The 230,686-nt window shown below is 68.7% G+C and carries 197 protein-coding genes, 3 pseudogenes and 2 riboswitches (2 of these 202 cut by a window edge); of the genes and pseudogenes, 89 read left to right on the plus strand and 111 right to left on the minus strand.

Features of this window, described 5'->3' with window-relative positions; all coding sequences use genetic code 11:
* From ACOGXI_RS10985 to ACOGXI_RS10995, 3 genes are all read left to right on the plus strand, one after another.
* Nucleotides 1-7, plus strand: partial view of a hypothetical protein gene (locus ACOGXI_RS10985; RefSeq protein WP_419938888.1) — the 3' end only. 1,166 nt of this gene lie to the left of the window's left edge; 7 of the gene's 1,173 nt are visible here — the last part of the coding sequence; its start codon lies off the left edge, out of view; its stop codon occupies nt 5-7.
* Nucleotides 8-368: 361 nt separating this feature from the next.
* Nucleotides 369-1,592 (plus strand): aminotransferase class V-fold PLP-dependent enzyme, encoded by a 1,224-nt coding sequence (locus tag ACOGXI_RS10990; protein WP_419938889.1) that lies wholly within the window; start codon nt 369-371, stop codon nt 1,590-1,592.
* A 114-nt stretch (nt 1,593-1,706) separates the two neighbouring features.
* A complete protein-coding gene (locus ACOGXI_RS10995) occupies nt 1,707-2,099 on the plus strand; it encodes a hypothetical protein (protein ID WP_419938890.1) in 393 nt (130 codons plus the stop codon).
* A gap of 37 nt (nt 2,100-2,136) precedes the next feature.
* On the opposite strand, the gene ACOGXI_RS11000 is transcribed toward ACOGXI_RS10995, so the two are convergent.
* Together ACOGXI_RS11000 and ACOGXI_RS11005 are read right to left on the minus strand one after the other, a co-directional pair.
* The gene (locus tag ACOGXI_RS11000) at nt 2,137-2,994 is read right to left on the minus strand and encodes an FAS1-like dehydratase domain-containing protein (RefSeq protein WP_419938891.1); all 858 of its coding nucleotides are present in this window, start codon (nt 2,992-2,994) and stop codon (nt 2,137-2,139) included.
* Between the two features lie 17 nt (nt 2,995-3,011).
* The gene (locus ACOGXI_RS11005; RefSeq protein WP_419938892.1) at nt 3,012-4,175 is read right to left on the minus strand and encodes an acyl-CoA dehydrogenase family protein; all 1,164 of its coding nucleotides are present in this window, start codon (nt 4,173-4,175) and stop codon (nt 3,012-3,014) included.
* 119 nt (nt 4,176-4,294) lie between these two features.
* On the opposite strand from ACOGXI_RS11005, the gene ACOGXI_RS11010 reads away from it, so the two are divergent.
* Both ACOGXI_RS11010 and ACOGXI_RS11015 read left to right on the plus strand, forming a co-directional pair.
* On the plus strand, nt 4,295-4,831 hold the full coding sequence (locus ACOGXI_RS11010) for a thiamine pyrophosphate-binding protein (RefSeq protein ID WP_419938893.1): 537 nt from the start codon (nt 4,295-4,297) through the stop codon (nt 4,829-4,831).
* On the plus strand, nt 4,831-5,502 hold the full coding sequence (locus tag ACOGXI_RS11015) for a thiamine pyrophosphate-dependent enzyme (RefSeq protein WP_419938894.1): 672 nt from the start codon (nt 4,831-4,833) through the stop codon (nt 5,500-5,502). Before ACOGXI_RS11010 ends, ACOGXI_RS11015 begins: the two co-directional genes overlap by 1 nt.
* 15 nt (nt 5,503-5,517) lie before the next feature.
* Here ACOGXI_RS11015 and ACOGXI_RS11020 read toward each other — a convergent pair whose 3' ends face one another.
* Nucleotides 5,518-6,771: a 4-hydroxy-3-methylbut-2-enyl diphosphate reductase gene (locus tag ACOGXI_RS11020; protein WP_419938895.1), complete on the minus strand. Its 1,254-nt coding sequence runs from the start codon at nt 6,769-6,771 to the stop codon at nt 5,518-5,520.
* Between the two features lie 220 nt (nt 6,772-6,991).
* On the opposite strand from ACOGXI_RS11020, the pseudogene ACOGXI_RS11025 reads away from it, so the two are divergent.
* Both ACOGXI_RS11025 and lon read left to right on the plus strand, forming a co-directional pair.
* Nucleotides 6,992-7,666, plus strand: a pseudogene (locus ACOGXI_RS11025) (LON peptidase substrate-binding domain-containing protein); the annotation flags it as partial.
* Between the two features lie 225 nt (nt 7,667-7,891).
* Nucleotides 7,892-9,685, plus strand: a pseudogene (gene lon / locus ACOGXI_RS11030) (endopeptidase La); the annotation flags it as partial.
* 30 nt (nt 9,686-9,715) lie between these two features.
* Here the strand turns inward: lon and ACOGXI_RS11035 are convergent.
* Complete coding sequence (locus ACOGXI_RS11035; RefSeq protein ID WP_419938896.1) at nt 9,716-10,399, minus strand: HAD family hydrolase; 684 nt, start codon at nt 10,397-10,399, stop codon at nt 9,716-9,718.
* Nucleotides 10,400-10,490: 91 nt separating this feature from the next.
* Here ACOGXI_RS11035 and ACOGXI_RS11040 point away from each other — a divergent pair, with 91 nt between their 5' ends.
* Together ACOGXI_RS11040 and ACOGXI_RS11045 are read left to right on the plus strand one after the other, a co-directional pair.
* Complete coding sequence (locus tag ACOGXI_RS11040; protein ID WP_419938897.1) at nt 10,491-11,657, plus strand: 6-phosphofructokinase; 1,167 nt, start codon at nt 10,491-10,493, stop codon at nt 11,655-11,657.
* Nucleotides 11,658-11,862: 205 nt separating this feature from the next.
* Nucleotides 11,863-12,459: a hypothetical protein gene (locus tag ACOGXI_RS11045; RefSeq protein ID WP_419938898.1), complete on the plus strand. Its 597-nt coding sequence runs from the start codon at nt 11,863-11,865 to the stop codon at nt 12,457-12,459.
* A gap of 66 nt (nt 12,460-12,525) precedes the next feature.
* Here the strand turns inward: ACOGXI_RS11045 and ACOGXI_RS11050 are convergent, their stop codons facing one another.
* Nucleotides 12,526-13,137: a superoxide dismutase gene (locus tag ACOGXI_RS11050; RefSeq protein ID WP_419938899.1), complete on the minus strand. Its 612-nt coding sequence runs from the start codon at nt 13,135-13,137 to the stop codon at nt 12,526-12,528.
* A gap of 215 nt (nt 13,138-13,352) precedes the next feature.
* Between ACOGXI_RS11050 and ACOGXI_RS11055 the strand changes: the two genes are divergently transcribed.
* Entirely contained in the window at nt 13,353-14,498 is a 1,146-nt protein-coding gene (locus ACOGXI_RS11055; protein ID WP_419938900.1) for a hypothetical protein, read from the plus strand.
* Between the two features lie 45 nt (nt 14,499-14,543).
* Here ACOGXI_RS11055 and ACOGXI_RS11060 read toward each other — a convergent pair whose 3' ends face one another.
* A complete protein-coding gene (locus tag ACOGXI_RS11060) occupies nt 14,544-15,539 on the minus strand; it encodes an FAD binding domain-containing protein (protein ID WP_419938901.1) in 996 nt (331 codons plus the stop codon).
* Nucleotides 15,540-15,602: 63 nt separating this feature from the next.
* Here ACOGXI_RS11060 and hisN point away from each other — a divergent pair, with 63 nt between their 5' ends.
* Entirely contained in the window at nt 15,603-16,379 is a 777-nt protein-coding gene (gene hisN, locus ACOGXI_RS11065; RefSeq protein WP_419938902.1) for a histidinol-phosphatase, read from the plus strand.
* Nucleotides 16,376-17,629, plus strand: coding sequence for an amidohydrolase family protein (locus tag ACOGXI_RS11070; protein WP_419938903.1), 1,254 nt, complete (start codon nt 16,376-16,378; stop codon nt 17,627-17,629). The genes hisN and ACOGXI_RS11070 overlap by 4 nt, the downstream gene beginning before the upstream one ends.
* Before the next feature lie 50 nt (nt 17,630-17,679).
* Here ACOGXI_RS11070 and ACOGXI_RS11075 read toward each other — a convergent pair whose 3' ends face one another.
* Nucleotides 17,680-19,173 carry a CHAD domain-containing protein gene (locus tag ACOGXI_RS11075; RefSeq protein ID WP_419938904.1) on the minus strand — a complete coding sequence of 498 codons (1,494 nt, stop codon included), beginning with the start codon at nt 19,171-19,173 and terminating at the stop codon, nt 17,680-17,682.
* 6 nt (nt 19,174-19,179) lie between these two features.
* Nucleotides 19,180-20,301, minus strand: coding sequence for an aminotransferase class I/II-fold pyridoxal phosphate-dependent enzyme (locus ACOGXI_RS11080; protein WP_419938905.1), 1,122 nt, complete (start codon nt 20,299-20,301; stop codon nt 19,180-19,182).
* 63 nt (nt 20,302-20,364) lie between these two features.
* Here ACOGXI_RS11080 and ACOGXI_RS11085 point away from each other — a divergent pair, with 63 nt between their 5' ends.
* The 3 genes from ACOGXI_RS11085 to ACOGXI_RS11095 all read left to right on the plus strand — a co-directional run bounded on the left by ACOGXI_RS11085 (nt 20,365) and on the right by ACOGXI_RS11095 (nt 22,728).
* A complete protein-coding gene (locus tag ACOGXI_RS11085; protein WP_419938906.1) occupies nt 20,365-20,790 on the plus strand; it encodes a putative toxin-antitoxin system toxin component, PIN family in 426 nt (141 codons plus the stop codon).
* Nucleotides 20,787-21,068 (plus strand): toxin-antitoxin system HicB family antitoxin, encoded by a 282-nt coding sequence (locus tag ACOGXI_RS11090; RefSeq protein ID WP_419938907.1) that lies wholly within the window; start codon nt 20,787-20,789, stop codon nt 21,066-21,068. Before ACOGXI_RS11085 ends, ACOGXI_RS11090 begins: the two co-directional genes overlap by 4 nt.
* A 130-nt stretch (nt 21,069-21,198) precedes the next feature.
* Nucleotides 21,199-22,728: an inorganic phosphate transporter gene (locus ACOGXI_RS11095; RefSeq protein WP_419938908.1), complete on the plus strand. Its 1,530-nt coding sequence runs from the start codon at nt 21,199-21,201 to the stop codon at nt 22,726-22,728.
* A 94-nt stretch (nt 22,729-22,822) separates the two neighbouring features.
* On the opposite strand, the gene ACOGXI_RS11100 is transcribed toward ACOGXI_RS11095, so the two are convergent.
* A complete protein-coding gene (locus tag ACOGXI_RS11100; protein WP_419938909.1) occupies nt 22,823-23,230 on the minus strand; it encodes a DoxX family membrane protein in 408 nt (135 codons plus the stop codon).
* 182 nt (nt 23,231-23,412) lie between these two features.
* Here ACOGXI_RS11100 and ACOGXI_RS11105 point away from each other — a divergent pair, with 182 nt between their 5' ends.
* Nucleotides 23,413-25,263: a thioredoxin family protein gene (locus ACOGXI_RS11105; RefSeq protein WP_419938910.1), complete on the plus strand. Its 1,851-nt coding sequence runs from the start codon at nt 23,413-23,415 to the stop codon at nt 25,261-25,263.
* Nucleotides 25,264-25,271: 8 nt separating this feature from the next.
* On the opposite strand, the gene ACOGXI_RS11110 is transcribed toward ACOGXI_RS11105, so the two are convergent.
* Nucleotides 25,272-28,190 (minus strand): YncE family protein, encoded by a 2,919-nt coding sequence (locus ACOGXI_RS11110; RefSeq protein ID WP_419938911.1) that lies wholly within the window; start codon nt 28,188-28,190, stop codon nt 25,272-25,274.
* Nucleotides 28,191-28,198: 8 nt separating this feature from the next.
* Nucleotides 28,199-29,503 carry a dipeptidase gene (locus ACOGXI_RS11115; RefSeq protein ID WP_419938912.1) on the minus strand — a complete coding sequence of 435 codons (1,305 nt, stop codon included), beginning with the start codon at nt 29,501-29,503 and terminating at the stop codon, nt 28,199-28,201.
* Nucleotides 29,504-29,621: 118 nt separating this feature from the next.
* Here ACOGXI_RS11115 and ACOGXI_RS11120 point away from each other — a divergent pair, with 118 nt between their 5' ends.
* From ACOGXI_RS11120 to ggt, 3 genes are all read left to right on the plus strand, one after another.
* Complete coding sequence (locus ACOGXI_RS11120) at nt 29,622-30,521, plus strand: hypothetical protein (RefSeq protein WP_419938913.1); 900 nt, start codon at nt 29,622-29,624, stop codon at nt 30,519-30,521.
* A gap of 96 nt (nt 30,522-30,617) precedes the next feature.
* Nucleotides 30,618-30,875 (plus strand): hypothetical protein, encoded by a 258-nt coding sequence (locus ACOGXI_RS11125; RefSeq protein ID WP_419938914.1) that lies wholly within the window; start codon nt 30,618-30,620, stop codon nt 30,873-30,875.
* A gap of 194 nt (nt 30,876-31,069) precedes the next feature.
* Nucleotides 31,070-32,662: a gamma-glutamyltransferase gene (gene ggt / locus ACOGXI_RS11130; protein WP_419938915.1), complete on the plus strand. Its 1,593-nt coding sequence runs from the start codon at nt 31,070-31,072 to the stop codon at nt 32,660-32,662.
* 142 nt (nt 32,663-32,804) lie between these two features.
* Here ggt and ACOGXI_RS11135 read toward each other — a convergent pair whose 3' ends face one another.
* The 6 genes from ACOGXI_RS11135 to ACOGXI_RS11160 form a co-directional block, all read right to left on the minus strand.
* Nucleotides 32,805-36,137, minus strand: coding sequence for a VPS10 domain-containing protein (locus tag ACOGXI_RS11135; protein ID WP_419938916.1), 3,333 nt, complete (start codon nt 36,135-36,137; stop codon nt 32,805-32,807).
* A gap of 168 nt (nt 36,138-36,305) precedes the next feature.
* Complete coding sequence (locus tag ACOGXI_RS11140; RefSeq protein WP_419938917.1) at nt 36,306-36,707, minus strand: type II toxin-antitoxin system VapC family toxin; 402 nt, start codon at nt 36,705-36,707, stop codon at nt 36,306-36,308.
* Nucleotides 36,704-36,973: a hypothetical protein gene (locus ACOGXI_RS11145; RefSeq protein WP_419938918.1), complete on the minus strand. Its 270-nt coding sequence runs from the start codon at nt 36,971-36,973 to the stop codon at nt 36,704-36,706. The genes ACOGXI_RS11140 and ACOGXI_RS11145 overlap by 4 nt, the downstream gene beginning before the upstream one ends.
* Nucleotides 36,974-37,052: 79 nt before the next feature.
* Nucleotides 37,053-37,322, minus strand: a complete 270-nt coding sequence (locus tag ACOGXI_RS11150) for a hypothetical protein (RefSeq protein WP_419938919.1) — start codon at nt 37,320-37,322, stop codon at nt 37,053-37,055.
* A gap of 106 nt (nt 37,323-37,428) precedes the next feature.
* Nucleotides 37,429-39,009 carry an amidase gene (locus ACOGXI_RS11155; protein ID WP_419938920.1) on the minus strand — a complete coding sequence of 527 codons (1,581 nt, stop codon included), beginning with the start codon at nt 39,007-39,009 and terminating at the stop codon, nt 37,429-37,431.
* Nucleotides 39,010-39,123: 114 nt separating this feature from the next.
* Nucleotides 39,124-40,473 (minus strand): ArgE/DapE family deacylase, encoded by a 1,350-nt coding sequence (locus tag ACOGXI_RS11160; protein ID WP_419938921.1) that lies wholly within the window; start codon nt 40,471-40,473, stop codon nt 39,124-39,126.
* 166 nt (nt 40,474-40,639) lie between these two features.
* Between ACOGXI_RS11160 and bla the strand changes: the two genes are divergently transcribed.
* The 5 genes from bla to ACOGXI_RS11185 all read left to right on the plus strand — a co-directional run bounded on the left by bla (nt 40,640) and on the right by ACOGXI_RS11185 (nt 48,730).
* Nucleotides 40,640-42,073 carry a class A beta-lactamase gene (gene bla, locus ACOGXI_RS11165; RefSeq protein ID WP_419938922.1) on the plus strand — a complete coding sequence of 478 codons (1,434 nt, stop codon included), beginning with the start codon at nt 40,640-40,642 and terminating at the stop codon, nt 42,071-42,073.
* Nucleotides 42,074-42,081: 8 nt separating this feature from the next.
* On the plus strand, nt 42,082-43,389 hold the full coding sequence (locus ACOGXI_RS11170; protein WP_419938923.1) for an NAD(P)/FAD-dependent oxidoreductase: 1,308 nt from the start codon (nt 42,082-42,084) through the stop codon (nt 43,387-43,389).
* Between the two features lie 25 nt (nt 43,390-43,414).
* Nucleotides 43,415-44,677, plus strand: a complete 1,263-nt coding sequence (locus tag ACOGXI_RS11175; protein WP_419938924.1) for an FAD-dependent oxidoreductase — start codon at nt 43,415-43,417, stop codon at nt 44,675-44,677.
* Nucleotides 44,678-44,765: 88 nt separating this feature from the next.
* Nucleotides 44,766-45,065 carry a sarcosine oxidase subunit delta gene (locus ACOGXI_RS11180; RefSeq protein ID WP_419938925.1) on the plus strand — a complete coding sequence of 100 codons (300 nt, stop codon included), beginning with the start codon at nt 44,766-44,768 and terminating at the stop codon, nt 45,063-45,065.
* Nucleotides 45,062-48,730, plus strand: a complete 3,669-nt coding sequence (locus tag ACOGXI_RS11185; protein ID WP_419938926.1) for a 2Fe-2S iron-sulfur cluster-binding protein — start codon at nt 45,062-45,064, stop codon at nt 48,728-48,730. Before ACOGXI_RS11180 ends, ACOGXI_RS11185 begins: the two co-directional genes overlap by 4 nt.
* 51 nt (nt 48,731-48,781) lie before the next feature.
* Here the strand turns inward: ACOGXI_RS11185 and ACOGXI_RS11190 are convergent, their stop codons facing one another.
* The 4 genes from ACOGXI_RS11190 to ACOGXI_RS11205 all read right to left on the minus strand — a co-directional run bounded on the left by ACOGXI_RS11190 (nt 48,782) and on the right by ACOGXI_RS11205 (nt 52,986).
* Complete coding sequence (locus ACOGXI_RS11190; RefSeq protein ID WP_419938927.1) at nt 48,782-49,909, minus strand: trans-sulfuration enzyme family protein; 1,128 nt, start codon at nt 49,907-49,909, stop codon at nt 48,782-48,784.
* A 39-nt stretch (nt 49,910-49,948) separates the two neighbouring features.
* Nucleotides 49,949-50,422 carry an HNH endonuclease gene (locus ACOGXI_RS11195; protein WP_419938928.1) on the minus strand — a complete coding sequence of 158 codons (474 nt, stop codon included), beginning with the start codon at nt 50,420-50,422 and terminating at the stop codon, nt 49,949-49,951.
* Nucleotides 50,423-50,560: 138 nt separating this feature from the next.
* Nucleotides 50,561-51,070: a hypothetical protein gene (locus ACOGXI_RS11200; RefSeq protein ID WP_419938929.1), complete on the minus strand. Its 510-nt coding sequence runs from the start codon at nt 51,068-51,070 to the stop codon at nt 50,561-50,563.
* Nucleotides 51,067-52,986, minus strand: coding sequence for a CocE/NonD family hydrolase (locus ACOGXI_RS11205; RefSeq protein WP_419938930.1), 1,920 nt, complete (start codon nt 52,984-52,986; stop codon nt 51,067-51,069). The genes ACOGXI_RS11200 and ACOGXI_RS11205 overlap by 4 nt, the downstream gene beginning before the upstream one ends.
* 78 nt (nt 52,987-53,064) lie before the next feature.
* Here ACOGXI_RS11205 and ACOGXI_RS11210 point away from each other — a divergent pair, with 78 nt between their 5' ends.
* From ACOGXI_RS11210 to ACOGXI_RS11235, 6 genes and pseudogenes are all read left to right on the plus strand, one after another.
* A complete protein-coding gene (locus tag ACOGXI_RS11210; RefSeq protein WP_419938931.1) occupies nt 53,065-53,421 on the plus strand; it encodes a helix-hairpin-helix domain-containing protein in 357 nt (118 codons plus the stop codon).
* A gap of 16 nt (nt 53,422-53,437) precedes the next feature.
* Nucleotides 53,438-53,779: an MGMT family protein gene (locus ACOGXI_RS11215; protein WP_310755202.1), complete on the plus strand. Its 342-nt coding sequence runs from the start codon at nt 53,438-53,440 to the stop codon at nt 53,777-53,779.
* Nucleotides 53,780-53,793: 14 nt separating this feature from the next.
* A complete protein-coding gene (locus tag ACOGXI_RS11220; RefSeq protein ID WP_419938932.1) occupies nt 53,794-55,404 on the plus strand; it encodes a carboxylesterase/lipase family protein in 1,611 nt (536 codons plus the stop codon).
* A 28-nt stretch (nt 55,405-55,432) separates the two neighbouring features.
* Nucleotides 55,433-55,687 carry a hypothetical protein gene (locus tag ACOGXI_RS11225; RefSeq protein WP_419938933.1) on the plus strand — a complete coding sequence of 85 codons (255 nt, stop codon included), beginning with the start codon at nt 55,433-55,435 and terminating at the stop codon, nt 55,685-55,687.
* Nucleotides 55,688-55,699: 12 nt separating this feature from the next.
* Nucleotides 55,700-56,083, plus strand: a pseudogene (locus ACOGXI_RS11230) (redoxin domain-containing protein); the annotation flags it as partial.
* 22 nt (nt 56,084-56,105) lie between these two features.
* The gene (locus ACOGXI_RS11235) at nt 56,106-57,806 is read left to right on the plus strand and encodes a CocE/NonD family hydrolase (protein ID WP_419938934.1); all 1,701 of its coding nucleotides are present in this window, start codon (nt 56,106-56,108) and stop codon (nt 57,804-57,806) included.
* Here ACOGXI_RS11235 and metX read toward each other — a convergent pair.
* Entirely contained in the window at nt 57,795-58,814 is a 1,020-nt protein-coding gene (gene metX, locus ACOGXI_RS11240) for a homoserine O-succinyltransferase MetX (protein WP_419940190.1), read from the minus strand. The two genes, ACOGXI_RS11235 and metX, sit on opposite strands and share 12 nt — an antisense overlap.
* Before the next feature lie 83 nt (nt 58,815-58,897).
* A riboswitch (SAM riboswitch) is annotated at nt 58,898-59,023 on the minus strand.
* 131 nt (nt 59,024-59,154) lie between these two features.
* Nucleotides 59,155-59,271, plus strand: a riboswitch (SAM riboswitch).
* Nucleotides 59,272-59,368: 97 nt separating this feature from the next.
* Between metX and ACOGXI_RS11245 the strand changes: the two genes are divergently transcribed.
* From ACOGXI_RS11245 to ACOGXI_RS11270, 6 genes are all read left to right on the plus strand, one after another.
* Nucleotides 59,369-60,142 carry a hypothetical protein gene (locus ACOGXI_RS11245; protein ID WP_419938935.1) on the plus strand — a complete coding sequence of 258 codons (774 nt, stop codon included), beginning with the start codon at nt 59,369-59,371 and terminating at the stop codon, nt 60,140-60,142.
* Nucleotides 60,143-60,258: 116 nt separating this feature from the next.
* On the plus strand, nt 60,259-61,551 hold the full coding sequence (locus tag ACOGXI_RS11250) for an O-acetylhomoserine aminocarboxypropyltransferase/cysteine synthase family protein (protein WP_419938936.1): 1,293 nt from the start codon (nt 60,259-60,261) through the stop codon (nt 61,549-61,551).
* A gap of 185 nt (nt 61,552-61,736) precedes the next feature.
* Nucleotides 61,737-63,440, plus strand: a complete 1,704-nt coding sequence (locus tag ACOGXI_RS11255) for a sodium:solute symporter family transporter (protein WP_419938937.1) — start codon at nt 61,737-61,739, stop codon at nt 63,438-63,440.
* Between the two features lie 143 nt (nt 63,441-63,583).
* Entirely contained in the window at nt 63,584-63,877 is a 294-nt protein-coding gene (locus ACOGXI_RS11260) for a DUF4212 domain-containing protein (RefSeq protein ID WP_419938938.1), read from the plus strand.
* Nucleotides 63,874-65,595, plus strand: a complete 1,722-nt coding sequence (locus ACOGXI_RS11265) for a sodium:solute symporter family protein (protein WP_419938939.1) — start codon at nt 63,874-63,876, stop codon at nt 65,593-65,595. Before ACOGXI_RS11260 ends, ACOGXI_RS11265 begins: the two co-directional genes overlap by 4 nt.
* A 4-nt stretch (nt 65,596-65,599) precedes the next feature.
* Nucleotides 65,600-66,460: an oxalate:formate antiporter gene (locus tag ACOGXI_RS11270; protein WP_419938940.1), complete on the plus strand. Its 861-nt coding sequence runs from the start codon at nt 65,600-65,602 to the stop codon at nt 66,458-66,460.
* 26 nt (nt 66,461-66,486) lie between these two features.
* Here ACOGXI_RS11270 and ACOGXI_RS11275 read toward each other — a convergent pair whose 3' ends face one another.
* Both ACOGXI_RS11275 and ACOGXI_RS11280 read right to left on the minus strand, forming a co-directional pair.
* On the minus strand, nt 66,487-66,777 hold the full coding sequence (locus tag ACOGXI_RS11275; RefSeq protein ID WP_419938941.1) for a HigA family addiction module antitoxin: 291 nt from the start codon (nt 66,775-66,777) through the stop codon (nt 66,487-66,489).
* A gap of 12 nt (nt 66,778-66,789) precedes the next feature.
* The gene (locus ACOGXI_RS11280) at nt 66,790-67,068 is read right to left on the minus strand and encodes a type II toxin-antitoxin system RelE/ParE family toxin (protein ID WP_419938942.1); all 279 of its coding nucleotides are present in this window, start codon (nt 67,066-67,068) and stop codon (nt 66,790-66,792) included.
* A 136-nt stretch (nt 67,069-67,204) separates the two neighbouring features.
* On the opposite strand from ACOGXI_RS11280, the gene ACOGXI_RS11285 reads away from it, so the two are divergent.
* The 4 genes from ACOGXI_RS11285 (at nt 67,205) to ACOGXI_RS11300 (ending at nt 71,520) form a co-directional block, all read left to right on the plus strand.
* Nucleotides 67,205-68,332, plus strand: coding sequence for an MBL fold metallo-hydrolase (locus ACOGXI_RS11285; RefSeq protein ID WP_419938943.1), 1,128 nt, complete (start codon nt 67,205-67,207; stop codon nt 68,330-68,332).
* An 11-nt stretch (nt 68,333-68,343) separates the two neighbouring features.
* Nucleotides 68,344-69,483 carry an NAD-dependent epimerase/dehydratase family protein gene (locus tag ACOGXI_RS11290; protein ID WP_419938944.1) on the plus strand — a complete coding sequence of 380 codons (1,140 nt, stop codon included), beginning with the start codon at nt 68,344-68,346 and terminating at the stop codon, nt 69,481-69,483.
* A 130-nt stretch (nt 69,484-69,613) separates the two neighbouring features.
* Nucleotides 69,614-70,846, plus strand: a complete 1,233-nt coding sequence (gene soxC, locus ACOGXI_RS11295) for a sulfite dehydrogenase (protein WP_419938945.1) — start codon at nt 69,614-69,616, stop codon at nt 70,844-70,846.
* A complete protein-coding gene (locus tag ACOGXI_RS11300; RefSeq protein WP_419938946.1) occupies nt 70,843-71,520 on the plus strand; it encodes a cytochrome c in 678 nt (225 codons plus the stop codon). Before soxC ends, ACOGXI_RS11300 begins: the two co-directional genes overlap by 4 nt.
* A gap of 11 nt (nt 71,521-71,531) precedes the next feature.
* On the opposite strand, the gene ACOGXI_RS11305 is transcribed toward ACOGXI_RS11300, so the two are convergent.
* From ACOGXI_RS11305 to pckA, 4 genes are read right to left on the minus strand one after another with little or no spacing between them, the layout of a single operon-like run.
* Nucleotides 71,532-71,819, minus strand: a complete 288-nt coding sequence (locus ACOGXI_RS11305; RefSeq protein WP_419938947.1) for a Fis family transcriptional regulator — start codon at nt 71,817-71,819, stop codon at nt 71,532-71,534.
* An 8-nt stretch (nt 71,820-71,827) separates the two neighbouring features.
* Nucleotides 71,828-72,709 carry a PPK2 family polyphosphate kinase gene (locus tag ACOGXI_RS11310; RefSeq protein ID WP_419938948.1) on the minus strand — a complete coding sequence of 294 codons (882 nt, stop codon included), beginning with the start codon at nt 72,707-72,709 and terminating at the stop codon, nt 71,828-71,830.
* A gap of 25 nt (nt 72,710-72,734) precedes the next feature.
* Nucleotides 72,735-74,369 (minus strand): tetratricopeptide repeat protein, encoded by a 1,635-nt coding sequence (locus tag ACOGXI_RS11315; RefSeq protein WP_419938949.1) that lies wholly within the window; start codon nt 74,367-74,369, stop codon nt 72,735-72,737.
* A 37-nt stretch (nt 74,370-74,406) separates the two neighbouring features.
* Nucleotides 74,407-76,014: a phosphoenolpyruvate carboxykinase (ATP) gene (pckA, locus tag ACOGXI_RS11320; protein WP_419938950.1), complete on the minus strand. Its 1,608-nt coding sequence runs from the start codon at nt 76,012-76,014 to the stop codon at nt 74,407-74,409.
* A 171-nt stretch (nt 76,015-76,185) separates the two neighbouring features.
* Here pckA and ACOGXI_RS11325 point away from each other — a divergent pair, with 171 nt between their 5' ends.
* The 4 genes from ACOGXI_RS11325 (at nt 76,186) to ACOGXI_RS11340 (ending at nt 78,329) form a co-directional block, all read left to right on the plus strand.
* Complete coding sequence (locus ACOGXI_RS11325; RefSeq protein ID WP_419938951.1) at nt 76,186-77,184, plus strand: polysaccharide deacetylase family protein; 999 nt, start codon at nt 76,186-76,188, stop codon at nt 77,182-77,184.
* 33 nt (nt 77,185-77,217) lie between these two features.
* Nucleotides 77,218-77,466, plus strand: coding sequence for a ribbon-helix-helix domain-containing protein (locus ACOGXI_RS11330; RefSeq protein WP_419938952.1), 249 nt, complete (start codon nt 77,218-77,220; stop codon nt 77,464-77,466).
* Nucleotides 77,463-77,900 carry a type II toxin-antitoxin system VapC family toxin gene (locus ACOGXI_RS11335; RefSeq protein WP_419938953.1) on the plus strand — a complete coding sequence of 146 codons (438 nt, stop codon included), beginning with the start codon at nt 77,463-77,465 and terminating at the stop codon, nt 77,898-77,900. Before ACOGXI_RS11330 ends, ACOGXI_RS11335 begins: the two co-directional genes overlap by 4 nt.
* 87 nt (nt 77,901-77,987) lie before the next feature.
* A complete protein-coding gene (locus ACOGXI_RS11340) occupies nt 77,988-78,329 on the plus strand; it encodes a hypothetical protein (RefSeq protein WP_419938954.1) in 342 nt (113 codons plus the stop codon).
* 138 nt (nt 78,330-78,467) lie between these two features.
* Here ACOGXI_RS11340 and ACOGXI_RS11345 read toward each other — a convergent pair whose 3' ends face one another.
* Both ACOGXI_RS11345 and ACOGXI_RS11350 read right to left on the minus strand, forming a co-directional pair.
* Nucleotides 78,468-80,645, minus strand: coding sequence for a S9 family peptidase (locus ACOGXI_RS11345; protein WP_419938955.1), 2,178 nt, complete (start codon nt 80,643-80,645; stop codon nt 78,468-78,470).
* 25 nt (nt 80,646-80,670) lie between these two features.
* Nucleotides 80,671-80,919 carry a hypothetical protein gene (locus tag ACOGXI_RS11350; protein WP_419938956.1) on the minus strand — a complete coding sequence of 83 codons (249 nt, stop codon included), beginning with the start codon at nt 80,917-80,919 and terminating at the stop codon, nt 80,671-80,673.
* 35 nt (nt 80,920-80,954) lie between these two features.
* Here ACOGXI_RS11350 and ACOGXI_RS11355 point away from each other — a divergent pair, with 35 nt between their 5' ends.
* A complete protein-coding gene (locus ACOGXI_RS11355) occupies nt 80,955-82,064 on the plus strand; it encodes a serine hydrolase domain-containing protein (RefSeq protein ID WP_419938957.1) in 1,110 nt (369 codons plus the stop codon).
* Between the two features lie 61 nt (nt 82,065-82,125).
* Here ACOGXI_RS11355 and ACOGXI_RS11360 read toward each other — a convergent pair whose 3' ends face one another.
* The 9 genes from ACOGXI_RS11360 to ACOGXI_RS11400 form a co-directional block, all read right to left on the minus strand.
* Nucleotides 82,126-83,160: a GreA/GreB family elongation factor gene (locus ACOGXI_RS11360; protein WP_419938958.1), complete on the minus strand. Its 1,035-nt coding sequence runs from the start codon at nt 83,158-83,160 to the stop codon at nt 82,126-82,128.
* A 6-nt stretch (nt 83,161-83,166) separates the two neighbouring features.
* Nucleotides 83,167-84,153 (minus strand): phosphorothioated DNA-binding restriction endonuclease, encoded by a 987-nt coding sequence (locus ACOGXI_RS11365; protein ID WP_419938959.1) that lies wholly within the window; start codon nt 84,151-84,153, stop codon nt 83,167-83,169.
* Between the two features lie 250 nt (nt 84,154-84,403).
* A complete protein-coding gene (locus tag ACOGXI_RS11370) occupies nt 84,404-85,039 on the minus strand; it encodes a hypothetical protein (RefSeq protein ID WP_419938960.1) in 636 nt (211 codons plus the stop codon).
* Nucleotides 85,040-85,091: 52 nt separating this feature from the next.
* On the minus strand, nt 85,092-85,646 hold the full coding sequence (msrA, locus tag ACOGXI_RS11375; protein WP_419938961.1) for a peptide-methionine (S)-S-oxide reductase MsrA: 555 nt from the start codon (nt 85,644-85,646) through the stop codon (nt 85,092-85,094).
* Nucleotides 85,639-87,288, minus strand: a complete 1,650-nt coding sequence (locus tag ACOGXI_RS11380) for an ATP-binding protein (RefSeq protein ID WP_419938962.1) — start codon at nt 87,286-87,288, stop codon at nt 85,639-85,641. Before ACOGXI_RS11380 ends, msrA begins: the two co-directional genes overlap by 8 nt.
* Nucleotide 87,289: 1 nt before the next feature.
* Nucleotides 87,290-88,948, minus strand: coding sequence for an amidohydrolase family protein (locus tag ACOGXI_RS11385; protein ID WP_419938963.1), 1,659 nt, complete (start codon nt 88,946-88,948; stop codon nt 87,290-87,292).
* A gap of 83 nt (nt 88,949-89,031) precedes the next feature.
* Complete coding sequence (locus ACOGXI_RS11390; RefSeq protein ID WP_419938964.1) at nt 89,032-90,294, minus strand: ATP-binding protein; 1,263 nt, start codon at nt 90,292-90,294, stop codon at nt 89,032-89,034.
* A gap of 248 nt (nt 90,295-90,542) precedes the next feature.
* Nucleotides 90,543-91,991: an amidohydrolase family protein gene (locus ACOGXI_RS11395; RefSeq protein ID WP_419938965.1), complete on the minus strand. Its 1,449-nt coding sequence runs from the start codon at nt 91,989-91,991 to the stop codon at nt 90,543-90,545.
* A gap of 49 nt (nt 91,992-92,040) precedes the next feature.
* The gene (locus ACOGXI_RS11400; RefSeq protein ID WP_419938966.1) at nt 92,041-93,303 is read right to left on the minus strand and encodes a dicarboxylate/amino acid:cation symporter; all 1,263 of its coding nucleotides are present in this window, start codon (nt 93,301-93,303) and stop codon (nt 92,041-92,043) included.
* 242 nt (nt 93,304-93,545) lie between these two features.
* Here ACOGXI_RS11400 and ACOGXI_RS11405 point away from each other — a divergent pair, with 242 nt between their 5' ends.
* From ACOGXI_RS11405 to ACOGXI_RS11415, 3 genes are all read left to right on the plus strand, one after another.
* A complete protein-coding gene (locus ACOGXI_RS11405; protein ID WP_419938967.1) occupies nt 93,546-94,418 on the plus strand; it encodes a DNA-methyltransferase in 873 nt (290 codons plus the stop codon).
* A gap of 371 nt (nt 94,419-94,789) precedes the next feature.
* The gene (locus ACOGXI_RS11410) at nt 94,790-95,110 is read left to right on the plus strand and encodes a hypothetical protein (RefSeq protein WP_419938968.1); all 321 of its coding nucleotides are present in this window, start codon (nt 94,790-94,792) and stop codon (nt 95,108-95,110) included.
* Between the two features lie 112 nt (nt 95,111-95,222).
* A complete protein-coding gene (locus ACOGXI_RS11415) occupies nt 95,223-95,429 on the plus strand; it encodes a hypothetical protein (RefSeq protein ID WP_419938969.1) in 207 nt (68 codons plus the stop codon).
* Between the two features lie 18 nt (nt 95,430-95,447).
* On the opposite strand, the gene ACOGXI_RS11420 is transcribed toward ACOGXI_RS11415, so the two are convergent.
* From ACOGXI_RS11420 to ACOGXI_RS11455, 8 genes are all read right to left on the minus strand, one after another.
* Nucleotides 95,448-95,810 (minus strand): cupin domain-containing protein, encoded by a 363-nt coding sequence (locus tag ACOGXI_RS11420; RefSeq protein ID WP_419938970.1) that lies wholly within the window; start codon nt 95,808-95,810, stop codon nt 95,448-95,450.
* A gap of 46 nt (nt 95,811-95,856) precedes the next feature.
* Entirely contained in the window at nt 95,857-97,893 is a 2,037-nt protein-coding gene (locus ACOGXI_RS11425; protein ID WP_419938971.1) for an LVIVD repeat-containing protein, read from the minus strand.
* Between the two features lie 33 nt (nt 97,894-97,926).
* Entirely contained in the window at nt 97,927-98,601 is a 675-nt protein-coding gene (locus ACOGXI_RS11430; protein ID WP_419938972.1) for a DUF305 domain-containing protein, read from the minus strand.
* Nucleotides 98,602-98,837: 236 nt separating this feature from the next.
* On the minus strand, nt 98,838-99,917 hold the full coding sequence (locus ACOGXI_RS11435) for a hypothetical protein (RefSeq protein ID WP_419938973.1): 1,080 nt from the start codon (nt 99,915-99,917) through the stop codon (nt 98,838-98,840).
* A 250-nt stretch (nt 99,918-100,167) separates the two neighbouring features.
* The gene (locus tag ACOGXI_RS11440) at nt 100,168-102,042 is read right to left on the minus strand and encodes a Xaa-Pro dipeptidyl-peptidase (RefSeq protein WP_419938974.1); all 1,875 of its coding nucleotides are present in this window, start codon (nt 102,040-102,042) and stop codon (nt 100,168-100,170) included.
* Nucleotides 102,043-102,049: 7 nt separating this feature from the next.
* Nucleotides 102,050-102,337 carry a HigA family addiction module antitoxin gene (locus tag ACOGXI_RS11445; protein WP_419940191.1) on the minus strand — a complete coding sequence of 96 codons (288 nt, stop codon included), beginning with the start codon at nt 102,335-102,337 and terminating at the stop codon, nt 102,050-102,052.
* Between the two features lie 29 nt (nt 102,338-102,366).
* Nucleotides 102,367-102,645, minus strand: coding sequence for a type II toxin-antitoxin system RelE/ParE family toxin (locus tag ACOGXI_RS11450; protein ID WP_419938975.1), 279 nt, complete (start codon nt 102,643-102,645; stop codon nt 102,367-102,369).
* A gap of 149 nt (nt 102,646-102,794) precedes the next feature.
* Nucleotides 102,795-104,456 (minus strand): N-acyl-D-amino-acid deacylase family protein, encoded by a 1,662-nt coding sequence (locus ACOGXI_RS11455; RefSeq protein WP_419938976.1) that lies wholly within the window; start codon nt 104,454-104,456, stop codon nt 102,795-102,797.
* A 37-nt stretch (nt 104,457-104,493) separates the two neighbouring features.
* Here ACOGXI_RS11455 and rph point away from each other — a divergent pair, with 37 nt between their 5' ends.
* The 3 genes from rph to ACOGXI_RS11470 all read left to right on the plus strand — a co-directional run bounded on the left by rph (nt 104,494) and on the right by ACOGXI_RS11470 (nt 106,048).
* Nucleotides 104,494-105,204, plus strand: a complete 711-nt coding sequence (gene rph / locus ACOGXI_RS11460) for a ribonuclease PH (protein WP_419938977.1) — start codon at nt 104,494-104,496, stop codon at nt 105,202-105,204.
* A gap of 68 nt (nt 105,205-105,272) precedes the next feature.
* Nucleotides 105,273-105,620: a hypothetical protein gene (locus ACOGXI_RS11465; RefSeq protein WP_419938978.1), complete on the plus strand. Its 348-nt coding sequence runs from the start codon at nt 105,273-105,275 to the stop codon at nt 105,618-105,620.
* 2 nt (nt 105,621-105,622) lie between these two features.
* Nucleotides 105,623-106,048: a PIN domain-containing protein gene (locus ACOGXI_RS11470; RefSeq protein ID WP_419938979.1), complete on the plus strand. Its 426-nt coding sequence runs from the start codon at nt 105,623-105,625 to the stop codon at nt 106,046-106,048.
* Here the strand turns inward: ACOGXI_RS11470 and ACOGXI_RS11475 are convergent.
* The 5 genes from ACOGXI_RS11475 to ACOGXI_RS11495 form a co-directional block, all read right to left on the minus strand.
* Nucleotides 105,994-106,752: a peptidylprolyl isomerase gene (locus ACOGXI_RS11475; protein ID WP_419938980.1), complete on the minus strand. Its 759-nt coding sequence runs from the start codon at nt 106,750-106,752 to the stop codon at nt 105,994-105,996. The two genes, ACOGXI_RS11470 and ACOGXI_RS11475, sit on opposite strands and share 55 nt — an antisense overlap.
* A gap of 34 nt (nt 106,753-106,786) precedes the next feature.
* A complete protein-coding gene (locus ACOGXI_RS11480) occupies nt 106,787-108,721 on the minus strand; it encodes a prolyl oligopeptidase family serine peptidase (protein ID WP_419938981.1) in 1,935 nt (644 codons plus the stop codon).
* Nucleotides 108,722-108,740: 19 nt separating this feature from the next.
* Nucleotides 108,741-110,495: a DUF885 domain-containing protein gene (locus ACOGXI_RS11485; protein ID WP_419938982.1), complete on the minus strand. Its 1,755-nt coding sequence runs from the start codon at nt 110,493-110,495 to the stop codon at nt 108,741-108,743.
* Nucleotides 110,496-110,646: 151 nt separating this feature from the next.
* Complete coding sequence (locus ACOGXI_RS11490; protein ID WP_419938983.1) at nt 110,647-111,768, minus strand: type I restriction endonuclease; 1,122 nt, start codon at nt 111,766-111,768, stop codon at nt 110,647-110,649.
* 143 nt (nt 111,769-111,911) lie between these two features.
* The gene (locus ACOGXI_RS11495; RefSeq protein ID WP_419938984.1) at nt 111,912-113,384 is read right to left on the minus strand and encodes a serine hydrolase domain-containing protein; all 1,473 of its coding nucleotides are present in this window, start codon (nt 113,382-113,384) and stop codon (nt 111,912-111,914) included.
* Between the two features lie 158 nt (nt 113,385-113,542).
* On the opposite strand from ACOGXI_RS11495, the gene ACOGXI_RS11500 reads away from it, so the two are divergent.
* From ACOGXI_RS11500 to ACOGXI_RS11515, 4 genes are read left to right on the plus strand one after another with little or no spacing between them, the layout of a single operon-like run.
* Entirely contained in the window at nt 113,543-114,763 is a 1,221-nt protein-coding gene (locus ACOGXI_RS11500; RefSeq protein ID WP_419938985.1) for a hypothetical protein, read from the plus strand.
* Nucleotides 114,742-116,280, plus strand: a complete 1,539-nt coding sequence (locus ACOGXI_RS11505) for a hypothetical protein (RefSeq protein ID WP_419938986.1) — start codon at nt 114,742-114,744, stop codon at nt 116,278-116,280. Before ACOGXI_RS11500 ends, ACOGXI_RS11505 begins: the two co-directional genes overlap by 22 nt.
* Nucleotides 116,277-116,948, plus strand: a complete 672-nt coding sequence (locus ACOGXI_RS11510; protein WP_419938987.1) for an ATP-binding protein — start codon at nt 116,277-116,279, stop codon at nt 116,946-116,948. Before ACOGXI_RS11505 ends, ACOGXI_RS11510 begins: the two co-directional genes overlap by 4 nt.
* 30 nt (nt 116,949-116,978) lie before the next feature.
* Nucleotides 116,979-117,818 (plus strand): zinc metalloprotease HtpX, encoded by an 840-nt coding sequence (locus ACOGXI_RS11515; protein ID WP_419938988.1) that lies wholly within the window; start codon nt 116,979-116,981, stop codon nt 117,816-117,818.
* A 4-nt stretch (nt 117,819-117,822) separates the two neighbouring features.
* Here ACOGXI_RS11515 and ACOGXI_RS11520 read toward each other — a convergent pair whose 3' ends face one another.
* The 9 genes from ACOGXI_RS11520 to ACOGXI_RS11560 form a co-directional block, all read right to left on the minus strand.
* Entirely contained in the window at nt 117,823-118,299 is a 477-nt protein-coding gene (locus ACOGXI_RS11520; RefSeq protein WP_419938989.1) for a hypothetical protein, read from the minus strand.
* Between the two features lie 199 nt (nt 118,300-118,498).
* Nucleotides 118,499-118,711, minus strand: a complete 213-nt coding sequence (locus ACOGXI_RS11525) for a type II toxin-antitoxin system HicB family antitoxin (RefSeq protein WP_419938990.1) — start codon at nt 118,709-118,711, stop codon at nt 118,499-118,501.
* Nucleotides 118,711-118,884 carry a hypothetical protein gene (locus tag ACOGXI_RS11530; protein ID WP_419938991.1) on the minus strand — a complete coding sequence of 58 codons (174 nt, stop codon included), beginning with the start codon at nt 118,882-118,884 and terminating at the stop codon, nt 118,711-118,713. Before ACOGXI_RS11530 ends, ACOGXI_RS11525 begins: the two co-directional genes overlap by 1 nt.
* A 286-nt stretch (nt 118,885-119,170) precedes the next feature.
* Nucleotides 119,171-119,578 (minus strand): S24 family peptidase, encoded by a 408-nt coding sequence (locus ACOGXI_RS11535; protein ID WP_419938992.1) that lies wholly within the window; start codon nt 119,576-119,578, stop codon nt 119,171-119,173.
* A 139-nt stretch (nt 119,579-119,717) separates the two neighbouring features.
* Nucleotides 119,718-120,092, minus strand: a complete 375-nt coding sequence (locus ACOGXI_RS11540) for a hypothetical protein (protein WP_419938993.1) — start codon at nt 120,090-120,092, stop codon at nt 119,718-119,720.
* 62 nt (nt 120,093-120,154) lie between these two features.
* Complete coding sequence (locus ACOGXI_RS11545) at nt 120,155-122,455, minus strand: M28 family metallopeptidase (protein ID WP_419938994.1); 2,301 nt, start codon at nt 122,453-122,455, stop codon at nt 120,155-120,157.
* 5 nt (nt 122,456-122,460) lie between these two features.
* On the minus strand, nt 122,461-122,982 hold the full coding sequence (locus ACOGXI_RS11550; protein ID WP_419938995.1) for an 8-oxo-dGTP diphosphatase: 522 nt from the start codon (nt 122,980-122,982) through the stop codon (nt 122,461-122,463).
* A complete protein-coding gene (locus ACOGXI_RS11555; protein WP_419938996.1) occupies nt 122,979-124,769 on the minus strand; it encodes an amidohydrolase in 1,791 nt (596 codons plus the stop codon). Before ACOGXI_RS11555 ends, ACOGXI_RS11550 begins: the two co-directional genes overlap by 4 nt.
* Nucleotides 124,770-124,777: 8 nt before the next feature.
* Complete coding sequence (locus ACOGXI_RS11560) at nt 124,778-126,067, minus strand: MFS transporter (protein ID WP_419938997.1); 1,290 nt, start codon at nt 126,065-126,067, stop codon at nt 124,778-124,780.
* Between the two features lie 140 nt (nt 126,068-126,207).
* Between ACOGXI_RS11560 and ACOGXI_RS11565 the strand changes: the two genes are divergently transcribed.
* The 4 genes from ACOGXI_RS11565 to ACOGXI_RS11580 all read left to right on the plus strand — a co-directional run bounded on the left by ACOGXI_RS11565 (nt 126,208) and on the right by ACOGXI_RS11580 (nt 130,372).
* Nucleotides 126,208-126,543 carry a killer suppression protein gene (locus ACOGXI_RS11565; RefSeq protein WP_419938998.1) on the plus strand — a complete coding sequence of 112 codons (336 nt, stop codon included), beginning with the start codon at nt 126,208-126,210 and terminating at the stop codon, nt 126,541-126,543.
* Nucleotides 126,536-127,627, plus strand: coding sequence for a helix-turn-helix domain-containing protein (locus tag ACOGXI_RS11570; protein ID WP_419940192.1), 1,092 nt, complete (start codon nt 126,536-126,538; stop codon nt 127,625-127,627). Before ACOGXI_RS11565 ends, ACOGXI_RS11570 begins: the two co-directional genes overlap by 8 nt.
* Before the next feature lie 58 nt (nt 127,628-127,685).
* The gene (locus ACOGXI_RS11575) at nt 127,686-129,101 is read left to right on the plus strand and encodes an amidohydrolase family protein (protein ID WP_419938999.1); all 1,416 of its coding nucleotides are present in this window, start codon (nt 127,686-127,688) and stop codon (nt 129,099-129,101) included.
* Between the two features lie 110 nt (nt 129,102-129,211).
* Entirely contained in the window at nt 129,212-130,372 is a 1,161-nt protein-coding gene (locus tag ACOGXI_RS11580) for a sulfite oxidase (RefSeq protein ID WP_419939000.1), read from the plus strand.
* A gap of 36 nt (nt 130,373-130,408) precedes the next feature.
* On the opposite strand, the gene ACOGXI_RS11585 is transcribed toward ACOGXI_RS11580, so the two are convergent.
* Nucleotides 130,409-130,789, minus strand: coding sequence for a DUF2784 domain-containing protein (locus ACOGXI_RS11585; RefSeq protein ID WP_419939001.1), 381 nt, complete (start codon nt 130,787-130,789; stop codon nt 130,409-130,411).
* Between the two features lie 6 nt (nt 130,790-130,795).
* Nucleotides 130,796-132,010, minus strand: coding sequence for a sulfite oxidase (locus ACOGXI_RS11590; RefSeq protein WP_419939002.1), 1,215 nt, complete (start codon nt 132,008-132,010; stop codon nt 130,796-130,798).
* A gap of 147 nt (nt 132,011-132,157) precedes the next feature.
* Between ACOGXI_RS11590 and ACOGXI_RS11595 the strand changes: the two genes are divergently transcribed.
* Nucleotides 132,158-133,708, plus strand: coding sequence for an amidase (locus ACOGXI_RS11595; protein ID WP_419939003.1), 1,551 nt, complete (start codon nt 132,158-132,160; stop codon nt 133,706-133,708).
* A gap of 19 nt (nt 133,709-133,727) precedes the next feature.
* The gene (locus ACOGXI_RS11600) at nt 133,728-136,952 is read left to right on the plus strand and encodes a carboxypeptidase regulatory-like domain-containing protein (RefSeq protein WP_419939004.1); all 3,225 of its coding nucleotides are present in this window, start codon (nt 133,728-133,730) and stop codon (nt 136,950-136,952) included.
* 52 nt (nt 136,953-137,004) lie between these two features.
* Here ACOGXI_RS11600 and ACOGXI_RS11605 read toward each other — a convergent pair whose 3' ends face one another.
* Nucleotides 137,005-137,994, minus strand: a complete 990-nt coding sequence (locus ACOGXI_RS11605; RefSeq protein ID WP_419939005.1) for an N-acetylmuramoyl-L-alanine amidase-like domain-containing protein — start codon at nt 137,992-137,994, stop codon at nt 137,005-137,007.
* On the minus strand, nt 137,991-140,267 hold the full coding sequence (locus ACOGXI_RS11610) for a hypothetical protein (protein ID WP_419939006.1): 2,277 nt from the start codon (nt 140,265-140,267) through the stop codon (nt 137,991-137,993). Before ACOGXI_RS11610 ends, ACOGXI_RS11605 begins: the two co-directional genes overlap by 4 nt.
* 203 nt (nt 140,268-140,470) lie before the next feature.
* On the opposite strand from ACOGXI_RS11610, the gene ACOGXI_RS11615 reads away from it, so the two are divergent.
* From ACOGXI_RS11615 to ACOGXI_RS11655, 9 genes are all read left to right on the plus strand, one after another.
* Entirely contained in the window at nt 140,471-143,308 is a 2,838-nt protein-coding gene (locus tag ACOGXI_RS11615; RefSeq protein WP_419939007.1) for a M16 family metallopeptidase, read from the plus strand.
* 1 nt (nt 143,309) lies between these two features.
* Nucleotides 143,310-145,262, plus strand: coding sequence for a glucosamine-6-phosphate deaminase (gene nagB, locus ACOGXI_RS11620; protein ID WP_419939008.1), 1,953 nt, complete (start codon nt 143,310-143,312; stop codon nt 145,260-145,262).
* Between the two features lie 44 nt (nt 145,263-145,306).
* Nucleotides 145,307-146,011, plus strand: coding sequence for a TIGR02206 family membrane protein (locus tag ACOGXI_RS11625; RefSeq protein ID WP_419939009.1), 705 nt, complete (start codon nt 145,307-145,309; stop codon nt 146,009-146,011).
* Nucleotides 146,012-146,076: 65 nt separating this feature from the next.
* On the plus strand, nt 146,077-146,241 hold the full coding sequence (lysW, locus tag ACOGXI_RS11630; RefSeq protein ID WP_419939010.1) for a lysine biosynthesis protein LysW: 165 nt from the start codon (nt 146,077-146,079) through the stop codon (nt 146,239-146,241).
* Nucleotides 146,238-147,086 (plus strand): lysine biosynthesis protein LysX, encoded by an 849-nt coding sequence (lysX, locus tag ACOGXI_RS11635; protein WP_419939011.1) that lies wholly within the window; start codon nt 146,238-146,240, stop codon nt 147,084-147,086. The genes lysW and lysX overlap by 4 nt, the downstream gene beginning before the upstream one ends.
* On the plus strand, nt 147,083-148,105 hold the full coding sequence (gene argC, locus ACOGXI_RS11640) for an N-acetyl-gamma-glutamyl-phosphate reductase (RefSeq protein WP_419939012.1): 1,023 nt from the start codon (nt 147,083-147,085) through the stop codon (nt 148,103-148,105). Before lysX ends, argC begins: the two co-directional genes overlap by 4 nt.
* A gap of 26 nt (nt 148,106-148,131) precedes the next feature.
* Entirely contained in the window at nt 148,132-148,788 is a 657-nt protein-coding gene (locus ACOGXI_RS11645; protein WP_419939013.1) for a class II glutamine amidotransferase, read from the plus strand.
* Nucleotides 148,789-148,791: 3 nt separating this feature from the next.
* On the plus strand, nt 148,792-149,604 hold the full coding sequence (locus tag ACOGXI_RS11650) for a [LysW]-aminoadipate kinase (RefSeq protein WP_419939014.1): 813 nt from the start codon (nt 148,792-148,794) through the stop codon (nt 149,602-149,604).
* Between the two features lie 4 nt (nt 149,605-149,608).
* Entirely contained in the window at nt 149,609-150,763 is a 1,155-nt protein-coding gene (locus ACOGXI_RS11655) for an aspartate aminotransferase family protein (RefSeq protein ID WP_419939015.1), read from the plus strand.
* Nucleotides 150,764-150,815: 52 nt separating this feature from the next.
* On the opposite strand, the gene ACOGXI_RS11660 is transcribed toward ACOGXI_RS11655, so the two are convergent.
* Nucleotides 150,816-153,449, minus strand: coding sequence for an amylo-alpha-1,6-glucosidase (locus ACOGXI_RS11660; protein WP_419939016.1), 2,634 nt, complete (start codon nt 153,447-153,449; stop codon nt 150,816-150,818).
* Between the two features lie 196 nt (nt 153,450-153,645).
* Here ACOGXI_RS11660 and ACOGXI_RS11665 point away from each other — a divergent pair, with 196 nt between their 5' ends.
* Entirely contained in the window at nt 153,646-154,713 is a 1,068-nt protein-coding gene (locus ACOGXI_RS11665) for a Rieske 2Fe-2S domain-containing protein (protein WP_419939017.1), read from the plus strand.
* Between the two features lie 40 nt (nt 154,714-154,753).
* Here the strand turns inward: ACOGXI_RS11665 and ACOGXI_RS11670 are convergent, their stop codons facing one another.
* The 7 genes from ACOGXI_RS11670 to ACOGXI_RS11700 all read right to left on the minus strand — a co-directional run bounded on the left by ACOGXI_RS11670 (nt 154,754) and on the right by ACOGXI_RS11700 (nt 164,443).
* Entirely contained in the window at nt 154,754-155,809 is a 1,056-nt protein-coding gene (locus ACOGXI_RS11670) for a class I SAM-dependent methyltransferase (RefSeq protein ID WP_419939018.1), read from the minus strand.
* Nucleotides 155,806-157,857: a cytochrome P450 gene (locus ACOGXI_RS11675; RefSeq protein WP_419939019.1), complete on the minus strand. Its 2,052-nt coding sequence runs from the start codon at nt 157,855-157,857 to the stop codon at nt 155,806-155,808. The genes ACOGXI_RS11670 and ACOGXI_RS11675 overlap by 4 nt, the downstream gene beginning before the upstream one ends.
* Before the next feature lie 164 nt (nt 157,858-158,021).
* A complete protein-coding gene (locus ACOGXI_RS11680; protein WP_419939020.1) occupies nt 158,022-158,207 on the minus strand; it encodes a hypothetical protein in 186 nt (61 codons plus the stop codon).
* Nucleotides 158,204-161,425, minus strand: coding sequence for an efflux RND transporter permease subunit (locus ACOGXI_RS11685; protein ID WP_419939021.1), 3,222 nt, complete (start codon nt 161,423-161,425; stop codon nt 158,204-158,206). The genes ACOGXI_RS11680 and ACOGXI_RS11685 overlap by 4 nt, the downstream gene beginning before the upstream one ends.
* A 9-nt stretch (nt 161,426-161,434) precedes the next feature.
* Nucleotides 161,435-161,641: a hypothetical protein gene (locus tag ACOGXI_RS11690; protein WP_419939022.1), complete on the minus strand. Its 207-nt coding sequence runs from the start codon at nt 161,639-161,641 to the stop codon at nt 161,435-161,437.
* A gap of 8 nt (nt 161,642-161,649) precedes the next feature.
* Entirely contained in the window at nt 161,650-162,876 is a 1,227-nt protein-coding gene (locus tag ACOGXI_RS11695; RefSeq protein WP_419939023.1) for an efflux RND transporter periplasmic adaptor subunit, read from the minus strand.
* 94 nt (nt 162,877-162,970) lie between these two features.
* Nucleotides 162,971-164,443: a leishmanolysin-related zinc metalloendopeptidase gene (locus ACOGXI_RS11700; protein WP_419939024.1), complete on the minus strand. Its 1,473-nt coding sequence runs from the start codon at nt 164,441-164,443 to the stop codon at nt 162,971-162,973.
* Between the two features lie 185 nt (nt 164,444-164,628).
* Between ACOGXI_RS11700 and ACOGXI_RS11705 the strand changes: the two genes are divergently transcribed.
* Complete coding sequence (locus ACOGXI_RS11705) at nt 164,629-165,813, plus strand: Fic family protein (RefSeq protein WP_419939025.1); 1,185 nt, start codon at nt 164,629-164,631, stop codon at nt 165,811-165,813.
* Nucleotides 165,814-165,818: 5 nt separating this feature from the next.
* Here ACOGXI_RS11705 and ACOGXI_RS11710 read toward each other — a convergent pair whose 3' ends face one another.
* Genes ACOGXI_RS11710 through ACOGXI_RS11720 form a run of 3 tightly spaced genes read right to left on the minus strand, consistent with a single transcriptional unit; the run spans nt 165,819 to nt 170,023 of the window.
* On the minus strand, nt 165,819-166,238 hold the full coding sequence (locus ACOGXI_RS11710) for a secondary thiamine-phosphate synthase enzyme YjbQ (protein ID WP_419939026.1): 420 nt from the start codon (nt 166,236-166,238) through the stop codon (nt 165,819-165,821).
* Between the two features lie 22 nt (nt 166,239-166,260).
* Nucleotides 166,261-168,675: a xanthine dehydrogenase family protein molybdopterin-binding subunit gene (locus ACOGXI_RS11715; protein ID WP_419939027.1), complete on the minus strand. Its 2,415-nt coding sequence runs from the start codon at nt 168,673-168,675 to the stop codon at nt 166,261-166,263.
* Between the two features lie 58 nt (nt 168,676-168,733).
* Nucleotides 168,734-170,023, minus strand: coding sequence for a TolC family protein (locus ACOGXI_RS11720; protein ID WP_419939028.1), 1,290 nt, complete (start codon nt 170,021-170,023; stop codon nt 168,734-168,736).
* 218 nt (nt 170,024-170,241) lie between these two features.
* Here ACOGXI_RS11720 and ACOGXI_RS11725 point away from each other — a divergent pair, with 218 nt between their 5' ends.
* On the plus strand, nt 170,242-171,360 hold the full coding sequence (locus ACOGXI_RS11725; RefSeq protein WP_419939029.1) for a carboxypeptidase regulatory-like domain-containing protein: 1,119 nt from the start codon (nt 170,242-170,244) through the stop codon (nt 171,358-171,360).
* Between the two features lie 18 nt (nt 171,361-171,378).
* Here the strand turns inward: ACOGXI_RS11725 and ACOGXI_RS11730 are convergent, their stop codons facing one another.
* Nucleotides 171,379-172,734, minus strand: a complete 1,356-nt coding sequence (locus ACOGXI_RS11730; RefSeq protein ID WP_419939030.1) for a sodium-dependent transporter — start codon at nt 172,732-172,734, stop codon at nt 171,379-171,381.
* Between the two features lie 121 nt (nt 172,735-172,855).
* Between ACOGXI_RS11730 and ACOGXI_RS11735 the strand changes: the two genes are divergently transcribed.
* The 3 genes from ACOGXI_RS11735 to queF are packed head-to-tail and all read left to right on the plus strand — an operon-like array spanning nt 172,856 to nt 175,619.
* Entirely contained in the window at nt 172,856-173,983 is a 1,128-nt protein-coding gene (locus ACOGXI_RS11735; RefSeq protein ID WP_419939031.1) for a hypothetical protein, read from the plus strand.
* Nucleotides 173,980-175,224 (plus strand): dicarboxylate/amino acid:cation symporter, encoded by a 1,245-nt coding sequence (locus tag ACOGXI_RS11740; protein ID WP_419939032.1) that lies wholly within the window; start codon nt 173,980-173,982, stop codon nt 175,222-175,224. The genes ACOGXI_RS11735 and ACOGXI_RS11740 overlap by 4 nt, the downstream gene beginning before the upstream one ends.
* Nucleotides 175,221-175,619: a preQ(1) synthase gene (queF, locus tag ACOGXI_RS11745; RefSeq protein WP_419939033.1), complete on the plus strand. Its 399-nt coding sequence runs from the start codon at nt 175,221-175,223 to the stop codon at nt 175,617-175,619. The genes ACOGXI_RS11740 and queF overlap by 4 nt, the downstream gene beginning before the upstream one ends.
* Nucleotides 175,620-175,802: 183 nt before the next feature.
* Here queF and ACOGXI_RS11750 read toward each other — a convergent pair whose 3' ends face one another.
* The 3 genes from ACOGXI_RS11750 to ACOGXI_RS11760 all read right to left on the minus strand — a co-directional run bounded on the left by ACOGXI_RS11750 (nt 175,803) and on the right by ACOGXI_RS11760 (nt 181,418).
* On the minus strand, nt 175,803-178,067 hold the full coding sequence (locus tag ACOGXI_RS11750) for a hypothetical protein (RefSeq protein WP_419939034.1): 2,265 nt from the start codon (nt 178,065-178,067) through the stop codon (nt 175,803-175,805).
* Nucleotides 178,068-178,507: 440 nt separating this feature from the next.
* Nucleotides 178,508-179,389, minus strand: coding sequence for an SIR2 family protein (locus ACOGXI_RS11755; RefSeq protein ID WP_419939035.1), 882 nt, complete (start codon nt 179,387-179,389; stop codon nt 178,508-178,510).
* A gap of 460 nt (nt 179,390-179,849) precedes the next feature.
* Complete coding sequence (locus tag ACOGXI_RS11760; protein ID WP_419939036.1) at nt 179,850-181,418, minus strand: N-acyl-D-amino-acid deacylase family protein; 1,569 nt, start codon at nt 181,416-181,418, stop codon at nt 179,850-179,852.
* A gap of 90 nt (nt 181,419-181,508) precedes the next feature.
* Between ACOGXI_RS11760 and ACOGXI_RS11765 the strand changes: the two genes are divergently transcribed.
* Nucleotides 181,509-182,063: an OmpH family outer membrane protein gene (locus ACOGXI_RS11765; protein ID WP_419939037.1), complete on the plus strand. Its 555-nt coding sequence runs from the start codon at nt 181,509-181,511 to the stop codon at nt 182,061-182,063.
* An 8-nt stretch (nt 182,064-182,071) separates the two neighbouring features.
* Here the strand turns inward: ACOGXI_RS11765 and ACOGXI_RS11770 are convergent, their stop codons facing one another.
* The 5 genes from ACOGXI_RS11770 to ACOGXI_RS11790 form a co-directional block, all read right to left on the minus strand.
* Nucleotides 182,072-182,875 carry a nucleotidyl transferase AbiEii/AbiGii toxin family protein gene (locus ACOGXI_RS11770; RefSeq protein WP_419939038.1) on the minus strand — a complete coding sequence of 268 codons (804 nt, stop codon included), beginning with the start codon at nt 182,873-182,875 and terminating at the stop codon, nt 182,072-182,074.
* Entirely contained in the window at nt 182,872-183,519 is a 648-nt protein-coding gene (locus ACOGXI_RS11775; RefSeq protein WP_419939039.1) for a type IV toxin-antitoxin system AbiEi family antitoxin domain-containing protein, read from the minus strand. The genes ACOGXI_RS11770 and ACOGXI_RS11775 overlap by 4 nt, the downstream gene beginning before the upstream one ends.
* An 81-nt stretch (nt 183,520-183,600) precedes the next feature.
* A complete protein-coding gene (locus ACOGXI_RS11780; RefSeq protein ID WP_419939040.1) occupies nt 183,601-185,127 on the minus strand; it encodes a serine hydrolase domain-containing protein in 1,527 nt (508 codons plus the stop codon).
* 16 nt (nt 185,128-185,143) lie between these two features.
* Nucleotides 185,144-185,713, minus strand: a complete 570-nt coding sequence (locus ACOGXI_RS11785; protein ID WP_419939041.1) for a RidA family protein — start codon at nt 185,711-185,713, stop codon at nt 185,144-185,146.
* Nucleotides 185,710-186,261: a (2Fe-2S)-binding protein gene (locus ACOGXI_RS11790; RefSeq protein ID WP_419939042.1), complete on the minus strand. Its 552-nt coding sequence runs from the start codon at nt 186,259-186,261 to the stop codon at nt 185,710-185,712. Before ACOGXI_RS11790 ends, ACOGXI_RS11785 begins: the two co-directional genes overlap by 4 nt.
* 127 nt (nt 186,262-186,388) lie before the next feature.
* On the opposite strand from ACOGXI_RS11790, the gene ACOGXI_RS11795 reads away from it, so the two are divergent.
* A complete protein-coding gene (locus ACOGXI_RS11795) occupies nt 186,389-188,023 on the plus strand; it encodes a hypothetical protein (protein ID WP_419939043.1) in 1,635 nt (544 codons plus the stop codon).
* Here the strand turns inward: ACOGXI_RS11795 and ACOGXI_RS11800 are convergent.
* Nucleotides 187,917-188,519: a Sec-independent protein translocase subunit TatA/TatB gene (locus ACOGXI_RS11800; RefSeq protein ID WP_419939044.1), complete on the minus strand. Its 603-nt coding sequence runs from the start codon at nt 188,517-188,519 to the stop codon at nt 187,917-187,919. The two genes, ACOGXI_RS11795 and ACOGXI_RS11800, sit on opposite strands and share 107 nt — an antisense overlap.
* 33 nt (nt 188,520-188,552) lie before the next feature.
* Nucleotides 188,553-189,065 carry an HNH endonuclease gene (locus ACOGXI_RS11805; protein ID WP_419939045.1) on the minus strand — a complete coding sequence of 171 codons (513 nt, stop codon included), beginning with the start codon at nt 189,063-189,065 and terminating at the stop codon, nt 188,553-188,555.
* Nucleotides 189,066-189,200: 135 nt separating this feature from the next.
* Here ACOGXI_RS11805 and priA point away from each other — a divergent pair, with 135 nt between their 5' ends.
* Nucleotides 189,201-191,501, plus strand: a complete 2,301-nt coding sequence (priA, locus tag ACOGXI_RS11810; protein ID WP_419939046.1) for a replication restart helicase PriA — start codon at nt 189,201-189,203, stop codon at nt 191,499-191,501.
* A gap of 179 nt (nt 191,502-191,680) precedes the next feature.
* Nucleotides 191,681-192,982: a hypothetical protein gene (locus ACOGXI_RS11815; RefSeq protein WP_419939047.1), complete on the plus strand. Its 1,302-nt coding sequence runs from the start codon at nt 191,681-191,683 to the stop codon at nt 192,980-192,982.
* A gap of 12 nt (nt 192,983-192,994) precedes the next feature.
* On the opposite strand, the gene ACOGXI_RS11820 is transcribed toward ACOGXI_RS11815, so the two are convergent.
* The 8 genes from ACOGXI_RS11820 to ACOGXI_RS11855 all read right to left on the minus strand — a co-directional run bounded on the left by ACOGXI_RS11820 (nt 192,995) and on the right by ACOGXI_RS11855 (nt 201,079).
* Nucleotides 192,995-193,702 (minus strand): phosphoribosylanthranilate isomerase, encoded by a 708-nt coding sequence (locus tag ACOGXI_RS11820; protein ID WP_419940193.1) that lies wholly within the window; start codon nt 193,700-193,702, stop codon nt 192,995-192,997.
* Complete coding sequence (locus ACOGXI_RS11825) at nt 193,699-194,736, minus strand: dipeptide epimerase (RefSeq protein WP_419939048.1); 1,038 nt, start codon at nt 194,734-194,736, stop codon at nt 193,699-193,701. The genes ACOGXI_RS11820 and ACOGXI_RS11825 overlap by 4 nt, the downstream gene beginning before the upstream one ends.
* Nucleotides 194,733-195,968: a M24 family metallopeptidase gene (locus ACOGXI_RS11830; RefSeq protein ID WP_419939049.1), complete on the minus strand. Its 1,236-nt coding sequence runs from the start codon at nt 195,966-195,968 to the stop codon at nt 194,733-194,735. Before ACOGXI_RS11830 ends, ACOGXI_RS11825 begins: the two co-directional genes overlap by 4 nt.
* 48 nt (nt 195,969-196,016) lie before the next feature.
* Nucleotides 196,017-196,985, minus strand: a complete 969-nt coding sequence (locus ACOGXI_RS11835; RefSeq protein ID WP_419939050.1) for a histone deacetylase — start codon at nt 196,983-196,985, stop codon at nt 196,017-196,019.
* 4 nt (nt 196,986-196,989) lie between these two features.
* Nucleotides 196,990-197,829 carry a sigma-70 family RNA polymerase sigma factor gene (locus ACOGXI_RS11840; protein ID WP_419939051.1) on the minus strand — a complete coding sequence of 280 codons (840 nt, stop codon included), beginning with the start codon at nt 197,827-197,829 and terminating at the stop codon, nt 196,990-196,992.
* A 157-nt stretch (nt 197,830-197,986) separates the two neighbouring features.
* Nucleotides 197,987-198,790: a metallophosphoesterase family protein gene (locus ACOGXI_RS11845; RefSeq protein WP_419939052.1), complete on the minus strand. Its 804-nt coding sequence runs from the start codon at nt 198,788-198,790 to the stop codon at nt 197,987-197,989.
* Nucleotides 198,780-199,700: a radical SAM protein gene (locus ACOGXI_RS11850; protein ID WP_419939053.1), complete on the minus strand. Its 921-nt coding sequence runs from the start codon at nt 199,698-199,700 to the stop codon at nt 198,780-198,782. The genes ACOGXI_RS11845 and ACOGXI_RS11850 overlap by 11 nt, the downstream gene beginning before the upstream one ends.
* 26 nt (nt 199,701-199,726) lie before the next feature.
* Entirely contained in the window at nt 199,727-201,079 is a 1,353-nt protein-coding gene (locus ACOGXI_RS11855) for an HD domain-containing protein (RefSeq protein WP_419939054.1), read from the minus strand.
* A 228-nt stretch (nt 201,080-201,307) separates the two neighbouring features.
* Between ACOGXI_RS11855 and ACOGXI_RS11860 the strand changes: the two genes are divergently transcribed.
* From ACOGXI_RS11860 to ACOGXI_RS11890, 7 genes are all read left to right on the plus strand, one after another.
* Nucleotides 201,308-201,691: a hypothetical protein gene (locus ACOGXI_RS11860; RefSeq protein WP_310755015.1), complete on the plus strand. Its 384-nt coding sequence runs from the start codon at nt 201,308-201,310 to the stop codon at nt 201,689-201,691.
* Nucleotides 201,663-203,804 (plus strand): hypothetical protein, encoded by a 2,142-nt coding sequence (locus tag ACOGXI_RS11865; protein ID WP_419939055.1) that lies wholly within the window; start codon nt 201,663-201,665, stop codon nt 203,802-203,804. Before ACOGXI_RS11860 ends, ACOGXI_RS11865 begins: the two co-directional genes overlap by 29 nt.
* A gap of 103 nt (nt 203,805-203,907) precedes the next feature.
* Entirely contained in the window at nt 203,908-204,540 is a 633-nt protein-coding gene (locus ACOGXI_RS11870; RefSeq protein WP_419939056.1) for a (2Fe-2S)-binding protein, read from the plus strand.
* A 13-nt stretch (nt 204,541-204,553) separates the two neighbouring features.
* Nucleotides 204,554-206,950, plus strand: a complete 2,397-nt coding sequence (locus tag ACOGXI_RS11875) for a xanthine dehydrogenase family protein molybdopterin-binding subunit (protein WP_419939057.1) — start codon at nt 204,554-204,556, stop codon at nt 206,948-206,950.
* A gap of 13 nt (nt 206,951-206,963) precedes the next feature.
* Nucleotides 206,964-207,962: an FAD binding domain-containing protein gene (locus ACOGXI_RS11880; RefSeq protein ID WP_419939058.1), complete on the plus strand. Its 999-nt coding sequence runs from the start codon at nt 206,964-206,966 to the stop codon at nt 207,960-207,962.
* Nucleotides 207,963-208,838 (plus strand): cytochrome b/b6 domain-containing protein, encoded by an 876-nt coding sequence (locus ACOGXI_RS11885; RefSeq protein ID WP_419939059.1) that lies wholly within the window; start codon nt 207,963-207,965, stop codon nt 208,836-208,838.
* A complete protein-coding gene (locus ACOGXI_RS11890; protein WP_419939060.1) occupies nt 208,835-209,221 on the plus strand; it encodes a hypothetical protein in 387 nt (128 codons plus the stop codon). Before ACOGXI_RS11885 ends, ACOGXI_RS11890 begins: the two co-directional genes overlap by 4 nt.
* 269 nt (nt 209,222-209,490) lie before the next feature.
* On the opposite strand, the gene ACOGXI_RS11895 is transcribed toward ACOGXI_RS11890, so the two are convergent.
* From ACOGXI_RS11895 to ACOGXI_RS11950, 12 genes are all read right to left on the minus strand, one after another.
* A complete protein-coding gene (locus ACOGXI_RS11895; protein WP_419939061.1) occupies nt 209,491-210,207 on the minus strand; it encodes a spondin domain-containing protein in 717 nt (238 codons plus the stop codon).
* Nucleotides 210,208-210,211: 4 nt separating this feature from the next.
* Nucleotides 210,212-211,303: an NAD-dependent epimerase/dehydratase family protein gene (locus ACOGXI_RS11900; protein WP_419939062.1), complete on the minus strand. Its 1,092-nt coding sequence runs from the start codon at nt 211,301-211,303 to the stop codon at nt 210,212-210,214.
* A gap of 99 nt (nt 211,304-211,402) precedes the next feature.
* Complete coding sequence (locus ACOGXI_RS11905) at nt 211,403-212,617, minus strand: serine hydrolase domain-containing protein (protein ID WP_419939063.1); 1,215 nt, start codon at nt 212,615-212,617, stop codon at nt 211,403-211,405.
* Entirely contained in the window at nt 212,614-215,406 is a 2,793-nt protein-coding gene (gene polA / locus ACOGXI_RS11910) for a DNA polymerase I (protein ID WP_419939064.1), read from the minus strand. The genes ACOGXI_RS11905 and polA overlap by 4 nt, the downstream gene beginning before the upstream one ends.
* Before the next feature lie 176 nt (nt 215,407-215,582).
* A complete protein-coding gene (locus tag ACOGXI_RS11915) occupies nt 215,583-215,789 on the minus strand; it encodes a cold-shock protein (protein WP_419939065.1) in 207 nt (68 codons plus the stop codon).
* 146 nt (nt 215,790-215,935) lie between these two features.
* On the minus strand, nt 215,936-218,293 hold the full coding sequence (locus ACOGXI_RS11920) for a transglycosylase SLT domain-containing protein (RefSeq protein WP_419939066.1): 2,358 nt from the start codon (nt 218,291-218,293) through the stop codon (nt 215,936-215,938).
* Between the two features lie 244 nt (nt 218,294-218,537).
* Nucleotides 218,538-219,212 (minus strand): MotA/TolQ/ExbB proton channel family protein, encoded by a 675-nt coding sequence (locus tag ACOGXI_RS11925; protein ID WP_419939067.1) that lies wholly within the window; start codon nt 219,210-219,212, stop codon nt 218,538-218,540.
* 103 nt (nt 219,213-219,315) lie between these two features.
* A complete protein-coding gene (locus ACOGXI_RS11930) occupies nt 219,316-220,212 on the minus strand; it encodes a lipoate--protein ligase family protein (RefSeq protein WP_419939068.1) in 897 nt (298 codons plus the stop codon).
* Complete coding sequence (locus ACOGXI_RS11935; protein WP_419939069.1) at nt 220,209-220,901, minus strand: metal-dependent hydrolase; 693 nt, start codon at nt 220,899-220,901, stop codon at nt 220,209-220,211. Before ACOGXI_RS11935 ends, ACOGXI_RS11930 begins: the two co-directional genes overlap by 4 nt.
* A 47-nt stretch (nt 220,902-220,948) precedes the next feature.
* The gene (gene gcvP / locus ACOGXI_RS11940; protein WP_419939070.1) at nt 220,949-223,873 is read right to left on the minus strand and encodes an aminomethyl-transferring glycine dehydrogenase; all 2,925 of its coding nucleotides are present in this window, start codon (nt 223,871-223,873) and stop codon (nt 220,949-220,951) included.
* 16 nt (nt 223,874-223,889) lie between these two features.
* On the minus strand, nt 223,890-224,291 hold the full coding sequence (gene gcvH / locus ACOGXI_RS11945) for a glycine cleavage system protein GcvH (RefSeq protein WP_419939071.1): 402 nt from the start codon (nt 224,289-224,291) through the stop codon (nt 223,890-223,892).
* A gap of 92 nt (nt 224,292-224,383) precedes the next feature.
* A complete protein-coding gene (locus ACOGXI_RS11950; protein WP_419939072.1) occupies nt 224,384-225,112 on the minus strand; it encodes a DUF1707 SHOCT-like domain-containing protein in 729 nt (242 codons plus the stop codon).
* A gap of 395 nt (nt 225,113-225,507) precedes the next feature.
* Between ACOGXI_RS11950 and dapF the strand changes: the two genes are divergently transcribed.
* A complete protein-coding gene (dapF, locus tag ACOGXI_RS11955) occupies nt 225,508-226,308 on the plus strand; it encodes a diaminopimelate epimerase (RefSeq protein ID WP_419939073.1) in 801 nt (266 codons plus the stop codon).
* A 16-nt stretch (nt 226,309-226,324) separates the two neighbouring features.
* Entirely contained in the window at nt 226,325-227,386 is a 1,062-nt protein-coding gene (locus tag ACOGXI_RS11960) for an A/G-specific adenine glycosylase (protein WP_419939074.1), read from the plus strand.
* Here ACOGXI_RS11960 and ACOGXI_RS11965 read toward each other — a convergent pair.
* The 4 genes in view from ACOGXI_RS11965 to dnaN are tightly spaced (at most 29 nt apart) and all read right to left on the minus strand, a layout consistent with a single transcriptional unit that may run on beyond the window.
* Nucleotides 227,320-228,141, minus strand: a complete 822-nt coding sequence (locus tag ACOGXI_RS11965; RefSeq protein WP_419939075.1) for an MBL fold metallo-hydrolase — start codon at nt 228,139-228,141, stop codon at nt 227,320-227,322. The genes ACOGXI_RS11960 and ACOGXI_RS11965 overlap by 67 nt on opposite strands.
* The gene (locus ACOGXI_RS11970) at nt 228,138-228,878 is read right to left on the minus strand and encodes an NUDIX hydrolase (protein ID WP_419939076.1); all 741 of its coding nucleotides are present in this window, start codon (nt 228,876-228,878) and stop codon (nt 228,138-228,140) included. Before ACOGXI_RS11970 ends, ACOGXI_RS11965 begins: the two co-directional genes overlap by 4 nt.
* Nucleotides 228,879-228,907: 29 nt before the next feature.
* Entirely contained in the window at nt 228,908-229,669 is a 762-nt protein-coding gene (locus ACOGXI_RS11975) for a YIP1 family protein (protein ID WP_419939077.1), read from the minus strand.
* An 11-nt stretch (nt 229,670-229,680) separates the two neighbouring features.
* Nucleotides 229,681-230,686, minus strand: the 3' portion of a protein-coding gene (dnaN, locus tag ACOGXI_RS11980) for a DNA polymerase III subunit beta (protein ID WP_419939078.1). Its footprint extends 122 nt past the window's final position; the window shows 1,006 of its 1,128 coding nt (coding positions 123-1,128); its start codon lies off the right edge, out of view — the gene reads right to left on this strand; it ends in the stop codon at nt 229,681-229,683.

Consider the following 230,686-nt stretch of genomic DNA (forward strand, 5'->3'; position numbering starts at 1 on the left):
AGCTTAAGGATACGGACTTCGAAAAGCGTCTGGCCGTTGGCAGCATCCCGATCCCCCTCCACCCGACTCATCCTGTCCCGCGGGCCGACGCCGGGGCGCCGGGTTGTCAGGTATCCCGTTCCTACCAATTGTAGGATGTCCACGCGCCGCAGTCGGTCGACGGGCACGCGAGTCGGACCCGGAACGGCGAGTCGTCGGAGCGGGGCGCCCGGTGTTGCTCGACGCAGCGCACCATGCGGGTCTCGCACCGGGGGCAGTCCGGTTCGCCCCCGGGACCGGCGTGCTTGCGGTCGCGCCGTTCGAGCGTCCGGCCTGCCTCGAAATCGAGAAGCGGCCCCTGCTGCGGGGCGGATTGCGACGGATCATCCATGGCGAAACAGGATATTCGGGCCGAGCTCGGATCGGCCAGCCCGGCGGTCGCGACCGCGGTAGCGGAGTCCGCGCTGCCGCTCGACGATCGCATCGACGAGTTGAGGGGCCAGTTCCCGATTCTCTCCCGCAAGACATACCTCAACTCCAACTCCCTCGGCGCGCTCTCTCTCCGCTCCGTCGAGGAGCGCCGGCGCTTCGAGGATCTGTGGCACGAGATGGGCGCGGGCGCCTGGTATGAGATCTGGGTCGCCAAGCTCGAGGAAGTCCGGACGCAGTTCGGTCGGACCATCGAGGCCGAGGCCGACACGATCGCGCTCATGTCGAGCGTCTCGGCGGCCGTGTCCGTCGTCTGGGGAGCCATCGCGGCCCGCCTCCGCCGCACCGGCCGCAACAAGGTCGTGCTCACGGAACTCGACTTCCCGACGGTCGGCCATCACTTCCTGTCGCAACGGGCGAACGGCCTCGATGTGGAGATCGTGCCGAGTCCCGACGGGATTCACGTCCCCCTTGAATCGATTCGCGCGGCCGTCGACGAGCGCACCGCGCTGCTCGCGACATCGCATGTCTTCTTCACGAGCGGCAACACCCAGGACGCGGCCGAACTCACTCGCATCGCGCACGATGCCGGGGCGTTCATTTTACTGGACGCCTACCAATCAAATGGACAACTCGCGATCGACGCCGGGGCGCTGGGGGTGGACTTCCTCGTCGGCGGGGCGCTCAAGTGGCTGTGCGGCGGACCGGGCATGGCCTACCTCCACGTGAACCCCTCCGTGCGCCTCGATCCGGTCACGCTCTCATGGTTCGGTGTTGAAAACCAGTTTCTTTTCGACATTCGCGATGCGACCCCTCGCGCGGACGCCAGGCGCTTCGAACTCGGAACCCCCGCCGCCGGCGTCGCGTACACCGTCGCGGGCGGCCTGTCCATCGTTCTCGAGTACGGCATCGCGACGGTTCAACAGCGTAACCGGTTCCTGGCGAACGATTTGCGGGAGAGATTGTCGGATCTCGACTACAGGCTGCACCAGGCCTCCGATCCGGCGGCGCGATCCGCCCTCGTCCTCGTCGAGCATGCAGAAGACGCGGCCGCCGCCGTCCGTCATCTGGCCGCGCGCGATGTAATTGTCGACCATCGCGGACCCCTGGTTCGATTCTCGCCCCACTTCTACAACACGCTCGAGGACAACGAACGCGCGGTGGCGGCTCTGGCCGAGATTTGACGCCGTCCGCTCCCCGGTGCGGACGCCACTCGGCGAGAGGTAAAGCGATACGGTAAAGGACGTGCGACCGGGACCGGTCGTGTATTTGGCCCGTAGCCGGAAAGGGAGGAACCGATGGAAGACCTCACGCGGGCAGTGGAAGTGTTCGTGTCGATCAACCTCATCGCCCTGGGGGTGTCATACCTCCTGCGTCCGGCGGACTGGAGGGCGTTCATCGAGCACCTGCAGTCGAAGGGTGCGGCCGGCAGCCTGACGGTCGCGTTCCTCGCCATGGGCATCGGATCCTTCATCGTCGCGTTCCACAACGTGTGGGGCGGCGTGCCGACGATCCTCACCGTGTACGGCTGGTTGGCGCTGGCGAAGGGGGGCTTCTACGCCCTGATGCCCGGGCTCGCGCAGAAGGGGATGGAGACGGCGCTGGGGATGGGCGCCGGGCTGTGGCGGGCCGGCGGCGTACTGGTCGCGGCAGTCGGTATCGTCGTCCTCCAACACGCCCTGCAGGGGTAGGAAGCGGCTCCTTCCAGGCCCCAACCGGTGGCGGCCGTCAGGCCAGCGTGGCGTCGGCGGACATCGCGACGGCGCCCGTGTCGTCCAGCGCCCTCAGGTCGACCTGGTTCTCGGCGCGGCGGCCCTGAACGGTGATCCGCCGGTCGACGAACATCGGACGGCGGGCCCGGAAGGCCAGCGTTCGCAGCGGCCGTCCGGAGCGCCGGGTCGCCAGATCCGCCAGCAGGAGCGCCGTGAGCGGCCCGTGCACGACGAGATCGGGATACATCTCGACATCGCGCGCGTAGTCCCGGTCGTAGTGGATGCGGTGCGCGTTGAAGGTGAGCGCCGAGAACCTGAACAGCATCGCCGCGTTCGGCGTCACGGACTCCGACCACTCCATCTCGTCCTCGGGACCTGCAACGTCCGGCAGCACGAGCGGCTCCGTGGGCCGCTCGAGGAAGACGAGGTCCTGCGCTTCGCTCACCTCGCCTTCGGCGCCCGAGATCCGGTGCTCGACCGTGACCAGCACCAGCGGCCCGCTGCGGCCCTGCTTGGGCGTGACCGAACGAATCGTCGAGCGGCGGCGGAGGCGCTCTCCGATCCGCAGGCTCCCTTCGAAGGCGATCCGTCCGCCCGCCCACATTCGGCGGGAATACGGTAGCGCCGGCAGGAAGTCGCCGCGTTTCTGGTGGCCGTCGCCGTCGAGTCGGCTGCCGGGCGCCAGTTCCCGGCAATACATCCAGTGGAAGAGCGGCGGGAGGGAGTCTCCCTCGCCCAGCGCCCGCGGGTCCCGGTCCAGCGTGGCCAGCATGGCACCCGCGAGCGTGACGGAGGCCCGATCCACGACCTCCTCGGTGCGCCCGACTCCGCCCGCCTCTCCCCCGATTCCCCCGATTCCCCCGATTCCCTCCATCGCCGGTCCTCCCCGCGTCAGAAGGACTTCGGGAGACCCAGGACGTGGGTCGCCACGTGGGACAGGATCAGATTCGTGGAGATCGGCGCGACCTGATACAGCCGGGTCTCGCGAAACTTGCGTTCGATGTCGTACTCGGTGGAGAAGGCGAACCCCCCGTAGGTCTGCATGCACATGTCGGCCGCGGCCCACGAGGCGTCGGACGCGAGGTACTTGGCCATGTTCGCCTCGGCTCCGCACGGCGCCCCGTCGTCGAACAGCGAAGCCGCCCGCTCCACCATGAGCGCCGCCGCCTCCGTCTTCATGTGGGCTTCGGCGATGGGGAACTGGATGCCCTGGTTCTGCCCGATCGGGCGCCCGAACACCTCGCGATCCTTCGCGTATTCGGCGGCATGCTCCACAAAGAACCGCGCGTCCCCGACGCACTCGGCCGCGATGAGCACGCGCTCCGCGTTCAGCCCATCGAGGATGTAGCGGAACCCCCTCCCCTCCTCGCCGATGAGATTCGCCGCCGGCACGCGCAGTCCGTCGAAGAACACCTCGGTGGTGGAGTGGTTGATCATCGTCTCGATGGGCCGGATCGTGACGGACTGCCCGACTTCGTTTCGCAGGTCGACCAGGAAGACGGACATCCCCGCGGTGGGTTTCGCGCTCTCCTCGCGAGGCGTCGTGCGCGCGAGCAGGAGCATGAGATCGGAGTGTTCGGAGCGGGAGATCCAGGTCTTCTGCCCGTGAATCACGTAGGCATCGCCATCGCGCTCGGCCATCGTCTCGATCCGGGTCGTGTCCGTACCGCAGGTCGGCTCGCTCACTCCGAAGGCCTGCAGACGCAACTCTCCCGCCGCGATTCGGGGCAGGTAGCGCCGCTTCTGCGCCTCGCTGCCGTGCCGGAGCAGAGTGCCCATGATGTACATCTGGGCGTGACAGGCGGCCCCGTTGCACCCGGTGCGCTGGATCATCTCGAGGATGACGCACGCCGCCTTGAGGTCGAGTCCGGCGCCTCCGTATTCCTCGGGGATGAGCGCCGCGAGATATCCCGCCTCGGTCAGCGCATCGATGAATGCGGTCGGGTACGCGCTCTCGCGGTCCCGGTCCCGCCAGTACTCGCCCGGAAAGCGCTCGCACAGACCGCGAACGCCCTCCCGGATCGCCTCGTAGCCGTCTTCGTCGCGCGCGAACATTCTCCGAGGGTACGAGCTACGCGCGGCCCCGGCGATGGCTCCGGCGATGGCTCCGGCGCTGGCTCCGGCGATGGCTCCAACGATGGCTCCCCTGGAAGCCGCACCGCATATTGCGGCCGATGACCTCGAGAGACGGCGGCGATGACTGGGGAGCGGAAGTATTCGAAGCGCTCCGAAGACTCGGGATCCGGCATGTCGCGACGGTGCCGGACGCCGGTCTCGGGAGGTTTCTCGAACTGTGCGAGGCGGACCCCGGGATCCGGCTCATCACGCTCACGACGGAGGAGGAAGGGATCGCCGTCGCGTGCGGCACGTGGCTCGGCGGCGAACTCGCGGCGGTCGCCATGCAGTCGAGCGGGGTCGGCAACATCGTGAACATGCTTGCACTCCCCAACGTGTGCCGGATTCCGTGTCTCCTCCTCGTGTCCATGCGCGGCGAAGCCGAGGAGCGGAACCCGTGGCAGGTCCCCGTGGGGCGCGCCGTGCCCGACCTCCTCGCCGCCCTCGACGTGGACGTGTTCCGTCCGGAGGCCGCCGCCGGGGTGGCGCCGGCGTTCGCGGAAGCCGCCGCGCGGGCGCGGGAAACGGGACGCCCCGCCGCCGTACTCGTCAGCCAGCGCATCATCGGAGCGAAGTCGTTCGTGAGCGGAGACTGATGCGCGACACGACGCCGGACACAGGGCTGGACACAGGGCTGGACACAGGGCTGGACCGGCGCGCGCTCGTCGCCGCGATCCTGGACCGGCGCGGCAATGCGGCCGTGGTGGCGGGACTCGGTTCTCCGGCGTGGGATTGCCACGCGGCGGGCGACTCGTCGTTGAACTTCTACTTCTGGGGCGCGATGGGCGGGGCGGCGATGCTGGGGCTCGGCGTCGCCCTCGCGCAGCCGACCCGACGAGTGCTCGTGGTGACCGGGGATGCCGAGATGCTGATGGGGGTGGGGAGCCTCGCCACGATCGCGGCCCAGGCCCCCTCCAACCTCGCCGTCCTCGTGCTCGACAACGAGGCCTTCGGCGAGACGGGGCGTCAGGCCGGGCTCACCCGAAAGCACGCGGATATCGCCGCGATCGCGCGCGGGGCCGGCATTGGGGCCGACAGTGAGGCCGACAGTGAGGCCGGGATTGGGGCCGCCTTCACGGTCGGCGGCGACGTCGAGGAGGGGTCCCCAGGGATGGACATCGACGCGCTGGCGGGCACGCTGTTCGAGGCAGAAGGACCGGTGCTGTGCGTCGCGAAGGTCGCTCTCAGCGCTGAACCGGGTTCATATCCGCCGCGGGACGGGGTCCTGCTCCGGGACCGTTTTCGGGCCGCGCTTGCCGGTGCCTGAGCGCCGTGGCGCCGCTCAGGGCCTCAGGAGGCCGGAAGGGTCGTAGCCCGCGCCCCGCACGATGCGCTCCACCGCCTCCCCGAGCTTCGAGTTCGGCGTGGAGGCGCCCGCCGTGATGCCGATGCTGATATCCCCGTCCGGCAGCCACGTGCCCTCCGTCACCGTTTCATCGGCTCCGAGCGGCTTGTGCGTGATGCGCCCCCGCACGGTATCGATGCAGGAGGCGTCCTCGATGTGATACGTCGTCGTGTACAGCCCGCAAAGGTACGCGAGCTGGTTCGTGTTCGAGGAATTGTAGCCTCCGATCACGACCATGAGGTCCGGCGGATCCTCCATCATGTCCTTCACGGCGTCCTGCCGCTTCTGGGTGGCCGAGCAGATCGTGTCGAAGCTGCGGAACCGGTCCGGCATCTCTTCGGAGCCCCAGCGATCCGCGATCGCCTCGCCGAGTTGCGCGGCGATGGCCAGCGACTCGGAAGCCAGCATCGTCGTCTGGTTGGCGACGCCGATCTTCTCCAGGTGGAGGTCGGGGTCGAACCCGTCGGACACCGATTCCGCGAACAACTGCATGAAGGAAGCCCGCTCCCCTTCTCCGCGGACATACGAGCAGACGAGTTGGGCCTGCTCCATGTCGCGGACGATGAGGAACTTCCCGTCTTCGTGTTTCAGGACCTGCGAGCTTGTCGCCCGCGTCTCCTCGTGCCAGTGCTTGCCGTGGATGATCGAAGTGAAACCATCGCGGGCGTAGCCCTCCACCCGCTTCCATACGTTGAGCACCGAGCCGCAGGTGGTGTCGACGAGAATGCAGTCGAGGGCCCGCAACGCTTCGAAGTCGTGCAGCGTCACGCCGAAGGCCGGGATGATGACGACGTCGTCCACGGTGACGTCGCTGAAGTCGAACTCCCCGGCGTCGGAAGGATAGAGGAACTCGATCTCCATCTCCCGGAGCCGGCGGTTCACGTGCGGGTTGTGGATGATCTCGCCCACGAGCAGGATCCGCCGATCCGGGAACTTGCGGCGGGACTCGTACGCATAGTCCACCGCGCGGTCCACGCCGTAGCAGAACCCGGAACTCTTCGCGAGGCGCAGGAGGATCCGCCCCGCCTGAAGCTCGAAGTCCCGCTCCCTGATGAGGGAGACGATGGCGCTCCCGTACTCGAAATCGATCACCGGCTGGATCTCCTTCTTCAGACCCAACCCGCGCCGGTAATAACGTTCGTCCGCGGTCGACGCCTTGCGACCGCCCGATCTCAGCGTCTGTTTCGTCATACCCTGAAGATGGCGAAATCCCGTGCGGCTGCCAAGCAGGCGCCGATCCTGCCGTCTTGACGCACACCGCCCGCATCGGCAGACCTCTACACGCGTCGTTGCGCCAAATCGACGGATGCGAGGGTCCGGCGACCGAAACCGGCGGGCCCGAAACCTGCACCGGAAGACGCGACTCTCACAGGCGCGCACGTTTGCGCGAGGACATAGAAGCTACGCGAGTATGAGCGAAAAAAACGGACAGGTAGCCGAAGTGGAGAACGCCGAAGCAGCCGCCCCCGGCGAAGAGACGGAACCCCGGACCGGGACCGACTCCAAGCGCTTGCGGCTGCCGGTACTCCCCCTCCGCGGCACGGTCGTGTTCCCCGCCGTGGCGGCGCCGATTGCGGCGGGTCGGGAAAAGACGATGAAGGCCATCGACCGGGCGATCGCGGGGGAGAAGCTGCTCTTCGCGGTCGCCCAGCTCGATGCCGAGGTCGAGAGGCCGGACCCCGAGCACCTGTACCGCATCGGGACCGTATGCCGAATCGCGCAGATGCAGAAGGTGCCCGGCGGCATCCAGATGGTCATCCAGGGCGACACTCGTGCGGCCGCCCTGGAATATAACGAGCGCGATGGATACCTGGAGGTCGTCGCGCGAGAGATGGAAGACATGGATCCGCTCGACGCCGAAGAGCGGGCCTTCGCGGCTCTCTACAAGGAGGTCCACGAGAGAGCGGCGGAGGTCAGCCGCCTGCGCGGCGTCCCGAAGGAAATCGTCGATCATCTCCTGGGCGGCGTGTCGGCGCCCGGCGAACTGGCCGATCTCGTCGCCTTCTACACCGAACTCGAGGTCGAGCAGAAGCAGGAACTTCTCGAGACCCTCCCGGTCGAGGCGCGACTGCGCTCGCTGCTCGTGCACCTGCAGAAGCAGATCGGCCTGCTCGAGGCGCAGGAAGAGATCCGCGAGCAGGTGCAGGAGGAGTTGGGGGAGCGGCAGCGCGAGATTTTCCTGCGCGAGCAGATGAAGGCGATCCAGAAGGAGTTGGGCGAAGACATCGACTTCCAGGAGACGAACGATCTCCGCGAGCGCATCGAGGCGCTCGAGTTGCCGGAGGAGGCGCGCCAGGAAGTCGACCGCGAGCTTCGGCGCCTCGAGCGCATCCCGCGCGAGTCCGCGGAGGCCCAGGTCGTGCGAACGTACCTGGAGATCGTCGCGGACCTCCCCTGGTCGGAGACGACCGAGGAACAACTCGACATCGACCCCGCCGAGGAGATCCTGGAACGGGACCACTACGGACTTCGCGACGTGAAGGACCGGGTCCTCGATTTTCTCGCGGTCCGCAAGCTCCAGGAAGAGACGAGGTTGCGCGAGGCTCGCGAATCGGAGTCGGACGAGGCCGAGTCGGACGACGGCGGCGACGACGTGGAGGCGGGCGGCGACGTGGAGGCGGAGGACGACGTGGAGGCGGAGGACGACGGCGCGGAGGCCGAGGCGTCGGGGGACGGCGACGCGCCGGGCGAGGCGGATGCCACGGCCGACGAGGGGGAAGAATCCGACGAGGCGGAGCCCGAGCCGGTACCGGGATACGAGGACGACCGCGCGGGGGAGACGCTGCTCTTCGTCGGGCCGCCGGGCGTGGGCAAGACGTCCATCGCCCGTTCCATCGCCGACGCCATGGGCCGCAAGTACGTCCGCGTGTCGCTGGGCGGTGCGCGCGACGAGGCGGATATCCGCGGACATCGGCGCACCTACGTGGGCGCGATGGCGGGCCGCATCATCGAGGGACTGAAACGGGCCGGAACGAAGAATCCCGTCTTCCTCCTGGACGAGATCGACAAGCTGGGGGTGTCGTTCCAGGGCGACCCTTCGGCGGCGCTCATGGAGGTGCTGGATCCGGCGCAGAACGAGGCGTTCGTGGACCACTACCTCGGGGTGCCCTTCGATCTCTCGCAGGTGCTCTTCATCGCCACGGCGAACGTCTTCGAGCAGATCCCCGGACCCCTGCGCGACCGGATGGAGGCGATCGAGTTCCGCGGCTACACGGAAGCCGAGAAGCTGGAGATCGCGCGCCGGTTCCTCCTGCCCCGGCAGAAGCGGCGGAACGGCCTGCTTCCGGAGCATCTCGAGGTCGATGAGGGGGCGATTCGCGCGATCATCACCCGCTACACCCGCGAGGCCGGCGTGCGGCAGCTCGAACGCGAACTCGGTTCCGTGTGCCGAAAGTCCGCGCGGAAGATCGCGACGGGATCCCCGGAGGCCGCGGTGGGCGCGGACGACCTGCGCGAACTGCTGGGCCGGCCGAAAGTGCATGCCGCCGAGAAGATGGAGGAGGACACCGTCGGCGTGGCGACGGGCATGTTCTACACGCCCGTGGGCGGTGACATCATGCTCGTCGAGACGAGGGTCCTGAAGGGCAAGGAGGGGCTCGTTCTCACGGGGCAACTCGGCGACGTCATGAAGGAGAGCGCGCAGGCCGCCCTCACCTTCGCGCGCAGCCACGCGAACGGACTCGATCTCACGGAGGAGCGGCTACGGGATCACGAGATCCACATCCACGTCCCCGCCGGAGCCATCCCCAAGGAAGGGCCGTCGGCGGGCATCGCCATGGCGGTGGCGCTGGTGAGCGCCCTGGGCGACCACCCCGTGCGGCACGATGTCGCCATGACGGGCGAGATCACGCTGTCCGGACGCGTGCTCCCCATCGGCGGCGTGAAGGAGAAGGTGCTCGGGGCCGCCCGCGCGGGGATCGGCGAGATCATTCTCCCGGCCGTCAACGAGGGGGACCTCGAGGATCTCCCCGATCACGTGTGCGAGCAGCTCGAGTTCCACCTCGTGGACACGCTGAACGAGGCGCTCGCGGCGGCGCTGGCCAACGGCTCGCTCGAGGGAGGGACGCTCGCCTTTTCGGAGAACGGGACGGACGCCGGGGACTAACGCGGGCGATCCGTCAGGGCAGGCGATCCGTCAAGCAGGCGGCCGGGACGGGTCGGGCGCCGCGACGTAGCCGAGGAGATCCTCGATCGCGTCGAGCATGATGTGGGGACGCTCGATCACCAGTTCCCGCTCCGAGAACGGGCCCCACAGGGCGGCGATCGTCGTCACGCCGGCCGCGTGTCCGGCCCGCATGTCCCACACCGAGTCGCCCACGTAGGCGGCGGTTTCGGCGGCGGCCTCCAGGCGTTCCAGCGCGAGGCGGACGGGGGCCGGGTCGGGCTTGTGCGGCACGGGCTCATCGGACGTGACGATCACGTCGAAGAGCGCTTCGTCCAGCCCGCACGCCGCCAGGCTTCGGGCCGTTCCGGCACTCGCCTTGCTCGTGACGACGCCGACCCGCACCCCTTTCCCGCAGAGTCGAACGAGCGTCTCGCCGACGTGCGGAAACGAACGGATGAGCCGTTCGTGTTCCCGGAAGTTGTGGTCGATGTAGGTGTCGACCATGGCCTGAACTTCCTCGGCCGTGTCCACGAGGTAGCCGAGTTGGGTCCGCAGCGGCTGGCCCAGCGTCCGCAGCCACACCTCGTCCGGAGGGGGGTCCTCGAAGTGGGTCCTCATCGTGTGGCGCCAGGACTCGGCGATGAGATGGGTCGAGTCAACGAGCGTGCCATCGAGGTCGAACAGGATCGTTTCCAGCGGGCGGCGCGGCGACATGGGGAGCGAGGGTGCCGACCCGCGGGCGCAGCGTCAACCCCCACCGTCGCCGGTAGTGGCGTCAACCTCCACTCTCGCCGATAATCGGGCCATGAACGAGAAGAAGACGGTACCCGGCGACGAGGATCTCGCGACGGCCGCACCGCGCGCGGACCGGGCGGGAAAGATCCGGAAGATCGCGATCAACACCGGCGGAGGCGACGCGCCGGGGCTGAACGCGGTGATCCGGGCCATCGTGTTGAGCGCGCTCCACCGCGGCTGGAGCGTGGTGGGCGTCGAGAACGGCTACGGGGGGCTGCTGCCGGATGATCCGGGGCGGGTGATTCCGCTGGGGAGCGATGAGGTGCGGGGAATCACGCACCGTGGCGGGACGATTCTGGGGACGACCAACAGCTTCGACCCGTTCGCGTGGCCGGTGCGCCTGCCGGACGGCTCGATCGAGGAGCGCGACCGGTCCGGCGAGATCATCGAGGGCCTCCGGCGGCATGGCATCGACGCGTTGATCGCGATCGGCGGCGACGGCAGTCTCGACCTCGCACACCGGCTGTCGAAGCGGGGGCTCCCGGTGGTCGGCGTGCCGAAGACGATCGACAACGACCTCTGCGGAACCAGTCTCACGTTCGGGTTTCTCACGGCGGTCGCGACGGCGACCGACGCGATCGGGAAACTCCACTCCACGGCGGAGAGCCACCGCCGCGTCATGGTGGTGGAGGTCATGGGGCGGCACGCCGGCTGGATCGCGCTCTACAGCGGGCTCGCGGGCTCGGCCGATGTCATCCTCATCCCGGAGATTCCCTTCGACATCGAGAGAGTGTGCGACAAGATCCGGGACCGCGAGGCGGCGGGGCGCGATTTCAGCATCGTCTGCGTGGCGGAGGGCGCGACGCCCGCCGGGGGCGAGATGGTGATGAAGACCGTCCACGGCGGCGACGACGACCAGGAGCGGCTCGGCGGGCTGGGCGAGGTGGTGGCGCGCGAGATCGCGCGGCGCACGGGGAAGGAGACGCGGTCGCTGACGCTCGGCCACCTGCAGCGCGGCGGCACGCCGAACTCCTACGACCGCGTCATCTCGCTGCGCTTCGGCGCCGCCGCCGTGCGGTGCGTGGCCCGCGGCCGCTTCGGGACGATGGTCGCGCTCGACCCGCCGCACGTCCGCGCGATCCCGCTCGCCGAGGCGCTCGCCGATCTCAAGGTGGTGCCGGTGGACGGCGACATCGTGATGACCGCCCAAGCGCTCGGCGTCAGCCTCGGCGACTGACCCCGGGGCCCCGGGCGGCGGGCTGTTTCGCGTCGACCGATGTCCGGTTTCGCCAACTCGTGGCGTCTACAACGTGAGAGGGGTGTCCGAGGGCCGGATACGCTTCCCTCCGATCACACGTTTACGCCACCGCGACGAGGGCTGCGAAGGCGAGAGAGGTTTTGTGCGAGTCGATCCTTGAGGAGACGGATCGGAGGGTAATCCGATGAAGAGCAAGGCAACGCTGCTCGCCGCCACATGCATCGCCGCGGTTTCGTGTTCGAACTCGCTCGAGACTCAAGATGCGACGCTTCTGATGCACGTGAACTCCCGGGAACAACGTCTTCACTGGCCGCCGGACGATAGCGACGAGGAGGTGACGCTCGTCAATGCGCTCGACGATCCGAGAGGTTTCGCGGGCTTCGAACTCGAGATCGGCAGTGTCGACCCGCGCATGACGTTCACCGCTGCCGACTTCGTTGACGGCGGGCTGGAGTTCCGCGTGCCGGATTCCGGTGCCATGAGGTTCTCCGCACGGCTCGTGCAGGACAACCGTATCGTCGCGGAAGGCTCAGGCATGTGGACTCTCGAGCCGAATGTCGAGTGGCGACTAAGGGTGAACCGCGCGCCGTTTCCGCCGGATCAACCCTTTGGGTTCACGTTGGACGACATCAAGAAAAGGAGCCCGCCCTGCGGCTGGTGGTGGTGCTGGCGCAACTGGCGGTTCCCTGTTGCAGACGATGCGGCGAACTACGAGTACGAGGCGCTGTGGCTTTCCCTTCACCGCGTGCACCCCGACGAGTGCGTAGACGTTTGCCCCTGACGGGCGAGGATTTTGGTTCACCTGATCCAGCGTCCCCGCCCCCGAGCCGCCTGGTTCAGACCATCCCTAGCCGGTGGCGGCGGCGTAGCGGGCGGCCACGGCGGCCCAGTCCACGACATCCCAGAACGCGGCGAGGTAGTCCGCCCGGCGGTTCTGGTAGTTCAGGTAGTACGCGTGCTCCCACACGTCCACGCCCAGGAGCGGCGTGTCTCCCTGCATGAGCGGGCTGTCCTGGTTCGCGGTGGAGTACACGGACAGATCTCCGCCGCCGCCAGCGACGAGCCACGCCCAGCCGCTGCCGAAGCGGGTGAGTCCGGCCTGCTGGAACGCTGCCTTGAAGTCGTCGAAGGAGCCGCAGGCGCCGTCGATGGCGGCCGCGAGATCGCTGGACGGACTTCCGCCCCCGTTCGGAGACATCGAAGTCCAGAACAGCGAGTGGTTCGCGTGTCCGCCGCCGTGGTTCCGCACCGCGCCGCGGATCGACTCGGGCACGTCGGCGATGCCGCGCAGGAGAGCCTCCAGCGAGAGGCCCGCAAGGTCGTCGTGACCCTCGAGCGCGCCGTTCAGCATGTTCACGTATACCTGGTGATGCTTGCCGTGGTGGATCTCCATCGTGCGCGCGTCGATCGTCGGTTCGAGCGCATCGTGAGCGTACGGCAGGTCGGGCAAGGCGTGCATCCTACCTCCTCGGAATCAAGAGCCCCCGGTCGGGGGTCGTCGTGGCGAATGTCGGTTTCCTGAACGCTTCGCCAAGGTATGTGCGGGGTGGGGATCGGGACCAGCCGCCCCCACCTCCCGTGACCCGCTCCCCGCCTGCCTCGTCTTTCTCCTGTCCAATCGAATGATCCGTGTGAAGCATGACGGGAAGCCTGAGGGGAAGCACGAGGCGGAGCATGAGGGGAAGGATCGCAGTGGCGGGAAGATGTCGTGCCCTGGTGGTGGGGCTGCTCGTACTGGCGGCCGCGGGTTGCGGGGAAGAACGGGGCATCATCGGACCGCCGCTGCCCGATCCTCCCTTCGATCCCGAGTTGACGGCGAACTCCATCTACTCGCTCCGCTTCGCCGCGGACAACGCAGTCGTGGCCCAGGTGCGGACAATCGCCGAGGTGCTCGGGCTGGCCGCACCCCGGGCGAATCGGGTCGCCCACTCGCAACTCCGCGGCTCATCCGATCGGGTCGATCTCCTCCGCGCCCTCGAGCCGCGTTCGCTCGAACGCGCGGTGGCGAACGTCGCCGCAAGCCGCGCACAGGGCGCGAAGATCCCGCTCTTCCCCATCAACGTCCTCGGCAAGGAGTTCATCTTCGATGCGTCCATCGACGCGTATGTCGAATACGGGGAGGGCGGTCCGGAAAACGGCGTCCGGTTCGAACTGTATGTGGTCGACCTTGCCTCCGGACTCCCCGCGCTTCCGCTGCGGCCATTCGGGTTCGTTGATCTCACCGACGAGAGCGACGCGGTGTCCGCCCGCCTGCGGATCCGGGCCTTCGACAGGAGCGGCGGCGGCGCCCGGCGCATCGCCGACTACCTCGTCGACGGCGCATTCGCATCCGACGCGAACGGGGTATCGGTGAGCCTGCTCGCCGAGGGCTTCGTGGAGGACCACAACGGACGCTTCGACTTCGAACTCGACGAGTTGCTGGAGTCGGATGACGCGGCCCGCATGACGCGCGTCACGTCGACGCACCGCGTGCTCTCGGCCGAGGGGACCGAGGTACGATTGCGGGTCGGCGGCGATCTATCGGCGGACGGATCCTTCGCCGATCTCCAGTTCCGCATGGACATCGATGGCTCGGCCGGGCTGACGCTCGTCGACCTCGCCGTCGTGAACGGGGCGCAGGAGGGAGAGATCCGCCAGGCGGGACGCGTGGAGGCACTGGTGGAAGGCACCGTTGAAGCGCCGGTCTTCATCGATGCCGCCGGACGGGGATTCAACGACTCCGAACTCGTGGCCCTCGACGAGATCCTGTTCGGTATCGACGACGTTCTCGCGTTCGCCGGCGAGGCCTACGTCCCGCTCGCCGACCTCTTCGCCTACTGAGCCCCGTCTACCGAGCCCGGGGATCGACCGCGCGGCCCCAAGTCTTCAGGCGGCGGCGATCTCGTTGAGGGCGCGGCGGACGAGGACGGGGATCATGGCCCGGCGCCATTCCGGGTCGACCGTGATGTTGGAGAGCGGGTGACACTGGCGGAACGCCTGCTCGGCCACGGCTTCGATCACGCCCGGGCGGAGGCGGTTCCCCAGGGCGGCCTCCTCGACCTTCCCCACGTGGCGGGGATAGGCGCCCATCGCTGAGACGACGAGGCGAAAGTCGGACACGCGGCCGTCGTCTCCGCGCCCGACGCGCACCGCGAGGTTGGCCAGCGGGAAGTCGATCGCCTGCCTGGACCGGAGTTTCTGGAACGCGACCTGCGTACCCGGCGGCGGCTGCGGAATCCGGATCGCGACGACGAGTTCGCTGCTCCCGATGGACCGGTTCCAGATCCCGTCGGATGTGAAGAACTGCCTTATCGGCACGTCGCGGGTCCGATCCCCGTCCGCCCCGTCCGCGACCTCGAGGACCGCATCGAGCACGGCGAGCACGGGCGGCGTATCCGCCGAGTGCGCCGCGACGCAGCGGGTGCCGCCCTTCACGACGTGGCACACGTCGCCGTCCTTCTTCAGGCAGTAGCCGAGCGCCTTCCGCCAGAACTTCGTCTGGTTGTAGTACGCGCACCGCGTGTCCAGACAGACGTTGCCGCCGATCGTGCCGACGCGCCGCAACTGCGGACCCGACACGAGTTCGGCGGCCCGGGCCAGACCGGGGACCTGCGCGAGGACTTCCGGGTGGGTCGCGACCGAAGTCAGCGTCTCGGCCGCCCCGATGCGGATCTCGTCCCCGGTGGAAGCGATCCCGCGCATCTCCCGCACGCGGCTTAGGGCGACGAGGTGGCCGGGCGTGAACAGCCCGTGCTTCATGTTGGGGACGAGGTCGGTTCCGCCGGCGATGGGCATCGCGTCGTCGCCATGGGCGGCGAGCAACGACAGCGCCTCGTCGAGCGCGCGCGGCATGTGGTATTCGTACGGATGAAGCCTGAGCATGTCCGGCAACCTATCCTGTGGGCCGGATGGCGCTCAAACCCACACCCCGAAACCGGAGGAGAGGTGGACCCCGATTCGCTGAGGGAATTCGCCGCGGAGCTGGCCGAGGCGTCGGGCCGGGCGATCGCGGGCATGTTCCGCCATCCCGATCTGGCCGTGGAATCCAAGGCGGACGCGTCGCCCGTCACGGTGGCGGATCGCTACGCCGAGACGCTCCTGCGCGACCGGATTCTGGAGCGCTTCCCCGACCATGGCATCGTCGGCGAGGAGTTCGGCCCGCAGAACAACGACGCGGAATACGTGTGGGTGCTGGATCCGATCGACGGGACGATCTCCTTCGTCGCGGGAGTCCCTCTGTTCGGGACGCTCATCGGGCTGCTGCGCGACGGGGAGCCGATTCTGGGGGTCATCCACCAGCCGATCACGCGCGAGCTGGCCATCGGCACGGCGTCGGGGACGACCTTCAACGGGGAGACGGTCCGGGTGCGCGAGGATCGCTCGCTGTCGGAGGCGACGCTCCTGACGACGGATCCGGGCGCGGTCGGCCGGCACCGGGACCTCGCCGGGTTCGAGGCGCTGTGGTCGAGAACGGCGCTGTACCGTGGCTGGGGCGACTGTTACGGATATCTCATGGTCGCGACGGGGCGAGCCGACATCATGCTCGATCCGATCATGCACCCGTGGGACATTGCGGCGCTGGTCCCGGTGATCAGGGGCGCGGGCGGGGTGATCACGACCTGGGAAGGGGACGATCCCATCGGCGGCGCGTCGACGGTGGCGGCCGCGCCGGCGCTTCACCGGGAGGCGATGGAGATCCTGAACGGAACGGGAACCTCATGACGGGAATCAACCGACGTCCGGGAGCGTGGGCGGCTCTTCTGGTCGGCCTCGCGGCGTGCGGCGGGCCGGGGTCGATCGTGGTCGATAACGCGAACATCATCGATGGTACCGGGGCCGTGTGGCCGACCGGGCGGCTCGTCGTGGTCGACGGCCTGGTGACGTGCGTGGGCGCGCAGGCCGACTGCGCCGAACCGGCGGGCGTGGAGGTGCTCGACGCCGATGGCTTCTGGGTGGTGCCGGGGCTGATCGATGTGAAGGAGGCCGTCGAAGTGCCGAGCAACGAGCAGGCCGCCTACCTGGCCTTCCTGCTCGGCGTCACGACGGCGGCTGTGCCGGAGATCCCGGAGGGACCCGAGGGGGAGCCGCTGCCGCCCACAGGAAGCGATGACCGGCGCATTCCCGCGCCGCGGCCGGCGAATCCCGTTGAGGAGCCGCCGTACCCGCTCGGTCTCTTCGGCCAGGTCGTCGCGGCGACGATCCCGCTCGACACCGGGCCACCGGGACGCGGGGAGCGAGATCTCCTCGTCTACGCGCGATCGCGGTCGACGCTGGCCGACCGCGAGGCGCTGTTGGACTCCGCCCGCGCGCTGGGGGCCCGGGGCGCCGCGTTCGCGCCACGCCTGCTGGAGCAGGAGCGCTGGGCGGCGCCCTACCGACTCCCGCACGGGATGAACCGGCTTCTCGAGTACGCGATGGTCACGGAGCGCATTCAGGACCGACTCCTTCCCGGCCGCACGCCCGCCGAGGCCGAGCGGTTGAGCGCGGCGCTGGAGGTGCTCCGCGAGTTCGTGCGGGAGTTCCACGCCGCCGGGGGATCCGTCTCCACGGCCACGAACGGCGCGCTCGCGCCGGGGCTGGCGCTGCACGAAGAGATGGACGCGCTCGTCGCGGCCGGGTTGACGGCGGAGGACGCCCTCTACGCCGCCACGCGCGAGGCGGCCCGCTACCTGGGACTCGAAGATTCGCGGGGTACGCTGGAGCCGGGCAAGCTGGGGGACTTTCTCATTCTCGAGAGCGATCCGCGCCTGGACATTTCTCTCACGCAGACGGTTTCCCGCGTGGGCAAGGGCGGGGTCCTGTACGATCCGCCCACGCTCTTCGACGCCCTGCTCAGCAACCCCGGAAACCGCGTTTCGGACAACCCGGTGCGACTCGTGATCGGCGGAGCCGCGCTCCTGCTCACGCTGCTCCTCTTCGCGCGCGGCGTCCGGAACCATCGCCGTTCGCTGGGTCCGCGCATCATGCTCTGACTGTGCCCTGACGGGTATCGGAACGGCCACCAGCACGGATGCCGGGACGGCTACCAGAACGGTTCCGTCGCGACGAAGGTCCGCCAGGACTCGATGAGGCCGGGCTCCGCCGCGCGGACCCGCTCGTCGCACCAGTCGCGGACCCCCGACGCACCCTCGGCCGCGTGCGGATCGGCCGCGGCCAGCTCCCGCGAGATCTGCCGCGCGACCGCCGCATCGTTCAGGCGTCCGAGATCGTCCTGCAGCGACGAGAGATGCCGCAGGCAGGTGCCCACCGCCGGGCCCGGGAAGAGGCTCCGGGAGTAGTCGCACGCATAGCGGAGCTTCTTGAGCGCGATCCTGACCCGATGGCGCTCCGGCTCGCCGAGATGTTCGAAACCCTTCCCCGCCTTCATCAGACTCCGGTACCTGCCGTTCAGCCTGTCCTTCGCCGTCTCCATGAGGGATTCGCCGCTGTCCTCGACGACGAGTCCGCCGCCGTGCGCCACGTCCAGCAGATCCAGGACGAACCGGTTGAACCGCCGGCCCAGGAGCACCTTTCGAGCCGACGCATGCGCCGCCTCCCTCCGCTGCCGGGCGGCGTCACGAAGGCGCGGCAGCGAGGAGACTCCCGGGTTCGCGTCGATCACGGGAGGCAACGTCTCGAGCAGAAAGACATCGAGGTCGCGGGCCGGGCCGAGCCGCTTGAGCGCCCGGCGGGCCTCGCGGTTCAGGGCGGCGGCGCGGGAGCCGAGATGGTGTTTGAGGAAGAGGAGCGCCGAGCGCAGCCGACGCAGGGAGACCCGCAGCTGGTGGATGCCTTCGGGGTCGCCGGCCTCCAGGACCGCGGCGAGATTCCCCATTGCGTGGACGCACGCCGCCCGGACCACCTTCGCGAGCGCCCCGTCGATCGAATCCGCCGGATCGAGTTTCACTCTGGTCGCCCGGACGGCGGCCGGTGACGTGCCGAGAAGCAGGTCCGTGCCCCCCGCCGCCTTGGAGCGCGTTCCGACCGCGAGGCGCCGCTTTTTCAGCAGCGTGCGCCCGCCCGCCAGCATGTCCCCCACCGGCCCGCTCAGCAGTTCCAACTCCAGTTCGGCGACCGGTGTCTCACGCCCGCCGGCCGAGATCCGGCCCGCGTCCAGCGACACCTCGACCAGCGCATCGCCCATCCTGGTTTCCTTCTTCGTGCGCCCGATGTCCGTGAGGAAGGTGGGGTTCAGAACGTCGGTCGCCGTGACCCCGAGATCGTCGACGGGCGCCTCCGCGGGGAGTCGATCGAGCCCCGGCGTCCCTTCGCCCCCGGTCGCGGGCGGCAAGGGCGACGTCCACTCGCCACGGGTCAGTCCATCCCCCTCGTCCTTCTTGAGGGTCAGTTCCCGGACGCCGCGCCGGCTCCGGATTCTGAGGGCGTACCCACGGCGCCGGAGATGACCCTCCGGCGTGTCGTAGTAGGTCGTCAGCAACTGTTGGCGAGCCGGTCGACTTCCGCCAAGGTCGTCGAAGGCCGCGGACAACTCCGCGGGACGCCCGGTGAGCTTGACCTCGACTTCAACCGTACCCACGCGCCGCTACGCGACCGCCGCGTACGTCTCCTCGAGGAGGGCCGCCACCCGGTCGAGGGCCGCGTCGAGTTCCGCGGCCGGGTTCCCGAAGCCGATCCGCAGGTACCGGTCCATGCCGAAATGGTCCCCCGGCACGAGGAGCACACCCTTCTCGGCCCGCAGTCGCTCCGCCAGTTCGGTGGAGTTGATGTCGAGACCGTAGCGCACGTAGCAGATCGCGCCGGCGTCCGGGGCCCGGTACGAGAACAGGTCCGCGCGGTCATCGAGCCAGCGGGTGACGCGGGAGAGGTTGGCGCGGATGATCCCCCGGGTCCGTGCGAGCACGCGGGGACGCACGTCGGCGCTCAGGACTCGCCTCGCCGCGATGTCCGAGAGGGTGGCCGGCGTGATCGTCGTGTAGTCCTTGCGGCTCCAGAACTCCTCGTGCATGTGCGCCGGCGCCGTGATCCAGCCGAGCCGGAGCCCCGGAAGCGCATACGCTTTCGAGAGCGAGTTCGTCACGATCACCCGGTCGTAGCGGCCCCAGAAACTCGGCGTCTCCGGGCCTTCGACCTCCGCGCCCATGTAGACCTCGTCCGCCAGGATCCAGGCCCCGGCCGCCTCCGCCGCCGCGGCGATCTCGTCCATCGCGGCCTCGGTGAGGACGGATCCCGTCGGATTGTTGGGATTCGTGACGATGACGAGACGCGTCCCGGGCGTGATGGCGTCGGCTGCGCTTCCCGGCTCGGGCTGCCAGCCGAGATCCTCCCTCAACTGCCACGAGACGACGTCCGCGCCGAGCCCCCGCGCGAGTCCCGGCGTCTGGCCGTAGGTCGGCTCCAGCGCCACTACGCGATCTCCCGCGGACACGAGGCTCCAGAGGACCACGTAGTTCGCCTCGGCCCCGCCCGTCGTGGCGATGACGTTGTCGGGCGCCGCCCCCTCGTACAGGTCCGCGACCGCGGCCTTGAGCGGATCGGAACCGTCGCTCTGGCCGTACTCGAGGCGAACATCCTCCGGGTCCAGGTCGATGAGTTCCAGAAGTTCCGAAAGGGTGACGGGATGAACGCCGCTTTCGGACAGGTTGTAGTCCACGCGGTGCTCGAACGTCGACTGCCACCGCTCCATCAGGAATGGGGGGACACGCATTTGCGCCTCCTTTGATTTGATCCAGGCGGCCGTGGCGACATCGCATAAGATGTGATATCGTGGATGATGCGTCTTGTTCTGGACACGAACATCATCGTTGCCGGTTTACGAAGCCCCGCGGGGGCCTCGGCAGAGTTGCTCGACCGAGCGCTTGGCCGGGAGTTCACTCTGCTGCTCTCGGTCGCACTCGTACTCGAATACGAGAGTATATGCAAAGCTCCGGCGCAGCGAGTTGCCTCAGGCCTCGAGGAGTCCGAGGTCGGCTCCATCGTTTCCGCGTTGTGTGCGGTGGCGGAGCCCGTGCGATCCCGGTTTCTCTGGCGTCCGCAGCTTCGTGATCCGGCGGATGAGATGGTGCTGGAAGCCGCGATAAACGGAAACGCCAACGCACTGGTCACCTTCAACCGGCGGGATTTCGGTGACGCCGCCCAGAGATTCGGGATGAAGTTGTTGTCGCCCCAACAAGTGCTTCAAAGGATGCGAGAATGACGCGGAAACAGAAACAAACCAGCACCTACCCCCTGCGTCTGCCCTCATCTCTCAAGATGGCGGTCCGCGAGATCAGTCGAGAAGACGGCACCAGCATCAATCAGTTCGTGGCCACGGCTGTTGCGGAGAAGATCACGGCCATGAGAACCGCCGAGTTCTTTGCCGAGCGCTCGGACGAGGCGGACATCCAGGTAGCGCGACAGCTCCTGAAACGATCCGGCGGCGAGCCGCCTCACCCGTCGGATCGCCTTGGTGAAGACGAAGTTGGGGGGCGCTGACGTAACAGTCGCGTCACGACGCTTGCCCCGCGCGGAAATCGGCCTAGGGTTGGCGCTGAAAAGCGCTTTGTGCGGCACCTCGGCGTGACCGTATTCCGGACGTAGGCAGCCCCAGCCAGGCGTTGATTCATTGTTCGAAACCAGTGCTCTGCTTCTGATTCTCGGGCTCGCCACCTTCGACCTCTGGGTCGGGGTCGCGAACGATGCCGTGAACTTCCTGAACTCGGCGTTCGGGTCCCGTGTGGCTCGGCGGCGCGTCATCATGGTCGTTGCCACGGTCGGGATCCTTCTCGGCGCCTTCACCTCGAGCGGACTCATGGAAGTGGCTCGGCGCGGCGTGTTCGATCCCAGCTACTTCGTCGACGCGAACGGCACGATCATCCTGACCTCCATCCTCGCCCTCTACCTCGGCGTCATGGCGGCGGATGTCCTCCTCCTGGATCTCTTCAACACCTTCGGGCTGCCGACCAGCACAACGGTCTCGATCGTGTCGGAGCTGGTCGGCGCCTCGATCGCCGTCGCCTTCTGGACCTCGGCGGGCGGGCTGCGCGGGGCGATGGAGGTGATCAACACGGGGCCGGTACTCGGCATCTACACCGCGATCTTCCTCTCCGTGATCACCGCCTTCGTGAGCGCGGCCGCGATCATGTGGCTGGTCCGGGTCCTGTACGGATTCGATCTGAAGAAGAGCTTTCCGCGCTGGGGCTGGCTCTGGACCGGTGTCTCGTTCTCGGCGATGTCCTACTTCGTGCTGTTCAAGGGTCTCCAGGGCGCCGCGATCCTCGGTGAAGGAACGATGGCGATGCTCCGCGATCAGATCGTTCTGATCCTCGTGGGCGTGTTCGTGCTGTCGAGCGTGTTTGCGCTCGTACTCCGGCATCGACCCAGGACGGTGGTCGGCGTCATCGTCCTCACGGGCACGGGGGCACTGTCCATGGCGTTCGCCGGGAACGACCTCGTCAACTTCATCGGCCCCTCGGTGGCGGCCTTCCAGGCGGTGCTCGTCGACGGCGTCGACCTCTCCGGTCGAGTGCCGACGCCGCCCTGGGCGCTGCTGGCGGCAGGCATCATCATGGCGGCGGCGCTCATCAGATCGCGCAAAGCCCGCCGCGTAACCGACACGGAAATCCGGCTCGCCGCCCAGAGCCACACGCGGCAGCGCTTCCGCAACAGCAAGCTGGGTACGACGATCGCGACGTGGGGGTACAATGGCTTCCTCGCGGCGCGGCGCCTCACGCCGAGCAGGATCAGGGCGCATATCGAGGGGAAGACGGCGCCGCCCCCGGTGGACCCATCGGATCCTCCGTACGACCTGCTGCGCGCCAGTGTGAACCTCACGGTCGCCGCACTGCTCATCTCCATAGGCACAGCGAACAGGCTGCCCCTGTCGACGACCTATATCACGTTCATGGCCGCGATGGGCGCTTCCTTCGGGGACCGTACGTGGACCATGACGGACGGCGGCCAGCGCGTAACGGGCATCCTGGTCGTACTCGGCGGCTGGCTCCTCACGGGACTCATCGCCGCGACGGTCGCCTTCCTGATGGCCTCGCTGATCGTCCTCACGGGGACGGCGGGCCTGCCCATCGTCGCGGTGCTCGTCGCTGTCGGCATGTGGCGGCTCGGAAAGGTCCGCCAGCCCGAGCCGGAGCACGGCTGATCCCCTGCCCCGGCCGGCGCGGCGTCCGACCGCGTCGGCCGGGGGCCAGGACCGCCCGGCGCAGTCAGCCGCATCCGCCCGGCGTCAGCCCATTTCAGCCCAGCAGGGCGTCGACCGTCATCTCGTCCTCATCCATCGTGCCCCAGAGGACCATGGCGCCGGCGAAGATGATGATCGAGGGATAGAAGAGAACCTGCGATCCGTCGAGGACCCAGCCCCACGGATCGAGGATCGACTTCCACACGGCGAGCGCGGTGATGAGGAGGACGACGAATGTCACCGGGTACGCCCGCTTCCTCCACAGGCCCGCCACCACGAGCAGGCCGAGGAGTATCTCCAGGCCGCCGAATACGTTCTGGACGACCGCCTGCGCACCGATCCCGAGGTAGAAGCTTTCGGCGACCCGCTGGCCGTGCTCCACGTTCAGAAACTTGTCGAAACCCCACATCACCAGCAGCCACCCCGTGCTCACTCTCAGCAGCAACAGACCCCAGCGTTTCATGTCAGCCTCCGGATTCCGGTGTCGCGGGACGTTCCTCGTGGCTTTCAGAGTGGTCCGCCGCCTTTGCGCGCGTCAATCGCGGCGGGGGTGACGGGTGTTTTGACGCAGACGGCGGACGGCTAATTTCCCACCGCGTCGTCGGAAGCTCGCATTCAAGGGGTCAGAAGGGGTCGGGACGAATGGTGGTCGGTTCGAGAAGCAGGACATACGGAGGCGGGGCGTGGCTGGCGCGCGCGGCGCTGGTGGCGGCGGTCGCGGGATCTCTCCTCCCGGGCCCGGGCGCGGCGCAGCTTCCTCGGCAGGGGGCGCTGGATCTCGAGAAGGGGGACATCGCCATCGCCCTCGACCGCACCGCCTACCTCGCCGGCGAGCCCGCGCAACTCGCGGTGCGCCTCACCATCGAGGACGGCTGGCACACGAACAGCTACGAACCCACCTACGACTACCTGATCGCGACGGAGATCGACATCGAGGCGCCGCCCGACTGGCCGGCGCCGGAGACGCCTCGTTATCCCCCCGGCGAGATGAAGCGCTTCGAGTTCGCGCCCACCGCCATCTCCGTGTACGAGGGCGAGATCTTCATCCGGACCGCGCTGCCGACGCCGGCGGGAGCGGCGGCCGGCACGTACCCCATTCGCGCGAACGTCACCTACCAGGCGTGCGACGACAAAATGTGCCTCGCGCCGGTGACGACGCCGGCCACGGCGGGACTGACAATCGCCGCCGGGGGTGAAGTCGCGAACCCCGAGTTCTTCGCGGCGGCGGAAACCACGACGGGCGGACGGGGATCGCAGCTCGGCGCCGCCGCCGGACGCGGGCTTCTGTGGTTCGTGCTTCTCGGCTTCCTGGGCGGGCTGATCCTGAACGCGATGCCGTGCGTCCTTCCCGTGCTGTCGCTGAAGGTGTTCGGACTGATGAAGAGCGCGGAGGGGGGCAGGCGCGCCCTTACGACGGGGAGCCTTGCCACGGCAGCCGGGATCATTCTCTCCTTCCTGCTGCTGGCGGGGGCGGCGATCGGGGCGCGCGCGGCCGGCGTCGCGGTGGGCTGGGGGATCCAGTTCCAGGAGCCGTTGTTCGTCGGAGCACTCGCGGTCGTGATCCTGCTCTTCACGCTCAACATGTGGGGGCTGTTCGAGATCCATCTGCCGGGGTCGCTGGCGAAGGTGGGCTCGACGGGTCCATCCGAAGGGCTCGCGGGCCACCTCGTGACCGGCTTCTTCGCCACGCTGATGGCGACGCCCTGCTCCGCCCCCTTCCTGGGGACGGCGCTCGGCTTTGCGCTCACGCAGGATTCGGGCACGACGGCCGCGATGTTCGGCGCGATCGGGACGGGCATGGCCTCTCCGTATCTGCTGCTGGCGGCCTTCCCGGCGGCGGGGCGCGTGCTGCCGAAGCCCGGGGCGTGGATGGCGACCTTCCGCGTGGTGATGGGGTTCCTGCTCGCGGCGACGCTCGTGTGGCTCCTGTTCGTGATGTCGGGCCTGGTGTCGGCGCCGCGCGTGGCCTTCTTCGAGATCGGGCTGCTGGCCGTGGCCCTCGCGATCTGGCTCGCAAGCCGGTCGCAGCGCGGGCGGGCGCCGCGCCGCCTCGCCGGAGTCGCCGCGGCGGGGCTGATGGTCGTGGCCGTCTCCACGGTGGCCGGGGGGCGATCCGAAGCGGGGCCATCGACGATCGGCGTCGCGCCGGAGGACCGTCTCATCGCATGGCAGCCCTTCGACCGCGACCGGGCGGAGGAACTCGCCGCCGAGGGCACCTATGTGTTCGTCGACGTGACGGCGGACTGGTGCTTCACCTGCAAGGTCAACGAGACGCTCTTCCTGGAGACCGAGGAGGTGGCCGGGGCGTTCGAGCAGCACGGGGTCATCGCGATGCGGGCCGACTGGACCCGGCGCGACGATTCGATCGGCCGCTACCTCGCCGACTTCGGCCGCTACGGCATCCCCTTCTACGTGCTCTACCGGCCGGGCGGGGACCCGCACGTCTTCTCGGAACTGATCTCGAAGTCCGCGATCCTCGACCTGCTCGGGGACTAAGTCCCCCCCTAAGTCCCCTCTTGGGCCTGCTCGGGGCGAAGCGGAGTAACCACAACCCGGTGAGCGTCGAATGCGTCCAATCGGCGCAGCAACACGACGTCGCCTCGCGCGTCGAGCAACCTGTCCTCACCATCCATGCTCACCGTGAACAACAGCCGCTCCCGGTCGATGTCCCACACTCGCCACGTTACGCTATCCTGGCCGGGAAGCCGATAATCTCTCACCCAGAGTCTCGAATCGAAGTCCGTCAGCATCGCATCGATCGGGGGCGCCACTTCGTTTGCCGGCCAGTCCGGCATAAAGGAGAGGAGTCGCTCCTCTACGTCCGACGGCGCGAACGGGAACCTGCCGTCCGACGCGGCCTCCATGAGCCACCCCCTTTGCCCCTGTCGCTGCGACGCCTCGGACTCTCGTTCCATCCGCACCTGGTCTGCGGACAGCCTCACGCCGGTCGGCATCGGAATACCGGCGACCGGCACGCCGCTCCAGTCGAGTACCGAGATGGATCCCTGGTCAGTTTCGGCGACGACGAGACGGTCTGCGGTCGCCGCCTCCAATGTCCGGTGTGCAAACAACACGGGACGGTCGAGTCTCGTGTCGGAGTACCGCTCGTTGCCTTGCGTCTCCGCGACCACCCGAAGTCCGCCGTCGGCATTCACCGCCACATACCGAGCTCGCTGCCAGTATCGACCTTCCGAATCCCGCACCCCATCGGATCCGTCCCCGTCACGGAAGACGGTGCTGCCGTCCGGATGATGGGCTACCGGTCTCAGCGAATGAAAGCTGTTGAATACTACATCCAGGTAGCTTCGCGACTGACCAAATTCGCCTCCGTGGCTGATGGACACGACGCGCCGCCTGAGGAAGTCCCAAACCGCAACACCCTCCGACGTGCGAATCGCCCGCGATATGTGGCCGAATTCCTTCGGCCCCCCTCCCTCGCGCCCCACCACTCGATGCTCCCCGGACGCCATGTCGATGATGTGGATCTCGGTGCGGTCGGCCACAACGAGACCGCCGTCCGGCGTGAAGAAGCCGCCGCTGACGGACACCAGCCGCTCGGAAAGATCCCTGTGCTCCGAGGAATTGAAGACCGGGTCGGTCGAGGGACGACGCGGGGCGCGCTGCCGCGGCGGGGCAACTGCGGCCAATGCCGGCACCCGATCGAGGAACGGTCCCACGTCGAGGAGCACGATGTCGTCGCGCTTCCGGAGTTCGCGGAGGAACGGCCCCTTGTGTCCCGCTCCGTAGGTGAGGAGGAAACGGACGCCCTCCCCCCGGTGACGGTCCAGCCCGTCCTCGATGTACGCCCAGTGCGAGGCGTTGATCGCCTCCCAGCCACCGGGGCCCAGTTGCGCGTCGAACAGGCGGGCGTACGTCCGCATGCGGATGTCGTAGGCTTCGTCGTAGGCATCGGTGTGGATCCAGCGCGGGTCGTCCGCCGCGCCCGCGGCGAGCGCGTCGGCTGAAGCCTCCGCGGCGGCGCGGTATTCCGCCCATCCTTCGGCCCGGGCCGGATCCCGCGAGTAGGCGTCGAGATAGCCGGCGCGGAAGTCCGACATCGGCTCCGTCCACCCCGCGGTGGGGATGACCTCGAAGTCGAGTTCGCGGGAGAGGGGGAAGAGTCCCTCCATGTACTCGGGGAAGCGGCGGACCCGCGGCTCCTCGACCGTCCCGGTGGCTTCGAACTCGGCCCGCGCCCGGTCCCAGCGGTTGGGCGGGATCTCCGTCAGCCAGTAGTCCGGATCGATCTCCCGCACCAGGTCTCTCACGACCTCCAGACTGAACATCTCGCTGGTCTCGTGGCCCGAGTGGATCATGCCGAGTACGACGACCTCGTTCAGCGTCGTCTCCGCCTCGGAGGGAGCAGGCGATTCCGGTGCTGCCGGGGCTGGCGCCAGTTCGACCAGCGTACCCGAGAGTTCATTCGCCACAAACACGCGCTCGCCGTCCGGGTGCGCGCGCAGGACGATCGGCTGATCCCCGACCTCCAGACGCTGGACAACCGTGCGCGATTCGAGGTCCACGACCGAGACGGTGTTCCCGCCCGCGTTGTTGACGAGCGCGTAGCGACCATCGCCGGGTACGACGACCGAGAACGGGCGGGGTCCGAGACCCTCCGACACGCGGCCCGTGATCGCGAAGGATGCGGTGTTGATGAAGGCCACCTCGTCGGATCCGCCGCAGGCGACGACGTACGTGACCTGGTCGGGCGTGAGCGCGCCCCCGGGCGGACCGGGACACCCCTCGACCGTGGCGTCCAGTTCCCCGTTCAGGAGGTCGATGACGGAGACCGTACCGGCATCGAGGTTGGGCACGAAGGCGTAGGACCCGTCCCACATCACGTCCGCCGGATAGGGGCGATCGCCGGTGGTGTGGAACGCACGCGGCGCCCCCCGGCGAGTGTCCACCGTCCACAGCCGGTCCGAGAACTCGGTCGTGATCCAGGTCTCTCCGCGCACGGTCCCGGGCGTGAACAGCGACGGACCCGCCCCGACGCCCCACACCGCGTCGGGGACGGTCTGCCCCTCGTCGTCGAGCCGGATGAGCGTCGAATCCCGGAACTGGCTCACGAGCCAGCCGCCATCGACGCGGACGAGGTCGAGCGGGGTGTCCCCCGCCTCCCAGCGCGCCACGACGGCGGACTCGGAGAGGTCCACGACCGCGATCCGGCCTTCGCCGCTCAGGGCCACCCAGGCGGTGTCCCCATCCGGACTGAACCGGATGCCGTGCGGGGCCGCCCCCACCTCGATCCTGGCCCCGATGCGGTAGGGTGCGTCGGCCCCGCCGGCTTCGCCCGACGATTCGCCGCAGGCGGCCACGCCCATCGCCAGCGCGGCCACTGCCGGCGCCCGCGCGAGGACCGTGGCCCGTGGGCCGGCGTTCGCGGTCCGGGGGCGGCGACGGCGCGGGCGGGGCGTCTCCATTCGGCGGATCAACCCCCGGCCTGCTGCATTTCCGCGGCCACCTGCTCGGCGGCGCGCCAGATGCGGAGCGTGTTGCCGCCCCAGAGCTGCCGGATCTCATCCTCCGAGTAGCCCCGTCGCACGAGTTCGATCGTGACGTTGAGCGTCTCCGAGGCGTCGCTCCACCCGTCGATCCCGCCGCCCCCGTCGAAGTCCGAGCTGATCCCGACGTAATCGACGCCGATCAGGTTGACCGCGTGGTCGATATGGTCGACGAAATCCGCCACGTTGACCGCCGGGTAGCGCGACCGGATCTCGGCCATCCCGTCGCGGAAGGCGACGCGCTGCTCGTCCGTCATCTGGGAGAAGCTCGTGAAGCCGATCGACTCGCGGAGCGCGGTGACTTCCGCCTGCTGCTCCGCGGCAGGCGACTTCACGAAGGCCCCCAGGGCGACGGCCTGGATCACGCCGCCGTTCTCGCGCAGGGCATACAGTTGCTCATCGTCCATGTTGCGGGGATGGGCGTTCACCGCGTGGGCGCCGGAGTGCGATGCGATGACCGGAGTCTCGGAGAGGTGCATGGCCTCGAGGCTGGCGGCCTTCGAGATGTGGGAGACATCGACCATGATCCCGAGCCGGTTCATCTCGGCGATCACCTCTTCGCCGAAGTCGCTGATCCCCCCGTTCTCCTCCGGCGTGTCGCCGAAGGCGAAGTTGGGCTGCGCGGAGTCTGCGATGTCGTTGTTCCCGTTGTGGGCCAGCGTGATGTAGCGCGCCCCGAGTTCGTGGTACGTCTCGAGGAGGGAGAGATCCCTCCCGATCACATATCCGTTCTCGATCCCGATCGCCGCCACGAGCCGGCCCTCGGCGTGGATGCGCTCCGCGTCGTCCGCCGTGTGCGCGAGCCCGATGAGGTCCGGGTACATCTCGTTCGTCATGCGGTGGATCGCCTCGAACTTCGTCATCGCGCCCTGCTTCGCGGCCTCGTAGTTCTCCGGCGTGCGCTCGGTCTGGCCCACGTAGACGATGAAGAAGCCGACATCGAGTCCGCCGGCCCGCATCTTCTCGAGGTTCACCTGGCGGTCCGCGTTGAGCGGATCCACTTCGGGGCTGGCGAAGTTGTAGGGGATGTCGTCGTGGGTGTCGATCGTAAGCACGCCCTCGTGGATCTCGCGCGCGCGACGCTCGATTTCGGCTTCCTCCATGGGGAGTTCTTCCCCTGTGGCGGCCTCCCCATCATCCGTCGACTCCCCGCAGCCGGTGACGAGGAACGGGGCGAGGAAGAGGGACAGGGCGGGCAGGAGGGCTTGGTGCGAGCGTGCGAATTGTCTCATCTTTGACTCCCTGGTCGGTCCGAACCGCTGCGGCGCAAGCTCGTCCGCGTCCCGGCGAGACGCAACGAGGGGTCAGGCCACGCGAGATATCCCGAGCCCTGGAGAACGGACGAACGTCATGGGTGCCTGGAAAGTGCCCGGCCGGCTGCCTCGCCCGGCGCTCGTCGCGCTGGTGGCGCTCGGGTGCGGGGACGCCACGGGTCCCGAGCCGCCCGCGGCGGGTGAGATCGTCTTCACGGCGATCCGCGAGCAATACATGCGCATCTGGGTGGCCAACGCCGACGGGACCGGACAGAGGCCCCTGACGGAGGAAGGCGAAACGAACCTCGAGCCCAGCTGGACGCCGGACGGGTCGGGGATCGTGTTCACGAGTTGGCTCGACGGGAATCCCGACATCTTCCTGATGGACGCGGACGGCGCGAATTGGAGGCCCGTGACCCGCGACACGGCCTACGACCGGTCCGGGCGCTTGTCTCCGGACGGGACTCGCGTGGTCTTCGTCTCCGAGCGGACGGGCGATCCGGACATCTGGGTCATCGACGTGGACGGGTCGAATCCGGTCAACCTCACGCGGAGTCCATCGTCGTTCGACGTGGACCCGGACTGGTCCCCCGACGGCACGCGGATCGTCTTCGCGTCGGACCGAGACGGGGGCCGGCGGTTCTCGCTGTGGACGATGGGGGCCGATGGGACGGGGCTCTCGCGGCTTCCCGCCGAGGGCGGTGCGCGTTCGCCCGCCTGGTCGCCGGATGGATCGCGCATCACCTTCACCTCCTACCGGGACATCGACGACGCCGAGATCTACGTGATGCGGGCGGACGGCAGCGGCCAGACGAATCTCTCCGGACGCGCCGGCGTGGACGAACTGCCGCGCTGGTCGCCCGACGGCGAGTTCATCGTGTTCTCGACGAAACGCGACGGGAACTCCGAGATCTACGCGATGCGGGCGGACGGATCGGGGCCGGTGAACATCACGCGCAACCCGCGCTGGGATGCCATGGCCGCTTGGAGGCCGTAGCGACCGTAAACCTCAGATCGCACGTACGATCTTGGTTGATGAACGGTTGACACCCTAGATTACCTAATCAGTATCACCCGAACATGAGGAGTTTCGATGCTCACCATGGACATGCTTCCTCGCGTCATGCCGGACTTCTATTGCGACCGGTTCGCGGAGGCGGTGGAGGAAGTCGTCCGCAGGCAGGAAGCGCTATCACCGGAGAGCGCCATCACACGTTTCGAGGAATCGCCTTTGGGAGGGTATGTGGTCTACAGCGTGTCGGCCGAAGCATTTGCGGCGGCTCTCGATGATGAGGTGCTGTCGCCATCGCCGGCTGACCTGATCGTGCCTCCGAGGACAGCCTACCGGTGAGCGAAGAGGCCGGTGGAGCAGTTGTTCAGCATGACTCGCAATGGTCCGGCGAGTTAGGCCACATGAAGCCACACCGAACCTCCGCTTATGACGTGGCAACGGCTCTCAGTGCTACCCTCGTCGCCCTAGCGGCCGTTGCCTGCGGCACCGCGGACGCGGAGAGCTTGAGGAACTCGTCAGGTCAGGAGGCCGCGATGAATGTTCCGGGGTCCATGGCGGGGCGATCCACCGTCTACGCTCCGAACGGGATGGTCGCGACGAGCCAGCCGATGGCGTCGAGCGTGGCGCTCAGCGTGCTGCGCGACGGCGGCAACGCCTTCGACGCTGCGATCGCGGCCTCGTCCGTGCTGTCGCTCGTCGAACCGCACATGACGGGGCTCGGAGGCGATCTGTTCGCGCTCTTCTGGTCTGCGGACGAGGGTCGGCTCGTCGGCCTGGACGCGACCGGCCGCGCCGGAACCCACATGACGCCGGAACGGATCCGGGCGGATGGCTACGACCGGGTGCCGGGCTCCGGACCGGGGGCGGTGACCGTGCCGGGGGCGATCGCCGGCTGGGGCGCGCTCAACGAGAAGTACGGAAGCCGCCCGCTCGCCGAACTCGTGGCGCCGGCCATCGCACTGGCCGAGGAGGGCTTCCCCGTCACGCCGATCATCGCCGGCCAGTGGCGGGGGCAGTTGAGCAAGCTGCAGGCCGACCCCGGGGCCGCCGCGACCTACCTGATCGACGGTGAGCGGGCGCCGGAAGCGGGCGAGTGGTTCCGGAACCCCGACTTCGCGCGTTCCCTGCGCACGATCGCGACGGAGGGCCCGGCCGCCATGTACGGCGGCGAGTTGGGGGCGCGCGTGGCCGAGGGACTGGCGGAACTCGGCGGCTACCTCACGCCGGAGGACATGGCGGCGATGGAGGTGCGCTGGGTCGAGCCGCTCTCGATGGACTACAAGGGGTGGACGGTCTGGGAACTGCCGCCCGCCGGCCAGGGAGTCGCCGCCCTGCAGATGCTGGGGATGCTCGAGCCGTTCGACCTGGCGGGCATGGGGCATAACTCGCCCGAGTACCTCCACCACCTGATCGAGGCCAAGAAGGTGGCCTTCGCGGACCTGGCCCGGCACGTGGGCGATGCCGATCACATGGAGATCGACCCGAAGGAGTTGCTGGATCCCGACTACCTCGCGGCGCGGCGGGCGCTCATCAACCCGGCCGTGGCCGCCGAGCGGGTCGAGCCCGGCGAATTCGCGACCGCCACGGAGACGATCTACCTGTCGGTCGCCGACCGGTACGGGAACATGGTCTCCTTCATCCACTCGATCTACGGTGCGTTCGGCTCGGGCGTCGTCGTTCCGGGGACGGGCTTCGTGCTACAGAACCGCGGCGCCGGCTTCACCCTCGAGGACGGACACCCGAACCAGGTGGCGCCGGGCAAGCGGCCCTTCCACACGCTCATCCCGGGGTTCGTGACCCGCGACGGAGAGCCGTTGATGGCGTTCGGCGTGATGGGCGGGTCGATGCAGCCGCAGGGGCACACGCAGGTCGTCCTCAACATGATCGAGTTCGGGATGGACCCGCAGCAGGCGATCGACGCGGCCCGCTTCCGGCATATGGGTGGGCTGCGCGTCGCGGTCGAGCGGCTGACCGGCGGACTCGAGACCGGCATGAGCGCGCTCGGCCACGAACTCGTGGACTGGGAGAGCGCCTCCTTCGGCGGCGGCCAGCTCGTCATGAAGCTGGAGCGCGGCTGGGCCGGCGCGTCGGATCCCCGCAAGGACGGCCTCGCCATCGGCCACTGACGACCGGGGCGCGCGTCGGCGCCCCTGGGCTAACCGGCCACGCGGGGCGTTTCCGCTGGTAGGCGAAGGCGATGCGCCCGAGCGCCCTCCCCGCCGCCCATCTGGTATTAGCCGCCATGAAAATTGGCCTCTTTCTCGGCCGTCAGCCGCCGGGGAGGCGACGGCCGGGGGTCCACGGGGCCCCGGCCGCTTCGAGCGCGGTCTCGGCGCCGGTGAAGGCGCCGTCCATGAAGTTCGCGAACTCGGCAAGCCAGACGCTGAAGTCCGTTTCGGCGATATCGAGGTTGCGGCGGTGGGTGGCGGTCGGCGTCTGGCGCGTGTCCCAGTGGCCGCCGATCACCCGTCCCACGCGGTTCGAGATCGAGGGCACGGTGGACTCGTTCAGGCGCTGCCGGGCCGGGTTGCCGAAAAGACGGATCGAGAAGTCCTGGAGGCCGGCGCCGAGCGCGTCGAGATCGCCGAACAAGTCGAGCGGGGCGTCAGACGCCTCGAGGAGCGCGGCCCGCATGTGACGTAGCCGGTCGCGTGCGCGGCCGACTTCCTCGCCGGCCGAGGCGATGCGGCGCCTCAACTCCGACGCCTCGTTCTGGAAAGCGACGACGGCCCCGAAGTCCGTGCCCGGCTCGGCCGTGGGCACCGCTTTCACTTCGAAGGTCCGCGCCACTCCGACCTCCCGCGCGCCTGTGGCTGTGACGACGACGAGTTGCGCGGAGTATGCGCCCGGGGCGACGAGGGGCCCCTGAGGCGGCCCCACCCACGGCGGCGTGAAGCCGGGCACCGTGAGGTCGATCGGATCGGGCGCCGGGGCCCGCAGATCCCAGCTCACGCGGTGCAGCCCTTCGCTCGCGGGCCCGGCGACCCAGCGCACGGTCCGGCCGTCCGCGTCGGCGATGGCGATCAGCGCCCGGGGGCCGCTCTCCGCCGCCTCCTCGTTCAGCACGTCGTAGCCGGGGAACGCCACGTCGCCGCCCTGGTCCCGCACCATCCGCTCCGTCGCGCGGCGCGCTTCGGCCGCCGTCGTCACCGTCTCGGGCAGGTAGTAGGTGAGGGTGGCCCCGAAGTCCGGGTTCGGCGCCGTGTAGTCGTCCGACCCCAGCGTCGGCTTGCCGCGGGCCTGCATGGGGACCGATGGGATGTACCACCAGGCGTCGCGGATCGGGAACACAGCCCCTCCCTCCGCGGCGGCCACGGCCGTGTTCGTGCCCCCGGCGAGTTCGCGCAGCGGGGTGTAGTCGTCGAGCACGTAGAAGCCGCGGCCGAAGGTCGCGCCGACCACGTCGTTGTCGCGGCGCTGGATTTCCAGATCGCGGTGCGGGATGGTGGGCCCGGGCAGCATGTGCCAGTTCGCGCCGCCGTTCACGCTCGCGTACATGCCGAACTCGGCCCCGAGAAAGAGCAGGTTCGGGTTCAGGTGATCCTGCTCGATCGCCCACGCGATCGTCCCGTCGGGCAGATCTCCCGCGATCGAACGCCACGTCCGGCCCGCGTCGTTGCTCTCGAACACGAGCGGCCGGAAGTCGCCCTCCTTGTGGTTGTCCGCCACGGCGAAGACTGTCGCCGCGTCGAACTGCGACGCCTCCACGTCGTTGATGAACGCCCGTTCGGGCACGCCGGGAAGAGCGTTCGCGAGCCGCCAGTTCGCCCCGTCGTCCTCCGTCACGTGGATGAGTCCGTCGTCGCTCCCCGTGTAGATCACGCCCGCCGTCACCGGCGATTCGGAGATCCCCGTGAGGGTCGCGTACTTGGACATGGCGCCGTTGTCGATGAGGTCGTCGACGCTCCACACACGGCCCATGAACTCCAGTTCATAGCGGTTCACGTCCGTCGTCAGATCGCCGCTGATCGCCGTCCACGAGTGACCCCGGTCATCGGAGCGCCACACGCGCTGCGAGCCGTGGTAGATGCGGTCGGGGTTGTGGGGGCTGATGAGGACCGGCGCGTCCCAGTTCCAGCGCTCGGGCGGGTCGCCGGGCGCGGGCTGCGCCTGGATGTCGAGCGCCTCTTCGTTCCCCCGGTCGTAGCGGTAGAGGTTCCCCTGCTGCGTCTGCAGGTAGAGGATGTCCGGATCCCGCGGGTCGATCTGGACCGCGTACCCGTCCGCTCCCATGGGCGCGTACCAGTCCCGGTTCCGCACGCCCTCGACGTTCGTCGTGCGGGCGGGCCCCCACAGGGTGCCGAGGTCCTGCGCGCCGCCGAGCACGTGGTAGAACGGCTCCGCGTTGTCGAGCGCGAGCTTGTAGAACTGGGAGATCGGCAGGTTCGGGAAGTGCCGGAACGTGCGGCCGTCGTCGAAGCTCTCGTACAGGCCGGCGTCCGTGCCGACGATCAGGTGCAGGGCGTCCTCCGGGTCGACCCAGAGGGCGTGGTTGTCGCTGTGTTTGTCGCGCGCCGTCTCGAGGTTCCCGAACGTCGCGCCCCCGTCCCGCGTGACCTGGATGAAGACGTCCATCTGATACACGACGTCCACATCGTGCGGGGAGGCTTCGATCTCCTGGTAGTAGTGGGGACCGGTGCCGCCGGAGATGTACGAGTTCCGCCGCTCCCAGCTCTCCCCCTTGTCGAGTGAACGGTAGAAGCCCCGCTCATCGTCGTTCGCTTCCATGGTGGCGTACACGACTTCGGGGTTCGCCGGGGTGACGGCGAGTCCGATCTTTCCCACATCGCCCGTCGGGAGTCCGGCCGAGATCCGGCGCCAGCTCTCCCCGCCATCGGTGGACTTGTAGATGCCCGAGTTGGGTCCGCCGGCGAGGTGCCCCCATATCTTCCGGCGGCGCTCGTACGCCGCCGCATAGACCATGTCCGGATTGCCGGGCGCGAATTCGATGTCGGTGACGCCCGTGTTCTCGTCGATCGCCAGCACGAGCCGCCAGGAGTCGCCGCCGTCGGTGGACTTGTACACGCCGCGGTCGCCGCCCGGAGCCCAGAGCGACCCCTCCGCGGCCACCAGGATGACATCGCTGTCGCGCGGGTCGACCAGGATCTTCCCAATGTGCTGCGAGTCGCCTAGACCGACGTTCTCCCACGTCTCCCCGCCGTTGCGGCTGCGGTAGACGCCGTCCCCCCAGCCGACGTGGCGCCCGCTGACGTTCTCTCCGGTCCCCACCCAGACCACGTCCGGATTGTTGGGATCGATCGCCACGTCGCCGATCGAGTACACGGACTGGTCCTCGAAGATCGCGTCCCACGTCACGCCCGCGTTCGTCGTCTTCCACACCCCGCCGGAACCGACCGCGATGTACCAGGTGCTGCTCCGGTGGGGGTGTACGGCGATGTCCGCGATCCGGCCGCCCATGACGGCGGGACCGATCTCGCGCAGGGGGAGGCCTGCCACGACCTCCGCCGCCAGCGCCTGGTCCACCTCCTGCGCCCGAACTTCCGCCATCGCGGCAGGAGGGAAACCGGGAACTCCCATGAAGACGCCCCAAACGAACACCATCCGCGCACGCGCCGCGCGCCGCCTCGACGAATCCCTCATCTCGCTGCTCTCCTTCTTGCCGCGCCTTGCAGGTTTGTACGGAGACTTCGCCGGATACGCTATCCCGGAAGACACGGGTCAGACAGGGCGCGGCGAGCGACGAAGTGACGCGGCGGAGGCGGCGGACGGAGGGGGGAGGCGGCGCGGGGCGGCCTGCCGAGCCTCGCGTCAGTTCCTGCGGGGCGACCGGGAACGCCAGGCGGCGGCCAGCGCCCGGTCGAAGGTCATGAGGTCCTCGGGCTCCCGCCGGATGCAGCAGGCAAGATGAACAAGATCGCGCGCCTGGAGTTCAGGGTGCGGGGTCGACAGATGTCGTGCCCGTTCCACATCTTCTCTTTCGACGGGCCAGACTTCCGCCACTGTCGCGTCCACGAGATCGAAGGCGACGTTCAAGGTGCGCCGTTCGCCTCTTCGGACGTACGTGTGGAGCAGTTCCTGAAGTATTTCCGCCGACGTCACGAGGCGTCGGTCGCGCCGCCTCGAGCGAAAGAAGAACGCCCGGGCCTCCGCCTTGAAAGCCTGATCGGCGCCGACGAAATACATGAAGACGTTCGCGTCGACGAAGATCACGCCGTCTCGATCCCGGAGAGCCTGGACTCCGAGATCACTCGCTTCACGTCGGGCCAGTCGGGTTCTGGAGCGTCGGACCGCCGCGCATCGCACGCGGCGTTGAACTCGCGAAGTTCCTCCAAGGTGAACTTACGCGGACGCGTGGCGGCCAGCCTCGCATCAGCGGCTTCGCGTAACCACTGCCCGAGAGATTTTCCCTCACGACTGGCCTGCGCCTGGTAGCGCACTTTTTCCGCCTCCCTGACGACGAAGTGTATGCGGGACACGATCATTTCCTTCCGCCGGCCTCACGCCGGTAGCCGGATCCAAAATGAGACCACGTTCTCCCCAGGCCGTTGACGAGCATCATGCGCCAGGATCCGGAAACCGAGTCTCGACGAGCATGCGCTTGGTCTCCTCCCAGTTCGGCTCCTTGGCGCCGGGTGGATGCATCGCGTCGCACTCGGCGGCGAACGCCTCGAGTTCCTCTACGGTGAACAGGCGTGGACGCGCCGCCTCCAGCCTCTCGTCGGCCGCCTCGCGCAGCCACTGCCCGAGCGACTTGCCTTCGCGCTCCGCCTGGGCCTGGTAGCGGATCTTGGCGCTCTCCCTGACGACGAAGTGAATCCTCGACATCACCCCTCTTGGTTGTGCATGATTGCGACACATGCACAATATTATGACGCATCACGCGTTGGTCAACGACCACCCATCCAAGTACCGATCCATCATCATCCGTGCATCAACGATCGAGCGGCGGGGCCGTGGGCGGCGGGCGGCGGTGGTTCGTCGCCTGCTCGAAGGCGTAGCCGAAGCCGAGGAGCATCGCCTCCGTGAAGGGGCGTCCCAGGAACTCGAGACCCACGGGGAGGCCGTCGTCCGTGAACCCGGCGGGGACCGTGAGCGCCGGGAAGCCCGTGAGCGGGCTCAGGGAGCGGTTGTCGCCGAGGGCGTAGCGGTCGCTCGGGGCGGGGTTCGTCTCCACATCGTCGGCGATCAGAGCCGGCGGGTGGTCGAAGGTGGCGTAGACGAAGGCGTCGAGATCGTGCTCCGCCATCGTCGCCATCACGTCCTGCCGGACCCGCTCGCGGTCGAGCAGATACTCGAGATAGCCGGGGTCGCGGGTCGTCTTCCCCAGGAGACCGGCCATGCCGGCGGCCCGCCACGGATTGACGCGGCCGGAGAGGAGGATCGATGCCAGCGACCGGTACGGCGGGTCGCGGAGTGCGGCGAGGTAGGCGTCGGTCACTTCCTCGGTCTCGTAGGAGTTGGCGCCGAAGATGCTGCTCACCCGTTCGATGCCGGGGACCGCGACATCGAATACGTCGGCTCCCAGGTCGCGGAGAGCGCCGGTCGCCGCTTCCATCCGGGCGCGCACCTGCCGGAATCCTTCCGATGTCGTGTCCACGGAGCGGTCCATCGGCTCGCGGATGACGCCGATCCGAGCGCCCGCCAGCGCTCCCGCATCGAGTCCGGCCGCGTAGGAGTCGGGGACCTGTCCCACCGAGTACGCCGTCACGGGATCGTTGGGATCGTAGCCGGCGATGACATCGAGGAGGATGGCGGCGTCCGTCACGGTGCGGGTCATCGGGCCCATGGTGTCAGTGGTGGGGTTGGCGGGCATCATCCCGAACCGGCTCACGAGGGGGAGCGTGGGACGGAGGCCGACGAGCGAGGCCACGGCCGCCGGGCCCCGGATGGAGCCTCCCGTGTCTTCTCCGATGCCGATCATGCCGAGGTTGGCCGCCACGCCGGAGCCCGTGCCGCCGGAGGAACCGCTCGGATTCCGCCGCGGGTCGTAGGCGTTCCGGATGATCCCGAACCCGGATCCCACGTAGCGGGAGGCGAACTCGCCCATGTTCGTCTTCGCGTGGATCAGAGCGCCCGCGTCCTTCATCCGCGTGACGATGGTTCCGTCGCGCTCGGACATGTAGCCCTCGAAGAGCGCCGATCCGTAGGTCGTGGGCATGTCGCTCGTCTCGACCTGGTCCTTGAGGAGGACCGGGATGCAGTGCAGCGGTCCGGTGAGGCCGCCGGACGCGAAGGCGGCGTCGAGGCTTCGTGCCTCCTCGAGGGCTCGCGGGTTCACGACCGCGATCGAGTTGAGAAGCGGTCCCTGTTTGTCGTACGCGTCGATGCGCGCCAGGTAGCGCTCGACGAGCCCCTCGCACGTGAGATCGCCTGACCGGAAAGCGGCGTGGACTTCCGCGATCGTCGCCTCCTCGACCGCGAATGCCTGCGCCTGGAGCGAGACGGGAGCCGTCGTGAGCGCCAGGGCGAACGAGAGGGCCAACCTGATTGCGATCGACGTTCGAGCAGACATGGCAGCACCTGTCCTCGGGGGAACTCGAATTGACCGGCCGTTGATGAGCGTCCGTAGCCTCAACTTTAGCGAGACGTGATCCGCCCGGAAGGCTTGGCCCAATGGGAGGACGCATCACCCCGCTCCGGTCCCGCAATAGCGGATTGCGGTGACGGCGAGGATGTGGGCCAGTTCGACGAGGTCCTCGGCGCGGATGCTCTCGTCGGGGCGGTGGGCTTCGCGGACGTCGCCGGGGCCGAAGAGCACCGTGGGCACGTGGCCGTGGTTGACGAGGAGCCGCATGTCCGCGCCGTACCGCACGCCTCCGACGCGAGGTTCCGTGCCGCCGAGCGACCGCACGGCCCCGGCCAGGGCGCCGACCACGGGGTCGCTCGCGTCCGTGCGGGCGGCCGCGAACTGCGCCCCGGCCCACTCCACGGCGGGCGGGTGGTCGCGCAGCCAGACGTCACCGGAAGCGGCCTCGGCCACCGCGTCCTCCAGCGCGCGTCGCGCCCCGGCGAGATCCTCTCCGGGCGCGACGCCGTAGCGACCCTCCACGACGAGGCTCTCCGCCACCGTCGAGGGCCAGATCCCGGCCCGGAGCCGTCCCATGGTCAGGGCGTACGGCAGCGCTTCCCCTTGAAAGAGCGGGTCGGCCACGTCACGGTTCCGGTCTGCCTCCAGAGCCCGAAGGCGCCGGAAGATGGGGATGAACTTCTCGACCGGATCCACACCCTCTTCCCGCAGCGCCCCGTGCGCGGCGAGTCCCGGGACGGTGAGCCGGAAGCTGAGGGCGCCGGCCTGCGCGGGCGCGATGACGAACTCCGTCGGCTCCACGACGATCGCGCCGTCGCCAGTGTGCCCGCGCTCGATCGTGGCGAGCATCCCCGCGCCGCCGTCCTCCTCGCCGATCACACTCTGGGTCTGGAGCGCGCCGTCCAGTTCGATCCCCGCGTCGCGCAGCGCCCGCGCCGCCGCCAGCGCGCTGCACAGCTGCCCCTTCATGTCCACGACTCCGCGCCCGAACAGTCGCCCGCCGCGCTGCGTGAGCTCAAAGGGCGGATGCCTCCAGCGCCCGACCTCCCCCGCAGGGACGACGTCGATGTGGCCGTTGAGGATCAGCGTGCGGCCCTCTCCCCGTCCCATGGTTCCGGCGACGCCCAAACCCTCGTGGCGGTCCACGTCGGCGGTGTAGGCGGGGTGGCGGCGCAACCGTTCGAAGTCGATCTCCCACACGTCCGTCTCGAGACCGATGGTCCGCATCTCCGCGGCCACGCGCTCCTGGGCCGGTGTCTCCCGGTTCGCGACGCTCTCGATCGCGATGAGGTCGGCCAGGAGCGCGAACAGGCGTTCCGCGTTCACGGCCTCCGCGGCCCGGCGCTCTTCGGACGACAGCGCGCCGCCGTCGCCCGGAACGTTCCCGCGGGAACGTCCTGCGTCAGTCTCCTTCCCGTCGCCCGGCATGGCCTCCTCCCCTGCGTCCATGCGCGGAGTATGTCACGGATCGGCCTCTCGGGGCGACCCGCCATGGTGGTCTCGTCCGCGCGTTGCGCAATGGCTACCGTACCGGCACGGAGCAGGACTCAGGCGGGATGAAACAAGGCGGGATGAACAAGGAGCACAATCCATGCGCCTCCGGACACGACCTTCATTGACGAGGTTTACGAGGCTGGCCGCCGCGACGCTCGCCGTCGCGCTGCTGTCCGCCTTTCCCCTCGCGGCCCAGTCCGTCACGCCGGCGGACGACCCGGGCCTCGGCCGCCTCCTCGCGGAAATCGAACGGCTGGCGCCGGGCAGCGGAGGCACGGTGGGGGTGGGCGCCGTCCACATCGAGACGGGCCGCGCCGTGTGGTTCAACGAGGACGAACGCTTCCCGATGGCCTCGACCTACAAGGTTCCGATCGCGGTCCAACTCCTGTCGCGGGTCGACCGGGGCGAGATCACGCTCGCGGACATGGTCGAACTCGAACCCGGCGACATCCATCCCGGCAGCGGGACGATCTCGAACCTGTTCGACGACCCCGGCGTGGCGCTCTCGCTCCGGAATCTGCTCGAGTTGATGCTCCTCATCTCCGACAACAGCGCGACGGATCTCACCCTGACCGCCGCCGGCGGACCCGGCGCCGTGAACGCCCGCATGGCCGAACTCCGGGTCGACGGCCTGAGCGTGGACCGTCCGACTTCGGTCCTCATCGGGGATTACTCCGGCGTGGACACCCCGGCGGACGGCAGGATCTCGCTGTCCGAGTTCCGCGACCTCGCGGGCAACGTCACGGCCACCGACCGGGCGGCCGCGCGCGAGACGTTCGCCGCCGACCCCCGGGACACGTCGACGCCCCGCGCCATGGCTCACCTGCTGGCGATGGCCTGGGCGGGGAAGGCGCTGGGCTCGAAGAACACGGAGGTCTTCAAGGACATCATGCTGCGCGTGCAGACCGGCACCGGCCGCATCAAGGGCGTGCTGCCTCCCGGAACGCCGGTCGGCCACAAGACGGGCACGATCGGCGGGACGACGAACGATGTCGGGTACATCTACCTTCCGGACGGGGCCGGGCACGTGATCACGGTCGTGTTCGTGAAGGACTCCGAGCGGCCCGTCCCGGCGCGCGAGGCGGCGATCGCCCAGATCTCGCGCGCGATCTACGACTACTTCCTGTTCAATCCGGGGACGCCGGCAGACGCGGCCGCCGGGCGCGACAACCCGCGCTACGGGGTGTGGAAGCTGCGCTCCGACGCGCCGCCCCCGTCGCTCAATGTCATGACGTACGAGCCCTGGGAGGACGGCGGGATGAAGATTACCGTGGAGTCCACGAACGCCCGCGGCGGTGAGTCGAAGTGGAGTTACGAGACGATGTTCGACGGCGCATTCCGCCCCGTGACCGGACGCGACGGGGTCGAGACGGCCGTGGAAGTCGTCGACGAGTTCACGAACCGGATCACGAGCCGCCGGGATGGCCGCGTCACGCAGGTCATCATCAACGTGCTCTCCGAGGATGGGAACCGGATCGACAACGAGTACCGCAGCACCGACGCGGACGGGAACGAGCGCGTGTCGCACGCGGTGTACGAACGCATCGGCGCGTGAGAGAGGCGATGTCCAGGGATTACGACGCGATCATCATTGGCGCCGGGGTCATCGGCGTCTGCACCGGGTTCGAGTTGGCCAAGCGCGGGCTCCGCACGCTCAACGTCGACAAGCTCCCCGCCGCCGGGTACGGCTCGACTTCGAACACCTGCGCCATCATCCGTCTCCACTATTCGACCCCGGACGGCGTGGCGATGGCGCGGGAGTCCTATTTCTACTGGCTCGACTGGGGGAAGTACGTCGGCGTGCCCGACCCCTCCGGGCTGGCCCGCTATGTGAATACCGGCTGTCTCGTCACCAAGACCGAGAAGAACCACTACCTGCAGAACGTGAAGGAGAGTCTCGACGAGCTTCACGTGGCCTACGAGGATCTGGATGCGGCGGGCATGAAGGAGAAGCTCTCCTTTCTCGACACGCGACAGTTCGGACCTCCCGTAACGGAGGAGGAGCCGGGCTTCGGGCGGCCCACGGGTGGAGACGTGGCGGGGGCTCTCTACATCCCGGAATCCGGCTACATCAACGATCCGCAACTCTGCTGCCACAACGTGCAACTCGGCGGCGAGGCGCACGGCGGCGAGTTCCGCTTCAACACCGAGGTCACGGAGATCCTCCGCGAGAACGGCCGGGTCACCGGAGTGCGGGTTCAGGATGGGTCCGAGGTGCGGGCGCCCGTGGTGGTCAACGTGGGCGGGCCTCATTCCTTCGTCATCAACCGGATGGCGGGCGTCGAGGAGGGGATGAACATCCGGACGCGCGCGTTGAAGCAGGAGGTGTGCCACGTCCCCGCGCCGGAGGGCGTCGACTACAACGTGGTCGGCATGCTGATCTCGGACAGCGATATCGGGTGTTATTCCAGACCCGAAGTCGGCAACCACATCCTCATCGGGTCGGAAGATCCGCCCTGCGACGATCTCGAATGGGTGGAGGATCCGGACGACTATGACAAGACGTTCAGTGTTCAGTGGAGGACGCAGGCCCTGCGCGAGGCCCAGCGGGTGCGGGGACTCCCCGTGCCGGAGGCGCGACAGGGGCTCGTCGATCTCTACGATGTGTCCGACGACTGGATCCCGATCTATGACAAGTCCGATCTGCCCGGCTTCTATATGGCGGTAGGGACCTCCGGGAACCAGTTCAAGAACGCGCCCGTCGCCGGCCAGCTCATGGCGGAGCTGATAGAGGCGGTCGAGGATGGGCGCGATCACGACGCGGACCCCGTACAGTTCCACATGAAATATACGAGGCGGGACTGTAACCTCGGGTTTTTCAGCCGACTCCGGACAATGAATCCAGATTCGTCCTACTCGGTCATCGGCTGAGCCGCCGCCACTCGACTCGCATTCGATGAGCCCCGGACCGCTGGGGAGGCTGAAGTCCGCGCTCGGAGCGGGGGTTTTTCGCCCGGGCCGCCTGTGGGAGGAGAGGCCGCTTCGCCGCCACTACGACGTGGTGATCATCGGGGGCGGCATCCACGGGCTCGCGACGGCCTACTACCTGGCGAAGGACCACGGCATACGGGACATCGCCGTGCTCGAGAGCCAGTACATCGGGTTCGGCGGGTCCGGGCGGAACACCGCGATCGTGCGGGCGAACCAGCGCACCCAGGAGAACGTTCCGCTCTATGACGAGGGCCTGAAGCTGTGGCCCATCCTCACGGACGAACTCGACTTCAACCTCATGTTCCATGACTGCGGCAACCTCAACCTCGCGCACAGCGAGGCCGCGGTGGCCGCGCTCCGCCTTTCCATCAACACGGCGAACTTCTGCGGGGTGCGCTCGGAACTGCTGGATCCGCGGCAGTGCAAGGAACTGATCCCGGCGCTGGACGTCTCCGACCGGCCCGCGCATCCGATCCAGGCGGGCATGTACCACCCGCCGGGGGGCGTCGTGCGGCACGACGCGGTGGTGTGGGGACTGGCCCGGGGCGCCAGCCTGCACGGGGCCTCGATCCACCAGGGCGTCGAGGTCCGGGGGATCGACACGGAGGGCGGGCGGGTGACGGGGGTGCGGACGAACGCGGGGCCGATCGGGTGCCGGAGGCTGGGGATCATGGCGGGCGGGTACGGGCCCGCGATCGCGGCCATGCTCGACATCGAACTGCCGGTGAACCCGCTCACGATCCAGGCCATGGTGACGCAGCCGCTGAAGCCGTTCCTGCACCACGTCGTGAGTTCCGGGGCGTATCACGTCTACGCGAACCAGACGCTGAAGGGGGAGATCGCGACGGGCGCGCACATGGACCCGCAGGTGAACTACACGACGGACGTCACCGCGCGCTACTTCAAGCACCAGGCGGAAGCGCTCACGGATTTCATGCCGTGCCTGAAGGGCGTGCGGTTTCTGAGGGTCTGGGGGGGGCTGGCGGACATGACGCCGGACATGGCGCCCATCCTCGACGGCAACTTCGCATACGATGGCCTCTATCTGGATGTCGGGTGGGGATATTTCGGCTTCAAGTCCGGGCCGGTGGCCGGAAAGTACATGGCGGAGTTCATGGCGCGTGAGGAGGCGCCGGAGATCCTGAAGCCCTTCGCGCTCCGCCGTTTTCTCGAGAACCGGTACATGGGGGAGACCGCCGCCTCGATGAAGTACGGACAGTGGGACTGATGGTGGGACTGACCGTGCGACTGACGGTGGCGCTGACCGTGCGACTGACGGTGGCGCTGACCGTGGGACGGACCCTGGAGGGCCGGTCGTGACGTTCCGGTTGACGTGCCCGGTGTGCGGGAAGCGCGACGTGTACGAGTTCACGTACGGCGGGCCGGAGCGGGGCCCCCGGCCCGCCGAGACGGATCTCGACGGGGGGGCGGAGGCACATTTTCGCTGGTCGCAGTTCCGCATGAACCGCCCGGAGCCGCGCGAGGAGTGGTGGCACCACCGGGCGGGCTGCGGCGTCTGGTTTTCGACCTGGCGCAACCCGGCCACGAACCGGGAAGAACTTCCCGGCGGCTCGGAGGCGGGCGGGAATGAGGCGAGCGGGGGAGATTCGTCGTGAGCCGGCTGCCTCCCTCTTCGACGGAGCGGATCGACCGCTCCCGACCGCTCGGGTTCCGCTGGTGCGGGCGCGCGCTGGAAGGGTTCGAGGGAGATACCGTCGCCTCCGCCCTCTGGGGGGCGGGGGTCCGCACCATCGGCCGCAGCTTCGAGTATCACCGGCCCCGGGGGCTCTACGACCTGGAGGGAGAGGGGTCGAGCCAGCTCGTCTCGATCGACGGCGTTCCGAACCAGTCCGCCGGGACGACGCCGCTGCGCGAGGGGATGGAGGTCGGAGCCCAGAACGTGCGCGGCGACCCGCGGTTTGACGCCTTCGGCTTCCTCGACCGGCTGGACCGGTTCATGCCGGCGGGCTTCTACTACCGGCTCTTCCACCGGCCCGCCTGGGCCGCCCGCTTCTTCCAGGAGCGGATGCGCGGGCTGGCCGGCCTGGGCGTGTTGCGGCTCGACTCGCCCGACCGGGCGCGGGCCGGGGAGCGGGGCGAGCGCTACCTGAACGCGGACGTGGCCGTGGTCGGAGGCGGTCCGGCCGGGATGTCCGCGGCGCTGGAGGCCGGGCGCCTCGGCCTCCGCGTATGCCTGTTCGAGCGCCGGCCGTGGCTGGGGGGGCACCTCGACTGGCGCATGCGGGACGGTCGTCCGCTCGCCGCGGAGGTATCCGCGCTGGTCGAAGAGCTCGGACGCATGCCGTCCGTGCGCGTGTTCCGGCACGCGCCGGTCACGGGAGTGTGGGGCGAGAACCTGCTGACGGGCTTCCAGCGCGGTGGGACAACCCACTGGGAGTGTCGGGCACGAGGCATTGTGGTCGCGACGGGCTCCATCGAGCGGCCGCTCGTGTTCGAGCACAACGATCGTCCGGGCGTCATGCAGGTCGACACGGCGATCCGGCTCGCGCGGACGTACGGCGTCCGCCCGGGCGCGGCCGCCGCCTTCAGCGTGGGCGACGACCTCGGGCTCGAGGCGGCGGTGGACCTGGCCGCGATTGGCGTGGATGTGCGCGTCGTCGCCGACGCCCGGCGCGACGGGCACGACCCGGAGCTGGTGGACGCGCTGTCGGCCGCGGGGATCGACTTCCGGCCGGGGTGGGCCGCGAGTCGCGTGCGGGGGCGGAGCCGGGTGCGGGGCGTTGAACTGGCGGCCCGGGCGGGGAGCGGCACGGCGGGCGACTCGCTGCGGGTGGCGTGCGATCTGCTGGTGGCGAGCGCGGGACGCCAACCGGACATCGGGGTCCTCTCGTGCGCCGGCGCGCGCTTCCGCCACGGCGAGCGCACCCGGACGTTCGAGCTCGAACGCCTCCCGTCCGACGTGTTCGCCGCGGGCGGCGTCCTTCGACTCGCCGATCTCGAGGGGCTCACATGTTCCGGGCGGATCGCGGGGCTCGAAGCCGCCGCAGCCTGCGGAGCGGACGTCGGGGGGGCGCTGACCCGGGAGCGCGCGCGTCTGGCCGACCGGCCGGGACCCGCGGAGGGCTCCTCGATCGTCCGCGGACCGGCCGCCGGACGGGGTCTCGCCGCCGGCCGCAAGGCGTTTCTCGATTTCGACGAGGACGGCACGTGGAAGAACGCGGCCCAGAGCGCGGCGTACGGCTTCGATGTGCCCGAACTCGCGAAGCGCTTCGGGAACTTCGGTCTCGGCCCGGGCCAGTACCGCGTGCCGGGCCAGAACCTCGCCATGGCGATGGCCGAGATCGCGGGGCGGCCGGTCGGCAGCTTCGCCGCCACCACGGTGCGCCCCCCGGTCATCCCCCCTTCCCTCGCAACGCTCGCGGGCCCGAACCACGACGTCCACAAACAGACCCCGCTGCACGACGACCAGGCCTCGCGGGGCGCTGTGTTCCGCCGGGCGGGACCCTGGCTGCGGGCCCGCTACTTCAGCGCGGACCGGCAGTGCCTCGAGGAGATCCGCAACGTGCGCGAGAACGTCGGCCTTCTCGACAGTTCGCCGCTCGGGAAGTTCCGGATCTGGGGACCCGACGCCCTGCGCGCGCTCCAGCGCGTCTACATCTCCGACATGACGCGTGCCCGGCCCGGCCGCTGCGCGTATTCGGCGATGTGCAACGATACGGGCAACCTCATCGACGACGGCGTCGTCGTGCGGAGGGGCGAGGACGAGTTCTACTTCACGACGAGTTCGAACCGGGCGGGCGTCACGGTCGAGTGGCTCCGTTTCCACACGCGGCACGACGGGTGGGACTATAACCTCGTGAACCTCACCGACGCCCTCGCCTCCATCAACGTGGCGGGGCCGAACGCGCGGCGGGTGCTGGGCAAGATCACGGGCGCGGATCTGTCGAACGAGGCGTTCCCGTACCTCGGCTGCCGCGAGATCGAGGTGGGAGACGGGGTCGCGGCGCGGTGTTTGCGCCTCGGGTTCGTGGGCGAGTTGTCCTATGAACTGCACGTGCAGGCAAGCGTCGCCCGGTACGTGTGGGACCTGCTGTGGGAGGCCGGCGCGGAGTACGGCATCCGCCCGTTCGGGCTCGAGGCGCAGAACTGCCTGCGGGCCGAGAAGGGACACGTGATCATCGGGACGGAGTCCGAGCAGCGCGTCACCCTCATCGACATCGGCATGGGCTGGCTCTGGGACCGCGGGGACACGGCCTCCCGCAAGGTGGGCGCCGTGGCGCTGCGCCACTGCGAGGAACAGCCGGGGAGGTTGAAGCTCGTCGGACTGCGGGTCGACGACCCCGCGGACCGCGACGCGGGGGCCACGGGCAATCGTGACGTGGCTCAACGCCCCGGGGACGGGGCGCTCGTCGTGGACGGGGACCGGATCGCCGGCTTCGTCTGTACGACGCGGCACAGCGAGACGCTGGGCTGGCAGTACGGGCTCGCGCTCGTCGAGGACCGGCTGGCGGAGCGGGGCCGTTCGCTCGACCTGTACGAGTCGCTGGGCCGGCGGACCGTGCGTTCGACCGCGACCGTGGCGCCTCCCCACTTCTACGATCCGAAAGGACAGCGCCTGCGGATCGCCCCCGAAGGGCGCCCGGGCCGGTCCGGCGAGGCGCCATCGCAGGCGGCGCCCGCGGCCCATCGCCGGTCTCCGGTCCGCTTCGACGCCGTGCCCGCCCGCACCCAACGCCGGGCCGGCTGGAACGTCGTGCTCGACTACGAATCGGACCGCGCGCCCCCCGACGCCCTGCGCCGGGCCTGCCTCGTCGACCTCAGCCACCGCGCGCGCTGGGACGTCCAGCACCGGAACATCGGGACCCTGCGGCCGTCCGGCCTCGACGTGCCGCGCAGACCCGGAGAAGTCGTGGTCCGCGACGGGCTGATGATTAACCGGATGAACGGAACCCAGGCCTCGATCTGGCACGTCGGGCCCGGCGCAACCCCGGCCATGCCGGACGGTCCGCACTACACGGACACGACCGATTCGCACGGCTGGCTCGCCCTTCTGGGAGGTTCAGTGCCGGAAGTACTGGAGAGCGTCACCGGCCTCGACCTCTTCGAACCGGGGCGCCCCCGACCGTTCCTGACCCAGGGGCCGATCCTCCACGTCCCCTGCCAGATCGTCACATGGCGCGAGGATCTCGTCCTCATCGCCTGCAGCCGTGGGTACGGTCGGACCTTCGTCGAGGCGCTCTTCGAATCGGGGCGCCGCGCGGGGCTGCGCCCGGCCGGCGAGCGGATCTTCACCGATTGGGTGGAGGCACTCGAGGGCTGAGACGTTCCCGCGGGAACGTGGCGACGCCCTCCTGCGGCGAGTTCGCCAAGCTCAGCCCGCGGCGGCGAGGGCCCGGTCCAGGTCTTCCTTCAGGTCATCGGCGTGCTCGAGGCCGACGGACATCCGGAGGAGGTTCTCCGGCGCGCGGGTCGCCGCCCCCTCGATCGAAGCCCGGTGCTCGATGAGGGAGTGGGTGCCCCCGAGACTCGTCGCGCGGGCGATGACCTTCACCGCGGCGGCGACCGCGAACGCCTCGTCCCGACCACCCGTCACATCGAACGACAGCATACCGCCGAAGCCGGACATCTGACGCGCCGCGAGGGCGTGTCCCGGATCGTCCTCCAGACCCGGGTAGTGGACCCGCTCGACGCGCGGGTGGGCGTCGAGGAAGCGGGCCAACTCGATGGCGTTGATGCAGTGCATGACCATTCGCGCGGCGAGGGATTCGAGTCCCCGTCTCGTGAGCCACGCGTCGAAGGGCGACGGCACGAGGCCGCCATCCGTCTGGATCTTCCGCAGCGCTTCGAGCGTCTCGCCCCGCTCGCGCGCGATCACCGCACCCCCGGTCACATCGCTGTGGCCGCCGAAGTACTTGGTCGTGGAGTGCATGACGAGATCCGCGCCGAGATCCAGCGGGCGCTGCAGGAGCGGCGTCGCCCACGTGTTGTCGCAGCACGAGATCGCCCCGCCCTCACGCGCGATGCCGGCGATCGCCTCGATGTCGGAGATGCGGATGAGCGGGTTCGATGGCGTCTCCATCCATACGAGGCGGGTGTTCGGCCGCATGGCGGCGCGGACGGCGTCGAGGTCGGTCATATCGACGAAGCTCGCCTCGATCCCACGCCGCGCGAACTGCTCCCGCAGGAGTACGCCGGTCCCATAGTAGGCGTCGTCCGCGGCGACGACGTGGTCTCCCGGCGCAAGGGAGAAGATGACGGAGAACGTCGCCGCCATCCCGGAGGGGAAAGCGATGGCTTCCGGCCCGCCCTCCAGCGCGGCCAGCGCCGCCTCCAGCGCGGCCCGGTTCGGGTTCCCGGAGCGGGAGTAGTCGAACCCTCCGGGGTACGACCCGTCCTCCCCGCGCTCGAAGGTGGTCGAGAGCGTGATCGGGGGCGCGATCGCCCGGCTCGTCCCGTCCGGATCCAAGCCCGTCTTCACCGCCAGCGTTTCAATTCGCATGGATGACTCTCGTTTCTTACGGAAAGACCGCCGCGTTCGTCATTCGCCGACAATCGGTGGGGCCCACAGCGTCAACTCCTTGAGCGGAGGGAATCGGGTTGGGAGCTTCCCCACGTCGAACGGCATGGACTCTGCGGATTTGGACAATTCGCGATCCAAGCATCGGTGTTCGTCGCAGTAGCGAGCCACGATCTTGACATACCGACGCAACAGAAGCACTGGCGGAAAGCGGCCCTTTGATTCCATCCATTCGAGCATATCACGACCACCTTTCGAACTGTTGCACCTCCGACATGCCCAGATGAGGTTGTCGGCCGCGTCCGGCCCACCGCGTATCTTCGGGATGAGATGGTCGACGCATAGCTGCCTCTTGTCGCCACAATAGTAGCAGGCTTGGGCCGCCGTCATCTTTAGTCGCTCGTCGTCGTATAGAGAGCCCATTTTCATGGTACCCTCCGCCAGACCTCGCCGGAGCCTAGCCTTGATCATGTGGTCGACCGTCGCGTATTCCACGGCTCCTCGATCAAGAGCGGCATGGGCGCGGGCTAGATTCGCGTAGCACAGCGCGATATGAGCGCGGATCGTAGGCGGTGGCGTTGTTGACATGATCTGACGATCCTCCTGTAAGGAGCTCGGACATAGCGCTGTGGATCAGCTTCGCCGAGCCCGAAGGACCCCGCCGATGAGGACGCCGACGGGGCCGATGACGAGCATCGCGATGGGATACCATGCCGGGCCGTAGGGATCGCCGGATGCGGAGAGGCCGGCGAGCGAGGCGAGGCTGAAGAAGACGAGAATCGCCGCCAGCACGCCGGCGTGGAGCCGTGGCGCGCGCGGAGCCGCCCAGGCCGCGAGAAAGCCCGCCAGCACGGTGACCGCGAGGCGCACGCCCAGACTTGTGAAGATGAAGTCGACGCCCGGAGCCGTCCCCGGTTCGACGCCGAAGAGCGACAGCAGCAGCCGGCCGGTGAGCACCGAGCCCAGCGTCAGCGCGACGAAGCCCAGGATGACGGCCGCGACGCTGCGGAGGAGCGAGGCATCGTTCATGCGCGACCACGTCTCGACCGCTTCGTCGAGGTCCGGACGGTGGCCGGGCGGAGGTCCCGGAGTAGAGGGTCCGGAAATCGACGGTCCGGGAATCGAGGGCCCGGAGGGGGTCATCGTATCCCCTTCACAACGGGCAGGACGATGTGCGATGCCCGGTCGCCGGCGTGGTGGATCATGTTCTCCGCGACCTCCCATTCCGTCTCGTCATAGTTGTTGCCGCCCGTGTTCAGGTTGCGGTCGAAGCGGGGGAAGTTGGAGCTCGAGACCTCGACCCGCACGCGGTGGCCGGGTGCGAACCGGTACGCCACTGAATGGAGGTCCACCCGGACCGGATAGACCTGTCCCTCTTCCATCATCACGGGTGCCTCGTACCCGTCGCGGTAGCGCGCCCTCATGATGCCCTCGACGATGTTGATGGCCCGTCCGTCGGGATGGACGTCGAGCAGCTTCACGGTGAAATCGGTGTCCGGGGCGCTCGAACTCACGTAGAGCCGAGCCTCGAGCGGGCCCGCGATCTCGAGGCCGTCGTCCCCGACCGGATCGCCGGTGTACACGAGAACGTCCTCGCGTTCCTCGATGTCCGACTGGTCGAACGCGCCCGGCTGGTCGTCGGGATTCCCGGTGCAGCAGACGGATCCGCCGCGGGACGGGACGGGGTCCCCCGGATCATGGACGAAGCGGTCCGGAGGTTCGTCCCCGGGCGCCTCGGCGGAGAGGGCGCCATCGCCGAGTCTCGTGTTCGCGTTCCCTCCGCTGCGGAGATAGAGGCGGGTCGGGTCGACCGCGGGGGGCGGCCACGTTTCGGCGGCCGCCCATGCGTTCCGGCCCATCACGTAGTAGTGAACCTTCGGGATGTCGGTGATCCCGTTGTCCACCCCCTTCAGCCAGTAGTCGAACCAGGCGAGATAGAGCGAACGGTACGGCAGGCGGGCATCCCCGAAGTCGACGTCCCCGACCACCGTGTGTTCCGTGGCGCGCTCGGACATGCAGTGGCTGGTGGGAGAGAGGATGACGTACTGGTGCGCGCCGCCCCGGTCGCTCACCGCGTTGTCCTGCATCATCCGCCACTGCTGAAGCGTCTCGTTGGCGCCGAGGTCGTACCACGAGTTCACGTGGAGCGCCGGCGTGTCGAAGCGGTCGGCGTCGCTCAGGTATCCGAGTCCGTCCCACCATTCGTCGGCGAGCGGCGTGCTCAGGACCTCTTCCCAGTCCGTGTCGCGGTCGGGGGGGCCGTACTTCCGCATGAGGTCGATGGTGGGGAGTTCGCGGAGCGCAGCGAACATCTCGACCGGGGGCGGAGGCTCGCCTCCCGGGCGCTTCCGTCCGTTGCCGCGGAACCAGCCGAAACTCGCGGAGAGCCCGAACGCGCCCCCCTCGAAGATGCCGAAGTAGCCGTACCGTCCGCCGGCCGATCCGACCGACCCGCCGGCGGCCAGGGGGATGGCGGCGGCGTGCGCCGGGTGGCGCTGCGTCATGAGTTGCGTCTGGTTTTCTCCCAGGTAGGAACAGCCGAAGGTCCCCACCTTCCCGTTCGACCAGGGCCGGGTCGAGGCCCACTCGACGGCGTCGTAGCCGTCCTCCCGGTCCGCCGCGGAGAGGAGATAGTCCCCTTCCGACGCATACTTGCCGCGCACGTCCTGGACGACGACGGCGTATCCCTGCCCCGCGAAGAACCGTGCCGGGGAGATCGCGCCCGCCCGATAGGTCGCCTTGTCGTACGGCAGCCGGATCATGACGACGGGAAGGCGGTCAGCCCGGTCGGCGGGCTCGACCGGCAGGTAGAGGTCCGTCGCGAGGCGAACCCCGTCCCGCATGGGGACCATGAGGTCCGTCTCGACCCGCACCTCGAACTTCGCTTCCGGCGTCGTGTAGGGATCGGCCGGATCCGGCGCGAATCGATCGAGGGCGGAGGCGGCGCCCGGTCCGCTTCCGCCATCCGCGAGCCGGGTCGGGGGCGCGCCTCCATCGCCGGCACAGGCGGTGAGCGCACCCACCAGCGCGAGGACGATTCCCGGCCGAGATTTGTCCATCGGTTCCCACTCCCCAAGATTCACGCGTTCGAGATGTTCTCGAAGATGACACCACGCCCAGCCACCGAGCGAGTGACGATGACTTCCGCCGCGGTCGAGACGCTGGACCTGCAGACCATTCCCGGCGTCGGCCCCAGCATCGCCCGCGATCTGACGGAACTCGGCATCCGCCGGGTCCGGGATCTCGAAGGCCGCGATCCGCACCGGCTCTACGAACAACTCTCCTCGCGGCGGGGCCAGCGCATGGACCCGTGTGTTCTATACGTCTTCCGCTGTGCCGTCTACTACGCGGAGACCCATGCCACGGACACCCACGCGGAGACTCGTGCCGCGGAGGCCCACGCGGAGACGGGAGCGGCGGACCGCGAACTGCTCAAGTGGTGGAACTGGAAGGGCCGGGTCCATGCCAACGAGCGCCCGCGCGCACCCGCCTGACGGACGACAGACTGCCATGGCTTCGGACCTCCACGAACGCATCTGCAACGTCGTCGCCCGGATTCCCGCCGGTCGCGTTGCCACCTACGGACAGGTCGCCCAACTCGCCGGACTCGGCGGGCAGGCCCGTCTCGTAGGTTACGCGCTCTATGCCTCCGACCGGCCGCTCCCGTGGCACCGCGTGATCAACGCACGCGGCGAGATCAGCCCCCGCGGCGACTCCTACTCCGAGATGATCCAGTACCAGTTGCTGGCGAACGAAGGGGTGGAATTCGACAAGTGGGGACGCATCTCGCTCAAGCGCTTCCGCTGGAACGGGGAGATGCCGCCCCCCGCCAGCCCCTCACCTCCCTCCTGACTCCGGAGCGTCGCATGCGTCGTGACATCCGCACCCGTACAGCAGCCTGTACAGGCCGTCCGCTGGCCGGCCTCCTTCTCGTCGCGCTGGCCGGCGGCGGCTTCGGGGCACCGCTGGGCGCGCAGGACACCCGCGTCGAGACCGCCCAGGGGAATGTCGAAGGCGTCATGGTCGACGGCATCCGTTCCTACCGGGGGATTCCGTTCGCGGCGCCCCCTGTGGGGGACAGGCGCTGGAAGCCGCCCCAGCCGGTCGAAGGGTGGGGGCAGCGAACGCTGCGCGCGCACAGCTTCGGCCCGGAGTGCATGCAGGCCCCGTACGGCGCGGGCTCCTTCTTCGGAGGTCCTCCCGCCCCGACGGCGGAGGACTGCCTGTACTTGAACGTGTGGACCGGGGCCGCCGACGCCTCCGAGCGACGGCCGGTGATGGTCTGGATCCACGGAGGCGCGCTCACGCGGGGGTCGGGCTCCACCGGCATCTACGACGGAACGGCGCTGGCGGCCAAGGGCGCCGTCGCGGTCACGATCAACTACCGGCTCGGACCGTTCGGATACCTCGCGCATCCGCTCCTCTCGGCCGAGTCCGAACACGGATCGTCCGGCAACTACGGCGTCCTCGACCAGGTCGCCGCGCTCGAGTGGGTGCGCGACAACATCGCGGCGTTCGGCGGGGACCCGGACCGCGTGACGATCTTCGGCGAGTCGGCCGGCTCGTGGAGCGTGAACACGCTGATGGCGACGCCGCTGGCGGCGGGACTCTTCCACCGCGCCATCGGGCAGAGCGGGGGGCGGTTCGGCCCCATGATGCGTCTCTCGGAGGCGCCGGAGGGCGGACGCTCCGCCGAGGAGATCGGAGCGGCGTTTCTCGGGGCGCTCGGGGCGGAGACCCTGGAGGATATGCGGAGGCTCTCCGCAGCCAGCGTGATGGCTGGGCTCGCGACGCCGGCCGGACGCGGCTTCAGGACGGCTGAAAACGTGGACGGCTGGGTGCTGCCGACGGACGTGACGACGGCCTTCGCCGGGGGAACGCACAACAACGTCCCGGTGCTCGTCGGGTTCAACGCGGACGAGATGACCTCGCTCTCGTCGCCGAGATCCGTGCCGGAGACGCTTGACGCGTGGCGCGAGTGGGTGGCCGGCCGCGTCGGCGACGAAGCGGCGAGCTTCGATGCCGCCTATCCCGTGGAGGAGGAGGGCGAGATCTTCGACGCGTTCATGCGAAGCCGCGGGGACGCGCTGTTCGGCATCCAGATGCGGACGTGGGCGCGGGCGTCGGAAGCCGGCGGCGCGGATGCGTGGCTCTACTACTTCACGCACGAGCCGCCGGGACCCGCGAAGGACTATCTCAAGTCGTACCACGCGGCCGAGATCGTGTACGCGTTCGGCAACGTCGGTCCCGGCGAACGGGAGGCCGCGGACCGTCGACTGGCGCGCACGATGTCCTCCTACTGGGTGAACTTCGCCGCGAGCGGCGACCCGAACGGTCCCGGACTGCCGCCGTGGCCGGCCTACACGCGCGACTCCGAGGCCCATCTCGTCCTCGGGCCGACGGTCGAGGCGGGAAGCGGGCTCCGCACGGTCCAGCTGGACTTCTGGGACCGCCGACTCCGGGCCGGCACGCCGTGAAGGCCCCGCAGGCCGACGGGTCGTTCCGATGACCGGACCGCTCTGCCGGCGACTCGCCGAGATCCGCGCGGAGAAGGAGGCCGCGCGACCGGGCGCCCTGACCGCGGTCATGAGCGACGGCACGGAGGCGCTGCGGAGTTCCGGCATCCTCGACCGGATTCCCGAGGTGGGCGACCGGGCGCCCTTGTTCGCACGGCCGAGCGTGGCCGGCCCCACCGTCCGGTTGAAGACGCTTCTGAAGCGCGGCCCTGTGGTGCTCAGCTTCTTCCGCGGCCGCTGGTGACCGTACTGCCGCGAAGAGCAGGTTGCTCTTCAGTCGGTTCTTCCGGAGATCGAGGCGAAGGGCGCCCGCCTCGTCACCCTATCTCCGCAACTCGCGGAGTTCGCCCGCGGCTGGATCGAGGAAGACGGCATCGGGTTCGACGTCCTGCTCGACCTCGGATTGGGCGTGGCTCGCGACTACGGCCTGACGTTCAGGGTGGAGGGCGAACTGCGCGCGCTCTACCTCGACAAGCTCGGCATCGACCTCGCCCGCTTCAACGGCGACGAGTCGTGGGAACTCCCGCTGACGTCCACCTTCGTCATCGACCGCGACGGAACGATCGTCTACGCCTCCGCCGACCCCGACTACACGGTACGCGCCGAACCGGACGAGGTCGTCGCCGCGATCCCCGCCTAGAGTGCACGAGCCCCCGCGGGAGGTGCGGCTTCTCCATGGGCTCCGGGGGCGGATGCGTGACGGGGTGCGGCTCTCGGCGGACGTCTATCTGCCCGCTACCGGAGGCCCCTTCCCCACCATCCTGACGCGGACGCCTTACGAGAGCGGCCGGGACGTATTCGTCGAGAACGGCGTGTGGTGGGCGGAGCGCGGGTACGCGTTCGTGGTGCAGGACTGTCGCGGGCGGTTCGAGTCCGAGGGCGTATTCCACGCGTATCTCCCCGAGATCGAGGACGGGTACGACACCCTGGAGTGGCTGGCCGGGCAGGCGTGGTGCGACGGGAAGATCGGGATGTGGGGGCGCAGCTACGGCGGCCTCACGCAGTGGCTGAGCGCACCGCTCGGGAGCCCGCACCTCACCTGCATGGCGCCGCATGTGATCTGCGACGACCACTTCGGGGACTGTCACTACCTCGGCGGCGCCTTCCAACTGCTTCTGTCGCTCGGCGCGGCCGTGATCTGGGAGACGAACATCGCGACCGTGACCGGCCCGCAGGCCGCGCGCCTGTTTCAGAACTCGAAGTTCTGGGCCCATCTGCCCATCATCGAGATGGACGAGCGTGCGATCGGGCGGAAGATCCCGTACTGGAGGGAATGGCTGGAGCACTCGACGCAGGACGAGTACTGGCGGCGCCTCCGGGTCACGGATCGCTACGACCGCGTCACGGCGCCGGTGTTTCAGCAGGGGGGCTGGTACGACGCGTATCCGGGTTCGCTGCTTCGAATCCACGAGGGGATGTCGGGCGCCGCGACCCCGCGCGCCCGCACGCAGAGCCGGAGCCTGCTCGGGCCCTGGTCGCACGAGATCCCGGAGACGAGGACGGTCGGGGACCTCGACTTCGGACCCGGCGCCTGGGTCGATGTGCGGGAGGAGGAGCGGCGCTGGTTCGACTGGCAGCTTCGCGGCATGGACGACGGGATCGGCGAAGACCCGCCGTTGCGCTGGTTCACGACGGGCGCCAACCGGTGGCGGGAGGGCGCGGAGTGGCCGCCGCCGGGGACGGAGATAGTGCCTTGGTATCTCCACAGCCATGGGCGCGCGAACCGGGACGACGACGCCCGCCTCGATCCGCAGCCGCCCGGGGACGAGCCCCCCGACCGCTTCGAGTACGATCCGCGCGATCCGGCGCCCTCGCTCGGGGGCAATCTCTCTTCCCGGCTGATCACGACCCACGCCGAAACGCCGCTGCGGGGCGGTCCCGTCGAGCAGGCGCCGATCGAGCGGCGGCCCGACGTGCTCGTCTACACGTCGCCGGCCCTGGAGGGCGATCTCGAGGTCACGGGGCCGGTCGAGGTCGTGCTCTACGCCGAATCGTCCGGGCGGGACACGGACTTCGTGGCGCGGGTGACGGATGTCGACCCGGCGGGAGGCTCATTCGTGCTCACGGAGGGGATCCTGCGCGCACGGTATCGTGGCGGGTTGAGCCGGACCGAACTGCTCGAGCCCGGCGAGGTGGCGGAGTTCCGGATCCGGCTCTATCCGATGAGCCATGTGTTCCGGGCCGGCCACCGGATCCGGCTTCAGGTCACGAGCAGTTGCTTCCCCCGCTTCAGTCGCAATCTCAACACCGGCGAAGACGTGGGGACCGGCACCCGCATGCGGACGGCCCGCAACACGGTGCTGCACTCGACGGCCTGTCCCTCGCACGTGCTGCTGCCGGTCCGTACGGGCTCATCCGGCTGAACTCGCCAGGCGCCGCGGTTCGGTCGCCAGGAGCGTCTCCCTCAGAGCGACCTCGTAGGCGGGCGAGTGGAGCAGAAACGCATCGTGTCCGGCCTCCGAGCGCAGGAGGCGAAGTCCCGCCGGCGCCCCGACCCGGCGCGCCGCCTCCGATATCAGCCAGGACGGGACGAGGGTGTCCTCCTCCCACCCGATGAACCAGGCGGGCACGGCAAGGTCTTCCGGCCTCAACTCGCACAGGTCGATGGACGCCGACAGCGTCAGATAGGTCTCGGCGTCGAACCGTTCCGCGAATTCGTCGCCCCGTTTCCGCAGAAAACGGTCGATGGCGTGGACCGGCGTCCCATCCTCCCACTCCCAGCCGAACGGGAAGCGGGCATCGAGTCCCTCGGCCGATTTGTAGGTGGTGAACGCCAGCGCCCGCGCCAGCGCGACACCCTCGCGACTCCGCCCCTGCCGGATCGCGAACTCCACGACTCGTCGCTGCACGGAGCGCACGCCGGTCGCCTGCGCGTGGCCGCGGTGCGCGGCGCCGATCAGGACGACGGCGTCCGCGCGGGCGGGTTGGCGGCACCCCAGAGCCAGGGCGACCATGCCGCCGTACGACGCGCCCACGACACGGTGCACCCGCCGCACGCCGAGGTGATCCAGCAGGGCGACGACGGCGTCCGCCTGGTCGCCGGGAGTGACGTGCAACCGTCCGGGGGGTTCGACGGTGCCCGGCGACCCGAGGAAGTCGAATCCCAGCACCTGCCACCGGTCGGTATCGATGGCCAGACCCGGGCCCACGAGTTTTCGCCACCAGCCCGGCGAAGGGTCCAGTGCGTTGGCGCAGACGTGGCGGTTGGCGGAGATCCCGCCCGCGACGACGAGGAGGGGGGCGCCTTCGGATCCGACGATCTCGTAGCGCACCCGGAAACGCGCATCGACGGCAGTGTCCAGTTCCGGTCTCCACGTGGCCGGCATCGGGAAGCTGCCCCGTCGCCCTTCCGGCAGCCCTTCTGGTAGCACGGCGTTCAACCTGTCTCTCCGGTGCGGGTCGCGTGGTTCGCGACGCCAACTCCGGAGCAGTCGACCGACCCGTGCGGGTGCGACGCTCATCTCTCGGATCCCCGATCAAGGGTCCGCAGGAGTTGGCACCGCTGGGCGTGCATGTGGGCATGCATGCCCCGGTTGCCCCGGCTTCAAAGGGCCCGTCCCTCAGCCGGTCTCGATGAGTAGCTGCCGAAGCTCGCGGCTCCGGCAGCGGGCGTCAAGAAATGCTCGGCGCGCGCCGCCCCGGCTCCCGGCACGCGCCGCTCCGGCGAAAAGTTGACGGGCGGCCCACGACCCAGTACCCTCTGCCCGCTAACGCTCATCGAGACCGGTCGAGGGACAGGCCCGAAGACACCGGGGCAACCTGTGGAAGGTGGCTCTTCCACTGATGTGCCAACTCCTGCGACGGATGAAATCCGTTGGTAGATGAGTCGCCCGCTGCGCTTCGTTCGCGCGGCCGCTGTTTGTTCCCAGGGCGTCGCTTCTCCGGAGTCCGCTGAGCGTGGACCGAGACTCGGGGAGGCGTTTCATTGCGCGAAGTTCACCGCGTTCACGTACTCAAATTCGGTTCATCCGTGCTGGCGCGTCCGGCCGCATACCGGTCGGTGGCCGCGGAGATCCGGGCCGAAGTCGCCGGGGGCGCGAAGGTCGTCGCGGTCGTGTCGGCGATGGGTAACACCACCGACGACCTGCTCGCCGCGGCGCGGGAAGTCGCCCCCTCCCTCCCCGACCATCTCATGGGATCTCTCCTGGCGACGGGAGAAGAGGCGTCCGTCGCGCTGCTCCGTCTCGCGCTCGCGACGGCGCGCGTCCGTGCCCTCGACATGTCGTTCTGGCGCCTGCCGCTCCGCACCCGGGGCCCGCTTGGCGCCGCCGATCCTGTCGACGTGGACGTCCACCAGATCGAAACGGCTCTCGCGGCCCACGATGCGGTCGTACTTCCGGGGTTCGTGGGCGTCGACGCGACGGGCGTCACGTCGCTGCTCGGCAGAGGGGGATCGGATCTCACGGCGATCTTCCTCGGGCATGCCCTGGGCGCCGCCGCGATCCGTCTCGTGAAGGATGTGGATGGCATTTTCCCGGCCGACCCGAAACGGTTCCCGGACATCGCGCCGCTGCGCAGGGCGACATGGAGCGAGGCGCGGCGGACGGCCGGCGGCGTCGTTCAGGATCGGGCCCTGCGTTTCGCCCAGCGCCACCGCATTTCGTTTCGCGTGGCGGCGCCCGGCGGCACGGGCACGTGGGTCGGCCGGCACGATTCGACGAACACCGAATTCTGTCTCGCGGGCTGCGCGCGCGGCTGATGAAGCACGAGTACCGGTCCGCGTTCCGGCCGTTCCGCAGCGATGAGACGATCGGTCGGAGGCGCGGACATTCACCGCCCGAGAGATCGGGCGCCACCGGAGAGAAGACGGAGATCATGAGAGACGAAACTGTAGCGATTCACCTCGGATACGAGTCCGAGCCCACGACGCACGCCGTCGCGGTGCCGCTGTACCAGACCGTGGCGTACGAGTTCGACGACGCGCAGCACGGCGCGGACCTCTTCAACCTCGAGGTCGAGGGCAACATCTACTCCCGCATCATGAACCCCACGCAGGCCGTGCTGGAGGAGCGGCTTGCCCAGCTCGAACGCGGCCTGGCGTCGCTTGCGCTCTCCTCGGGCAGCGCGGCCGTCAACTATTCGATCCTCAATCTCGCCGCCTCGGGGGACAACATCGTCTCGGTGCCCCAGTTGTACGGCGGCACCTACACGCTCTTCGCCCACATGCTGCCGCAGTTGGGAATCGAAGTGCGCTTCGCCGAAGGCGACGGCCCGGACGATCTGGCCAAGCTGATCGATGACCGTACAAAGGCGGTGTTCGTCGAGAGCATCGGGAACCCGGCGGGCAATATCGTGGACCTCGAGGCGGTGGCCGACGCGGCGCACGCCCACGGCGTCGCCACCATCGTGGACAACACGGTCGCCACGCCGGCGCTCCTCAAGCCGATCGACCACGGATTCGACATCGTGGTGCACTCGCTGACGAAGTACATCGGCGGGCACGGCAACTCGCTCGGCGGCGCGATCGTCGATTCCGGGAAATTCCCGTGGACGGAGCACGCGAGCCGCTACCCGCAGTTCACGACGCCGGAACCCAGCTACCACGGGGTCGTCTACACGGAGGCGCTGGGGCCGGCCGCGTACATCGGGCGGGCGCGCACGGTGCCGCTGCGCAACACGGGGTCGGCGATCTCGCCCTTCAACGCGTTCCAGATCATCCAGGGGATCCAGACGCTGAACCTCCGCGTCGAGCGCCACTCCGAGAACGCGCTCGCGGTGGCGAAGCACCTGAAGGACCACCCGGCGGTGGAGTGGGTGAGCTACGCCGGACTGCCGGGCGATCCGTACCACGAGCTGGCCCTCAAGTACCTGGGCGGCCGGGCCTCGGGGATCCTGACGTTTGGCGTGAAGGGCGGCTTCGAGGCGGGCGTGAAGTTCTACGACGCGCTCGAGCTGTTCAAGCGGCTCGTGAACATCGGGGATGCCAAGTCGCTGGCGTGCCACCCGGCGTCCACGACGCACCGGCAGCTCACCGAGGAGGAGCAGCTCAGCGTCGGCGTGCGTCCGGAGACCATCCGGCTCTCCGTAGGCATCGAGCACATCGATGACATCATCGAGGACCTCGACCGCGCGCTGGCCACGGCGTCGGCCCGGTCGGCCGCGGCGTAACCGACCCGCCCGGCCGCCCGCCACCGGCCCTCCGCGGATCCATGTGTCCACGGAGGGCCGCCCGGCGGGTCAATCCGGCGGCCGCCGCCGTTGACGGTCGGCCGGGGCGTCGGCTACGGTGGCGCTCGCCCGGCTCGGTTGCGGCCCCTCATACGGCGACCTCATCGCGGGAGCGTCTCCAGACCTTGAGCGCCCTGGATTGGCTGATCGTCCTCGGACTGAACGGTGCGATCATCGCCTACGGGCTGCGCCGCGCACGCGGCACCTCCACGAGCGGCGAGTGGTTCCTGAGTTCGCGCGCGCTGCCGTGGTGGGCCGTCGGCCTGTCCCTCTTCGCGACCAACATGGACAACTCGGAGTTCGTGTCGGCCACGGGGACGATCGCGAGCGAGGGCCTGCATTTCCTCTCCGCGCACACGTTCGGCGGACTCATCGGGGTCACGATCGCGACCTTCGTGATCGTCCCCGCCATGTATCGCGCGGGGTTCTACACCAACTCCGAGTACCTCGAGCACCGCTTCGGTCCCGGGACCCGCGTGCTCGGCGCACTGATCCAGATCCAGTACCGGACCTCCGTGCTGGGACTCATGATCTGGGCCGTCCACCTGACCCTGGTCGGGGTCGGCGGGCTGAGACCGGGACTGTCCTGGGCGCTGATCGTGTCGCTCGTCGTCCTGTCGGGCGTCTACACGGCCGTGGGCGGGTTGCGGGCGGTCGTGGCGACGGACGTGCTGCAGAGCGTGCTCGTGATGGCGGGAGGTCTCGCGGTGTGCGTCGCCGTCTGGCAGGCCGTGGGCGGGTGGGACGCGATGGTCGCGCAACTGGAGAGCCTGGGGACGACGGCCGAGGGACTCGCGCCGGGACTCGCCGCCGCGGATCTGGCCCACGTGGGCGCCTTCCGGGGACGGGACGGGGCCACGTCGCCGGTCGTCATCTTCATCGCGTGGATTCTCATCTCCTCCGGCTGGTGGACCGTGAGCCACACGTCCACTCAGCGGATGATGGGCGCGCGCTCGCTGTGGGACATGAAGATGGCGGGGGTGCTCGGCGCGGGCGTGAGCCTCGTCATCCTGCTGTTCACGGACATGCTCGGACTCTTCGGACGGGCGCAGTTTCCGGATTTCGCCCGGCCCGACGAAATGTACCCGCACCTGATCTCCACCTATCTCGGGATCGGCGCCAAGGGGCTCGTCGTGGCCGGGGTCGTGAGCGCCGCGGTGAGCACCTTCGACTCGATGGGGTCGTCGATGTCGGCCGTCTTCACGCGCGACATCTACGCACGCTTCATCTCGCGGGACCGCGACGACGCCCACTACCTCCGCGCGGGACGTATCGCGACCGTCGCGATCCTGGTGCTGGGGTTCGCCTACCTGCCGCTGATCCTGCGCGCGCCGACGATGCTCGCCGCCTTCCGCTCGGTCACATCGGTGTTCGTCACGCCGCTCCTCATCGTGTACCTGGTCGGCGCCGTGACGCGCACGAACCGGCGAGTGGGAATGGCCGGCCTGGCGACGGGCGGGCTGTACGGGGTCGTCGGTTTCGTGGACCGCGAGGTGGTCGACGTCTCGTGGCTGCCCTCCTGGCTGACCGGACAGTGGGAGGCCTTCGTGTGGGCGGTCGCGTTCACGGCCGCCGGCTGCGCCCTCGCGGCGCTCCACCCGCGCTGGCGCAGGACGACCGGTGTCGTGGCGAGCGGCGGCGAAGCGTCGCCCCCCGGTGATGCGTCGTCCCCCGGCGCCGGCGGCTGGCTGGCGAAGAGTTCGGGCGAACTCGGTCCGATCCGGCTCCACCCTTTCAGGGAGCGCGTCCCCTTGCTGGCCAGCCCGGCGCTCTACACGGGAGTTCTTCTGGCGATTTCAGCGTGGCTCGTCTTCGGCGTCTTCTGGTGACCGCGCTCGTGGCGCGCGGGGTGACAGCGGGGTGACACTGGCGCGCCGCCCACCCGGACCACAGCCTTGGGCGACGCCGAAGTGAAGTCGGCGGCAATCCGTGGCAGATCCGGCGCAATTCGGACCCGCACGCTGGGAGACCCATGAATCAACGCGCAGCAGACCGCGACCACCTGGCGTACTGGCGCCGCAACCTCCGTTACCTGGGGGGCCTTCTCGCGATCTGGGCTCTGGTGTCCTTCGGCGCGGGCATCCTGTTCGCCGGCGCGCTCGACACGATCCGGATCCCCGGGACGGGCTTCCCCCTCGGGTTCTGGTTCGCGCAGCAGGGCTCCATCTACGTCTTCGTCGTCCTCATCTTCGTCTACGTCTTCCTCATGAACCGGCTCGACCGGGAGTTCGACGTCGACGAGCGTGACGACGAGGCTGCGGCATGACCGTTCTCCAGTGGACGGCGACGCTCGTCGGGATTTCGTTCGCGCTCTACATCGGGATCGCGATCTGGTCGCGGGCCCATTCCACGAGCGAGTTCTACGTGGCCGGCAAGGGGGTCCATCCCCTGGCCAACGGGATGGCGACGGCGGCGGACTGGATGTCGGCCGCCTCCTTCATCTCCATGGCCGGGATCATCTCCTTCCTGGGATACGACGGATCGGTCTACCTAATGGGCTGGACCGGCGGATACGTGCTCCTGGCGCTGCTGCTCGCCCCGTATCTGCGGAAGTTCGGAGCCTTCACCGTCCCGGACTTCGTCGGCGACCGCTACTACTCGCAGACGGCCCGGGTCGTGGCCGTCATCTGCGCGATCTTCGTCTCCTTCACCTACGTGGCGGGTCAGATGCGCGGCGTGGGGATCGTGTTCAGCCGCTTCCTCGAGATCGATGTGATGTGGGGCGTGATCATCGGGATGGGGATCGTGTTCTTCTACGCGGTGCTCGGGGGGATGAAGGGGATCACCTACACGCAGGTCGCGCAGTACTGCGTGCTGATTTTCGCCTACACGGTGCCGGCGATCTTCCTGTCGATGATGATCACGGGGATCCCGATTCCCCAGATCGGGTTCGGGGCGGCGGAACAGGAGACCGGGACGTTCCTGCTCGACCGCCTGAACGGCCTGCACGAGGAACTGGGCTTTGCCGCCTACACGGACGGGACGAAATCGACGCTCGACGTGCTGGCGATCACGGCCGCGCTCATGGTGGGGACGGCGGGGCTCCCGCACGTGATCATCCGCTTCTACACGGTGCCGCGGGTGCGCGACGCGCGGATCAGCGTGGGCTGGGCGCTCGTGTTCATCGCCCTCCTGTACACGGCGGCGCCGGCGGTGGCGGTGTTCGCGAGGACGAACCTGCTCAACACGGTGACGGACCAGCCGTACGCGGAGATGCCGGAGTGGTTCACGAAGTGGGAGGCGACGGGGTTGATCTCGTACGAGGACCACAACGCGGATGGGTTGATCCAGTACGTGGGGGCCGACGCGGTGGACGCCGCGGGCGCGCCCGTGCAGAACGAACTCACGATCGACCGCGACATCATGGTGCTGGCGAACCCGGAGATCGCCCGGCTCCCGAACTGGGTGGTGGGACTGGTGGCGGCGGGCGGGCTGGCGGCCGCGCTCTCCACGGCGGCCGGACTCCTGCTCGTGCTCTCGGCGGCGGTCAGCCACGACCTGCTCAAGCGCAACTGGTGGCCGGAAATCAGCGAGCGGGGCGAACTCATCGCAGCGCGGTTCAGCGCCGGGCTCGCCGTGCTCGTCGCGGGCTACCTGGGGATCAACCCGCCGGGCTTCGTGGCGGAGGTGGTCGCGTTCGCGTTCGGGCTCGCGGCGTCGTCGTTCTTCCCCGTCATCATCCTCGGGATCTTCTCCAAGCGGCTCAATCGCGAAGGGGCGATCGCCGGCATGCTGTGCGGGATCACGTTCACCGCCGCCTATATCGTCTACTTCAAGTTCGTGAACCCGGGCGCCAACGTGGCGGAGAACTGGTGGTTCGGGATCTCGCCGGAGGGGATCGGCGCGGTCGGCATGACGGTGAACTTCGTCGTGGCGAGCGTCGTGTCGCGCTTCACGCCGCCGCCGCCGCCGGAGGCGCAGAGGCTGGTCGAGCGGATCCGGCTGCCCCGGGGGGCGGGCGAGGCGCACGAGATCAGCGGCTGACGCGATGCCGGGACGGGACGAGAGTCCGGGGTTCGGGGGCCGCCTGCGGTCGCTGCCGACCCGGCACCGGACGTTCATCGAGCGCGCGCTGGCTGCGGTCCCCGGGGTCGACGGCGTCGTCGGCCTGGCGGCGGGCGGTTCGTTCATCGCAGGCGAGATCGACGAGTTCTCGGACCTCGACCTCGTGCTGGCGGTGGAACCGGAGGCCTGGCCCGGGATCCTCGGCCGTCGGCAGGCGATCGCCGCCGCACTAGGTCCCTCGTTTCTGGCCGGCTTCACGGGGGAGCACGTCGGAGAGCCACGCCTGCTCGTGTGCCTCTACGGCCCTCCGCTCCTGCACGTGGACCTCAAGTTCGTGTCGCTCGACGACGTGCACGAACGGGTCGAGGATCCGGTCATTCTGTGGGAACGCGACGACCGGCTGAGCGCTGCTTTCGCCCGCGCGGAAGCCCGCTATCCGAGCGCGGATCCGGCCTGGATCGAGGCGCGCTTCTGGATCTGGACGCACTATCTCGCGGACAAGATTGAGCGGGGAGAGATCTTCGAGGCGCTGGACGGACTGACGTTGCTGCGGTCGGCGGCGCTGGCGCCGCTCGCGTTCATGCGGGCGGACGCGCAAGCCACCGGGGTGCGGCGGGTCGAGGATCGGCTCCCCGCCTTCGCGACCGATCTACAGCGAACGGTTGGAGGTGTCGACGCTGCGGCGTGTGCGGCCGCGCTCGAGGCCGCGATCGAACTCTACACCGAGTTGCGGGCGGCCGACGACCAGGGGAGCGACGGCGCAATGAGCGACGTGGAGCGCGAAGTCCGTAACTATGTAGCGGGCCTGCGCGACCGGCTGCAGTTACGCGATCGAGATGCGTAAGATGTCTGGTTCGCCTGGATCGAGCATCAAGTGGGGGTCGGTATCCGCTCGACGTGGATACCGCCGGCCCTTCTCATGGCCTGGGCAAGGTCATACGCAGACTGAAGGCGATACCAGGTCTCGGCTCCGCCTCCAAACGCCTTGTGCAGGCGGATCGCCATTTCGGGAGAGATGCCGGAACGGCCGTTGACGAGTGCGGAAAGCTGCTTTCGGCTGACACCCAGCCTCCGCGCCGCCTCCGTCACGGTGAGCCCCAGCGGCTCCAGACAATCGTGGCGCACGGAAAGGCCCGGATGCGGCGGGTCCTTCATCGACATGTCGCGAGCCTCCTAATGGTAGTCGATCAACTGCACATCCCGGACATCGCGCCCGTCAAAGCGGAAAACGACGCGCCAGTTGGCGGACACCGTCACCGCCCAATAGCCGGCTCGGTCGCCTTTCAGCGGGTGGAGCCCGAAACCCGGCAAGTTCATGTCCGCCGGCTTAGCCGCCACATCCAAGCGGGCGAGTACCCGCTCAACCTTGGCGACCAGATCCGGGGGGACCCGCCTCCGGTCTCCCCTCTCGAACAAACGTTTGAGGCCTCGGTGGCGAAAGCCATGGATCATCGCATGAGAACTGTAACGTGTTACGGGACAGGTTGCAAACGCCTCACGGCCACCTGGCTCATCTCGTTGAGCGGCGACCGGCTCACGTGGTATGATCGAAGGGAACCATCAACCTGCGATCAACAGGAGGCGGTCGGTGCGGAGCAGACGTGTGATGCGGAGCAGGCTTTCCGGGAGAGGGTACGGCAGGAGCGCCGTTCAGGTCGGGATCCTCGCGGCGGCGTGGACCTGTGCCGGGTGCGCTCCGGCGGATCCCGGGAGCGGCGGCGGGGCGGGCTCCGAGACGGGCGGTCCGCCGCCGTCCGAAGCCGTCCACTTCGAATTCACGGAGGTGGTGCCCGGCGTCTACCACGCGCGCGGCGCGAGCGATCTCGTCGTGGGGTCGAACGCCGGCGTGGTCGTGAACGAAGCGGACGTGCTGCTCGTCGATTCCCACATCTCCCCGGCGGCGGCGAACGCGCTCGTCGAGGACCTGCGCTCGATCACCGACAGACCCGTGCGCTACGCCGCGAACACGCACTGGCACTTCGACCACGCGCACGGCAACCAGGTGTATCCGCCCGAGGTCGAGATCATCAGCCACGAAGCGACTCGGGCAGCGATCGCGGAGGGACGCTCGAACTCGGGCCGGTCGTATGAACTCTTCGTGGGGTCGATTCCCGGCCGGATCGCGCAGATGGAGGCGACGCTGGACACGCTGACCGACGAGGCCGCGCGCGCGGAACTCGAGGCCACGCTCGAAGGGCAGCGGACCTACTACGCGCAACTGCAGGAGGTTGTCCCGACGCCCCCCAACACGACGCTTTCGGAGCGGCTCACGCTCCATCGCGGCGGTCGCGAGATCCAGTTCCACTTCTTCGGCCGCGCGCACACGGAAGGCGACGTCATCGTCTACCTGCCCGATGACCGCGTGATCATCACCGGGGACATGCTCACCGGCGGCCTTCCCTACATGGGCGACGGCTACGTGAACGAATGGATCGAGACGCTGGACCGGGTGAAGGCGCTCGACTTCGACTGGATCATCCCGGGCCACGGCGCGCCGTACCGGGAGCGCGAGCGGATCGACCACCTGCAGGCCTACCTGCGGGACCTGTGGGACCAGTCCGTCGCGCTCCACGGCGAGGGCGTGAGCCCCGAGGACGCCGCGGACCGCATCGATCTCACCGCGCACGCCGGCAATTTCGACGGCATCACCGGCCCCGGCGCGAATCCCGTCGCCGTGCTGCGGATCTTCGAGTTGCTCGACGGCGCCACGAACTGAGAGGAGTCACGATGTCCACCGATTCGAACCGGCGCGATTTTCTGAAGGTCACGGCTGCGGCGGGCGCCGCCCTCGGACTCGGCGTCCCCGTCGGGGCGTGCTCGGGCCCCGCGGCCACGCCCCAGGCTTTGGGCAGCGGCGGGAAGCTGCTCATCCTGGGCGGGACCGGGTTCATCGGCCCCTACCAGGTGCGGTCGGCGCTCGCGCAGGGGTTGGAGGTGACGATCTTCAACCGCGGCAACCGCCCCGGGATGTTCGAGGGGGTGGAGGAACTCGTCGGGGACCGGAACGGGGACTTCGAGTCGCTGCGCGGCCGGACGTGGGACGTCGTCATCGACAACTCCACGGCCCGCCCCGACTGGGTGACGAGCATCGGAGAGTTCCTGCGCGACGCGGTCGAGTACTTCTACTACGTCTCCTCGCGCTCGGCGTACGCGAGCCACTCCACGGTGCCGATGACGGCCGAGGTCCCGTCGTACACCTACGAGACGGCCGGCCTGGACCGCGCGACCGCCGACATCACGGATCTGCCCTACGGCCTCGCCAAGGCGGAGTCCGAGCGCGAGGCGATGCGGATCTTCCCCGACCGCTACGGCATCTTCCGCCCGGGCCTCATCATCGGACCCGACGACCCCACGGACCGGTTCACGTACTGGCCGGTGCGGATCCACCGAGGCGGCGAGGTACTGTCTCCCGGCGACGGGACCGACCCGGTGCAGATCATCGACGTGCGCGATCTCGGCGACTTCATGGCGCTGTCCTCGGACCAGGGACACACGGGCATCTTCAACCTCGTGGGCCCCGCGACGCCCCGGCCGATGGCGGAACTCCTGTACGGGATCCGCGCCGTCACGATGGCCGAAACGACGTTCACCTGGGTGCCGCGCGAGTTCCTCGCCGAGCGCGGCGTGCGGCCCTACGCCGAGATGCCGGTGTGGCGGCCTCCGACTCCGGGATCGGAGGGGTTCGCGCGCTTCGATCTCTCCAACGAAGTCGCGCACGGGCTGACGTTCCGCTCGCTGGCGGATACGACGCAGGCGACGCTGGACTTCCACTTCTCCCGCACGCCCGAGCGCCAGGCGGAGATGCGGCCGGGACTCTCCGCGGAGCGGGAGGCGGAGATCCTGCAGGAGTGGCACGCCTCGCGCTGACGGCAGGGCTGTCCGGGGCCGCTCTTGCTGCCCGTCGTGAAGGCGGCAACTGTGGTCAGCGCACACACGCGGGATGACGCGGGGGACCGGGGCGGGAAGCGGGTACGAGACCGACGGAAACGGAGGCGACGTGAACGACCGCGAAGAAGGTTCGGGACTCACCCGGCGGGCCCTGATCGCTGGAGCCGCCGCGGCGGCCGGGGGCGCGATCACGGCCGGCGCCACGCGCGGACTGGTCCAGGACGCGGCGGATCCGACGAAGGTTCCGGGCGCACGTCCCGTCCTGGTCGGCTCCCGTTCTCCCCACGAGACGCCGGAGAAGCTCCTGTCCGGTTCCATGGGCGGCTCCTCGCGCACGCCGCTCCAGGACCTGCACGGGATCATGACCCCGGCGGATCTTCACTTCGAACGCCACCACCACGGGATCCCGCAGATCGATCCGGCGAGCTACCGCCTCCTCATCCACGGCATGGTCGACCGTCCCACGCTGTTCACGCTCGACGACCTGAAGCGGTTCCCGCAGGTCTCGAAGCTCCTCTTCATCGAATGTTCGGGGAACGGCGGGGGCGCCTACGCCCCGTCGCCCAGCCCGCAGCACACGCCGCAGTCGGTCGACGGACTTCTGAGCACGAGCGAATGGTCCGGCGTCGCGCTCTCGACGCTGTTCGAGGAGGTGGGGGCGCAGGCGGAAGCGACGTGGTTCCTCGCCGAGGGCTCCGACGCGGCGGTGATGGGCCGCAGCATCCCGATGGAGAAGGCGTGGGACGACGCGATGATCGCCTACGCGCAGAACGGCGAGGCGATCCGGCCCGAGCAGGGCTACCCCGCGCGGGTGTTCCTGCCCGGATGGGAGGGCAACGCGAGCGTGAAGTGGGTCCGGCGCCTCGAACTCTCCGACCGCCCCGGGATGTTCCGCGATGAGACCTCGAAGTACACGGATCCGCTGCCGGACGGGACGGCGCGGCAGTTCTCGTTCGCGATGGACGCGAAGTCGATCATCACCTACCCCACCTACCCGCGGCGGCTGGCGGAGCCCGGGTTCGTGGAGATCTCCGGTTACGCCTGGACCGGCCGGGGCCTCATCGAGCGCGTCGAGGTGAGCACGGACGGCGGCGACTCGTGGCACGACGCGGTGCTCCAGGCACCCGTGCTGCCCAAGTGCACGACGCGGTTCCGCCACGGCTGGGAGTGGGACGGCGGCCCGGCGCATTTGTTGAGCCGCGCGACCGACGAAACGGGCTACACGCAGCCGGTCCGGCAGCAGGTTCTCGACGCGCGCGGGCCCGGCACGCGCTATCACTCCAACGCGATCCGCGGGTGGCGCGTGGCGGGGGACGGCGCCATCACCTTCGCGCCGGTATGAGCCGCGCCAGGGTGGTCTCGCGGCTGCTGACGCTGACGGTCCTTATGCCCATGCTGGCGGCCTGCGGCGCGGATGAGGGCGGTCGGACGACCGAGTCCGGCGCCAGCGCCATGACGGTAACCACCGCCTCCGGCGGCGATCCGCAGACCTCGCAGGCTTCGGGGCGGGCGGGCGCGGCCCAGCCCGTGTACGGCTTCGGGACGCCCGCGACGGAATCGCAGATCGCCGCGTGGGACATCGACATCGGTCCCGATGGGGCGGGCCTGCCGCCCGGACAGGGCACCGTCGCGGAGGGACTCGAAGTCTGGGTGAGGCACCGCTGCATCCTCTGCCACGGCCCCACCGGGCGCGAGGGACCGAACGACGTGCTCACCGGCCGCATCCCGGGCGACGAGTTCCCGTTCGCGAACGACCGCAGTCTGCGCTCCACCGTCGGCAACTACTGGCCCTACGCGACGACGCTGTTCGACTACACGCGCCGCGCCATGCCCTTCGACCTGCCGGGCACGATGACGGACGAAGAGGTCTACGCGGTGGTCGGGGCCATGCTCTACTTCAACGACCTGCTGCCGGCGGACGCCATCGTCGATTCGGCCACCGTGGTCGACACCCACATGCCGGCCCGCAACCGCTTCGTCCCCGACAACCGAACCGGCGGTCCCGAGATCCGCTGATTCGCGGGAAGCTACACGAGTTCGATTCTGAGCCGCCGGCCGAGCGCTTCGGCGGCCCCTATCAGCGTGGCGAGTTGTATCCGATCGTTGCCCGGATCCAGGACCCGGTCCAGCTGGCTGCGGCTCGTGTTCATCTTCCTCGCCATCGCGTTCTTGCTCAAGCGTTCCGTCGCCATGGCTTCCTTCAATTGCCACGCGATGACGCGCTTGACGGCCGCGGCCGTAGTCTTCCCCAGCGTTCCCTGTTCCCTGAGATAGTCCTCGAACGACGAACCGACGCGGCCTCTTTCTTCAACCATGAACCATCCTACAGTTCTGTGGCGAGGTGGGCGCGGTAGTCCTGGAGTTCGGCGCGTTCCTCTTCGGGCAGCTCCGGGTGGGTGAGGTCGAGGGTGGCGAGTTGATCGCGCACGAGTTGGGCGACGAGCAGCCGCATCCAGGGCTTCGAGTCGGCCGGGATCGCGTACCACGGCGCCCACGGGCGGGCGGTCGCGTTGATCGCGTCCTCGTAGGCGGCCATGTAATCGTCCCAATGCCGCCGCTCCTCGATATCGGCGCGGCTGAACTTCCAGTTCTTGTCGGGGCGATCGATGCGGCGGAGGAAGCGGCGCGCCTGTTCCTCCTTCGAGATGTTGAGCCAGAACTTCAGGATCACGGTCCCGTTGCGGGCCAGGTGCGCCTCGTGATCCCGGATCGACTGGTAGCGCTCCTCGCAGCGTTCCATGATCGGGAGCCGGCGCGGCAGCTTCTGCCGCTCGAGGTAATCGGGGTGGACCCGCACGATGAGCACTTCCTCGTAGTAGCTGCGGTTGAAGATCCCGATCCGGCCCTTCTCCGGGAGCCGGCGCGTCGTGCGCCACAGGAAGTCGTGCCTCGCCTCCTCGTTGGACGGCGCCTCGAAGGCGTTGATCCGGAAGCCCGCCGGGTTCACGCCCGTCATGACCGCCCGCAGCGTCGAATCCTTGCCGGCCGCGTCCATCGCCTGGAAGACGAGCAGCACCGCGTAGTGCCGGTGCGCGTGGAGACGCCGCTGGAGCCGCGAGATCTCGCGGACGGTCCGTTTCAGTTCCTTCTTGATCGCGGCGTCGGACGGCGCGTCCGGCGGCGGCGCGGCCATCGCCAGGGCGATGTCGAAGTCGCCGTCGTAGCTGATCCTGAGCGGACTCTCGGGCGGCGAGAAGTCGATCATGCGAGGCGCCTCGACCCGGCGCATCTCAAAACCTCGAGCTGCGCAGCCAGGTGTCGGCTCGGACCCAGTAGCGATCGAACTCCCGGCGCGCCTCCTGCGCCTGCGCCGTCTTCTCCTGCGCCTCGAGCGCCTGCATGAGGCCGAACCAGGCCCAGCCCTGATTGGGCAGATCTTCGAGCGCGTCGCGGTACACCCGCTCCGCCTCCGCCACCCGGTCGTTGTCGAGCAGGATGGCGCCGAGCGTGTGGCGCACCGGCATGTGCCACGCTCGGGGTTCGGAGTAGATCAGGCCGTCTTCCTTCTCGATCCCGTGCCTGAGCGCCGTCACGGCTTCGTCCGCCTTCCCCTCCGCGTTCAGGATCTCTCCGGCGAGGATCGAGCGCGGCAGCGCGACGACGTCCGAGAGCGGGCTGTAGCGGAAGGTGGCGGAAGGATCGGCGTCCTCGAGCACCCCGTCGATCTCCTCGAGGTGGTCCCGCGCGACGTCGACATGCCCCATGCGGAGGTAGGCCAGGCCGCGCGAGAAGCTCCACGCCACGAGTTCCATGGGCTCGTCCGATTTCGGGCCGCTGCCCGCCAGAATCTCGCTCCAGCGGCCGAACGCCGCGTAGGTGAGCGGGATGTAGGCCGCCCACGGGCCGCGGTGTCCCGCCAGATCCTTCGCCGCCTGGATCGCGACGGCGCTCTGCCCGTCCATCACGGCGGCGTTGAGCAGCATGTGCAGGTTGTGCGACGGATAGACGCCGGGAGGACCGCCGTGCTCCGCCTTCTGGTCCGCGTGCCACGCCTGCTGGTTGCCGCGCACCGCGTCGCCCCAGCGGCCGATGTTCATGTAGATGTGCGTCGGCATGTGGTGGATGTGGCTCACCGCGATCTGGCTGCCGAGGTGGTCCGAACACGCCTCGGCCAGGCCCGGCTCCTGCGACGCCTCCACGAGGTGGATGTAGAGGTGACAGGCGCCGGGGTGACGGATGTCGCGGGCCAGGACGGTTTCGAGGATGGGACGGATCTTCTTCACGTCGTCCGCCTTGAGGTCGACATCGCCGCGGCGGGGCCGCAGCAGCATCCACGACTCGGCCTGCAGCGTGAGCACGTCCAGATCGTCCGGGAAGCGCGCCGCGACCTTGTCCATCTCGCGCGCGTACAGCGTGTCGAGCATGCGGCGGCGGGAGCGCTCCGGGTCGGCCTCGAAGCGCAGGTCGAAGGCGTCGATCAGCGCCCGCTCGACCTCGGTTGCGCTCGACCTGTGCTCCTTCGCCTTCTGCATGGCGGCGTGGGCGGAGCGTTCATTCCCGGGCGACATGCCGCCGTTCAGGTACGGCGCCAGCGACCAAGCTTCGCCCCAGTAGCACGAGGCGCACTCCGGGTCCTCGGCCTGTGAGGCGCGGAACGACTCCTCGGCGATCGAGGTCCCGAAGGCGTACATGAAGAGGAGGCCCTCGTCGAAGTAGGCCTGCGCCTTCTCCGAGTGCGTGGTGACCGGGCGATTGTGCGGCCCCAGGTTCCCGTACAGCGGCGTCGAGTTGCCGTCGCCGTTGCCCGCCTGCGCCGCGCCCGCCATGGAGGCGCCCGCCATCCGCGGAGCGTCACGCCCCGCGCTGCTACACCCGGCCACCAGCACCGCCAGGCCCACCGCCAACATCAGATTACATCGCCGCATCGAGCTTCCTCCTCTTGTGCGCCGCCCGTGGCCGGAGTCAGACCCCGGGGCCCGCCGTACACACGTCCGGCGGACAGTCGTCCTCGTATTCCCTGAAGTTCTCCTTGAAGAGCCGCGCCAGGTGCGCGGCCTTCTCATCGTACGCCGCCGCATCCGGCCAGGTTGCCCGCGGCCGCAGAATCTCGCTCGGCACTCCCGGCACTTCCGTCACGACGTGCACCCCGAACACCGGGTCCGGCTCCGTCGGCGCGTCGGCCAGCTCGCCCGCGTGGATGGCGTCGACCATCCGGCGCGTATGCGGCAGGTCGATCCGCGCACCGACACCGAACGGCCCCCCGCTCCAGCCCGTGTTCACGAGCCACACGTTCACGCCGTGCTCCCGCATTCGCTCGGCGAGCAGGCTCGCGTACTTCGCCGGGTGCCACACCAGGAAAGGCCCGCCGAAACAGGGCGAGAACGTGGCCACGGGATCGGTGACGCCGACCTCCGTGCCCGCGACCTTCGCCGTATACCCGCTGATGAAGTGGTACATGGCCTGCTCGGGCGTCAACCGGCTCACCGGCGGCAGCACGCCGAACGCGTCCGCCGTCAGGAAGATCACGTCCGTCGGGTGGCCCGCCACGCACGGCACCTTCGCGTTCTCGATGAACTCGATCGGGTAGCTGCCGCGGGTGTTCTGTGTGATCGACGAGTCCGACCAGTCCACGCTCCCGTCGTCGCGCAACACGACGTTTTCGAGCACCGCTCCGTACCGCAGGGCCCGGTAGATGTCGGGCTCCTTCTCCTCGGAGAGGTCGATCGTCTTCGCGTAGCAGCCGCCCTCGATGTTGAAGATCCCGGAGTCGGTCCAGCAGTGCTCGTCGTCGCCGATCAACAGACGGTGCGGATCCGCCGACAGCGTCGTCTTCCCCGTCCCCGACAGACCGAAGAGGAGCGACGAGGCGCCGGTCTCCGGATCCGTCGTCGCCGAGCAGTGCATGGAGAGCACGTCCCGTTTCGGCATGAGGTAGTTCATGATCGTGAACACGCCCTTCTTCATCTCTCCCGCGTACTCGGTCCCGAGGATGCAGGCCTCGTTGTCGGCGAAGGAGAGATCGACGCTCGTCGGCGAAGTGACGCCCTCCACCGACGGGTCCGCCGCCTCCTGGCCCGCGTTGTAGACGACGAAGTCGGGTTCGCCGAACTCCGCCAGTTCCTCGGGCGTGGGGCGGATGAGCATGTTGTGCATGAAGAGGGCGTGGTACGGGCGGTTGCAGATGATCCGGACGTTGAGACGGTACTCCGGGTCCCAGCCCGCGAAGCCATCGATGACGTAGAGGAGATCCCGCGCGTTCAGGAAGGCGCGCACGCGGGCCCTGTTCCGCAGGAAGCTCTCGCGCTGGAGGGGGAAGTTGACCGGACCCCACCAGACATCCCGCTCGGTCTCGGGATCGCGCACCACGTGCTTGTCGTTCGGGGAGCGGCCGGTCTTGGCGCCGGAGAAAGCCACGAGGGCTCCGTTGGCCGCCTTGATCGCGCCGGGTTCGCGTCCGCTCAGGGCATCGGCATAGAGCTCCTCCACGGAGGGATTGCGCTTGATGCGGGTGACGGTGATGCCGTGCGCGGTGAGGTTCATGGTGCCGATTTCGGCTGTCGTAGTCGTCATGTGTCGTCGTCGCCATATTCCGGAGGAGGGCCGACACCACGGCGACGAGCCCACGAATCGGGGACGGGCTCCCAGCGCCGTACGGAATCGGCGCCGACCGTCCGATTCACGAGCAATCTGTTAAAATAAGCCTTCAGACTTGAGATGACTACCGAAACGGGGGAAATCCTCATGACCGGCCCGACACGATCTTCGATCTCTCGCGGACTCGCCGTCGTCCTCTACGGCGTGGCGGCGGCGGCAGCGGCTGCAGCGATTCCAGCGGCGGCGAACGCGGCTCAGGAGGCGGACGACCCGCCATGGCGCTGGTCCGAAGCGCGCGTGTTCGAAGCCGTCAACCGGGTGCGCGCGGGGCGCGACCTCAACCCGGACTCGTGGCCGGACGGCGGTCGCGTCGCCGTGCTGCTCTCCTTCGACGTGGACAACGAGACGGTCTGGCTGCGCAACGGCGACACCAACGTGGGCGGGCTCTCGCAGGGAGAGTACGGATCGCGCGTCGCCCTCGGCCGCGTCGTGGACCTCCTCGACGAGTACGGGATCGCGGCCTCCTTCTTCGGCCCCGCGCTCAGCTTCAGCCTCGCGCCGCACCAGATCGGGATGATCCAGGCCTCCGGGCGGCACGAGATCGGCGTCCACGGCTGGATCCACGAGCGCAACGCGACGCTCCCGCGCGAGGAGGAGGAACGTCTCCTGCGCATGGCGGTGGAGCGCATGACGGAACTCATGGGCGAACGCCCGGTCGGCTACCGCGCGCCGTCGTGGAACTTCAGCGACGCGACGCTCGACCTGCTGCTCGAGATGGACTTCCTGTACGACTCGTCGCTCATGGCGGACGACCGGCCGTACGAGATCAACGCGAACGGCGAGCCCACGGGTCTCGTCGAACTTCCGGTGGACTGGATCCTCGACGACGCGCCGCTCTTCAACCCCCTCGGCGACCGCTACGCCAACCCGCGAGAGGTGCTGGAGGTGTACAAGGACGAGTTCGACGTCGCCTACGAGGAGGGGACGATGTTCCTCCTCACCATGCATCCGCACTACATCGGGCACCGTTCACGGATCGTGATCCTGCGCGAACTCATCGAGCACATGCGGTCGAAGCCCGGCGTGTGGTTCGGCACGCACCGCGACGCCGTCGAGTGGGTTCGAGCCCAGGCACACATGCCGTGACATATTGGCGTCACTAGCGTATGTTTTTATGTCATGAGAACCACGATTCGGCTGGACGATGACCTCATGCGAGCGGTGAAGCGTCACGCGCTTGAGTCGGGAACGACCGTGACGGCCCTCATCGCGCAGTCGCTGCGCGAACGGCTTCAACGGCACAGGGACCGGACTTCGAACCCGCCCACGGCGCTTTCTCTCGTAACCACGGGGGAGGGCGGCCTGCTGCCGGGCGTCGATCTCGATGATTCCGCGGCCCTCATCGAACTCATGGAAGACGGCGCTTGATCCTTCCCGACGTCAACATCCTCGTCTACGCCCATCGCCGGGATGCTCCGGACCATCAGCGATATCTCGAATGGCTGATTTCCGAGGTCGACTCCGATGCGGCGTTCGGACTGAGCCCGCTGGTTCTCAGCGGATTCATTCGCGCGGTCACGCACCCGAAGGTCTTCAAGGCTCCGAGCATTCTGTCCGACGCGACCGCGTTCGCGGAGCAACTTCGCGAGCGGCCCAACTGCATCGAGGTGACACCCGGCTCCCGCCATTGGGCCATCTTCGTACGGTTGTGCCATCAAGCCGGGACGAGGGGCAACCTGGTCCCGGATGCGTTTCTGGCGGCCATGGCGATCGAGAGCGGGTGCGAGTGGGTGACGACCGACCGCGATTTCAGTCGATTCGAGGGGCTGAAGTGGCGCCATCCGCTCCCATCAACGGCGTGAGGCGACTCTCCGAGCCAAACGGGGTCATCCCAAGTCCGTTGTCGGTCATTGTTGCTCCGAAGTGACCGACAAACCAGCTTGTCGGCCATGGGTGACCGGCAAACCCACACAGAATGCGAGGCGGAGGAGAACCTGGCCAAGGCGAAGGGGATTCTGCAGCTGTACGACGACCTGAAGAACCGAGTCCCCAAGATGACCCGGTCGCAATACGCGACGCTGGCGGTGAACTGGATGTTCGGGCGACCGATCTTCTCAAGCACCGATTTCGTGAAGAAGTCGGGCATTCCCGAGTCCACGGCGCGTCGCTTTCTCACGGTGCTGCGAGAGAACGACGTGATTGGGGAGCTCCTCCCGCCCGCCGGGCGGAGGGCCGCGCTGTGGGTCTTCCCCAGTCTGCTCAATTTGGCCGAGGGGCGGAAGGCGTTCTGAAGCGGACCTGCGGGGTCACGGAGGCCATCGCGTTGTCGGTCACCCGTGAGCAGCAAACCCGGTTGTCGCCCACTCCAAGGCCAGAAGTGATCGACAAGCTCAGGATCTGCCGGCGGCGATCTGAGGACTTTGCTTCCGTCATCCGGGGCCGGCATCGAGCAGGTCGAGGATGAAGGCGAACTCGAAGGCGAGTTCCTCGTACTCCCGGTCCCGGCCCGAGCCGCCGCCGTGGCCCGCGTCCATGTGCGTCTTGAGGAGGAGGCGGTTCTCGTCCGTCTTCATCGCGCGCAGCTTCGCGACCCACTTCGCCGGCTCCCAGTACTGGACCTGCGAGTCGTGGAGACCCGTCGTGACGAGCAGGTTCGGATAGTCCTTCGCCTCCACCTGGTCGTAGGGCGAGTAGGAGAGCATGTAGCGGTAGGACTCGAGTTCGCTCGGGTTGCCCCATTCGTCCCACTCGAACGTCGTGAGCGGAATCGACTCGTCCAGCATCGTCGTCACGACATCGACGAACGGGACGTGCGCGACGACGCCCCGGAACAACTCCGGCCGCATGTTCACCACCGCCCCCATGAGAAGGCCGCCCGCGCTCCCGCCGCGCGCAAAGAGCTTCTCCGGGCTGGTGTAGCCCTGCGCGACGAGGAAGTCCGCCACGTCCACGTAGTCGGTGAAGGTGTTCTTCTTGTTGAACATCTTCCCGTCTTCGTACCACGCCCGGCCCAGTTCCTGTCCGCCGCGGATGTGGGCGATCGCGTACACGAACCCGCGGTCGAGGAGGCTGAGACGGGTGGAGGAGAACGTGGGCTCCATGCTCGCCCCATATGAACCGTAGGCGTAGAGGAGGAGCGGGTTGTCCCCGTCCTTCTCGAGGCCGCGCCGGTAGACGACGGACAGGGGGACTTCCACGGCGCCGTCGCGGGCGGGGGCGTGCAGCCGCTCCACCACGTAGTCCCCCCGGTCGTAGCCGCCCAGGACCTCGTCTTCCTTGAGCAGCGTGCGCTCGCGCGTGGACATGTCGTAGTCGTAGACCGAGCGCGGTGCGGAGAGCGAGGTGTACCCGTAGCGCAGGATGTTCGTGTCCAGCTCGGGGTTGGCGGACAGCGAGGCCAGGTAGGCCGGCTCGTCAAAGGCGATCTCGTGCTCCTCCCCTTCCCACGCGCGGACGCGCAGGCGGGTGAGCCCTCCCTCGCGCTCCGACAGCACGAGGTAATCCCGGAACAACTCGAACCCCTGCAGGAACACGTCGCTCCGGTGCGGGACGACCGTTTCCCAGTCGTCCGTCGCCGTCTCCCCGACGGGCGTCCGCATGAGCTTGAAGTTCTCGGCCCCGTCGAGGTTGGTCCGGATGTAGAAGTGGTCCTCGAGGTGATCGAAGCGGTGCTCGTGCCCGCGCTCGCGCGGGAGGAAGAGGGTGAACTCGCCTTCGGGATCGCTAGCATCGAGGAAGCGGTGCTCGTCCGCCAGCGTGTGGGAGGAGGAGATGACGATGTATTGCTTCGACTTCGTCTTGCGGACGCGGGAACTGAACTCCTCGTCGTCCTCCTGGTACACGAGCACGTCGTCCGCGGGGTCGGTGCCGACGCGGTGCCGGTAGACCTGATACGAACGCAGGGTGCCGGGATCCCGTCGCGCATAGAAGAGCGTCCGGTTGTCCTCGGCCCACACCATGTTGCCGGAGGCGCCCTCGATGGACTCCGGGTAGTCCTCTACCGTGTCGAGATTCCGGATCCGGATGGTGTGGATGCGGCGCCCGCGCGTGTCCTCGGCCCATGCCATCAGGTCGCCGGCGGTGCTCACCGCGGGAAAGGCGGAGTAGTAATCGTGCCCTTCGGCGTGCGCGTTGACGTCGAGGATGACCTCCTCGGTCGCGTCGAGCGACCCGCGCTTTCGGGCGTAGATCGGATAGTCCCGGCCGTCCTCGGTGCGGCTGTAGTAGAAGAAGTCACCCTCCCTCACCGGGACGGAGAGGTCGCTCTGCTTGATCCGGCCCTTGATCTCCTCGAACAACTCCGCCTGGAGACCCCCGGTGTGCGCCATCAGCGCGTCGGTGTAGGCGTTCTCCTCCTCCAGATACTCGATGACGGCCGGGTTGTCGCGCTGGTTCAGCCAGTAGTAGTTGTCGATGCGCGTGTGCCCGTGCGTCTCCAACTGTTCCGGGATCACGCGTGCGACGGGGGGCGCGACCCCGGCATCGGCCGGGGACTCGGGGGCGGGGTCGGCACCCTCCCCGGTGCAGCCGACGGCCTGGACGCTCACGGCGAGCAGCGCCGCGATGAGGGGGGTGCAGTTGCGGTACACGGCCTCCGCTTGCGGCATGGACGACTCCTTCGCTCGGCGCGGGTCACGCGAGTTTTTTCCCGGGGCGGTCGTACAACTCCTCCCGGGCGGGCCGGCGCCCGCCGGACCACTCGATCGTGCGAGGCTTCCGCGCAAGAAAGCGCTTCATGGCGGTTTCGTACTCGTCCTCTTCACACCGCGTCCGTTCGAGCAGCTCGCAGATCCAGCTCGATACGCTGCGGCCGGCCTCCGCCGCCTTGTCCTTCAACCATCGGGCAACATCTTCCGGTACCGTAATAGTGATGTTCTTCACTTCCGGCATCCTTTCCGCGAACGGGAGCGAACCCGATGATCCTCAAACGTGATACCCGTGTCAAAGGCTTCGTGGCGCTGGCGGTGCTTGTTCTCGCACTCGGCGCGGGGTTCGCCTGCTCTCCGGCGCCGGTCGCGGACCGCGGAGCCGATGCCGTCTATCCGGGCGCGTCGTGGGAGCGGATCGCGGATCCGGCGGCCGCGGGGTTCTCGGCCCCGGCGCTGGAGGCGATCCATCCGTACGTGGATGGGATCAACACCTCCGCCGTGATGGCCATCGTCGGGGGACGAGTGCTGTTCGAGCACGGGCCCGTGGACTCGCTGAGCTACCTCGCCTCGGTCCGGAAGAGCATCCTCGCCATGCTGTACGGGAACTACGTGGCGGACGGGACGATCGACCTCGAACTCACCCTCGAGGAGTTGGGGATGGACGACGTCGAGGGTCTCCTCCCGGTCGAGAAGCGCGCTCGGATCCTCGATCTCGTCACCGCGCGCTCCGGCGTCTATCACCCGGCTTCGAACGCGGGGGACAACCTCGCGGACGCGCCGCCCCGGGGCTCGCAGGAACCCGGCACGTACTACCTGTACAGCAACTGGGATTTCAACGCGGCCGGCGCCGTCTTCGAGCAACTCACGGGCCGCAACATCTACGACGCGCTCGAAACCGATCTCGCCCTGCCGCTGGGCTTCGAGGACTGGGACCGGTCGATCCACCTCAAAACGGGGGACGCGACCCGGTCGCGCAATCTCGCCTACCACATGATGCTCTCGACCCGCGACATGGCCCGGATCGGCCACCTCATGCTGCTGGGCGGTGTGTGGGGGGAGGAACGGGTGCTGCCGCAAGGGTGGGCCGAGCGCATCACGAGCGTCGTCACGCCCTCGGAGGAGATGAATCCGGAGGGCCTGCGCGGGGGCGAGTTCGGCTACGGCTACATGTGGTGGGTGTGGGATGGTCCCGCGGTGCCGGAGGGGTTCGAGGGGGCGTACAGCGGCCGGGGCGCCTATGGCCAGTTCATCACGGTCATCCCGTCGCTGGACATGGTCGTCGCGCACAAGACCGTACCGGACGCCCGGACGCCGTGGGACGACTACATGGGCATCCTCACCCGCCTCGTCGCGGCGCACTGCGGCGCGGATTGCTAACGTAGCCGACGCCTGCGCGGTGCGAGCGGACGCATGACGCAACGGGGGACCGCGGAGGCGCTCACGGCTGCGGTGGAGTTCCGACGCGGTCGCGCGGCGCGACCAGAACGATCCGGACCATCCAGTGGGTGCCGTCCGGCAGGTGGGTCTCCCGCATCTCGCCCTCCCGGGCGCCGAGGAGGGCGCGTCCGAGCGGCGATTCGGCGGTCACCTCGTTGCGTTCGAAGTCCGGGTCGCCCGCCACCGGGTAGTAGCACTCCAAGTCGCCGCTTGCGGAGTCGTACACCCACACCTTGTCGCCCACGGCGACCCGGCGGAAGGGCGCGGCGTCCGGCGGCGAGGGCGTCCACGGCAGCGCCTCCACCTGACGGCGGATGAAGGCCGCGGCCTCGTCCGCGTCCGCCGAGACCCCGCTGGCGTCCCGCATCTCGGCCCGGAATCGGTCCAGCACCTCGGATCCCGCGAGCGTACACCGCCACGCCCGCGGCGCATATGCCGGGAAGGCGCCGCGCCGGTATTCGGCCTCCGCGGCGCGAAACGCCCACCCGTCGCGCAGCGCGAAGAAGTTCGCGTAAGTGTCGAGCGTCTCGGCCACGCCCGGCGTTTCGTCCGCCACGAGGTCCACGCGCGCGAACTCCCGGTTGTCGAGGCGTTCGCTTCCGGCCGGAAAATGGAGGCGCCACTCGCGTCCGTCCTCCGAGATCGCGAGCTGGAGGGCGTGGAGCGTGAGATCGTGGAATGGATGAGTCTCCCGCCCGGATGCGCGTCCGCCGCGCCGCCCGGTGGACAGGGGATCGACCTTCACGAGCAGGCGCGGAGTCCCGGCCGGATGGCACAGGGCGTAGTCCACGGCGCCCGTCGGCGTCCGGAAGCGCCGGACCACGGATTCGGTGTCGTCGATATCCCAGCCCAACTGCTCGAACAGGGGCAGGATTACCGCGCCCCCCACGTCTTCGCCGGATCCGGCGGACGAGAAGTCGCCGCGCTCGATGCGAGACGCCGCCTCGCGGATCCGGCCGGCGAGGTCATCCAGCTTCAAGGCCCGGCTGAAGAGCGGCAGGCCGAAGGTTGCCGCGTCCGATTCGTCGTGGTGCACGGTCCGTTACCGCCGTGGGCTCAGTGCGGGGCCCCGGAACACCTCGCGTCGGTGCCAAGCCACGAATTCCACCGCCGGCGCGAGTTCGCGGCCGCGCGGAGGGCGAAGCCGTTCGCCGCGGAAGTCGAGCAGGTGGCGCACGGCGGCGCTCTGTCCGTTGACCTCGCTGGAAACGAGCACGGCCACGCTCTCGCCCGCCTCTTCAAGCCCCAGAGCGCCCACATCCAGGGCCTTGTGGTGGAAGGAGCACAGCGCGAGCCCGTTGGGCACTTCGTCGGGCCCACCCGCCGCGTGCCACTTGATGTGCGCGGCCTCCAGCCCCAGCAACTGGTCCTCCACCCGCACGTCGAACCCACACACCGCACAGCGGCGTTCGTAGGCCCGCAACACGCGGTGGCGGAACCGGGGATCACGCGGTGTCGTTGCAGAGCGGGGCGGGCCTGCAACCGGGGCCGGCGTCTCTCGTAGCAGCGTCCCCGCAGCCGCGGCCGAGCCGGCCCATGCCTCGACAAGCGGGGTTCCGTAGTCGGGCAGGCCGACGGCGTCCCGGATGTCCGTGTGCAGGGAGGCGGGAAAATGACCCTCGAGGATCCTCCGGACAGCATCTTCGACCAACTGCGGATTCCTCCTTAGCAAGCGGTGGACGGGGGCGGGGAAGCCTCCCTCCATCTTCCGCAGTTCGCGTAACGGGACTCGGCCCTCGATCCGGGCGGAACCCGGCGTCTCAAGGCCGCGGATCTCCCACAAACCGTCCCTCGGCAGACGTTGGAAGGGCTGGTCGGGGTGGTGAGAGACGCGCGGGGGGCCGAAACGTCTCAGCAATTCCGTGAGTGCGTCCTCGACCACAGCTTCGTAGCCCGCGAGGCGCGCCTCTCCCCGCGCGACCCGCGCCAGCGCGAGCAGCAGGAGGAGAGGCTTGTGCGGGGCGCGCGAATCGCCTCGCCGCCATACGTTTATCCCCTCGATGAGACTCAGGAATTCGTCCCGGCCCATCTCATCTCCGTCTCATGTCCGCTTCGGACTTGTTGCGCATCCCGCATCACCCCTAACGTCGGCGGCTTGCGGAACTCATAGCCATAGGGTGCGCCGGGAAGCGCGGGGTCAAGCCGCAGGCCAGGTAAGCGGGCCGATAGCATTTCGAGCACGACGCGAATCTCGAGGCGAGCGAGCGGGGCGCCGAGACAGAAGTGGCGGGCGGCGGATTGCACGGCGGGCTCCCAGCGCAGCGTCTCCTCGATCACCATCAGAGTCCCGACCACATCAGCAGGGCGAAGCCGATGAAGAGCGCGTAGATGCCGGCCATCCCGGCCACGATCCAGCGACCCCGCCCCCGGTAGGCCCGGAAGAGGAAGACGGAGACGGCCAGCACCAGGACGACCTCGCCTGCCGCCGCGTACCCTCCGTAATGCGCTGGATCCCAGTACGACACGGGGCTGGTGAACCGCCAGTCGCTGACGGGGAAGAAGTGGCGGTGCGCGTCCTCCCGGTGCAGGGGGAGGTCTCCCAGCGCGTGGAGGATCATGCTCGCGACGAACAGGGTCCATGCGGTGAGCCTCGCAGTCCGCGGGGTGGCGGCCACCCCGGCTGACGGGATGCGCCCAGCGGTCGAGCGCCGGCCGACGAGCACCAGGAGGATGCACAAGGCGATCACGAGGAGAGGGATCGAACTCGGGATGTCGAACACGACCTGCCAACCGGGGTCGAAGTAGCGCTCCGACCAGATCCGTCCCTCCGACACGCCGCGCACGAGCCGTTCCCAGAGGTAGAAGACGAGCATCGGGGCGTCCGGGGCGACGGCCCCGAGCGCGACCGGCAGCGCGTTGCGCTCCGACCGGCCCAGAACGATCAGGCTGAGCGCCGCGTGCGCCGGCGTCGTCACGCGTCCGTCCGCGGCGAGGACCCCCACCGCCGGGACAGTGCAGAGACCTCCGTCAGACGCCCGCTCCCCGCTTCAGGCGCTGCAGGTGCTGCCGCCGGAACTTCGCCACCTTGGGCGCCACGATGGCCTGGCAGTACGGCTGGGTCGGGTTCCGATTCAGGTAATCGTCGTGGTAGGCCTCGGCCGGGTAGAACGTCTCCAGCGGAGCGATCTCCGTCACGATCGGGTCCGGCCAGATCCCGGCGGCGGTGATCTGCGCGATCTTCCGCTCGACCGCTTCCTTCTGTGCCTCGCTCTCGTGGAAGATCGCCGAGCGGTACTGCGTCCCGACGTCCGCACCCTGCCGGTTGAGCGTCGTGGGATCGTGGATCGTGAAGAAGACATCCAGCAGATCGTCGAATGTCACTCTGTCCGGATCGAAGCTGACCCGCACCACCTCCGCGTGCCCGGTGCGCCCCGAGCATACCTGTTCGTAGGTGGGATTCCCGGCATGCCCCCCCGCGTAACCCGACTTCACGCCGTGCACGCCTTCGAGCAACTGATACACGGCCTCGAGGCACCAGAAGCACCCCCCGGCCAGCGTCGCCGTCTCTCTTCGATTATTCATGATGTTCCTTTGTGTTCCGTTTCAGCAGGCGCTCCAGGGCTGTGGGCTCTGTAGGCCTGCTCGGGGTGTGTGGGGTTGTCCGGATAGCGTTGCACGAGCCGTCCGGCTTCCACCATTGGTGTGAGGTGGCGACCGGTGAGCTTACGCTGAGAGAAGTGGAGGAAGCGCGCGATGTCTCCCGACGTCGTCCATTCCCTGGCCGCGCAGATTGCTTCAACGACGGCGCGTAGCCGTGCCTTCCGGGGCCGCGATCCCAAGCCATCGATCTGTCGTCGTACACTCGCCGGCAGCTCCCCCGATCCGCCGGCAGCTCCCCCCGATCCGCCGGCAGCTCCCCCCGATCCGCGCCGGAGCTCCCCCCGATCCGTCCGGCAGCTCCCCCCGATCCGTCCGGCAGCTCCCCTCGATCCACGGCGAGGTCACGGACCACCGGCGTAAGCGTGTAGGAGCTATCCGCCCCGCGCCCCTGCAACGTGAGGAGTTCCCGGTCGCGAAGACCGCGCAGCAAATGGCTGGCGCGTAGCGTGTCGAGTCCCGTGACCGAACGCAGTGCGGCGTTGTCTACGCGTCCCCGTCGGCGGGCCATCAGAAGCGCTCGAAACTCGTGACGGCTCAGGTCGGCATTCCCCAGGCTGGCCACGAACTGGCGATCCGAAGCCGTGAGGGTTGAGGTATTACGCAGCGTCACGATCACTCGCTCGCCACCAACCTCCAACTCGGGCTGCGGCAGGAAGGCGTCCTCCATTTCCGCGAACATGCGGGGAATGCTCTCCCCCTGGTCCTTCGCGAAACCGAGGTCGACCAGCACCCTCACGATGCGTGGATTACGACTTCGGTGTACTCGTTCCAGCCGGAGCACTTCCTCCAGTGTGACGCCTTCGGGCAGCCTGCCTGCGCTCACCACCTCCATGCGGTCCTCGAAAAGCCATATCTCGGCGCCGCTTCCCTGGATGGCATAGTCCCGATGAGCTACTGCGTTGTGCAACGCCTCGCGCCAAGCGAAGTCCGGGTACTCCGGCATCTCCCGAAACCGCATGCCGACCATACGGGACGGGCGTCGCAGCAATCCCGAGACAACCTCGTGAGCCTCGTCGAGCACCCGCGGCAAACTGCCCTCGATGCGAGGCCGTTCCTCCACGTTGTGCTCCGCCCCGAACCGTCGCTCTGTGCCGATGACGCGAAACACGCGGACACCCGCGTTGGGATGATCCGGGTCGTGGCGAGCGAAGAGCAGTTCCGCGGCGCGCCGGAGCACGATTCGGCGTCCGCGCAGGTCCGCCAGCTTCCGTTTCAGCAGGTATTCCTCATCCGATAACGCGGACAGCCCTGCGCCAGCGCGCGCCCGGGCCAGCAGTTTCGGATCGAGGTCCTCCAGGGAGCACGAGGAACGGCGACTCTCCCAGCTTTCGTACATTCCCTGCTGTTTGGTCGCTGCGATCTGCGTTTCCCGCGCTCGGACGGTTTGGTCGCCCACGCGAAGCGGGAAACCGTTACCGGTCATTTGTACCGGCGCATCCGCAGCGGGCACGTCGAATACGATCAACTCGACGCCTTCGTGGGGAACCGTGAATCCGGATGGCTGCGGGGGATCCAGTCGAGTCCGGGTCAGGAATGGCGTGACGTCGAACTGCGAATTCGCCAAGCTAGCTCCCGTTGTCGGTGGCGGTGGTCATGGCGCGCTTCTGTTCCTCGACCATTTCGGCCACATCGGCGAGCAGTTGCTTCGCGTCGTAGACGATGCCGTCCTTGATCGTGTAGAGGATGCCGCCAACCGTCTCCACCTCGCCCGTGTCGTCGTTCAGGCGCCGCGCGCCGGTGCCGTACAGGACTTTGAGGTTGTGGATCGGGTTCTCGTCCACGATCACGAGGTCCGCCAGCAGGCCGCGGCGTACGACGCCGAACTCGATGGGGCGGCCCGTCGGCTTGAACAGCGTCTCGGCCGCGTGCATGGTCGCGGCTCGGATCACCTCCAGCGGATGGAACCCGGCGTGCTGCAGGAGTTCCATCTCCTGGATCGTGGAGAAGCCCATGAGGTTGTAGATGTAGCCGGCGTCCGAACTCGCCGTGACGCGGCCGCCCATGTTCTTGTAGTCGTTGAGCAGGTCGTGCCACACCTCGAGGAAATCGCGCCACGCCACCTCCTCCCACGTCGTCCAGTCGAAGTAGTAGGAGCCGTGGTCCTCGCGGTTCGCCTCGTAGAACTCCCACAGCGTGGGCAGCGTGTAGGTCTCGTGCCACGGCGCGTACATCTGGTCGTCCACGTCCCAGCTCGCCTGGTAGGCGGTCATCGTGGGGTCGAGGGTGACGTCGTACGAGAGCATTTCCTCCAGGAAGGCGTTCCACTCGGGGCTGCCGCGCTCGTGGATCAGATTCCACTGCATCGGGACCTGGCCGAAGCGGTGCTGCTCGTCGTTGTAGTTCATCTCCGGGGGCCACGGTTGGACGTCGCGGTCCTTGTACAGCGCCTCGAACAGTCCGTAGAAGTGCGTGACGGTGCCGAGGCCGAGGCGCGCCGCGTCGAGCGCGTTCATCTGCGCGACGCCCATCTGGCCGAGGTGGGCCGTGCTGCCGAGGCCGAGTTGGGCGGCCTCGTCGAGCAGCGCCTCCATGATCTCCGGGCGGAACGAGTTGAGCTTGAGCCCGTCGCCGCCCGATTCCTTCACGTACCGGACCCAGTCGCGCGCGTCCTCCGGCGTGTCGATCCGGCGGCCGCCCCAGCCCTCGCCGCCCGCGCCGGTGAAGGGATAGACCCACATGCGGGGGGCCACGATCTCGTTCGCCGCGCTCCGCGCCTTCTCCTGGACGGACCAGTCGTGGGGGCCGAAGGCGACGCCGCGGCCGGTCGTGATCCCGTGCGCCATCCACAGTTTGTATGTGTACTCGGCCTCGGGCGCCTTGGGGACGCCGCCGGTGTGCAGGTGCAGGTCGACGAAGCCCGGAAGCACGTACATGCCCGTCGCGTCGATCTCGTGCACGATCGCGTCCGGGTTGCCCTCGACCGTGAGGCCGGGGCGGCGCGCCTCGTCGATCGGGCGCTGCGGGACGCCCACGCCGACGACGTCGACGATGCGGTTCCCCTCGATGACGATGTCCATCGGCCCGATGGGGGGCGCGCCGGTGCCGTCGATCACGGTGGCGCCGCGGATGATGAGGCGGTCGTACGGTCCCCCGCCTTCGTCCGGACCCCGGTCCGGCGCCCCGACCATCTGGGTCGGCTGCAGGGCTGCCGCCGCTGTGGCCAGAAGGATCAGCGCCGCGGAGGCGGCCGGAACGCTTCGGATGGCGTGGCCGATTGTTTTCATGCGTCGTTCTCCATCGATGGTGCGGGGGCGGGCGGCCGAAAGGACCGCTGGCAGCCTTGCTGCGTTTGGGCGGCCGCGGACTGCTACGGTCCGAGGGCCGCTACGGGGATTACGGCGACACCGTCCGCACGTTCGTATGCATAGCCATCGTGGACGATAACGCAGAGGGCTGCCGGTTCTCCACACCGGTCCGTATCCACCCGCTTGGCGAACTTGAGCAGGATCTTGGCGGCGTCGTCGATCCGGTGCGTACCCAGCTTGACTTCGAAGGCGGCCCAACGGCCGGGTCCCCCGTCGACGATGACGTCCACCTCCAAACCTGTGTTGTCTCGATAGTGGTACACGTGCGCATCCATGGCTTGGGCGTAGACGCGCAGGTCCCGCACGACCAGCGACTCGAACAACAGCCCAAACCACGCGATGTCACCCATTAGATGACGGGCGTCCGCACGGAGCGCCGCGGTGGCCAACGATGGGTCCGCAAAGTGCCGCTTGGGCGTGGACCGCAGCCGTGAGCGCGAGCGGAGATGGGGCCCCCAGGGAGGCTGCGGCTCGATAAGCATGAGGCGTTGCAGTGTCGCCAAGTAGGTGTGCGCCGTCCCTTCGCTCAGCGGCGGCCCCGGCCCGCCTACGTCCGCCGCCAACGTCGAGATGGACGCGGTCGTCGATACGTTGCGCGCGTACGACTGCAGCAGCCGACTCACGCGCTCCGGGTTATGCCGCGTTCCGTCCAAGTTAGGGACGTCGGTCCGGCAGACCTCTTCGATGTAGTCCCGGTTCGCCCGCAGAGCCGCGCGTGGCGACTTTCCAAGGTTGGCGGGCCAGCCGCCGAAACAGACGAGGTCGGCGAGCGCCCTCGCGCCCAGTCGAGCCTCCGAACTCGGTACGCGCTCGCCGCCCAGGACGGCCCGGAGCGACACGGATCCGGTGGACCGGCCCAGTTCGAACAAGGACATGGGCCGTAGGCGAAGTCGGCTGACGCGGCCCGCGCCGGAATGACGCGTGATGTCATCCGACGGCACGGCGGAGCCCGTGAGGATGAACTGCCCCGCCGCCTGGCGGTCGTCCACCGCGCGCCTCATGTGATTCCAAAGTCCGGGCTCCAGCTGCCACTCGTCCAGGAGGCGGGGTGTGGGGCCCGCCAGTAGCTCGGCCGGATCCAGCCTGGCGAGCCGGCGGGCCGTCTCGTCCACATCAAGGAGTACCTGGCTGCGCGCGAGGCGCTGCGCCGCCCACGTCTTGCCGGAGGCGCGCGGTCCTTCGATGAGAACGGTGCCCGCCGCTGCGAGGCGTTCCTCCAGCTCCGCGTCCGCGACCCGCGGGCGGTAGTCCTGCGTAGATGCCATCGTCACACTCGACCCGGTTGTGCGGCGGCTGTTGAAACCGCTGCTGACCTTCAGGTTACGTTGGAGCACTCGGATTCGCAACGCGTTTGCGAGTTGTATCACAATGCTGTCATAATCTGATTTGCGGCAATTTTGTACATGGTTTTGCAACAATAACGCAATCTGTTTTGCAATATTCCTGTGATCGGAATAACAGATCTGTGGGCTTGCAAGCGGTTGTAAGCGCGGCGTGGGGGGAGCTTTCGGCTCTAACCGTCGAGGTGGTAGAGGCGGCGATTGTTCTCGTGCAGGATCATGCGCGCCGCTGCCACGGCCTCGGCACGGTTCAGGATTCCTGCGTCGACGTAGATCCCGAGCACCTGGGCGAGGAAGCGACGGCCCCACTTGGCGGCGAGCCAGTAGAACTCGGGCAGGTGGTAGGCGTCGCTCCCGAACAGGATCTTCGAGAGGGGGACGACCTCCATCACCTCGAGGAACATGCGCAGCATGCCGTGGTGGATGAGGGGCGCGGCGAGCGACAGTTCGAAGTGGCAGTTCGCGTACAGGTGCGTGAGCCACGCCGCGCGGCCGATCAGCGGGTAGCCGGCGTGGATGAGGATGACCTGCGGCATGCGCATCACGCCGCCGCGCTCGAAGCGGACCATCTCCTCCATGAGGAACGGGTCCTGGTTGCGCATGATCCCGCGCGGGGCCTCGCCATCGCCGGCGTGGAACTGCATCGGCATGTCGCGCTCCAGGCACGCCTCGAGCGCGAGCGAGTGGAGGTAAAGCAGCGCCTCGCTCTGCATCTGCCAGTAGTCGTCGCGGTCCTGGGCGTCCGCGGCCGGGACCTCGCCGCGCGCACGGGTGGCCCGGAACGCGTCCCACGAGCGGCGGGCCGCGGCCCGGTCGAAGTGTGGCTTCAGAAGCCCCAGCCGCGGAAGCAGGTAGGATTTCATCCCGTACGAAGGGGCGCCGAGGTTGCCGTTCCCGTCGAGGCCGGCCTCGATCTCGGCCATCATCCGCGTCTCGATCTCGTCGAGACTCAGGTCTTCGCTCATGGGCGCCCGCAGGATCGTGTCCACGCGCAGGATGTGTCGGCCGCGGGTGGGGAGGATCGCGTCCTTGAAGCGGGCCACGCCGCCCTGGTCCATCCCCTCCCGGTAGCCCATGTCGAGCATCGCGTTCTCGATGTTCGCGTCGGCGAACATGGCACGGAGATAGCTCGCGTAGTCCCGCCCGCGCTCGTTGCGGGCCTCGATCACCGCCTCGAAGGTCGGGTCGCAGTCGAGGAAGGCGGCGAGTTCCTTCACGAGATAACGGAGGAAGACCGTCTCCCCCGCCTGCTCAAGAACGCGCGCCCGCGTGGCGGCAATGTCGAATTCGGCGTCGAGCGTGGCGCGTTCCGAGGCGTCTCCCGCCCGCCAGCGCCCGTAGACGCCGGCCGGGAAGTAGCGGTCCATGGGGAAGGCGGAGAGCGCCAACCGCTCGATGAACTCGTCGAGATCCGTCTCCGCATCATCGAACGTGAGCGGGTGGCAGTGCGTGTCGTCGACCGGGATCTCGCGTAACTCGTCCAGCAGCGCGCGAGCAGTCGCGTCCAACCCCTCGCCCGCCGCCACGCCGCCGGTGAAGGGGGCGCCACCGGCGCAGGCGCCGAGCAGGGCGCTACCCCCGCCGACGCCGGCCAGGCTCAGAAACTCCCTGCGATCAGGCATATCGCCCCCTTTGCGGCTCGCGCGCTCAGCCCGACCGGTCACACCGCCGTCAGCCGCGGACTTCGGTGTCCACCCCCTCCTCTCCCTCGGAGCGGGCGATGATCGCGGCGCCGCACGAGTCGCTGAACACGTTGACCGCGGTGCGGTACATGTCGAGCGGCCGGTCGATGGCGAGCATCGCGCCCACGATCGTGATCGCCTCCGGGTTGTCGCCGAGGCCGATCGCGTTGAGGACGATGAAGATCACGACCACGCCGGCCGAGGGCACCGCGGCTGCCCCGATCGAGGCGAGGAGCGCCGTGAGGACGACGATCGCCTGCTGCCCGATGCTGAGGTCGACGCCGAGCACCTGCGCGATGAAGAGGGCGCCGGCGCACTCGAAGATCGCCGTGCCGTCCATGTTCACGGTCGCCCCCATCGGGAGCACGAACGAGGAGACCTTGTTCGAGACGCCGACCTTCTCGCGCAGCGTCTTGATCGTGACCGGGAGCGTCGCGCCCGACGAACTCGTCGAGAACGCGGTGAGGAGCGGCTCGCGCAGGTTCGCGAAGTGGACCAGCGGCTTGATGCGGCCCAGCAGGATGAGCAGGAGCGGCATCGTGATGAAGAGGTGGATCGTGAGCCCCGACCCGATCGTGGCGAAGTACTTGGCGAGCGCGGCGAAGCGGTCGAATCCGGTCTCCCCCACCATGCGCGTGATGAGCGCGAAGACGCCGATGGGGAGGAACTTTATGATCCCCGACGTGAGCGCCATCATGGCCTGGAAGAAGGCGTTGAAGATGTCGGTGACGACCACGCGGGGCTTCTCCGGCAGCCCGGTGATCGCCGCGCCGAAGACGATGCAGAAGAAGATGATCGCCAGCATGTCGCCTGCGGAGGCGGCGGCGAAGAAGTTGCTCGGGACGATGTCGAGGATGAGGTCGACCGGAGAATCCGGCGTGCTGAGTTCCGGGACCTCCTGCTGGGCCGCCGCGCCCATGTCCGCGTTCCGGCCCGGCCGGATGAGGTTCACCATCAGGAGCCCGGTCAGCGCCGCCAGCATGCTCGACAGCACGTAGTAGCCCATCGTCTTGCTGAACAGGCGGCCGATCGCCCTTCCCCCGCCCACGGAGGCGACCCCCGACACGATCGAGGTGAGCACGAGCGGCACGATGATCATCCGGAGCAGCTTCATGAACAGCTCGCCGATCCAGCCGATCGCGTTGGCCGCGGGCAGCCCGAAGGCCCAGCCCACGCCGAGACCCAGAATCATGGCCGACAGCACCTGCCAGTGAAGGCGTCGGTACCAGGGAAGGGTGGGATCGTATTCCATTGGCGTCTCCGGTGCGGCGCCCTCGCGCGGCGCATGTCCAGCGTCTTGGGGCGGCTGGATGTCGTGGCGGTCCAACCGCTGTTCGAACGATCGATCCAACGGGGGTTGATCGTGGTGTCCAGACGGCGGGCGGGCAATGGGCGTCACTTCCCCGCCCGCGTTGAGGCCTTGGCGGGACAAGTCTAGCTTCCCCGGGCCCGACCCGCTCCGCGCCATGTGGACGGCACCGCCCGGGAGATGCCATGCCCAGAATCATGCTTGCGGACAACCTCGACGCGCTCCGGGGCATGCCGGACGGGCACGCGGATCTCATCTACATCGACCCACCCTTCAACACCGGCCGGACGCAGCGACGGACTCGGATCAGGACGCGTCGCGCTTCACATGGCGAAGACGGAGACCGGACGGGTTTCAAGGGGGCACGCTACGAGACGACCGCGCTTGGTACACGCCGTTTCAATGATCGGTTCGACGACTACCTCGCGTTCCTCGGGCCCCGGCTCGTCGAGGCGTATCGCGTCCTCGCCCCTCACGGGTCGTTCTACCTCCACGTCGACTACCGGGAGGTGCACCACTGCCGGCTCTTCCTGGACGACCTGTTCGGCCCGGAGAATCTCCTGAACGAGATCATCTGGGCGTACGACTACGGCGCGCGACCGAAGACGCGCTGGCCGGCGAAGCACGACAACATCCTGTTCTATGTGAAGGATCGGTCGAACTACGTGTTCAACGTGGACGAGATCGAGCGCATCCCGTACATGGCGCCGGGGCTGGTGGGACCGGAGAAGGCCACGCGCGGGAAGCTGCCCACGGACACCTGGTGGCACACGATCGTCCCCACGAACGGCGCCGAGCGGACGGGGTATCCGACCCAGAAGCCGTTGGGCGTCCTGCGGCGTATCGTCACAGCGTCATCGAATCCCGGCGACCTCGTGCTCGATTTCTTCGCGGGCAGCGGAACGACCGGCATGGCCGCCCACGAACTGGGACGGGACTTCATCCTCGTGGACGACAACCCGGAAGCACTCGAGGTGATGGCGGAACGATTCCGAGACGTACCGGACGTCCGCTGGGAGGGCTTCGATCCGCCCGAGGTCTTGGAATCACATGCATAGCAGCGACTTGTGTGTGCGCACGGCCCAATTCCATGTTGTCTTCTCCTCCTCGGGAAACCCTCGTCCGGCTCCACGAGTCGCATGCGGCGGCGGACCGGCAACGGTCGCTTGGGGTGGGTTGCTCGCTACGCCCACAACCTCCATTCTGCTCGACGTTCGTCGATTCTTGGCCGGGGGTGAGGGGAGGAGGGAGTGGGGGAGGAGGTCCTTGATCCGGGCGACCTCGGCGACGGAACCATGGTCGGGCTGAGCCCGGAAGTTGGAAGCTCCCTGGCCCAAGCGGGTGCCGTGTACCTGCGCGGTGACGAAACGGCGCCCGGCTACGCAACCGTGGTGGAATGCGGGCGTCCGCTGGCTGCGGTCGAGACTTCATGAACGAGTCACGCGCCACTCATGACCGGGCGATGGACCTTGCGTTCCTTGCGGATCGGTCCAAAGCGGCAGGCGACCTGCATGAAGCTGGGCGGCTCTACGCGCAAGCCTTGGAGAGCGAGTTGACGGCACTGCGCGCCCTCCAAGATCCGTCCCCGTTGACCTTCGCCGTGATGCATCGCAGCGCCGCTTGGCTCGCTCTGGAGTGCGGGGAAATCCGGCTCGCGGAACAGCTGGCGTCCACCGGACTTGCAGGGGACCCACCACCCAAGATTGCGGACGAACTACGCGAAGTTTGGGAGCAGGCAAACACAGGGTGAAGGTTCCACCTGAGATGATGGACGATATCGTTCGTCCGCTGTGGCACTCGGTAGTGTCGGTTCGGGGTGTGCGGCGCGGCCAATCTGTCACTCTGACAGAAATCGACCCCTCATGAGGCGCCGCTGTGACGTGAACGACATCATCGAGGGACTCGACACCCGGCGGCGGCGACGGGTGGAGGAGCGCGCTGCCGAACTCATCGCGGAGGAAACGGCGCTGCGCAGGAGCGTCGAGGCCATGGGAGGCAGGCTCTCGCCGGTCGCGAGGTTCCCGGACCGACCGCCCGTCGAGTTGTCCGGTATCGCCGATCCGGAATAGAAAGCCCCTGCTCCGAGCCTACGTGTCGCGGTGGACGGTGTCGGGGGAGAAGGCGGGGAGGCAGACGGCGATGTATTCGGCCCCCTCCGGGCCCGGCGTGCTGTAGCGGATCCATTCGCCGGGGTGAGTGATGATCGCCTGACCGGCCTCCACCTCCATGACGCCACCCTCGTGCTCGACGCGTAGCGTGCCCCTCAGCACGACGGTGATCTCCTCGAACTCGGGACGCTGACCCGGTTCGACCCACCCGGACGGCGCCACCATGCGCGCCACGCTGACGCCATCGTGCCCGGTCCGGACGCGGCCGGCGTACTCCTCGATGCGCTTGGGTTTGCTCCCGGCCGCCTCGATGACGGCCGGGGCTTCGATCAACGTCGGCATGGTTCGGACGGGTCGCCGACTGCCGCGACGGGGGCCGGTCCGCAGCTCACATGCCCATGGCCGCGAGACCTCGAGTCACCTGCGCCACCCTGCGGACCTTGGCGGCGTCTCCCGCCCCGGCGGCGTCACCGTCCACGGCGTCGGCCAGCGAACGCAGCGCGCCGGCGCGCGCGGAGCCCGACATCCCCTCGGCTGCGGCCAGTTCAGCGCGGATCGCGCCAATCCTGGCGGCGGAAAGCCCGCCGTGCCGCTCCAACTGGTCCAGGTAGGCCCTCGCGAGCGCGAACGTCGCGGGCCACTCGAAGATCGGCTGACCCTGCGAATTGAGGTGCGAGAGCTGCACGGAGTTGGCCGCGTCGATCTCGTTCCGCGTGAGCGCCTGGCTCGGGACCAGTTCGAGGATGTCGAGGCCGCGCGCGATCTCGGAGTTCACGATGACGCCGTTGTACCAGTAGACGGACCAGCTGCCGCCCATCTGCATGCGGTCGGGATTCACGGGGCCGCGGTCGAAGTAGGCGATTTCGACCGGGTTCACGGGGTCGGTCCAGTCGATGAGCGAGATCCCGCCCTGATACCAGCCCTGGATCATGATGTCGCGGCCGGGGATCGGGATCAGCGATCCGTTGTGGGCCACGCAGTTCTCCTCGGGCGTCTGCGGCGCGGGCAGCTTGAAGTAGCTCTGGAACTCCATCTCCGTGCCCTCGATGGTGAAGATCGCGTTCGCGCCCCACTCCATCGGGTCCGACGCCCGGCACTTCGGCGCGCCGCCGCCACCCCATTCGTCCGTGAACAGGATCGCGGTGCCGTCGTTGTTGAAGGTGGCCGAGTGCCAGTAGGAGAAGTTGGAATCGGCCACGGCGGAGAGCCGCCGGGGATTCTCCGGATCGGAGATGTCGAGGAGCATGCCGTAGCCCTCGCACGCCCCGCCCGCGAGGCCGATGGCCGGATAGACCGTGATGTCGTGGCACTGCGTCGGACCGGGCTCCGGACCGTCTCCATCTCCCTGCGGTCCCATCATCTGCGCCACGATCGAGGGCAGCGCTTCCCGCAGCGCCGCGCTGTCGGCGGCGGTGGGCGCGCCCTCGCCTCCGCGCTGGGCCACGATCTGTCCGAGCATCTGCTGGGCGGCCTGCTCGGGCAGCACCATCTCCTGCCCCATCATTTCGATGATGAAGGCGCCGCGCTCCCTCGCCTCCTCAATCGCGGCAATGTCGTCGGGCGCCGGGCCGTGCGTCGGGGGCGCGATCAGGTCCTCGAAGATGCGGGGCGAACTCACGACCGCGGCGCTCGCCGGATCCGCCAGCGGCACGCGGATCACCTCGATGCGGAAGAGGGCGGTGTTCGGATCCTCGTCCGGCGGCGCGCCCGAGCAGCCCGCGAGTTCCTCCGCCGGACGCACCGGCGCGGAGCCCGAGACGTAGACGTAGACGTTCTCGTCATCCCCGGGGTGTTCCAGCAGCGTGTGGGTGTGTGAGCCGCGGCACGTCTGCACGTTGGCGACGTATTCCGGCGCCGTGATGTCGGAGATGTCGAAGATGCGGATCCCGCGCAGCCGGTCGTGGCTCACGGCCTCCTCGACGCCCTGATCGCCGCAGTCCAGCCGCCCGCCGAACCCCTCGCCCGAGACGAAGAGCAAGTTCTCGTACACGGAGACGTCGCTCTGGGAAGCCGGGCAGACGTACGTGATGACGGTCCGCGGATTCGCCGGGTCGGAGATGTCCCAGATCTGGACCCCGTCGTAGTTGCCCTGGATCGCGTACGCGCCGGAGAACGCGAGGTCGGAGTTCGTCTTCCCCACGAACGGGTCCGGCGGCGGCGTGGTGGAGACGAGGTCGAGGTTCCAGATCGCCTCCCCCGCATCGAACATGCCGGGCGCGAGCCCGACGCGCGGGTCCGGCGTGGGCGGATCGACCTGGAGCCCCGTGGGCGCGGCGGCGGGGGCCGCGGGAGCGGTGGCCATGCCGGTCTGCGCCGACTGGTATGCACAGCCCGCGAAGCTTCCCGCGGCGATCGCGCCGGCGAGCAGCGTCCCGAGGCGAGCGGTGAATCGCGTGTCGTCTCGTTCCTTCGTTACAGCGGACATGTCGGATCCTTCGATTGGGGTGAACTTCACGAATCAGCCGCCCGTCTCCGGCGCGGTGAGCGCCTCGAGCATCAACTCCATGCGGGCGATTTCCGTGGCCTGATCGACGTGAATGTCGGAGGCCAGCTTGAAGACGAAGTCATCCTGCGCGGCGCCGTCGGTCGCGAACAACTCCCGAACCATCGTGACGGCGCCGTTGTGGTGCTGGATCATGTATTCGAGAAAGAGCCGGTCGAAGTCGGCCCCGCGCGCGGCCTCGAGTTCCGCGAGTTGCTCCGGAGTCAGCATCCCGGCCATGAGCATGGCCCCGTCGCCGTGGCCCCGCATGTCTCCGGTCTCGGGCACGGGCAGCCCGCGGTCGGAGAGCCACCGGCTCATGACGGCGATTTCATCGGTCTGCGCATTGATGATCCTGGCGCACAGCGTCCGGATCGAGGGACTCGCGCCGGCGTCCGGCGCGAAGCCCGCCATGACCAGAGCCTGCGCGTGATGCGGAATCATGTGGGACATGAAGCGGATGTCCGCCTCGTGCGCGCCCTCGAGGGCCGCTTCGGCCCGTGCCCGGTAGATCGCCTCGAGTTCGGCCACGCGCGCCGCGTCCGGGCGAACCGCGTTCGGGCGAGCCGGCGATTCGGATGGACGGACGCCGGACCCCGCGCTGGCACACGCCTGTACGACGGCGAGCAGGCCGAAGAGTGCAACACGCATGGCGCGCGTGACGTGCGTTGTGGGGTGGGTCCTCATACTTCGCCGCGTGGTTACGTCCGTCGTGGTTACATCCGTCGTGGTTACATCCGTCATCGAGGCCGTCCGGCATGAAATCGGCCGAACAGGCATACCGAATCAGGCTTACGAATACAATCCTGAGCGGTTTCGCGGGCGGCTGCCGCGGGGGATCGGCAGCGGGGTGGCGGTCCGGCGGGGGCGGCGGCTATGGACCCCGGCTACGGGCCGAGATCGTAGCGGTAGAGCCGCACGTCCTCTTCGTCGAGCGCGTTGCGCTGGAGGACAACGAAGCGGTCGGCAGCGATCGCCAGCACGCTCGCCTCCGCGGGAAGATCCAGCCACCCGCTCGGCTGTCCGTCGGGACCGAGGACGAGCCAGCGTCGGGTCTCCTCGCCGGGGCGCGTCGCAAGGCCGATCCAGACCATCTCGCCGGGCCCCAGGACGGCCGAGTGAAAGGCCGGGTGCGTCTCCCGGTAGGGGGCGTTCTCGGTGAATTCCACGTACCAGTCCGGGGCGTCCGGACCCCTGCGTTCGAGGCGGTCCGCTCTCCAACTTCCGATTTCCTCCTCCGTGACGGTCCACCCGCCGCCCGAGCCGCGGATCCGGCGCGTCAGCGTCCCGTCGGCCGCGTAGATGGAGAGGCCGAACACTTCGGTGTCCCCGACCAGGGCCCGATCCCCGAGTCCGCTGGCGACGATGTCCCGCCCGAACGCGGGTTCGGTACGGGTGAACCCGCCCCCTGGAACGGCGCCGTAGCTCCACTCCATGGCGGACAGCAGTCCCAGCGTGTCCGGATCGGCGTCGAGATCCGGGAACGAAAGCAGAGGGGTCGTATCCCTTTTCATCCCCTCCGGGGCGAAGAACCGCTGCTCTCCCAGGATCGCGAGCATGCGGCCGGCGGCGTCTGTCGCGAGCGGTCTCAGGTCCACGATGGCGCTCTGGGCGGATAGAGGCGACGACGAGAGGAACTCCCCGCTCTCCGTGAACTCGTTGAGGCGGGCCAGCCGCGCATCGTAAGCCAGAAATCCCGCGTCCGTCCCGAGGAGCGTCGTAACGCTGCCGAACTCGCCCGGTCCCTCGCCCTGCCCGCCCACCCGGCGACCCAGCGAACCGTCGCCGGCGAAGAGCAGCACTTCGCTCGCGCCTGTGTTGGCCACCGCGAGGCCGCCGTTTCCGAGGAGGAGGGCATCGCCGACCCAGAACAGTTCGACCGCCAGTTCCCGGGTGGAGAAGAGGAGATCGGTCGCCAGTTCGGGCGCCGGCAGTTCATCCACCGGGCCCAGGGAGATGGTCGTCACACCTGCGGAATCGGAGACTTGAACCGTGCTCCGGGCCGCATCTCTCGGATCCGCGCCTTGGCGGGCACAGGCGCCGAGGCCGCAAAGGAGTCCGACAGCGAGAAGACCCGATTGAACGCGCATGCTGCCCCCCGGCGTGTGTCCCAAGCTGGCGATGGCCGATGGCTGATGCCCGCGGCCTAAAGCACTCCTCTTGGAGAAACCCGATTCCGGTGGAGGGTTGTCTACGCGAGCCGCTTCCGGAAGACCGCTACTGCGAAGCGGGCACCCCCAGCGCGCGGCGTAGCGCCGCGGCCCCACCCACGACGGGCAGCGAGAGATGGGTTTCACCCAGGTCGACGGTCAGCACCGTGCCGGGGTCGGGATGCAGCGTGAAATCCCGGTCGCTGGAAAAGACCATGAGGCCGATGCGGGCCCCGGCGGGGATCACCTGGTCGTCAGGTTGCAGGGAGAACTCCATTTCGACGAACTCTCCCGGGGTGAGACTGGTACCTGTGCGGGGCGAGGCAATCTCCTCGGCGCCAGCGTTGGACGGATCGGCCCAGCCCTTCGTGATGAGGTTGTCGTTGATCTCCCCGCTCCCGGTCCAGGGCAGCGACACCAGCCACACGGACAGGTTGGCCGCGGGCGCGTCCGCCGACACGCGCACGCGGACGGTGGCGACGCCCGAGAGATGGACATCCTCGCGCAGTTCGGGCGTGGCGTAGAGCAGTCGGTGGTTCGACCACTCCGCCGCGGCGAGCTGGTCCCCCGCGAAGGAGAAGTTGTCGACGATCGTCCCGGTTCCATGGCCCGCACCGCCGGTAGTCGCCGGGACATCGACGGAGAGGGTGCCGGTCCAGTGCCCGTCGCCGCCCGGACGGAGCGTCACGGACTCGGCCTCGGGGTGCGGATAGCTCGGGCATGGCGTGGGCTCCCGCGGGTCGTCTCCCTCTCGGACGATCCACGCCGCGGGGTCGTCCTCCACGCCGTTCTCGACGCCGACCACGTAGCGGGTGAACCAGCGGTTCATGCGTTCCAGTGGGGGCGGGCCCCCGTGCCCGCCCTGGTGATAGAAGATCTGGAGCGGCACGCCCCGCTCCCGCAGCGCCATCGAGATGCGGTAGCTGTGCTCCGGCATGACGTTCCAGTCGTTGAAGGCGTGGCTCATGAGCGTGGCCGCGCGCACGCCGTCGACATGGTTCAGGTAGTCCCGGCCCGCCCAGAAGTCGTTGTAGTCGCCGGTCACCCGGTCCAGTTGCGCCGTCATCTCGTCGCGCACGTTCGCGAGGCAGTAGTCGCGGACCTCCGGGAAACCGCTGAAGATGAAGTCGAACAGGACGTCGACGTCCTCGCCCGGGTATCCGCCCGGCGCCCGCACCAGTCCGTTGGAGCGGTAGTAGTGGTAGTAGGATGTGTTCGGCGCGACCGGAATGATCGCTTCGAGACCGTCGACCCCGGTCGTCGCGGCCGCCAGGGGCAGCGTCCCGTTGTAGGAGGTGCCCGTCATCCCGACCTTCCCCGTCGCCCACGAGGCCTCGACTTCCTCGTCTCCGTCGACGCTCGCGAAGCCGCGCGCCCGCCCGTTGAGCCAGTCGATCACGGCCTTGGGCGCGAGCGACTCGTTCGCGCCGCCCACGGTCGGACACCCCTGCGACTGCCCCGTGCCCGGCGACTGCGAGTGGACGACCGCGAACCCCCGGGGCACCCAGGTCGCCACGTGCGAGTTCGAGATCCTCGGCTGGCTCGGGATGTGGCGGATCGTGGGCGGGAAGGGATCGCGCCGCCGCGGCTCGCCGCCCACCTCCTGGCGGAGGTCCCAGAAGTGCGCGAAGTCGATGCCGGCGACGCCCGAGTAGTAGGGGCTCGTCTCGTAGATGACCGGGACCCTGAGCCCCTCGCTCTCGGTCTGCGCGGGGCGGGTCACGTCCACGTGCACGCGGTCCGGCCGGCCGTCGCCGTCGGAATCGAACTCCGTCTCGACCCACAGGTCGTGGCGGACCCACGTCGACGAATCCGCGAAGGCGGGGACGATCTGCGCTTGTCCGTCCTCGATGACGAGTCCCGTCTGCGCTGCCACTGCCCCCGGAAGGATGGCGAACGCGAGAAGGGCCGCTGCGGGCGCTGCGAAGCGCGGTTGGTCCACGCCGCCGCTATACCGCCGCATGCCGCGGCGTCACTTGCCTGGCGATCTCGCGACCCGCCTCGATCTCCGCTCGGCGAAGTTCCCAGGTTTTCTGCAGGTTCAGCCAGAACTGCGCCGTCGTTCCAAAGTACCGGGCCAACCGGAGTGCCGTGTCCGCACTCACGCCTCGCTGGCCGTTGAGGATCATCGTCACCCGGTTGACAGGCACGCCAAGTGCTTTCGACAAAGCGTTCGCTGACAGCCCGAATTCGCTTAGTTCCTCGCGCAGGATTTCGCCCGGATGTACGGGTCTCATGCCGCTCTTCGCGTTCATGTCACATGCCCTCAGTGGTAATCGATGATCTCCACCTCGTACGGCCCATCATCGGTCCAGCGGAAGCAAATCCGCCACTGTGCATTGATCCGAATGCTGTACTGACCGGTACGGTCGCCTCGCAGTGCCTCCAGCCGGTTGCTCGGCAGTGCGGCCAGGTCTCGGAGTGTTTCCGCGCTGTCCAGCATGGTGAGTCGGCGTACGGCCTGATCCGAGAAACCCTGAAATGCCGCGACGCGCTGCCCCTCGAAAAAACGACGCGTCCTCCGGTCCTTGAAGCTTCGAATCATGTGCGGGGATCGTAAGCTCTGTTACGTGTTCCGTAAAGGGTGCGTCGCCGCTCGACGCAGGCCACGAGCCGAGTCGGCACGGGCACCGGTCCGCCGGACTCGGAGATGGCCCGGCGGATGGATGCCCCCGACGAGTCAGTCCGCGGCCGTCAGGGTCGGCGCAGGGGGCGGCCGGCAAGTTCGCCGGTCACTTCGTCGTCGCGTATCGCGAAGCGGCCGTTCACGAGCAGATGCACGACGCCCTCGGACAACTGGTGCGGATCGTCGTACGTCGCCCGGTCCGTGAAACGGTCAAGGTCGATGACCGCGATATCGGCGACGAGACCCTCCCGGATGTAGCCGCGGTCGTCGAGGCGCAGGAAGTCCGCCGCGAGGCCCGACATGCTGCGGATCGCGAAGGGGAGCCCGATGGCTCCGTCCCGGTCCACGAAGTCCTTGATCTTCTTGGGGAAGCCCCCGTAGACGCGCGGATGGACGATCTCGGCCCCGGGGGCGGGCGTCCCGCCGTCCGTACACGTCATCATCCACGGCATCGTGGCGAGGTAGCGCGTGTTCTCGACGTCGTACAGTTCCCGGTTCATCACCCACGGGTTCGACTCGGACATGATCTCCCGCACCGCCTCCGGGACGGGTAGGCCGCGCTCCGCCGCCACGTCCGCCAGCGTCTTGCCGTTGAACTCGGGCCTCGCGTCGGCGAACACGATCTTCTCCGGCCCCCCGCGGATCTCGAGCATCTCCATCGTCTGCACGTCGAGGATCCGGGCCGTATCCGCGTTCGCGAAGCGGCGCACCATCTGCTCCGGTCCGCCGGCCTGCGCCCAGCGCGGGATCGTGTAGGCGCGCAGGCTCGACATCGTCGACGTGTAGACGTGTTGCGCCCCCGCCACTTCGAGACCCTCCGCGCGCGCCGAGTCGATGATCGCGGCGCCCTCCGCCGCACGTCCGTAGAGGTGGGCGCCCTGCGCGTTGAAGTGACTGAAGATCGTCCTGAGTCCGGACTCCGCCCCGATGTGGATCGCCTCGCGGATCGATTCGTGGTAGCCGACCCCCTGGTAGGCCGCCCCGAGGTCCCGGTCGTGCGTGTCGTAGACCGGGGCGTGCTCCCCGCCGATCGGGTATTCGGCCGCGACCCGGCCCAGTTCGATGACCTCGCCGGCCTCCGCGTAGTAGCCGGGCGTGTAGAAGAGACCCGTCGAAAGCCCGAAGGCGCCATCCTCCATTCCCTTCCGCACGAGCGCCTTCATCTCGTCGAGTTCCGCCGCGGTCGGGGCGCGGTCGTCCATGCCCATGACCGCCTCGCGGACGGAGCCGTGTCCGATGTAGGAGATGATGTTCTTCCCGACGCCGGATCCCTCGAGGTCCGCGTAGCGCGCGGCGAGGTCGGTGCTGCTCGCGCCGTCGACGCCGATGACGCCGGTCGTGATCCCCTGCGTGAGGAACTCGACGGCGGGAAGCCCGTACGCCTCGTCGACGTTGATATGGCTGTGCATGTCGATGAAGCCGGGCGTGAGCAGCAGACCGTCGAGCGCGATCGTGTCCCGCATCGCGACTTCGGCCGCGGCGGCGGCGCCCACGAAGGAGATTCGGTCGCCCTCCACGGCCACGTCGGCCACGAACGAGGCCTCCCCGGACCCGTCGATCACCGTCGCCCCGGTGAACAGCACGCTCGTCGGGACGATCTCCGCTTCCGCCTCCGGGGCGTCGCCCGGCGCGCAGGCCGCCGTCACGCCCGCCAGCACCAGACACGCCGCGGCGATCCGCCATCGCAGCGGGATCGCGGCCGGCATACTCTCAACGCGTTCGACGTTCATCGGTTCTCCCTTTTCGACCTTCGACCGAGGCTGCCCCATGCCGGCACGTCCACACGGGCGGGCGCTGGACGCCCTGCGACCCACGACCCTGGAGACGGGAACCGCCCCGTTCGCCGAGGGATCGTGCACGATCACGATGGGGATGACGCGCGTGCTTTGCACGGCCTCCGTCGAGGAACGCGTCCCGCCGTGGCGCGAGGGCCGGGGCGGCTGGGTCACGGGAGAGTACGCCATGCTGCCCCGGGCCACGGCCGAGCGCACCCGGCGAGAGCGTCGTGGCGCGCGGGGTCGCACGCAGGAGATTCAGCGCCTCATCGGCCGCTCGCTGCGGGCGGCCGTCGACCTCGCCGCGCTGGGCGAACGCACGGTGACCGTGGACTGCGATGTCCTCGTGGCGGATGGCGGCACCCGCACGGCTTCCATCACGGGGGCGTGCGTGGCGCTCGAGATGGCCTTCCAGCGGCTGGTCTCGGACGGCGCGCTGGAGGCCAGCCCCCTTCGCCAGTGGGTCGCCGCGATCAGCGCGGGGATGGTGGACGGCGAGCCGAGGCTGGACCTGGAGTACATCGAGGACGCCGCCGCCGACGTCGACTTCAACTTCGTCTACCTCGAGGACGGACGCCTCGTCGAGGTGCAGGGGACGGCGGAAGGCGCCCCCTTCACGCGCACAGAACTCGACGAACTCCTCAGCTGGGGTGCTGCGGGCGCCGAGCAACTGATTCGCCTGGAGAAGACGGCTTCCGCGTGAGTCGGACTCGGTTGCGCTCCATTCGCCATGTAAATAAGTGTGCCTCACAGAACCTGTGAGGTTGTGACATGAGGAACATTACGGTATCCGTCGATCAGGAAACCCACCGACTGGCTCGCATCCGCGCTGCGGAGTTGGACACGTCGGTCTCCGCGCTGGTGCGGCGGTACCGCAGAAGCCTCGCAACCGGCGAAGCTGGCCGGGTCGGCGGCACGCCGGGCGCGGATAGACGGTTCGAAACGCCGCTGGAGCGCCGACGTCGGCGCCTGAACGACGTATTCGAAGACTTCGACGCCCGTGGGGTGGGGTTGCGAATGTCGGACAACCTGACTCGTGAGGAACTGTACAACCGTGACAAAGCGAGGAGGGAATCCGAGCGGGAACGTCTGCGCGACATGTGGCAGGGGACGGAGTAACCGTGCGTTTCCTCGACACCAACGTGCTGTTGTACGCGGTCAGTCGGTTGCCGGAGGAGGAGAACAAACGCGTTCGTGCGCGTGAGTTGCTCGCCGATCCCGATCTCTGCTTGTCCGCGCAGGTGCTCCAGGAGTTCTATTATCAGGCAACGCATCCCCATCGACCGGGCAGGATGGTCCATGAGGATGCCATGGAGTTTGTCCGGCCCCTCATGCTCTTGCCCGTCCAGCCTGTCACCCCGGACCTCTTCCAGACGGCCGGCGCAATCAGCCTCCGTTATCGCCTGTCGTACTGGGACGGCGCGATCCTGGCTGCGGCCCGCACCCTGGGATGTGACGCCGTCTACTCGGAGGATCTGAGTTCGGAACAGGACTACGGCGGGGTGCGCGTGATCGATCCATTCGTGGGCGGCCAGCGAACGGCGTGACCGGGAGCGGCCGACGAAGGTCGCGTTCGCCTCGCAGCCGAGCCCCGCCGCGGGACAGCTCGGATAAGGCGGTCGAGGAGAGGGAACTCCCGGTCGAGGTAGAGGTTGCCCTCGGCGACGATGCGGCTCTGGTCGCCTCGCCGCAGCCCGCCGCCGGAGTCCTCTCCGTACCCCGAGTAGAGCGCGTCCACAACCTCCATGCCGCTCACAACCTCGCCGAACGGGGCGAAACCCGTCGAGTCGAGGCGCACGTTGTCCACGAGGTTGATATACACCTGGGTCGCGCGGGTTCCCGGCTCGGTGAAGGCGAAGGCGATCCGGCCGCGGGTGTTGGAGGCGACGACGGGATCGTCCGGGATGTAGGCGTTCATCCACTCGGCGGTGATGGCCGGGTCGCCCGCCAGCCCCCACTGGACGATGAAATCCGGGACGACGCGGTGGAAGCGGGCGTCATCGTAGTAGCCGGAGTCGACGAGGGTGAGGAACCGCTCGGCCCCCTGCGGCGCCCACTCGGGGTGCACCGCGATCACGAACACCCCCTGGCTCGTCTCGACGGCCACTTCGACGGGGCCGGCCCCGGTTGCGGCCCGGGCGGCGATGGCGCCCGCCCCGACATCGGAGGACGGGACGGTCTCCACGCGCTCGCATCCCGCGAGGAGGAAGGTCGCCGCGAAGAAGGGCGTGGAGCGGACGCGGGTCCTCACGCCCGGTTACCGCCCGCTCCGTCGTACGGCGTCGTCATTCGTCCCTCAGGAACTGCTCGAAGAAGTCGAGCATGTCGAGGAGCATCCGGCGGCGGTTCGCCTTCCCGTACACGTAGTAGTTCTCGTTCGGGTACGTCCTGTACTGGAACGGCTTGTAGTGGTTCTCCAGCGCCCGCGCGAAGATCTCGGACTGGTCGGAGCCCGGATAGCGGCCCACGCCGTGCACGAGGAGGATCGGCGTGGCGACGTCGGCGACGTGGGAGATCGACGAACTGTGGCTCCATACGTCCTCGCTCGTCTCGAACGGGCCGAGTTCGTGGTCGAGCAGCTTGATGTGCCGCAGTTCGTTCTCGCCATGGTAGAAGTGGACCCAGTCCGTGTATCCGGACCCCGGGATCGCGGCGCGGAAGGCGTCCGGCGCGAAGGCCACCGCGTACATGCTCATCACGCCGCCGTAGCTCGTCCCCGTGACTCCGATCCGCTCCGGGTCGACCTCCGGGAGCGCCCGCAGGTAGTCGGCCCCCGCGACGACGTCCTCCAGGTCGCAGTGGCCCCAGCAGCCGTTGTTCGCGTCGGCGAACGCTTTCCCGTAGCCCGAACTCCCGCGGATGTTGGGCAGGAGCACGACGTACCCCCGCTGGACGAAGAACTGGACGTGCTGCTGGAAGGTGTCGTGGAACTGCGACGTGGGACCCCCGTGGATCCACATCACGCCGGGGAGGCCGTCGCCGGGCGCGGCTCCCGGCGGCCGATAGAGGTAAGCCGGGATCGAGTATCCGTCCGTGCTCTCGTAGCGGATCTTCTCCGGCGCGACGAGCCGGCCGGCGAAGTTGCCGGCGGGCATGGACGACGTGAGTTGCCGGCTGTTCCCGTCCTCGAGCCAGACGACGTGGAGGTCGCGCGGGCGCTGGAGACTCTCCTGGAGGTACGCGATCGCCCGGCCGTCCGGAGACCACGAGGGGCTCGACGCGACGCCGCCCTTCGGTGACACGAGCACCCGCGGCTCGCCCCCGTCCGCCGATACCACGCGCAGGTCGTGGTGTCCGTTGTGGTTCTCGGTGTAGGCGATCCAGCGCCCGTCGGGCGACCACGCGGCGGCGCTCTGGTCGGCCTCGGCCGGGGCGACCGGGCGCGGCTCTCCCCCATCCCTCGGCGCGAGCCAGTAGTTGATCCAGCCGCTCCGGTGCGAGCGGAAGAGGACCGAGCCTCCGTCGGGCGACACGCTCGGATAGCCGAACGTCGCCCCCGCCCCGTAGTCGAAGAAGTCGCGGTCCTCGATCACCGTGCGCGGGTTCGCGCCCGTCGCGTCGACCTCGATCACGTCGTGGTCCTCCCACGCGTCGTCGAGACGGACGTAGAGGATGTGGCGTGAGTCCGGAGTCCAAGCGGGGAAGACTTCGTAGCGCTTGTCCTCGGTGAGGCGGTCCACGCGCCGGGTCGCGACGTCGACCTTCCAGATGTCGTAGTTCCCGTAGCGGTCGCCGGCAAAGACGATCGAACGCTCGTCCGGGGCCCAGCTCATCGAGTTGATCCGGGCCCCGAGGTCGGTGAGTTGGACGTCGGCGCCATCGCTCGTGGACCAGAGCCATATTTCGGAGGCGCCGCTCTTGTCCGACACGTAGGAGATCCAGGTCCCGGACGGGGACCAGCCCGGCATCTGCGACGTGAGAAAGTGGCCGGAGCCGCCCATGTCCACCGGCACGCGCGTCGGGAAGCCGCCTGCGGGCGGCAGGGTCGTGAGCCCGCCGCTGAGCCCGGACTCGAACAGGATCGCCGAGCCGTCCGGCGACCAGGACGGCGCCCCCCCGACCACGGACTCGATGGAGAGGAGTTGGTCGATCGAGAGGGCGCCGCCGTTGCCGCCGTCTTCGCCGGCGTTCTGCGCGTGGAGCACGCTCCCGCCGCCGGCCGCGGCGCTCAGAGCCAGGAGGGTGCCGGTGATCGCCGTCAACTGCGGGTCGCGAGCCATGGGTCTTCCTTTCAGCGCGTCAGTTCGCCGTCTCCTGCGGGGTCGGGCGGGAGGTCGGCGCGGGCGACGTCGGCTCCTCGGAGGTCGTGCGGCGGAGCGGGTCGCCCTGGAAGCGCCACTCCGACTCGAAGTCCTTCGGCGGGGCCTCTCCCAGCAGGCGCGCGCGCACCATCTCGACGGGCATGCGTCCGCCTTGCAGGATCGCGTCGTGGAAGGCGCGGTTCGTCATCTCACCGGACTGAACCAGTTGCTCGTGCAGGGCCCGGATCTGGAGGCCGCCGATCATGTAGGCGACCTGGTAGAGCGGCGAGTAGGAGCCGTTGAAGCTGCGCCGCACCTCCGCCTCGGCGTTCGCGCGCTCGTGCCCCACGCGCTCGACGAGGAAGTCGATGGCCTCCTGCGGGGTCATGCGCTCGAGGTGGAAGGAGAGGGAGAAGATGATCCGGGCCGTGCGGTGCATGCGCCAGAACAGCATGCCGATCCGGTCCTCGGGGGTGGACGGAAAGCCGAGGTCCCACAGCAGCATCTCCCAGTAGAGCGCCCACCCCTCGCCCCAGAACGGGGTCGAGAACGCGCCGCGGTGCGAGTTGAAGCGGCTCGTCATGAACCCCTGCAGGTGGTGTCCGGGGATCAGTTCGTGGTGCACGGTGGCGCGGGAGAAGTGTTCGTTGTTCCCCCGCATGCTCATGAGCTTGTACTCGTGCTCCATCCCGTCGGTCGGGAAGGAGACCTGGATCACCTCCCCGCCGAGGAAGAAGGGCGACACCTTCTGGCGCTCCGGGGACATCATCTCGATGCGCCAGATCTCGTCGGCGAGCGGGGGGACGGTGACGAGGTCGCGCTCGGTGACGAAGGCGAGCGCCTCGTCGGCGAGTTCCCGGATCATCTGCGGCTGGTCGCCGGGGTCGCGGTGCAGCGTCTTCACGTACTCCAGCGCCGCCCGCCAGTCGTCCCCGTAACCGAGTTCGCGCGAGGCCTCGATCATGCGCTCCTCGCACCAGGCGTACTCCCGTTCGGCGATCGCGATGAGCTCCTCGGGGCTGTACGGGATCATCTCGTGCCGCAGATCCGCCGCGAGACCCTCCGCCCCGATCGGATCGCCGACGATCGGTTCGTCCTCCCCCTCCCGGTAGCCGATGACCGTCTCGCGCAGGAAGCGTGCGTAGTCGTCGAGGGCGGCCTTGGCGCGGGCGTACGGATCCTCGTTCCACCACGTGAAGACGGGGTCGTAGCCGGCGTAGTGCTCGTACCAGTCCTCCAGCAGGCGGGTGTGCCCGGCGAGCGTCGTCACCGCTCGCAGAGCAACGATGCGGGACACGTCCGATCCATCGGCCAGCCGCGCCTCGACGGCTGCGCGCGCCGTCCGGACCCCGGCCGGAAGGTCGGCGAGACGGGCCGCCGCCGCCTCGGATTCCACCGGCTCGCGGCGTCGGCGCCGTTCCTCGAGTTCGACGATGAGAGAGGTGAAGGGGATGAACCCGTTCATCTCCGCCGCGAGGCGGGCCTCGCGCTCAATGAGATCCAGTTGATACGTGAGGTCATTGATGAGGAGGACGTAGTCCACGCGCCCTTCGAGGGTGAGGGACTCGAAGTCGAGCGCGTCGACCCGCTGTCGCCAATCCGAGAAGAAGTCGCGGAAGCGTTGGTTGCGGTCGGGCGAATAGGGAACGCTCCAGCGGCGGCCGAGCGCCGTGCGGTCCGTGCGGTAGCGCTCGACGACGGCCGCGAGTTCGCTCGTCTCGGTCGCGACGAGCGTCGTCAGATCCTGCGCCATTATCGGTCTCGCGAATGTCAACACCGACACGGCGGCGGCGGACATCACCCCCCCGACACGGGCGAAACGCAAGGGCAACAGCTGCGTCAGCCTGCCCTTCTGGCTTGCACTCGCACGCAGATCATCGGGGGCCCTGTGAATGATCCGTCTCCTAGACATCATCTCGCGCACCCTCAGAGCTACGCCTGGGTTTCGGGCGCGAGAACTTGATCCTCAGATCATGTCCGAACCTGACTCCGGCTTCTTCGCACGCCTGCCGAATCCACTGCTCCTTCGTCAAGTTGCTTAAGTTACTGTCAATCCACCATCCTCCGGGAAGCCTACGGCATCGTTCCCTCAAGACTCGGTCGTCCGGGTGTATTTCCCGCCTCGTCCTTGCGACACGCAGTTTCTTGCGCCCGGGATACTTATCACTGTATCGCCGAAGGAAATGCGGATCTCTCTCGGCGAGGCAACTGAACGCCTTAACGAGAACATCGACTCCCGACCGAAGATAAGCCACCTCTCCAAAGCACGTTACCGTATGTCGACTGATCGGGGCGGGGTCGGGCTGTACCGGAGGTGGTGGCGGCGGAGGTGGCGGCGGCAGAGGCGGTGACGGCGGAGCAGGCGTCTCCCCTGTCGCCCTTGTGCGGAGCCACCCTGCGACTGCAGTCCGGGGTGGATCGACCACTCCTTTTCTTCCTAGCGCACTCAAGAACATGTCGAGGGCATCGTCTTGTGGCCGCTGAAATAGGTCACGCCACACTGATTCGCAAACCCTCTCCAGCTGCATCCGTTCTAGATCGTTGGTGGCCGCTTCGATGTTCTTTCCGCTGGTGACCACACCTTGTACGAGGTATCGACTGAGCTTCCGGCAAACCTCGGTCGCGTCAGAGGAAAGGTCGATCGGGGGTAGACGCCGTTCGGCGAGAGTTCCCTGCCGTAGGGGAAGGTAGAAGTGCCACTCTCGTCCGTCCGTAAGGACCGCCATCGGCACCCCGTGCGCTGCACAGTACCGGAAGAGCTGCTTCCGCCCAGTGTCGGACACGCCCCTCGGCCTTTTGGCCTCGATGAATACGAGAGGCTTTCCCTTGGGGCACAGCGCGTAGTCAACCCTCCCGTCTTCCACCTGGTATTCCCGCTCCACGACGCGCGGGCGGGAAACCGGCCAGCCGAGTTCCTGCAAGAGGGGGTCGACGATACCCCTTCGTACATCTGTCTCGGAACGGAATTCACCCGTGTCGATGCGCTCGACGATATCTCTGATGATTTCTTTGCACCCGTCATGCATGGTTGCGTGTCCGTTCGCCTGTGTATTCGCGGGATCGTAGGAGCGACGCCGAATCACCGTCCATCCCGAAACCGAAGCTACGGGCCCGCTTTGGCACGGTCACCCACGAGCTTTCGGCGCGGAGATCTCCTTGCTGCTGCGGATCACTGAAAAACCCTCCGCAGGACGAAGTGTCCCGAAACGACGTCCATGCGAAGTTCATCGAAGGATGCTCCGCCACCGGCGCTTTCGGGATTTCCTCTGCGGATGAAGCGGTAGCGGGTGCGCCCATCGGCGAACTCATCTCCACCGAGCCACGAGAGGGCGGCCGACTCGCCGCCTCCCGTGTCGATCGTCAGTTGGCCGTCCGCGGCAGCCACCAGCGCGGTGATGCGCTGGCCGCGGGCCGGGCCTTCGTAGCGGCCCGCGTAGGGCGAGGGATCCCCTTCGAAGGGCGCCGTGGCGGGCTCCGCCGGCGCCCCGAGCACCACGTCTTCGATCTGGCCGGCGATCCCGCCGGAGGAGGCACCGCCGGCCGTGTTGATGAGCACGGCGATCGACAGGTCCTCCGACGGCAGGTAGCGCAGGTCGGTAACGTAGCCGAAGATCCCGCCCCCGTGCCCGATCCGCGGGGTCCCGTCGCGGTTCGTGATCGCGAGGCCCTTGGCGTAGCGCAGGTTCGTGCCGTCGAGCAGGGGCTCCGGCGTGATCATCAGTCGATAGCTCTCGAGAGTCAGGATCTCGCCGCCCTCTCCGTCTCCGTGGAGGGCCTGATTCCACGCGACGAGGTCGCGCACCGTGGAGCAGAGCGATCCCGCGGCGTAGGGCCACTGGTGGTCCAGATAGGGCGCCGGGTGCAGCCCGTCGTCGCCCGGCTCGTATCCCTTCGCACGGTTGGGGGTGAGTTCATCCTTGTGGCAGTAGCGGGAGTTCTCCATGCCCGCCGCAGCGAAGAGGCGTTCCTCGACGAAGTCCTCGTAGCTCATCCCGCTCGCCGCCTCGATGACGAGTCCGGCGAGGAAGTAACCCGAGTTGTTGTAGGTCATCGCCGTGCCGGGCTCGAACTCGAACGGCTCCGCGGAGAAGAGCGTGACGAGCGTGTCGCGCGGGAGTTCGAGGGGAGCGAGTTCGACCCAGAGATGCTCCATCTCGGTGTAGCCCTTGATGCCCGAGGTGTGGTCGAGGAGTTGCCGGACGGTCACGTTCCGGCCCCCGACGGGGTAGTCGGGCAGCCACTTCGTGAGCGGGTCGTCGAGCGAGAGCGTCCCCTCCTCCCGCAGGAGGAGGATGGCAGCGGCCGTGAACTGTTTGGTCACGGAGCCGACCTCGTAGACGGCGTCCGGGGGCGTGAGCACGTTGAGCTCCAGATCGGCGTGGCCGAATTCCTCGATGAGGAGCGTGTCGGTTCCGCGCACGACCGCGAACGACATGCCAGCCGCGCGGCCCGCCTCGATGGGCGCGGCGGCGATGGCGTGAATCGCGTCGATCTGGTCCGGCGTGAGCGAAGTGAGGGACGCGTCGGAGGCGGCTGGGCCCGCCGCGGGGTCCGCCTGGGCGCAGGCCGCAACACAGAGGGCGAGGACCGCGACGGCGAAGCCGCGGCGGGGGGCGATCGCGCGGAGGCGTCGGAATCTCATTGGTCTCAAGGGGATCTCCTGCATCTGCTGCGTCTCTCCTGCATCTCGCGGGGACCAGACCTATCTTCGGACGGTAGAATAGGTGTGTCGATAGCCTGCGGCCCGTTGAGCGGCAGGCGGCGGATGGCAGGAATTCAGGGGAACGCGATGGGAACGCGATGGAATCGACAGTAGCTTCGACCTCGGTCTTCGCGGGGCGCGAGGGCGCGGCGGAGTCGGCGGACAGCATGCCGTGGTATCTGAGCGCGGTCCTGTTCGCCTCGGCGGCCGTGATCGTGGGCATCACCTGGGACATCTCGTGGCACCGGACGATCGGGCGGGACACGCTGTTCACGCCCGCTCACATGCTGGTCTACGCGGGCGGGCTGGCGGCGGGGCTGTCGTGCGGGTGGCTCGCGCTCAAGACGACGTTTTCCGGGACGGACGCGGAGGTGGGACGCTCCGTACGGTTGTGGGGGTTCCGTGCGCCGCTCGGGGCCTGGGTGGCGATCTGGGGCGCGATCGCCATGCTCACGTCCGCGCCGCTCGACGACTGGTGGCACAACGCGTACGGGCTCGACGTGGAGATCCTGAGTCCGCCGCATGTGGTCCTGGCGCTGGGGATCTGCGCGATCCAGGTCGGCGCCCTGCTGATGGCGCTGGCGTGGCACAACCGCGCCTCCGAGACGGGCCGGCGCAAGCTCGCGTGGGCGTACGTGTTCAGCGCCGCGATGCTGATCCTGACGCTCTCCGTCCTGCTCCTGGAGTACACGTTCCCGAACCAGATGCACGGGGCGACGTTCCATCTCGTCATGGCGGCGGTCTTCCCCGTCCTCCTCTTCGCCATAGGGCGGGCCGGGCAGATGCGCTGGCCGGCGACGAGCGCGGCGCTGGTCTATACCGGGGTCTCGCTGGCGATCATGTGGGTGCTGCCGCTCTTCCCGGCGGAGCCGATGCTGGCGCCGATCCTCCGTCCGGTCACCCACATGCAACCGTCCGAGTTCCCGCTCCTACTGTTCGCGCCCGCGATCGCGATCGACCTCCTCCTGCGGCGGTATTCCGCGCCGGATGGGGCGCCGGCCCGCGCGTCGACGGACTGGAAGATCGCGGCCGTGGGCGGCCTCGTCTTCGTGGGAATCTTCGGGGTGATTCAGTGGTATTTTGCCGACTTCATGCTCTCGGAAGGGGCGCGGAACCACTTCTTCCAGGGCGACACGTGGGGGTACACGGCCGCGCCGGGCGCCTGGCAGCACGTGTTCTGGCACGGCGGGCCGTACCTCGGGGGCGAGTTCTCGGCGGCGCGTTTCGTGGGCGGGGCGTGGGGGGCGCTGCCGGTCGCGTTCGTCTCGGCCCGCTCGGGCCTGTGGCTGGGGAACTGGTGGCTGCGCGTCCGCCGGTGAGGCGCGGCCGGGCCGCTCGCCTTGCACGGGCGGCGGCGTTCGTGGCCGGGCTGTACGTCGTCGCGACGGGGCACGTCGGGAGCAACAACGTGTTCTTCGCGGGCGAGGCGGGCCCCTACCCCGTCTCCGTCATCATCCGTCCTCCCGAGGTCATCCCGGGGCTGGCGGAGATCTCCGTCCGGGTGCCCGGCGGCGGCGTCGACCGGGTAACCGTGCGCCCCGTGCGCTGGGACGCGGCCCCGGAAGGCGGGGCGCCGCCGCCGGACGAGGCCGTTTCCGTGGCGGGCGATCCGGACCTGTACGCCGCCGAACTGTGGCTCATGACAGTGGGCGCGTACCGGGTCGAGGTCGCGGTGGAGGGGGACCTCGGCGCCGGCGAGGTCTCGGTCCCGGTGACGTCCGTCATGCTCGGGGTGCGCGACCTGCCGGCGGGGCTCGGCTGGATCCTGGCCGCGCTCGCCCTGCTCCTGGTCGCCGGGGTGGTTTCGATTACGGGGGCCGCGGTGCGGGAAAGCCAGATTCCTGCCGGGGAGACGGCGGGTTCCCGGCAACGCCGGCGCGCCCGGATCGCCATGGCCGCCACCGCGGTGGGCGTCGCCGGCCTCCTTTATCTCGGAAACCTGTGGTGGGAGGCGGTCGACCGGGAGATCCGAAGCGGCATCTTCGAGCGCCTCGCCGTCGAGGGCGCGATCGTGCGCGACGGGGGGACGCCCGCCCTCGAGATCGCGATCACGGACCCGGCCTGGCGGGGCCGGAACTGGAGCCCGCTCGTGCCGGACCACGGCAAACTGATGCACATGTTCGTCGTCGGAGCGCCGGGCATGGACGCGTTCGCGCACGTGCATCCGGTCCCGGTGGACTCGTCCACCTTCCGCGTTCCGTGGCCCGACCTGCCGCCGGGCGAGTACCGGATCTACGGCGACATCGTCCAGGAATCCGGTTTCGCGCAGACGGTGGTCGATACGGTGACGGTCGACGCGGCGGCGCTCGCGGTCGCCGGGGAGCCGGGCGCGGTCCCGGAGGCGCAGGACGTCCTGCCGGGGTCGCCCGCGGGCCTGGCGCGCGACCCGGACGACTCCGCGTGGACGGGCGTTCCGGTTGCGCTCTCCGGGCCGGGTTCGGAGACGCGGCTGGACGATGGCTCGATCCTCGAATGGCAGGGGGACCAGGAGCTTCGGGTCGACGAGGAGACGGTCCTCGCGTTCAGGCTCTGGGATCCCGACGAAAAGCCGGCTGAGCTCGAGCCCTACATGGGGATGCGCAGCCACGCCGCGCTCACGCGGGAGGACGGCGCGGTGTTCGTGCACCTGCACCCCGCGGGCTCGATTTCGATGGGCTCGCTGGCGGTGCTCACGCCCGATGGATCCCCGATGGCAGGCGGCGGGGCGGATGTTCGTACGGGCGTGGTCGAGTTCCCGTTCGCGTTCCCGCAGCCGGGCGAGTACACGATCTGGGTGCAGGTGAAGCGGGAGGGCCGCGTGCTCACCGGGGCGTTCCAGGCGACCGTTCTCGAGTGAGCGAACGCATCGCGATGTGCTTCAGCGGCGGCAAGGACAGCGCCCTGGCCCTGCACGCGCTGCAGCAGTCCGGAGCCTGCCGGGTCGAGACCCTGATCACGACCGTGACCGATGCCTACGACCGGGTCAGCATGCACGGCGTGCGGCGCGCGCTGGTGCGCGACCAGGCGGCGGTCATCGGCATCCCCCTGGTGGAGGTCGTCGTCCCGCCGCAGTCCTCGAACGAGATCTACGAACGCGCCATGGGCGAGGCTTTCGACCGCCTTTACGAGGACGGGATCCGTCGCGTGGCGTTCGGAGATATCTTCCTCGAGGACCTCCGCGAGTACCGCGAACGGCAACTCGCGGCCTCGGGATTGGAATGTTTCTTTCCGATCTGGAAGCAACCGACGGCGGCGCTCGCGCGTTCCTTCATCCGGGACGGGTTCAAGGCGGTCGCGGTGTGCGTCAACCCTGCGGTGCTGGATGCCTCCTTCGCGGGCCGCGCCTTCGACGCGTCCTTCGTCGCCGATCTTCCGGAGGGCGTGGATCCATGCGGGGAGCACGGGGAGTTCCATACGTTCGTGTGGGACGGTCCGATCCTGCCGCGGCCGATCCCGGTGGCACGCGGCGATGTGGTGGAACGGGACGGGTTCGTCTTCTGCGACCTGCTCGCGGCGGAGGCGTAACGACAGCTAACGGATAGAGGGGTATCGCGGATGTTCAGAGTATTCGGCCTTATGACGGGCCTGACGCTTCTCCTGGTGTTCGCCGGCCAGATGCTGTTCGGGCAGCAGGGAGCGATCCTGTTCCTGGTGCTTTCCGGGGCCATGAACTTCGGGATGTACTGGTTCAGCGACCGCGTGGTCCTGCGCATGTACAAGGCGCAGGTCGTCGACCGGTCGCAGGCGCCGGAGCTGTACGACCGGGTGGAGCGTCTGAGGCAGCGGGCGGGGCTGCCCGCGCCGGTCGTCGCCATCTCACCGCAGCCGCAACCCAATGCGTTCGCGACGGGCCGCGATCCGGCGCATGCGGTCGTCTGCTTCACGGAGGGGATCCTGCGGGCGCTCCCGCCCCGCGAACTGGACGGCGTCATCGCGCACGAACTCGCCCACATCAAGCACCGGCACATGCTCGTCGGCACGATCGCGGCGACGATGGCGGGCGCCATCGCGATGATCGCCTCCATCGCCCGCTGGGGGTTTATCTTCGGCGGGGGACGCGACGATGGCGACAACCCGCTCGGCATGCTCGTCATGGCCATCGTCGCGCCGCTGGCCGCCGTCATCATCCAGATGGCGATCAGCCGCCGCAACGAGTTTCAGGCGGACCGCACCGGGGGCGAGATCACGGGCGATCCAATGGGCTTGGCCGGCGCGCTCAAGCGCCTCGAGTCGGGCGCCCGCCGCATCCCGATGGACGTGAACCCGGCCGGCGCCTCACTCGCGATCGTGAACCCCTTCGCCGGACGACGGCGCGGTCTCACGTCCCTCTTCACCACCCATCCACCCACGGAGGAGCGGGTCGCCGCCCTGAGAGCCCAGGCCGCCGCCAGGTAGTCAGTCAGCGGGTGCTTCGTTGCCAGCGGTCTTCGTAGGCGTCGCAGATCCGGCGGATCATCGTCGCGTAGTGCATGGGGTCACCCGTCTGGGGCGCCGGAGTTCCCGTAACGAGCTTCGGGTCTGCGGGGCGGGGGGCTCCATACGGCAGGCCGGGGTTCTTTCTCAGATTGTCGAAATCGACGACGACCAACGACACAGCCTCGAAGCCGGGGCCCTCGGCTGGAGTGTGGCGGAGGGGAAGACCCCGGAATAGCTCGACGGTCGACTTGCCGAGGGTCTCGATCTTGGCGTGTTCGGTGATGTCGGCCTTGCACTCGGGCTCGCCCACGTACGCCGGCGTGGAGCGGATCCCGAGCCACTTGATGTCCGCCTGGAACGCTCTCGCCCGGTACTGTGAGCCCCAGTTGTGCCGGAGGCCGAGGCCCGCGGCGATCGCCTTCGCGAAGCCTCCCACGTGGGCGTGAACGCCCTGCCGCACCGGCTCCAGCGCCGCCCAGCGGTCGCCCTTCTTCGCAACGTGCCAGCCGACGACATCCGAGGCGCAGTGGTCGACGGCCGGAGGGGACGAGCCTCAAGGTGACGTCTCGGCCTCCGTGGTCGAGGGGTTGTTGCGGAGGGTGTTGAAGACATCGGCGTGCTGCCTCATGCGGTAGCTGTGAAGGTTGCATTATACGAGTTCAGGCGAGCATCAGGCGCTCGCCCTTGGGCTCCGGGACGGGCCGCCCCAACTCCCGTGCCCGGTCGATCCAGAACCGCATCGCATCCTTGATGTTCCCCAACGCCGTCTCCTGATCGTCCCCGTGCGCCATGCACCCGGGCAACTCGGGAGCCTCCGCGACGAAAGCCTCGTCCTCGTTGCTCCAGTAAAGGATGATTTCGTATTTGTACATCAGTCGTCCGCTCCCAGCTTGTACTTGAGGATCAACCGCCGAACCTGCCTCACCTGGTAGGGCTTGGCGTGGCCGCCCCGGCTTTGAAGGTTGACGATCTCCACGACACCCTCCTTGTCGAAGAGGTGGTGGCCGCCGAGGATGGTCCGCACCAGCCGCTCGCGGCGACTCATCCGTTACCTGCCGCGCCCCGCCGGAAACCGCAGGCTCCGGATCTCCGCAAGGCCTCGCGGGCCAACCGGCGCAGCGTCCATGCCAGCCAAGCCATTAGCCGGGCGAATCGCCGTCCGCGCCGACAGTCCCCCCGGTCTGCGTGGGCAAGCTGTTCATGGCTTCCATCTCTAGGTTGGATCGAATCCGTCAATATAACGCACGTCCTTCGCGGAGCGACCGCGTGGTGCGAAGTCCGTTCCGCCGACTCCGGGATCGTGCAGTCGGATGCGACCTGAACGCCGCGCCCTACATCCTTCTGGAGACCCAGACGCCGCGTCCGACGACACGGACCTCCTCGGCGGAGCATTCGTGGCTGTCGTATTCGGGGTTGAGCGACTTGAGCACCACGCGGGGTGGCTCGGAGTGCGGCACGTGCTCGATCCGCTTTGCGACGAGTCCCACGCCGTCCCAGATGACGAAGATCCCGGGCGGCACCGGCACCATCCGGCTCACGCCGATCAGGATGCGGTCGCCGCTTGAAAGGAGCGGCTCCATCGAGTCCCCGTCCACGCCGATCATCCACAGGTCGCCGGGCTGCGCCCGGAATTCGTGGCGGATGAGCGAATCGGCGAACAGCCACGCCTCTTTGGACTCCCGCAGGTCACCGCTCCAAGCCCCCGCGCCCGACCCCAGCCGAGTATCGGCCTCCGGCACGGCGCTGTAGCCATTCGGCGCCCGGCGCGCTCCTGGCCCAAGGCACGAGCCCCTGGGTGGACGCGGTGAACTTCTTGGGCTGGCTGTTCTGATGCGGGGCCTCAGGCGCTGGGCTGGCTACACGGCGCTAAACCGCCCACTAACGGTGCTTGGCGTGGAGTCGCACGATCCGGGCCTCCGCCAGGTTGCCAAGGCCCAATCTGGACCCGCCGCCAAGATCGCCCGGCTGCGGAAGCGCCGGAAAAAGGGTGCGCCGATCTACCTCGCGGAGCACACGCCCGTCGAGATGTTGGCGGCCGCCATCGTAGTCGATGAGGTTGAAGTAGGGCGGCGATGTGACGACGAGATGGACCGGCTCCCGGACTTCGGGCATGTCTCGGGCATCGCCGAGATACAGCGTGTGTTCCGTCCGCTCTGGAGCTGCTCCGTCCCGCCACGCTTCGATCTTGGCCTGACGCTTCAGCCGGATCGAGGACTCGGCCCCGGACATGATCTCGTCGACGCCTACCGTCATGCCGGCCCTTTCACCTTCCGACATCATGTTCTGCGCGCGGGACGACTCAACATAAAGTCCCTTCAGCCGCTGAGCAGGGCGGTCGCTTCGTCGATCTTGTCGGCGAGGCCGTTGAGGGTGCCGGCGAGGCGCTCCACCTGCGCGGACGCCTCGTCCCAGGCGCGCTCCTCGATCGCCTCGCGGATGCCCGGGAGCGTCTTCACGCCGTAGCCCGTGTAGAAACCCGGCGCGTAGATCTGGTGCCGGAACCAGTTGCGGCGGGGGAGGCCGTCCTCGCGCGTCATGAGGCGTTCGGTCTGGATGAGGGCGGCGTTCAGCCGGCGTTGCACGTCCGCATGCTCGCCCATGTCCGCGTCGCCGGACCCGCCGCCGGCCGCCGCGTGAGATGCCCGCATGGCGTCATAGGCCGCATCGTACGCGGCGGCGCTCGCCTCCAGGCGCGCGATCGCGTTCTGCGCCGGGGCGAAGTTGAGGAACGGCACTTCGTCCTGCGCCTCGGGCGGCACATACGTCTTCGTCGGATCTGCCGCGAGCGAGTAGGCGTTCGAGGCGACCAGCGCGTTGCGGCGCCCGGTCTGCTCGCGCGTCTGGTCCAATAGCGCCATCACCTCGTCGCGGTACGTCTTCACGTTGGCCGCGAAGGGCGAGAACCGCAGCGGGAGGACGTCCGCGTTGGCCAGCCGCAGCGTGGCGCGGGCCGTCGTCTTCGCGAGCGCCGCGCCGTACTGGAAGCCGGGATCTCCGAAGCGCGTGTAGTGGTCGAACGAGTCGTACTGTGAATGGTACGACCCGCCGCCGCTCTCGCCCCCGAAGCTCAGGTTCAGCGACGCGATGCCGAGGTGCTGCAGGAAGGGCGTGTAGTCCGAACCCGAGCCGAGCGGGCTGATCGTGATGTCCGAGCCGTCGTCCGCGCGGCGCGAACCGCCCACGGCCCGCGCGGCGTGGAGCCGCTCCCACACGGAGACGCCGGTCTGCGGGTCGGTCACCGAGCGGGCCACGTCGTTGATGAAGCTCTGCAGCGTATGCGAGCCGCCCATGCTCAGGAAGCCGCGGCCGCTCCCGTCCGTGTTGATGTAGGCGACGGCCTTGTGGCGCAGTTCGTCGGCGTGGTGTTCGACCCACTCGGTCGAGCCGAGCAGGCCGGGTTCCTCGGCATCCCACGAGCCGTAGACGATCGTGCGTCGGGGCCGCATCCCCGCCTGCGCCAGTTCCCCGATGACGCGCGCCTCCTCCATCATCGAGACGGTGCCGCTGATCGGGTCCGCCGCGCCCATGGCCCAGCCGTCGCGGTGGTTGCCGCGGATCACCCACTCGTCGGGGAACTCCGATCCGGGGAGGGTGGCGATCACGTTGTACGCGGTCTCCAGCCCCCAGTCGAACTCCAGGTGGACGCGGACCTTCGCCGGGCCGGGGCCGACGTGGTAGGTGATCGGGAGCGCGCCGCGCCACGACGCCGGCGCCACCGGCCCTTCGAGCGCCCGCAGCAGCGGCAGCGCGTCGCCCCACGACATCGGGAGGACCGGGATCTTCATCACGGTCGGGGACTCCTCGACCGTCAGCCGCTCGGCGTCGGCCGTCGCCCCGACGCCCGGCGTCAGCGGGTCGCCCGGATGAAGCGGCATGTCCTGCACCGCCCCGCGCTGGACGCCGAACTCGGCGCGGTAGGGCCCCTTCGGATAGGCGTCCCCCTGGAAGAAGCCGTCGTCCCGCGGATCGGAATAAAGGATGGTCGCCAAAGCCCCGTGCTCATGCGCCACCTTGGGCTTGATGCCGCGCCACGACCCGCCGTAACGGGCGATGACGATCTTCCCGGCCACGTCGATCCCCATGCGCTCGAGTTCCTCGTAGTCGCGCGGGATCCCCTGGTTGACGTACACGAGTTCCGCCGTCACGTCGCCGTCCGCCGAGTAGGCGTTGTAGGTGGGGAGGCGGCCCGCCACGCCGGAGGTCCCGTCCTCCGGGATCTCGGGTTCTTCCAGCGACGCCACGAAGGATTCGGGCTCCAGCATCTCCACGTGCCGCGTGAGCGGCGTCGGGAAGAGGACCTCGTACTCCGCGATCTCGACCTCGTAGCCCCAACTGCGAAACTGTTCCGCGACGAACATCGCGTTCTCGTAGTTGTACGGCGCGCCCACGTAGAACGGCTCGCGGGTCATGCGCTCCATCCACCTCTCTAGGTTCTCGGAGCGCACGCTCTCGTCGAGGCGGGCCTCGGCGGCGAGTTGCGCGGCGGACGATTCGGCTCCGAAGCCGAGCAGAGATCGTTGCTGCGCCCGCGCCGGAGCGGCGATCAGGAACGTGAGGCTGGCCAGCGCCAGGAGCGCGGCACGAACCGGGACCGCGTTTTGCGACGTCGTCGCCATCGGATTCATCTCCATTGCAAGCGTTCGGTATCGGAGAGGCGGGCCACCTGGCAGTGCACCATGTCGTCGCCCTCGAAACGCGCGTAGGCCTCGAACGGGCAGTCCTCGATCACATGCGGCAGCCAGTGGCGGTCGTCTTCCCACATCCGATCGTACGGGATGTCGTCGACGGGCGTCCACACGGGGATCGCTTCGCTCGTCTCGACGGGCTCTCCTTCCAGCGCGTCCGACCGGAACACGTGGATGAGGATGGACATGGCGCTCAGCATCTCGAATCCCACCTCCCCGACCTGCCGGGGCGCCACGGGCCGCGCACCCAGTTCCTCCTCGAACTCCCGCATTGCGGCCTCCAGCGTGCTCTCGCCGGGTTCGACCTTGCCCCCGGCTCCGTTCAGCTTGCCGGCGCCAAGGCCGCGCTTCTTGTGGATGAGGAGAATTTCGCCTCCCCGCACGATGAAGAGGAGGGTCGCGTGGAGGTCCGGCCGCCAACTCTCCGGGATCGCACGGCAACGCTGCGAGCGCGTCATGGCGCGCGGGCGCCGGCACGGTCGAAGACGACATCGCCGTTGAAGACGGTCATCTCGCACGCCATGTCCCGCAGTTCGATCGTCGGGACCGTGAGCGGGTCGCGATCCCAGACCGCGAGATCCGCGTACTTGCCGGGCTCGATCGTCCCGACCTTTTCCTCGAGGAACATCTGGTGGGCTACCCAGGTCGTGAACGAGCGCAGGGCCGTCTCGACGTCGACGGATTCGGCCGTGCCGTACGGGTCGCTCCCGTACACGCCGAGCAGCGGCTGGCGGGCGACCGAGGCCCACACGCCGTAGCGCGCCGGGTAGGGAGTCACGAAGAAGTCGGAGCCGCTCGCCCAGATCATGCCCCGGTCCCGATACGACTTGAACGGGTTCAGGCGCAGGGTTCGCTCGGGCCCGAAGTTCCCGGCGTAGGTGTCGCCGATCCACCACGTGAAGGTGGGAGACGGCTCCGGGTAGCCGGCCTGCCACTCCCGCTGGAGTTCGGCCATCGCGTCAAGGGCGCGGTCCGTGGGGATGTTCGAGTGGATGATCCCGTGCCGAAGTCCGCGCGTGGGGGTGGCCTCGAGCGCCTCGGTGAAGCTGTCGACGGTCCAGTCGATGGCGCGGTCCCCAATCGAGTGGATGGAGACGTGGAGCCCGGCGTCGTGATAGGCCCGGAAGCGCCGGCGCAGTTCGTCCGGGTCCATCGTCGGATAGCCGCGGTTGCCCGTGTCGGTCCCCGTGCGCTCCCGGTTCCAGTCCTCGTACAGCCAGGCCGTGCGGGCGCCGCCGCTGCCGTCGATGTACAGCTTGACGCCGCCGGGGATGAGGCGATCGTCGCCCGTCGACTCGTACGGGCGGGTGAAGGTCGCGAGGCTGTCGGCGTAGGCGCGGACCTCGTCCAGCGTCCCGTTGCGGCCGTCCCACAGAGCGAAGATGCGGACGGTGAGGTCGCCGTCGGCGAGGACGTCGCTGTAAGCCGCCCACGCGCGCCGGCCGATCCCGGGGTCCTTGCCGCCCGTCATGCACTCGGCGTTGAAGGCGTCGGCGAGCGAACGGATCCCCTCGCGCCGCTCCTCGGGACCGAGCGGCGGGATGAGGCGGGTCACGAGACCCATCGCGGACTCCTTGAGGACGCCGGTCGGCTGCCCGGCCGCATCGCGGTCAATGGTGCCGCCCGGGGGATCGGGCGTCTCCGCGGTGATGCCGGCCAAGTCGAGGGCGAGCGAGTTGGCCACGCCGTAGTGGCCCATCGTATGGGCCAGCCACACGGGCTGTCCCGCGGCCACGGCGTCGAGGTCGGAGGCGTAAATGTAGCGCAGTTCCTCGAGCTTCCCCTCGTCCCAGCCGCCGCCACGCACCCATTCGCCCCCGGCCAGCCGTCCGGCCTGCTCCGCGACCATGCCCTGCACGTCCGCGATGTTCTCCACGTTCGGATAGCTGAGATCGAGCCGGTACAGCCGGTTCGCGCCCCCGTTGGCGAAGTGGACGTGCGCGTCCATGAGGCCCGGCGTCATCGCGCGTCCGCCGAGGTCGACGCGGCGGGTCTCCGGGCCCGCGAGCGCCTCGATCTCCGCCGTCGAACCGACGGCCATTACCCGCTCGCCCCGCACCGCGACCGCCTCGGCGACGCGGCTCTCCGCGTCTAGCGTGATTACGCGTCCGTCCACCAGGACCAGGTCAGCCAAGTTAGCCAGGTCAGCCGGGTCGGCCGGCGGCGACTCTCCGCAGGCGGCGAGAACGGCGCCCGCCAACACGACGCCCGCCAACACGACGACGGATGGGTTCGATCGGTTCATCTTTCTCATCATCGGGCTCTGCAGTAGGGGCGAAGCGAGGGCTGCATGGCGAAGAGCGCGCCGAGCAGCAGGAGCGGCATCGACCAGGCGGTCGCGGCGACGGGCCCGAACGCGTCCGCGAACCCGCCGACGACCGGAATCGCCAGCGTCCCCACGGCCCACGCGAGCCCCATGACGATGCCCGAACTCACCGCCGTCCCCGAGGGGAGGATCTCCTGCGCCACCACGACGATCGGAGGCAGCAGCGCCATGTTCAGGAAGCCCGCGCACACGGCCATCACGATCGCGGCGGGACTGGCCGGCGCCAGCGTGAACGCGAGGATGTGCGTGGGCACGGCGAGCACGCTGATCGCGGCCAGGAGGTGCTGACGGTTGAGCCGATCGGTGAGGAAGCCGGAGGCGAGCGTCCCCAGCCCCTGGGCGCCCAGGTAGATGCTCAGGACCACGGCCCCCGCCGTCTCGCTCTCGCCCGCGCGGTGGGCGATGATCGGGATGAAGGTGAGGATCGCCTTCTGCGCGAAGGATCCGACGACGGAGATCCCGAACACGAGACCGAGCGGCCCCCTGAGCTTGCGGAGCACCTCCAGCGGGGGAGGCGGCGGCGTCCCCGGCCCCACCCGGGTCCGGCCCTTCGCGCCGAACCAGAGGGCGATCCCGAGCACGACCCCCGGGATCATCGCGATCCACAGGGCGGAGAGGCCGAGCAGGCCCACGATGGCGACCGCGCTGATCGGCCCCAGCGCGAACCCGATCGCCCCCCCGAAGGAGAAGACGGACATGCGCACCCCGCTTCCGCGGCCGTCCCCGGCGCGCGCGACGAGCGAGGCCCCCGGCGGGTGAAAGGCGGCCGACCCCAGCCCTCCCACGGTGAGGAGGAGGAGGAGGACGAGGTAGCTGGGCGCCATCCCCAGCAGCGAGATGAACACGCCTCCCACGATCGGCCCCGCGGCGAGGAAGGCGCGCCTTCCGAACCGGTCGGCGAGGTAGCCGAAGGCCGGCTGCGGGAGCGCGGTCGAAATGGAGAGCACGGTCGACAGCGTCGCGGCCAGCGTGATCGAGAGGCCGAGGTTGTCCATGATCCGCGGCAGGAGCGGCGGCAGGAACGCGGTGTACGCATCGATCATCGTGTGCGAGACGACGATGAGCGCCACGACCGCCGCGGGGCGCATCGACGTGCGTCCCGAAAGGCCGGTGGGGGGATTGGCGAGCGCCGCGCTCGGTTCGTGCAGTGTCGAACTCCGATCCGGTTCGGATGGCAGCCGGTTGATGACCCATGTTAACTCAATCGAAGGGGTCATGGATAAGGCGACTCCGCAGGACCAAGCCATCGCAGGCGCTTGGCGAAACGTGGTTGCCGTGTCATCGCCGCATGCTTACATTATCGATAACCCCAAGCGTTATCTTTTTGTTGAAATAGTGACGACGAGATGGCTTTCGATTGGACATCGTTTTTGGGACCAAACGGCTTGAGAAGCAGTGCAATTCGATTCACAAGGGGACGCGGGTTTGGGGGACGGATGGAGCCAGGAGAATCCGGCGGCGCCTCGACGACCTCCGGGCGGCAGACAACCTCGAGGTCATGAGAGGATTGCCCGGTCGTTGTCACGAATTGAAGGGGGAGAAGGCCGGAGTGCTCTCCCTCGACCTGCGTCACCCGTATCGCCTCTTGTTCGAGCCGGCAGACGAGCCCGTACCGGTGAAACCGGATGGAGGGCTCGATTGGGCCGGCGTCACGACCGTCAGGATTCTCGGAGTCGAGGACACCCATGAGTGAGTCCGCAAAGAACAGGTATTCCCCCGATGAGGTGTCGCCGCCCGGTGAGACCCTGAGGGACATCCTGCGCGAGCGAGGTTTGACGCAGGCGGAGTTGGCGACCCGTACGGGACGGCCAAAGAAGACGATCAGCGAGATCGTGAACGGAAAGGCCGCGATCACGGTGGACACGGCGCTGCAGTTCGAACTGGCGCTGGGCGTGCCGGCCGCGTTCTGGAATGCTCGCGAACAACAATATCGGGAGCATCTCGCACGCCGGGCGCAAGAAGAGGAGATGGCTCGGCGTGTGTCCTGGCTCTCGAAGTTCCCCGTTGCGGAGATGGTGAAGCGCGGCCTGTTCCGGCGAGAGGCGACCAAGCCGGAGCGTGTACGGGAGTTGCTGGCATTCCTGGGCGTCTCCAGCCCGGAGCAGTGGTCGGAACTCTTCGCTCTCCAGAATGTGGCGTTCCGAAAATCGACGGCCTTTGATGTCGATGAGGGCTCGCTGGCCGTTTGGCTACGGCAAGGCTTGATCGAGGCCAAGCGAGTACCCAGCCAGCCGTATGACCGGGGGACTTTCAGGGCGGCGCTTCGCGAGGCTCGATCTCTGAGTCGTGAAGAACCGGAGTCCTTCCAGGAAAAGCTCGTGGCCACCTGTGCGGAGGCCGGCGTCATCGTGCTGTTCGTTCCCGAGTTCAAGGGTTGTCGTGCGAGTGGCGCCACGCGCTGGATTGCGCCGGACAGGGCGCTGATTCAGCTGAGCCTTCGGTATCGCACGGATGACCACTTGTGGTTCACGTTCTTCCATGAGGCTGCCCATATCCTGCTCCATGGAAAGAAGCTGATCTTCATCGAGGGACAACGGCACGAGGGCGGGCGGGAGGCGGAGGCCAACCGCTGGGCGGCCAATGCGCTGATTCCGAGATCGGAGTTCGAACGACTAAGCAAGATGCGGCCCTACACCAAGACCCGGATTCGGGCGTTTGCCCGCGAATGCGGCGTGTCTCCGGGCATTGTGGTGGGGCGGTTGCAGCACGAGGGGCTGTTGCCACACTCGCATTGCAACGACCTGAAGCGTCGCTTCAAGTGGGCCGGCGATGTCTGAAATCCGAAGAAAGGAGAAGCCGTCAGTGAAGGTGGCGAAACAACGGTGGCGGCGTTCGATGCCTTGCGTCTTCGGGCTGCTCACGGCAGGGACATTGACGGGATGCGAGGGGTTCGTCCGGGACCTCGCCGAAGAGAACGCAACCTACGTCATCGCGGGCGGACGCTGGCTGGACGTGCACACCGGGACCCTCGTGGAGAACGAGGGCATCACCATCCACGACGGGCGGATCATCTCCATCGGCCCGCCGCCGGACAGCGCCGACTTCAAGATCACCATCAACGTCGAGCAGGAAGACACAATCCTTCCGGGGTTCTTCGACCTCCACGCTCACTATGCCGTGGACCTGTTCGGAGAGGGCCGCGTGGACGAGACGGCCGCCTATCCCGAACTCTTCCTCGCCAACGGCGTGACGACGACGTTCCCGGCGGGCGAGATGGATCCGGTCCGCATGCGCGAACTGCGCCTCGCCATCGAGCGCGGAGAGCGCAGGGGTCCGCGGATCCTCAACTCCGGCCCCTACTTCGGGTCGTGGCGGCGGGGCTGGGACGACGACGCCATGACGCCCGACTCGATCCGGCGGGAAGTGGACCACTGGGCGTCGCTCGGCGCGGCCGGCTTCAAGGCCAAGGGGATCCGGCCCGATCACCTCTCCGTGCTCATCGAGCAGGCGCACGAGCACAGACTCACGGTCACCGCCCACCTCGATTCCGGCTTCGGGAATACGGTGAACCCCCGCGACGCGATCCTCATGGGCATCGACCGCGTCGAACACTTCCTGGGCGGCGACATGATGCCGGCGGACCGCACGGCCTACGCGTCGCTGCAGGAGTTCGATGACTTCGAGGGGGACGCGCTCCGCGACATCATCGATCTCTACGTGAGCCGCGGAGTCAACTTCGACGCCACGCTTTCCGTCTACGGATACTGGGGTCCGCACGACCCGGAGATGACCGAGTACTGGACGGACGAACTCCGTTTCCTGACGCCCTACATGCGGGAGATCGTCGAGGCGCGTCCGCCCCGGCCCGTCAACGAGTCGTTCGCGAAGATGTCGCCGATCAAGCGCCGGACGCTCAAGGCCTTCTACGACAACGGGGGGCGGGATCTGATCACGCTCGGCACGGATCACCCGAGTTGGGGACAGTACTGGTCTCCGTTCGCCGTCCACCGCGAACTCCTCGCCCTCGCCCGGGCCGGGGTCCCGCCCGCCGACGTGTTCCGCATCGCGACCCTCAATTCGGCGCGCGCGATGGGCCTGGACGACGAACTCGGCAGCATCGAGGAGGGCAAGATCGCCGATCTCGCGATCGTGCGGGGGAACCCGCTGGAGGATGTCCGGGCCGCCCGCGATGTCCGGTTCGTCTTCGCGCGAGGACGCCTTCATTCGCCGGACGAGTTGCTCGCGATGGCGGAGGGAAGGATCGGGCCGGCGGAGGCTCCGGAAGAATCCGCGTGGAGACCCGGCCGTTGAACGGCGCCGTTCCGGCGGATGTCTTGCTCCGACGCCTAACCGCACCCGAGCTTGCACATGGTAAGAAAGACGACGACGAGGCACGCGGTCAACTCGAGGCGAGGTCCGACATGATGAGCCAGCGAAACCCGATTCCACGACGACAGGTGCTGATCCGGGGCGGCGCGGCGGCCGCGGGCCTCGCGGTCCTTCCAACCGATGTCTTCCGCGGCTGGCTCGCCGGATTCGATCAGGAAGCGGTGATCCCGTGGGTCCAGCGTCCGCACCCGGGGTTGACCGAGCGGATGAACATCCTGAACTGGGAGGAACTGGATTCCTGGATCACGCCGGTCCGTCAGATGTTCCACGTGGGGCACTACGGGTCGCCGGTCATCGCGGAGAGCGACTGGAATCTCGAGATCGGCGGACTCGTCGATAGGCCGCGGACGTTCAGCCTCGCCGAACTGAGAGCGCGGCCCCGCCAGGAGGTCGTGTTCACGCTGGAGTGCTCCGGGAACCGCGGCCGTCCCTCGTTCATCGGCGGCGTCCACAACGCGCGCTGGGCAGGGACCCGGCTCGCCGATGTCCTTACGGAGGCCGGCGTTCAGGAGGACGGGATCGAGGTGGTCTTCTTCGGGGCGGACGAAGGCGAGGAGGAGATCCGGGGCAACACGGTGACGCAGAACTTCGCCCGCAGCCTTTCGCTCGAGGACGCGATGGACCCGGGCATCATCCTCGCGTACGAGGTGAACGACGAGCCGCTGCCGAACGCACACGGCTTTCCGCTGCGGGTCATCGCCCCCGGCTGGTACGGCATCGCGAACGTGAAGTGGCTGACGCGCATCGAACTCCGCGACCGGCGCTTCATGGGCAAGTTCATGGCCCGGGACTACGTCACGCTGCGGGCGGAGGAACGCGACGGCGCGACCGTGTGGACGGAGACCTCGGTGGGGCGCGTAAACATCAACTCCGTCCCCGCGAAGGTCACGCGCAACGGCGCTGGCTACGCGATCCACGGGGCGGCCTGGGGCGCGGACATCGCCGGCGTCGAGGTCCGCGTGGACGAGGGGCCGTGGCAGGCGGCGACGCTCGGCGAAGGCCGGGGCGACCCGTACACGTGGACGTTCTGGCGCATGGACTGGGACGTCACGCCGGGTCGGCACGCGATCGTCTCGAGGGCGATCGACGCGGACGGCAACGTCCAGCCGGCGGCAGACGACCCGATGCTCGTGAACAAGCGGACGTACTGGGAGAGCAACGGGCAGCTAACCCGGAACGTCGTGATCGACTGACCGTCCCCCTCCCCGCGGCTCGCGAGCGGGGGCGGCTCAGCGACCGGGTCGGGTGCCCCGGCGCATTCGGCGCAGGAGCCACGCGTACGCCACGGCATTCAGCGCCAGCACGGCAAGTCCGAGCCAGATCTGGATTTCCCGGTTCAGCGCGCCGGGATAGATGACCGGCAGCAGGTAGCGCTCGATGAAGCCGCCGGAGTAACCGGCCTGGCCGCTCGCGATCCGGAGCCTGACCTCCAGCGGCGTGAGGGGACAGATCCAGCCCGCGAATTCGATCAGCGCCCCCCACGCGAGACAGGGGACGTGCGCCCACGCGAGCCTCGGCCAGCGGACCGCCGCGAACCCGCCGGCCACGACGAAGGCGATGAAGGCGAAGTGGGTGACGAGGACGAGGTCCGCGAGCACCCGGTACAGCACGCCGGTCTACCCCACCTGCACGGGGTGCGGGAGCGGGACGTTCAGCAGGTAGCCCTTCTCGTTCATCAGAGGGTCATCCGGCTGCGTGTTCCCCGTCGCATCCGTGGCGCGCGTGACGAGCGTGTGCGCTCCCGGCGTCGCGTCCCATTCGAACTCGAAGCGCTGCCAGGCCAGAGGCAGAATCGGGTCCACGATCTCGGCCTCGAGCCAGGTCGCTCCGCCGTCCGGACTCCATTCGACCGCGGACACGGGTCCGGCGGGCGCGTGCGCGAACCCATGCAGGACATGGGATCCCGGGGCCACTTGCGCGGGCCTCGGCAGGGCGAGCGCGCTCTTCACCACCAGTTCATTAATCGCCCCCCCCTGCGCGGGCGCGTAATCCGCTTCAGGCCAATCGTCGCCGATGAGGACGTAGGACGACGTGTTGTTCCGGTTCCACACCTTCTCGGTCGAGAGCTGGATGCTCCCCAGCCACTTGATGCTGTTCGACCCGGACCACCCCGGAACAACGGACCGCGCCGGGAATCCGTGATCCGCGGGGAGCGGCTCGCCATTCATGCGCAGCGCGATGATGGTGTCGGGATCCCGCGCCTTGGCGAGCGGCATGGCGCGCTCGAATCCGGAGCCGTCCAGCCCCACGAGGTTCACGTCGACCGTCTCCGGGCGCACGCCGGCCAGATCGAGGATCGTCGTCAGAGACGGTCCGGACCACTCCGCGCACCCCACGGCTCCGGTGGTCCACTGCCCGCCGCTCGCGCGGGTGCCCGTGAGTTCCGGATACAGGCCCCGCCAGTTGCCGGCACATTCCAGATACGCGGTGATCGTGTGCTGGGGCAGCGACTCGAGGGTGGACAGGTCGAGCCGCAACTCGGTCTCGGCGCCGTCCCCCTCTACTCTGAGCGTGTAGCTCCCCGGGTCGATCGCCGGCGTCGGCGAATGGTTGCGGACGAAGAACAACTCGTTCGGCGTGAGGAATCCGTCGACGAGTTCGAGCCGCGTTTCCAGATTCAAGGTGCGCTGGATGAAGGGCGACGGATCCTTCGCCCACCGAGGCGGCCGCTCCGCCTCCCCGGCAGCGGCGAGGGCCGCGTCCGCCTCGGCCGATGACCCGGCGTCGCCCGCGCGGTCACAGGCGGCGAGCCAGGCCGCGGCGGGTCCCACGCTCGCGGCACGGACAAAATCCCGACGGGTGAAGAGGGCGGTCTCGATTCTCCGCTTCATCGGCGACACCTCGCGGTCAGGGCACTTGGCATATCGGTCCGGATTGGCAAGCTTAGGTGTATGCGACCTAGGAGCAACGTACCCGGGACGCCCCGGGGTGGGCAGCTCGCCGACGACGCCCGCCGGAAACACCGCTCGATCCGAGCGTTGCTGTCCGCTACGCTCGCTCTGGGGTGGGTCGCGTGCAATCCCGAACCCGGCGCCGAGGCCGGCGCGGGCTTCGAGGTCGTGGAGGCGACGATCGCCGACGTGGAGGCGGCGATCCGCGATGGGACGACGACGTGCCGCGAGGTCGTGGAGCGGCATCTCGCCCGGATCGCGGCCTACGAAGACGCGATCAACGCGATCACCGTGCTCAACCCTCGCGCGCTCGAGCGCGCGGACCGGCTCGACGCGGCGCTGGCCGCCGGCGAGACAACGGGACCGCTGTTCTGCGTCCCGATGCTGGTCAAGGACAACTTCGACACGCACGACATGGTCACGACCGGGGGCTCCATCGCCCTGGTGGACAACCTTCCGCCCGACGACGCGTTCATGGTGCGGAAGATCCGCGAGGCGGACGCGATCATCATCGCCAAGACCAACATGGCGGAATGGGCGTTCAGTCCGCGCCAGTCCGTCAGTTCCTCCTTCGACACGACGCGCAACGCCTACGCGCTCGACCGCGTCCCGGCCGGATCCAGCGGCGGCACGGCCTCCGGGGTCGCCGCCTCGTTCGGCGTCATCGGACTGGGTAGCGACACCGGCAACTCGATCCGCGGACCCAGTTCGCACCTCGCCCTGGTCGGGATCCGTTCGACCATCGGCCTCACGAGTCGCGACGGGGTCATCCCCCTCTCCTTCGACCGCGATATCGCGGGTCCGATGGGCCGGACCGTGGAGGATGTCGCGCGCGTGTTCAACGTCGTGGCCGGCTACGATCCCGCGGATCCGTACACGGAAGCGGGGCGTGGCCGCGCGGAAGAAGACTACACGGCCTTCCTCGACGCCGAAGGAGTGCGGGGCGCGAGGATCGGCGTCCTCCGCGCGCTGGCGGATCCGGAGGAGACCGACGGGGAGATTCTCGCGCTCTTCGAAGCGGCCATAGACGATCTGGGGGCGCTCGGAGCCGAGATCCTGGACCCCTTCGATTTCGACGTCGCGGCGGAACTGGGGCGGGAGGGGATGTTCTGCCGCCGCTTCCGCTACGACATGTGGGTCTATCTGCGGTCGCTGGGCCCGGCGGCGCCGATGGCCGACGTCCTGGAGGTGCTCGAGGACGGACGGTATTCGGACTACGCCCAGGGATCGCTGCGCCGCAACGAGGGGGCCCCGCTCGACGTACACCCCGCCGACTGGGACGAACCCTGCCCGGACTACGCGGAGAACGAGGGCAGGCAGGCCTACCTGTCGAGCCTCGTGGACGCGATGGATGCCGAACGCGTAGACGCGGTGATCTACCCATCGTGGCTCTGCGTGCCCGCCCATATCGACAGGGGAGACGAGGAATACTGCGGCGACAACAGCCAGCGCGTGGCTCCCGCCACCGGGATGCCCGCGATCACGGTCCCGATGGGATACACTTACGGTGCGTTACCCGCCGGACTGCAGATTCTCGCGCGTCCGTACGACGAGGCGGTTCTCTTCCGGCTCGCGTACGGATACGAACAGGCAACACGACACCGCCGTCCGCCGGACGGTTTCCCGGAGGTTGGATGACCATGAAGCCGGAGGTTGGATGACCATGAAGATCGAGAGAAGGAGCACACTCGGAGTCAGCCTCGCTACCGCTCTTGCGCTTGCGTGGCCGGCGGCCGGCCTCGCGCAGGAGGGAGCCGTCACCGGAACCGTGACCAGCGAGGAGGGTCTCGCGATGTCCACCGTGACGGTCACGGCGACGGGGGCGCCGCTCGGCGACGAGTCGCGCACGGCGATGACGTCCGCGGAGGGCGTGTACACGCTCGCCGGCCTCCCGCCGGGTACATATTCGCTGCGCTTCACCTTCCCCGGCTTCGTCGACGGAGTGAGTTCGGGCGTGGTGGTTCAGGCCGGGGAGCGCACGAACGTGGACATGCAACTGGCTTCCCAGCGAACCATCGCGTTGGAGGAGCTGACGGCCGTGGTGACCGGGACGCACTTTTCGGCGCCGCCGGAGAACCTGCCGTATTCCGTGGACGTGACCGACCGCGAGTCGCTCCAGGAGCAGGGCTCGCCGCAGGCGGTGGACTTCTTCAAGAAACTGGGGGCCAGCCACGGCACGATCGGCGAACGCAACGGCTGGTACAACCGAAGCGGGACGCTCGTGCCCGAGACCGCGACCAACGTCAATCTTCGGGGCCTCGGCGGCTCGCGGACGTTGACGCTGTTGAACGGCCGCCGCCAGGTGTACACCCCGGCCAGACTTCCCGGCGGCCGGTTCGTGGACATCAACGCCTTCCCCGCCATCGCGCTCGACCGCATCGAAGTCCTGAAGGAGGGCGCCTCGGCCATTTACGGCTCCGACGCCGTGGCCGGCGTGGCCAACTTCGTGACCCGAAGAGATTTCCAGGGATTCGAGCTGTCGGCTTCGCACGACTACTTCAGCGGGGCCGGCGACACGAGCGTGGGCGCCATCTGGGGCACGAGTCTGGGCGACGGAACCAACGCCGTCCTCTCGGCCGATTGGACCATGCGCCGGGAGCTGAAGGCCGAGGAGCGCGATTGGGTGCTGCGTCCGTACCCCGGGCCGGGCGGCGGGGGCTGGTCCTACTACGGGAACCCCGGGGCCTTTCTGCGGCCGACGCTGACCGGGACCGAGACGCCCGGCGAATTCATCAGCGCGCTGATCCGCTCCCACTACGGGGACAGCCAGGGCGACGCCCGCCTGTTCGTGGACCCCGGATGCGAGGGTCTGGGCGGGACGGATGCCGGCCTCACCTGCCGGTTCCGATACCAGCCCTGGGACAACATGATCGAGAACCAGTGGCACGCGCGGCTGTTCGGCGAGCTGAACAGCGAGCTGAGCGAGAACACCTCGGTCCACGTCGAGGGACTGTGGTCGGAGGCCGCCATCCCCGACTGGTACACGACCCCCTCCTTCCCGCCCACGTCGCTGTACGACGGCCTGCAGGTGGTCATGCCCGAGAATCCGGGCAGACAATCGTTCTGCAGCTCGAATGCGGCTGCGGCCGGTTTTGCCTCGCAGGCGGCGTGCCTCGAGGACGACTGGTTCTTCTTCGGGCGCCTGGTGGGCAACAGCGGTCCCGGACGGACGCTGAGGCGGTCGTCGCGCACGCAGAGGGTCGCGGCTTCGCTGGACCACCACATCGGCGCGACGGGCGAGCTGGATGTGGCCTTCGGCTACTCCCGGGCGGCGGGCAACGTGAACCAGCCCGCGGAGTACGCCTACCGCAAGTACCTGGCTTTTCGCGGGTTCGGCGGGCCGGACTGCGGAGTCGGCGTCGTCGTCGACCCCGCGTCGGCAGCCGGGATGAGCCTCGGAGACACGGGCGGCGCCGTGGCGGGCCAGGGCAACTGCATGTTCTACAACCCGTTCAGCAACGCGATCCTTCGCGCGCAGCAGCCGGGCACGAGGTACACCGACGCGGACAATCCCGACTACGTGGCCTCCGCCGCAAACTCGCCCGCGCTGATCGACTGGATCAACGAAGAGGTGGACCTCTTCAGTACCGCCGAGCTCCTCACGGCCGAGGCGACGTTCACCAACTCGCTGAACGACGCGATCGGCTACGCGATCGGGTACCAGTTCCGCTGGTTCGATGTGTCCGGCCAACCCAACGACCCGGGGAACCAGCGTCTCAACCCCTGCCAGGTGCCGGGGGACCGGAGCTGCCTCGACCAGGCGGGGCCGTTCACGTTCACGACCGGGTACTTTCCCTACGCGAGTTCACAGACGGTCCATCGGTTCTACGGCGAGGTGCCGATCAACCTCGGCGACCGGGTGGATCTCCAGTTCGCCGCCAACTATGAGTTCCACGACGTTGCCAGCAGCTTCGACCCGAAGGCGGCCGTCGCCCTCCGGTTGGTGGACTCCGGTGACTATCAGCTTTCGGCGCGGGCCTCCCTGCAATCCACCTTCCGCGTCCCGTCGGTCGACGACGTCAACACGGACAAGATTACGGCTCTCGAATACGTGTGGGAGACGGATGTCTACAAGGCGGTCGACACATACGGGAGCCCGGATCTGGTGCCGGAACGGGCCACCACGGGTAACGTGGGTCTCGTCCTCTTCCACTTCCCGAGTCGTACGCAGGCGACGTTCGACTACTGGACGTATGACTTCAAGGACATCATCAACGTCGTTCCCTACACGGCCGTCACGAGGCTCTACGACGAGGGCGGCGCCAGCCGCGAGGCCGTGAAGGAGTTCATCAAGTGTCCGGACGGCTGGGGGACGGGAACGTGCGACGCGGCGCTCATCGAACGCATTCGGATCGACCTCGTGAACTGGCCGGGCATGCAGACGTCCGGCCTGGACTGGAGCGTGTCGACGCGCCGGCCGGTGGGGAGCGCCGAGATGTCATTCGGGATCGACGGCACCTACACGCACAAGTACGACATCATGGCGCTCACGCGAGGAGGCGTGGAGCTGCAGGCGGCGACCAGCGGAGCCGGACTTCTCAACCGCAACAACCCCATCGCGTGGCCTCTTCCGCAGTGGAAGTGGACGGCTTCCGTCGGGTTCCACACGGAACGTCTCACGGCGGTGGGAGCCTTCTACTACATCTCCTCCTACGACGATCCGGACTCCGCCGACGAGAATCATCGCTCGATCGGTTCCTTCGGCACTCTGGACGCGACCCTGATGATGAAGGTCACCGACCAAATCGATGGTTTCGTCACGGGGTTCAACCTGCTGGGAACGCCTCCGCCCCTCGTTAACTGGGAAACCTCGTACGATGGCTTCACGCACGATCCCAAGGGACGGCGGATCAAGGTTGGGCTCACCTACACGATCCGGTAGGCTCGCCCGGTCGCGGGCCGGCTCCGGCTACGAAGCGGGGCCGGCCCCCGGGCTACGGCCGGGGCGGCTCGACGGGGCGCGCGACCATGATGCCGTCCTGGGAGCCGATGGAGAGGATCCGCTCGGCCAGCGGCCGCTCCGAAATCTCCACCGACTGGCCGACGAGCGGGGCGTGGAGGAGGTGTAGCGCCCCGTCGCGCCACACGGCGAATCCGGTGTGGGCGACGTCGAGCCCTTCGACGGTCGAGGTGGCCGCGATCACGTCGCCGTCGCGGATCCGGTCCGCCACCTGCGCGATCCGATCCTGCGGCACGTATTCCCGGCCGGGTCCTTCGTCGAGCCGCGCTTCGGTGGCGGCGATGGCTCGGAGCACGCCGGGCTCGGCCAGTTGCCGATACGCTTCGGGATGCCGCGACATGAAGTTCACCGGCTCCGCGTCGATGGCGGGGTTCAGTTCTCCGGTCGCGATGCGCACGATTCCCCGGGCTTCGTTGTCCGCGAGCCACTCCGAGAAGTAGTGGAGACGGCTCGGGTATCCGTCGAGCCGGCCTCCACGATAGCGGAGCGCCATCAGATGGGACTCGTATCGGGCCTGCGCCGCTGGGGGATCCGAGAGGGTCTCGACGCCCTGCTCGCGGACGAACCGCGTCAGGGCGAGGACGGTCTCGACCAGGGTCACGCAGTCGAGTTCGCGGAAGTTGATCACGAGGCGCTCGGGTCCGGGGGTTTCGAGCGTGCCGGGCTCGTACGTCGTCCCGACGAAAGTCTCGGCCAGCTGCACGATCGCTTCGCCCAGGGCCATCTCCGCGAGCCCGCGCTCCGCGGCAAACCGCACCTTCTCCTCGAAGATCGCCCAATCCTCCGGGACCCAGGCGGGTCCGTCCGAAGGCGCGGACGATGCCGCACCGACGCCGGCCGTCTCGTCAACCACGGTGGAGGTCGACGGCTGGACCTGCGACCAGGCGAGCGCCGCGATGACGGCGACGGTGGCAAGGATACAGGCAACGACCTTCGCCAGCGTGAAGACGTTGCGCCATCTCATGTCGAACTGAGGTTGAGCACCACGCGCTCCTCCCCTTCCCTGTACTCGATCCGAAGCGTGCGATTCACCGCCCCCCACAGGTGCGGGTGCGCCCGAACCGCCTCTACGAGATAGACCCCGAGCGCGCGCTGGTGGAAGGCGTGCTCCCACCCCCGGCTCAGCAGCCGGGCCGCCTCTCGTACTTCGGTGTGCGGGCCGCCGCCGGATATGGCGTCCCGGAGCCGCGCGGCGCCACGCGCGAGGTCCGCCCAGCGTTCACGCGTTTCCCCGTTCTTGCGAGCCAGGTCGCCCAGCGTCCACCAGTGTCGCATCCGGCGCTCGAATCCGGCCAGACCCCCATGGCCTGCCTGTCGCGCCGCTTCCGCCGCCAGGGCCGCGAGTTCTTCCGCCGTAAGGGACGGATCCTCCAGGTACTGCCGCCACAGAGCGCCGTACAGAAGCTGCCGGACGACGGGTGAATCGCGCCCCGGTTCCCCGGGCACCCGGGGGACGGCGCGGGCGAGCGCAAGACCCGTCCCGCGCGCATCGCCTCGCGCGAGGAGCGCGAGCAGGATCCCGAAGGTCGACTTCCTGAATAGGAGCTGAAACGAAATCTCCACGTCCCCGCGGTCTCTCGCCACGCGCTCGAGACGTTCCCGGGCCGCGGGGGCGCCGCCCGCCGTTACGCTGCCCCAGAGGACGGCGAGATCCACGAGCCGTCCCGCCTCCCGGCTGGAGAGTCCCCGCTTCCCGTACCGCACGAGGAAGCCCAGCGAGTAGTTGAGCGCGTCCGCGGCCGGGGCCTCCCCGGGCGTCCACTCCCGCGACCACGCGGTCAGCGTCGTCTTCCATTCGCAGGTCTCCCGGCCCCACGTGCCGGCGTAGCCCTCGATGGCGGTGAAGCTGAAGCGACTGCGGTCCAGGCGACGGTCTCGCCGCATCGTCTCCCGGACATAGCTCCGGGCCTTCCCGCCCATGCGCAGGATATCGCCGAGATCGAGCGAGACGCCCCACGACTTCGTCCTCTTGACGGTCTCCTGCTGCAGGAATCGATGCAGCGTCACCCCGTTCGCCGCTCCCGAAGCACCGTCCTCCAGCACGCTCTCGAAATCCCCGCCCAGCATCGCCCGGTGCCGCGCGTCGAAGCCGCCGCCCAGCCGCTTCTCGTCGAAGGTCGCTTCGATGAGCGCTTCGTCGGTCCGGGTGCGGCTGTAATCGAAATCGAGCCCGAACCGGACTTGCTGCTTCGCCATCTTCGCGACGAGTTCCGTCGCCTGCGCCTCGAGTTGTTCGACCTTCTTCCGCAGCGAATCGAGCCGCAGCCGACGCCCTTCGAGCCCCAGCCGATCGACCAGCGTCTCGGCGGCGGCGCGTTCGCGCGGATCGAGGTCCCCCACGCGCGGCTTGGCGAGGATCGCGCGGACCTGTTCCAGCGGCGCGCCGAGGAGGGCCTCGATCGCGGCCCGCAGCGCCTCTTCGGTCTGCGCCCGGTCCGCGAAGCGGACGCTGACACGGGCCGCGGCGCGCAGGCCGAACCGGTCGCGGTCCGATTTCCGCACGGCGACCTCGATCTCGCCGGGCTTGCGTCGCGAGAACACGACGAGGAAGTGGTCTTCGATCCCGACCTTGAAGCTCGCCCTCAGGCTCGCGCCGACCTTGACCCCGAGATCCTCCCCGGGCGCAAGAAGCGCGCTCAGGGCGCCGATGTTGCCGGTGAACACGTCCGACCACTTCAGGGTGAGGGCTGCGCTCAGCTTCCCGCTCACCTCGAGAGCGAGCGCTTCACCGGGCGACAGCGCGCGAACGTCCGAGGCGGAGATGACGAAACGGGGCGTGGCCAGGTCGCGGGCCACGGCGGCGGCGACGAGATCCTCGGCGGGGTGACGCCGGTAGTCGTGGAAGAGGATCGACGCGGCGCCGTCCGCCTCGCTCGCGAACCCGAACTTCGCGGCCTCGAATCCTCCATCCGCCTCCACTCTCGCCGAGGCCCGGTAGGCGAGCCACGCCGAACCCGCCGCGAAGTGAATCGGCGCCCGGAGTTCGAACGCCGTCGGCTTCGAGCCTTCGTCCGGCGGAGCGCCGAACACTCCCGCTGGATCCTCGTCCCCGGGCCCGTTGAAGACATCGATCACGGCCTCGCCGCCAACGGTGAACGAGAGGTCGTCGCGCACGATCGACACATCTCTTTCGAGCGACCGCTTCAGGAGCGTCGGGTCGGGCAGTTCGGGGTCGTCCAGCCGTCGCGACGCGTGCTCCGCCAGGTGCAGGTCGAGGTCGCCAAGATCGAGTATCACGGACATATCACGAGCATCTCTGTGTGCGCTTCCAACAGGTTCGGAACTTTTTTTCGGCTGCCACAATCCCGGCCGGTGGCCCTCGGAGCAAGTCGCCCCGGGGGGGCGCCCGCCGGCGGCTGCGTTCGCTCGCCGCCCTCCCGAAGGTCGGCTATCTTGTCGGCTTCCACACGGAAGGTCGTTCCCTCTGCCGAGAGTCATCGATGAAGACGCCCCGCTTGCCCGGCTTCGCTTTCGTTTCGATCGCCGTCATTCTCCTCTCCTTCCTCTCCGCTCCCGAAGCGGCGGGGCAGACCCCGGCCCCGACGGATCCGATTCCGCCGGACCCGGCCGTCATCACCGGGACGCTGGACAACGGCCTGCGCTACTTCGTACACGAGAACGATCAGCCGGAGAACCGGGCGGAACTGCGCCTCGTCGTGAACGCGGGCTCCATCCTCGAGGACGAGGACCAGCTCGGGCTGGCGCATTTCGTCGAGCACATGGCGTTCAACGGCACGGAGAACTTCGAGAAGCAGGCGCTCGTCGACTATCTCGAGTCGATCGGGATGCAGTTCGGCCCCGACATCAACGCCTATACGAGCTTCGACGAGACGGTCTACATGCTCCAGGTGCCGATGGACGACCCGGAGATGCTGGCCACCGCGTTCCGGATCCTCGAGGACTGGGCGCAGGGCGTGCTCTTCGACCCGGAGGAGGTCGACAAGGAGCGCGGCGTCGTGATCGAGGAATGGCGCGGGCGGCGAGGCGCCCAGGCGCGGATCCAGGACCAGCAGTTCCCGGTCCTCTTCCAGGGGTCGCTGTATGCCGAGCGACTCCCGATCGGGAAGCCGGAGATCCTCGAGACGGCCCCCGCCGAGCGGCTGCGCAGCTTCTACGACGACTGGTACCGGCCGGACCTGATGGCGATCGTCGCCGTCGGCGATTTTGACGGCGCCGAAATCGAAGCGACGATTCGCGAGCGGTTCGGAGGGCTGACCGGGCCCGCGGAGTCGCGTGCCCGGATCGCGGCCGAGGTCCCGATCGACCACCCGCCGCTCGTCACGATCGCGACCGACGTCGAAGCCCAGGGAAGTCAGGTCGGCGTGCTGTACAAGCAGCCGCCCGCCCCGCGCGGCGCGATCGGCGACTTCCGCCGAGGTCTGGTCGAAGGACTCTACTCCGGCATGCTGAACGCGCGACTGAACGAACTCCGGCTTCAGGCCGACCCGCCGTTCATGCTGAGTTTTTCGGGGCAGGGGCAGTTCGCGCGCGGCGTGGATGCCTACCAACTCGTCGCGCTCGTCGCCGAGGGCGGGATCGAGCGCGGGCTCGAAGCTCTCCTGACCGAGGCCGAGCGCGTGCGCCAGAACGGGTTCACCGCCAGCGAGCTGGATCGCGAAAAGACCAACACCCGGAGGGGATACGAACGCCGTTTGGCCGAGCGTGAGAACCAGGAGTCCGCCGCGCTCGCGAACCGCTACATCCAGGTGTTTCTTCGGGGGAGTGCCTACCCGAGTCTCGAGACGCAGATGGAGTTGGTGGATGCCTTCCTCCCCGGGATCACACTCGAGGAGACCAACGGCATCGCCCAGGCGTGGCTGGCCGAGCAGGGACGCGTCGTCCTCGCCAGCGCGCCCGCGAAGGAGGGCCTCGAGCCCCCCGCGGAGGACGACCTCCTGAGCGTGTTCGCCGCGGTGGGCGGGCGAGAGGTCGAGGCCTACGAGGACGAGGCGGCCGACGCGCCGCTCCTGCCGGTCGTCCCCGAGGGCTCGCCGGTCGTGGCCGAGGAGGCGGTCGACGACGTGGGCGTCACGATCTGGACGCTCGAGAACGGCGCACGGGTCGTGCTGAAGCCCACCGACTTCAAGGACGACGAGATCCTCTTCTCCGCGACCAGCCCCGGCGGCACGTCGCTCGTATCCGACGATCTCTTCCGGAGAGTCTCGTTCGCACTGAACGTGGTGGGCCAGTCCGGCGTCGGCGAATTCGACCAGACCGCGCTGGGGAAGAAGCTGGCCGGGAAGGCGGTACGAGTCTCGCCCTCGGTGGGGTCGCTCTCCGAGGGGCTGAGAGGATCGGCGTCTCCACAGGACGTGGAAACGGCGTTCCAGCTCATGTACCTGTACTTCTCCGCGCCGCGCAGGGACGAGACGATGTTCGAGGCCCTCAAGGCCCAGCAGATGGCGATGCTCGCGAACGTGGGCGCGAATCCCAACTTCGTGTTCTCCGACACCATCTCGACCACCATGTCCCAGGGGCACCCGAGGGTCCTGCGGCTGTCGCAGCTCGCGGGCAGCCTCGAAGAAGCCGACCTCGACGCGGCCTACGACCTCTACCGCGACCGTTTCGCGGACGCGAGCGACTTCACCTTCTACTTCACGGGGGCCTTCGATCTCGCGACGATCCGGCCGCTCGTGGAGCAGTATCTCGGGGCCCTCCCGAACCTCGGGCGGGTCGAGGAGTGGCGCGATCTCGGGATCGATCCGCCGGCGGGGACGATCGAGACGACGGTGTACAAGGGCCTGGAGCCGCAGAGCCGGACCCAGATCATCTTCGCGGGCGATGCCGAGTACTCCCTCGAGGAAGCGAACGCGATCTCGGCCATGGCGGACGTCCTGGACATCCGCCTCCGGGAAGTGCTGCGCGAAGACCTCGGCGGCACCTACGGCGTAGGCGTCCGCGGGTCGCTGAGCGACCGGCCCGATGAGGAGTATCGCTTCAGCATCTCCTTCGGCTCGGATCCGGAACGCGCGGAGGAGTTGTCCGAGGCCGTGTTCGAGGAGATCGAACTCCTGAAGGCGCACGGGCCGGACGCCGAGACGGTGGACAAGGTGCGCGAGACGCAGCGCCGCACGAAGGAGACGAGCCTGCTGGAGAACCGGTATTGGCTGTCGCAGCTGGCCGCCTTCGAGCGGGCCGAGCGGGATCTGAACGACATCCCGAGCTACGACGCGATCGAGAGCTGGACCGCGGCGCAGGTGCAGCAGGCCGCCGTCCGTTACCTCCGAACCGACCAGTACGCCCGGTTCGTGCTGCTTCCGGAGCAGAAGGTCCCCTAGTGTGGAGACGTCACGACCGGCGGCTGATCGGCTGACCGTCGCCGCGCACGCGCGGAGGGAACGCCTGCCGGTCCGGGTCATGCCGGATCACGACAGCATCGCCGCCGAAGTGGCCGGCCGGATCGCGGCGCTCCTGCGGGAGAAGGCCGAGAACGGGCGCCCCGCCGTTCTCGGCCTCGCGACCGGCGCCACTCCCGTCGGCGTCTATCGGGAACTCATCCGCCTGCATCGGGACGAAGGGCTCGACTTCTCCCATGCGGTCACCTTCAACCTCGACGAGTACTTCCCGATGCGGCCCGGCAGCTTCCACAGCTATCACCGCTACATGCGGGAGCACCTGTTCGACCATGTGAACATCACCCCGGAGCACCGTCACATCCCTCGCGGCGATGTGCCTGAAACGGAGGTCGAGGCACACTGCGTCGAGTACGAGCGCCGCATCCGGGAGGTGGGCGGGATCGACTTCCAGATTCTCGGGATCGGGCGCAGCGGCCACATCGGCTTCAACGAGCCGGGGTCCGAGCGCGACTCCCGCACCCGGCGTCTTTACCTGGACACCGTCACCCGGAGCGATGCCGCGGCCGATTTCTTCGGCGAGGAGAACGTGCCGCCGCAGGCGATCACCATGGGCGTGGCCACGATCCTCGAAGCGCGGGAGGTCGTCCTGCTCGCGACCGGGGAACACAAGGCCGGGATCGTGCGTCGAGCCGTCGAAGGGGAGGTCCACGCCGACGTCGCCGCGACCTTCCTCCAGCAACACGCCGCCGCGACGGTCTATCTCGACCCGGCCGCCGCTTCCGACCTCACCCGCATCCGCACGCCATGGCTCGTGGGCGATGTGGAGTGGACGGCGGAACGGGAGACCGCAGCCGTCATCTGGCTGAGCGAGCGCACCGAACAGTCGATCCTGCACCTCGCGACCGACGATTATCGCGCGAACCACCTCGCCCCGCTCACTTCGCGGCACGGTTCGGCCGAGCCGCTCAACGGACAGGTCTTCAACGCGCTCATCTCCAGGATCCGGGGAAAGAGCCGGCTGCCGCGCGGCCAGAATATCGTCATCTTCTCGCCCCACCCGGACGACGACGTGATCTCGATGGGCGGACTGCTGCGCAAGCTCGTCGAGAACGGCAACCACATCACCGTGGCATATCAGACGTCCGGGAACATCGCGGTCTTCGACCACGAGGTGCGCCGATACCTGGACTTCCTGCGGCGGGCTGCGGGAGTGATCGACCTCGGCGACGCCGCGAACCTCGACGGGGTGCTGCGGTCTCTCGAAGACCGGCTCGCGTGCAAGGCGCCGGGGGACATCGATCCCGATGTGGTTCAGCAAGTCAAGCGGATCATCCGCGAGACCGAGGCCACCGCCGCGATCGAAACGCTTGGGATGTCCGCCGACCGCGCCCGCTTCCTGAACCAGCCGTTCTATCAGACCGGGAAGGTGCGGAAGAACCCGATTTCCGAGGCGGACGTGGAGATCGTCACGCGGCTGCTGGAGGAGATGCGGCCATCGATCGTGTTCGCGGCCGGGGACCTGTCCGATCCGCACGGCACGCACCGCATGTGCCTCGAGACGATCGAGGCGGCGCTCGCCCGCTACCGCGGCGACCCGCCGTGGCTGTGGCTCTACCGCGGCGCGTGGCAGGAGTGGAATCTGGACGAAGCGACCGTGCTCGTACCGCTCTCCGAAAGCGAACTTCGCGGCAAGGTCCAGGCGATCTTCCGGCACGAATCGCAGAAGGATTCGGCCCCCTTTCCCGGACCGGATCCGCGCGAATTCTGGCAGCGCGTCGTCGAGCGAAACCGGGATACCGCCGACCGGCTGGCGGCCCTGGGCCTGCCGGCGTACTACGCCATGGAGGCGTACGTGACGCTGCGGGATGGACGGCGCGTCGAGGGTCCGGAGATCCCCACCTCCTCCCTCGCGGACCTCGCGGACACGGACGCGTGAATCCGTGACGCACCCGGTCGGACGCGGCGGCGTGACGGGCTGACATGGGCGAGTTCTTCGGGACGACCCGAGTGCCATTCGATCTCTTCGGTCCGGTGCATCTTGTATCGATCGGCGCCGTGGCGGTGGTCGGCGTCTGTCTGGTTCGCGCCGGGCTGGCGGCCGATGAGCGGGGTCGCCGCCGCCTCCGCGCGGCGCTGAGCCTCACGATCTTCCTCTTCCTCCTTTCGAGGCACCTCTGGAAGGCCGGGACGGGGCTCTGGGCGGTGCAGACCGACCTGCCGTTGCACCTCTGCAGCGCCATGGCGTGGGTGACCATTTTCGGGCTGTGGACGCGGCATCCCCGGGCTCTCCGCCTCATGTACTTCCTGGGCGTGGCGGGGGCGGTGCAAGCTCTCCTGACCCCGGATGGCGAGTTCGGCGTCGCGCACTTCACCTTCTTCGAGTCGCTGGGATCGCACGGGGCGGTCGTCATCGCCGGCGTGTGGGCGGTGATGGTGGAGGACTATCGGCCCACGGCGCGCGATCCGTGGATCGCCTTCGGACTCCTGAACCTGTACGCGGCCGTGGTCTTTCCGCTGAACCGGCTCCTCGGGTCGAACTTTCTCTACCTGATCGAGAAACCGGCGGGTCCCACGATCCTCGATTTCTTTCCGGGCTGGCCATGGTACATTCTGCTCATTGAACCCGTGGCCATCGGGCTCTTCCTGGCGCTACGGCTTCCCTTCCGGAACCCGGCGGCCGACTGACGGTACCAAGTTTCTTCCCGTACGAACAACCTGCACAAAGAACTCCCATATGGAGGATGGACGGCATGCCGGAATGTCCTGTATGCGGCGCGGAACTGACGATCTCCGACGACCCCGTCGAAGGTGAACTCCTCGAATGCGAGGAGTGCGGCGTCGAACTGGAGATCCTCGCCCTCGACCCCGTCACCCTCGGTGAGGCGCCGGACGCGGAGGAGGACTGGGGCGAATGAGAGTCGGCTTTCTTCATTCCCTCATCCGCAAGGACGAGAAGCTGCTGATCGCGGAGTTGCGCAGGCGCAGCGATATTGAACTCGTGTTTCTGGACGACCGCAAACTCGCGTTCGACTTCCGGAACGTCCCGGACGTCGATGTCGTGCTCGAGCGCAGCATCAACCATTCGCGGGCCATGCACGCGCTGCGGCTGTTCGAGGGAGCCGGCCTCGACTGCGTGAACCGGTACGAGGTGTCGCGCCGCTGCGGCGACAAGATCCTCACGGCGGCATCGCTCGGGGAATGCGGCGTGCCGCAACCCGACGCCAGGGTCGCGTTCACGGAGGAATCCGCGCTCGATGCCATTGAGGAACTGGGCTACCCCGTGGTCCTCAAGCCCGCAGTCGGCTCCTGGGGCCGCCTGCTGTCGAGAATCAACGACCGGCACGCGGCGGAGACGGTCCTCGAACACAAGGCGATCCTGGGCAGCTATCATCACTCGATCTTCTTCGTGCAGAAGTACGTCGAGAAGGGCGGGCGCGACATCCGCGCGTTCGTCGTGGGCGAGGACTGCGTGGCCGCCATCTACCGGTCGTCCGACCACTGGATCACGAACACGGCCCGCGGCGGAACGGCCTCGAACTGTCCGGTGACGAGCGAGATCGGGGAGCTTTCGCTGCGCGCGGCGGGCGCGGTGGGCGGGGGCGTGGTGGCCGTAGACCTGTTCGAGAGCGAGGGCGGACTGCTGGTGAACGAAGTGAACTACACGATGGAGTTCCGAAACAGCATCGAGGCGACGGGCGTGAACATTCCGGAGAGGATCGTATCGTACCTGGCCTCGCCGGACCGTCTGGCGGACCGATGATCCGCGCGTCGGTCGCGGGCGGATCCGGCTACGCCGGCGGGGAACTGCTGAGGCTCCTGCTCGGCCATCCCGACGTCGAAGTGCGGCAGATCACGTCGGAGCGTTTCGCGGGCCGGTTCGCGCACCGGGTCCACCCCAACCTGCGCGGCGTCACGCGACTGCGCTTCTGCGCGCTCGATGAACTGGCCGAGTGCGACGTGCTCTTCCTCTGTCTGCCCCACGGGGCATCGTCCCGCCTCATCGACCGGTTTCGAGGCCTCGCCGGGCGGATCGTCGACCTCGGTGCGGATTTCCGGCTCCCGAACGGCGCGGACTACGAGCGCTTCTACGGCCGGCCGCACCCCCGGCCGGAGCTCCTGGGGTCCTTCGTGTACGGGATCGCCGAACTGAACCGCGAGGCGCTGGCGGGCGCCGACCTCGTCGCGTGCGCCGGATGCAACGCGACGGCCTCCATCCTCGGGCTCCTGCCGCTCTATCGGGCGGGGGTCGCGGATTCGGCCGTGATCGAGGTGAAGGTGGGCTCGAGCGAGGCCGGCAACCGCGCCACCGAGGGCAGCCACCACCCGGAGCGCAGCGGCGCCATGCGGTCGTACCGACCCACCGGCCACCGCCACGTGGCCGAGATCGAAGCGGTGCTCGGCGGCAATGTGCATTTCTCCGCGACGGCGGTCGAGATGGTGCGCGGCATCCTCGCCACCTGTCACGTGTTCCTGAACCGGGAACTCGACGAGAAGGCGTTGTGGAAGATCTACCGGAGCGCGTACGCCGACGAACCGTTCGTGCGCATCGTCAAGGAGCGGGGCGGCATCCACCGCTATCCCGACCCCAACCTGCTGGCGGGCGCGAACTACTGTGACGTGGGTTTCGAGCGCGATCCGCTCTCGAACCGGGTCGTGGTGCTGAGCGCGATCGACAATCTCATGAAGGGAGCGGCGGGACAGGCGGTGCAGGCGTTCAACGTGATGCACGGGTTGCCGGAGTCGCGGGGGCTGGAGTTCCCCGGGCTGCATCCGGCCTGACCGCGACTGGCGAAGCCGAGTCCATCGTGTGCCGCATCCTCTGCGTCCAGAGCGATGAGCGCTTCGACATGGAGCCGCACCTCGCCGCCTTCGCGCGGCTCGCCCGGGAGAGTCCCGAGTACCAGGGCGACGGGTGGGGGTGCGCGTGGATCGACGCGGACGGGTCCGCCGGGTGGCGCGTCTACCGCAACATCTCGCCGGTGTGGGAGGACGCCGGGGCGCCATCGGGACGCGCGACGCTTCTGCTCGCCCATGCGAGGAGCGCATATCGCGGGGAAGGGATACGGGTCGAGAACAACATGCCGTTCCTCGACGGACAACGCGCGTTCATCTTCAACGGGGAGCTGCACGGAGTGCGGATCAAGGAGCAGGGGCGAATCGGGGCGGAGAAGGTGTTCAACTTCGTCAAGCGCTTCGGTGGCGGAGACATGGGTCGCGCGCTGGAGCGGGGACTCGATGCGATAGAGAAGCGTACCCGCTACGTGCGGGCGATGAACCTGATCGTCGCCGACGCGTCGCGGCGGGTCCACTTCGCGACCCGATTCAACGAGGACCCGGACTACTTCCGGATGCATGCCGCCCGACGGGACGGCCAGCGGATCCTGTGCTCGGCGCCCTATCCGGATTCGGGCCGGCGGCTGGCGTGGACGCCGGTCGCGAACGGCACGATCGGGACGTTCTGACCGATGCCGGGCGAGTCCGACGGGCTGCTGCTCGTCAAGATCGGCGGCGGGGAATCCATCAACCTGGACGGGATCGCCCGCGACCTGGCAGGTCTGTCCGGTCCGTTCGTGATCGTGCACGGCGCGAACGCGCTGCGCGATTCCCTGGCCCGGCGGCTCGGGGTCGAGAAACGCATCCTCACGTCGGTGTCCGGACACCAGAGCGTGCACTCCGACCGCGACCTGATCGACGTGATGCTCATGGCCTACGCGGGGCTGCGCAACAAGCGCATCGTCGAACTGCTGCACGGGCACGGCGTGAACGCGGTCGGGCTCACCGGACTCGACGGCGCCCTGGTGCGCGGCCGCCGCAACCGGGGAATCCGGGTGAGGGAGGGCGGCAAGACGCTGATCAAGCGGGACCTGTCCGGGAAGCCGGTGGAGTTGAACCGCAAGCTGTTCGGGTTGCTCCGCGACGGTGGCTTCACGCCCGTCGTGACGGTGCCGCTGATCGACGAACACAACGCGGCGATCAACTCGGAGAACGATGACGTCGTGACCCTGCTCGGCGCCGAGTTGGGAGCGGATTGCGTGATCCAGTTGATCGAAGCGCCCGGTTTCCTGGAGGATCCGGACGATCCGGCGTCGGTCGTCGCAAGGCTCTCGCGCGCGGAGCTTGCGCGCCGGGAGGGCGAGGTCGCCGGGCGCATGAAGCGGAAGCTCCTCGCCCTGCGGCGACTCGTCGAGGCGGGCACGACGCGCGTCGTGATCGCGGACGGGCGCGTCGAACGCCCGATCTCGGAGGCGCTCGCCGGACGGGGCACGCTCGTCGGATGAACGTGTGAACTCGCGAGAGACGGAACGGGCGTACGCGCTCGAGGTGTTCCCGAAGCGCGGCATCACGGTCGTGCGGGGCGAGGGCGCCTGCGTGTGGGACGACGAGGGTCGCCGCTACATCGACTGCGTGGGCGGCATCGGCGTGGCGAGCGTCGGCCACGCCAACCCGGCCGTCGCCGAAGCGCTGGCGGAGCAAGCTCGGGTGCTCGTGTCCTGTCCGGGCATCTTCTACAACGATGTCCGGGCGCGGCTCCTGGCCGAACTCGTCTCGATCGCGCCGCCCGGGCTCACGCGCGCCTTCCTCTGCAATTCCGGGGCGGAGGCGGTGGAGGCGGCGATCAAGTTCGCGCGCTTCGCGACGGGACGGGCGGGGGTCGTGTCCGCGATGCGCGGCTTCCACGGGCGGACGCTCGGGGCCCTGAGCGCGACGCACAAGAAGGACTACCGGAAACCCTTCGAGCCGCTCGTGCCGGGATTCTCGTTCGTGCCCTTCGACCGCGTCGAGAAGCTGCGCGCGGCCGTAGGCGAGGACACGGCGGCCGTGATCCTCGAGCCGGTGCAGGGAGAGGGAGGGGTGCGGCCGGCCAGCCCGGACTACCTGCCGGCGGCGCGACGCATCTGCGACGAGGCGGGTGCGGTGCTCGTGTTCGACGAGATCCAGACGGGCTTCTGCCGCACCGGCCGCACGTTCGCCTGCGATCGCTACGGCGTTGCGCCGGACATTCTCTGTCTCGCCAAGGCGATCGCGGGCGGCGTGCCGATGGGAGCGGTCCTGGCGCACGAACGGCTGCAGCCGCCGCCCGGGCGGCACGGCACGACCTTCGGCGGCAACCCGCTCGCCAGCGCCGCCGCCCTCGCCGCGATCCGCTTCATGCGGAAGGAGCGGCTCGACGAGCGGGCAGAGGCGCTGGGCGCCCGCTTCAGCGAGCGCTTCGCCCGACATCGGTCGGCCCGCGTGCGCACCGTACGGCAGGTCGGCCTCATGATCGGCGTCGAACTCCGCGAGCGCTGCCGGCCCTACCTGGAAGCTCTCGCGGACCGGGGCGTCCTCGCGCTCCCGGCCGGCGCCACCGTAATCCGGCTGCTGCCGCCGCTCGTGATCACCGAAGCGCAGATCGACCAGGTGGCGGACACCCTCGCCGAAGTGCTGGCCGACTGACGCTCCGGGACAAATGACGCTCCGGGACAAATGACGCTCCGGCCCGACTCCGTTATCCGGCCGCTGTCAGACGGACGGTCGCCGAGACGCGGCCCTCTCCAGCGGCGAACTCGACTTCAACGACGCCATCGCCAAGATCCGACACGAGAGCGGCGCCGTCGATGACCGCAGACACCACGGGGGTGCCGAAGAACTCGACCTCGTAGGTGCGGCCCGCCGTCCCTTCCACGGAGAGGCTCCACCCATCTGCGGCGGCGACGAAGTCCAGGATCCGCAGGCCGACGCTCGTCTGGCCGGGATCGAGGCCGGTCCGCGGCGGCGCGACCGCGAGTCCGCCTTCCCAGGTCACGACGATCTCCGCGCGACCGCCCGCCGGGACGGCTTCGCCGAGCGTCACCTCCACGCTTCCCTCGTCCGAGAGTCCGGTCTCGACGCCGCCCACGTGAACCGCCACGTTGCGCGCGCCCGCGGGCACGTCGGGCACGAACTCGAAGGCCAGGGGCGGTCCGGCCACCGTGAGCGTCGTGCGCCGCTCTCCCCCCTCCGCCGTCCACCGCTGCCGGATCTCCACGTCGGTCGCGGTGGCCCCGGCCCTCAGCCGTCGCACCGCGACCTCCGGCCAATCCGGAGGGAGCTGCGGGGCGAGCCGCGCGCCGCCCCGCGCCGCGTCGGGTTCCCAGCCGAGCACGCCCCGCAGGAGCGGCGTCACGAGAGCCGACGTCGCGAAGAACTGGTGCGGGACCGTCTGGTCCAGGGGCTCGTAGAAGGTGCCGGACAGCAGTTCCGGGTGTCGCCCCAGGCTCCAGTCGAACGTCATCTGCTTCACCGCATCCATGAGATGGAAACCCGCCCACGGACGCCGATACCGGTACTGGCCCCAGGCTACATACCCCGTCACGAAGGGCCACACGGTGCCCATGTTGTACTGGAGCGGGTGATACAGTTCGCTCTCCGTGGAGAGCATGTGGGCGCCCCAGTCCGACGAGATTCGATCACTCGCAAGGTGGGCGAGGGTCGATCGCGCGCGCGCCTCGTCGAACAGGCCGAACGCCGCCGCCGTGGCGGGCCACACCGTCAGGTTGTCGTTGGTGCCGCCATCGGCGAGGATCCCGAAGGCATGGTGTCCCGCATCCTCCAGCCAGTACGCTTCGTTCAGCGTCGCCCGCGCGCGCGGAGCGAGTTCCCGCGCCCGATCCGCGATCCCGGCGTCGCCCATGCGTTCGGCCAGGACACGGGTCCCCTCGAGCGCCGCGACCCAGACGCCCGCCAGGTAGACATCCTGGTGCAGCGCGGCCCCGAGGCCGCCGACCTCGACCGCCGCGAGGCCACCCACCGTGTTCTCGATGATCCCGTCGCCGTCCGTCTCGGCGGCGAGGCACCACTCCCACGCGCGCCGGTAGGCCGGCCACAGGGCCCGCAGGAGTTCGTCGTCGCCGCTCGCCCGCCAGTACTCGTAGAGGGCGACCATCCAGTAGGGCGTGGTGTCGGCGTGGTAGTAGGCGTACGGGTACACGTCGAACCACGGGATGCGCGCGGCCGCCTGAGAGATTTCGTGCGTGATCTTGCCGTCCTCGCGCTGGTACTTCGCGAGAAAGGCGAGTTCCTCCGCCACCAGTTCCCACTGCCCGAGGGCCTCCATGGCGAACATGGTCTGCGCCGCGTCGCCGCCGAAGAACCAGCCGAAGCCGGGACGGGTTCCGTTACGCGACAGGCCCCAGCCCGCCACGAACCCGCACCCCAGGTCGGGATTGCAGACGCGCTGCTCCTCCAGGTTGATCTTCGCCCACTCGAGGGCGAGGTCGAGCCACGGATCCGGCGACTCGATCGAGACGGTGGAGGCGAGCACCGAATCGGCCCACGCCCGCTTCGCGTCGTAGATCGAGCGCGCCTCGGAGATCATCCCTTCGTAGATGGCGAACACCTCCTCGCGGGGCGTGGTTCCGCCCGCTATCGCGATCGGGATGAATTCCCGCCGCGCGCGTTCCGGGTCGACCGGGATCACCATGGTGCGGGGCGCCTCGCCCAGTTGATGAGCGGGGTGTTCCACGGAGTTCACGGCCCACGGAGATCCGACGACGGCGTTCGTCTCCTGCAGGCTCTCGGAGAGCACGAAGACGCGTCGGCCCGCGTCCCAGTAGGCGTACTGCCCCCCGAGCGAACCCGGCCACATGTAGTTCAGCACGGGCTCGAATTCCGCGATGATCTCCAGCGGTTCCGGGCTGTCCACATCGAGCAGGAGCAGAAGGCCGGGGAGTTCGCCCGGGGCGAGGATGTGCTGCCGCACCTGGAAGGCCGCGTGGCTGTAGGTGATCGTCGTGAGTTCCGGTCGCACCCGCACGGTGCGCGCGACCTCGCTTCCCGGAATCGGCGTCCCGTAGGCCGACGTCGAGAAGCCGAGCCGGAAACGGTTCCCGACCTTGAGGGGATGCACCCATAACTCGGCCTCGCCCGTCTCGATCCCCAGCCAGGCCGAGCGCGGCCCGGTCACGCCGAGGTACTCGCCCGGGCGCACCGGCCCGGAGAGCTCGATCGGGGACGGCGCGATCTCGAAGCGGGACACGGCAAGAGAGAGCGGGTCGAGCGACTCCGCCGGTCGAGCCTGCGCGGAAAGCACCCCCGGCGAGGCGGTCGAGACCGCGACGAGCGAGAGGAGCTTCAGCCTGAAGCGCGTACGCCGAATCTTCATCGCCTGGGGTTTCCTGTCCGAGAGAGTTCGCTGCGACGAATGATTCATGCGGCGAGAGCCGGGCGCTGGAAACCCCCGGCGAGAAGTGACGAGCCGGGGAGCCGGCTGCCTTGGTTGGCGAAAAAACGGAGATCAAGCGACATTCCCGCCCGCCCGCTCGTACGAGAATCGGACTTTCGCAGAGGCGGTGGAATCCATGAGTAGCAAGAGAAATGGACGATCGCTGCATCTCGCCGCGGAGCTGCCGCCCTTTCCCGAAGGTTGGTATTTCATCGGAAGCCGCGAGTCCATCGAGCGCGCGAAACTGATCGAGAAGACCTGGATGGGCGAGGAAATCGTCGCCTGGTCCGACGAGGAGGGTCGCATCTGCGTGGCGGACGCGTTCTGTCCGCACCTCGGTTCGCACATGGGACCGACGACCGGCGGCCTGGTGCGCGATGGCTGCCTCGTCTGTCCCTTTCACGGATTCGAGTTCGATATCGGCGGCCAGTGCGTCGCCACGCCGAATGCCCCGGCCCCGAAAGCCGCGAAACTGAAGGTCTACGAGACCGGGGAGATCCTCGGCATGATCTTCGCGTGGTGGGGCAGCGGCGGGAGACCGCCGCAGTGGGGCCTGCCCGATGAGCCGCCTGCGGGCGCGGAGTGGTCGAGGTTGCGATCCACGACCCTGCGCTTCCGGGGCCACCCCCAGGAGACCACGGAAAATTCCGTCGACGTGGAGCACCTGGCCTACACGCACGGCTACCACGATGTGGAACCCGCCGGGTTCTCGATCGATGGCGCCTACCTGAAGAGTTGCTTCGACTTCAGGAACGTCCGAAGGATCGCGGGCCTGGCGGACGTCCACTCCGACATCTCGGTCGTCACGCACGTCCATGGCCTCGGCTTCTCCTTCGTTGAAATCCACGAGAAGGCGATCGGCATGAGGTCGCGCCTGTGGGCGTTCTCCACACCCGTCGACGGCGAGTCGGTGGACCTGACGCTGGTCAGCCAGGTGCGGGAGATCCGCAAGCCGCGGCGGTTCGTCGCGGGCCTGGCCTTCCTGCCCGTGCCGCTGCGCCACCGGCTGATGAATCTCTTCCTCATCCGGGAGGAGAGGCGGTTCGTCCTGCAGGACGTGGTGATCTGGGACAGGAAGCGCTACCGGTCCCCGCCCCGGCTGTGCCGGGCCGACGGGCCTATCGGAAAGTACCGCCGGTACTGCAGGCAGTTCTATCCGGACCCGGCGATGGCGCCTCGAGGCGCGGACGGCAACGGCGACTAGGCTGTTAGGCTGTCCTCATGGCCGGGCGGTGGGCGTTGTTTCAGGCCCGAGAGGGTTTGCGAGCCAGAAAACAGTACAGCGGCGTGAAGATACCCGTCTTGCCGCCCGCGACATACGCCTCCGCAGTTTGATCGAGGAGCCGAACGACTTCCGCCGAGCCTTTCGGGAATAGCCGCAGTACCTCGGCCAGCTTCGATCCGGCGATCATCACCTTGCGGCCCCACGGAAGCCGTCGCAAGGCGTTCCCCAACGTCCCGTGGCGACTCTCCATGGGTTGATACCAGGGCGTGGAGGGTCCCTCCCGGACGTCGCGGTCCCTTCCCTCAATGACTTGAAATCCCGCGGCTTCGAGCGCGTGATTCACTTCCGTGAACGTGGCGATGTCGTGCAGCGCGATGCCGCGCATGAGGTCCTGCTTCACGGCCCGGTGCCGGCCATCGTTCGGATCGAACCGGTCCGTCAGACACATTTCCTGACCCCAGAACAGGGCACCCGGTTTCAGCACGCGGAATATCTCCTCGAAGGCGCGTTGCTTGTCCTGCGCATGGCACGTTGACTCTATGGCGTAACCCCGGTCGAAGGTGTGGTCCTCGATGGCGCTCATGTCCATGAAGCTGCAGCTCTTCAAGTCCACCAGGTGATCGAGCCCCGCCTCGGCGTTCAACTTCCTCGTCTGCGCCAGCTGGACCTCATTGATGTTGATCCCCACGACCCTGACGCCGGTCTCGCGGACGACGCGGCGCATGGGGCCGCCGACCCCGCAACCCACGTCGACCACCGTCATCCCCTGTTCCAACTCCAGCTTGGCGATCATCGCGCGCTGATGCCGGACCTTGGACTCCTCCAGACTCTCATTGGGCGTAAGAGGCGCGAAATGCAGGGATTCACCCCAGCTCCACACCATGAAGCCGTTGCAAAGCTCGTAGTACTCCCTGACCGTTTCCGCGTGGTCGTAGCCGCCCGCGCCTCCGGCCTCCGGCACCGCCCGGTCGACCCAGCCATCGAAGTGTCGCACGCGACGCGCGACGCCCGATCCCCGGTACGCATGCCTCAGCGCTCTCGGCAGTTCGCTGAGCCGCATTTGGTAACGCCTCAAGCGGGCAGCTCGCGCCGCTGCTCCGAGATGCGGAACTTCAGCTTATTGCTCGGCTTCATCGACGGAAACGGATTGAACCGGAGCTTCCGCGCGTACTTCGCCGGCGACACCTCAATCGTGAAGTGGTGCGCCAGCATCAGCAGGTTGACCGCCAGGTGCATCTCCATCCACCGCGTACCGAGACACTTGTGCGTGCCCAGCCCGTACGGGGCGAACCCGAGGCTGTCATGCTCCTGGCGCGACGGCAGGAAGCGGTCGATGTCGAACTTGTGGGGCTCGGGAAAGACTTCGCTCATGTAATGCGTGGCGGTCATGGCGATGTGGAGCCGTTCCCCCACAGGCAGCTCGTGGTTCTCGACCACGCACGTATTCATCACGTTCCGAATCGACATGGTCACGATCGGGTACATGCGCAGGCACTCCATGAGGAAGCGGTGCGTCACGTCGATGTTGGCGGGGGTGAAGTCCTCTTTCTCGGGGTCGCCATTGGCGAACAGGGCATCCGCTTCGGCTTGGATCCTGGCGTATAGGTCCGGCTGCGACGCCATGGCGTAGACCATGAGGCTGAACGTATCGCCGAGGTACACGCTGGCAATCAAGGCTGCGGAAAAAGCGAAGAGCAGGTTGGACTCCGGAAGAAACTGCGGGTCGCTCGCGTGCAGGCTGAGGTAATCGTCCACCAGGTTCCGCGGGCCGTTCGCCCCTTCGGCGGGCGTGTTTACTTGCAACACCCGCTCCATCAGGGTGTCCAGGGTTTTCGCCCGGCGCTTCATGCCCGGAGTATTCAGCGTGAACTTGGGCAGGAGTCTGGCGATGTGCACGCTGAGGGCCCGTTCCTTGTACACCATCAGGTCGTCCATGAGATCTTGCGTATCGACGCCGATGAACAGCGGCGAAAGCTGGGCGTTGACCAGCGCCCGGCACATGGACGTGGCGCGGTAGGAGTCCCCGACCGTCAAGGTCTCCATGTGCGCGCGCCCCCTGTCGTAGAGCTGATCCATCTGCCCTCCCAGCCTCGTGCGGGAATAGGCTGGCGACAGGAACTTGCGAAGCCGGAAGTGATCGGCGCCGTCCAGGGCGGGGAGGACGCCGGCCGCGCCGTACACCTGCTCGAAGTCGTTGAAGTAGTCCCTGGTTCTCAGGTACGAGCGCCCGTGCTTGTGCACCCAGCGGTTCGTCTCGAGTCCGGCCAGGAAGGTCATGGGCTCCCTGAAGGGAGGGCGGATCCGGAACACCGGGCCGTACTCCTCCGCGAGGTGCCCGAACAAGGCGTTCAGGTTGCCGTCTCGGACATGCGGGTTGGCCAGCAGCCTGCGCAGCGGGACCGTCGGAATCTTCTTGGCAAGGGCGGAGTGTCTACGGACCGGGCCGACGAGGTTCCGAGAAACCGCATCGGCAATGGACCGGCCGATCAAGTCCATCTGGCAGATGTACTTGATACGCTGCTCCGCCTCTTCATCGAGTTGGAAAATCAGGCGCAAGACATCGCACGTGTTGACGAGGCATACGATGACGACATCTCTGGGGTCGGGAATTTCGTCGGCGAAGAGAACCTTGCCGATGCGCGCCTTGATGAACCGGTCGGGCGTGCCTTCCGCAGATGTCCCGTACTGTTGCCCATGCAGGACCGTGGGAGCCAGCGTCCAGAATCCGCCGTCGTGGTGTTCGAGGATCTCCCGTTCAACCAGGCGCTCCAGAGTCTGGTCGACGATCGACTCCGCACGGGGGGCGAGCCGGGCGACCCAGTAGCGGGCAGTGCGTTGGCGCGGTTCGTCGACGACTTCCTTCAGGATCGGGTCCAGGATGGGATCGCCCGTTTCGGCCGGGTCCACGACGAACAGGGCTGCCAGGTCCGAGTCGAGCCGCGACCGGAAGGAGAGTTCCGCCAGCACTCCGCCGACGACGGCGCAGTTCAGTTGCCAGCCGGGTACCTGATGGAAGTAACCGCCCTTTTCGTCGAGAAGCATCAGGATGAGTTCGTCGACCAGGCTCAAGGGTTCCGCCGTCAAACTCTCCGCGCTCTCCACCGTCTTCGCTGTGTCAGTCATTGGTTCTCGTCTCGCCGCGACCGAGATGCACTACGCGGCACCCGCGCCGAAACGGCGCCACGAAAGCGTCAGACGCAGGTGCAGGGTGTATAGCGCCGGAACAACCATCATAAGAATAGCCGTGATGAAGAGAATGCCACAACCGAGCGACGCGGCGAAGGGTATCAGAAACTGGGCCTGGCCTTCCTGCCCGTTTCCGCGTGGTCGTAGCCGCCCGCGCCTCCGGCCCCCGGCACCGCCCGGTCGACCCAGCCGTTGAAGTATCGCACGCGACGCGCGACGCCCGACCCCCGGTACGCATCCCTCAGCGCTTTCGACAGTTCGCGCAGCCGCATCTCGTGGCGCTTCAAGCGGGCAGCTCGCGTCGCTGCTCTGAGCGGCCGCGCGACCTTGCCCGCCGAGCCATCCAACGCTGGTGGATGGAGGTCAGCGCCGGCACGAGGAACATCAGCACGACCGTGGTGAAGAGGATGCCGCAGCCGATCGAGGCGGAGAAGGGCACGAAGAACTGGGCCTGAATCGCGTCTTCGAGGATGAGGGGCGAGAAGCCGAGGAATGTGGTCAGCGACGTCAGCATGATCGGGCGGAAACGCCCCTTGGCGCCCTCGATGATCGCTTCTCGTGCCGGAAGGCCTTCCTCGAGCTCCTGGTCGATAAAGTCGATCATGACCAGGGAGTCGTTCACCACCACGCCGGCGAGGCCGAAGACCCCGATGAAGGACTGGGAGCTGAGTGTGACGCCCAGGATCCAGTGACCCAGAATCACCCCGATCAACCCGAACGGGATGATAGCCATAATGATGAACGGCTTGGTATACGAGCGCAGTGGAATTGCGAGCAGCGCGAAGATCATGAGCATGGCGATCCCGAAGCCGGGTCCCAGCGCGTTCAGGGATTCCAGCTGCTGCTGCGGTTCACCTCCGAAGGTGTAGGTCAGTTCCGGGTCCTCGGCGACGATCGCCGCGAGGATGTCGTCTTCCAGAATGCGGTTGGCGCGCCCGCCGGATATCACCGCCGGATCCACATCCGCAGTGACCCTGACGATGCGCTGGCCGTCCTGGCGATGGATGGCGGGCGGCGACATGCCCGAGCTCAGCGAAGCCACACGGCTCACCGGGACCTCGGCGCCGCCGGCCGTCCGAACCAGCGATCTTTCGATGTCGGTGATCGAGTTGCGCTGCTCCTCGGGCAGCCGCACGTACACCCGAACCTCTTCGCGGCCGCGCTGCACCCTGAGCGCTTCCGCGCCGAAGAACGCGGCCCGCGTCTGCCAGGCGAGGTCCTCGAGGGTGAGACCGAGGGTTCGCGCTTCGGGCAGCAGTCCCAGCTGGATCTCAGGGATGCCGGGAGTGTGATCGGAGCGGATGTCGTGGACACCTGCCACTTCGCGCAGGTCATTGACGACCGCGGTTGCGATCCCCGGGAGGCGGTCGGGATCCGGATGCGCTAGGACGGCCTCGACGGGGTTGCCCAAGTCGTAGATTGTGCCGCTGATGGTGAGTGCGCGAACATAGGGCAGGACACCCAACTCCTCGCGCCACGCCTGCACGACATCTCCCGTGGGAATCCGCCGGTGCTGCGCGTCCAGCAGCTTGAACGATATGGTGGCGACATTGGGCTCCGGGTTCAGGGTGAGGTTGGGACTGAGCCCCCCTCCATCTACTCGCGGCCGTTGACCGACGGTAACCGTTACCCCGGACAGCAGGGGCGGCGCATCGGCGGGCCTGTCTGCGGAGATCCGCTCGATGACCCGATGGCCGGCCGCCTCCAACTCGCGCGCCACCTCGTAGGTTCGCTGGGCCGTCGTCCCGTCCGGCATCTCCAGGGTGGCCGTTGCGAAATCGCCTTCAACCTCCGTGGAAAAGGTGAACGGAACGATGCCCGCCGGCAGCATGGCAAAGCACAGGATGAGCAGGGCGATGGCTGACGAGAGCGTCACTCCGGGTTGATCGGTCGCGAAACTCACGCCGCGGTGCAGGGGGCCCTGCACGAATCTGCCCAACTGCAGATCGACCTGGCCCTGAATCCGGGATACGAATCGTTCAAGGCGCGTTCGGGGCGCCCACTCCGGTCCGTGGAGGTGGTGAGAAAGGTGGTTGGGCAACACCAGCAGCGATTCGATCATCGAAATCACCAGCATCGCGATGACGATGGTCGGCAGCGCTTTCCAGGTCTCTCCGATCCCCCCGGGAATGAAGAGCAGAGGAGTGAACGCGGCGATCGTGGTCAGCACCGCGAAGATGAGAGGCACCTTGATTCGCCGGGCCCCGCGTATCGCCGCGATGACCCCCGGCGTTCCCCGCATGCGTTCAAGGTGGATGTGCTCGGAGACGACGATCGCATCGTCCACGACGATTCCGATGGCGAGCACGAACGAGAAGAGGGAGACCGCGTGGATGGCGAGGTCGAACGCCATCATGACGGCCAGGGCGCCGACGCCGGACACCCCGAGGCCGACGGCTACCCAGAAGGCAAGCCGGAGTTCGAGAAACAGTCCCAAAGCCAACAGCACCAGCATCAGCCCGAGAAGACCATTCTTAATGAGGATGGCGGCGCGCTCCTCGAAGGCATCGGATGAATCGTTCAAGATGGTGACGCCCACGCCGTCCGGGAGTGACGGGGCCACCTCGTCGGCGACGTGCTGTCGAACGGCGCCCGCCACATTCATCACCTTCTCGCCCTCGGCCCTCGATACCTCGACGAAGACGGCCGGCAGACCATCGTGCCGGACGATCAGGCCCAGGTCCTGGAAGCCGTCGCGCACCTCGGCGATGTCGCCCAGTCGTACCACCGTGCCGTCCCCGCGGCTGAGCAGGACGATCTCCTCGAAGTCCTGCTGATCGTAGCTCTGTCCCAGGGTGCGCACCCGCACCTGGGACTGCTCGGTGTCGATGCTGCCGGCGGACAGATCCAGCGAACTGCGGCGAATCGTGTTGGCGATGTCCGGGAGCGTGAGTCCAAGCGCTCTGAGCCGCTGCAGCGGCACTTCGATCGAGATCTCATAGTTGCGGATGCCGCTCGTCTCTACCTGGGAGACGGAAGGCAGCGCGGCGAGTTCATCCTCGATCCGGTAGGCAAGCTCCTTCAACGTCCGCTCGGGGACATCGCCGTAGACGACCAGGCGCATGATGCTCTCGGCGCTGGTCATCTCCGTGATCTGGGGCCGCTCGGCTTCTCCCGGGAACGTCTGGATTCGGCCGACCGCCGCTTCCACCTCGGCCAGGGCATCGTTCATGTCCGTGCCCGACCGCATTTCCACCCTGACCGACGCCATGCCCGGGGCCGCCACGGACTTGACCGCCTTCACGTTGCCCAGCCCTTTGACCTCGTCCTCGATCTTGGCGACGATGGCCTCCTCCACCTCCTCGGGGGTGGCGCCCGGATAGGCGACGGAGACCTCGACCTGGTTGAAGGGCACGGCGGGCCAGGCTTCCAGCTCGAGCCCGAAGAACGAGGCGACGCCCGCGACGAGAATGCCGACCATCAGCAGATTGGCGGCCACGCTGTTGCTCGCCATGTAGGCGATGGGGCCTCCGGGTTCGCCGTGATTCCTTCCGTTCGAAGTCATTGTGCCGGTTCAGCCTCGGTCGGAACGGGGATCGTCGTTATCAGGAGGGTACAGGTAAAATGGGGTGGTAGGCGAGGCTTCCCGATCAATGCCCGTCAGCGACACGAGTCCGGCGGCGATGATGCCCATCATCGGGAGATTGGCTGCAATGCCGTTGCTCGCCATGTAGGCGATCGGGCCGGACCGTTCACGGCGGCCGTCCAGCCCGGAACCCACGTCGGAACTCACCGCACCGGATCGATTCCGGTCTGGACGCGCATGCCTTCGGTGGCGAATTGAATGCCACCCGTGATCACCGCTTGGCCACGCTCGAGCGGACCGGTCACGAATACCTCATCGTTCGCGCGCTGCAGCACCTGGACCGGCACGATGCTCACGACGTCGCCCTCGCTCACCGCCCAGACCTCGTTGCCTGTTTGCAGCGCGGCGCGCGGTATCCGGAAGTAGTCGTCCGGTGAAACACCGTCGATTTCCACGTCCACGAACTTGCCGACCAGCAGCGGGGGCCGGGCGCCGGCCGCGCTGGATCCGCTCGCCGGGACACCCGAGGTGAACGGGTCCGACACGCGCGCGATCACATCGACGGTGCGGGTCTGCGCGTCGAGCGACGCCTCCACCCGGTCCACGTAACCTTCCCAGGCGTACGTTCCTTCTCCGTACTGCGCGATCACCCGAACCGCCACTCCGCTTTGTCCGTCGCCGGCTCGAAGTTCCCACAGTCCCGGGATCAGGGCAGCGTCGGCATCGGACAGCGGGACCACCACCTCCACTGCGTGCGAGGCAAAGAGCCGCCCCACGGGCTGTCCCGGGCTCACGACCTGCCCCACGTCCACGGACTCCGAGCGGACCACGCCATCGAAGGGCGCGGCGACGCGGGTTCGGGACAGCGCGAGATTCGCGTCCGCCAGCCGGGCTTCGTCCCGACTCAGGGCCGCGCGCGCCGCTTCGAGCTGGGGCTCTCTCAAGGTGAGCGGACTTGCCTCGGACCGCGCACCCTCGGCGTCCTGCCGTTCGGCGTAAAGCTCGTACTGCGCGCGCGCGATCGACGCCTGTTCCTGTTCTTGGAGGAAGGCGACCTGGCGCGAGGCGAGATTGGCTTCGGCCTCCTGCAGGCGGTACAGGTAGTCCGCCTCCTCAATGCGGAACAGCGTCCGACCGGCCTCGACCCGACCTCCGCTCTGGAACCCCGGATCCACCCAGACCACCCTCCCGCCCACCTGCGGGGCGATGTCGATCTCCGCGCTTGGCCGCACCGTGCCGGACCCGTACACAGGTATGGAACCCGACCCGGCTGAAACGCGGGCGGTCTGCGCGAACGGAATCCGGGGAGGCGGTTCCCGGCTTTCCGCCTCCGGCGCCAGTGAAATCAGGAGCGTCACCCCGGCCCCGGTAGCCGCCAGGATGAAGATGATGATCCTGACGCTGGATCCGAAAAGCAGTTTGCGCAGCATGGTGACCTACTCCGCTGGGGCCGAAGAGGCGCCTCGTGAAAGGGATACCCTTTCATGGTTCGGCACGTTTCCGGCCCCTGTCAAGCTAAATCGACTACCGGTTCGCGAGTACGCGCACGACGCGCCCGTCCGAAGAGACGATTATTACGGGACCGGCGAGAACGTCGTCGCCGAGATGGACCTCGCGGCCCGGCGCGCGGTGCCTGTCGGCCTGGCCGCCGGGCAGCGTGTAGGGTTCGGCTCGATCCACATCGACGACGTAGCCGAGGTCCGCCATCGACTGGATCGTGATCGCGCTGAAGGTTTCCGGCACACCGAGCCGGTTGAGCGGTCTCATGAGTTCCCTCCGGAGCACGGCGCCCCGCCAGTGCAGGTTGGCGCTGCCCGCGCCGCCGAGGTTCTCGACGGGGACCTTCGCTCCGCCGGTGTAATCGGCGCCGCCCGCGGCGTCGAAGGCGGCGATGGCCAGCGGACCTGTGAAGTGTGCGTCGATCGCCCCCACGCCCAGCGACCGGTCGCGCAGCAGACCCTTGACCGGCCAGAGCACTCCGAACCCCAGCGCGTGGGCGATCTCGTGCATCGCGAGTTCCGTTGCGTCGCCGGACGCGATGAGGCCATCGAAGTCGGAGACGTCGAAGAACATGACGGAGACGTAAGGGAGGTTCGACGCTTCCCGGAGCCCGCACGTGCCGGCCTGCGCGAGCGTCCGCCCGGGACCATCGATGTCCCGCATTTCGACCAGGATGAGCAGATCGTCAACGGAGACGACGGGCTCCGATGTCCGCGCCCCGTGGCAGCCGACGTGATCGCCGACGGGGACGGCCGGGAGTTCCGTACCCGCCAGCACCGACATCCAGAGTTCCGCCGCCGGACGCATCGCGGCACGATGCGGCTCCGTCACCGTGGCATCGAAGTCGAGCACGATGTCGAAGCCGCCCCCGGAGGCCCGAACGTGCACGGTGAAGGATGTTTCGGCCGCAAGGCCTCCCGGGTCGCGCGCCGTCACCGTCACCGTGGCCGTCCCCGGCGCGATGCCGATCACACGCAGCGTGTCGCCCGGGGCGCTGGCGGCCGCCACCGCGCTGTCCGAGGAAACCCCGCCATATCCGAGCGCTTCCCCGTCCGGGTCGACGAAATGCCCCGACACATCCACCAGCGCCGTGTCCGCCACGGCCAACCGGAGGTCCGGGATCGCGCCCGTGGCCACAGGCGCCCGATTCGGCACCGTCACCTGGAAGCGCAGCGCGGCGGCTCGCCCTTCCGGGTCGCGCGCGGTGATCGCCACCGTCGATGTGCCCGGCGCCGCGGAGACGATGCGGACCGTGCTCCCCGACACGTCGGCGACCGCAACCTCCTCGGCCGACGACCGCGCCTCGAAGGAGAGCACGTCCCCGTCGGGATCGCGGAAGTAGCCGGAGGCGTCCACCGTCGCCGTGTCCCCCACCGCCAGGTCGAAGTCGGCCACGGCGCCGATGACCATCGGAGGCTGCGTCAGCGGAAGTTCCATGCTCCCGTCGCCGCACGCCGCGGTCCCCGCCACCATCAGGATCGCGAACGCACGGCACACGGCCCCTCCGGCGGGCGCAGATCGTGTCGTGCAAGACGTCGTATAAGCTGTCACCGATGGCATGTTATTCATTGATCGAGACATCGGATACGCCTATTTTTATTACGGTTTATGGGTGTTATATTTCGGTCAGATAACGTGTCACATAACGTGTCAGATAACGTGTCATACAAAGCGCCCCTAAAATGGATTGGCAGACATTCGACTTCGAATACCGCCTCGACAGGCCCGGCTTGGCCGTCCTTCTCATCGAAATCGAGGCGAGCCGGAAGGCCATCGAGAAGCTTCTGCTGCCCCCGGATTGGAGGGACCAGCTCGACCGATTGAATCGCATCAGGACGATCCGCGGCACGACCGCCCTCGAAGGCAACCCGCTGTCGGAAGCGCAAGTGCGCGAGCTGCTGGACCGTAAGACTGAAGCGGACTCCACAACCAGGGAGTCTCGACAGATCGAGAATGCCGACGCCGCCCAGAACTGGGTTCGCGAACGGTTCGGACCCGGCGAGGCGCCGCTGGCGGTGGCGGACATCCTCCGAATGCACGAATTGCTCACCAGGGGCTCGGATGACGTGAACAACGTACCCGGCCGGCTGCGAGTATACGGCGTACAGGTGGGTACGCCGGAACTGGGCGGAGTCCACCTGGGAGCACCTCACGAGGAGCTTCCGCAACTTCTGGACGACTTCGTGGTCTTCGTCAACTCTCGGCGCGTCCGGGATGAACATCCGGTGGTCAGGGCGCTGCTCGCCCATTTCTTCCTGGTGACCCTCCATCCGTTCGGAGATGGAAACGGCCGCGTGTCGAGACTGGTCGAGGCCGCCATCCTCTTTGAAGGAGGATACAACGTACATGGTTTCTATGGACTCTCGAACTACTTCTATCGCAACGGAGAACTCTACAAGAGGCGTCTGCAGGAGTGCCGCAGGGTGCAACCACTTGACGTCACTCCCTTCGTGGGGTTCGGGCTGCGTGGCTTCGACGCCGAGCTGCGCGGAATCAACGCCTTCATCAACTCGAAGCTGAACCGTCTGGTCTACCGCCAGACGCTGACCTGGGCGCGCGACAAGCGAGTGAGCAAGCGCCGCCGCCTTATCAACGATCGCGAGCATGGCCTCCTGGGTTTCCTCCTCGAGGAGACGGAGCCGGCCGATCCCTTTTCGGAAACCCCGTCGCGGCGACTCCCGCTCGACGAGCTGATCGATTCGCCCTTCGTCCGCACCGTGTATCGCGCCGTGACTTCACGAACTTTCGTCCGGGAGCTCACGCGGCTTGCGGAACTCGGGTTCATCGTCTTCGAGCGCGACGCGGATTCGGGGGAATTTGTCGTCGACCTCGACTTCGCGGCCATCGGCAAATACGGCTCCAGGTAAGCCCGCTATACGCCGGTGACGTGGAGGATCGCCGTACGCCGGTGAGGGCGGCTCCGATGCTCGAACAGGAAGATCCCCTGCCAGGTTCCGAGAGCCGGCGCTCCGTCGAGCACGGGAACAGCCAGGTGCGTCTGGGTCAGGGCCGAGCGGATGTGCGCGGGCATGTCGTCCGGTCCCTCTATCGTGTGCCGGTAGCGCGGATCGTTCTCGGGCACCAGCCGGGCGAAGAAGTTCGAGAGGTCGTGGAGGACGTCCGGATCCGCGTTCTCCTGAATCGTCAGCGACGCCGAGGTGTGGCGGATGTAGACGGTGAGCATGCCCGTCTCGATCTCGAGGCCGGCGGCCCACGCGAGGACCGGGCGGGTGATCTCGTACAAACCCTTCCCCCGTGTCTCGACGTCGAGCTGCCGGACGAACTGCTTCATTCCGGTGCGATGCGCGAGGCGCTCAGGCCACGTCCTCGCGGCTCGCGGCGGCGGCGTGCGCGCGGAGCGCCCGCCACACTCGCTGCGGCGTGAAGGGGAGTTCGTCGATCCGGACGCCCACCGCGTCGTATATCGCGTTCGCGATCGCCGGGAGCGACGGGTGGAGCGGACCCTCCCCCGCCTCCTTGGCGCCGTACGGGCCCTCCGGGTCCACCGACTCGACGATGAGCGCCTCGAACTCCGGACAATCCATGGAAGTGGGGATCCGGTAGTCAAGGAGCGAGGGGGCCGTGTGCAGACCGCCCTCCACCGGCCCCTCGCGGAAGAGTTGCTCCTCGAAGATCGCCTCCGCGAAGCCCATGTAGGCGGAGCCCTCGATCTGGCCTTCGACGAGCACCGGGTTGAGCGCGCGGCCGCAGTCGTGCGCCACCCAGATATTCTTCACGCCGACGACCCCCGTGTCCTCCTCGATTTCGACTTCCGCCACGTGTGCCGTGAAGGAGTAGGCGGGCGACGACCCGATCGTGCCGCCGCGGTAGTCTCCGTGGACATCCTTGGGCGTGTCGTAGGAGCCGACGGCGCCGAGCAGCCCGAACTTCGCTTCGGCGATGTTGAAGGCCTCCGAGATCGAGAGGCGCCGGCCGGCGTCTTCCGGGGCCTCCGCGTCGAAGGCCCAGCCGCGCGCCAGGCGCACCCGCGCGGCCGGGACGCCCCACTGCTCCGCGACGGACTCCGTCACTTGCGCGCGGAGCGTGCGGCAGGCCTCGAGGCAGGCGTTCCCCACCATGACGGTTTCGCGCGACGAGTACGCGCCGAGGTCCACCGGCGTGAGGTCCGTATCGGCGGAGAAGACGCGCACGTAGTCGAGCGGAACGCCGAGTTCCTCGCACGCGATGTACGCCATGGTCGAGTCCGACCCCTGGCCGATCTCCGACGCGCCGTGCAGGATCGCCACCCGGCCGGAGCGCTCGACCTGGACCTGCACCGCGGCCTGGGGCATCTCGTTCGGATAGATCGGGTAGTTCGTGCCGGAGATGTAGGAGGAGGCCGCCATACCGAGGCCGCGACCCTTCGGGAGCCGCCGGTAGCGCTTCTTCCAGTCGCTGGCGCGTTCCACCGCCTCGAGGCACTCCAGGAAGCCATTGGACCGGACCCTGAACTCGTTCACCGTCCGACCCGTGCCCATGAAGTTGCGGCGACGGAGTTCGAACGGGTCGAGGTCGAGCTTCTCGGCCATCTTGTCGAGCGAGATCTCGTACGCGAAGCGCGGCTGCACGGAGCCGTGGCCGCGCTTGGGGCCGCACGGGGCCACGTTCGTGTAGACCCGGGTCGAGTCGAAGCGGTAGGACTCGATGTGGCACGGCGAGGTGAGAAGCTGTCCCGAGTAGTACGTCGTCACGAGACCGAACGAGGCGTAGGCGCCGCCGTCCAGGGTCGTGTGCGCGTCGAGCGCCCTCAGCTTCCCGTCGCGCGAGGCGCCGAGCCGGTACTTCATGCGCATGGGGTGGCGGCCGCGGTGCGAGTAGAACAGTTCTTCGCGCGTATAGAGGATCTTCACCGGCCGGCCCGTCCGCATGGCGAGGAGCGCCACGCAGAACTCGAGATCGAACGGCTCGGACTTGCCGCCGAAGGCCCCTCCCACCGCCGGCTGCACGACCCGCACCTTCGCCACGTCGTGATCGAGCACCCGCGCGAGTTCGCGCTGCAGGTAGTGCGGGACCTGCGTCGAGGACCACACCTCGAGCACACCATCCGGGTTGAGCCGGGAGATCGCGCAGTGGGGTTCGATCGGCGTGTGCGTCGTCCCGTGGAAGTAGTACTCCCCCTCGATGGCGACATCCGCTTCCGCCATCCGCGCGTCCACGTCCCCGAACTCGAGGTGAACATGCTTGAGGATGTTGCCGTTCGCCCCCGGCTTGCGCGGCGCGTGGATGGGATCCGCGGCGGCGTCGGGCGTCAGCGACTCTTCGGGTGAGAGATAGACGGGAAGCGGCTCGTACTCGACGTGGATCCGTTCGAGCGCCGCGTTCGCCGTGTCCTCGTCCACCGCCGCCACCGCGGCCACCGCGTCGCCGATGAAGCGCACCTTGTCCACGCAGAGCGCGTGCTCGTCGCGGGTCCAGGGGATGATCCCGTACGGCGTCGGCATGTCATGTCCGGCGATGACCCCGTACACGCCTTCGAGGGCCTCGGCCTCGGTCGTATCGATGGAGACGATCCGCGCGTGCGCCTCGGTGGAGCGGAGGATCTTCCCGTGCAGCATTCCCGGCAGGACGATGTCGTCCGTGTAGATCTCGCGGCCGGTCGACTTGCGCAGCCCCTCGACCCGGCGCGCGCGGCGCCCGAGCGCCGTGAACTCGGCGTCGGCGAGCCCGGGGAGCCCGTCCGGGGCTTCCGCGGCCTCGAGCTGCCGGGGCGTCAATTCGTGCGGGTGCATATGTCCAATCTACATCCAGCCCGCGGACCGAGCATCAACCGCGGACGAGGCTTCGGTTTCATCCTTCCTCCTCCGGGGCCCGTCCCATGGCCCGAAGGAGATCGTAGTAGTCGATCCAGGCGGCGGATCGCATGGAGAGAGCGCTGAGCCGCGCGCTCCGGAAGGCGTTCGCCGCGTCGAGCAACTCCAGGAGCGACATTTCGTTCTCCCGGTACGCCGCGATCGCCGAGGCGAGCAGCGCCTCGGCATCCGCCAACAGGCCATCCGCCGCGGCTTCGAGACGGCCTCGACTGGAAGCGTACCGGTCCGAGGTCGTGAGGAGATCGTTCTCCGCCAGCCGTCTCCGGAGGTCGAGGCGGTGGGCGGCGGCGGCGCTCCTGGCGTCGGCTGCCTGCCGGTTTCCCCCTCCGCGATCGAACAGCGGCAGCGGGAGATCGAGACCCAGACTGAATCCCTGGAAGCCGCCCTCCTGCTGTCGATATCCCAGACTGACGGTCGGGTCGGGCATCCAGCCGGATCTCGCGACGGCGAGTTCGGCCTGCGCGGCGTCCAGATTCCGTGCCGCCGCCTCAAGGTCCGGCCGGCCGAGCAGGGCATCGAGCGCCTCTTCCCGAGTCACCGGGGGCGGCACCCCGTCCAGCCCCGTGGACGGTCCGACTTCCCCGGTTCCGGTCCCGGGAGAGATCAGCGCCGCGAGGCGCCGGCGCGCGTCACGGGCCCGGAGCTCCGCCTCGGCCACATCCTGCTCGGCCTGCACCCGTTCCAGTCGCAACCGCCGCGTTTCGTAGGCGGAGATGTCTCCTTCGGCCAAGCGGATTTCCGCGTCCTCGGCCACCTCCTGGATCACGGAGGCGGCCTGACGCGCGGTGAACTCCGCCGCTTCCGCAAACCACGCGAGCGCCCAGGCCTCCCGAACCTCGAAGGCGAGCCGGGTCGAGTCGCTCCGGAAACGGGCTGTGCTCGCTTCGATCGTGTGGGTGGCCGCCCGGGAGCGGGCGGCCGTCCGGCCGGGCCACTCCAGGGGTTGGGAGAGGAGCAGATTCTCCTCCCAGTACTCGTCGCCATTCCGGTCGAGATCGTCGCGCCTGACCGAGAGCGACGGGTTGAACCAGACACGCGACTGACGCGCGGCTCCCGCGATCTCGGCGGCCTCGGAGCGCGCGATCCTCAGCGCGAGGCTGTTTTCCGCAAACGCCTCGAGGGCCGCCGCGAGCGAGACTCGGCGGACGGCTTCCTGACCGAAGGCTGCGTGCGGCAGCAGGAGCAGAACGAAAAGGGCGCCAGGCCCCGGAAGCGCGATGTTGCGGATGTTCAATTCCTCGTCACGATGGCCCGCATCGGGTTTCACGGGGTTTCGACGCGGTCGGCGGCGTACCCGGATCTCCCGGCCAACATCACCGGTCGCCGCGCCGCGCAGCAAGTGCGGCCCCGCGTGAAGCCCGCTTGAAGAGTGACCCCGCGCCACGGTGCGACGTCAGTCTATCGTGTAGCCGCACGCCCGGCGGGTACGCGATCCGCCGTCCTCGTCTGGAGGACCGCCGGCTCAGACTCGTTGCGGAGGTCGCCATGGAAGCGACGCGAGGACGCGCTTCACGACGGTCCCGAGGCGTCGCCAGGGTTTCGGCAAGCCGGGCGGCGGCCCGAAGCGCCGTCCTGTTCGCCGCGCCCTGGTGCACGGTGTCGGTCCCCGGAGTTGCGGGACAGGAGGCGGAGGCCTGTGCACCCGCCTCCGCCGTGCAGGTGACGGTCATGGACGAGTCCGGCACGATTCCGATCCCGTTCGCGACCGTGCGACTGGCGTCGGCAGACGAAGGTGCGTTGGACGGGCCGCTGCGTGCTGAGGCCGGCTCGGACGGCCGCGTTGTTTTCTGCGTCCCCGCCGGCGTCGGGAGGGCCACGCTGTGGGCGGAGTTCGGCGACGCCGCCAGCGACGAGACGGAGGTCCTGCTGCTGCCCGGGACAGTGCGGAACGTGGTCCTCGGCCTTCGCGTCGCTTCGGTGGAAAACGGGCGGCTGCTGGGCACGGTGACGGACGCGCTCAGCGACGCTCCGGTGACCTCGGCCGCCGTGTCTCTCATGGGCCGGTCCCGGGAAGTTCAGACGAACCGGCAGGGCGGATTCCTCCTCGACGACGTGCCGGTGGGCGTGTACGAACTGGCCGTGCGGCATCTCGGGTATGCCCCGTTGCGCCACATGGTCAATGTGGCCCGCGGCGCCACCACGGAAGTCCAGATCGGCCTCGTCCCGTCTCCGCTCGAGATGGAACCCCTCGTGGCGACGGCCGTGCGCCTGCGCCGGCTGGAGATCAAGGGCTTCTACGAACGGAAGCGATGGGGCGAACTCCTCGGCCTCGGGGCGTTCTACACCGTGACGGATATCGAACGTCGCAACCCGGTGATCATATCCGACATGATCATGGAGGAAGCTTCGATCCGACGCGCCTGTCGTCTGGGTTCCCGCACCTGCAGGCTATACAACACGCGGCTGGCCACCGGTTTCGGCTCGCGGTGCCTCATGCAGATCTACCTCGATGGCTTCCTCATCAGCGATCAGGGCGAGGCCGACCTGTGGGTGTCTCCGGTTGAAATCGCAGGCGTCGAGGTGTACAAGGGTGCGGCGTCGTTACCGGCCGAGTTTACCGGACCCGGCTCGCGGTGCGGCGTGGTCGCAATCTGGACGAAGTAGGATCCTCCCGACGAAGGATCATGCTCCCGCGTGGACGCCCAGCACGTCGGTGAGGAGCCACCAGGCGCCGACGGCGAGGATCGCGGCGGGGATGACGAAGCGGAGCCAGTAGTAGAGCCAGATCGGGGGCACGCCGCGCTTCGGGCGCCGACCCTCGCCCGCCGCGAGCTGCCGCAGCACTTCCGAGCGGTCGAGAGCCCACCCCACCGCCACGACCGAGAGCAGCGCGCCGAGCGTCTGGAACCCGGACCCGAAGGTCAGGTCCCACGGCGTGAACACGCTCATGTTGATCATGGGCGGGAGCGCGAACACGAACACCACGCCGATCGTGAGGGTCACGGCGCGCGAGCGGTCGAGGCGCGTGTTGTCGGTGATGCCGGCCACGAGCACTTCGAGCGCCGCCACATCCGACAGGTAGGCGCCGCCGAACAGCGCCAGGAAGAAGAGCGTCCCGAACACGGCCCCCGCGGGGATGCGCCCGAACACCTCGGGCAGCGTCGCGAACAGGAGGCCGGGGCCGCTCCCCGGCTCGAGTCCGAAGGCGAACACGGCGGGGAAGATGACGAGTCCGGCGAGGAGGCCGGCGCACAGGTCGCCGCCCGCGGTGAAGACGGCGTTGCCGCGCAGGGGATCGCCGCGGTTCAGGTAGGAGCCGTACACGACCATGAACGTGCCGCCCAGCGAGAGGCTGAAGATGGCCTGGCCGAGCGCGCCCAGCATGACCGGCGGCGTGAGCGCCCCGGGGTCGAACGCACCCAGATACCACCGAAGTCCCTCCCCGGCACCGGGGAGCGTGAGCGAGCGGACGATGAGAATCACCAGCCCGGCGAGAAGGGCCGGGACGATGAAGCGGCTCGCCTTCTCGATCCCGCCCCGGAGGCCGCGGCGCAGCACGGCGGCGCAGGTGAGGAGGACGGCGCCGGTGCAGACGCACTGCAGGAGGAAGGAGCGCAGCGAGAAGCCCTCCTCCGGGGGGAGGATCGCGGCGGCGTCGATGTCGATGCCGACGCCGGAGAGCAGCCCGGCCAGGGCGTGGTACAGCACCCAGCCGAGCGCGTTCGAGTAGTAGCCGGTGGCCGCCGTCACGCCGACGAAGAAGATCCAGCCGAGGGCGCGGCCGAAGGGGAGGCCGGCCGACTCGAACGCGCCGACCGGGCCGCGGCGGGTATGCCGGCCCAGCGTCCACTCGGCCATGAGCGCGGGCACGCCGATCAGCACCACGGCGAGGACGTAGAAGGCCACGAACGGCGCCCCCCCGAACTCGCCGACCATATACGGGAAGCGCCACACGTTCCCGAGACCGACGGCGACGCCGACCATCGTGGCCACGAGCCCGAAGCGGGAGCCGAATGTCTCGCGCCTGTCTCGTTCCATGCTCGACCTCTAGCTTGGCGGGTCGCATGTCGCCGCCGGCGCCCGGCGCCCCGGTGGACTCGCCCCTCGCTGACGGGCGAAACCTTGGGGGAGGGGCCGGCCGAGAGAAAGGGACGCCAGTGTGAAAGCTCCCTGGTTCCGCCGCTATCTGCTGCCGGGGCTCGTCTTCCAGTCGGCCGTCATCGCGGGCGGTTACGGCACGGGACGGGAGAACGTCGAGTTCTTCCTCTCCATCGGCCCCACGCCCGGACTCGCGGCCATGGCCCTCTCGACGGCGATCTGGAGCGCGGTGTGCGCCGTCACGTTCGAACTCGCGCGCCAGTACCGCAGTTACGAGTACCGCAACTTCTTCAAGCGTCTGCTCGGGCCGTCCTGGGTGCTGTTCGAGGTCACGTACGTGCTGCTGACGCTGCTCGTGCTGGCCGTCATCGGGGCGGCGGCGGGCTCGATCGTGGACGAGACGTTCGGGCTCCCGTACGCGCTGGGCGTGATCGTGGCGCTGGGGGCGGTCGCGCTGCTCCTCTTCTACGGGAGCGCGGCGATCGAGCGCTTCTTCGCGGGCTGGTCGTTCGCGCTCTACGCCGTGTTCGTCGCGCTCGTCGTGTGGTCGCTGGTGCGCTTCGGGTCCACGCTCGGCCCGAGCTTTGCCGCCAGCAGCCTCAACGGCGACTGGCTCGTGAAGGGGGTGCAGTACGGAGGCTACAACCTCTCCGCCGCCGCCGTGGCGCTGTTCACCGTGCGCCACATCCAGACCCGGAAGCAGGCCGTGTGGGCGGGCCTGCTGGCCGGCGTCATCGGGATGCTGCCCGCCCTCTTCTTCTACCTCGCGATGGTGCCGCACTACCCGGCCATCGTCGACGCGACCGTTCCCTCGAACTTCATTCTCGAGGCGCTCGGGTCGAGGACGTTCCAGATCGCCTACCAGATCATCCTCTTCGGCACCCTGATCGAGACCGGGACCGGGATGATCCACGCCGTGAACGAGCGGCTCGCGGCCACCCGGCGCGAGCGGGGCACCGCGCTGCCGAGTTGGGCCAGACCCGCGGTCGCGGCGGTCTTCCTCGGCGTCGCGCTGTCGCTCACCCCTCTCGGCCTCATCGACCTCATCCGGCAGGGATACGGGACGATCACCTGGGGCTTCATCGTCTACTACGTCCTGCCCGTCCTCACCATCGGCGCGTGGCTCGCGTTCCGGAAGCGGGGAAGAGCGGGAACCGCCGGGTTACCCGGAGGGAGTGACGGGACGTGAACACGCGCGCCATCCTCATCGGCCTCACCCTCGGGCTGGGACTCGGGATCGCCGCCTCCATCACCGGCTCTCCCGCGCTTCTGTGGGCGGCCGAGGCCGTCGAACCGTTCGGGCAGATCTTCCTGCGCGCGATCCAGATGGTCGTGATTCCGCTCGTGGCCGCGGTCGTGTTCGTCGGCGTGGGGCGGATCGGGAGCCTCCGCAAGCTGGGGCGGATCGGCGGCCTGTCGGTCGGCTTCTTCTGGGTCACGACGCTGCCGGCGATCCTCATCGGGATGGGCGTGATGGGTTTCGCGCTCACCTTCACGGCGCCGGTCCCGCCGCCGACCCCGACGACGGACCTGAACACGGCGACGCCGGGCATCATCGACTTCCTCGTGAACCTCGTGCCGAGGAACCCGGTACAGGCGGCGGCGGACGGATCGCTGCTCTCGATCCTCATCTTCATCGTCCTCCTCGCGGCGGCCACGACGACGCTCCCGCGGGAGAAGCGGGAGTTGCTCACCGGATTCGCGGAGACGGCCGGCGACGCGCTCATCAAGCTCATGAACTGGGTGCTGTGGACGGCCCCCGTCGGCGTGTTCGGTCTCGCCGCGCCGGTGACCGCGCGCACGGGGCTGGCGATGCTGCAGAACCTCGGCGTCTTCATCCTCGCCGTGGTCGTGGGCCTCTTCATCCTGAAGGGTCTCGTCCTGCTGCCGATGGTCCGCTTCGCCGGCGGCATGCGGGCGGGGCGGTTCATCCGCGGCACCGTGGGCACGTACACGGTGGGCTTCTCGACGACGACGTCGGTGGGCACGCTGCCGATGATGCTGCAGGAGGCGGAGAAGCTGGGCCTGCGCAGGGACGGCTACACGCTGATCCTCCCGCTGGCGGCCTCGATCAACCGCCCGGGGAGCGCCCTCTTCCAGAGCGCCTCCCTGGTCTTCCTCGCCGCCATGTACGGGGTCCCGCTCGACGCGGGGCTGATCGCCGCGGCGGTCCTCGCGATCTTCCTCGCCGCCATGACGGTGGCGCCGGTGCCGAGCGCGAGCATCGTGTCGCTGGTGCCCGCCCTCGACGTGGTGGGCGTGCCGCTGGCCGGACTCGGGATCCTGCTCGGGATCGACCGCGTGCCCGATGTCTTCCGCTCGGCGGCGAACGTCATCGGCCACATGGCCGCCGCCACGACCGTCGATGCGATGACGCGAAACGATGAAGGGGTGGGTCAGGAGATGAACGAAGAGTCGGAGGGCGGATGACGAGACTCCCCGCGTCCGGTCCCCTGCCGCGGCCCCGGGACCCGGAGGAGGGGCGCGAGACGCTGCGCGAGGAGGCGATCCCGGCCGCCGATGTCCAGCGCGTCCGCCTGCGGGCGCTGGAGTTCACGTCGCTGTGCCCGAAGACGGGACAGCCGGATTTCGGACGGGTGACGATCGACTACGAGCCGCGCGACCGCTGCCTGGAGTCGAAGGCGCTCAAGTTCTACCTGTGGTCCTTCCGCGACGAGGGGGAGTTCTGCGAGACGCTCGCGGCCCGGATCGCGGATGACGTCGTCTACGCCGTGGCACCGCGCCGGGTGCGCGTGGACGTCGAACAGAACGTGCGCGGCGGCATCGAAATCGTCGCCACCGCCGAGCGCGGAGAGTGCCGGTGAGCGCTTTCGCAAGATCGGCGCGCCGATGGCTGCGGACGACCGTACAGTGTACGCTCCCGGTCTTCTAACAGAGGCTCCGGCGCCGCCCGCTTTCTCGCTCGGCCCCTTGCGGTGCTATCTTGCGCCTCAGTCGAGATCAATTCCCGCGCGTTGCGTGTCACATCTGACGCGTACTGACATCCGTCACCGTCGACTTGTCGCTCCAAGCCTACGGAAACTGGGAAGCTGAGCCGCAGATGGCGCGGCAGAACGGATATGATCCAACGCGTACGACAGATCATATGGTACTATCGCATCCTCGGAGTATCCCACAGTATTGTCGAGAAGCCGTAGCAGCGCATGCCCCTTCGCTTCATCATCGACCACCGCAAACCTGTTTGGGTCGTTATCATCCTCGTAGAGATGGTACATTCCCATATCCCAGCACGAGAACGGGACTAGGAATCGCTCGATGATGTCCACCGCTTCAGCGAAACTCTCGCTCGCTGCTACTGGCAATGTTGCAAGAGCTTCGGTCACACTTGGTGTCGCAAGTGATCGCTCTTGGGGCCACACGTTCTCGAAGAATGGTCTGATCGCCGACCGTATGACCGTTTCACAGGCGTGGCCTTCATCATCGTCATGGCTGTCTTGCATGAACCAAACCACAGCTCGCGCGGACGCCGCGCGTACTTCGTCGTCAACGCCGCGCAGCATCTGTTGGACATCCGTTCGCGCCACGGGTGGTTCTCGGTCATTCAACGAGGCGTTCAACCACGCGAGGACGACGTTAGACGCGAGACTGCATCTAGTATCTCGTGGCAGATCGGGATTCGCCGCCTGTTGGATTATACGACTGCCGAGGATCTTCAACACATCGATTGAAGCGACCTGCCGTCCAATAGCTGGCCAAAGCTCATGAGCAATGGCGTCGGGCTCTTGGAGGGGGCCAATCAAGTAATCCTCCGTCCAATCGTGATCCGCTTCCAAGAACCACGACACGTGCTGAAGCAGCCTATATCGTACGATTGTTTCGCTACGACCGGTGACGGCCACCATAGCATCTCGCATACGCCGCAGGTCGCTACCGCTCGTGAACGGCTCGATCGAAGGCTCCACCTGCACACACGCTGCGAGGAACGTGCCGACCATCTTTCCGACCGGAGTCGTAACCGCATCGTTCAGCAGACTCTCCCGAGCCCGGTCGGCATCGGATTCATCAGGGGGGGGCATAGGAGTCACGTAGATCGAGTCCTCCCCGTGTGCCGCCGTGACTGCCATCGGCCATATCCGCAGCCAGACTTCACGTAGCGACGGGTGCCGGATCATTTCACGCGTCCAGGCAGCCATCCACTCGGCAGCACCCCGAATGGCAGCTGGCAACGTTCCTTCTGGCAGCACTTCGAGGAGTTCCAGAAGCCTGCCTACGTCTTCGGCTGACTCGCCGCGCGTTTCATCGTCCCCATTCGCCGCTTCGGCATGAATCGCGAATAGGTCATTCAGGAGGGATGGAAAACTGCCCAAGTCAATTTCCCCCGATTCCAGGTCGGTAAGAACAAGCTGCACGTTGCCCGGCAACTTCAGCCACGCGCGGGCTCCCATTCGCTGCCCACCATTTCTCCCAGTTCTCGCCGATAGGGCCCGCTCCAACGCATGTAGGCGATTCACGCCGGCCAGCACACCGTAGGAGTCGTCCGGGATTGGCGCCCGCCAGCTCGAGGTCTGCAACCCGGAGAACAAATGTTCGATGGATCTGGTAGCGAATTCCGGGAACTCGCGTACTGCCGTCTCCAACCATGACTCCGCATCGGCGGACAATCCGGCACCGGCCTCCCTAATTCTCCGCAATTCGCGGACGGCCCACCAGATCCGCGCGGTGCTTGCCTCCTCTTCGCCAGCCCGTAAGGTATCAGCAACTAACTCAACAGGGGGTAGACCGTAGAGTCGCTCCGAGAGGCGTGTTCTTGTCTCATCATCGAGGCGGACGAAGCGTTTCGCACGTAAGTCTGCGATTTCAGGCGACTCCCACGAAAGCCAGAAGTGTCGATCCACGAGGCCCAAGAGAAAGGCCCCAATCTCCGCGATGGAGACAAGAGAGGAACTCTGCGCGGTCGCGGCCCACAACCGAGCATGAATCGGTGATGACCATGATCGCCAACTGTCGACGAAGCGCCGGGCGGCTACAACGTCAAGCTCTGTCAAGCGAATGACGACGGCGTGGAGGAGCTTCGTCACGGGAGCCAAGCCCTTGCTGAACCTGTCGGGCTCCGTCGGCTCGGATTGCAGATCGTGCTGTTGGTAAGCAACCCGATGTACCCTACCCATGCGCCAATGGTGACCTTCTCCAGCCCAACCGATTCGACGCGCCATGTCCAGTCCGCGGTGAAGGGCCGCGTCCAAACTGTTGGCCAAAGCAGTCAAGAATGGAATGTCACTGATATTCGTAACACGCAACATTCTTAGATCCATGAGCTGGCCACTCGTGAGGCGGGCTGACACAAGATCGTCAAGACACCGGGGATCCGTTGGAGCGCTGGCCGGGCTGGACACCGCCACACATGGCGTAACGAGAGCTGTGATCTCCTCGACAGCGCCGCCAGATCGGTCACCCGCTTTGAGCCGAGCGTCGATACGAGCTTGCCGGGCAAGACGATGTCCTTGAACCTCCGGTGGTTCGCGAATCCAACTCTCTTCGATGAGACGCCAAGCCGTCGTCCACGGCTCCTCGAGCTTGGAACCCCGCCCGCTGTTCAACAGATGGGCTACCGCCATTCGTTCAGTGTGGTTGTCAGCCGTCAACTGGAGCGCCCACTTGACGGTACCAGGCTCCATGAGGCGACGTTGCAGGAAATCGACGATGAGCCATAGGGTGGCGCGGTCCCTTTCGGCGAGGGAGGCGACGGTCGGTATCATGGTCCTTGCTCCGAACGTTTCTCGCTACAGACCCTTGCAATTGCATTGAGCCACCCGAGGTCGGCACCGGCATCGGACGCGACCCGGGACAACCGTTGTTGCTCCCGCTTGCTTTCTCTTCGAAACAGGTGCTCGAAGAGATCCCGATGCGAAGTGCCCGAATCGGCCCACGCCGTGGCGACGAGTCGTTGCACCTCCGCGTCCACAGTGCTCTGGTCTCCCGTGATGACCGATAGGGTTGCCCATCGCTCGATCGTTTCGTGTAGAGCAGCATGATCGTTGGCCGGATCATAGGGGATCGGCTCGATACCGCGCGCATTCCAGTCTTCCAGCGCAACTCGGTCGTGATCGTCGGTGTCAAGAAACGCATACCGTGGCCGGATGTCTTCGAACCGGGTCGAATCGGCGGCTACGGCATTCAAGAGCGTCTGCATTGGAGGGTCGTTGGCACTATAGCCAACCAAGACGAGGCAAAAGATCCGGGCAGCGTCGTAAATGAAATCTGGCACAACTGTACGTCGTACATAGAAGTCTGCGAAATCTTGTTCTGTCAGTACAAGTTCGGAAGCTTGGTCCTCGTCCTCGCTGAGCACCCCGTGGATGTGAAACACGCCCGCAAACTCGGGTTGGGGTCGGGGACGCGGAATGGTGCCCAGCGAATGAGTCCCCCGTCGCGACAAACGATCTTGGTATGCTACGTCGAGCAATCGATCGAAATTCGTCGTGACGATGGCTACGGCAGGCCCGCGGTCGGCTAGGCGGATGAGGTTGTGATGGATGGACTGGGGCCTCGCATCCCGTACCCGAAAGATCCGCTCTACCGTTTCCCGCACGCAGCTGCGGTCGTGAGTGCGGTCATCCAAGCGCCGTTCGAGCATCCCAAGGACCACATCGTACTCGCGCCGTCGGAAGCGCCTGACCTCAGCCGTTTGGCCATCAGTGAGGCCCGAGCAATCAGGTGTTGCGCACGCACAAGGCTCCCATGGCCTGCAGGCGCAAGAATGGAGTTCTGCGAGGATCTCATGAACGCTGGGGTCCAATGCTTTATAGACCTCTAACGTGAGCTTGCGAAACGCTGGCAGGCCGGCCGATCTAGAGACGCCGGCACCAGACAGGAAGAGCACCTCGCCCCGTCCATGCGCCAGCAACAGCCGTTCCGGCATCTTCGGTAGCCCATCGCCGAGAGACAACCAGCGATCCGTGGTAGCGGTTGCCATTCTGCTTGTTCTCCTCGTAATGCTGCGCATCGCCTCGCGCGTACGTCGGCTGTCTCTAGCCGCAGCGGTTCAGGCAAGTTGCGGTTGTCGCTCGAACGCCGCGGGGCTTTGCCACGGATCGTCAGGGCATGTGGCGGATGGCGCGGCCGGGGCGGGCGCCGGTCGGCTCCCCGTCCGACCACGTCTCGACGCCGCCGAGCCACACGCTTTCGATGCCCACCGCCTGTCGGGTCCCGTAGTCGAACGTCGACCGGTCCACGACGCGCTCCGGGTCGAAGATCACGAGGTCCGCCCGGGCCCCGGCGCGCAGCACGCCCCGGTCGTCCAGCCCCAGCCGCCGCGCCGGCATCGAGGTCGCGCGCGCGACGGCCCGCTCCAGCGTGAGGATGCCGCGCTCGCGCACGTAGTGGCCCAGCACTCTCGGGAAGGTCCCCGCCCCGCGCGGATGCGCGCTCCGCACGCCGCCGTCGCTCGCCGTCATCACCCACTCCGAGGCCATGAACGTGTCGACGTCCTCGTCGCTCATCGTGTGGCCGATGAGTCCCGAGCCCCCGTTCTCCATGATCCACATGTACGCTTCAACCTCGGTCATCTCCTTGCGCCGGGCGATCTCATCCAGCCGCAGCCCGTTCAACTCGGGCTCAAGTTCGAAGGCCACGATCTGGAGCCGGCTGCCGCCCCCCGCCGCCGCGATCCCCTTCGCGACGGAATCCGGGTTCGAGAACATCCGCGAGCGGACGACGATCGCGAGCCCGGATTGCCACGCCGCGTACGGGTACTGGTCCGCCGTCACATCCAGCCCCGCCTCGTTGGCCCGCCGGATCCGCTCCAGCACGTCGGGCGCCCGCCCCCACACCGAGGCGTTGCCCGCCTTGATGTGCGAGATCTGTACGGGGAGGCCCGCCTCCCGCCCGATGCGGATGGCTTCGTCGACCGCCTCGAGCAGCCCCTCCTCCTCGTCCCGCATGTGCGACATGTAGAAGCCACCGTGGCCCGCGGAGGCCCGCGCCAAGGCAATCAACTCTCCGGTGGAGGAGTAGAAGCCGGGGTCGTATTCGAGTCCGCTGGAGAGGCCGAACGCCCCCTCCGTCATCCCCTGCTCGACGCGCACCGTCATGTCGGCGATCTCGGCGTCGGTCGCGGTGCGCCGGTAGTCATCCCCCAGCACGAGACCGCGCACCGTCCCGTGTCCGACGAGCGTCGCCACGTCCACCGTCGGACGGAGGTCGTCGATGCGCCCGAGGTAGTCCGAGATCGGCCAGGGCGAGGAGCCGTCGGCTCCGACCACGATCGTCGTGATCCCCTGCGCGAGCTGGGTCGTGGCGAGCGGTGAGCCGAAGAGGCGGGTCGTGGAATGGTTGTGGATGTCGATGAAGCCCGGGGCGAGGACGAGATCCGTGAGGTCGCGCCGTTCCGCGCCGGGCGGAGCCTCGATGGAGGCGGGCGCGCCGAGCGCCGTAATGCGGCCCCCCTCGATGAGCAGGTCGCCGACATACCTGGGCGCGCCCGTTCCGTCGACGAGCGTCGCGTTCGAGAACAGGACCGTGGCCGGTTCCTGCGCCACGCCCGTGGCCGCCTGCGCGGCGATCCCCTCCGCGGCGCCGGGCCCGGCCGCACCTCCCAGGATGAGCGCCGTCAGGAGCCGGATGGTTCGCCGGTGGTGCCGGGGGCGTTTCGTTCGATCAGACATATCGCGTTACCTTCGTGTTTCCGTGATGATGTACCGGCGCGGTCCCCGAACAGTAGACCCGCCTCGGCAGGTTCCAATAGAGAGAGAACGATGAAAAGATACGCACGTCTCCCGCTTTCGTTCGCCACCCTGCTTCTCGCGCTGGCGCCCGCGACGCTGGCGGGTCAGGTCGAGGGCCAGGCCGCCGATGGGCCGCTCAGGATCGGCGTCATCGATCTGGACGCCGCCGCGTTCGGGTCGCCGGCCGGACAGGAACTCGCGCAGCAGCTGACGGACTTCCAGCAGGAACTCGCCGCCGAGCTACAGGTGCGGCAGGAAGCCGTGCGCGCGGTCGAGCTACGGGTCGCAGAAGCGGACAGCCTGACGGTCGACGAGCGACGGGTGCTCGAACGCGAGTATCAGGACGCCCTCACCGCTTTCCAGCGCTACCAGCAGGACAAGCAGGAGGAGGCCACGGCCCTTCAGGACGACGGACGCGAACGGATCCGGGGGGAACTCGCGCCGGTGATCGAAGCGATCCAGGCGGAACTCGGGTACGACCTGATCCTGAACGCGACGAGCCCCATCATCATCCTGTTCAGCGAACGCGTCGACATCACCCAACTCGTCATCGACCGCCTCGCCACGGACGCCCCCGGCCCGTAGGGGGAGCGTCAGCGGTGGGGACGCAGCAGATCCAGTAGGTCGGCCCGTGCGGGGACTTCTTCTCCGCTTTCCAGGAACGGGCGGATATCGGCCTCGACCGCCTTCCGCTCCACGCCCGCGATTCTCGCCGCGACCGCCTCGCGCCATGTGTCCCTGGTCAGCGCCGACACCGCGGGTTCCGTCTGGCGGCGCGCCGCGTTCAGGAGATCCAGATTCGGGGGCGGCCACGCGGGATCGCTCAGATACCAGGCGAGGTCGTAGATGTCCCGCCCCTTCAGCCAGGGCCGGTGGAGTACCGCGTGCAGTTTGCCGGCCAGCAGCGACGCGCGGTCGTGGTGATGGATCCGCAGGGAGACGTGCCGCCGCACGAGGCGCGTCTCGGTCACCGCGCCTGCGGGCGGGCGGGTGTCCACCTCGAGCTTGATCCGGAGTGTCTCGTCGCGATGGCTCGACAGACCGAACTCCCGGGAGAGTCCCCGGAAACGGAACCATCCGGCGTGGACGGCGTCCGCGTCGCGCAGCGAAGCCGTGGCGTCGTAGCCCTCCCGCCGGAACTGCGCGGTGATGGACGTCAGCCAGCGCCGCGGATCGTAGCTCTCGCGGGGCCCTTCCAGCGCGAAGTCGAGGTCCTCGGAGTATCTCGGCAACCTGAACAGGAAGCGCAGAGCCGTACCGCCCTGGAAGGCCAGCGGCGACATGGCTCCGACCCTCTGCAGACCTTCCAGGATTCGGGCCTGCAGGTATTCTCGCATCACGTTGCGGCCGGCCTGCGGATCGAGACCCCGGACCAACTCCCGGAGATGGTCCTTCACGTGACCGGCAGGGGTTCGTACGGCGGCGCCGGGTCACTCGCGCGCCGGATGAGGTGGGCCGCGGCGCGGGCCAGCTTCGGACTCCCCGTGGCGGCCGCCATCGCCCGCAGGCGCGCGGGCGAGAGATCGTCGACATCCAGACGTAACTCGTCGATCCAGGCCGGGGCATCGCCGCCCGGCTGCAGGTGCGCCAGGTCGAGGAAAGCCTTCTCGGGGCGGGCGACGAACGCGCTCTGCCCGTCGACCAGGTCCACGAGTCGATAGCCGGTACGCAGCGACGGCTTCACGTAGCGGAAGGAGAACCGCCCCAGCGGCGTCTCCCTCACGTGAGGGCGCGCGGGGCCGCAACTGGTGACCTCCGGCACGTACTCCGGGATCGCGTTCGCGAAGGCGAGCGCCGACAGCCCGCTCACGTAGGAGCCGGGCGAGAGGCGGTTGGCAACGAGGAAGGGATGCGGATGCGCCTTCCGGTACGGTGGCGCCAACGCGAACAACCCGCGCCGGAGCCGCAGCAGTTTGCCGGCGGCGCACCAACGGCTGAGCTGCGCCTGGAGACCCGGCTCCGGAGCCCGCCCGCCGCGAAGGAAGCCGGTCTCGAACACCGGCTCATCCGCGACGATTTCCAGCAATTCTGCAAATTTCATGCAGAAAACGTGCCGATATCGGCAAATACACGCAATGATTTGACCAGTCCCGCAACGCGTTTGGGGGCTGGACGCCGAATCCTACCCGGACAGCCCGGGAAGCGGACGGGTCAGCTTGATGAAGAGCAGGTTCCGGACCCGGCCGCCGCCCACCCGCATCGCCGAGACGGAGCCGTCCGGCATGCGTTCGAAGCGCACCTCTCGCATGAACCAGCGGTCCGTTGCGAATTCGTCGCGGCCGCGCGGCTCGAGGGAGATCTCGCCGTGGCGGATGTGGCGCGCGACGAGCCCGTCGTCCGTCGCCTCGACGTGATACAGCGCGTCGACTTCCGGGCTGTAGTAGCTGCCGGCGTATCCTGCCAGCGTCGCCCGGTCGGCCGTCGGGGGCGGCGGGACGAAATCGGCGGCCGGTGACGGCGCATCCTCTTCCTCCTCCCCCCGGGCTGCCTCCGGGAAGACCCCGGCGAGGACGACCTCCGCTACCTGCCGCGCCCGGCTTCCCGGATTCCCGTTGGCGACGTTCGTCAGGACGACGACCCCGACGTCCGCCTCGGGATACCAGGTCGCCTGCGTCCGGAATCCCGCGTCCGCACCCCCGTGCCCCACCGTGCGCAGGCCCCGGTGGCCGCCGATGGCGAGACCGTGCGCGTAGGGGATCGTATCGCCGCCGTTCAGGACCCCGCGGGCCGTCATCATCTCCATCACGCGCGGGCCGCCGACCGTCTCGTGCCGGAAGTTGTCGAGCCAGCGGGCGAGGTCGTCGGCTGTCGTGAACAGGCTCGTCGCCCCCGCGTTCGCGTAGCTGAGGACCGCCTTGGTGTACCCCGGCTCCGGCCCCACCCCGCTTCCGGCCTCCCCTCCGGCCTCTCCTTCGCCATCATCCGGCGGGGCCGGCCGGTAGGAATAGGCGCGGTCCGGGACCATGTGTTCGTGGTCATCGTGGAAGTGCGTCCGCTCCATTCCGAGCGGCCGGAAGATCCTCTCGGCGGTGAACTCCGGGAAGGACATGCCGCCGACCGCCGCCGCCGTCTGAGCGAGGAGGGTGTAGCCCATGTTGGAGTAGAGGTACTCCGAGCCGGGCACGAAGTTGAGTTCCCGCTGGCGCGACATGAGGCCGAGGACCTGTTCGGTCGTGATCACGTCGTCGAGGCGCCAGCCGGAGATACCGAGCAGCTGCCACTGGTCCCGGATCCCGCTCGTGTGGTGGATCATCTGGCGCACGGTGACCGGATGGTCGAACTCGGGGACGAACCCGAGGTGCGCCTGCACGGGGTCGTCCAGCGAGAGCGCCCCCTCGGCCGCGAGCATGGTCACGGCCATGGCGGTGAACTGCTTCGACACCGAGGCGACGTGGAAGACCGTGCGCGGGGTGACGGGGACGCCGTGCTCGATCTGGGCGTAGCCGTAGCCGCGCGAGTGAATGATCTCGCCGTCCCGGATCACCGACACGGCGGCGCCCGGCGAGCCCGGGCGGTCCAGGTCGGCGAACACGGCGTCGATCCCGCGCGCGAGGTCGGAAGCCGAAGCCGGATCTCCGGCGCCTCCGCACCCGGCGAGCAGGGCGACGGCGGCGAATGGGAGGAGGGCGGCGACGGCTACCGGACGCATGCGGGCGGACGAGCGATCAGGGGTCGTGGAGTTCGACCAGCATCTCGATCTCGACCGACTGGTCCCGCGGGAGCGACGCCATGCCCACGGCCGCGCGGGCGTGCTTCGAGATCGCGGGGCCGAACACCTGTTCCATGAGGTCGGAGCACCCGTTGATGACCTGCGAGTGCTGCGTGAAGTCGGGCGGCGTGTTCACCATCCCGAATACGCGCACGATCCGCTTCACCCGGGAAAGGTCGCCGATCTCGCGGGCGAGGGAGGCGAGGAGGCAGACGCCGACCCAGCGCGCGATCGCGTAGCCTTCCTCGACGGTGTGGTCGAGGCCGACCTTCCCCGTGTTCGTTTCGTCGAGGCCGCCGCACGGGCCGTGACCGGCGAGGAAGACGAGATTCCCCGTCGTCACCGCCTTCACGAAGTTGGCCGTCGGCGCGTCCGGCGTCGGGAGTTCGATCCCGAGTTCGGCGAGACGCTCTTCCGGAGTCTGGGCGGCGACTCCGCCGGCCGGGGGCAGGAGGACGAGGAGTCCCGCGAGCGCCCCGACGACGGCGCGCGGCGCGCGCGCGGATCGCGGGGAGGGCGAAGTCACGCGGCCCCCTCCGGGTCGCGCCGCCGGGAGACGATCTCGTCGGGGGTCTCGCCCGTGCGGATCGCCTCGGCCGCGATGTCCACGGCCTCGAAGATCTTCGTATAGCCGGTGCAGCGGCAGAGATTGCCGGAGAGCGCCCGCGCGACGTCCTCGCGAGCCGGGTCCGGATCGCGGGTCAGCAGTCCATGGGCCGAGCAGAGAATGCCCGGTGTGCAGAAGCCGCATTGCGCCCCTCCCGTGAGATCGAAGGCGTCCTGGAGCGGGTGCGGGCCGGACGCGTCCGCGAGACCTTCGACGGTCGTGATCTCGTGACCCGTGGCCTCGTGCACCGGCATGATGCAGGAGAGGACGGCCTCGCCATCGCGGAGCACCGTGCACGCCCCGCAGTCCCCCTTGTCGCACCCCTGCTTCGATCCCGTGAGGCCGAGCCCGTAGCGGAGGGTCTCGAGGAGGGTGTAGTGGGACGGCACCCCGACCCGTCGCCGGTCTCCGTTCACCCGCAGTTCCACCACCTCATGCATGATGACCAAGTTGCCCGGGGGGCTCACGCGCGGCAACCGAATCCGCTCGCGGACGCGGCGGGAGGCGCGCCCGGGTGTGCGCTGGGTGCGCATCTTGTGACGAAAGCCCCATCTTCAGTCGTCTGGAGAGAGTCCGCCCGTGGATGACGGCCATATGAGGGATCACACCATGCATCGCCCGGTTCGACCAAACCTGCTCTCGCTTCTGCGCACACTCCTGCTCTGCGCCGCGGGAGTGTGCGCGCTCACCCCCGGCGCCGCGTGGGCCCAGGAAATCCCGCTCGACCGCTGGCTGGTCACGAGCGCGGAGCATGCGGCGGGTGAACCCCCGCTCCCCGTGGCGGGGCCGGACCGATTTCCGGACCGGAACGCCGAAACCGCCGCGGGTACGTGGTCGCTCTTTCGCCGCGACGGACAGGCGGCGCTGGATTTCTCGGAGTTCTCGGAAGCCGGGCAGGCGACGCTCGCCCACGCGTACCTGAAGTCGGCCGCCGACGCGAGCGTCCGGCTCGAACTGGGCGCCGAGCCGTGCACGCGGATCGAGGCGTGGGTGAACGCGCAGCACATCGCGGACGCCGGCAGCGCGCGCGAAGTGCGGCTGGCGGCGGGCTGGAACACGCTGCTCGTCGTGCTCGACGGCGAACCCGGCTGTGAGCGCTCGCTCTCCGCGCGGCTCTCCCCGGACACGGGTCCGAACGTGCGGGCGGAACGCGACGACCGCCCCGGCGATCGGTTGACCGTGCAGGCCTCCCGCCCTCCCGGCGTACGGCCGACCTGGCCCGACGGAGTCGTGACGGTCTCGGTCCCCCGCATCACGGGGCTCGCCTGGCACCCGGACGGGGACGATCTCCAGGCCGCCATCCGCTATGACCTCGCAAGCTGGGGTCGCGAATTCGGGGCCGGCACGGCCGGCGGCGATGCCCCGGGGATCCAGCGCCCCGAAGGCCGATTCCGGAACCCGCTCGATCTTCCCCGCCGGAGCGGCGGCGCCCCGGGCGATGCGGGCGATGCGGGCGCAGACGATGATGAGACCGGGCCGACCGACCCGGAGGGGCTGCGTGCGCGGATGGTCGCTCAGTTGCTGGGCCGGCCGGAAGCCCGTGTCCCCGCGCCGAGCGCGGGGTCCGCCGAGTTACGCCTCGCGGGCGAGTCGTTCGTCGCCGCCTCCAACGAACTGCAGCCGGGCGTGCCCGTCTCCTTCGAGGGCGTCCTCCCGTTCCGGAAGCTCCGTGAGGCCGCGCTGCGGAACGACGGCATGAAGGGCGAGTTCCGCTGGGACGGGGGAGACGGGGACGGCGAGGGGCGCATGCCGGCGGCGCCTGTGCTGAGCGCGCTGCACGGCCCGCTGGATCTGGCGCTCACCGCCGGGACGGACGGCGTGTGGCGCGGCAGGTTGCGGGTTCCGGACGCCCTGGCCGGCTTCACGCTCCGAGGCGCGGAGGGATCGTGGACGGTCGACGGAGCCGCGGTGGAGGACGGCCTCCTGTGCAGCCCGTGCGAGCGCGGCCGCCGGCTGGAAGTCGAGTTCCGCGGGGCCGCCGCCACGGATGCCGGCACTGATGCGGAGGGACCGCGCGCGCGCATCGCGGGCCCCGGCCTCCCGGACCTGCCCGAGACCGGCGCGGCGGGGGCGATCGAACTGTTGAGGGCGCTGGAGGGGGATAACCGCCGCTACCGTGCCCTTATTTGGGGTCCCGGGGGTCCTGCGGGTTCCGGGAGTCCGTCGGGTCCTCCGCTTCAGGCGGTTTCGGCGGTTCAGGCGGCTCCGGCGGCGCGGGTTCGGTCGTAGGCGGGGCGATGACCGGCTCCGCGGACGCCTGCGGGCCGAACGTCGGACGCGAGGAGTCCGTGGACCAGGGATCGATGAACTCCTGAGCCGGATCCACCTCATCGCGCGGCGTCGGCGGCGGTTGTTCCTCGACGACCGGCCCCGCAGCCTCCTCGGAGTCGGAGGCGCCCTGTTCGCCCTCCGCCTCGTCCGCGGAAGCGGCGGATGTCTCGGCCGCCGCGGCGGTGCCGGCGGCGGCAGTGCCGGCGGCGGCAGTGCCGGCGATCGTCGCGTTGCTCGCGGTCGACGGTTTCGGAGGCGCGGGCGGCGACTTCCACTGCGTCTCCCGGCCGGCGGCCTCGAGTTCGCGCTGGATCTCGTTCATCCCCTTCCGGAACTCGCGGATCCCCTTGCCGATGGTGCGGGTGATCTCCGGGAGGCGGCGGGGCCCGAACACGATGAGCACGAGCATCGCAATGAGGAGGATCTCGCTGATTCCGAACCCGGTCATATTCATGACAGTGCGATCAGCCGGGCGGGCGGGCCGAACTCAGGGCGTCAGCGCCCGCAGCACGTCCTCGCCGTAGAACATGCCGATGTACCTGGCCTGCACCGGCGTGACCCTGCGGACGGCCCAGATCAGCTCGACGTGGTTGGGTTCGCGAGGCTCCGCCGGGAGCGAGAACCCGCATTCGCCCAACAGACGGTCCGCCTTCTTCAGGTTGCACCTGCTGCAGGCCGTGACCACGTTCGACCACCCGTTGTCTCCGCCACGCGAGATCGGAGTCACATGGTCGCGCGTCAGCGACTCGCGATACCCCAGGTCGCGCCGGTGACGGCCGCAGTACTGACAGCGATAGGCGTCGCGCGCGAACAGGAAGGTGTTCGTGACCTGACGGCGGAAACGGCGGGGGATCTGGATGAACCGCGCGAGGCGGATGACGACGGGCGTATCCATCCGTACACGCTCGGATCGGATGGGACGTTCCGAATCCACCTCGAGCGCGTCGGCCTTCCGGTCGATGACCAGGCGAACGGCGCGCCGGACCGGAATGATCGTCAACGGCTCGTATGAAGCGTTCAGGGCCAGACAGCCCATGAGCGACCCCCCAATTGGATTCGGTGCGGAAAACAAGCAATCCGGCTGCAACGTGTCAAGCGAAAGAACGTGTCAAGCCAAAGCCCGGATGAGAAGGCGGTGCGGGACGTAAGCTCCGCCGGCGTGTGCGAAGTGGCGGTCGCGCGGACGTTCCTCGGCACGCTCGCCTACTCGGTCCCCCCTTCGCTCGTCGGCGTCGTGGAGCCGGGCATGCGGGTTCGCGTGCCGCTCGGCGGGGGCACGGCGGTCGGCGTCGTGGACCGTCTCGGGCTGCGGGCGGACCGGGAACGGAAACCCCGACTGCGGGAGTTGCGGGGCGTGCTCGACGAAGCGCCGGTGATCGACGCGCTGCTCCTCGATCTCTGCCGCTGGATCTCGGACTACTACGTGGCGCCTCTCGGCGTGGTGCTGAGGGCGGCCCTCCCCCCGGGTGCGCTCGGGTCCCGGGCCGGCGCGGGAGGGAGCCCCGGCCGGCCGCGCACCGAGCGCGTGCTCCGGCTTGTGCGCGAACTGCGAACGCTGAGCGAACGGGACCGCGCCTTCGGGCGGGCGAAGCGGCAGCGCGAGTTGTACGAGACGCTCGAGACGCTCGGCGGACAGGCGAGCGTCGGGCACCTGATGAAGCAACTCGGCTTCGGCCGGAGCGTGCTCAACGGGCTCGTGGAGCGGCGCCTGGCGGAGTTCGTCGAGCGCGAAGTGGAGCGAGACCCGTTCGCCGGCCCGGTCGAGGCGGAGCCCCGGTTCACGCTGACGCCGGACCAGACCCGGGTCGTGAGCGATCTCGAGCGTCTCGACGCGCCGGGGTGCGTCGCGCTTCTGCGCGGCGTGACGGGCTCCGGCAAGACCGCCGTCTACCTGGAGGTGCTGGAGCGTCAACTCGCGCTCGGCCGCTCCGGCATTTGCCTCGTACCGGAGATCGCTCTCACGCCCCAGACCGTGCAGCGCTTCCGCGCCCGCTTCGGCGACGAAGTCACCGTGTTGCATTCCGGGCTCTCGGACGGGGAGCGTTTCGACGCCTGGCGCAGTCTGCGCGAGGGGAGGAAGCGGATCGCGATCGGCCCGCGCTCCGCGGTGTTCGCGCCGGTGCGGAATCTGGGCGCGATCATCGTCGACGAGGAGCACGAGAGCAGCTACAAGCAGTCCGATGTGCCGCGCTACCACGCCCGGTCCGTCGCGATCATGCGCGCGCGGCTGGAGGGGGGCCTGTGCGTGCTCGGATCCGCGACGCCCGCCCTCGAGAGCTGGGAGAACGCGCGGACCGGCCGCTATCATCTGCTCGAGCTCGAGGAACGGGTGACGGGCCACGGACTGCCTTCGGTAGAACTCGTCGACCTGCGCGCCGACGCCGGCGAGGGCCCGGGACGGGACGCGGAGGACCCCGCTCCGGGTGGCGGACCGCGCGTCTTCTCCGAACGGCTGCGGGAGGCGATCGCCGCGCGCCTGGAACGGGGCGAACAGACGATCCTCTTTCTCAACCGCCGCGGATACGCCTCCTTCGCCGAGTGCGCGGCCTGCGGTCACGTGTGGAGTTGCGACGCGTGTTCGGTGACCCTCACGTATCATCGCCGCCGCCGGCAACTCGTGTGTCATCACTGCGGCTCGACGAGTCCCCTCCCCGCCGGGTGCGCCGAGTGCGACGGTCCCGCGCCGCGCTACGCCGGGGTCGGCACCGAACAGGTCGAGCGCCGGGTGGGCGAACTCTTCCCCGAGGCCGGCATCGCCCGCATGGACCTCGACACCACGGGCTCCAAGTGGGCGCACGTCGAGATTCTGGAGGCGTTCCGGAGGCGGGAGGTCGACATCCTGCTCGGCACGCAGATGATCGCCAAGGGCCTCGACTTCCCGCAGGTCACGCTCGTGGGAGTGATCAACGCGGACGTCGGCCTCCACCTGCCGGACTTCCGCGCCAGCGAACGCACCTTCCAGCTGCTGGAGCAGGTCGCCGGACGGGCCGGGCGGGGCGACGAACCGGGGGAGGTGCTGGTCCAGACCTCTCGTTCGCGGCACTACGCGCTCGCCGCGGCGGCCGAGCACGACTATGTCGGTTTCGCGGACCGCGAACTCGGAGACCGCGAGGAACCCGGCTATCCGCCGCACCGCCGGCTCGCGAACCTGGTCATCTCCGGAAAGACCGAGTCCCGGGTGATCGACATCGCCGAGGAACTGTCCGAGTGGACGCGTCGGCTGATTCGAGGTCGCCGGCTCACCGGGATCGACGTCATCGGCCCGGCCCCCTGCCCCATCGATCGACTCCGGGAGCGGTGGAGGTGGCACTTCCTGATCAAGGCGGACCGCGCCGCGACGCTCGGAGGCGTTCTCCGCTTCCTCGGAGAGCAGCGGGGCCAGCCCGGTTCGGGCCTCCGGCTCGAGATCGACCGCGATCCCGAGGCACTCCTGTGAGCGGACCGTCAAACTCCCGTCGCACTCCCGTCGCGCTCCCTGCCTCGCTTGTTGGGAGGGTCACGCTCCGACAGGTTGTGCTACCGGTTCACACTGGTTCAAACTGGTTCACAATCCGCCGTAAGTTCGCCGTCATCCGCCGTAATCCACCGTAAATCGGTGCATGTGAGGAAGAGGGAATGAGAAGTCACGTTCGGGGCCTGGGGCTCGTCATGGCGATCGGGATCGCGTCGACCACCTGCGGGGGATCGTCGCTGCCGCCCGGGATGTCGGCCGGAGCAGTGGCCGCGTTTGAGGCGTGCCGCGAGTTGGCGTGGGAGGAGAGGCAGGGCTGCTACGAAGCGCGGCTCCTCGACGAACTCGACGGGGCCGGGGTGGGCGCGTCGCTGGAAATGCTCGAGGCGCTGGCCGCGGCGGACATGGCGGTTCGGTCGCAGTCCCATGTTCTCACCCACGCGATCGGCATCAACGCCTACTCCCCCGGCGAGACCTTCACCGATGTCTTCGGAGAGTGCACGGAACTCTTCCAGTCAGGGTGCTACCACGGCGTCGTCCAGGCCTATTTCATCGCCACGGGCGAACCGAACCAGGAGGTGGTCGCCGGGCTCTGCGAGCCCTACGAAGCGGACCCCGCCGACCGCTGGCTGCTCTTCCAGTGCCTGCACGGTCTCGGACACGGTCTGACGATGTACTACGGCCACCACCTTCTCATGGCGCTCGAGGGCTGCGACCTGCTGGCGACCCGGTGGAACCGCGACTCCTGCTACGGCGGCGCGTTCATGGAGAACGTGGTCAACGCGATCGCCCCTCATCATCCGGCCGCCGCACTCGTGTCCGATGGAGCCGCGATGGACGCGATGGACGCGATGGAGGGCGGGGCGGAGGAAGCGGCCGAAGCCCCGGACCCTGACGCGGGCGCGCACGACCACGGGGCGATGGCGATGGCCGAAGGCATGGCGGAGGGCGTCGAACCGTTCGAGGCCATGCGCGCCGACGACCCGCACTATCCCTGCTCGATTCTGGACGATCAGTACCTGACCGCCTGTTACCTGATGCAAACGTCCGCCATGCTCTGGCTGAACGACTGGGACATCGCGGACGCGGCCTCCTCCTGTCGCGAGGCGCCCGACGGTTGGCGAGACGACTGCTTCGTGAGCCTCGGCCGCGACATCAGCGGCCGCACGCTTCAGGACGAGGGCGACGCGCGCCGCGAGTGCCAAAAGACGCCGGAGGACTACCGCGAATGGTGCTACGCGGGCGTCGTCAAGAACTTCGTCGACGTCACCGCGACGACGGAAGCCGGTTTCTCGTTCTGCCGCACCATCGAGGACTGGGCCAAACCCCGGTGCCACGAAGCCATGGGTGAGGAACTGTACGTGCTCTACGCGGACGAAGCCGGCCGGCGCGGGGCGTGCGAGGCGTCGGAGACGGAAGAACTCGCGCTCGCGTGCCGGCGCGGCGCCCGCGTGCGGACGGACTAACGGCCTGGCCGGCTAACCGTCCCCGTTGCCGGTCGCCGCGCCGCTCTCCGCGCCGGTCGCCGCGCCTCTCGCCGCGCGCATGAAGCGTCGCAGCAGCCTCTCGTCGAGCCGTCCGTCCGTTCTCACTCCCGAGCAGACATCCACGCCGAAGGGACGGACCGCACGCAGGGCCGCGGCCACGTTGGGCGGCCGGAGGCCCCCGGCGAGGTAAACCGGACAGTCGGCCCGCTCGACGATGGCGCGGCTGTGGATCCAGTCGTGCACGCGGCCCGTGCCCCCGAGTTGCCGCACGGGGAGGTCCGGGTCGCCCGAGTCGAGCAGTACCGCGTCGACCAGCGGCGCCACCGCGACCGCTTCCTCCACCGAGTGTTCCCCCCGGACGTGCACCACCTGGACGAGCGAGACCCCCGGCAGACGACGGCGCAGACCGCGGAGCGCAGCGGGCGCCAGCCGGTCCACGAGTTGGAGCGTGTCGGCCCCGGCGTCTCGCTGTTGGGCCGCGATCTCCTCCGGGTCCGTTCGCGACGTGAGCAGGAAGGTGGCGACGCCGCGGGGGACCCCGGCGGCGATGCGGCGGATCCTGGCCTCGTCGATGACCCCGGGCCCGCTCGGCATCGCGGAGACGAGGCCGATCGCCGTCGCCCCGTAGCGGGCGGCGAGCGCGGCCTCCCCGGGGCTCTCGATGCAGCAGATCTTGACCGCGAGCCTCGGCCGGCTCAGGCGGGCGCCCCCTCGGCGGCGCGCTCCACGCCGAGTCCCGGGCCGTCGGGCAGGACGATTCGACCCTCCTCGAGATGCGGGCCGGTGAACGGATCGGAACGGAGGAGCGCGGCGCCGTCCAGGTCCGCGTAGTCCACGAGCGGGGCCAGGTGCGCCGCGGGCGCGATCCCGAGGCTCGTCTCCAGCATGCACCCGAGCATGACCGAGAGGCCGCACGCGCGCGCGGTGTGCACCATGCGGAGCGCCTCTCTCGGACCTCCGCACTTCGCCAGCTTGATGTTGATGCCGTCGACGAGGCCGTCGAGTCGCGGGATGTCGCTCGCCACGATGCTCGACTCGTCCACGACGATGGGCAGCACCGCGCGCGAACGGACGAAGGCCAACTCGTCGTTTTCCGTCGGGGGGAGCGGCTGCTCCACGAACTCCACCCCGTAATCGGCGCACATCGCGATCCCCTCCACGGCCTCGGCGGGAGTCCAGGCCGCGTTCGCGTCCACGCGCAGGATCTTGTCGGGCGCCGCGCCGCGGACGGCGCTCAGCCGCGCTTCGTCGTCGTCGCTCCCGAGCTTGATCTTGAGGATGGGCCACGCTTCGGCCTCGCGCGTCTTGCGGGCCATGACGTCCGGAGCGTCGATGCCGATCGTGAACGAACTGAGCGGCGCGTCGGCCGGATCCAGGCCCCACAGCTTCCAGAGCGGAAGCCCGGCGCGCTTTCCGACCCAGTCGTGAAGCGCCGACGAGATCGCGCAGCGGGCCGACCCGTTGCGGCCGAGGAGGCTCGCGAGGTCCCGCTCGATGTTCTCGAGCCGGAACGGATCTTCGACCTCCTCGAGGCGGGGGGCCAGCTTCTTCAGCGCGGCTTCCACCGTGTCCGCCGTCTCCCCGTAGTACCCGGACGGATCCGCCTCGCCCCAGCCTTCGATCCCCTCGTGTTCCAGCCGCACCCACACCAGGTCGTCACCCGTCTTCACGCCCCGGCTGATGCCGAAGGGGTGCGCCGTCTCGACGTGGAACTGCTCCCAGGAGACTCTCAACTCTCGCTCGTCCGCCAGAGGTTGTACTGGATGCGGGACGGCGTGACTTCCGGCCCGTCCTCGCGCATGTAGACGTCGATCTCCGTGCGGTGGCCGAAGCGTCCCTCCAGATAGACGCCGGGCTCGACGGAAAAGCCGACGCCCGCCACGAGCCGCCGGTCGTCCCGCATTTCGATGCTGTCCAGGGTGGGACCGACGCCGTGGAGTTCGCGGTCGATGCCGTGCCCGGTGCGATGGAAGATGGCGTCCTCGTAGCCGCGCGCGATCAGCGTGTCCCGGGCGGCGCGGTCCGCGTCGGCGCCGGTGGCGCCCGGGTCTTCGCGGATGACGTCGACCGCCGCGTCGCGGGCCGCGACGACCGCGTCCCAGCCGGCGATCACGTCGGCGGGCGGCGCCGGGCCGAGAAAGCCCATCCACGTCTGGTCGGCGAAGACCGCGTCGGGTTCCCCCGCCACGCGCCCCCACAGATCGACCATGAACACCCGGTCCGCCGTCAGAGTCGACGATCCCTCCGCGCGGGGTTCGTAGTGCGGCTTGGCGGCGTTGGGACCCACCGCGACGATCGTGTCCGCCTCCGTCAGACCCTCGGCGCGCAGGCGCGCCCGGATCCACTCGGCGAGGTCGTGCTCCGTAACCGGGGTGGGCTCGTCGGAGGTATCGAAGGCGGCGGCGGTCCCGGGGTCCGCCTCGGGCGTCAGTCCCGCCGCGCGCGCGGCCAGTTCGAACGCCGTCCGCGCGGTCCGCGCCAGGATCTCGGCCGCCCCGTGGTGCAGTGCGTGCCCGTGCGCGCCCCACTGGGCCGCCGTCCCGGAGATCAGGTCCACCGAACTGACGACTCGGGGTCCGAGCGACTCGACCAGTTCGACGACGCCGGCGGGGACGTGGTCCACATACGGGATCGAGTCCCGGGGGCTCACCTCCATCGCGACCGCATCCATGCCCCGCAGCATCTCGCGCAGCGCCGCCTCCATCTCGTCCCAACCGACGTAGCTCGTGAGCCGGTGCGGCCACCCCTCCCAACCGGACACCTCGATCTTCTGGACGAGCGCGTGCGGCGTCCGCCCCGGTTCGATGAGGACGAAGTACCGGCGTTTCTGGCCTTCGGGCAGGCCGACGAGGTGCGCCGCCAGCGGATTGAGGGCCCGGAAGTCGTACAGCAGCCAGGCATCGGTTTTCTGTCGCTCGAGCTCGCGGGAAGCGGTCTCCAGAAAGGTGGCGTCGAGGTCGGGCAAGGCCGGGCTCCTGTTCTGCGGGGCGGCTGCGGGCCAGATCCTGCGCGGTCAGCCCGTGGCGTCGCGCAGGGCTGTCAGGTGTGAGACGACGTTGCGTCCCAGTTCGTCGGGATTGTAACCGCCCTCGAGGAAGGAGACCACGCGGTTTCGGGCCGTGGCCGGCGTCCGCTCGACGACCCCGTGCGTCAGGGCGTCGAAGTGCGCCGGGGTGAGCGTGAAGCCCCCCAGCGGATCTTCCGCCCCCGCGTCGAACCCGGCGGAGATGAGCGTGATGTCGGGCTCGAAGTCGGCCGTGGCCCGGTCCACGCCATCGAGCAGCGTCTCCACATAGCGTTCGGGCGGGAGACCCGCGGGCATGGGAAGATTCAGCGTCGTTCCCTCCCCCGCTCCCCGCCCTCGTTCATCGGCCGACCCGGTGCCGGGGAAGAGCGGGTGCTGGTGCATCGAGAGGAAGAAGACGGAGGGGTCGTCGTAGAAGATGTCCTGGGTCCCGTTTCCGTGGTGCACGTCCCAATCCACGATCAGAACCCGCTCGACTTCCGGCCGGACCAGGGCGTGACGGGCGGCCACGGCGATGTGATTGAAGAGGCAGAAGCCCATCGCCCGGTCCGGCGTCGCGTGGTGGCCCGGCGGGCGCACGGCGCAGAAAGCGGCGCGGCACATCCCGTCGAGCACCGCGTCCACCGCCGCGACGCCGCACCCGGAGGCGGCCACGGCGGCGTCCCAGCTTCCCGGCGAGACGGGCGTGTCGGGATCGATCCGCTCGATCCGTCCGCTCTCGACGGACCGGTCGCAGATCGCCCGCACCCTTTCCACGTGTCCCGGCGTGTGGGCCCGCTCCAGTTCGGCGACGCCGGCCGGGGGCGGCATGACGGGGAGGACATCCTCGTGAAGCTCGGGCAGCGCCCGCTCGAGCGCGCTCATCACGGCGCGGAGCCGGCCCTGGTGCTCCGGGTGACCCCAGCCCGTGTCGTGCCGGCTGCAGTCGGGATGCTGAAACAGACCCAGACGCGTCAAGCTCCTAGGTCGCGAACGTGGCGAGGCTCTGCCCCTCGGGACCTTCCCGCAACTCCCGCAGCGCCCGGTCCCGGAGTTGGCGGACGCGTTCGCGCGTCACGCCCAGCAGGCGACCGATCTGCTCCAGCGTATGCGGGTCTTCGCCCTGCAGTCCGTAGTACAGGCGGACGACGCGGGCGTCCCGCGGCCGCAGACGCCGCAGGCCCTCGGCGATGTGCCGCTTCAGCAGACGCCCTTCGACGACTTCCGCGACATCCGTTTCGTCCGCGAGGAACCGCTCCGCGAGATCGGTGTCGGCGGCGGCCCCGACCCGCGCGTCGAGTCGAACCTCGCGCGCGTTCAGCCTCCGCAGCAGGGCGACCGTGGGTGCCGTCAGCTTCGCTCCCTCCGCGATTTCCCGATCGCTGGGTTCGCGATCGAGAGTCTGACGCAGTTCGCCCCGCACGCGGAGCATGCGCGCCAACTCGGTCGCCCGGTTGAGAGGCACTCGCACGGGCCGGCCCTGCTTCGCAATGGCGGACAGGATCGCCTGGCGAATCCACCACACGGCGTAGCTGATGAACTTCACGCCGTGGTCCGGGTCGAACTTCCGGGCGGCAATGATCAGACCGACGTTCCCCTCCTGAATGAGGTCGAGGAAGCTCAGCCCCTTGTTGCGGTAGCGTCGGGCGATCGAGATGACGAAGCGCAGATTCGCACGGACGAGGCGGTCGAGGGCGGAGGCGTCCCCGCCGCGGGCGGAGCGGGCGGTCTCGCGTTCTTCGCTGGGGCTCAGGAGCGGATAACGACCCAGTTCCTCGAGGTAGCGTTCGAGGATGTTCGGCGACAAACCTTCGCGATCCATCGCAACTTCCTCCCTTCGCGGGCGTCGGCCAGGCCGGGCGGCCGGCCCGATCTGCCGGCGTCGGCCGCCACGCACGAAACGTCGGTCGCTCCCTCAAAGCTAGCGCGACTGGGCGCGCCCGCAAATCTGTCGCCGGATCCGCCACCCGCGGAGCCCGTCAGAAGCGGCCTCGGGCGCGCTCACGAGCCGGGAGGACCTCGAGGCAGGTGGTCCACCAACCCGTGAGGATCGTGTCCACGAACTCCTCCGGCAGCGCTTCGTCGCGCATCTCGCGTGCGAGGCGCTCGTGATCGTAGTCCACGGGCACGAACTCGAGGGCCGGCGGCGCCCCGGAGGCGGCGCCGAAATCGAGCAGCGCGTACCAGACCTCCGTCCTCCCGTCGTTCGCGGGCCGGCCCAGCACGCCGACGTTCGCGAACAGCCCGCCGCCGGACAGCGAGCGCTGCCACGGGATCCCGGTATGGGTCGCGAGCACGACATCCGCCTCGTACTCGCGGGCGATCCAGGTCAGGAACTGCGTCGAGGTGGCGGATTCCCAGAGGAATTCGTTCATGCGCCGGGGGCTGCCGTGGCACATGAGCACCCGCGTGCCGTTCACGTCGAGGCGGATCTCGCCCGGGAGACGGCCCAGCCAGCCGCGCCACCGCTCGTGCGTGTTCCGAAACGTGTAGCGGTACGAGAGGCGCGCGAAGTAGTTGTCGCGGGGATCGGTGTAGCCGCACTGGCAATCGTCGAGGCCGCGCGCGATTGAATCGTCATAGTTCCCGCGCAGGACGCGCACATCGTGGTCGACGAGGAGCGGAAAGACCCGGTCCGGATGGGGGCCGAACGCCCCCAGGTCGCCCAGGCAGTAGAGCGCCTCCGCTCCCCGCGCCGTCGCGTCCTCGATCGCGGCAGCGAGCGCCAGGTGATTGCTGTAGACACCGCCGAAGACGGCGATCCGGCGCGGTTCAGGAGACATCCTGCCCGATGCCCCCGTAGTTGGAGCAGATCGCGCCGTACAGCCAGCACGTGTAGCACGCGGACTCGTCGAGCCGCACCGGGCGGGAGGCCTCCTCCAGCGTCGAACCCATGCGGGCCGCCGGCGTCTCGATGAGGATGGGGCAGGCGTAGATGCCGCGGTTCGTCACCACCCGGCTCGAAGCGCAGAGCAGTTGGTTCTCGTCGTACCCCTCCATCATCGCCTCCGTCACCCGCTCCTCGTCCGTGTACGGGCGCACGCGATCCGCTTCGCGTCCGATGCGGAGGGAGGGGAGGATCTTGAGCCGCGGGTTCTCGTACCCGAGGGCCCGAAGCCGGGCGACGAACGCCTGTCGCACCTCCTCATCTTGTTCCGGTTCCCACACCTGCGTGGCGGTGATGATGGGGAGGAATCCCTCCTCGAGCAGCTTCCGAACGCCGTCCATGGCGCGGTCGAACGTGCCCTCGCCCCGGATGGGGTCGTTCGTCTCGGGCGACGGCCCATCGAGAGAAACGCGCATCTCGAGCGAGTAGCTCGCCGCGCGCGCGATCCGGGCGATGGGTTTCAGGGCCCGCGCGGGAAGCAGCGTCCCGTTCGTCAGCACGGAGGCCGGTCCCCGCTCCAGGGTCCGCTCCAGCATGGCCGGGAGATCGGGGTGCATGAAGGGCTCGCCGCCGGTGAAGTAGTACTCCTTGACGCCCCACGCCTCCGAGCGCCGGAGCCAGTCCTCGACCTCGGCGAGCGACAGGAACTCGAAGCTGCGGTTGTCCGGGGCGCAGCTGATGAAGCAGTGGACGCAGCGCAGGTTGCAGACCGTCCCGGTGACCTGGAACCAGAGCGTATCCAGGTGGTCGAGCTGCACGAGAGGCGCCTCGCCGGCCGCCCCGGCGCCGTTCGGCGCGGGCGCCACCGAGTGGATTCGCCGCGCCTGCCTCCTCACGCCAGGACTGCCGTTCCCGAGTCCAGCCGTGCCTCCACTTCCTCTTCGGCGGCTTCGATCAGCGCCAGCACCGGCTTCGGATCGCGCGGCGCGGAAGGTTCGAAGGAGAAGATGCGCAGCACCCGCGCCGAGTGGTGCAGGGAACGTCCGAGCCGCGGGATGTCGATGAGGCCGCGCTCGCCCATCTCGGTCAGCCGGCGGACTTCGCCGTCGTTCCGCACAAGGAGCAGGTTGAGCTCGAGCATGCCCGGGTAGCTTGGGTAGTCGAGCATCACCGCCCCCTCGGACAGACCCCACTCGAGGGCCATGCGCCGCTCGAGCGCGGCGACGAGGTCCGCGCGACGCGACGGCCACGACGACAACGCGTTCGGAAGCTGGTCGCCCGTCAACTCCACGAGCCGCTTCGGGAGGCGACGGTCCACGAGAGCGCGCAGCAACTGGGCGGCGCGACCGAACGTCGAGGCGGGATCGTGCCCCCGGCCCGCCAACGATCGTTCTATCCGCCGGTCGATGAGCGAGAGCAGTTCCTCGTCGCTGGGACCCGCCAGGTCCTCCGGGGAGAGCAGACCGCTTTGGAGCGCCGTCTGGACGAGGCGCACGAAGGTCAGCGTCGCGGCGCGCACGGCGTGGTGCCAGTAGATGTTGCGGAACATCTGGTACTTCGAGAAGAGGAGCGTCTCCAGCGCGCTGAGTCCCTTCTCGCTGACCGCGAGTTCGAGCGGGCGTCCGGCCCCTTCGCGCGCGACCGTGAGGGCCGGGAGCAGCCGATCCACGTCCACGGCCCCGTACGGCACACCGCAGAAGAGGGAATCGCGCCGGAGGTAGTCGATCTTGTCGAGGTCCAGCGATCCCGAGATCAGCCCCTGCAACGGGTGGCCGGACTGCCCGCGGATGAGGGCGCCGATGCGGGCCCCGGCATCCGGACCGTACCGCTCGAGGACGCGCCGGATAGGGTCCGCCGCCATGAAGCGCGCCGCGATCTCCTCGTGGTCTCCCGGGATCGCTCCCGGACCGAGTTCCTCCACCGCGTGCGAGAAGGCGTAATGCCCGACATCGTGCAGGAGCGCGCCGAGACGAACGACGGGCAGTTCGCCCATGGCCTCCGCGTCCAGCGCGTCGAGGTGTCCGTCGCGCTCAAGGCAGGAGATGGCCCGCGAAACGAGATGGTAGACCCCGAGGGCGTGCAGGAAGCGGTTGTGGACGCCGCCGGGATACACGAGGTGCGCGAAGCCGAGTTGCTTGACGCGCCGCAGTCGCTGGAACTGGGGCGTGTCGAGAATCTCCGCCGCGTCCTCGTCCAGCCGGACGTTCCCCCACAGGGGATCACGGATCGTGCGTATTCTGGCCATGGGTGTCGCTGAACATGTTCGGCGGAGCCGTCAACGGGCAATCAACGGCCGCCGCCGCATGCCAACGGAGGCCGCCGCGTGCCACCGCATGCCGCCAGTTCGGGCGGGCGGCGGTGTTGCGGCGCGGACGGGGCCCTTGCGAGCTTGCCAGACCTTGGCTGTCGGGTTCCTCCGCCCCGGGCGCCCTCGAGGATCTCCGAGGCGGGAACATGCTGAACGGGAGGCGGCGTGGAGATCAAACGCGACCGGATGGTCCACCTCGGATACGCGAAGTACTGGCGCTCCGACCAGATCGTGGGACTGCTCCCGATCGAGGAAGACCGGGGACCCGGCAGGCGGACGGAGGTTTTCGTCGCCAGCAGGCCCGAGCCCGTCACCGCGTCTCGATCCGAGGCTTCCATCCTTCGGGACATGGCGTCGCTCCCGGACGAAGCCCGGGTCGCCGAGGCCGGCTCCATCGCCGAGGATCTCGTGGGCGCGCTGCGCGACCTGTCGCCCGTACTCAAGCGGATGCTGAAGAACGAAGAGGGGTTCGACGTCGAGTACTGGGCCGGCAGACTCCGCCGGGTCATGGAATCGGATGATGACGGGCAGGAGGATCTCTTCGGCTGAGCCGCGGATCGTGGCCGCCGCTGTGGCCACCGCCGTGGTCGCCATGGCGACGCTCTGCTTCGCGTCCGGGACCGGAGCCCAGGAAATCCCCGCAGCGTCGGCCGCGGCTCCGCAGGCCGGGGTCTCCGATGGTTGGAACTCCGAGGCGGCCCTTCCCCTCATCGAGCGCGCGATCGAAGCGCGGCGGCACGCCTGGGCCGACAGTTCTCTCGAACGATTTCGGGCCGACGTGCAGGGGCACGTCTACTACCTCGGCGACATCCTCGGGGAACGGCACGTCATCCGGGCGGACCAGCTCGCGCTGGATGTCCGCTGGCAGAACCCGGACCGGACGATGCAGACGATCGTCGGGCGCCGACACGAACGCCGGCTGCCGACGACCATCCATTATCACCTCGACCATCTCTTTCTCGTCCTCGACAACTTCGGGGATCGGATCCGGCTCGGAGACGGCCTCGAGATCCGGAACGTCCTTCATCCGGCGGGGGCGGGCGCGCGCGAGTTCTACGAATACCGGCTCGCGGACTCGCTCGAGATCCGGCTCCGCGACCGAACCGCCCGGGTCTTCGAGTTGGAGGTCCGTCCGCGGGACCGCACCGCCGCGGGCGCGGTGGGGTCGCTCTTCGTCGAACGGGAGACGGGGGCCATCGCGCGCATGCGGCTCACGTTCACCCCCGCCGCCTATCGCGATCCGCAGATCGTGCGGCTCGTCGTCGACCTGCGCTCGGCGCTGTGGGGAGGCCGTTACTGGCTGCCCGACGAGCAGGAGGTCGAGATCACACGCTCGCTGCCCTGGTTCGACTTCCCGCTCGAGACGCTCATCCGGACCCGCCTCCGCGTCCTCGACTACGAATTCGACGAGGAGGCGCTCTTCAGCCTCGGCCCCGGCCAGCTCATCTACAGCTATCGCGAGGAGGAACTGGCCCGCTTCGATGCATGGGAAGACCCGCTCTACGGGGGGCCCATCGAGGCGGGAGGCGCCGACGGCGATCCGGAGGCGGCGGTCGCGAAGGCCCGCGAGCTTCTGCGGCGGCAGACGCTGCTCGGGGGCCGACGCTGGCAACTCGCGCTTCCGAACGCATCGGGGGGGATCCGGGCGCGGCGTTCCGAGGGCCTGTTCATCGGGGCCGGCGGCGCCTACCGGCCGAACGATCTCACGCGGGTGTCGTTCGGGGGCGGCCACGCGATCGGGGCGGCGCGGCCTCAGGCGAACCTCGGACTGCGGCGCCGGCTGGGAGGGGTCGACGTCGAGGTCGACGGCTGGCTCAGGGCTCATCGCGATGCGGGACCGATTGCGGCCGCGGGGGTGCTGCGCACGCTCGCGCTCCTCGCCGAGGGAGAGGACTACGAGGACCCCTACCTCGCCACCGGCGGACGGATCGGGATCGCGCGCCGCGGCGGCCCCGTGCGCTGGCGCGTGGGCGCGTCCTTCGAGAGACACGAGCGGGCGGATCTCGTCGTCGGGACCGAACTGTTCGGCGATCGGCCGCTTCGCCCCGTGCGTCCCGTTGACGAGGGGGACCTCGCACGGCTCGATGCGGGCCTGACGGTCGACCTCGCGAGCGGCCCGGGCGCGCGCTGGGGGCTGGAACTCGCGGGCGAAGCGGCGGCGAGCGGCGTCGGGAACTTCGGCTACACGCGCGCCACGGTCGCGCTGCGGGCCGCCCGCGGCGGCTCGGACGGCGCGTGGGACTGGGCGAGTGGCGTGGAATTCGGTCTCGCCGGCGGGGAATTGCCGGCCCAGCGGCTCTTTCTGCTCGGCGGACGCGGTTCGCTGCCCGGCTACGAGTTTCGCGGCTGGGGCGGGGACCGCTTGGTACTGTGGCGCGCCGAGGTGTCCCGCGCCATCGCCTCACCCTGGGTGCGGTTGCGCGCCGTCGGCGCCATCGGCTGGGCCGGACTCGGGAGCGCAGGGGAGGACGCCGCCCGCCGCTTCGGCGTGAGCGGAAGCGAGGGGCTCCGCGCCTCGGCCGGACTGGGCCTGGGCCTTTTCTACGACATCCTGCGCCTCGACCTCATGCGCGGCCTGCGCGGCGATCCATCGCCGGCTCGGAGCGAAGGGAACTGGGTCCTCCTCCTTTCCGTGGACCCCCGATTCCTCAGGATCCTGTGACGCCCGCGCCGGGAGCGTGGCCGGAGTCTTGTTTCCCCGGTCGGGCGATGTAAGGATTCACCGTGGATCGTTGTGTCTCCCGCTCCCTGCTTGAGGTTCGCCCATGAGTGACGCCGAGATCACGACCGAGACGCCAACCGGTCATTCCCGAAGGACGTTCATCAAGGGGGTCATCGCGACCGGCGCGGTGGTCTCCTCCTCCAGTCACCTCTTCCGGGCCCGGAGCCTGTCGGCCAGCGCCGCGGTGCGGGCGTCGATGCCCCGCATGATTTCGCTGAACGTGAACGGCGTGTCGCGTTCGGTGGATGTCATGCCGCAGGAGACGCTGGCGATGACGCTCCGCTACAAGCTCGGGCTCACCGGCACGAAGCTCGGGTGCGACCGCGCGGAGTGCGGCGCCTGCACGGTGCTCATCGACGGGGTCTCGCACTACGCGTGCTCGATGCTGACGAACGTGGTGCGCGACCGGTCGGTGACGACGATCGAGGGGCTCGAGGGCGCGGACGGCACGCTGCACCCCGTGCAGCAGGCGGTGATCGACGAGGGCGGATTCCAGTGCGCCTTCTGCGCGCCCGGCTTCATCATGAGCATGGTCGCGCTGACGAACGAGAATCCCGAGCCCACGCGCCAAGAGACGGCGGAGGCGCTCTCCGGCAATCTCTGCCGCTGCGGGGACTACAACAAAATCCTGAACTCCGCCATGCGTGCCGCCGAGTACGCGCGGCGCACGGTGTGAGGGGAGGACGGTCATGGCGCTAATCGGACAGGACATTTCGCCGCCGGATCTGCGCGCGAAAGTCACGGGACGAGCCAAGTACGCGGAGGACTTCCGGGCGGAGGGCATGGTGTTCGCCAAGCTCCTCCTCAGCCCCATGCCGCACGCGCGCGTGCGCAGCGTGGACGCGAGCCGCGCGCTCGCGATGCCCGGGGTGCTCGGGATCCTGCGGGCGAGCGAGGTCAACCAGCCCGACGCACCGGGCGAAGCCGCGCTCACGGATGAGCCGAAGTACGTGGGCGAGCCGATCCTCGCGCTGGCGGCGGTCGACGAGACGACGGCGGCGGACGCGATCGAGGCGATCGACATCGACCTCGAGCCGCTCCCGTTCGCGATCGACCCGCTCGACAGCCTGCGGCCCGGCGGCCCGAACGCCCGCCTCGAGGGCAACGTCATGCGCTTCGGGGAGAACGGGCGCGAACTCGTGTCCCTCAAGTGGCCGCAGGCCGAGTTCGACGCGGCCGAGGCCGAAGGCCGGCTGCCGATGGGCGAGCCGACGGACGAGTGGACGCACGGCGACCTCGACGCGGCATTCGCCGACGCGGACTACGTCCTCGAGGACACGATCGTACACCAGTCGCTCACCCACCATCCGATGGAGCCGCGCAGCTCCATGGCGTACTGGGAGGACGGCCGCTGCTACCTGTACGGGTCCACGCAGAGCACGCAACGCACCCACCAGGCGCTGGCGGGGCAGCTGGGCCTCGATCCGGAGGATGTCGTCTTCGTGGGTCAGTACTGCGGCGGCGGGTTCGGCTCCAAGATCGCCGGCGCCACGATCTACCAGGCCACCGCGCTCCTCGCGAGGAAGATCCAGCGGCCGGTGATGATGCGGATCAACCGCTACGAGGAGAACTACATCGGCCGTGCCCGCCCGGGTTTCCAGGCCTGGACGAAGATGGGCTTCCGGAACGATGGGAAGATCACTGCGGTCGACCTCTACATCGTCCAGGACCACGGGCCCTACGGGCGGTCGGGCGACTACAACACCGCGGGCGCCGTGACGGACCTCATGTACCAGCCCGATGCGATGCGGTTCCGCGGCCTCACGCTTTACACGAACACCCCGCCCCGGGCGGCGCAGCGGGCGCCGGGCGGCGCGCAGATCGTCGCCATGCTCGAGCCGCTCGTCGACAAGGCGGCGCGCGAACTGGGGATCGACCGGGTGGAGATCCGCAAGATCAACGCCCCAACGCACGATTCGGAGTTCGGGCCGCAGCGGGCGACGACCACGAGCGCCTTCGTGCGCGAGGCGATCGATGTGGGCGCGGCGCAGTTCGACTGGGCCGGGAAGCAGGCGCTCAGCGGACAGCGGAACGGGACGAAGGTCACGGGCGTGGGCGTCGGCGTGAGCCCGTACGTCGGCGGCTCGTCGGGTTTCGACGGGCTCCTCCTCATTCGCCCCGACGGGACGCTGTACATCCACCAGGGGATCGGGAACCTCGGCACACACTCCATGGCGGACACGGCCCGCGCCGCGGCGGACGAACTCGGTCTCGAGTGGGACGACTGCGCGGTCATCTGGGGCGACAGCTCGCAGCACCATCCATACAGCTCGGTGCAGGCGGGGAGCCAGACGATCCACGCGCACACGCGCGCGAACTACGCCGCCGCGCTCGACATGAAGCGGAAGCTGCAGGAGGTCGCGGCCGCCGCGCTGGGCGGTGCGGCGAGCGCATACCGGGTCGGTGGCGCGCGCGTGACCGGGCCGGGGGGCTCCATGAGCTTCGCGCAGGCTTCGGAGCGCGCCATCGCCATGGGCGGCGAATACTCCGGCGAGGAGTTGCCGGAGGACATCAACGACTACACGCGGGCTTCGGCCGCGCAACTCGCGGGCCAGGGCCTCATGGGCGTCGCCCGGGACAACTTCTCGCACGAGGGTTCGACCTGGTCGTGGGTCGTGGGCTTCGCGGTCGTCGAACTCGACACCGAGACGGGCGACGTGCGGCTCGTCGATTACACCGGATCGGCCGACTGCGGGATCGTCGTGCACCCGCGCAGCCTCGCGGCGCAGATCCACGGCGGCAGCGTGCAGGGCTTCGGGCAGGCGCGCAGCCAGAAGTGGGTGTATGACCCGAAGTGGGGCGTGCCCTTCGCTCACCGGCTCTACACCGCAAGACCTCCCGGCATCCTCGACGTGCCGCTCAGCATGGACTGGGCGGCAGCGGGCGAGCCGGACCCGCAGACGCCGATCGGCGCCAAGGGGATCGGAGAGCCGCCGGTCGGGGCCGGGTCCGCCGCGGTCACCTCCGCGATCGCGGACGCGCTCGGCGGGCGCTGCCTGTGCCGGATCCCGCTGACGACGGACGTGATCCTGGCCGAACTCGAGGGCCGGGCGCAGCCGCACGCACTCACCGAGATCCACAGCTAGGGGAGATAGAACGATGGCCGTGATTCGCGACATGATGCCCGCGTTCGAGCTCTTCCAGCCGACGAGCGTGGACGAGGCGCTGGACGTGCTCGAGCGCCACGACAACACCTGGGTCCTGGCCGGCGGCCTCGACTCGATGGACTGGTTCAAGGACCGCATCAAGCGGCCCGACGTCGTCGTCGAACTGGGCTCCGTGAGCGAGCTGACCGGGATACGCGCCAGCGGAGACGGGCTCGAGATCGGCGCCATGACCTCGCTGCGGGACGTGGTGGCGAACGAGGAGGTGCGGTCGCGCTTCGGAATCCTCGCCGACGCCGCCGCCGAGGTGGCGACGCCGCAGATCCGGAACCAGGGGACGCTGGGCGGCAACCTCATCCAGGACACGCGCTGCTGGTACTACCGGGGCGGGTGGCCGTGCTACCGCGCGGGCGGGAACATCTGCTACGCGGGGACGCCGCAGTCCATGAACCGCGAGCACGCCGTGACCGGACAGAGCCGCTGCGTGGCCGTCAACGGGGCGGACACGGCCGGGGCGCTGGTCGCCCTCGGCGCGCAGATGATGGTGCGCAGTTCGGGCGGCGAGCGCGTGTACGAGGCCGAGGACTTCTTCGTCGGCCCGGAGATCGACATCCAGCGCATGACCGTGCTGGAGCCGGGAGACCTCCTGACGCACGTGCGCATCCCCGGCGACTGGGCGGGCGCGCGCTTCTACTGGGAGAAGGTCCGCGACCGGAAGTCGTGGGACTGGGCGCTGGCCAGCGTGGCCGCCGCGATCGTGGAGTCGAACGGCACGATCGAGCGCGCCCGGATCGCGATCAACGGGGTGGCCCCGACGCCCGTGCGGCTGACCGATGTCGAGCGCCTCGTACAGGGGATGCCGGCGGACGACGACACCGGCATGGCGGCCGGCGAACTCGCCACGCGCGGCTTCAAGCCGCTGCGCCACAACGACTACAAGGTGCCGCTCGCGCGGAATCTCGTCCGGCGCGCGGTGCGGGGAGACATGGCCTAAATGGAGATCCTCAGAACGGCGCCGAATCCCTGGGGCCAGGAGGTACTCGTCGGCGTCGCCTGGGATCTGCTCTGGGCCGCCGCCATTGCCGGCTTCGTGTTCGTGGTCGGACACCATCTGTACGTCTGGATCATGGCGCCCAAGGCTCCGAAGAGCGCGTCGGAGGCGGCTCCCGAGGTGCCCGAGCGCGTGGAGCGCCACTCACAGGCGTCCCGGACGTTCCACTGGCTCATGGCGGCGACCATGCTCACGCTGCTCGTCACGGCGTTCTTCCCCGTGATCGGCGTCCAGTTCGCCTGGGTCACCATCCACTGGATCGCCGGCGTCGTCCTCACCCTCCTCATCATCTACCACATCATCCACGCGACGACGAAACAGGACTTCTGGTCCGTGTGGACCGGGACGAAGGAACTCGGGCAGGCGTTCCAGGCGATCGGGAAGTTCCTGCGACGCGAGCCGGCCAAGGAGGAGCGGTCCGGGAAGTACCCCCTGGACCAGCGCGCCTACCACAACGCCGTGACGCTCGTCTCGGGCGGGGTGATCGTCACGGGGATCCTCATGATGGTGGGGGTCGACACCTGGTTCTGGGCGAGCAATCCGTACTTCCTCGGCGACTCCACGTGGGGGCTCGTGTTCGTCATGCACGGGCTGTGCGGGGTCGGGCTCGTCACGATGGTCATCGCCCACGTTTACTTCGCCATCCGGCCCGAGAAGCGCTGGATGACCCGCTCCATGATCAAGGGCTGGATCACGCGCGAGGAATACCTCGAGCACTACGATCCGGACCTCTGGAAGCTGGGGACGGAGCCCGCCGGGGCCGAGTCGGCCGGAGGGAGCGCGTCGTCCGCGGATCCCGACGGGGTCGTGCCCGCTTGAGCCGCGACGAGCTGAAGGCTCACATCGAGGTCCTCGAAAAGGCGTACGAGTTCTTCCTCTCCTACGCCGCGCTCGGCGCCGAGCAGGAGGAAGCCTCGAAGGTCGGCGGCCAGTTGCGGGAATACCTGAGCCGAACGGATGCCGCGCTCCGGGCGCTGGCGAACGACCTTGGCGGCCTCGTCGCGGCGGAGGGACTCGAGCCGGCCGGCGCCTACGGAGAGATGATCGACGTCACGTCCGCGGACGCCGCCCGGGCCGGGGCCGCCGTGCGGCTCGTCCTCACCCAGGAGACGATCAGCTCGCAGTTGATCGACAACCTCAACGCCTCGTCCCACCTGAGGGCGCTCCTCACCGACCTCTTCCTCCTCGACGACGTCGTCTGACGGCTGCTGATCGCAGCAATTGCTGCGCACTCGCCCGCGCGCTGGATGCCGAAAAGCGACGCCGCGGCCGGTCGCTCAACCAGACCGTCATCGATCTCCTCCGCCAGAGCCTCGGGGTCGGGAGACGGAGGTCCAACGGCCTCGCGCGGTTCGCCGGCGACTGGACCGAGGAGGAGTACCGGGAATTCAAGGAAGCGACGAGGGTGTTCGAGGAAATCGACGAGGAGATGTGGCGGTGACTCGCTACTGCCTCGTGAATCGCCGCCTGGCTATGCGTCCGTGCGCGTGAAGGTGAAGGTGCCGATGGGTTCGTCGGAGAAGGGATTCACGCCCCGCAGGCTGTGAATCGGTTCCCTCGGCTGCGTATCGTCGTTGGCCGAATTGTAGGAAGGCCCGCTGTCCGTCCCCGCGTCGTAGGGGTAGAGGACCACCTCGAGTTCCTCGATCCAGTTTCCCGCGGCATCCCGCAGCGAAAGCCCCGACACGCCCACGAACCAGTCCGGGCTCGGGGCGATCATCGTGACCAGGGTGACCAGCGGGAAGTCCTCGCGAAGCGTGACCGCCTGGATCGTCCTGGCGCCGGGGCTGCGGATCCCGGACCCGTTGACGACCGCGAGCGCGTTGTCCGGGATTTCGGCCTGAATCTCATTCGTCAGAGCACTCGTGCTTCCGGTTTCCGCCATGCTCTCGATCCCCGGCGTGGCGGCGCCCTCCGGTGCCCAGAAGGTCGCGTCTTCGTCGTGCACGGCGCCGATCAGCGGCGAGAAGTGGGCTCCCCCAGGGAAGTTGGTCGGGTGCGTCGACGCGCTCCACGTCGCCTCGAAGACCACGCGGTACGTCGCCGTGGTCGCCGCAGCCGGCGGCGGCTCGGGCTCCGGCTCCGGGTCGGGCCTCGGCGCCGGTTCGGTCCCGGCGCCGCCGCACGCGAGCGTGGCTGCGAGGACGGTCGCGAGCGAGGGCCGCCGGATCGGGGCGTTCAGGAGCATTTCTTCAGGCGCGGGCGTGCCAGGCGGCGAGGACCTCGGCTTCCAGTTCGGCGGGAAGGCCGGCCACGGGGGCGGCGCGGCGCTCCTCGGGGAGCGAGTTCCACCATTCGACGGTGTCGCGGGCGGTGTCGGCGAGCGGGCGGAAGGTGAGCCCGGCCTGCATGGCGGCTGCCACCGAGACCTGGTTCATCCCCACCGTCTCCCCTTCGGGCGGCGTCCAGTTCGTCATGTGGCCCCATGGCGCCACCTCGTGCTCCTGCATGAACTCGGTCGACACCCAGGTGAAGGTGGCGTCGGAGCCGAGCGCGCCGCGAATCTCCTCCAGCATGTCGCCGAACTGCTGCACTTCGCCCGTGGCGTTGTACGTGCCTCCGTTCCCGGGGCCCTCGACGAGGCGCACGATCCACTCGGAGAGGTCGCGGGCGTCGACGTTCTGCACCGGATCGGCGGGGGTGTTCGGGGCCAGGACCTCGCCGCCGCGGTCGACCCGCACCGGCCAGTAGGTCCAGCGATCCGTGTTGTCTCCGGGCCCGATGATGAGCCCCGGGCGCACGATGATCGCGTTCTCCCCGAACGCCTCGCGCGCGTACGCCTCGCAGCGCGCCTTCCTCGGTCCGTATCCTCCGTCGTCTTCGGCCTCGTCCGGCGACAACTGCCCGACGTGGTAGTCCTCATCGATCCCGACCGTGGCGAAGTCGGCGTAGGCGGAGATGGACGAGACGAAAAGGTAGCGGTCGACCTGGTCGCGCAGGAGTTCCGCGGTCGAGGCGACCCAGCTCGGGTAGGAGGCGGAGTTGTCGATGACGGCGTCCCACTCCCGACCCTCGAGCGCGGACAGGTCGCTCGTCCGGTCGCCGATCAGGTGTTCGACGCGCTCGAAGTAGTCGTGATAGAAGGGCGGTTCGGTCTGCCCGCGCGTGAAGATCGAGATCTCGTGTCCCCGGTCGATCGCGTACTTCACCTGGTGAGGGCCAATGAAACGGGTCCCGCCCAGGATGAGGATGCGGAGGGGCCGGTCGGCGGCGCCCGCGCAGGCGGCGGAGCCGAAGGCGCCGAGTACGCCGAGCGCGCCACCGGCGCGGGCGGATGTCTGCACGAACTCTCGGCGGGTCTGGTTCCATGTCATCGTGATCTGCCCTTTCCTGTGCTTTCCTGCCTGTGCTTTCCTGCCTGTGCTTTCCCCTGCTGTCTTCCGTCATCTCTCTTCGGGGCGCGGCCCGGACCAGCCGTATGCGTGCGCGACGGTGATCGCGACCTCGGCCGCAAGCTCGCCCCCCGAGTCGGAGTTCGTCATCACGAAGACGCCGTCGTCCCCCTCGATGTACGCCGCGAACGTGCAGCGGAACCCCTGGTTCGAGCCGCCGTGCCGAAAACGTTCGCCGTCCTCGGAGATCGCGGGGCCCAACCCCCAGTCGTCCGCGTCGGGCGTCAGCATCTCGCGGGCGAGCGCCTCTCCCAGCACGAGATCCGACTCGCCCCTCCACGCGCGCTGCATCTCGCGGGCGTAGAGCGCGAGTTCGCTCGGCGTCGTCCACAGGCCGGCGGCCGCCTGTTCGGGATAGGTGTGCCACCCGCCCGGGACGCGCTCGCCGTCCGCCCGGTAGCCCGTCGCGATGTCGTCCTGCCGCTCGGGCGGGATCGGCTGCTCGTACGTCGAGCGCGACATCCCGATCGGGTCGAGGACTTCCTCTCGCATGACGGTGGCGAACGGCGCGCCGTGGACATCCGCCACGAGTTGCTGCATCACGGTGTATCCGCCGCCGGAGTAGCGCCAACTCTCCCCCGGCGCCTTGTAGACGCGCACGGGGTCCGTGTTGCCGCGGCCATCGAGGACGCCCGGTCCGTCCGGCGCCCCCTCGTCCGGACCGTACCCGGGGAAGCCCCACACGGTGAGGCCGGCCCGGTGCGTGAGAAGCCCCCGCAGGGTGACGGGCGCCCCCTCGGTGAACTCGTTTCCCGGCACTCGCCAACGCTTGAGATGGGCGTTGACGTCGCCATCGAGGTCGACGCGGCCCGATTCCACGAGCCGCAGGGCCGCGAGCGCCGCCACGGGCTTCGAGATGGACGCGGCCTGGAACAGCGTGTTCGGCGTCACGGGCCGGCCCGATTCGACGTCGGCGAGCCCGTAGCCGCGGGCCCAGGCGATCTCGCCGTCGACGAGGACGGCCACGCTGACGCCGGGCACGCCCAGTTCGGCCATGCGGTCGGCGAGCGAGGGTCGCGCGACGGGCTCGCCGCGAGTCGTGACGGTCGGCAGCAGCGCCGACTCGACGAGCGCCCGCGGGGATCCGTCCGCGGCCCCCTCCGGCAAGGATCGGTCGGGCGTGGACGGCGGCGCGCACGCGAGCGCGGACATCGTCCAGGCACCGAGGGCGGTGCGGGCGATGAGGGCGGTGCGGGCTGCGTTCACGGTCCCTTCCCGAATTTGCAGTCGTACCAACTGCGGCCGATGCCGAGATCGACGCGCAGGGGGACCGTCAGTTCGATGGCTCCCTCCATCTCTTCGCGCACGATCCGGCCGATGGCTTCAACCTCGTTCTCCGGGGCCTCGATGAGCAACTCGTCGTGCACCTGCAGCAGCATGCGGGCCTCGGTTCCCGCGAGACGTGCGTGCAGGCGGATCATCGACACCTTGATGAGGTCCGCCGCGGATCCCTGGATGGGAGAGTTCGTCGCGGTCCGTTCGCCGTAGCCGCGAATCCCGGGGTTCCTGGATCGGATCTCGGGGATGTACCGCCGACGCCCGAACAGCGTCTCGACGTAGTTCCGGTCCCGCGCCACTTCCTTCATCTCCTCGAGGTAGGCCGCGACGCCCGCGAACCTCTCGAAGTATCCGGCGATGAACTCGCCCGCCTGCGTCCGTGAGATGCCGAGTTGCTGGGCGAGCGCGAACGGGCCCTGGCCGTAGATGGTCGCGAAGTTGATCGTCTTCGCCTGCTCGCGCATGGTCGGCGTCACGTCATCCGCCTCGACCCCGAAGATCCGGGCCGCGGTCTCCCGGTGGATGTCGCGCTCCGCCCGGAACGCTTCCACGAACGCCTCATCCCCGGAGAGGTGGGCCATCACCCGGAGTTCGATCTGCGAGTAGTCCGCCCCCACGAACCGGTGGCCGGGGGCGGCGACGAACCCCTTCCGGATCTCGCGCCCCAGGGCGCGCCGGATCGGGATGTTCTGGAGGTTCGGGTCCGAGGAGGAGAGTCGGCCCGTCGCGGCGACGGTCTGGTTGAAGCGGGTGTGGATGCGCCCCTCGGCGTCGATCAGCCTCGGGAGCACGCTCACGTACGTGCCGTCCAGCTTGTCGAGTTCCCGGTGTTCGAGGATGAGGCGCGGAAGGTCGTGACCCATGGCCGCGAGTTGTTCGAGCACCGACTCGTCCGTCGAGGGGCCGGTCTTCGTCTTCTTGAGGACGGGCAGCGCGAGCTGGTCGAAGAGCAGCGCCCGCATCTGCGGCACGGAGCGGAGGTTGACCTCGGTCCCGGCGATCTTGTGGATCTCCGAGCGCACGGCGTCGAGGTCGCGGCGCAGGCGGGCCCGGAGGTCACCGAAGAAGTCGAGGTCGATCGCGATGCCGGCCCGCTCCATGCTCGCGAGGACCGCGACGAGCGGCATCTCGACCTCGCGGAAGAGGCGGCCCATGCCCGTGCGCACGAGGTCGGCCTCGTCGACCCTCGCGAGGCGGTGCAGGAGGGCGGCGCGGGGCCCGGCCCACTCGGCGGCTCGCGCGGGCTCGACCGATGCCAGCGGGAGACGGTTCCGTCCCGTGCCCGTGATCGCGTCGCCCGTCTCGAGCGCGACCCCCAGGCGATCGGGGCCGAGGGTGGAGAGGGCGCGGTCGCGGCGGGCCGGATCCAGGCAGTAGGAGGAGATCCGCGTGTCGAACGCGCCGTCGTCGTCGAGCCCCCCCAACTCGACGCCGTGCCGGCGCAGGAGCTGGGCGGCATACTTGAGATCGTGCCCGAGTTTCGGCGTGTCCGAGGCCAGCAGTTCGCGCAGGCTTCGCATGCCGGACGACGTCAGCTCCGGCAGGCCGACGGTCTCGCCCGCATCGAAGGCGAGCGTCGGGTTCCCCGCCGCATCGTGCTGGACTTCCGGGGCCCGGTGTCCGAGGGGCAGGTAGAAGGCGCGGTCCTCGGAGGCGGCGAGCGCCAGGCCGACGAGGTCGGCGCTCAGCGGGTCGTCCGAACTGCCGGCCGCGAACAGCCCGATCCGCGGCCCTCCGGCGCATGCGGCCAGCACGTCACCCAGCCCGTCCGTGTCGGCCACAACGTCCACCCGTGGCGCGAAGCGCTCGGCTTCGGTCGCCGGAGCCTCCAGTTCCCTGAGCAGGTTGTGGAACTCCAGATCGCGGAAAACGGTCGCCGCCTTTTCGGCGTCCAGCGTCCGGGACCGGAGGCTGTCGAGATCCAGGCTCACGGGCGCATCGGTCCGGATCGTCACCAGCTGCCGGGAGCGCCGCGCGTCATCCGCATGCTTGAGGAGCGCGTTGCGGGCCCGCGCGGCCGTGATCTCTTCCGCGCGCGTCAGGATCGACTCGAGGTCGCCGAACTGCCGGATGAGGGCGGGCGCCGTCTTCTTCCCGATGCCGGGCACGCCGGGGACGTTGTCCGACGAGTCGCCGAGGAGCGCCAGGAAGTCGGTCACGCGCTCCGGCGGCACGCCGAGCCGCTCCTCCGCATTGTCCGGCGTGACCCACACCTGCTCCACGCCGGCGGGCCCGCCGCGGCCCGGGTTGAGCAACGCGGTGCGATCGTCCACGAGCTGATGGAAGTCCTTGTCTCCGGAGACGATGACGGTGTTCAGACCGCGGCTTGCGGCCTCCTGGGCGAGGGTCCCGATCACGTCGTCCGCCTCCCACCCGTCCGCCTCGATGACGGGCACCCGGAAGGCGTCGAAGACCTCCCGGCACCTGGGGAGGGATGCTCGGAGTTCGTCGGGCATCTTTTCTCGCGTGGCCTTGTATTCCGGGTAGATGTCGGTGCGGAAGCTGTCGCCGGCATCGAACGCGACGCCGAGATAGTCGGGTGCGTGATCGCCGATCAGCCGCATGAGGAAGCGGGCGATGCCGTAGGGAGCCGACGTGTTCTCGCCGCTCGAGGTGGTGAGCGGCCGGTTGATCATGGCGAAGAACGCGCGGTAGATGAGCGCGTAACCGTCGAGCAGGAAGAGCGACGGACCCGCGGCGTGTGAGGGCTTCACCATGCGTGGCGCCGCCGCACGGCGTTCACGGGCTGTCGGCGATGGTCAACATGGCATCTATGTATGGCCGGGGGGCGGTCCGTGGCAAAGCCCGGTGACAACCCGCTGACAACCCGCAGACAAAAAAAACGCCCCGCCGGGCGGGGCGGGGCGCGTGAAGCTCCGGCTGTGGCGTCCGGTCAGGTGGTGCGCACGACGCGGGTCGCATGCAGGCCCTTCTCGCCCTGCGTGAACTCGTAGTCCACTTCCATCCCTTCCACGAGCGTCTTGTACCCGTCCATATCGATGGAAGAATAGTGCACGAAGACGTCAGCGCCGCCGTCGGGCTGCTCGATGAAACCGTACCCCTTGGAGTCGTTGAACCACTTTACCGTACCTGATGGCATCCTGCCTCCTGCGAACCTCGGTGATGGGTGTTGCGGGCGCGTCGCGCGGCTGGCCGTGCATCGTTTTTCGCTCCGCCGGACATGAGAGAAAACCTATGCTATGGGAGCGATTTGGATGCGTCAACACGTCGCCGGGGACGGCCGTTTCAGGGCTTCGAGGCGCCCAGGTCCGGGTACAGGAAGCGGTAGATTTCGGCGAGTTCCGTGACCGCACGCACGTACTCGCGCGTCTCCCGGTAGGGGATCCGCTCGACCAGTTCCTCATCATCCGAGAACTCGGGAAAGTCGCGCCAGCGCACGTAGCGATGGGGGCCGGCATTGTAGGAGATCATCCCCGCGATGTCGAAGCCATCGAAGCGGCCGAGCACTTCCGACAGATACCGGGTTCCGAGCCTCAGGTTGACCTGGGGGACCGTGAGCTGGTGACGGCGGTAACCGGCGAGTCCGGCTCGAGAGGAGACGTCGCGGGCCGTCTCCGGCAGCAGTTGCATGAGACCGATGGCATTCGCCACGGAACGGATCTCGGGATCGAACATCGACTCGCGACGCGAGAGTCCGGCGACGAAGTGGGGCGAGAGTCCGTTCCGCTGGGCCGCGGCGACGAGGGCCTCGCGGAACGGAAGCGGATAGATCGCTTCGAGCAGCGGCCGGGTCCAGCGGCCGCGAATGGCCTGCGCGCGCCACCCCTCGCGAATTCCCTCCCGCGTCCATTCCGCCGCGTTCAGGGCGTGCGCGAACGCGAGGATCGCGCCGTAAGTGGACGGTCCGCGCTCTCTGGCCCGGCGGTACTCCCGGCGTGCCCGCTCGGGCCACCCCACCTCCCGCAGCGTGTTCATGCGCCGGAGCGCGGTCGCGTGGATGGGGTCGAGGTCGGGCAACGGCTCCGCTTCCCCAAGCCCGACCGCGGCCAGGCGATCCGCACCGGTGCGGGGCTCCGCGAGGATGGCGTAGTAGTCGAGCGGGTTGTACCGGAGGGCGCGGGCGTAGAACGCGCTCGCGGCCTGGGTGTCGCCCAGCGCCTCCGCCACCTTGCCGCTCCAGTAGATGGCGCCCTGGGCCCACCCGCCCTCCGGGTAGCGCTCACGGTATTCGGCGAGGAGCGCGCGCGCCTCCGGGTAACGGCCCTCGTGATACGCGAGGAGGGCGAGCCGCTCCAGCGACCGCGATCCGTAGCTCGCTTCCGGGAACGCGCGGTAGGAGCGCTCGAAGCCCTCCGCCGCGATGTCCGCGCGGCCCGCGTCGTGCTCGAGGTCCGCGAGCAGGTAGGCGGCGCGGGCGGCGACATCCCCGGAGCCGCGCGCCGCCGTCTCGTGAGCCGTCGCGGCGTCGCCGTCGCGTCCGAGCGCACGGTAGATGCTGGTGGCGAGCATCCACAGCGACGCCCGGGGTGCGGTGACGGAAGCGGGATCCGCGGTCCACGGGGCCAGCGTCTCCGCCGCCCGCCCGGGAGCGCCCAGTGCCATGTACGCCGAAGCGAGCGATTCGGCGATGCTCGGGCGCTCGGCCGCGGGTGCGAGCTCGAGCGCCTCCGAGAGATAGCCGGCGCCGCGGGAGTGACGGCCGGCGCGGGTGTCGGAGCGCCCGACATCCCGCAGCGTCCGCCACGACCGCGTGAGCGCGAGGAGCGCCGGTCCTGTCTCCGGCGTCTGGAGGCCTCTCGCGATCGCGTCCGCGAAGGCCGACGCCGCCGAGACGGAATCCCCGGTCGCCAGGTAGTGTGGCCCGAGGTGCCGGGCGGCGAGGATGTTCCGGACGCCCCTGCCGGCGCGGCTCGCGAGCGCGGCCCCGCGTGCGGGGTCATCGAGCTCGAAGGCGAGGCGGGCCGCCGGGAGAAGCGCGGAATCCGCGGGTACGCGCGCCTCGTGTACGATCGAGTCGGCGAGGGCGAAGGCGTCCCGGTCCTCGGCCTCGGCCAGGGCGTAGAGGCGCGAGAGCCGCAGCCACGGAGCGAACTCGGGGTGTTCGTGCTCGGCGAGGGCGAGCTGGTCCCGGGCTTCGAACCACTGGTAGCGCCGGTAGGACACGCGGGCGAACTCCACCCGCGCGGCCAGCGGAGGCGTCCCGTCGACCGCGCCCAGATACGCGCGATAGTGCGCCGCGGACCGGGTCACGCTGTCGAGCCCCGCGTACGCTCGAGCCCGGAGGAGCATGGCCTGCGCCCGCGCGGCCGGGGTCGAGCCGCCTTCCCGCTCCGAGAGGAGGCCCAGCACGGAGACCCATGCCCGCTGCTGCGCGAAGGCCTGCGCCGCCAGCAGCACGACCTCGTCCCCCCGCGCCTCGCCCGCGGCGAGTTCGCGCGCGAGCAGCGCCGATGCCGACACGGGCATCCGGACATCGAGGAGGCGCCGCGCCCGCTCCAGCACAGCGGGATCTGCCGTCGCGGCCGCGGCGTCGCCGGGGTTGGGGGGCCGTGCCGCGTTCCCGGCCTGCGCGCCAAGCGCGGACGCCAGGACGAGCGTCAGCAGCGACCCCAGCCCGGGACCGCGTACCCAATGAGAGTGCACATGCACAGGAAGGCCTCCTTCCCACGTCGTCCCCACCCCATTCACGCCGGACCCGCCCTGCGGGCCCGACACCGAACTTCGATCCTCCGGTGGCCCCGATGCAAGCGGAGGGGCAGGCGGAGGGGGCAGGCGGAAGGCCGCCCGGGGCCCATACAAGAACGGCCCGCCGAGATGGCGGGCCGCTTGTTCGGAACCTCTTGTGTGCCGCGAACGCCGCGGCGACCGGCTCCTTTTCGAGCTGGTCCTAGCTGCCCACGCGCTCGTGCAGCGCGTCGATGAGACGCTGGGCGCTCTCTTCCATGTCGATCACGAGGCGGTCGATCTTCGTCACGAAGTAGTTGTGGAAGATGTTGATCGGAATCGCGATCGTGAGACCGGTGGCGGTGGTGATGAGCGCGACCTTGATCCCGCCGGCGACCAGCGTCGCCTCCACTTCGCCCGCGATCTCGATCGCCTGGAAGGCCATGATCATCCCGATCACGGTTCCGAGGAAGCCGAGGAGCGGAGCGACGTTCGACAGCGTCGCCAGCCACACGAGACCCTTTTCGAGCCCCGCGACTTCGATGGCGCCGGCGTTCTCCACCGCCTGCGTCGCGCGCTCGGTCCCTTCGTTGTAGCGGGAGAGCCCGGCACTGAGGACGTTCCCGGCCGGAGCCCCGGACTCGGTGCAGACTTCGAGCGCCTCCTCGAGGTGGCCGGAGGCGATCTGTGCGTCGGCTTCCCGGAGAACGTTCTTGTTCTTGCCGCCCTTCAACTGCAGGTCGACGAGCTTCCAGACGATGATGAGGATCCCGATGGCCAGCGCGGCGCCGAGCGGCCACATCATCCACCCGCCGGCTTCCCAGATCTCCGCGAGATTGAGCGACTGACCCTCACCCAGCGTCAGTGTCTCCTGCAACCAGAGTGTGGACGCGATCAAGGTGGGCCTCCCGGTAAGGTTGATCAATTTGACTGACTCGCAGCGTCCGCGCGGAAGCGCTTGAGCACGAGCGAAACCAAGCTAGAAGCGGTCTGCGGGACCGTCAAGCGGTAGGGCAAGGTCGTTCCCGGAGCCAGAGCCACGCGCGGGAGCGGTGGATGCGCTCGTAGCGGGCGGCAAGGCGGATCAGAGCCGGGGAGGTCGCGGTCCCCCCGGAAGCGCCCGTCGCGGCGGGGCCGGGCGCACCGAAAGCGCCGGCCACGCGGTCCGCGAGGCGCTCGACGATGAGGCGAGGATCGGGCGCCGGGTCCAGCAATTCGTTCAGGCCGATCGCCGGTCCCTTCCCGGAGACCCCCGCCACGGCGCCCTCGTCCGGCCCGACGTCGCCTCCGCCCAGGTCCCCGAGGCGCTGCCTGTCCTCGAGGAGGATGGACCCGTGCTGAAGCACGCCCCCGCGGCGGCGGCACTGCGCGCTGCCGACGAGCTTGCGGCCCCGCGCGGTGAGTTCTCCCGGGGCGGGATCGCGAAAGCAGCTCGCGGCGGAGATCCGGAAGGCCTCCGCGAGACTCGCCTCCGCCGCGTCGCCCCCGACCGTGTCGAGGGGGACACCCAGGGAGCGCAGCCCCTCGCCCAGCGCGCGGTGCACAGTCTGCAGGACGGTCCGGGGCCCGCCCCACGCCCGGGCCGGACAGGCGAAGGCGTACGTGATCTCCGGTCCATGGAAGACGGATCGGCCACCCGTCGGCCGCCGAACGGCATCGACGCCCGGGCGAAGTTCGTCGGGAGCGCGCCCGAGCAGCCGGTCCGGCGCCGCCTGATGCCGGCCGAGCGACAGACACCAGGGCTCCCAGCCATAGAAGCGGAGGAGCGTCGAACCGTCCGCGGCGAGTTCGAGCATCGCCTCGTCCACGGCCATGTTGCGGGCGCCGTCCGCCACGGCCCAGGGGAGAACGATGCAGGGAAGCCCCCCGGGCCGGACACGCGCGCGCCGCGCGGTCACAACTCCAGAGCCTCTCCGGGCTCGAGGATCACGACATCGGCGGCATCGCCCACGGCGTCCGTGAAGCGCGCCGGATCGACGTCGATCAACTCCCAGGTGCCGTAGTGGTTCGGCACGGCGATGCGGGGTTCGATCATCTTTATCGCGCGCGCGGCGTCCTCCGGGCCCATCGTGAAGTTGTCTCCGATCGGCACCAGCGCCACATCCACTTCCCCGTTCAGAAGCTCCATGTCGCGCGTGAGCGCCGTATCTCCGGCGTGGTAGACGCGCGTGCCGTCCACGGTGAGGAGGATGCCGGCCGGAGTCGTCGTATACGCCTCGGCGCCCGGCGCGTCGATCTTCCCGCCGTGGATCGCCGGGGTGAGCTTGACGCGCCCGAACGGGAACTCGTGGGCGCCGCCGATGTGCATGGCATGGGCGTTCCCGTGGCCCTGCACCTCCCCGGCGTACGACACGATCTCGTAGGTGGCGATGAGCTTCGCGTTCGTCGCCTGGAGGATGTCCCAGGTGTCCGCGATGTGGTCGCCGTGCCCGTGCGTGAGGAGGAGATAGTCGAGGCGGTCGGTGAAGTGTTCCGGTCCGACGTCCGCCACCGGATTCCCGGTCAGAAACGGGTCGATGAGGATCCGCGTTCCGTCCGCCGTCTCGATCTCGTAGCAGCTCTGGCCGTGAAAGACGAGCCGTGCCATCCGCTTCCTCCTGGTCCCGTAGCTGGTCCCGTGCCGGTCCCGTGCGCCTATACCGCCGCCGTGTCGGCGATCTCGTTTTCGTAGCTCTCGATCGGCGGACATGCGCAGATGAGGTTCCGGTCTCCGTACGCGTTGTTCACGCGGCGCACGGGCGGCCAGAACTTCCACTCCCGGGTCGACGGCGCCGGCCAGGCCGCTTCGCGACGCGTGTAGGCGTGGTCCCATGCGTCGGCCGTGACCATCTCCGCGGTGTGCGGCGCGTTCTTCAGCGGATTGTCCTTTGCGTCCAGCGTCCCGTCCGCAATCCTTCCGATCTCCTCCCGAATCGAGATCAGCGCGTCGACGAGTCGGTCCAGTTCCCGCTTCGACTCGCTCTCGGTGGGCTCGATCATGATCGTGCCCGCCACCGGGAAGGACATCGTGGGCGCGTGGAATCCGTAGTCCATGAGTCGCTTCGCGACATCCTCGTCCGTCACGCCCGTCCCCCGCCTGAGCGGACGCAGATCGAGGATGAACTCGTGCGCGACCCGCCCGTGCTCGCCGCGATAGAGCACCTCGAAGTGCTCGCTCAGAAGGCTGGCCATGTAGTTGGCGTTGAGCACGGCCGCCTCGGTTGCGGCGCGCACGCCGTCCCGGCCGAGCATGGCGATGTAGGCCCATGAGATGAGGAGAATCGAGGCGCTCCCCCACGGCGCCGCCGAGACCGGCGGGATCGCGGCTTCGCCGCCCACGTCGACGAGCGGGTGCCCCGGCAGGTACGGCGCGAGTTCGTCGGTCACGCAGATCGGACCCATCCCCGGGCCCCCGCCGCCGTGCGGAATCGCAAATGTCTTGTGGAGGTTGATGTGGATGACGTCGGCGCCGTAGTCGCCCGGCCGGCAGAGGCCGACCTGGGCGTTGAGGTTGGCGCCATCGAGGTATACGAGTCCGCCGTGCTCATGGACGATGTCCGTGACCTCGCGGATGGCCGACTCGAACACGCCGTGGGTGGACGGATACGTGATCATCGTCGCCGCGAGCCGGTCGGCATGTTTCTCCGCCTTGGCGCGCAGATCGTCGACGTCGATGTTCCCGTTCCGGTCGCAGCGGACGACGACGACCTTCATCCCGGCCATCACCGCGCTCGCCGGGTTCGTCCCGTGCGCCGACGAAGGGATGAGGCACACGTCCCGGTGTCCTTCGCCCCGGTGCGCGTGCCGGGCCGCGATCACGAGGAGGCCGGTGTACTCCCCCTGTGCCCCCGAGTTCGGCTGCAGCGAGCAGGCGGGCAGTCCGCTCATCTCGCACAGCCACCGTTCCAGGTCGTCGAACAGGCGCCGATAGCCCCCGGCCTGGTCCACGGGGGCGAACGGGTGCAGGGATCCGAACTCCGGCCAGGTGACGGGGATCATCTCGGATGTCGCGTTGAGCTTCATCGTGCACGATCCGAGCGGGATCATGCTCGTGTTCAGCGACAGGTCCCGGGTTTCGAGCTTGTGGATGTACCGCAGCATCTCGGTCTCGGAATGATACCGGTTGAAGACCGGGTGCTCGAGAACCCTCGAGGTGCGCGCGAGTTCCGCCGGATAGACGGGCTCCGGAATGTCCGCGACGACGTCCGCGGCGCGGAGTCCCGGTCCCTCCTCGCCCCCCTCGGCCCCGCCACCCCCGAAGACCGCGAACAGGTCATCGAGGTCCTCGCCCCGCACCGTCTCATCGAGCGCGATCCCGACGGTCCCATCCTCGAAGTCCCGCAGGTTGATGCCGCGCTCGCGCGCCCTGTCGAGAATGTCGGCGGAGGTGAAGCCGGAGGGGATGACCTGCAGGGTATCGAAGAACTGCTCGTGAACGATGGTGTGGCCGAGTCGGTCGAGTCCGCGGGCGAGGGCCCACGTCAGCTTGCGGACGCGGGTCGCGATGGCGCGGATACCCTCCGGCCCGTGATACACGGCGTACATCCCGGCCATAATCGCGAGCAGCACCTGCGCGGTGCAGATGTTCGAGGTCGCCTTCTCTCGCCGAATGTGCTGCTCCCGCGTCTGAAGGGCCATCCGGAGCGCGGGATTCCCGTCCGCGTCGACCGAAACGCCGATGATCCGCCCCGGCAGCTTGCGCTTGAAGGCGTCCGTGGCCGCGAGGTAGGCGGCGTGCGGCCCGCCGTAACCCATGGGCACGCCGAACCGCTGAGAGTTGCCGACGGCGATGTCCGCGCCGAACTCGCCCGGCGGCACGAGCAGCGCGAGGGCGAGCAGATCGGCTGCGACCACGACTCCGGCCCCGTGCTCGTGAAGGGCGTCGCAGAGACCCCGGTAGTCGAAAACCGCGCCCTCCGTGGTCGGGTACTGCAGCAGCGCGCCGAAGGCGTCGTCCGGATCGTGGGCGGCGACGTCGCCGTGCTGGAAGAGCCGCACGTGGATTCCGAGCGGCCGGGCGCGGCCGCGGACGACGGCGACGGTCTGGGGGTGGCAGGCCTCGGATACGAGAAAGACGTTCCGGTCGTCGCTCCCCTTGCTGCCCCAGAGCATGAGCATCGCTTCCGCCGCGGCGGTTCCCTCGTCCAGGAGCGAGGCGTTCGCGATCGGAAGCCCCGTGAGGTCGATGACCATCGTCTGGAAGTTGAGCAGGGCCTCGAGGCGCCCCTGGGAGATCTCGGCCTGGTAGGGCGTATACTGTGTATACCAGCCGGGGTTCTCAAGGATGTTCCGGAGGATGACGCCGGGCGTCAGCGTCCCGTGGTACCCCAGCCCGAGGTAGGACCGGAAGGGGCGGTTGAGACGGGCGAGTTCCCCCGCGCGGTCAAGAAGCCTCCGCTCGGTGACCGCTTCGGGGAGGTCGAGGTCGCGACCCAGGCGGATCGGTTCAGGTACGGTCTCCTCGACAAGCTCGCTCAGGGTCGTCGCGCCCGTCACCTCCAGCATCGGCTCGATATCCGCGGGCGCCAGGCCTATGTGGCGCCCGGCGAACTCGCCGAACGGCTCCATTTCCAACTGCATGTTCAGGAGCGGGCCGTCAGATCTCGTCCGCGTCGGCGACGAGAGCGGCGTACTGTTCGGCAGTGAGGAGGTCGTCGAAGTCTTCGGGCGCTTCGAGCTCGAGCCGGATCATCCATCCTTCACCGTAGGTATCGCTGTTGACGAGACCGGGGTCGGCCTCCAGAGCGTCGTTCACCGCCACGATCGTTCCCGCCGCGGGGCAGAAGAGTTCGGAGACGGTCTTCACGGCCTCGACGGTCCCGAAGGCCTCCATCTGTCCGAACTCTTCGCCGGGCGCGGGGAGTTCGACGTAGACCACATCGCCCAGTTCGCCCTGGGCGTAGTCCGTGACCCCGATCAAGACCTCGCCGTCGACATCGGTTTCCCGCACGTACTCGTGCTCGGGCGTGTATCTGAGGTCTTCCGGAATGTCCGACATGCGTACCTTGCCTTGCTTCGGATCGAACGTCTCTGGGCTGGCGGCGTGGAGACTATACCCGAGCCGCGAGCCGGGCGTCAAGCAACCCGGCGCTAGTCGCCGGAAGCGAGTCTTCGCCGGGCCTTGCGGTCCTTTCTGATCCGCTTCCGCGCGTCCCTCGCGCTCTCGCCCGGGTGTCGCTCGACGACGTCGACGCCTCCCATGCAAACGAGACCGGTGAGGCGGATGACCGGGGCGTCCGGGGCCGGCGGCGTGTCGCGTTCCGGCGTGCTCACGCCCCCCATCAGCGCGATGCCGCCCCACTCGACGCGGACCCCCGGAGGAACGACGATGTCCACGCCTCCCATCAGCGCGAGGAGCCGGACCGAAACCGTCCCCGTCGCGAACGTCGCCTGCCGGAAATCGAGGTCCGTACCGCCCATCACGGCGATCGCGGTGAGCTGGCGGGGGGGGACCCAGCTTCCCTTGCGCTCCGTCGCCCCCCAGATCGAGACGATGAGGTCGTTCTCCTGGACGGGTCGCGACGGGTCCACCGGCACGGAGGGCGCCGGCGCGGGTGCGGCGACGTCCGCTGCGCCGTCCGCCGCGGGCGCGGGGACAGCGGGGACAGCGGGGACATCTGCGCGCGTCTCGCTCCGGAGCGCGGGCAGATCCTGTTCGAGCGCAACGAGTTCGGCCCGGGTGCGCGCGGCGTACGCGATGTCCAGGCGGCGTTCCAACTCCGTCGTGTTCATGGCATCGCGCGCGAAATGGGCGCAGAGACGGTCCACCGTCGCCTGCCGCTCCTCCGGCGACAACGCTCCCTGTTGGCTGTCCCTCATCTTCTCCTCGCCGTCTGGCCGGCCTGATTCTCACGCAAGGTGGCAGGGTGAGCAACAGCTCGAGCAACGCGAAAAACTTGAAAAAACTTGCAGCACGGGCGAACGGACGGCATCATGGCGTACAACAGGTGCTTTGGTGCCCTATCCGTAAACCCCTTGGAAGGAGGTGATCTAGTGTCTGAAGGATGTAGAACCGGGTCTGACTCGGCACGGGCAAGCGATCGCCTCGAGGCTGCGTAACCGGTCTTGAACCGGTGGCGCTCGAGACATGCGCCGACCTGAAAGCTGCGGTGCCTCGCCGGCGTCGCGTCGAGTCAGGTTGCGGTTGAGACAAGAGCCGGCCGCGGGCTTCACGCTCGCGGCCGGTTTCCTTTTCGCCCTTCCTCCCCTCTGAAATGTCGTTATTCAGCAAATACACCGGAGCCGGCAACGACTTCGTGATCGTGCGCGGTGAAGAACTGGGGCTCCGGGATGCGGGGGCTCTGGCCGCCGCGCTGTGCCCCCGCGCGACGGGTGTCGGCGTGGACGGCCTGATCACGGTCCGAAGCTTGAGCGAAGACGTCGTCCGCCTCCGGTTCTTCAATCGCGACGGCTCCGAGTTCTCCACCTGCGGGAACGGTTCGCGGTGCGCGGCGCGCTACGCGGTGGACCGGGGGCTCGTGCCCCCCGAACACGTCCTCGTGACGGACGACGGTGAGATCCTGGCGCGGGTACGGGAGGACGGCGTGGCCCTCGAATACGCGCTCGATGCCCGCGTGGAACGCGAGTTGCGCGCGCGGGTCGGGACCCGGAAGCGGGAACGCGACGCGTGGCTGGTGCGGATGGGGACGGCGCACCTCGTGATCCCCGTCCGGTCGGTGGACGTGGAGGATTTCGACGATCTCTGCCGGCCCCTGCGGTGGCGAGAAGATGTCGGTCGGGGAGGGGCGAACGTGCACCTTGTCGCCCGCGACGGAGAGACGGCGGTCATCCGTACCTTCGAACGGGGCGTGGAGGCGGAGACGCTCGCCTGCGGCAGCGGGTGCATGGCGGCTGCGTTCGCGCTCCGGGCGGCGGGCGAGGCGGGGGACCGGGTCGAGTTCCTCGCTCGGTCCGGGGCCCGGTTGACGGTGGAGTTCATCGAGGCGGAGCGCATCCGCCTCACCGGACCGGCGGTGTTCATCTTCGATGGCGTCTTCCCCGAAGCCACGCGCTGACCCGGACGCGCCCCCGGTGGCGGCGCCGCTGCTGGAATGGTTCGACGCCCGGCAGCGGGACGACATCGCCTGGCGCGGAGAGCGGGACCCCTACGCGATTCTCGTGGCCGAAGTCATGGCGCAGCAGACGCGCGTAGAAACCGCGGCGCCGTACCATCGGCGGTTCATGCATCGCTTTCCCGACGTGCGGACCCTCGCGGAAGCGGAGGAGGACGAGGTCCTCGGCCTCTGGGAGGGATTGGGGTACTACGCGCGGGCCCGCAACCTGCGGCGTGCGGCGCGGCGCGTGGTCTCGGAATTCGGCGGTCGGATCCCGAGGGCGGTGGCGGAGCTGCGGACGCTCCCGGGGGTGGGCCCGTATACGGCGGGCGCCGTCGCCAGTGTGGCGTTCGGGCTGCCGGAACCCGCCGTCGACGGCAACGCCCGCCGCGTTCTGTCGCGTCTGGGCGATCTCGAGACGGCCTCTCCGTCCGAACTCGATCGCGCCGCGCGCACCCTCCTCCGCGAGGCCTCGGAGCGGCCGGGCGATCTGAACCAGGCGCTGATGGATCTCGGGAGCGCGGTCTGTACGCCGCGCCGCCCGGAGTGCGGCGTGTGTCCGCTATCGACGCGATGTCTGGCCCTGCGGCGGGGCACGATCGGCCAGCGTCCCCCGAGGAAGAGGCGCGCTCGATCTCCGGAGCGGGTCGAGGCGGCGGCCGTGGTCCTTCGCGGCGGACGGGTGCTCGTGCTGCGGCGGCCGTCGGAGGGGCTCCTCGGTGGCCTGTGGGATTTCCCCTCCGTCGGGCTGCCCTCGCCGACCCCGGCGGCGGCGCTCACGAGCGCTCTCCGGGAGGATTTCGGCCTCGACTGTCGCGTGGCCGGAGAGATTCGCGTGCTGCGGCATACGTTCAGCCACTTCCGTTTGCGGCTCGCGGTGCACTGGGCCCGGTGGCGGTCCGGCGAGGTCTCGACCCGGCGTCAGCACCGCTGGGTCGGCCCCGGGGAATTCGGCGATCTCGCTTTCCCCGCCTATCTCCGGCGGCTGATCGATGAGGATGTCTCCCCGAAAGATGTCTCCCCGAGAAACGCGAGGTAGGCGCGGATCGTAAGGTCGGCCGCCGCGTGGTGGGAGGCGGGAAGGTCCCCGTAGACGGCGGCCCGGATGCGGGTCGGGGTTCGGGCGCCGGCCTCCAGCGCCCGCCGGACGGCCGCCACGCGACGGAGCCGGTGCGCGCGGCATTCTTCGAGCCGTGCGAGCGCTTCCTCGACCGGTGGACCGTGTCCGGGGAACAGGCGCCCGGGACGGAGGGCCGCGAGACTCGCGAGACTCGCGAGATAGGCCCCCACGGAACCGTCCGGGTGGGCAATCATGGTGCTCCCCTCTCCGAGCACGAGATCCCCCGTGAAGAGGGCGCGCGTGGGTTCGAGCAGGTAGCAGAAGTGGTCCGCGGAATGTCCGGGCGTCGGGACCGCCCGCAGACGGAGTCCCTCCCCCGTCTCCATGGCCTCGTCATCTGCGAGCGCGCGGCCCGCCAACTCCAGGCGGTCGAGGGTGGCGGCGGCGGCGCGGAGTTCTCCCCAGCGGGCGGCCGCGGCGGCGGCGGACGCGGAGTGGTCCGCGTGCGCGTGGGTCAGACAGACCGCCGCCACCGGTCTTCCGGCGATCACCTCGTCGACACGGCCGAGGTGCGCTTCGTCCGCCGGTCCGGGGTCCAGCACGATCACGGGGCCGGTCCCGATCACGTACGTCTGCGTCCCGGTCAGGGTGAGCGCGCCCGGGTTGTCGGCGCGAACCGCCGTGATGTCCGATCCGTGTCGGACGACGCGGGACGGGCGCACGCTCGGGGTCACCGGGCTTCGTCGTATCCGGGATCTCCGGGCGCGAGCGGCGTCTCACCGATACCACTGGCACCGAGTCTGACCAGCGCGGGTTCCACATGCACATCGCTGAGTGCGGTCATGGCGTCCTCGACCGAGCGGAAGCCGGCGAGGCGCTCGATCGTCCGCGCCGTCGGGAACATCATGGGCAGCGCACCGGAGGAGAAGCGCCGGAGAGCCGAGGCGGGCGTCGTCCAGAGGGCCGCGTCGTGTTCCGGCGTCAGACTCACGCGCCGCGGCCGCTCCTCCAGCGAGAGGAGGAAGAAACGGGTGTCGAACCGCAGCGCCGCACCGCGCGGCGTGATCCAGCGTGCGAAGTACGCGATGCGCGTGGCCGAGAAGTCGAGGTCGAGACGCTCCGCCACGTGCGAGAACGGGATCCGCTCCGTGAGCAACGCTCGACGCGCCTCGGCCACCGCGTCCGGGTCGAGGCCTCGCAGCGGCGCCGGCATGATGCCCGTCTCCTCGAACAGTTCCCGCAGCGCCGCCACGCACGCCGCGGCTTCGCCCACGCCTGGAAGTCGGTCCGCCCACATCGCGCGGGCGTCATCCTCGTCGATCGCACCGCCCGGGAAGGCCCACGCCCCCGCCCCGAACCTGGCGGCGCCGGGCCGCTGAAGGAGGAGGAACTCCAGCCCGGACGGCGCCCGGGTCGCGACGACGACGGTGGCGGCGGGCCGCGGAGTCACAGCGACCGGCCCGGGATTCATGCCGGACTCATGCCGTCCGAAGGGGGCGCTCAAACTCCGCTGGCCACACGGGCGATGACCAGCAGGACCCCCAGCATCAGCAGGGCGACCGGGAGGGCGGCCGCCAGCAGCCAGGCCGCGAAGGCTCTGCCGGTCGTCGTCCGGTGCGCTTCCCGCAGACCGATCACCGTCAGCACGACGCCCCAAACGCCCGCCACCCAGCCGCCGACGAACGGGATGATGGCGAAGACGCCGGGTCCGCACGCATAGCAGATGGTGCGAACCGTGGCGGTGAGGCTTCGACGCCCGGGCACCAGCACCAGCACGAACACATGGAGGAGCAGGCTCGCAATGATGAGGTACAGCACCGCCCAGAAGGGGGTGAGGAAGAAGTCCGCGAGCCTGCCGGTAGAGCCGGCGCCGTCCGCCGCTTCCGGCAGCGCCACGTTCATGATCTCGGCGAGCGTTTCCACGACGCCCGGCTGTCCCGTCGGCAGCAGCGTGCCCCAGGTCAGCGAGAGCGTCGCCGCGAGGACGCTGACGAGGAGATAGTAGAGGATCGGGCGCACGGCGGGACGCTCGAAGGGTCCGTCCGCAAAGAACGCTCCGGGCTCGAACACGCTCCGGCGCCACGTTTCCACCAGGTTGAGCGGGAACGGTACCGCCGGATCCTCCCATGCGGGCAGGTTGATGTCCGTCGCGCGCTCACCGCCGCACGCACGCTCCCCTTTGAACGTGTCCGCAGCCTCTCCACAGAACGGACAGCGGTCGAACGCCGCACTCTCGTGCCCGCACTTCACGCACGTCATCATGCGTTCGCGCCTCAGTCGAGGATGCGCAGCGGCATGACGAGGCAGAGGTAGTCGGGTTCGTCACTCGCGGGGGAGAAGGTCGCCGCTCGTTCCGGCGCCTTGAACGTCATCCGAACATCCTCCTCCGGCATGTGACGCAGCACCTCGAGGAGGTACGTGGCGTTGAACCCGATCTGGATGTCCTCGCCCTCGTAGTCCAGCGACAGGGCGTCCTCCGCCTCCCCGAGATCCGGCGTCTGAACCTTGAAACCGAGGTCGCCGGAACGGAAAGAAAGGCGTACGCGCCTCGTCGAATCGTCCGCCATCACCGCAACGCGCCGCACCGCTGTCTCGAGGGCCGCCCGGTTCACGATCGCAACCTTGTCGTTGTCGCTCGGGATGACCTGCTCGTAGTTCGGATACGGCCCCTCGATCAGCGACGTGAAGACCTCCCGATCCTCGGACCGGAACGCCAGATGGTTCTCCGAACGCGCGATCTGCAGCACCGTGTCGGCCGGATACAGCTTCTGCACCTGGCTCAGCGCTTTCGGCGGGATGATGAGATCCGCCTCGGCCGGCGGCCCGCTGACATCGAGTTCCCGTGACATCTTCGCGAGCCGGTGGCCGTTCGTTGCGACCATGACGGTGGCCGCACCGCGCAACTGCCACAGGATCCCGTTCAGAATCGGTCGGCTGTCCTCCGTGGATACGGCGAAACTCGTCCGCTCGATCAGCGTCTGCAGCTCGCCGGCGGACATCTCCCAGCCGTCGGCGAAGTCGATCTCCGGGAAGTCCGGGAACTCGTCCGGGGCCTGCCCGTAGAGGCGGAACTTGCTCCGGCCGCACTCGATATCCACGCCCGTGGCGACTCCGTCGCGATTCCCGTCCGCGGCCGCGAATTTCACCGGCGCATCGTCGAGCACGCGCGAGATCTCCAGGAGTTGTCTCGCGGGCAGCGCCACGACGCCCGCCTCGGAGATTTCGGCCGGTACGGACAGCGAGACGAAGATGGACATGTCCGTGCCGCTCAGCCGCACG

The organism is Candidatus Palauibacter sp., from assembly GCF_965208055.1.
In the GTDB taxonomy this organism is placed as follows: domain Bacteria; phylum Gemmatimonadota; class Gemmatimonadetes; order Palauibacterales; family Palauibacteraceae; genus Palauibacter.

Bases quoted from the DNA above. Each gene is read 5' to 3' on its own strand.
- ACOGXI_RS11005 (WP_419938892.1), bottom strand. From the start codon at position 4,175: ATGTTCGCGCGCGACGAAGACGGCTACGAGGCGATCCGGGAGGGCGTT.
- ACOGXI_RS11400 (WP_419938966.1), bottom strand. From the start codon at position 93,303: ATGGAATACGATCCCACCCTTCCCTGGTACCGACGCCTTCACTGGCAG.
- ACOGXI_RS11665 (WP_419939017.1), top strand. From the start codon at position 153,646: ATGAGTAGCAAGAGAAATGGACGATCGCTGCATCTCGCCGCGGAGCTG.
- ACOGXI_RS11660 (WP_419939016.1), bottom strand. From the start codon at position 153,449: ATGAAGATTCGGCGTACGCGCTTCAGGCTGAAGCTCCTCTCGCTCGTC.
- ACOGXI_RS11305 (WP_419938947.1), bottom strand. From the start codon at position 71,819: ATGGTTGAAGAAAGAGGCCGCGTCGGTTCGTCGTTCGAGGACTATCTC.
- ACOGXI_RS11420 (WP_419938970.1), bottom strand. From the start codon at position 95,810: ATGCCGACGTTGATCGAAGCCCCGGCCGTCATCGAGGCGGCCGGGAGC.
- ACOGXI_RS11090 (WP_419938907.1), top strand. From the start codon at position 20,787: ATGACGCGGAAACAGAAACAAACCAGCACCTACCCCCTGCGTCTGCCC.
- ACOGXI_RS11325 (WP_419938951.1), top strand. From the start codon at position 76,186: ATGACCGGCCCGACACGATCTTCGATCTCTCGCGGACTCGCCGTCGTC.
- ACOGXI_RS11895 (WP_419939061.1), bottom strand. From the start codon at position 210,207: ATGCTCCTGAACGCCCCGATCCGGCGGCCCTCGCTCGCGACCGTCCTC.
- argC (WP_419939012.1), top strand. From the start codon at position 147,083: ATGATCCGCGCGTCGGTCGCGGGCGGATCCGGCTACGCCGGCGGGGAA.
- ACOGXI_RS11915 (WP_419939065.1), bottom strand. From the start codon at position 215,789: ATGCCATCAGGTACGGTAAAGTGGTTCAACGACTCCAAGGGGTACGGT.
- ACOGXI_RS11840 (WP_419939051.1), bottom strand. From the start codon at position 197,829: ATGGATCGCGAAGGTTTGTCGCCGAACATCCTCGAACGCTACCTCGAG.
- ACOGXI_RS11015 (WP_419938894.1), top strand. From the start codon at position 4,831: ATGCGCGACACGACGCCGGACACAGGGCTGGACACAGGGCTGGACACA.
- ACOGXI_RS11970 (WP_419939076.1), bottom strand. From the start codon at position 228,878: ATGAATCCCGGGCCGGTCGCTGTGACTCCGCGGCCCGCCGCCACCGTC.
- ACOGXI_RS11135 (WP_419938916.1), bottom strand. From the start codon at position 36,137: ATGAGGGATTCGTCGAGGCGGCGCGCGGCGCGTGCGCGGATGGTGTTC.
- ACOGXI_RS11845 (WP_419939052.1), bottom strand. From the start codon at position 198,790: ATGTCTCCTGAACCGCGCCGGATCGCCGTCTTCGGCGGTGTCTACAGC.
- ACOGXI_RS11275 (WP_419938941.1), bottom strand. From the start codon at position 66,777: ATGTCGATGAAGGACCCGCCGCATCCGGGCCTTTCCGTGCGCCACGAT.
- ACOGXI_RS11525 (WP_419938990.1), bottom strand. From the start codon at position 118,711: ATGTACAAATACGAAATCATCCTTTACTGGAGCAACGAGGACGAGGCT.
- ACOGXI_RS11725 (WP_419939029.1), top strand. From the start codon at position 170,242: ATGGAAGCGACGCGAGGACGCGCTTCACGACGGTCCCGAGGCGTCGCC.
- ACOGXI_RS11035 (WP_419938896.1), bottom strand. From the start codon at position 10,399: ATGTCGCCGCGCCGCCCGCTGGAAACGATCCTGTTCGACCTCGATGGC.
- ACOGXI_RS11765 (WP_419939037.1), top strand. From the start codon at position 181,509: ATGAAAAGATACGCACGTCTCCCGCTTTCGTTCGCCACCCTGCTTCTC.
- gcvH (WP_419939071.1), bottom strand. From the start codon at position 224,291: ATGTCGGACATTCCGGAAGACCTCAGATACACGCCCGAGCACGAGTAC.
- ACOGXI_RS11115 (WP_419938912.1), bottom strand. From the start codon at position 29,503: ATGAGACAATTCGCACGCTCGCACCAAGCCCTCCTGCCCGCCCTGTCC.
- ACOGXI_RS11265 (WP_419938939.1), top strand. From the start codon at position 63,874: ATGACCGTTCTCCAGTGGACGGCGACGCTCGTCGGGATTTCGTTCGCG.
- ACOGXI_RS11170 (WP_419938923.1), top strand. From the start codon at position 42,082: ATGTCCAGGGATTACGACGCGATCATCATTGGCGCCGGGGTCATCGGC.
- ACOGXI_RS11755 (WP_419939035.1), bottom strand. From the start codon at position 179,389: ATGCTCGAACGGCGCTTGGATGACCGCACTCACGACCGCAGCTGCGTG.
- queF (WP_419939033.1), top strand. From the start codon at position 175,221: ATGACGAGACTCCCCGCGTCCGGTCCCCTGCCGCGGCCCCGGGACCCG.
- ACOGXI_RS11590 (WP_419939002.1), bottom strand. From the start codon at position 132,010: ATGAAGCGGAGAATCGAGACCGCCCTCTTCACCCGTCGGGATTTTGTC.
- ACOGXI_RS11555 (WP_419938996.1), bottom strand. From the start codon at position 124,769: ATGAACCGATCGAACCCATCCGTCGTCGTGTTGGCGGGCGTCGTGTTG.
- ACOGXI_RS10995 (WP_419938890.1), top strand. From the start codon at position 1,707: ATGGAAGACCTCACGCGGGCAGTGGAAGTGTTCGTGTCGATCAACCTC.
- ACOGXI_RS11060 (WP_419938901.1), bottom strand. From the start codon at position 15,539: ATGCTCAGGCTTCATCCGTACGAATACCACATGCCGCGCGCGCTCGAC.
- ACOGXI_RS11010 (WP_419938893.1), top strand. From the start codon at position 4,295: ATGACCTCGAGAGACGGCGGCGATGACTGGGGAGCGGAAGTATTCGAA.
- ACOGXI_RS11775 (WP_419939039.1), bottom strand. From the start codon at position 183,519: ATGAAATTTGCAGAATTGCTGGAAATCGTCGCGGATGAGCCGGTGTTC.
- ACOGXI_RS11710 (WP_419939026.1), bottom strand. From the start codon at position 166,238: ATGAAGCAGTTCGTCCGGCAGCTCGACGTCGAGACACGGGGGAAGGGT.
- gcvP (WP_419939070.1), bottom strand. From the start codon at position 223,873: ATGCAGTTGGAAATGGAGCCGTTCGGCGAGTTCGCCGGGCGCCACATA.
- ACOGXI_RS11675 (WP_419939019.1), bottom strand. From the start codon at position 157,857: ATGACTGACACAGCGAAGACGGTGGAGAGCGCGGAGAGTTTGACGGCG.
- ACOGXI_RS11405 (WP_419938967.1), top strand. From the start codon at position 93,546: ATGCCCAGAATCATGCTTGCGGACAACCTCGACGCGCTCCGGGGCATG.
- ACOGXI_RS11100 (WP_419938909.1), bottom strand. From the start codon at position 23,230: ATGAAACGCTGGGGTCTGTTGCTGCTGAGAGTGAGCACGGGGTGGCTG.
- ACOGXI_RS11155 (WP_419938920.1), bottom strand. From the start codon at position 39,009: ATGTCTGCTCGAACGTCGATCGCAATCAGGTTGGCCCTCTCGTTCGCC.
- ACOGXI_RS11205 (WP_419938930.1), bottom strand. From the start codon at position 52,986: ATGGACAAATCTCGGCCGGGAATCGTCCTCGCGCTGGTGGGTGCGCTC.
- ACOGXI_RS11315 (WP_419938949.1), bottom strand. From the start codon at position 74,369: ATGCGGCGATGTAATCTGATGTTGGCGGTGGGCCTGGCGGTGCTGGTG.
- ACOGXI_RS11425 (WP_419938971.1), bottom strand. From the start codon at position 97,893: ATGTCCGCTGTAACGAAGGAACGAGACGACACGCGATTCACCGCTCGC.
- ACOGXI_RS11480 (WP_419938981.1), bottom strand. From the start codon at position 108,721: ATGGCTCGCGACCCGCAGTTGACGGCGATCACCGGCACCCTCCTGGCT.
- ACOGXI_RS11500 (WP_419938985.1), top strand. From the start codon at position 113,543: ATGGAATCGACAGTAGCTTCGACCTCGGTCTTCGCGGGGCGCGAGGGC.
- ACOGXI_RS11950 (WP_419939072.1), bottom strand. From the start codon at position 225,112: ATGAGGGACAGCCAACAGGGAGCGTTGTCGCCGGAGGAGCGGCAGGCG.
- ggt (WP_419938915.1), top strand. From the start codon at position 31,070: ATGAATGTTCCGGGGTCCATGGCGGGGCGATCCACCGTCTACGCTCCG.
- ACOGXI_RS11125 (WP_419938914.1), top strand. From the start codon at position 30,618: ATGCTCACCATGGACATGCTTCCTCGCGTCATGCCGGACTTCTATTGC.
- ACOGXI_RS11050 (WP_419938899.1), bottom strand. From the start codon at position 13,137: ATGCACGCCTTGCCCGACCTGCCGTACGCTCACGATGCGCTCGAACCG.
- ACOGXI_RS11485 (WP_419938982.1), bottom strand. From the start codon at position 110,495: ATGGCGCAGGATCTGACGACGCTCGTCGCGACCGAGACGAGCGAACTC.
- ACOGXI_RS11870 (WP_419939056.1), top strand. From the start codon at position 203,908: ATGAGTGACGCCGAGATCACGACCGAGACGCCAACCGGTCATTCCCGA.
- ACOGXI_RS11570 (WP_419940192.1), top strand. From the start codon at position 126,536: ATGAGTGAGTCCGCAAAGAACAGGTATTCCCCCGATGAGGTGTCGCCG.
- pckA (WP_419938950.1), bottom strand. From the start codon at position 76,014: ATGACGACTACGACAGCCGAAATCGGCACCATGAACCTCACCGCGCAC.
- ACOGXI_RS11465 (WP_419938978.1), top strand. From the start codon at position 105,273: ATGAGGAACATTACGGTATCCGTCGATCAGGAAACCCACCGACTGGCT.
- ACOGXI_RS11625 (WP_419939009.1), top strand. From the start codon at position 145,307: ATGGGCGAGTTCTTCGGGACGACCCGAGTGCCATTCGATCTCTTCGGT.
- ACOGXI_RS11120 (WP_419938913.1), top strand. From the start codon at position 29,622: ATGGGTGCCTGGAAAGTGCCCGGCCGGCTGCCTCGCCCGGCGCTCGTC.
- ACOGXI_RS11000 (WP_419938891.1), bottom strand. From the start codon at position 2,994: ATGGAGGGAATCGGGGGAATCGGGGGAATCGGGGGAGAGGCGGGCGGA.
- ACOGXI_RS11695 (WP_419939023.1), bottom strand. From the start codon at position 162,876: ATGCTGCGCAAACTGCTTTTCGGATCCAGCGTCAGGATCATCATCTTC.
- ACOGXI_RS11160 (WP_419938921.1), bottom strand. From the start codon at position 40,473: ATGGACGCAGGGGAGGAGGCCATGCCGGGCGACGGGAAGGAGACTGAC.
- msrA (WP_419938961.1), bottom strand. From the start codon at position 85,646: ATGAATAATCGAAGAGAGACGGCGACGCTGGCCGGGGGGTGCTTCTGG.
- ACOGXI_RS11545 (WP_419938994.1), bottom strand. From the start codon at position 122,455: ATGGCGACGACGTCGCAAAACGCGGTCCCGGTTCGTGCCGCGCTCCTG.
- ACOGXI_RS11410 (WP_419938968.1), top strand. From the start codon at position 94,790: ATGAACGAGTCACGCGCCACTCATGACCGGGCGATGGACCTTGCGTTC.
- ACOGXI_RS11225 (WP_419938933.1), top strand. From the start codon at position 55,433: ATGACCGGACCGCTCTGCCGGCGACTCGCCGAGATCCGCGCGGAGAAG.
- ACOGXI_RS11455 (WP_419938976.1), bottom strand. From the start codon at position 104,456: ATGAACGTCGAACGCGTTGAGAGTATGCCGGCCGCGATCCCGCTGCGA.
- ACOGXI_RS11070 (WP_419938903.1), top strand. From the start codon at position 16,376: ATGACGGGAATCAACCGACGTCCGGGAGCGTGGGCGGCTCTTCTGGTC.
- ACOGXI_RS11760 (WP_419939036.1), bottom strand. From the start codon at position 181,418: ATGTCTGATCGAACGAAACGCCCCCGGCACCACCGGCGAACCATCCGG.
- ACOGXI_RS11150 (WP_419938919.1), bottom strand. From the start codon at position 37,322: ATGTCGAGGATTCACTTCGTCGTCAGGGAGAGCGCCAAGATCCGCTAC.
- ACOGXI_RS11575 (WP_419938999.1), top strand. From the start codon at position 127,686: ATGCCTTGCGTCTTCGGGCTGCTCACGGCAGGGACATTGACGGGATGC.
- ACOGXI_RS11290 (WP_419938944.1), top strand. From the start codon at position 68,344: ATGTCCACCGATTCGAACCGGCGCGATTTTCTGAAGGTCACGGCTGCG.
- ACOGXI_RS11615 (WP_419939007.1), top strand. From the start codon at position 140,471: ATGAAGACGCCCCGCTTGCCCGGCTTCGCTTTCGTTTCGATCGCCGTC.
- ACOGXI_RS11220 (WP_419938932.1), top strand. From the start codon at position 53,794: ATGCGTCGTGACATCCGCACCCGTACAGCAGCCTGTACAGGCCGTCCG.
- lysW (WP_419939010.1), top strand. From the start codon at position 146,077: ATGCCGGAATGTCCTGTATGCGGCGCGGAACTGACGATCTCCGACGAC.
- ACOGXI_RS11390 (WP_419938964.1), bottom strand. From the start codon at position 90,294: ATGGCATCTACGCAGGACTACCGCCCGCGGGTCGCGGACGCGGAGCTG.
- ACOGXI_RS11490 (WP_419938983.1), bottom strand. From the start codon at position 111,768: ATGCATGACGGGTGCAAAGAAATCATCAGAGATATCGTCGAGCGCATC.
- ACOGXI_RS11935 (WP_419939069.1), bottom strand. From the start codon at position 220,901: ATGGCACGGCTCGTCTTTCACGGCCAGAGCTGCTACGAGATCGAGACG.
- ACOGXI_RS11715 (WP_419939027.1), bottom strand. From the start codon at position 168,675: ATGCACCCGCACGAATTGACGCCCCGGCAGCTCGAGGCCGCGGAAGCC.
- ACOGXI_RS11750 (WP_419939034.1), bottom strand. From the start codon at position 178,067: ATGGATCTAAGAATGTTGCGTGTTACGAATATCAGTGACATTCCATTC.
- ACOGXI_RS11975 (WP_419939077.1), bottom strand. From the start codon at position 229,669: ATGATGACGTGCGTGAAGTGCGGGCACGAGAGTGCGGCGTTCGACCGC.
- ACOGXI_RS11365 (WP_419938959.1), bottom strand. From the start codon at position 84,153: ATGGGCCGGGACGAATTCCTGAGTCTCATCGAGGGGATAAACGTATGG.
- ACOGXI_RS11540 (WP_419938993.1), bottom strand. From the start codon at position 120,092: ATGACGGTAGGCGTCGACGAGATCATGTCCGGGGCCGAGTCCTCGATC.
- ACOGXI_RS10990 (WP_419938889.1), top strand. From the start codon at position 369: ATGGCGAAACAGGATATTCGGGCCGAGCTCGGATCGGCCAGCCCGGCG.
- dapF (WP_419939073.1), top strand. From the start codon at position 225,508: ATGTCGTTATTCAGCAAATACACCGGAGCCGGCAACGACTTCGTGATC.
- ACOGXI_RS11340 (WP_419938954.1), top strand. From the start codon at position 77,988: ATGGGTGACCGGCAAACCCACACAGAATGCGAGGCGGAGGAGAACCTG.
- ACOGXI_RS11795 (WP_419939043.1), top strand. From the start codon at position 186,389: ATGAGGGATCACACCATGCATCGCCCGGTTCGACCAAACCTGCTCTCG.
- ACOGXI_RS11685 (WP_419939021.1), bottom strand. From the start codon at position 161,425: ATGACTTCGAACGGAAGGAATCACGGCGAACCCGGAGGCCCCATCGCC.
- ACOGXI_RS11445 (WP_419940191.1), bottom strand. From the start codon at position 102,337: ATGAGACCCGTACATCCGGGCGAAATCCTGCGCGAGGAACTAAGCGAA.
- ACOGXI_RS11020 (WP_419938895.1), bottom strand. From the start codon at position 6,771: ATGACGAAACAGACGCTGAGATCGGGCGGTCGCAAGGCGTCGACCGCG.
- ACOGXI_RS11055 (WP_419938900.1), top strand. From the start codon at position 13,353: ATGAGGGGAAGGATCGCAGTGGCGGGAAGATGTCGTGCCCTGGTGGTG.
- ACOGXI_RS11800 (WP_419939044.1), bottom strand. From the start codon at position 188,519: ATGAATATGACCGGGTTCGGAATCAGCGAGATCCTCCTCATTGCGATG.
- ACOGXI_RS11085 (WP_419938906.1), top strand. From the start codon at position 20,365: ATGATGCGTCTTGTTCTGGACACGAACATCATCGTTGCCGGTTTACGA.
- ACOGXI_RS11300 (WP_419938946.1), top strand. From the start codon at position 70,843: ATGAGCCGCGCCAGGGTGGTCTCGCGGCTGCTGACGCTGACGGTCCTT.
- ACOGXI_RS11450 (WP_419938975.1), bottom strand. From the start codon at position 102,645: ATGATTCGAAGCTTCAAGGACCGGAGGACGCGTCGTTTTTTCGAGGGG.
- ACOGXI_RS11045 (WP_419938898.1), top strand. From the start codon at position 11,863: ATGAAGAGCAAGGCAACGCTGCTCGCCGCCACATGCATCGCCGCGGTT.
- ACOGXI_RS11355 (WP_419938957.1), top strand. From the start codon at position 80,955: ATGATCCTCAAACGTGATACCCGTGTCAAAGGCTTCGTGGCGCTGGCG.
- ACOGXI_RS11415 (WP_419938969.1), top strand. From the start codon at position 95,223: ATGAGGCGCCGCTGTGACGTGAACGACATCATCGAGGGACTCGACACC.
- ACOGXI_RS11515 (WP_419938988.1), top strand. From the start codon at position 116,979: ATGTTCAGAGTATTCGGCCTTATGACGGGCCTGACGCTTCTCCTGGTG.
- ACOGXI_RS11530 (WP_419938991.1), bottom strand. From the start codon at position 118,884: ATGAGTCGCCGCGAGCGGCTGGTGCGGACCATCCTCGGCGGCCACCAC.
- ACOGXI_RS11550 (WP_419938995.1), bottom strand. From the start codon at position 122,982: ATGACGCGCTCGCAGCGTTGCCGTGCGATCCCGGAGAGTTGGCGGCCG.
- ACOGXI_RS11200 (WP_419938929.1), bottom strand. From the start codon at position 51,070: ATGACCCCCTCCGGGCCCTCGATTCCCGGACCGTCGATTTCCGGACCC.
- ACOGXI_RS11730 (WP_419939030.1), bottom strand. From the start codon at position 172,734: ATGGAACGAGACAGGCGCGAGACATTCGGCTCCCGCTTCGGGCTCGTG.
- ACOGXI_RS11250 (WP_419938936.1), top strand. From the start codon at position 60,259: ATGAGAGACGAAACTGTAGCGATTCACCTCGGATACGAGTCCGAGCCC.
- ACOGXI_RS11345 (WP_419938955.1), bottom strand. From the start codon at position 80,645: ATGCCGCAAGCGGAGGCCGTGTACCGCAACTGCACCCCCCTCATCGCG.
- ACOGXI_RS11080 (WP_419938905.1), bottom strand. From the start codon at position 20,301: ATGCGTGTCCCCCCATTCCTGATGGAGCGGTGGCAGTCGACGTTCGAG.
- ACOGXI_RS11495 (WP_419938984.1), bottom strand. From the start codon at position 113,384: ATGAGATTCCGACGCCTCCGCGCGATCGCCCCCCGCCGCGGCTTCGCC.
- ACOGXI_RS11260 (WP_419938938.1), top strand. From the start codon at position 63,584: ATGAATCAACGCGCAGCAGACCGCGACCACCTGGCGTACTGGCGCCGC.
- ACOGXI_RS11705 (WP_419939025.1), top strand. From the start codon at position 164,629: ATGGATTGGCAGACATTCGACTTCGAATACCGCCTCGACAGGCCCGGC.
- ACOGXI_RS11210 (WP_419938931.1), top strand. From the start codon at position 53,065: ATGACTTCCGCCGCGGTCGAGACGCTGGACCTGCAGACCATTCCCGGC.
- ACOGXI_RS11215 (WP_310755202.1), top strand. From the start codon at position 53,438: ATGGCTTCGGACCTCCACGAACGCATCTGCAACGTCGTCGCCCGGATT.
- lysX (WP_419939011.1), top strand. From the start codon at position 146,238: ATGAGAGTCGGCTTTCTTCATTCCCTCATCCGCAAGGACGAGAAGCTG.
- ACOGXI_RS11780 (WP_419939040.1), bottom strand. From the start codon at position 185,127: ATGCGTCCGGTAGCCGTCGCCGCCCTCCTCCCATTCGCCGCCGTCGCC.
- ACOGXI_RS11605 (WP_419939005.1), bottom strand. From the start codon at position 137,994: ATGAGATGGCGCAACGTCTTCACGCTGGCGAAGGTCGTTGCCTGTATC.
- ACOGXI_RS11385 (WP_419938963.1), bottom strand. From the start codon at position 88,948: ATGAAAACAATCGGCCACGCCATCCGAAGCGTTCCGGCCGCCTCCGCG.
- polA (WP_419939064.1), bottom strand. From the start codon at position 215,406: ATGGTGAAGCCCTCACACGCCGCGGGTCCGTCGCTCTTCCTGCTCGAC.
- ACOGXI_RS11175 (WP_419938924.1), top strand. From the start codon at position 43,415: ATGAGCCCCGGACCGCTGGGGAGGCTGAAGTCCGCGCTCGGAGCGGGG.
- ACOGXI_RS11580 (WP_419939000.1), top strand. From the start codon at position 129,212: ATGATGAGCCAGCGAAACCCGATTCCACGACGACAGGTGCTGATCCGG.
- ACOGXI_RS11600 (WP_419939004.1), top strand. From the start codon at position 133,728: ATGACCATGAAGATCGAGAGAAGGAGCACACTCGGAGTCAGCCTCGCT.
- ACOGXI_RS11815 (WP_419939047.1), top strand. From the start codon at position 191,681: ATGAGAAGTCACGTTCGGGGCCTGGGGCTCGTCATGGCGATCGGGATC.
- ACOGXI_RS11880 (WP_419939058.1), top strand. From the start codon at position 206,964: ATGGCCGTGATTCGCGACATGATGCCCGCGTTCGAGCTCTTCCAGCCG.
- rph (WP_419938977.1), top strand. From the start codon at position 104,494: ATGCCGGCACGTCCACACGGGCGGGCGCTGGACGCCCTGCGACCCACG.
- ACOGXI_RS11330 (WP_419938952.1), top strand. From the start codon at position 77,218: ATGAGAACCACGATTCGGCTGGACGATGACCTCATGCGAGCGGTGAAG.
- ACOGXI_RS11885 (WP_419939059.1), top strand. From the start codon at position 207,963: ATGGAGATCCTCAGAACGGCGCCGAATCCCTGGGGCCAGGAGGTACTC.
- ACOGXI_RS11310 (WP_419938948.1), bottom strand. From the start codon at position 72,709: ATGATCGACTTCTCGCCGCCCGAGAGTCCGCTCAGGATCAGCTACGAC.
- ACOGXI_RS11855 (WP_419939054.1), bottom strand. From the start codon at position 201,079: ATGGCCAGAATACGCACGATCCGTGATCCCCTGTGGGGGAACGTCCGG.
- ACOGXI_RS11190 (WP_419938927.1), bottom strand. From the start codon at position 49,909: ATGCGAATTGAAACGCTGGCGGTGAAGACGGGCTTGGATCCGGACGGG.
- ACOGXI_RS11110 (WP_419938911.1), bottom strand. From the start codon at position 28,190: ATGGAGACGCCCCGCCCGCGCCGTCGCCGCCCCCGGACCGCGAACGCC.
- ACOGXI_RS11395 (WP_419938965.1), bottom strand. From the start codon at position 91,991: ATGCCTGATCGCAGGGAGTTTCTGAGCCTGGCCGGCGTCGGCGGGGGT.
- ACOGXI_RS11865 (WP_419939055.1), top strand. From the start codon at position 201,663: ATGACGGGCAGGAGGATCTCTTCGGCTGAGCCGCGGATCGTGGCCGCC.
- ACOGXI_RS11280 (WP_419938942.1), bottom strand. From the start codon at position 67,068: ATGATCCATGGCTTTCGCCACCGAGGCCTCAAACGTTTGTTCGAGAGG.
- ACOGXI_RS11270 (WP_419938940.1), top strand. From the start codon at position 65,600: ATGCCGGGACGGGACGAGAGTCCGGGGTTCGGGGGCCGCCTGCGGTCG.
- ACOGXI_RS11650 (WP_419939014.1), top strand. From the start codon at position 148,792: ATGCCGGGCGAGTCCGACGGGCTGCTGCTCGTCAAGATCGGCGGCGGG.
- ACOGXI_RS11560 (WP_419938997.1), bottom strand. From the start codon at position 126,067: ATGACCCCTTCGATTGAGTTAACATGGGTCATCAACCGGCTGCCATCC.
- ACOGXI_RS11040 (WP_419938897.1), top strand. From the start codon at position 10,491: ATGAACGAGAAGAAGACGGTACCCGGCGACGAGGATCTCGCGACGGCC.
- ACOGXI_RS11430 (WP_419938972.1), bottom strand. From the start codon at position 98,601: ATGCGTGTTGCACTCTTCGGCCTGCTCGCCGTCGTACAGGCGTGTGCC.
- ACOGXI_RS11875 (WP_419939057.1), top strand. From the start codon at position 204,554: ATGGCGCTAATCGGACAGGACATTTCGCCGCCGGATCTGCGCGCGAAA.